The sequence below is a fragment of the Peribacillus sp. FW305-BF15 genome, from assembly GCF_058783805.1.
The window spans coordinates 1-220,072 of the sequence record NZ_JBYSYV010000009.1; the positions used below are offsets into that span (position 1 = coordinate 1).

The following is a 220,072-nucleotide window of genomic DNA, read 5'->3' on the forward strand; positions in this document are numbered from 1 at the left end:
GTTGATCTTCAAAAGACTCGTTATTCTGCACTTTCTTCACCCAACTGGCTATCTGTGCATCACTTTTAATACCAAAAATCTGGCGATATGACCAACCTTCCTCCACTTTCAGACGAACCACTTCTCTCTTTAATTCTTCTGTATACGCTTGAAATGTTTGCCCCTTCTTTGCCATACAAAAAATCCCCTCCAGATTGACAGTTAAGAACATTTTATCATGTTCTCTTTTTTCTCTGTCTACCTGAAGGGGATAATACCAGGGCGCCCCCTTTTATTACTATCTCCGATGCTCTACAAGATCAATGACCCCTAATACAACATGTGCCAAACCGAAACCAAAAACCGTATTAGCTACCATTTTGTTTGAACCCCGGGTCTGCTTCATTGCATAACCCGCAGCTGTCACGGCTGTGCCCAAGGCTGTTGGAATTAATCCTTCACGAATGTCCATCGTTTAATCCCTCCACATCGAAGTTAGCGGTACTGTCACTAAGCACCTTTTTTAGTGTATCCTCAGCAAAGGCTTACCATTCTTTATAGATAAGGGTAAAAATGGTAAAAACGAACTAGTTGTAAATAGTTCCAATTAATTTACCTTTTTTAGGGAAATCGTAGTATGATGTATGACATTCATTCCTGCTTTTTAGGTTTAAACACCTGTGGAAAAAGGAATATAAACATTGAAAGAGATGGGCGGACCGTAGGATACAGTAGGTAGGAAGAGAGAAGGAGCGGAGGACTTTATGTTCATCATCTGGTGGGCTGTAGCCATTTTTTTATTTTTCATTGCCTTAGAATCCGGTGTTTCATTTTGGCTTAATTCAGAAAAAGAGGAAGAAATGTCCAAGTCCAAGGAATTGGTTCATATTATCCGGAATAAATTGCTGAGGAAGAGTGTTTCATGAAAAAAAGGGATGCAGATTCAAATCTGCATCCCTTTTTCATTTCAATTATTATTTTCGTTTTTCTTGACTTGCCACCAAATATGTCCATCTTCCGCCAGGAGTTCATCGGATGCAAGTGGACCTGTTGATCCCGCTTCATAGTTAGGGAAAGACTCGTCTTTAGTATTTTCCCATGCATTGGAAATGGTATCGACGAACTTCCATGAGAGGGCAACCTCGTCCCAGTGCGTAAAGTTTGTAGCATCCCCGCGCATGCTGTCAAACAATAGCTTTTCATATGCCTCGGGAGAATTGATGTGTTCGATCCCTTTGTTCGAGACGGTCAGCTTCATTGGCTTTGTATTGGATGTCGTCCCGGATTTTTTGACATTTAAGTACAATGTGATACCCTCGTCAGGCTGGATATTGATGACGAGAAGATTCGGGTTCAGCGTTTCTTCCGTTTTATAATACAGATTCATTGGAATATCTTTGAATTGAACAACGATATTCGTTGATTTGACATCCATTCTCTTACCGGTACGGATATAAAAAGGAACACCGGCCCAACGGAAGTTATCAATCATCAATTTACCCGCAACATAGGTCTCTGTGTTGGATTCGGGATTTACATTATGTTCATTTCGGTAGGCCGGAAGCATTTGACCGTCTATCGTTCCTTCACCATACTGGCCACGAACGAAGTATTGGTTGACTTCGTCGACCTTCATTGGTCGAAGTGAACGCAATGCCCGTACTTTTTCGCTTCGAATCTCTTCAGTCGTCAAAGCGATCGGGGGTTCCATTGCAAGCAAGGCCACCATTTGCAGCAGGTGGTTTTGGACCATATCCCTTAGGGCACCGCTGGTTTCATAATAACGCCCGCGTTCTTCAACGCCGAGTGTTTCGCTTGAAGTAACCTGGATATTGGATATATATCTGTTATTCCATAGCGGCTCGAAAAGGGCATTGGAAAAACGGATGACCTCGATATTTTGTACCATTTCTTTACCTAAATAATGATCGATGCGGTAAATTTCATCTTCAGCGAATGCAGTCCGAATCTGCTCATTCAATTGTTGTGCTGTTTCAAAACTGTGTCCAAATGGCTTCTCGATGACCAGGCGTTTATATCCATCCGTGTCACTCAGGCCTTGAGCTTTAATCTGTTCGGCAATCGTTCCGAAAAACTCAGGTGCCATCGCCAAATAGAAGATCCTGTTTCCTTCTAATTGATATTGTCCGTCTAATTGTTCGGCAATGTCTTTTAATTGCAAGTATGATTCCGAACTTGAGACGTCATGGGAGTGATAATGGAAATGGGAAATGAATTCATCGACCTTTTCTTCCGCATGTCCGAACGTAAGAATCGAGTCCTTGACACTTGTTTGGAACTCCTCGTTCGTCAATGGCCTCCTTGCCACACCGACGACCGCGAACTTATTGATTTTTTCTTTTTGAAATAGTCGATATATGGAAGGAAATAATTTCCTTTTCGCTAAATCTCCGGTAGCACCAAAAATCATGATCAATGCTGTGGGTTTATTGTTTTCTGTCATGTTAAAACCTCAACTTTCCGTTAAATCTGTCTATAAAGTTGGAATTCCCGTATGTGTACCAATTTCTAATTTTACGTTTAGCTTTCCCTCAAAGCAATCAATTTGCGCATTTTTTCTCAGATTTCATTAAAAGTTTAATTTGGTTTCGGTTTTAATGGGTCATAAATGAAAGAGCACCTTGGTTATGCTATAGTTAAGGCATAAAGTATTTGCAACGGAGGTAGTATGAGTGGATTTCGTTTTATTGGGTACAGGCGCTGGCGTTCCGGCCAAAGCGCGGAATGTGACATCAATCGCCCTTCAATTATTGGAAGAACGAGGGACTATTTGGTTATTCGATTGTGGGGAAGCAACACAGCATCAAATATTAAAAACGGCGGTCAAACCGCGAAAGGTTGAAAAGATCTTCATCACCCATTTACATGGTGACCACATCTTCGGACTCCCTGGTTTTTTAAGCAGCAGATCTTTTCAGGGCGGAGTGGATAAATTGACCGTATATGGTCCACAAGGCATAGATTCATTCATTAAGACGAGCTTACAGGTGAGTGGGACTCATTTAAAATATCCCTTGGAAATCATCGAAATAGAAGAAGGCACAGTGTTTGAGGACGAACAATTCACAGTGACGGCCAAGTCGCTTGATCATGGCATTTACAGCATCGGTTATCGGATTGTGGAAAAAGATCGTCCGGGTAGCCTGCTGGTCGACCGGCTGCGTTCCGAAGGTGTGAAGCCGGGGCCTCTTTTTAAAGCATTGAAAAATGGACAAACGGTCTGTCTCGATGATGGCCGTGTCATAAATGGGAAGGACTATATCAGTACTCCGAAAAAAGGCCGGATCATCACGATTCTTGGTGATACAAGAATGTGCAGCAATGCGCTCATTCTTGCTGAATCGGCGGATTACCTTGTTCATGAAGCTACATTTTCAGCGGAAGAAGCTGAAATGGCATCAGCCTATTATCATTCGACCACCGTTCAGGCTGCAGAAACGGCCTTGAAAGCGGGAGCTAAGCATCTAATCCTTACGCATATCAGCTCACGGTATACTCCAGAGGATGCTGAGAGGCTAAAAGAGGAAAGCAAAGCAATCTTTGCAAATACGATCATGGGTGAAGATCTGATGGCGATTAAAGTTCCTTTGTATTCAGAGGAATCGGACAGCTGAAATCAAAGCCAATGTTTGATATAATTAATCAATTGTTCATTGGATATTTAAAGGAGTGTAAATATGACTGACAAAAGTGACCTACATACTAAAGCAATGGATTTTCTCCTAAAAACAAGCCGGACTTTTTTCATTCCAATCAGTTATCTCCCAAAGGGATTGCAAGAGGGTATTGGAGCTGCATACCTTTGCATGCGCGCCATCGATGAGATCGAGGACCACCCAAGTCTTCCTGCAGATAGTAAGGTTTCTTTGTTACAGGCCCTTAGTGAGCTGCCGGATGCGGATTTCAAGGAAGAGAATCTTCAAAAGTTATTTGAACCATATAAGGATGAACTGCCCGAGGTGACCCTGTTTCTTTCGGACTGGGTTGAATTTTGTCCACCCGGTGCAAAAGATAAAGTCTTGGAGTCAACAAAGGAAATGGCCGAAGGCATGGCAAAATGGGTTATTAAGGACTGGCAAATCCATAATGAAGAGGAACTCGATGATTACACTTATTATGTTGCAGGTTTAGTCGGGGTCATGCTGTCTGATATGTGGAACTGGTACGATGGAACCGAAACGGACCGTGAACTTGCCATCGCATTTGGCCGTGGACTCCAAACGGTCAATATCCTGCGTAACCGCGAGGAAGATGCAGAACGTGGTGTGAACTTTTATCCGGATGGCTGGGGTTTCGACGAGATGCTTGCCCATACGGAGCGTAATCTTGCATTAGCCGATGCGTACATTGAAGAGATTGAAACGAAGGACATCATCCAATTCTGTAAAATACCTTTGGAATTGGCAAAAGCTACATTGAAAGCCCTAAAAGAAGGTAAAGAAAAAATTGATCGGGCTACCGTTACCGAAATTGTCAGCCAGGTTGTCGAACATTGATTTTTCAAAAAGCTGCTGTGAAAGTTACCATACCTTTCACAGCAGCTTTTTTCATGTTTTACATACAGAACTCAAAAAATTCTAAAAAGTTAAAAAATATATTGGAATAATTGGGACTAAACGATTATAATTTAGGAAATAAAAGCGAAAAAAGCTGGCGTCGTTAGAAAAACATTATTTTAAATAAGGAAAAAGCGGGGGGAAAATATGAAAAAGAAATTATATTCAACTGCAGCCATGACATTGGTCGCAGGTTTATTATTGGCTGGGTGTGGAAATGAAAAGGAAAAAGATGCGGCAAAGGATGAAAGCGGAAAGGATACCTTTAACATTGGGGTAACACAAATCGTTCAGCATGATTCCTTGGATCAAGCATATGAAGGCTTCCAGGCGGCATTGAAGGATAGTGACATCAATGCTAAATATGATCTTCAAATTGCTCAGGGTGACCAAAACAACAGCCAAACGATTGCCAATAACTTCGTTGGGGATAAAGTGGATCTGATATTTGCGAATTCGACTCCTAGTGCTCTAAGTGCTTTAAATGCGACCAAGGATATTCCGATTGTCTTTACATCGGTTACAGATCCTGTAGCGGGGGAGCTTGTCACTTCTTTGGAAAAACCAGGCGGAAATGTGACGGGTACGACGGATTCCCATCCTGAAGCCATTGCCAAGTCAATGAAATTTCTAGCGGAAGAGCTTGGCGCCAAAACGATTGGAACGGTTTATAACACAGGAGAGCAAAATTCAGTCGTCCAAATAAAAAATGTGAAGGCGGAAGCGAAAAAAGCTGGATTGAAAGTCGTGGAAGCGTCCGTCTCGACTTCAGCGGATGTTAAACAGGCAACGGAATCATTAATCGGAAAAGCGGATGCTTTCTATATCATTACTGATAATACAGTTGTCTCTGCACTGGAATCGGTCATTTCCGTGGCAAATGATCAAGATATCCCCTTATTTGTCGGCGAGCTTGATTCCGTGAATGCTGGCGGTTTTGCAGCATATGGCTTCAGCTACTATGATATTGGTTATGAAGCGGGGCAAAAAGCGGTTGAAATCCTGAAGGATGGTAAAAAACCTGGAGATATCCCGGTTCAATATCCACAAAAACTGAAATTGGTCATCAATGAAAAAGCAGCAAAAGATATGGGTGTTGAAATAAAAGAAGAATGGAAAGCAGATGCTGAGTTTGTAAAATAAACTCTGCTTTTGTTCGGGGAAGGAAGAAAAAAATGTTCTCAGCCTTATTCAACTCTTTTGAGTCGGGAATGATTTATGCAATCATGGCACTTGGTGTCTATTTAACATTCAGGATTCTCGATTTCCCGGATATGACTGTGGAAGGCAGTTTTGTGACAGGGGCCTCTGTTGCCGCGATTATGATCGTTAACGGTTACTCGCCGATCGTAGCCACGTTGTGTGCCATGGTGGCAGGGTTCATCGCTGGGACGATAACGGGGTTCCTTCATACAAAAGGGAAAATCAATCCTCTCTTGGCAGGTATCTTAATGATGATTGCGCTCTATTCGATCAATTTGCGAATCATGGGTGCATCCAACATTCCGTTGCTTTCCCAAACAACCATTATCACGAATATCCAGGATGCCTGGGCTGGCACTGGGCTGGACAATTTGTTGAATGGTCTTTTATCATTCGTGGGTCTCGGTGACAGCCTGCCAAAAACGTGGGCCATATTAATCGTTATGCTGGTTGTGGCTGTAGTCATCCAAGCGGGAATGTCAGCGTTTTTAAAAACGGAAATTGGTCTTGCCTTACGGGCGACTGGTGATAATGAAGCAATGGTCAAGAGTTTTTCCGCCCATACCGGCAACATGAAGATCTTAGGACTTGCAATCGGAAATGCACTTGTGGCTTTTTCGGGATCCCTGGTTGCCCAATATAACGGTTTTAGCGATATAGGCATGGGGATTGGAATCATTGTCATCGGATTGGCATCCGTCATAATCGGTGAAGCTCTATTCGGGGCAAAAACGATTGCACGTGCTACGCTGGCTGTCATTGGAGGGGCGATCATTTACCGGATCGTCGTAACCTTGGCACTTCGCGTTGAATTCCTTGAAACGGGAGATGTTAAATTAATTACGGCACTTATTGTGGTCGGGGCACTTGTCATTCCAAAAATTTCCGATAAACAAAAGGAAAAAACCCGGAAGAAAAGGCGGCTTAAAGAAATACAGATACGTCATGATGGCACTTTACCGAAAGGGAGGGAAGAATATGCTTCGGTTAAATCAGATTTATAAAGTGTTCAATGAGGGAACACCAGATGAAAAGCTAGCCCTTGGAAATCTGGAACTGCAGATGACAAAAGGTGAATTTGTAACAGTCATCGGTAGTAATGGAGCAGGTAAATCGACTTTGATGAATATGATTTCCGGTAAGATTCTCCCTGATGCCGGTGAAGTCATCATCGATGGTGAAAACGTATCGGCCATTGAAGAACATGCCCGTGCAAAAATGATTGGACGCGTTTTTCAGGATCCCATGCTGGGTACGGCACCGCATATGACGATTGAAGAAAATATGGCAATTGCTTATGGCAGAACCAATAGAAGAGGTTTAGGCTTTGGGGTGACAAAAAAACGGAAAGAACTTTTTAAAGAATGTTTGGGCACCCTTCATTTAGGCTTGGAAAACCGGATGACTGCAAAAGTGGGATTATTGTCAGGAGGGGAGCGTCAGGCACTATCATTGCTGATGGCGACCTTCACCGATCCTAAAATCCTGCTTCTTGATGAACATACTGCAGCGCTTGATCCTTCGCGGGCAGAACTTGTTACAAACCTGACAAAGGAAATCGTCGAAAAGAACCAATTAACGACGTTGATGGTGACTCATAATATGCAGCAGGCAATCGATCTTGGAAATTCCCTGATCATGATGGATAAGGGACAGATCATTTTTGAAGCCAGAGGCGCTGCAAAGCAGAAGTTAACCGTCGAAAAACTGCTTAACGAATTCCAACGCATCAAAGGCGAAAAAATGATCAATGACCGTGCAGTGTTGATTTAAAATGATGAAAAGGCCCGACCCAGGTGAGTTTAATCTTGGGTCAGGGCCTTTTTATTTTGGGGTAATTAATAAGATCAGGTCCTATTTTTGAAGAGATGCTTTGCCTAACAAAAATGGTTATTCGTGGGGTGCTCATGAAAGATCTTGATAATAGATGTCAATCGCTGTCGGCTGTGCTCCATGATGAACTATCGTTCTTTCTGTTTCCGAAAATCATTTTTATGAATGGCCTTTTCTTCGTCTTTTTAGTGGCAGCAGCCTCTTCAGCCGCGAGGAAATAATCAAAGTGCTGGCCCGTTGGTGTTTCTAACGCTTCGATACGGGCTTCAAGCTTTTTAACGAGTTTGTGCATTTCTTCCATTTCACTTCTGTGCTGTAAAAGCTGATAGGATACAACATCGTCCGCTTTTGTTTTCAGGCCATTTTCCAGCCTGATGACCCGTTCAAGCAGTTGATCATTTTCTTTATTCGGTTCGGAGTGTTTTTGGAGGGTTGCTTTTCTAATCTTTTTCTCTGAGATGCTGACCTTTTGGAGAATGATGCCCTCGTTCAGCTGATCTTGGATTTTTCTCAATAATGCAATGTCTTCATCCGAAAACTGGTAGTGGCCAAGCTGATTCCGTTCTACTTCCATGTTCAATTGGGTGACCCAGCGTTGAATCGTACTATGGGAAACATTCAGTAACCGGGCAACTGCACTTGTATTCATCGAGATTCCCCCTTTTGCTTGTTGAATTCGATAAGTATGGGGGAATTCCTTTACAGATGACAAAACATGTATTCATTCGGCAAAGAAAGTGGAATTCCTACGTAATTTGCATGAGGGGCAATCCAAGGTGGAATTCCCCGTTGAGCTGCTTTTTGCAAAGTGGTCTTTAAGAAGCATTTTCTATGGTGTGGGTGCTGGTCAATCAAGCTAAAAAGGGAAAAGTGATCCAGATGTCGAATTTACCCTTAAAACATGGAAAAGGAGGACTAACATGAACAGGATCAACATTATAACTTTAGGTGTCAGGGATATTACTCAATCATTAAGGTTTTACCGGGACGGGTTGGGATTCCGTACATTGATTAAAGAGGACGATCCCGCAATCGTTTTTTTTAATAATGCCGGTACGAAACTTGCTTTGTATCCTTTAGAGGAGCTAGCAAAAGACATTAATGAGATGGAACCGCCTAAGAAAAATGGTTTCCCGGGTCTTACACTCGCTTATAATGCTAAATCAATTGAAGAAGTGGATGAAATGATCAACAGGGCTGAAAATGCTGGGGGAACAATCGAGAAATCACCTCAGCATGTTTTTTGGGGAGGATACAGCGGATATTTTTCAGATCCCGATGGTTACTATTGGGAGGTTGCGTATTCGAAGGACTGGAGTTTCGATGAAAATGATATGCTGATTATAAAGTAACGCTCACTTCAGAAGATTTACCCCTTTATAAGGCGTATGGATCATAAAAAGGGCTGTTGCCTGCCACTGCTGCAGGAGTGGCAGGCAACAGCCGATCATCATCATGAGGCTTACTGCGAAACTACATATTTGGCCAGTTCTTTACTTATTTGATTGCCCATTCGCTTCGATTGCTCTGTCGCTTCTTGTACACAGGCAATGAATGCATCTTCCACTTGGTGTGCTTGTAGTGCTTTCAGACCTGCTTCAGTCGTTCCGCCTGGTGAAGTTACTTCCTTTCTTAGTACGGCAGGCGTTTTAGGTGATTTCTGTAACATGTCGGCTGCGCCCATCAATGTCTGGAGAATCAATTGCTTGGCTGTTTCGGAATCGAGCCCTATTTTTTCCGCTGATTTTTCCAATGCCTCGACCAAGTAATAAATATAAGCAGGACCGCTGCCTGATAAGCCTGTTACCGCATCTAGCTGGGATTCTTCGACCACTGCTACCGTACCCACCGTTTCAAAAAGGGTAATCGCCGTTTGTAATTGCGAGTCTTCCGTATGACAGTTAGCCGCAAGGGCCGTTGCTGATTTTCCTACAGCTGCCGATGTATTAGGCATGGCACGGACGATCGAAAACCGCTTGTTGGCGATTCCTTCCAAGCTTGTTGTATGAACCCCGGCAACAACGGAAATGAACAGCATTTCTTCACGAATGTATTCTTTTATTGATTGCATCGTTTCTAAAATATCTTTCGGTTTCACCGCCAGTACGACAAGGTCCGCATCCTGTACTAATAACTGCAGTGATCGTGTTGCAGTTACACCATATTGGTCCTTTAAATAAACGAACCGATCATCATTTGATTTATTTGTTACAAAAATATTTTCTGGTTCAATTACCTGTTGGGTCACCAGCCCCGAAATGATTGCTTCTGCCATCGATCCAGCTCCGATAAACGCGATTTTTTTCATATTTCCCGCTCCTTTTTCTTTTGAATTTTCGGCCATTTTATGAAGGCTGTTTTCACATACTTTGTTGCTATTTACCAGGTAGTGAGTTGTGGTTGATTTCCCTTCAAGATGCTCGCTTTCCGCTCCAATCAACCTTAAATAGTTTCGTTTAAAAATAACAATCTTTACGAAAAGAGCCTTTATGAAAAACAAAAAGACCCCTCATCCAATAAAGGACGAAAGGTCTAGCTTCCGTGGTACCACCTTTGTTCAACTTTTCCATAATAAATACAGAAAAGCTGCACTTGATTCCTCTAACGCGGGAATTACGTCAGGTTTTCCTGAAGGCTCATAAGGTAGGTTCAATAATGAGGGGGCGATGAAGCCTTTCAGCACATTCCGAGCTTCACTCTCTTTACGCCATCATAAATTTACTTGGCCTTAATCAATGCCACGCCGTCTTTAATTACTTGTGATTATGAAGGATATATCAGTACTCTGTCAATGATAATATATGCATGGACGATAAAAAGTAGACATGAATTATGTGAAAATAATGACAGTGATTTAAAATACATGTAAAATGTTAATTATACATGATAGCTATACTTAGAATCCTGGTTAGCGTATAGAAAGATTTATATAAATATAATTTTCTAAGGTGGAAAAGATTATGGCGAATTGGAATGGAGATATTGCGAAAATTGCTTTGCCCACGCCGTTTGCAGTGGGTGATGTGAATGTTTATGTCGTTAAAGGGGATGCTTTAACATTAATCGATACTGGTGTGAAAACCAAACGTTCAAAGGAAGCCTTGACTAACGGTCTTGGGGATTTAGGTCTGAAACTGACTGATATCGAACAAATCATTTTAACCCATCATCATCCCGATCATGCTGGTGCACTCGATTTCTTTGAAAAGGATATCCCGGTTTATGGACACAAAAATAATCAGCGCTGGCTGACTATCAGTGATGAATTCCTTGAAACCCATAATCGTTTTTTCCTTGATTATGCCAAAAAGTTCGGAGTGGCAGAAGAGCTGAAAAATAAACTGACCCATAACCGCGACGAAATCCGTTTCCTTAGTGAACGGAAGCTGCATGGATATTTAGCTGAGGGGGATGAGCTTCCTGGTCTTCCAGGCTGGAAAGTGATCGAGACTCCAGGGCATGCGCAAAGCCATTTATCTTTTTACCGGGAAAGTGACGGGGTCATGATCGCTGGCGATCACTTGCTTGCCAAGATTTCACCTAACCCATTAATGGAACCACCTTTACTCCCTGGAGGCATGAGGCCTCGTCCGTTACTGCAATATAATGCATCACTTCAAAAATTATTGGATTTCCCCATATCCACTGTTTACTCAGGACATGGATCTGAAGTGGCAGGAGATGCAGTTGCAGACTTGATTCAATATAGATTCGATCGGCAGCATAACCGTGCCATGCAGGTGAAAAGCATGCTTCAAGATAAGCCTTTATCTGTCTTTGAAGTGTGTCAGCAGTTGTTTCCGAAAGTATACCTTCAGGAAGTGGGCCTCACACTTTCGGAAACGGTCGGTCAGCTGGACTATTTAGAAGACTTGGGTGAAGTCCAAACAGAAATCCAATCAGGGGTCATTCTGTATTCAATCGCTTAATGTTCGAAGGAGGCCGCTTTTTTTGAATAAGTTACAAGGTAAAGTTATTGTTATTACCGGTGCTTCCGGAGGGATTGGCAAGGAAGTTGCCATTCAAAGTGCAAAACAGGGAGGCCGTCTCGTCCTCTTGGCCAGAAGCATGGATAAATTACTGCTGCTAAAGAATGAACTGATCACCCAATATGGGATTGATGCATATGCCTATAAGCTTGATGTTGCAGACACTGATCAGGTGACAAATGTTTTTAATGATATCCATGAGCAAATAGGTGAAGTGGATGTGTTGGTCAACAATGCTGGTTTCGGCACGTTTAAAGAAGCGCAGGATACGGAATTAAATGAAACGAAAGCAATGTTTGCTGTCAACGTCATTGGCTTAATGGCCTGCACAAAGCTGGTTCTGCCGTATATGAAGCAGAGAAAATCGGGGCATATCATCAATATCGCTTCACAGGCCGGTAAAATAGCCACTCCTAAATCAACATTGTACTCTTCTACCAAGTTCGCAGTTCTTGGCTATTCAAACGCACTTCGGCTCGAAGTGATGGAAGATCATGTTTTTGTGACCACAGTCAATCCTGGCCCTATAGAAACGAATTTCTTTAACATTGCGGATGAATCAGGTACATACTTAAAGAACGTTGAAAAATTCATGCTTAAGCCTGGAGATGTCGCTGCTAAAATCGTAGCGGCGATGCTGACCAACAAGAGGGAAATCAATCTCCCTGGCTGGATGAATTTAGCTGGGAAATGGTATAACATGTTTCCGAAGATCACCGAAACTTTAGGAAAAAAAGCATTTTTTAAAAAGTAGGCTAGTCTTTCGATTCCAGATGAAAATTGGTCCAATAATAGGTAAAGGGGAATGTCGATGACATTCCCCTTTTGAATTAAGCGAAGTTATCATATGAATGGGTAACTATTTCATGGGGAATCCGTCTATTTCTATTAGGAGGGATTTTCATGAAGATGATTGTAAACCTTTATATATATTTATTCGTCGCCTTTATACTGGGCAGCTGTCAATCCCCCGATTGGAACATGGATGAATCCATTGATAAAGGGGAAGAAGGTTTCATTACGGATCTTGACGATAAGAGGATTTTGATTAAAGGGACGTACTATAAGGTGACTAATGATACATATATTCAAGATCAACATGGTAATGACCTTGATTATTCCGAACTGGAAATTGGGATGAAAGTGAAACCATGGCACCGGGGCGGGGTGAAGAAATCATTTCCTGGGAAAGCGGAAGCTGAATTGATTCTGGTTTTGACGGATGAAAACAGCTTAGCCGAACAAAGGGCGGTCATTGCTGCCCTCGATCATGTCAGCAAAGCGGAAAGTGAGCGATTCATGGTTCTCGAAGTCGTCCATTTACCCTCAGAGCATGTTTATAATATCGAAATGATGAATCGTTCCAACTTGGATTCTTCATTCATGGTGACAGTTGAGGATGTAACGGATGAAATATTATATATAAAATAAAACAACCGGACTGAATCACTTTGAATTTTGTCCGGTTGTTTGTCCTGGATTTTATAAAGTTTTCGCACCTAAATATTTTGGTTTCCAATAAGAATTATCCATATCCGTAATGGTTATTCCTTTAGAAGACGTAGCACTAATGAATTGGCCGTTTCCGATATAGATTCCAACATGGGATACTCCTGTTCTTCCAGAAGAAGTATCAAAGAATACAAGATCACCCTTAGCTGGTGAAGATACTTTTAAACCTGTATTGGAATAGAGCAAGGATGTTGTACGCGGTAAGGTAATTCCTTGAGATTTCTGGAATACGTAATAGACGAAGCCTGAGCAGTCAAATCCAGTTGGTGTTGTTCCGCCCCATTTGTAGGGTTTGCCTATTAAGGTTTTTGCATAGCTGATCAAGCTAGTATTATTGACTTTATAAACACCAAGCGCATTAAATGTGCCTCGGCCGGCAATTCCGTCGGCAGTCAACCCTTTGGCTTTTTGGAATTTTTTTACTGCTGATACAGAATAGGTGCCGTAATATGTAGTCAGTGAACCTGAATATGTGAAATAACCTTTGGTTTTTAATAGTTGTTGTAGTTGTTTGACATCACTATGTGTCATTCCGGGTCTGAGGGTTTGGTCTCCAATATTGGCAAAGGCTTGCAGTGGGGTTAGCATCATGGCAGATGCAACAGCAGCTGAAGCGATCCATTTCTTCATAATTTTCATTTCCTCTCTATCTATCTCTCTATTATTTCTTAACAATATTATCCTACAATACCATTATGACAAATAGACATAATTTTGGTTACAGTTTCATTACAAAAAATGAGCATTAAGACTGGCTTCCAAGTAGACGAAAGTCTGTTGAAAAGGGTGGAGGGATTTTAAAAAATCGAGCATATGGACCTACTTAAAATTATTCAAGCTACCAATTAATCTTTTTCAAAAAAACAATTTGGATATTCGGTTTAAATTTGGTATTTTATCCATTTTTAGTATCTATTATATTTTTCAAGGAAATTACAATAAAAAGTAGAAATTTGTATGAAAACTTCCATTGAATAAGAACGTATATTCGGTTAAAGTTATGAATATAATAAAGCGAACGTATATTCTTGTTAGGGTGAAGAAATGATGGATTATGGGACGATGCCGAAACAATCAATTATGTGTATCGATATGAAAAGTTTTTATGCAAGCTGTTCAGCGGTCATGCTTGGTCTGGACCCGCTTGATTGTTATTTGGCGGTGGTTGGTGATTTGGAGAGGACAGGGAGCATTGTGCTCGCGGCTTCTCCAAAGATGAAGAAGGAATTTGGCATCAAGACAGGTTCGCGGATGTTTGAGATCCCGAATGACCCGAGGATTGTCGTCGTTGAACCTAAAATGGCGACTTATTTAAGGGTTTCGACGGAAATCACCCGCTTGTTCAACCGTTATGTGCCAAAAGAAGCGATTCACGTATATAGTGTGGACGAAAGTTTTGTGAAAGTCGATGGTGCTGCTTCTTTATGGGGAGATGCCCGCATGATAGCTGAAAAGATAAAAGATGAAATTGAACGGGAATTACAGCTCCCCTGTGCCATTGGAATTGGACCGAATATGCTCATGGCAAAACTTTGCCTTGATTTGGAAGCCAAACATAAAGGGATTGCGGAATGGAAGTATGAGGATGTGCCAAGCAAACTTTGGCCGATTTCCCCGCTTCGTGAAATGTGGGGGATCGGCAGGCGCGTAGAAAAAACCCTTCATGGAATGGGTATATTTACGGTTGGGCAGCTTGCCAATTATGATCTTGAATTACTTGAAGCGAAGTTTGGAATTATGGGCAATCAGCTTTACCACCATGCCTGGGGAATAGATTTATCCGATATGGGGGCAGCGATCATCGAAGGGCAGGTCAGCTTCGGCAAAAGTCAAATCCTGTTGCGGGATTATAAGGATGAGCATGAGGTAAAGCAGGTCATGCTGGAAATTTGCGAAGAAGTTGGAAGAAGGGCACGCACCCATCGTAAGGCAGGAAGAACGGTGAGCCTAGGCATTGGTTACAGCAAGGATGAGTTTGGCGGAGGTTTCCATCGTTCGCGTTCGATTAACGAACCGACCAACATCACGATGGAGTTATATAAAGTTTGCCTGGAGCTTTTCCATGAGAACTATAAGCAAAAAACGGTTCGAAGCATAGAGGTCAGACTCTCGAATATTGTGGATGATAATGAAATGCAGCTGACTCTATTTGATGCTTCGCGCTGGAAGAAGCGGGAATTGAGTTACACGGTTGATCGAATCCGCCACAAATATGGAGCCAAGTCGTTATTGCGTGCCGTTTCGTATACAGAAGCAGGTACAGCCGTATACCGAAGCAAGCTGCTTGGTGGGCATAAGGCGTAAGGCGTAAGGCTGACTTTGAAAGGAGGGAAAAGAAATGATTCGTGATCGCGGCCGTATCAAATGGACATCGATGATGTTGCCGGAACATGTGAAGATGCTCCGTGATTGGGCGGTGGAGGATGGCTATGAAACGAAGCGCATCCTGGATGAGCAGCAACTGGAAGAAATGAATGCGGTAATGGGGGAAGCGATGGAGGAAAGAAAGGATGTCACGATTGCTCATTATGAAGGAAACCGGTATCAGCTGTTAATCGGTAGGATCCATTATTATAATGAGCTCACCCAAAAGCTTCATATCGTTGACCGGTTTGAGCAGGCTCACTATATCAGGCTTTCCGATATAGCGGATGTAAGGATAATGGAATGATGAGCGGAAGGGCTGTTCCCCAAGGGACAGCCTTTCAAAACGGCATCGTGTTGAAAGGTATCACGGAGGAGTATGAGAATCGGCATTTGTTAGCACCGTCAATGAAGAAAGTGATTTTCGTGTCGGCTGACGCTTGCAAAGGAGGCAGTTTCTTTAACAGAAACGTTTTTATCGTTTATAATGGGGGAATGCAAAGACATCGGGAGGCAGCAATCATGTATATTGAATGGACGGAAACAGCGGCTGGGAAAATAGCCGGTAAGGTACAGGGACAAGAAGGATATTTACAGTTGAAATATGATACTGATGGCTGCGGCTGCGTGGTAAGTGGTGTGACGGCGCTATGGTGGGTCAACGAACCTGAAGAAGGTACCGAAAAAGTGGAAACGAACGGAATTCCGCTATATGTTGAGAAATCAAAAATGATTTTTCTTGATGAAGTCATGAAAATAGACTTTGTTCCGGAAGCGAACAGCTTTCAATTAAAAAGTCCGAATCAAATCTTAAATCCGAGGATGAGCTTTTTTAATAAAATCTAACTAAAGCAAAAGAGGGGATCGTGGACACCCTCTCTTTTCTTCTCAGACAAGTTTTTTTAGAAACTGATCGATTTGGTCTTCGTATTCTTTTGGATTTTCATTATAAGATTGAGCGTGGGCCCCTTTTTTAGCGATGTACAGCTGTTTTGGGCCCTCTTTTGCTGCATATAATTCCGCTGTCATGGAAGCGGGAATGAAACTGTCATTTTCACTATGGATGAAGAGCACGGGTTTTAGGATATTTTTCATATAATCGATTGGGGACACTTCATTGGTCCAATATCCGTCACGGAGTTTGATGAACGTACGCCCGAGCGGAAATACGGTCCAAGAAGGAAATGGGACTTCATGCTTGAGCTTGTGTTTGATCTGATCCTCGAAGTTCGAAAATGGACAGTCGGCAATGTAAAAATCAGCACCATCTTCAAGCATTCCGGCATATAAAAGCAGGGTTACGGCCCCCATGGATTCTCCATGAATGCCAATATGAAGGTCGGGCCCTTTACGTCTTTTCAATTCATCGATTACGGCCTTCAGGTCGAATTTTTCATAATGTCCATAACTGCTCGTCTTGCCGCCGGAATCCCCATGCCGGCGGTGGTCATAAATGATCGCATTGAAGCCCCGCTTAAGAAAAATGTTCATGTACTTAATCGAATTGACTTTGTTCTCCGTCACACCATGAGAAATGACCACCCACTTTTTAGTGTCATGCGGTTCGATAAACAAGCATTTCAAGGAATATCCGGATGGTGACGATACCCAAATTTCCGATTTAGGCAGATTATTAAAATCCTCCGTGATCAGGCGTTTAGCCATGATTTCACGATTTTGGATAAAATCATCTTCCTTCTTTTTCATATACATGATCCGATTGGAAAAATAAAGGCCGACGCCGATGATATACGCTAGGATTCCAGCCAGTGTAAACCACCATTTCTTCATGAAAGGACCTCCTCGAATGATTTTCTTTATTTTACCATGAGGGAAATGGGAAAACACTGTTTGAAAACCATGATGAGGAAAACGGCAGTCGTGATATAATTATTTCATAAATGGCCAGGAGGTTTTAAGGATGAAAAAGAAACAGCCGCGAAAACAAAGTCAAAGCAAAAACCAAGATAAAGATTCATCTTCATTGAAACTCGGTGATATGATCAATCAAGATATCATGTCCCAGCTTCGTCAAAAGCAAAAAGAACTTAATGAGGCTGAACAAGAGAAAAGGGAAGCGGAAGAAGAAAAAAAACGTGAAGAAAGAAAGCAGCGGGAGAAGAATAAATCATTCGAAGAACTATTGGGTGAAAGCAATCTGAACTGGAAGAACTATAAATAGAACAGGGAGCAGTTAAAATTTTAAAAGGGCTGGCTCCCTTTTTCTGTTCAGGAATTCCTTTATTTTATAAAGTATAACGATTATATTAAAGATAAGTTCGATATGCTTTCATATCGGATGGACTACTATTAGCTGGTGATGGGATGCAAAATAAAATAGAAAAAGTGCTGGAAGACCAATTATGTTTCCTGCTTTATGCAAGTTCGCGGGAAATGACGAAGAAATATAAACCGTTGCTTGATAAACTTGAAGTGACATATCCTCAATATCTTGTTCTGCTTCTATTATGGGAACAGGATACACTTACAGTAAAAAAACTTGGGGAGCTCCTTGCCCTCGACTCAGGAACGCTTACCCCCATGTTGAAACGAATGGAGCAGAATGGCTTGATTGTCCGTGAACGTTCCACTGAAGATGAACGGTCTGTCATGATTAAGCTGACGGAAAAGGGACTTGGTTTACAGGCAGAGGCCTGTTTCATTCCCGATCGCATTTCGGCAATGTCGGGTGAGGATAAGAAGGTGGTCGAGGATTTAAAAGCTTCACTGCTCCAACTATTGAAAACTTTACAGCAATTTTAGCAAAGAAAAGACGCTTGGGGTTCCCCAAGCGTCTATTTGTCGGATTTAATCTACATCTATTTCAAAGGCGACGTCCACATTGCCGTTGATTGCTTTTGAATAAGGACACATTTGATGCGCTTTATGAACAAGGGTTTCGAATGTCTCCTTGTCGACCCCGGATCCCTTCACAGCCAAAGTTATAGCCAAGCTGTACTGATGCATCTCACCCATCAATAGACTGACGCTTGCGGTGACTTTTGAATCGAAAGAAACGCGTTCAATTTTACCAACTGATTGCAAAGCACTATCAAAACATGCAGCATATCCAGCTGCAAAAAGCTGTTCCGGATTAGATGCTTCAGGCATCTGTTTAGCCCTTGGTGTTCCAGGCATCGCAATATCAACCGTGAAGTTGCCGTCAGCAGAAATTGCCGTTCCTTCTCTTCCGCCATCGACTGTTACAGACGTTGTAAATAATGTTTTTGTCATCATTTTTTCTCCCTTATCTTTTTTATTTTTGATTGCGCACAACTGAATTGTACAACATTAATTTTAGGATGTCCAATGATAAGTTTAAAACCGTTAAATGGGTTTTGGAAGGAATTAGAATGATCGGAAACTTGAAATTGGTAAAGAAGGCGAAAAAAAGGTGGAACGGAAAAAGGCTGACTATCCCGTTGGTCAAACGGAGATAGAGCAGCCTAAGGTTTGTCCTGACATTTCTTTTTTAATTCCGGTGACTTTCATATTTGTTCACTTTGGTCAACCGCTTCAGGATATCCAACTCGGTTGTGGACAGTGAAGGGCTGTTGGCAGCTTGGCAGTTATCACGTAGCTGCTGTACTGAGCTTGCTCCTGGAACAACGGTAGCTACGCTTTGATGGGACAATACATATTGAAGTGCCGTTTCATTCAACTTCCTATCGGAAAGTTTGTCCTTTATTTGCGGAAGCAAATCTTTAAGTTCGTGATAGCTATAGTCAAGGTATCCATCCTCATTTGCCTTTTCAAGCATTTTTTCACTGAGCAGCCCTTTGGCAAGGGGGCCACGGGCGATCACGCTGATCTGTTTGTTGGCGAAAAGGGACAGCCACTCTTCTGGGCGGCGGTCGAGCAGATTAAACTGCATCATCACGGAATCAAGCTCAGACTTTTCAGTGAATTCCTTGATGACATTCGGACGAATCGAGGAAATTCCATAATATCGGATATAGCCTTCTTTTTTCAAATCTTCAAATGCTTCTACCGTTTCTTCGATATTGTCTGAAATGGTGCCGCCATGTAACTGATAAAGATCAATATAATCAGTCCCCAATCGCTTTAAGCTATCTTTTACTGCCGTTTTAATATGAGCGCCGGATGGATCCCAGCTCCAGGAATCTTTATTTTCATTCCAGCGGTTTCCGACCTTGGTGGCTATGTATACCTTATCGCGGACCGATTTTAAATTCTTTCCGACGATTTCTTCATTCATACCGAAATCATATAAATCGGCCGTATCAAAATAATTGATTCCTTCATCTAAAGCGGCCTGTATGATCTCGGATGCCTGATTTTCAACAGTCCCCAGTGACATGCATCCAAGCCCGATTTCAGAAACTAGCAAGTCAGAATTTCCTAGTCTGCGTTTTTTCATGTTATCCACTCCCTTTACATTCATTGTAAAGGAGAAATCCATTTCACTCAAAGAATTCACTTGATCCGTTTTAAAGGAGTGGGTGGCACCTGATCGTGAATGTCGGCAATCCAATCATTGACATAAACATATTGATTTTGTAATCGCTTTAGTTTTTGAAGGATTTCCCAGCTCTTTCCGGATAAAGTAACGCTTTTTTCCAATACGAAAACTTTCATTAAATCGCCCTCCATCTCTATTATGGTAAAATGTATGAGGAATCATGCTGCAATTAGAACAGAGGAGTGGTCACGATGAAAAAATTTGAAGAAAAAACGCTGTCTTCGGAAAAAATCTTCACAGGAAAAGTAATCAGCCTGCAAGTGGATGATGTAGAGCTTCCTGATGGGAAAACGGGTAAACGTGAAATAATCAAGCATCCGGGAGCGGTTGCCGTCATAGCTCTCACGTCAGAAAATAAAATCATCATGGTTGAACAGTACCGTAAAGCGCTGGAGAGAAGCTTGGTGGAAATTCCTGCAGGGAAGCTTGAAAAAGGCGAAGAACCGGTCCTGTCGGCTAAACGGGAGCTGGAAGAGGAGACAGGTTATGAATGTGAAAAAATGGAGCACATCATATCCTTCTATACATCCCCAGGTTTCGCCGATGAATTGGTCCACCTGTATGTGGCCCACAATTTGAAAAAGAAAGAAAATGCGGCACCGCTGGATGAAGATGAATTTGTCGAGATGCTTGAACTCACGCTGGAGGAAGCTCAAACTTATATGGATGAAGGGAAGATCCAGGATGCCAAAACGGCATATGCAGTTCAGTATTTGCAGTTGAAAAAGGCGATGACATCATAAATGAAAGAGTATTACGCTGACCTGCATATCCATATAGGCAGAACGAGAAGCGGAAGGGCCGTGAAAATAACAGGTGCTAAAACGTTAACCTTCAGCAATGTGCTGCAAGTGGCAAGTGAAAGGAAGGGCCTTGATCTAATCGGGATAATCGATTGTCATTCTCCTGAAATTATCGAAGAGATCGAAGCGGGGATTCTTGATGGCGAAATCACGGAAAAGACTGAAGGCGGACTTCAATACAAGAATACAACCATCATCCCGGGCTCGGAGATTGAAATTTATGATCAAAATTGTAATGGACCGATCCATGTCCTCGCCTATTTTCCCACTTTAAAAGCGATGAAGGAATTCTCCTCATGGATGAGCGGACATGTTAAAAATATCACCTTGAGCTCCCAAAGGATTTATTGTGATGGAAGAACGCTGCAAAAAACCGTGAAGTCACTGGGCGGCCTGTTTATCCCGGCACATGTTTTCACCCCATTTAAAAGCTTATATGGAAAAGGGGTGCGATCCAGTCTGACTGAAGTATTCGATCCGGAGCTAATTGATGCCATCGAGCTTGGTTTAAGTTCGGATACAGAAATGGTCAAGGATATCGAGGAGTTGGACTCCTATGTATTCGTAACAAATTCCGATGCGCATTCGCTTGGGAAAATCGCTCGTGAATATCAAAAAGTCCTGCTTGAAGAGCCAAGTTTCTATGAGCTGGCAAAAGCCCTTAAAGAAACAGGGAATCGCAAGGTGACCGTTAATTATGGATTGAATCCCTTATTGGGAAAGTATCATCAAACCGTATGTTCAGGGTGCTTACATCAGGTATTGAGGGATAGTGAACAATGTCCTGAGTGTGGTAATAAATCCATTATTAAAGGGGTATCGGCCAGGATTGAAGAACTCTCCGTTTCCGGGATGGACAGAAGAGACGGAAAGGAAAGGCCGCCGTATATCCATCAAGTGCCACTCGACTTCATCCCGGGACTCGGACCTAAATCCATGGAAAAACTGCTGGTGGCATTTGGAACAGAGATGAATATCCTTCATGAAGTTACGCTTGAACAGCTAATGGAAATCGTTCCTGAAAAATTGGCGGTCTACATCGATTCTGCCAGAAAAGGGACGCTTTCTTTTGAAGTGGGGGGCGGAGGAAAGTACGGAAAGGTCAAAAAGGAATTAACCTGAAAAAAGTCCTGACAGATGAGATCTGTCAGGACTTTTTTAATTTGTTGTTTTTGCATAAATGGAGGTGTCCCGCACTTCCATGCCGTCTGCACTAAGGCAGTCATTACGCAAAATTCCTTCAAGGGTGAACCCCAGCTTCTCGGGAATCCGTTTGCTGGCAATATTATTAGGGTCACAGCGGATTTCGACCCGTTTTGCACCGTAATGGTAAAAGGCGAATTTAGTTAACTTTTCCACTGTCTCCGTTATGTAGCCCAGTTTACTGAATCTCGTATCAATCCAATAGCCAATTTCGAATTTAGGAATATCCCAGTTGATTCGGTGCAGACCAGTGGAGCCGATGAATTGATCGTCTTCTTTCCTATAAATATGGAGTCTGATATCCTCTTTTAAAATAAAGTCCGCAAAGGCCTTAAGGACGTTCTGTTCAGAAGTTTCCAAAGAAACATCTTGATGGGCAAACGGCAGCCACTGTTTCAATTCAGGTTTAGAATGGACAATGGCTTCGTAAAGGTCCAGGCCATCGCCAGGCTGACAAGGTCTTAGATATAATCGAGGGGTTTCAATTCTTTCGGGAAAATCCATTAATATAGCTTTCATATCCTGCCTCCATCTCATTAATGCGGAAAATTATAACATAAATTAGGTTCACTGTGTGCGGCTGAAGGGGAAAGTTTTCTTAGCATAAATGAAAGAGTAAAAACATAGATTCTAGTAAGCGGAGTTGGGAGGATGAAAGATGAAAAAAAAATCTGTCGTACAAAATGCCGTAATGAAACATATTGACGAACATTCCTCATTATATGTCTTTATCACTGTGCTTTTTTTGATGGGTGTCATTTTTGGGGCAATATTGGTGAATAGTTTGAGCTTTACCCAAAAGGAAGACTTGTTCTATTATTTATCGCAATTTTTTGGACAAGTATCCAAAGGTGAATTTGCATCTTCGCATGATATGTTCAGCCAAAGTATTATGCATAATATAAAATATATCGGGGTCATCTGGATTCTCGGAATATCGGTCATCGGTTTGCCTGTCATCCTGGTTTTGTTATTTATAAAAGGGATGGTCGTTGGATTCACGGTCGGCTTTTTAGTCAATCAAATGGGATGGAGCGGGTTCTTATTATCGTTTGTCGCTATTCTGCCCCAAAATATATTCATCGTCCCGATATTCATCGTAATAACCGTCCTTGCCGTTTCACTATCCATGAAAATGATCAGCCGGATTTTCCTTAAGCAAATTCGTGAGCCGCTGAAGCCGATAATTTCACGGTATATTTTCTCATTGGTTTTGTCAGGGTTATTCTTGATTACGGCTGCTGCATTTGAAGCGTACCTATCCCCTTCTTTAATGAAAAATGTCGTAAGTTTATTGGGTCATTGATGGAAATATACCGTTCCCGCAAATTTTTTTATCATTAACAAGAAATCTATTTTGACAGTTTTCCCTCTTTTGATATAATGGATAAGATAGCGGCGCGGGAGGGAATATTAGGTATGGAAATAGAAAACAGAATTGATAGGATAAAAAAGCAGTTACACTCGTCCAGCTACAAATTAACGCCTCAGCGAGAAGCGACCGTCCGCGTTTTACTTGAGCATGAAGAGGATCATTTAAGCGCAGAAGACGTTTACCTCCTTGTCAAAGAAAAGTCGCCGGAAATTGGATTGGCAACAGTTTACCGTACGCTAGAGTTGCTGACTGAATTGAAAATAGTAGATAAAATTAACTTTGGAGACGGGGTTTCCCGTTATGATTTAAGACAAGAAGGAGCTGCGCATTTCCATCATCATCTTGTTTGTGTGGAATGTGGTGCGGTAGATGAAATCCAGGAAGACCTACTTGAAGACGTAGAAGACATTGTGGAACGCGACTGGAACTTCAAGATAAAAGACCATAGATTAACCTTTCATGGCATTTGTCATCGATGTCATGACAAAGAAGAAAATTAAGGTGAATGAAGACGGACCTTTTCCATTTAATGGAGAAGGTTTTCTGCATTTTAATAGCTGGTTTTCTCAAGTAAGAGCTGTTTTTGTTTTCTCCTTTCCGAAATATGTATAAAACTTGTCCTGTTGGGCATAGATTGATACAAAGGGTCGAATGGGAGGGGAAAGGATGAAAACATCATTATCGCTTATTTTGCACACGGCTAAAGTGATGATTCTCTTTGTTAGCTTCACTGTTCTTTTTTATATAGGAATGGTATGGTTAAATCAGGAATATCAAAGTTATCATCGTTATGATGAACCGAAAGGCATGGCTGTAAAAGTATCGAAGGCTGTTGATACGGGTGATGATGCATGGCTTGAACGCCTAATGTTGTTTTATTTAAACGGGGAGTAATGAATATGGAGAATCAAATTAGGGATTTCATTCATTTTTTAACCATTGAAAAAGGACTTGCCAAGAATACGCTCGTCTCGTATGAGCGTGACTTAAGATCATATTGGAGCTTTCTGAAAGATGTTGAAACCATTGAAGATTGGAATGATTCGCGGCGGGTGAACATCCTGCATTTTCTCGTGCAGTTAAAGGATCAAGGGAAGTCATCGAAGACGGTGGCGCGTCATATAGCTTCCATTCGGTCTTTTCATCAATTTCTTCTAAGGGAAAGAGTAACAAATCAGGATCCGTCCATACATATAGAAACGCCAAAACCGGAACGAAGCCTTCCAAAGGTATTAAGCATGGAAGAGGTTGAAGCACTATTGGAAGCCCCGAAGAAAATGGATGAATTCGGCTTACGCGATAAGGCAATGCTCGAACTGATGTATGCGACGGGTATGCGTGTCAGTGAGTTGATATCCATGGATGTGAGTGATGTCCATGCATCGATGGGTTTTGTCCGTTGTGTAGGGAAAGGAAATAAAGAGAGGATCATTCCGATTGGACAAACTGCATTGGGTGCGATTGAACATTATTTGGAAAGTTCCCGGGGGAAAATGGCCAGCCCCAAGCACAGGACAGATTCACTTTTTTTGAATCATCATGGAAACAGGCTGACAAGGCAGGGATTTTGGAAGATTCTAAAAAAACTTGTAAAATCGGCACAAATTGAAAAAGAAATTACACCACATACACTGAGACATTCTTTCGCGACACATCTATTGATGAATGGGGCTGATTTACGTGCCGTCCAAGAAATGCTTGGTCATGCGGATATTTCGACAACTCAAATTTATACACATATTACGAACGTACGGATCAAGGATGTCTATTCAAAATTCCATCCGCGAGCTTAAAGGATTAATAGAATGATAGAAAGGTTGTGAATTTAACTGCAAGGCAGTTGAAGGAGCAGCCTTTTCTGTGTCGGCGAGACGGCTATAAGGGATGCTGATGATTCTAACGCACATCTTATGGCACTTTGTTTCATTCCGAAATATATTATTTGTCTCCATCATGGTAATCGTTTACAATGTAGAGAGGTCAGACTTCTGACGTTCTTGCGATTTCATTTAAATGAAGAGTAACTGAGCAGAATAAGGGTATTATAGAGAGTATAAAAAGTGATTTACTATTTTAGGAGGAATGACTCATGAAAGGGAATTCAGCATTTAAACGAATATTTGTAATAGTTATGGATTCAGTTGGGATTGGCGAAGCACCTGATGCAGATTTATTCGGCGATAAAGGTGCGGATACACTCGGCCATATCGCAGAAAAAATGAACGGATTGAACATGCCGACTCTCGCAAAATTGGGTTTAGGCAATATCCGTGAAATCAAGGGAATTGAAAAAGCTCAGCAACCTCTCGCATACTATACGAAAATGAAGGAAGCCTCTACGGGAAAAGATACGATGACTGGACATTGGGAAATCATGGGATTGAATATATCGACTCCATTCCGTGTATTTCCAGATGGTTTCCCGGAATTATTAGTCAATGAACTCGAGGCGAAAATGGGTCGGGGAATTATTGGGAATGTCCCGGCAAGCGGCACGGAAATCATTGAGAGGCTTGGCGAGGAACATATGAAAACGGGTGCGCTGATTGTATATACATCAGCTGATTCCGTATTACAGATTGCTGCACATGAAGATATCGTCCCGATAGACGAATTATACAAGATTTGTGAAATTGCCCGTGAAGTGACAATGGCTGATGAGTTCAAGGTTGGACGCGTTATTGCCAGACCGTTCACTGGTGAACCAGGCAACTTCAAAAGAACGCCTAACCGTCATGATTATGCATTGAAACCGTTCGATCGGACAGTAATGGATGAATTGAAAGATTCTGGATATGATGTCCTTGCAATAGGGAAGATCTCGGATATCTTTGATGGGGAAGGTGTCACTGAATCATTAAGGACCGTATCCAATATGGATGGAATGGATAAATTAATCCAAACAGTAGAACAGGATTTCAAAGGGTTAAGTTTCCTTAATCTAGTCGACTTCGATGCTTTATACGGTCACCGCCGCGACCCAGAGGGATACGGAAAGGCATTGGAAGAATTCGATGCCCGGATGCCTGAAGTCCTTGATAAACTGAAAGAGGATGATTTATTGATCATCACTGCCGATCACGGGAATGATCCGGTCCATGAAGGAACTGATCACACACGTGAATATGTACCATTGTTAGTCTATTCCAAACGATTTACAGAAGGTGCCGAACTCCCGATAAGAGATACATTTGCAGATATTGGGGCGACGGTCGCTGCTAATTTTGATGTGAAAATGCCTGCCTTCGGAAAAAGTATATTGGGCGATCTAAATTTAGGGGAGAATAAATAGATGTTTAATAAAATAGAGACAGCTGCATCATTCATAAAAAGTAAAATTGAAGGCTCTCCGGAGATAGGACTGATTCTTGGTTCCGGACTTGGAGTATTGGCGGATGAAATTGAAAATCCGATAACGATTCCTTACCACGAAATCCCGGAATTCCCAGTATCGACTGTTGAAGGACACGCTGGACAACTTGTCATTGGACAATTAAGTGGCAAAAAGGTTGTCGCGATGCAAGGACGTTTCCACTTTTATGAGGGTTACTCCATGGAGAAGGTCACTTTCCCTGTCCGTGTAATGAAACTTCTTGGTGTTGAACAGTTAATCGTAACGAATGCTGCCGGAAGCGTTAATGAAAGCTATCAACCAGGTGACTTGATGCTCATTACGGATCATATTAATTTAATGGGGGCAAACCCATTGATTGGTCCTAATGAAGAGCGTTTCGGCCCTAGATTCCCTGATATGTCGGAAGCTTATACTAAAGACCTTCGGGCGCAAGCAAAAAAAATAGCAGCTTCACTAGGATTGGATATTAAAGAAGGTGTCTATATCGGTAATACAGGACCGACCTATGAGACACCGGCAGAAGTGAAAATGGCAAGGATCCTTGGCGGGGATGCAGTTGGTATGTCGACAGTCCCGGAAGTTATCGTAGCAAGGCATAGCGGAATGAAGGTGCTCGGAATCTCATGCCTTACCAATATGGCCGCGGGCATTCTGGATCAGCCTTTGTCACATGAAGAGGTAATTGAAACGACTGAAAAAGTGAAAAGCAGTTTTCTTGAATTTGTTAAGCAAATCGTTAAAGACATATAAAACGAACCAAAAAAATACAAGTACACCTAAAGAAAATCGGTGTCTTTAAAAAGTGGGGATTCTAATATGAGAATGGTAGATTTAATCGAGAAAAAGCGTGATGGAAAGGCTCTTACTACAGGAGAAATACAGTTCATCATCAATGGGTTTACCGATGGATCGATTCCGGATTACCAAATGAGCGCTTGGTCAATGGCTGTTTATTTTAAAGGCATGAATGAGCAGGAACGTGCTGATCTAACCATGGCAATGGTCGAATCGGGAGATCAAATAGATTTATCGATGATTGAAGGAATTAAGGTCGATAAACATTCAACAGGCGGTGTGGGTGATACCACAACTCTAGTGCTTGGACCATTGGTTGCTGCTGTTGGTGTTCCAGTGGCAAAGATGTCAGGACGCGGTCTTGGCCATACAGGCGGGACGATCGATAAGTTGGAGTCTGTAAAAGGATTTCATGTCGAAATAGAAAATGACGAGTTCATCAGACTTGTCAATAAAAATAAGATAGCTGTCATTGGGCAAAGCGGTAACCTGACTCCGGCCGACAAAAAGTTATATGCATTGCGCGATGTTACGGGTACCGTTAACAGTATCGGTTTGATTGCTGGCTCGATCATGAGTAAGAAAATCGCCGCTGGTGCTGATGCAATCGTACTTGATGTTAAAACGGGAGCGGGCGCTTTCATGAAAACTCTCGAAGATTCCGAAGAATTGGCGCATGCAATGGTTAGCATCGGAAACAATGTGGGACGAAACACGATGGCTGTCATTTCCGATATGAGCCAACCGTTAGGTTACGCAATCGGAAATGCTTTAGAAGTGAAGGAAGCCATCGATACGCTTAAAGGAGAGGGACCGGAAGATTTAACGGAACTTTCTTTAACACTGGGAAGCCATATGGTATACCTTGCCAAAAAGGCAAACTCGCTGGAAGAAGCAAGAACCTTGCTGGAAAATGCGATCAAGGATGGTTCTGCACTTAACTCATTCAAGATTTTCCTGGAAGCGCAGGGAGGCGATGGTTCGGTTGTAGATCAGCCGGAAAAACTACCGCAGGCTGCTCATACTTTCGAGCTGGAAGCGAAAGAGGACGGATATGTATCGGAAATCATCGCTGATGAAGTAGGAACGGCAGCCATGCTGTTAGGCGCCGGGCGGGCGACAAAAGAATCAGAGATTGATTTGGCCGTCGGACTGGTACTTCGTAAAAAAATCGGGGAAACCGTGGCAAAAGGTGAATCACTTGTGACGATTTACAGCAATTTCGAAGATGTTTCAAAGGTGAAAGAAAAATTGTATGAAAGCATTGCGATTTCAAAAGAGAAAATAGAAAAACCTACATTGATCTATAAAGAGATCATGGAATAAACATTTCCCAAAAAAGGCCGCGCTTTTGAGCGGCCTTTTTACGTTTATCCCATTGAATTATTAAAAGAGGATGCCCATGCGCATCCTCTTTTAATTTGGTTCACTTTGTTACCCTATATCCAGTATATGTTCAAAATTCATCTTTATTTGTATAAAAATGGGTTTAATGGAAAAAATAAAAAATATAAAGATTGGAGGGTATGGAGATGAAGCGGATTCTTTCTGTATTTTTAACCGTTTTGGTAGCATTGGGTTTTAACATCCCGCATACAAAAGCAGCTGAAGAAAAAGGAGTCGAACTGGCGGCAAATGCTAAATCCGCTATTTTGATTGAACGGGATACAGGTACTGTTCTCTATGATAAAAATGCAGACGATCGCCTTTCACCGGCAAGCATGACGAAAATCATGACGATGCTGATGATCATGGAAGCGATCGATAAAGGCGAACTCAGCATGAAGGAGAAAATCAGGACTAGTGAGTATGCAGCGTCGATGGGCGGTTCCCAGATCTTCCTCGAGCCAGGTGAAGAAATGACCACGGAACAAATGCTTAAAGGCATCTCGATTGGTTCGGCGAATGATGCATCGGTGGCGATGGCTGAACGTCTAGCTGGATCGGAAGAAGAGTTTGTCAGGGAAATGAACAAAAAGGCGAAAGACCTCGGTTTGAAAAATACAAAGTTCCAAAACGCAACAGGACTTCCTGTTAAAGATCATTACAGTTCAGCACATGATATGTCGATCATGGCGAAGGAATTATTGAAATACGATACGATTACAAGGTTCACGGGTACATATGAAGATTATCTCCGTGAAAATACCGAAAAGAAGTTTTGGCTTGTCAACACAAATAGGTTAGTGAAATTTTATCCTGGGGTCGATGGACTGAAAACAGGATTCACAAATGAAGCGAAATATTGTTTGACAGCGACTGCTAAAAAAGGGAATATGCGTGTCATTGCCGTCGTTTTCGGAGCCGTTTCTCCAAAGGAACGAAACGCTCAGGTTACCAAGATGTTAGATTATGCATTTTCACAATACATCACATACCCTATTTATAAACGCGGTGAGGTGTTAGGTGAAGCCAAGGTAAGTAAAGGGCAAAAGAAAACCGTGGTGGGCGTCACAAGTGAACCTATTTCAGTTTTGACAGCCAAAAACGGAACGGCAAAGGACTTTACAAAAAAAATCACGCTTGATAAAGATTTGGATGCCCCGATTAAAAAAGGTGATGAAATTGGTACGCTTGAATTGAAGAAAAACGGTAAGGTATATGTCGAATCTCCGATTGTTGCGAAGGAAACTGTTGATAATGCCAGCTGGTGGCAATTGTATAAACGGGCTTTCGGCATGTTTACCCATTCGAAATAGAATAAATTGTCGCATTGCCAGTTAATCGTACTAATTTAGGCGAAACTCCACTAGTTTTGCTAGTAAGGAGGAATCGGCAGGTGAAAAAGAGAATTTGACTCTTTATAAGACAGTGAAGGAGGCTGTATATAATGAGTCTTACGATTAATATGGAGGCGAAAAATCGCGTATTGTGCATTCGTCTCAAAGGTGATTTAGATCATCATACAGCAGAAAAATTGAAAAATCAGGCAGAGGCAGCCATTCAAAAGCATAATATCAAGCATATCATCCTTAATATGGAAGAATTGGATTTTATGGACAGTTCAGGGCTCGGAGTTATTTTGGGCCGTTATAAGCAGGTAAACAAAAAGCAAGGTGAAATGGTGGTCTGTGCAATTTCTCCAGCAGTAAAGCGGTTATTTGAGATGTCAGGGTTGTTTAAAATTGTTAAAATGGAACTATCCGAAAAAAACGCTTTGCAAAGACTGGGGGTTGCCTAATATGAAAAATAAAATGGAAACGAAATTTTCTGCACTTAGCCAAAATGAATCTTTTGCCAGGGTAACTGTTGCGGCATTCATTGCCCAATTGGACCCGTCGATGGATGAATTGACAGAGATCAAGACTGTCGTGTCAGAAGCCGTTACGAATTCGATCATCCATGGGTATGAGAGTGACCCGGAAGGTTGGGTCTACATTTCAGTGGTCATCGAAGGCGATACTGTGGAATTGACCATCCGGGATGAAGGACTGGGCATTGAAGACGTCGAGGAGGCTAAACAGCCTTTATTTACGACAAAACCCGAACTTGAACGTTCCGGTATGGGATTCACCATCATGGAAAACTTCATGGATGAAATCAATATAATTTCCCATAAGGGCGAAGGCACGATCATTCGATTAAAAAAGCACTTAACTACAAGCAGAGCTTTGTGCAATTAAGGGAGACTTGCATATGGATGTGGAGGTTAAAAACGAGAAGAGCAAGAAAGGCCAGCCCCATTTAAAAGATGAGGAATTGCGGAATTTAATCCAACGCAGCCAGAGCGGTGACCAAGATGCAAGGAATCTGATTGTCAATAGCAATCTGAGGCTTGTATGGTCAGTAGTGCAAAGATTCCTCAATCGAGGTTACGAACCGGATGACCTTTATCAAATAGGCTGTATAGGTCTGTTGAAGTCCGTGGATAAATTTGACTTATCGTTTGAAGTGAAATTCTCAACGTATGCTGTGCCTATGATCATTGGTGAAATCCAACGTTTTATCCGTGATGACGGAACGGTTAAAGTAAGCCGGTCATTAAAGGAAATGGCGAATAAAATTCGCAGGGCCAAAGAGGAACTTTCAAAGACGTATGGCCGCGTTCCGACTGTCAATGAATTGGCGGAACATCTAGAGCTTTCGCCAGAGGAAATCATCATGGCCCAAGAAGCTAGCAGGAGCCCTTCATCGATCCATGAAACGGTTTACGAAAATGATGGAGATCCGATTACTCTTCTTGACCAGATTGCCGACCATAATGAAACATCCTGGTTCGATCAAATCGCTTTGAAAGAAGCCATACATGAATTGAATGAACGTGAAAGGCTGATTGTTTTCCTGAGGTATTATAAAGATCAGACGCAATCGGAAGTGGCGGCAAGGCTTGGTATTTCCCAAGTTCAGGTATCAAGGCTGGAGAAGAAGATTCTTCAGCAAATGAAAAACCACATGAATCAGTGATTCATGTGGTTTTTTTATTGAGCTGAAAATAAATACTGATTTTAGGAAAAAGTAAAAGTGATTTAAGATGAAACTAGGGATGGGGCCGAATTTTTAGTTGAATTTAGGGATAAAAACGAATATTATAGTAAAGGTCGCGTTTCTCATTCGTTTTTTTATCTTTCTTTCAATGAATAATGAACAGGAAAAACGTCGATGCAGTACAATATTAGGACACCTTGTCTTTTCGTGCAAACGGTTGTCGGTGATTCCTTTAGATCTGGAGGTCTAAAATATGTTTATGGAAAAGTTTTTCTCCCTGAAAGAAAATGGAACGGATGTCCGTACAGAAGTCATGGCGGGTGTTACGACATTTTTGACTATGGTTTATATCCTCATTGTGAATCCGGCTTTATTGTCTTCAATCGGAATTCCATTTGAACAAGTTTTCATGGCAACGGTCATATCAGCGGTGATTGGTACCCTAATCATGGGGCTCGTTGCAAAATACCCGATAGCGATAGCACCAGGGATGGGCTTGAATGCTTATTTTGCCAGCGTGGTGGGGGCACAGGGCCTTTCATACCAGACCGTATTCGGTACGGTTTTCATTGCTGGTTTGCTATTTCTATTAATTAGCGTGACTAGCTTGCGTAAAATGATAATTGATGCGATTCCTAACTCATTAAAATATGGCATTACATCCGGAATTGGATTATTCATTGCGTTTATCGGATTGAAAAATGCTGGAATCATAGTGCCAAATGAATCAACGATGGTGACGCTTGGCGATTTACATCAGCCAGGAACCGTTTTAGCGTTAGCAGGCTTATTCATTACCTTGATTTTTATGGCCCGTAATATAAAAGGGGCCATTTTCATTGGTATGATCGTTACGGCAATCATTGCCTACTTTATCGGTTTGCTCGACTTCGATGGGGTCTTATCTGTACCTCCGACACCAGTATTTTTCGATATCGATATCGCTGGGGTCTTCACGAATTCTTTATATTCAATTGTCTTCGCCTTTTTACTTGTGACGATCTTCGATACGACAGGCACCTTGATTGGCGTGACAGAACAGGCAGGACTAACGAAGGATGGGAAAATCCCTCGTGCCAAGAAAGCCTTTTTAGGTGATGCGATTGCGACTACAGTCGGCTCGATGTTTGGTACAAGCCCATCGACTGCCTATGTGGAATCGAGTACGGGAGTGGCTGCAGGCGGACGTACGGGATTGACCGCTACTGTCGTGGCCATCTTGTTTGCTGTATCGATTTTCTTTTCTCCATTGATATCGGCAATTTCTTCCGTTCAGGCAATCACAGCACCCGTTTTGATCATCGTGGGATGTTTCATGATGGAAGGTCTGGCTAAAGTCAATTGGAAACTTTTTGATGAGGCATTTCCGGCATTTGCGATCATTTTAACGATGCCGCTTACTTCAAGTATATCTACAGGGATTGCAATTGGGTTCATTACATATCCCCTAATGAAGGTATTCAGCGGAAAAGGAAAATCGGTACATCCGCTCATATATATTTTTGGTTTGATATTTTTGGTTCAGCTGATTTTCTTCCCCACTCATTAATAGTTGAATGTAAACCAAAAAGACATTTCTGACATTGCAGGTGTCTCAGTTTGTAGGCAAAAGGGGTTCGGAATTAAAAAATTCCGAACCCCTTTTAAAATTCCCTTTGAAATTTTGACCAAAGGTTAAGAGATTTGGGCTCTTCGAGTCACTATGTTACGGGATTTTAGGACCTTGCCATGTCCACGTGGCCATCTTCTTTAAATTAATGGCAGCGAAAGTAAGCATCGCTTGCATCAACAATTTTTTAAGTCCCCTTAAAGTTATCCAACGCATACAATGCTTTCTTTTGCATCTGCGAATACATGCTCAATCGTTTCTTTACGTTTCGCATATAAAGGCTTGATGATGACTGGATCAATGGAAGCCTCCATTTTACGAACCAAATGGTTCGCCGGCACCAGTTGATCTAAAGTAATCATTTCAAGTTGATCTCTTTCAAGTTGATCTCGTTGAAGATGATGTTTCGAAAGCATCCTCATCACCTCAAATTTTAATAGATCTATTTTAAAACAAAAAAACTGTAGTCAAACTCGTTTTTAATTTGTTTACAGTTTGAGACATGCTGTTTTGCAGCGTGTCTTTTTTTGGTTTCAAATTAGTAATATTTGGACATGGTTCACTTCCTGCATTTTCAAACTGCTTCCAATCCATACTACTAGCATAAGGAAATAAAAGGTCGGGATGTGATGATAATGGCAGTTGTATATATCAGGATGAGGAACCGTGTACAAGCAAAGGGAAATCAAACGGTGAGGATAAAAGATATTGCAAGGATAATCGGACCTGAAGAAGTGATTACCAAAATTGAAGAAATCATATTATTAACGGTCAAGAAGGAAGATAAGAATATTATTGTCATTGATTTAGCTCAAGTTATCATGGCCATCCGCAAGGTGGATCCGACAATTGAAGTGGAAACATTCGGCCCTTCCCAAACGATCATCGAAGTCATCCTCTCGAAAAAGAAAATGTCATACCTGACATTCGCTTTAGTTTGGTTTTTGTTATTTGTCGGCGGCGGGATGACGATCATGAATTTTCATGTGGATGTCAGCATGGGGGAAGTGCATCAAAAAATCTTTACTATAATAACGGGAAAAGTGGAAGATAAGCCGTTATTGATCCAAATCCCATATAGCTTCGGCCTTGGTATGGGCATGATTCTATTTTTTAATCATTTCTTTAAAAAACGCTTCAATGAGGAACCTAGTCCGCTCGAGGTTGAAATGTTCAATTATCAGCAGGATTTGGACCGTTATGTAATCATGAATGAAAATAAGGAAAACGTGCGCCACCTTGATGACCGGTAAAATCATCTTCGGAATCTTTGTCGGTTTAGCCGGGGGGTTTGCAACAGGTGCCGGTTTTGTAGCGTTTTTAACTGTACTTGGGGTGATTCCAAGACTGACTCAGCTGACAAAAACAATGAAAATGATACATTACTATGAAGGAGCCATCATTGCCGGAGTTGTCGCAGGGACATGGTTAGGATTACAGGAAACGGAACTTTCACTTCCGCATTTTCTTTTAATTCCGATCGGTTTGGCTGACGGGATATTTAATGGGATGCTTGCGGCTGCCTTAACTGAAGTCTTGAATGTATTTCCAGTTCTTTCAAAACGAATCGGAATTCAAGAGAAGATCATTTATTTGTTAATGGCACTCGTATTGGGGAAAATAGCCGGATCATTATTCCAATGGATTTATTTTGTCGACTTATAAGTGTAAGAGGTAACTATTCCTGATGATGAAAGGTAGGCCCAAGATGGTGACCAAACGAAAAGTGATATTGATTACGGATGGAGATGAGTATGCAAAACGGGCTGTCGAGCATGTAGCCAAGGAAATAGGGGGAAGATGTATCTCCATGTCCCAAGGTAATCCATCACGATATACGGGCTTGGAGTTAGTTGAATTAATAAAAAAGGCGAAGTATGATCCTGTATTGGTCATGTTTGATGATAGCGGTTTTATAGGAGAAGGATCAGGCGAACAGGCAATGAAGGTAGTTGCCGGACACCCTGATATTGATGTCCTTGGCGTGATAGCGGTCGCTTCAAAGACCAGAAGGGAAGAGTGGACCAAGGTGGATATCTGTATTGACCGTGATGGTAATTTGACACCGAACGGGGTTGATAAATACGGCGCCGAGGAATTTGAGCTGGGCAAGATAACAGGAGATACGGTGTATTGCATCGATCAATTACATGTTCCCATAGTAGTTGGGATAGGGGATATCGGAAAAATGTCCCATCAGGACGATTTTAAAAGAGGAGCACCGATAACGAAGCTAGCGGTGGAGATCATATTGGAAAGGAGTGGTCATGATGACTTCAGAGAAACCTCAAAACATGATGCCGATTCCGAGTAGGGTAGCGGAAGTTGACGCATACATGGAAGAGAAAGTAGGTCTAGGCGTCAGCTTTGACTTAGGAGTAAGAAAGATAAAGGTCTTAAGAAAAGATGTACATCTTTACTATATAAACGGGCTGACGGATACGGAGTACATCATTGATATCCTCGATTCTCTCATTCATAACAAAAATGCCGATATCGTGTCTACTAAAGTTTTTGATGTAGTCAAAGACTTGCTCGTACACCAATCCGTTCAGGAAATAAAGACGATGGATGAGCTTGTTGATCAGGTTTTATCCGGTTTAATCGTCGTTGTTGTTGATGGTAAACCAATAGGGCTGGTCGTGGATGTCAGGAGTTATCCCGGGAGACAGCCAGTAGAACCCGATACCGAAAAAGTCGTCCGTGGATCAAGGGATGGTTTTGTCGAGAATATCATCATAAACACGGCGATAACCAGACGAAGAATCCGGGATGAAAGATTACGTTTCGAAATGCTGCATGTGGGGGAACGATCGAAATCGGATATATCCATCGGCTACATTAAAGATATTGCCGATCCGGATTTAATAGAAATCGTTCGTAAGGAATTGAATAATATTGAGGTTGATGGCATAACGATGTCTGATAAAACGATCGAAGAGTTCATCGTAAAGCAAAGGTATAACCCATACCCGCTTGTCAGATATACGGAACGGGCTGATGTGGCGGCAACGCATTTGCTTGAGGGCCATGTCCTTATTTATGTGGATACCTCACCGAGTGTCATCATTACCCCGTCCACCCTTTTCCATCACATGCAACACGCCGAAGAGTATCGGCAGGCGCCTGCCGTCGGGACCTTGGTGCGCTGGGTCCGTTTTCTCGGGATTTTCGTTTCGTTATTCTTGCTGCCGATATGGTTATTGTTCTGTTTAGAACCTTCCCTCCTGCCGGAGAAGCTCGAGTTTATCGGGCCGAATGAAAAAACACATATACCCATTGTGATCCAAATCTTCATTTCCGATATTGGGATAGAATTTTTAAGGATGGCAGCCGTTCATACCCCGACCCCGCTTTCCACGGCAATGGGCTTGGTTGCGGCAGTTTTGATAGGACAGATAGCGATAGATGTTGGCCTATTTGTTCCTGAAGTGGTTCTCTACGCTTCCGTTGCGACAATAGGTACATTTGTCACTCCGAGTTTAGAACTAGGAGTTGCAAATAAAATTACCCGTTTAGCACTGATAGTCTTGGTCGCATTATTTAAAGTGCCGGGCTTAGTCATAGGCATCACACTCTATTTGATCATGCTCACTAGTATAAAAACATTAAATACACCTTATTTATGGCCGCTTCTCCCGTTTCAGCCGAAGGCCTTGTCACATATAATATTAAGAAGACCTTATCCTGGTACTATAGAACGGCCGAGCATTGTACATCCCCAAGATCTATATAGACAGCCGAGAAAATCTAAAGGTTGATGTTGTCGAAAAGTTGTGGTAATTTATTTTTATTCGGATAAAGCGATAAAGTTAGGCTTCACAAAGAGATAAAGCTACTATGACTCTTTGGAGTTTAAACCAATCTGTCTTTCCCTTCGAACTACTAAGCAGTCATAGAGAACAATATTTACATGGGATAATTGATTCGGATGAGGCTGGATCATATAGAGGACCCTTTACAGCAGGTTTTCTTTATTTGAGGCTGCCTCATTTCTTATTAATAGTTTTAAGTCAGGAAGGTGAGGCTATCATGCATTTGTACGGAACCGGCGGTGTCAATGAACGTGGACATCTGGAGATTGGCGGTGTGGACACGATCGAATTGATCGAACAATTTGGTACACCATTATATGTTTATGATGTAGAGCTAATTCGCGAACGGGCGAGGGGGTTCAAGAGAACTTTTGAGGAATTGGGGGTTACAGCACAAGTTGCTTACGCAAGTAAGGCCTTTTCTTCGATTGCCATGATTCAGTTGGCTGAGCAAGAGGGACTGTCTCTCGATGTTGTCTCAGCGGGGGAATTATATACGGCAATTAAGGCAAATTTCCCAACAGAACGGATTCACTTCCATGGAAATAACAAAAGTGAAGAAGAGCTACATATGGCTTTGGATCATGACATTGGCTGTATAGTAGTCGATAATTTTTCAGAGTTGACGCTGTTGGAAGAAATTTGTACAAACCGTGAACAAAAGGTGAAAATCCTTCTTCGTGTAACACCGGGTATTGAAGCCCATACGCATGATTATATTTTGACAGGGCAAGAAGATTCGAAATTTGGTTTTGATCTTATTAACGGCCAGGCAGAAGCTGCCCTTCGACAAGCGCTTCATAGTGATTTTCTGGAAGTTCTTGGATTACACTGCCATATCGGTTCCCAAATCTTTCAAACGACCGGTTTCCTTCTGGCAGCCCAAAAAATTATCGGCAAGCTGAGTGATTGGCACGATTCGGTAGGGTTTCAACCACAGGTATTGAATCTCGGCGGGGGATTCGGGATTCGGTATACACAAGAGGACGACCCGCTACCGGCGTCTCAATATGTTGAGGAGATCGTTAGGGAAGTGCAGAACCTGATTGCTGATTCTGATTTAGTGATGCCTGAAATCTGGATCGAACCTGGCCGTTCATTGGTCGGAGACGCCGGTGTGACACTGTATAAGGTGGGTTCTGAAAAGGAAGTTCCTAATGTCCGTAAATATATTGCCGTAGATGGGGGCATGAGTGATAATATACGTCCCGCTCTTTACGAAGCTAAATATGATGCCATTCTTGCAAACCGGCCGCTCGACCCTGTGGAAGAGACAGTGTCCATTGCCGGAAAATGCTGTGAAAGCGGAGATATGTTGATTTGGGATTTACCATTGCCGAAAGCCGGCCGCGGTGATGTCTTGGCGGTATTTTGTACAGGGGCATATGGATATTCCATGTCGAATAATTACAATCGCATTCCGAGACCGGCTGTCGTCTTTGCCGAAAAGGGAGAAGCCCGGTTGGTCATCAAACGCGAAACTTACGAAGATCTTATCCATTTGGACTTGGCCCTTCATGAAGCGGCAGTCGTCAATAAAGAATAGAAAAAAGGATGGCATTGGCCATCCTTTCAGTTTGTAAATAAAGGGCTTTGAAAACGTAACTTTGCTCAAATGATGTTCCCGAACCAAATAACCAATAGCAATACCTTCAATTAGAACGGAAGGGGACGAGACTCCTGCGGGAAAAGCGCGTCAAAGGGAGACCCCGCAGGCGCAATAGCGCCGAGGAGGCTTCCCGGACCGCCCGCGGAAAGCGAGTGCCTTCAGTGGAACTCAACGCTCAAATTGTACAGGCATAAAAATAGACAAACTCGATTTTCATCGAGTTTGTCTACGTCTGAAAGGATGGCATTGGCCATCCTTTTTTATTTGAATCAGCTGAAAAGTGATTTGATTGCGTCTATTAAACTACTGAACACTTCTTTCAATTTATCCAGAAATGATTGACCCTCTTCGGATTCAAGAAAATTGGAAAGTTTATCTTTAGCTGCAGTCAGCTGATCACCGACAGCGTTCCAATCAATATTCAATTCTTTTAGCTTATTGAATAAATCAATTAAACTTTGTACTTGATCTTCATTTAAGGCGATTCCAAGGTCTTTTGCTGAAGACTCGACAACCTCGCGGACCTCTTCAGTATTGGCTGGTGGATTTGCAGCCATTTCCTCTTTGATTTTCGTAACAAGTGCAGAGGCTTCTTCCGTACCGATTTCGTCACCCAATTTTGCTGTTTTCACCATTTCCTCATTCGCTGCCTGTTTCACATCTTCAGGAATCTTCTTGTCGGCAGATATTTCATAGGCTTTAATGACTCCTGTCAAAGCCGCTGTACCGGAAACGGGTATGGGTGCGGTGACATAAACGGTAGCATCTTTTACTCCTGCAGTAGCCAGTGCATTGATATACATTTCATCGGAAACCCAGTTAATGTTTTTCGACTCAAGTTTAAGACCGGTACCTTTTTCCTCCAAAGTAATCGCAGAGGATGAAATCGCTTTTGTACCGATTAGACGGCTAGCGATATAGTCTCCTAAGTATTCATGTTCCTCCGCATTTGTAACGGTTAAAACCTCAACATCATTTGGTGCTTTCATTTCTGATAAAATCATACTTTTTTGTTCATTTGTCAAATTCTCACCAAGTGTGACGATCATTTCACCAACAGCTGCATCTGCAAAAGCCTTATATGGCAATAATAGACATAATAAAATGGTTACAATGACCCATTTATTCATTTTTTTCATGATAATCCTCCTTAACTTTCCTGCTGAATTGGGAATCTTTCAATAAAAGGGCGGCACTTTAAATCAGATTCATAGTATTTGACGAAACAAAGGCTAAAAAAGATACATATATTCCTGAAAAAAATTTATAGCCAAATAGCTACGTTCATTTAAACGAAGAAGTTGGGTGTATCTTTGTCTTTTATACCTAAGATGGCACTCTATGAACCTAGATCACTTTACCAATGTAGTAAAATTGAAGCAAGATTGCAAGGATATTTGTCAGATTGTGTTAAGTTATAGTAGAATGAATTCGTTATTTAAATATTTGGACCATTCATAAAGGGAGTATGGGATGAGGAAAAGTAATAAGACTCTTTTACTTATGATGCTTATTATCGCTTTGATATGGGGAATCGTATACTGGCTGTTTATCGCTTAGCACATAGCCCATTGATAAATCAAGTGCTGAAAGTGATGTTGAAACGAACGGGATTTTTATGTATGATGTAAATGTTATATGTGAGGATTATTATTCAAAGCAAATTAATTGGAAACAGGAAGATAATAAAAACGTTATTTAGTAACGAGGGATATTATGTTGATTAAGTATAAGAAAAGTTATGAGAAGTTTGCCATGGGATTATTATCTTTCATGCCAAATGAAAAAGAGATAAAAACGCTTCGGAATACGATGAAGAATTATGAAACGGATGAAAACCTACAGCTGTTCTTATGGAAAGATGAAGAGATTACGGGCCTGATCGGTATAGAAGTCTCTCCAACCCACATTGAGATACAACATATATCTGTAAATCCATCCTTCCGGAAGCAAGGTATCGGTAAAACGATGGTCAGGGCCATCAAGGAGCAATATCCTGACAAAGAATTAAAAGCAAATGAGTTTACGGAAAGCTTTCTTGACAGGTGTGAAGATTTCTGAATATGAAAGCTTGAATGGAGGATCGCCTTTAAGGGCGGTCCTCCATTCTTGTTTTTCGAAGGGATAGCTGTCGAGCCCTTTCTGAAATGACATCCGAACGGTCACGCATTAGGTGCTTATCAACTATCGATGTATTGGTCATGTCGCTATCCGCACCCCATATGGATCCTTCTTGCGAACACATGGATTGGCATTTTTCGATCAGTCTTTGATCCGATATTGGCAGATTGATGCTTTTATATGGCTTTTGTGATAACATTCGCTCATGTGTATCCTCGAGCAATTTGAACAGTCGTTCTGGATCGAGTCCCAACTTCAGGAGCTCGGCCTTTTTTAGGTGGAGATTTGCCAAGGCTTTAGACAGGGTCCTTGCAGCCCCTTTTTTGTTTCCCCTGCGATCATGATACAGGGCAACCGCAATCTGAATGAGCCCGACCCAATGAGAGTCACGCTCTTTTGGTGCGGTTTCCTTCCAATATTCTTCAAGGATTTCATGACATTCGAAGTAATCCCTCGTTCCATGGAAATGGACAAGGAAAGAAAGGTAGTCTTCCGCGTAAGTCAATAGGAGCACCCCTTTGGTTTGATGGAATCAACTAAGTATGGCAAAAAGCCATTTTCTTATAGCTTAACATCCGCTATGTATACTCACTAAGTTTAGCATAGAATTTTTTCCTGGAAAATAAAGAAAGCTGATTGCAAGGCAATCAGCTGATTCATCAGTCTCCCATTAACACCAAGAAGCACCGACGATAACTAATAAAATGAACAATACTACAATAAACGCGAATCCGCCGCCGTTTCCAAAACCACCTGCACCCATAATGAGTACCTCCTTTGTTCTGCTATTCTTACATTTCTAGGTTATGTTGGATTTCAGAATGTGATTGGGCACCGACCCATTTGACGGTAATCCCAAATAAAAACTTTTCTATGGACAGTAAATTATTATTTGGATAAAGGGCGGCAATCCACTATACTTGATTAGTAAAAGAAATAGGTCTATATCGGCCAATTAGATTTAAATGAGGTAATTTAATGGGTTATAACATAAAAATTGACGCTTTCGAAGGTCCGATGGATTTACTCCTGCATTTGATCAATCGCCTGGAAATAGACATCTACGATATTCCGATGGCTGATATTACAGATCAATACCTAGGTTACATCCATACGATGCAGCATCTGGAATTGGATGTGGCCAGCGAATATCTGGTGATGGCTGCAACACTGCTTGCCATCAAGAGTAAAATGCTGCTTCCAAAGCATGAAGATGAGCAAATGATTGATGAAGATGGGGAAATATTTGAGGAAGATCCACGGGATGAGCTTGTGGAAAAACTATTAGAATATAAAAAGTATAAAAATGCAGCCGAAGAATTTAAAGGGATGGAAGAAGAAAGAAGCTTGATGTTCACCAAACCCCCAAGTGATCTATCTGTTTATGTTAAAGAAGCGGAAAGTGATAAACAAGAGTTGAATATAAGTCTATATGATATGTTGGGGGCTCTGCAAAAATTGCTGAGAAGGCAAAAAATTCAAAAGCCGCTTTACACGAAAGTAACGAAACAAGAGATATCGATAGAGAAACGAATGGATGAAATCAAGATGGAGTTACAGTCCATTAAAGGGAAGAAAAGTTTTTTTGAACTGTTTTCGATCCCGGTCAAGGAGCATATCGTCATCACTTTCATGGCGGTGCTGGAACTGATGAAACTTAATGAAATCATCGTTGAACAAGAAGGTAATTTTTCTGAAATCATGATTGCTGCTAAGGAAGGTGTAGAACCAGTTGGAAGTTATTAATTGGAAAGGGATTCTTGAGGCATTATTGTTTGCTGCCGGAGATGAAGGGCTCTCTGTCAAACAAATTGCCTCGGTCCTGGAAATTACGGAATATCAAGCAACGGACATCGTTGAAAGTTTAAAGGAAGAATATGTATCGGATGTACGCGGGATTCAAGTGATCGAAATAGCGGGCGTTTATCAAATGACGACAAAAAAAGAGCACTCGGATTACTTGAAAAGACTAGTCGAAACATCAAGCACTCAAGGCTTATCCCAGGCGGCATTGGAAACACTCGCAATCATTGCTTATAAGCAGCCGATTACTAGAGCTGAAATTGATGAAATACGCGGAGTGAAAACGGAACGCCCCATTCATACACTTGTCACCAAAGTCTTAATTAAAGAGGTCGGACGTGCTGAAGGCTCGGGCCGGGCTTATTTATATGGGACAACAAAAGAGTTTTTGGATTACTTCGGCCTGAATTCCATAGATGAATTACCGCCTCTCGCCGATAATTCGGATGATAGCTTTGAAAGTGGTGAAGCCGATTTGTTTTTTGAAAAATTTCAGCAAACAATCGAATAACATTTTTCTTTGAATTGTGATAATATAGAAAAAAATGAATGCGGGGGGATTGCGGGTGCGAATTGTAGCATGCAATGGATTTGGGCTTGAAAAGGAAAAGTCAAATTCACCTGAGGACTTCTTTAATCGATCCGTTATACAATACATAAAGGATGGAGAAGAAAAGACGCTGAATGTACTGTATCTTCGCTATTTTGATGAGATGGTCACTCTTTGGACCCCATATCCCGCCAACCCCCTATTCAAAAGCCCTAACAGAGATATTTATATGGCTGACATCATCGCCATGGTCTGTCTACTCAAAGACCCCGGCCTGGTTAACCGAAAACGAATATATATAAATGCAGAAAAAGAGCTGGCTGGTTATTTCGAAAATATAGATTTTGAAAAATTGGAGAAAGTGTTTAGATCTATTGACCAAGCTAAACCATATGATATAGAATCACATGTTGACTATTATATTCAATCTTAATCAATTTGAGGAGGGTTCACGGTTGGGGAATACATTGGTAAAATCTCAGCTTGAGGATGTAAAGGGCTTTTTGGAAACGACAGTGGCTCAACTGGAAGAATTTATAAATGAGACGACCTATTCTAAGCTGCAAGAAGAAAAAAGCGGGGATGAAACCTATTATAAAGGAATCCTTTCAAGTTTAAGAAAAATGCTTGTAAGTTGTGAAGAGGGCTTGGAGGCTTGCCAAATCGTTCTGAAAAATGATGTTTTCAATAAAGCTGCAGCTGAAAAGACGCTTTATAGAGTTTATCATCAATGTATCGAAGAATACTTTTCCCCAAAATCAGATCGGTGGTTTGAGGACAGCAGATCTGCCTATACAGGAAAAAACTCGATTAAATTTCACCAAAGTGTACCTGACAGCATAATATCCATTCTGAAGGCCGTGGAAAGTGGATTCCAGACCATGCGTGAGGAATTGGAGTTTTATGAAACGGATTACCGGACGAAAATGTTGCAGTCAAGATAATGAAACAGCAAGGCTTAATAAGCCTTGCTGTTTTTTTTAGCTATAAATGGAATCTCCGCTTAATCGATACATAAAATACTTTGATGATTTATGTGTATGGGAATAGGGGGAGGTTGCAAGATGTCAGAGGTAAAAGATTATGCTAAAGAGGTAAGTGATTGGGTTGATGGAGTGATGGAATATCTTGAGAAGATCGATATCACCGATTCGCCGTTGCTGTCAAATATTGAACGGCTTTCCGGGTTGGCAAAGAATATGGATGAGGAAGAAATGGATTATGAGGATATGGTCCTGATTGAAGAAGAGATGGCTCGGGTCTACGAGGAAATTGAAGAACTCGCTAGAGAATTCAATATACAGGAAAGGCAATCAGTGCCGATTGGGAAGCATACGTTACCGCCGTTACCTTATTCCTATGAAGCGTTGGAACCGACGATCTCAAGGGAAATCATGTATCTGCACCATGATAAGCATCATCAAGCATATGTCGATGGTCTGAATAAAGCGGAATTGATGATGAAAAAAGCGAGAGAAACGAATGATTTTTCCTTGTTGAAACATTGGGAAAAGGAAGCAGCCTTTCATGGATCGGGCCATTATCTCCATACGCTGTTCTGGGAAGTGATGATTCCGGGAGGGGGCGGACAGCCAAGGGGGGATTTACTTAAACAGATTGAGAAGGATTTTGGAAGCTTTGCAGCTTTTAAAAGTCATTTTAGTGAGGCTGCCAAACAAGTAGAAGGTGTTGGCTGGGCGATATTAGTCTGGTCTCCGCGTGCTCGGCGGTTAGAAATACTTCAATCGGAATTGCACATGGTTTTGACCCAATGGGATACCATCCCAATCCTTGTTCTTGATGTATGGGAACATGCTTATTACCTGCAATATAAAAATAATCGGGCAGGCTATGTGGACAAATGGTGGGACGTTGTAAACTGGCCGAAAATAGCCGTAAGGTTCACCGAAGCGAAAAAGCTTATTTGGAAAAAGCAATAACTGATAAAATATAGAAATGTCTTTGGAGAACCAATTACAACTAAACGGGCCGTCAAGGTTCGTTTTTTTTGATTGAAATTTTGAAACAAGAATTTTTTAGGGGAAATATGGGAAAGATATGTAGGAGACCTGAAAATTTTATTAGAAAGCGACTTATGATTCTCATTTGGATATTATAATTAGATTGAAAAGGAGAGGAAATCATCTCACGATATAATGAGCATGTGTCTTATTTGAAACCTAGAAATAATATTGGAAATGTGTTGAAAAAGCTAATTTGAAGTACTATGGGATTTTAAAAATAATTAATTTATATTAATATAAAAACTGTGACCAATTTGTGAACTTAAAAATTATTAAGGTATATTTATTGACTAGTTTCTATTTAATAATTATTATAAACAGGAGCAGATAAAAAAATAGCTATTGGAGGAATTTATTATGTCATTGATCAATAAACAAGTTGAAGATTTTAAAGTACAAGCTTACCATGCAGGAGAATTCAAAGAAGTTACACTTGAAGATGTTAAAGGGAAATGGGCAGTATTCTTTTTCTACCCAGCTGACTTCTCTTTCGTATGTCCAACTGAATTAGCCGATCTTCAAGATAACTATGAAACATTCAAGGAAATTGGTTGTGAAGTTTACTCAGTTTCAACAGATACTCATTTCAGCCACAAAGGATGGGCTGATGCTACTGATACAATCGGTAAAATCCAATATCCAATGTTAGCTGACCCAGCAAACGTTTTATCCCGTCAATTCGGTGTATTGATTGAAGAAGATGGATTGGCTCTACGTGGAACTTTCATTGTAAATCCAGAAGGACAAATTAAAGCATACGAAGTCAATGATTTAGGAATTGGCCGTAATGCAGAAGAACTTGTAAGAAAAGTTCAAGCTGCACAATTCGTAGCGGAACATGGAGATAAAGTTTGCCCTGCAAAATGGACTCCAGGTGAAGCTACTCTTGAACCAAGCCTAGACCTTGTAGGTAAACTTTAATTTTTAATGGGAGGGCCCATTTCTACAGGTAATGGACATACCCAGCATTGATTACGATTACTGGACAAATCGTCCGACATGATACAATGACAAAAGGCACTTACCTAAAATAAGTGCCTTTTGTTTTTCTAAATAATCAGTTTAGCACGTTATAATCATTCAGCAAGGAGCACAAAAGATGAAAAAAATATATGATTTATTAATTATTGGCGGCGGTCCTGCAGGCCTCTCAGCCGGTGTTTATGCAGGAAGAGCGAAGCTAAAGACGATAATTCTTGAAAAAGGCACTGGCGGCGGTCAAGCTGCAACTACGTCGGAAATAGCCAATTATCCTGGTATCCGTCATATATCGGGTCCTAGGTTAGTTGAAGAAATGAAGCTTCAAAACGAAGATTTTGGCGTTGAGTTCGCCAAAGCTGATGTAACGGGTGTGGATTTCTCCGGTGAGGTGAAAGTCGTTAAAACCCTTGGCGGGGACTACCATGCACGCGCCGTCATCATTGCAACGGGTGCTTCTCCAAGAACACTAGGATTTCCAGGTGAAGAGGAATTCACTGGCCGCGGTGTAGCTTATTGTTCAACATGTGATGGTGAATTCTTTGAAGGGTTGGAAGTTTTCGTTATCGGGGCAGGATATGCAGCCGCTGAAGAAGCGATATTCCTGACACGTTTTGCTACAAAAGTCACAATCATCGCCCGTGAATCAAGCTTCTCGTGTGCCCCGTCCATTGTTGATAAAGTAATGGCAAATGATAAGATTGAAGTGAAATTCAATACGGAAATCCTTGGGGTTCATGGAGACGGGATGATTCAAAGTGCACGTTTCATCAATAACGTTACCAAAGAAGAATTTGAATATAAGGCGAAGGAAGAAGACAATACATTTGGCGTATTCGTTTTCATAGGTTACGAGCCGAAAACAGAGATATTCAAGGGCCATATCGAAATGGATGATGCTGGTTACATTTTAACCGATGATGATATGAAGACTAATGTGAATGGTGTCTATGCGGCGGGCGACCTAAGGCCAAAATCCTTGCGCCAGATTATCACAGCTGTATCCGATGGAGCGATTGCAGCAACGGATGCCGGCAAATATATTGAGGAAGAAAAAGATCGCCTGGGAATCAAGGATGAACCTGAAGTTGAAAAACCGGCGAAAAAAGAACAGGCAGCTGTCCCAGCAGGCAAGAGCGCTTTATTAAGTGATGCGTTACGTGGCCAATTAAAGGGAATCTTCGGTAAGATGGAGAGCGACGTTACTATGGTGTCCATTGTCGATGAAAGTTTGCCAAAATCAATAGAATTGCGAGACTTCCTTTTGGATGTTGCGGAATTAGGAGATAAGCTTCATCTTGAGTTATACAACAAAGGGGAAAATGCGGAAATCGAAGAAAAAATCAATGCGGATAAGTTCCCTGTCGTTGCCCTCTTAAATTCAAATGGTGTATACAGTGGCGTCAAATTCCACGGTGTACCAGGCGGCCATGAGTTGAATTCCTTCATTTTGGCCATCTATAACCTGGCTGGACCTGGTCAAGCATTGGATTCAGCCGTATTGAATTCAATCAAGGGAATCAGTAAAAAAGCGAACATTAAGGTCATGGTTTCATTGTCATGTCACTACTGTCCAGACGTTGTTGTGGGTGCGCAGCGCATAGCGATTGAAAACCCTAACGTTGAAGCTGAAATGGTCGATATAAGCAATTTCCAGGAAATCAAGAAGAAATATAAAGTCATGAGCGTGCCGGCCATGATCATCAATGATGAACAAGTGGTATTCGGAGCTAAGAAAATTGATGAAATCGCTGCACTATTAGTGTAATAGAACACTAAATCGATAGGAGTCCCTATCGATTTTTTTTTTGGAAAACTTCCCTTGAAAACAGTGGATAACATCAGGGTTTAGATTCTTTTATTCATAACCCTTGTCCCTTTGCATAAACTTGTACAAAAACAAGTAAAGAGACGAGGGGGCACTCATGCGTTTTCTATATAAAGGGTTATCGAGTTTGTGTATCGTCATTCTCCTGTTGTCTTTTATGGCACCTGTACAAAGCGCCTATGCAAATGTATCCGTAAGTGCCCATAGCGCGATTTTAATGGATGAGGATAGCGGAAGGGTCATTTATGAAGTGAATGCTCATGAAAAGAATCGCATAGCAAGCATTACGAAAATAATGACGGCCATCTTGGCTATTGAATCGGGACAGATGGATGAGACAGTGAGGGTGAGCAGCAATGCCTTCGGGACGGAGGGATCTTCCCTTTACTTAAAAGTAGGAGAAAAAATTAAGCTCGAAGATTTGGTATATGGCTTGATGCTTCGTTCAGGTAATGATGCAGCAGTGGCAATCAGCGAAAAGGTTGGCGGAAGCCTGGATGGATTCGTCTGGATGATGAATCAAAAGGCGGAAGAAATAGGGATGAAGGATACCCATTTTTCAAATCCACATGGTTTGGATAATTCGAAGAACCATTATTCAACCGCCTATGATATGGCCATTCTCACTCGTTATGCCATGCAAAATGAAACGTATGCGAAGATTGCCGGCACAAAGGAACACAGGGCACCTAATTCCACAGAACAATGGGATTATGTATGGAAGAACAAAAATCGCCTACTTACACAATTATATGAGTATTGCACAGGGGGGAAAACAGGGTATACGAAACTAGCAAAACGTACCTTGGTCACGACGGCAACAAAAAACGAGCATGACCTGATTGCTGTGACATTGAATGGTCCGGATGATTGGAATGATCATATTCATATGTACGAATCGGCCTTTAAGGATTATAAGCCAACAGAAATTTTACCCGCAGGCATGGTGGAAAACATGGAAAATAAAATATATAAAGGACATGTCTATATTAAAAATGATTTTTCATACCCACTGACAAACGAAGAGAGAGAATTGGTCAAAGTGAAAATGAAATTGTTGAAGCCCCAGAAGGCTTGGGATGATAAAAGGAAAATCCCGGAAGTTGTCGGCAGAGCATCCATCTATCTTGATGGGAAGAAAATAGGAACTCGGTCAATTTTTTATGGGGAAGCAAAAGAAAGCTTCAAGCAACAATCATTCCAATCTTCATGGGCTGAAGTATTTGAAGCGGTATTGGGAATCGGACGCAATGGTTAATTACATTTGGGTCGGGATGTTCGTGATCGGTATCGTCTTTGGCATGGTTAATGGAACGATGGATCAGGTGAATGAAGCTCTATTTGTCAGCGCAAAGGAAGCGGTCACCCTTTGCCTGGGACTGATGAGCATACTTGTCTTTTGGCTGGGTTTGATGAAAATTGCGGAGGAATCGGGGCTGTTAGATAAACTATCCAACTTGTTCAAGCCGTTCATGAGATGGCTATTCCCTGAAGTGCCTCCTAATCATCCCGCTATGGGGTATATACTTTCCAATATGATGGCAAACACATTCGGGTTGGGGAATGCAGCTACGCCTCTTGGTATAAAAGCCATGGAACAGCTTAAGAAACTAAATGGAGGAAAAGCAACGGTCAGCCGCTCGATGGTCACTTTTTTAGCAATCAATACCTCAAGCGTAACGTTGATTCCAACCACTGTCATTGCGATCCGCATGAACTACGATGCCCACTCCCCGACGGACATCGTATTTCCGACCATAATAGCAACGGCCATTTCCGCCGTTGGAGGAATCGCGATAGATCGATATTTTTATTACAGGAGAAAGAGGAACGGGAGGGAATAAGGATGTTGCACTGGATGACCACCATTTCAATTTGGATGATACCGGTTTTGATCCTCGGAATATTACTGTATGGCACATTGAAAAGAGTTCCCACCTATGAGACCTTCGTTGAGGGGGGGAAAGAAGGAATCAACATGTCCTTTTCCCTTATTCCTTTCCTGGTAGGGATGCTTGTGGCGATTTCGGTATTTAGGGCATCAGGGGCCTTGGATTTCATTGTACAATCACTAAACCCCTTGCTTTCCTTTCTTCATTTTCCGTCTGAGGTTTTACCCCTTGCGATTATTAGACCAATATCCGGAACAGCGGCTTTAGGAATCACCAGCGACCTGATATCGGTTTATGGACCGGATTCCTTTGTTGGCCGCTTGGCTGCCACGATTCAGGGAAGTACGGATACCACCTTCTATGTATTGACCGTTTATTTTGGAGCCGTCGGAATCAAAAAAATGGGTGATGCCCTTAAGGTCGGCCTTTTGGCAGACTTGATCGGAATCATAGCTGCCGTTATTGTCGTCACACTGGTTTTCGGCATGAATTAAAAGGTAGGGAAATGGACGATTCCATTTCTTTTTTTTTGTCTTTTTTCTTAAAAGCAGCCATCCATTATTAAGGTGTATTCAAACTTTCATCAAAAGAAACATTTTTTTGTATGGAAAAATAAGCTATGTTACACTCATTATGGAAACCAACCCATTTAACCGTCCCATTATTGGTGTAATAATAAAAGAAAAGCTCTTAATCGCGAAAAACCTTTTGTTTTTGCCTCTCAATATGTAATAATTGTATGATTGTGTATGTATAGACAATAACAAACGAATGATTATACTATGGGGTGAAGATAGATGGAACGATTACAAAAGGTGATAGCACATGCTGGACTGGCTTCCCGCCGTAAAGCAGAAGAGTTGATTTTAGAAGGTAAGGTAAAAGTGAACGGCAAAGTAGTGAAGGAATTAGGTGTGAAAGTGGGGCCTAATGATAAGGTTGAGGTTAATGAAGTCCCGCTTGAAAAAGAAGCTCCGGTTTATTTCCTATTCTATAAACCGCGCGGCGTCATTTCGGCCGTTTCTGATGATAAGAACAGAAAAGTCGTAACGGACTTTTTCCCTTACATCAATGAACGGATTTATCCAGTTGGCCGCTTGGATTACGATACTTCGGGCTTGTTGATTTTAACTAATGACGGGGAATTTGCAAACACGTTAATGCATCCGAAGCATGAAGTGGATAAAGTGTATGTGGCAAAAGTGAAAGGGATGCCTTTGCGTGAAAGTTTGAAAAAGCTGGATAAGGGAATCAAGTTGGAGGATGGCAAGACTGCTCCGGCCAAGACAAGGGTATTGTCTACCGACAAGAAAAAGGAAACGGCCATAGTTGAAATCACAATACATGAAGGCAGGAATAGGCAAGTCCGCCGGATGTTCGAAGCAATTGGCCATCCCGTCATTAAATTGAAGAGGGAGCAATATGGTTTCTTGACCTTAGATGGTTTAACTGCAGGGGATTCCCGGGAGCTGACTCCACATGAAGTTAAATTAATGCGGACTTTAGCAACGACCGAGCCTAAACAGCGGAGAATGTAAGCTAGTATTTTGCCTGTATTGATAGGTTGAAACCACTACCCCTACTCTTCCCCTGGAAGAAATGGGTGGTGGAAAACAACCTGTAAATACCTTTTCCTTCATGAATCGGGAAAGAGTGTCACAAAACCTTCAGAAATGCAAATATAAAGGACATGGCGTTAAATGGTATAATGGTATGGTTAAATTTAGTGTGGCCTTAGGAGGATCTCTATGGATAAAAAGAAGCGACGCCTCATTAGCAGAACCATCATTCTCCTGCTATTAGGTGCAGCTTTAGTGTTTGCCCTTTATACGAACTTCACTAAAGATAAGAATGAAAGCCTGAGAAAAGGATCCGATGCACCCAATTTCATCTTGACTGATATGGAAGGTAAAGAGCATAAACTTTCAGATTACAAGGGAAAAGGCGTTTTCCTGAACTTTTGGGGTACATATTGCAAGCCGTGTGAATATGAAATGCCTTATATGGAAAATCAGTATAAAAACTTTAAAGACCAGGGCGTTGAGATATTGGCCGTTAACGTCGGAGAATCTGACTATGCTGTCAATAATTTCATTACAAAGCATGACCTTACCTTTCCTGTCATGATCGATAAAGGTAGGGAAGTGGAAAATGCTTACCGCGTGGATATATTGCCTGTCTCCTTTTTGGTTGATAAAGAGGGGAAAGTGATAGATATCATCACCGGAGCTTTGACAGAAGAGAGCATCCAAAAGCATATGGAGAGAATTAAACCATAATATTGGGGAGTTTTTGACATGAAAGAAGTAAAATGCGATTGTGGTCATGTAAATCCGTTTGGCACAAAGATATGCGGGAAATGCGGAATGGTGCTTGGTAACGAAAAAGAGAATCAGCTTATTGATATGAGATATGAAGGAAGTGCCAGGCGTTCACAAACATATAAAAAAACGATCATCGATAAAATATGGAATTTCTTTTCTTCCGTTAAGGTCGGGGTGACGCTCATAGTCATTGCTTTGATCGCTTCAGCTATCGGGACGATTTTACCCCAGGAAATGTACATCCCTTCAACCGCGACGCCTGCAGAGCATTATGAACTGGAATATGGCTGGTTCGGAAGGGTGTATTATGAACTCGGGTTTCATAACTTGTATAGTTCATGGTGGTATTTGATTATCATAGGCATGCTGGGCATATCACTATTGATTGCCAGTATCGACCGGTTCTTTCCGTTATATCGATCGTTAAAAAAGCAAGGGGTCACACGTCATGACGGTTTCATGAAACGTCAGCGGATTTATGGGGTGACAAAGCTTGAAGACCACGATATTAACCTTGAAGAAGTAAAGGATAGACTAAAAAGGCAGCGTTATCATATACGAGAGGAAAACGGTCATATACTTGCCGAAAAAGGTCGTTTTTCACGTTGGGGACCCTATGTCAATCATATTGGACTTATCATTTTCTTAATTGGAGCATTATTGCGTTCCGTCCCTGGGATGTATATCGACAAAGTACTTTGGCTGCGTGAAGGCGAGAGGAAAGAAATCCCCGGTACAAATGGTGAATACTATCTTCAGAATAATGAATTTACCTTAGAGGTGTATGACAAAGAGAGTGAAGAAGATAAGCAGTACAGTGCTGCAATTGATAAAACCGGTACGATCGCTAAAACATATCAATCCGATGTTACGCTCTATGAGCGCAAGGGAGAAACCTTACCAGGGGAAAAAGTGGACCTTGATAAGCTTAAAGATTATAAAATCAAAGTCAATGAACCTCTGAAACATGATCATTATGCCCTTTACCAAGTAGACTATAAATTGGATGAGCTCAGTACGATGGCTTTTAATTTGATAAATAAAAAAACCGAAGAGAAATATGGAAGCTTAAAGGTTGATTTGAACAACCCGCAAAAGAAATACGAGTTGAAAGAAGGATATTCCGTTGACTTGATCAGTTACTTCCCTGATTTCGAGTTCGATGAAAAAGGCGAACCTAGAACGATATCGAAGATTCCGAATAATCCAGCATTTATCTTTAAGATGCATACTCCGGATAAGCCAGAGGGTGAAGTCAGTTTCGTAGCGATTAAGGAGACTGTGGAGCCTTTAGGGGAAAACACTTATAAAATGGCTTTTAATGGTGTGGAAACCCAAGATGTCACGGCTTTGACCGTCAGGAAGGATTTAACCCTTTGGATCTTATTCACGGGTGGAATCATCTTCATGATCGGCGTTGTCCAAGGGTCTTATTGGAATCATCGGCGTATATGGATCAAGAGGAAAGATGATGAGATACTTTTGGCCGGCCATACAAACAAAAACTGGCACGGCATTAAAAGAGATATAAAACAAGCGATAGAATCAACATCACTTTCCGAACCAATGGATCAACTTGAAGAGGAGAAATCTTCTAGTAAGGGGGAAGTTTTAAATGGCTGAATTAAGCAGTAACCTTTTATATGCAGCTTTCATTTTATATCTGATCGCTACCTTTTTTTTCGGGGGATCGATCAAGGATAAACGCGGTGCGGAGGAAAAGAAACAAAACAAATGGGCAAAACTGGGCATTTTCGTCACCATTATCGGGTTTGCGGCGCAAATTGGGTATTTCATCACTAGATGGATTGCTGCCGGGCATGCCCCGGTAAGTAACCTGTTTGAATTTACGACCTTTTTCGGAATGATGCTGGTCGGTGCTTTCATATTAATTTATTTTCTTTATAAAACACCTGCCCTTGGGCTATTCGCTTTACCGATAGCATTATTGATAATCGCTTATGCAAGTATGTTCCCTACAGAAATTTCGCCGCTCATCCCTGCTTTGCAGAGTGATTGGCTCCATATTCATGTAACGACTGCAGCGGCAGGACAGTCAATCCTTGCCATAAGTTTCGTTACTGCCATCATTTATTTAATCAAGTTCGTTGATCAGACACAATCAAGCAAAAGAACGTTCTGGCTTGAAGTCATCATGTTCACATTAGTCTGCACCATCGGTTTCGTCATCATCACTTCTTCTTTTGCTGCCATGGATTATAAGGCGAATTTTGATTGGGTCGATAAAAAAGGTGCCGAAGTCAAACAGGAATTCAACCTGCCGGCATTGGTAGGTCCCAATGAAGGGAAACTCATCGAGACGGATCGATTTGAACCGCTGGTGGACATGCCTGCACTGATCAATGCCAAGAAACTGAATACTGTTCTTTGGTCATTCGGCATGGGACTCGTCCTGTATGGTTTAATAAGGTTGATTGCTCGCAAAAGAGTGGCAGCTTTGATTAAACCGATCGTTAAAAATGTGAATTTGAATTTATTGGACGAGATTAGTTATCGTTCGGTCCTTATCGGTTTTCCGATCTTTACACTCGGTGCCCTCATTTTTGCAATGATCTGGGCCCAAGTGGCCTGGACACGATTCTGGGGCTGGGATCCGAAAGAGGTCTGGGCATTGGTTACTTGGTTGTTTTATGCGGCTTTCTTGCATCTGCGGATGTCAAAGGGGTGGCAAGGGGAAAAATCGGCTTGGCTTGCCGTCATCGGTTTTGCCATCATCATGTTTAACCTGATTTTCGTCAATCTTGTTATTGCTGGTTTGCATTCATATGCTTGATTCTGTATTGTAATGTTTAGATGAAGGGGGTCTTTTGATAGAAACGTCGAGAGTTGGCTTATCGATTTTTCTAGAAAATGATCCCTTTTTCTGTCAATCCCATTCAATGGGAATATTTCGGTGAAATAGCAATTATCCATTCTTGATGGGCGGTCGGAGTCTTTTTTGTGACAAAATGGTGAAAGGTTCATGGAAGCCTTGTGAAATCGGCTCTTTATCGTACGATGTAAGGAAAAAGTATTAGTCATGGAAGTATTCATTTTGTAGAATATATGATAGGAGGCTGATTACATAATGTATAACGCTATTAAAATTCTCGTGGTGGATGATGAGGAAAGAATCCGCCGGCTGCTAAAGATGTATTTGGAAAGGGAAGAATACATAATCGATGAAGCTGAAAATGGAGATATGGCTTTAACAAAAGCCCTTGAAAATGATTATGATTTAATTTTATTGGATATTATGATGCCTGGGAAAGATGGAATCGAAGTTTGCCGTGAATTAAGGGAAAAGAAAACGACTCCAATTATCATGCTGACGGCTAAAGGGGAAGAAGTGAACCGTGTTCAAGGATTCGAAGTGGGGACTGATGATTATATCGTAAAGCCGTTCAGTCCCCGTGAAGTCGTGTTAAGGGTTAAAGCTTTATTGCGTCGCTCTTCAAGCACAGGTTACATGCAGACGGAAACGACGGCAAAAGATGTGATCGTCTTCTCGCATCTAACAATAGATAATGATGCCCACCGTGTACTTGCTGATAACAAAGAGGTTTCATTAACACCGAAAGAATATGAATTGTTATATTTCTTGGCGAAATCCCCAGATAAGGTTTTTGACCGGGAGCAATTGTTAAAAGAAGTATGGCACTATGAATTCTTTGGAGATCTTCGAACTGTAGACACGCATGTTAAACGCTTGCGTGAAAAATTAAACCGCATATCCGAAAACGCAGCCAAGATGATTGTGACCGTTTGGGGTGTAGGTTACAAGTTCGAAGTCATTAATGACTGATGCTATGGGGCAGTGTTGTAGGGAAGCTATGGGCAACGATCCTATTGCTTGTGTCGTTTGTATTAATTGTTTTAACCGTTCTGCTGGTCGAATTCTTTGAGAATTTCCAAATTGAAAATATTGAAAATGATTTAACCAAAACGGCTGAACAAATCATTAAGGTGACCAATGAACATCAGGGATCTAGCAATGAGGTATTACAAATAGCTTCGGAATTAATAGGCAATGAAACGAAAATGATCATTCTTAATAATGACAAAATGGTATTCTCATCCATCGGTGGAGATAATGAGTTTGAAATCACGCCGGAACTCATTAAAAATGACCCCGAATTGCTCAAGGTTTTTACGGAAAGAAAGACTGTAAAAAAGGAAATGGCGCTATCGGATGATGCGGGAAACGAGGGCTTATCCGCAATCGTGGTAGGCATTCCGCTTGAATTGAATGGGGAACAGGATGAAGTGTTCCTATTTCAATCGTTGGAGTCCATGGAAGAAACCACAAAATCCACTACACAGTTCATTTTATTGGCAGCAGGCATCGCCATTATTTTGACAACGATTTTTGCTTTCTTTTTATCTACAAGAATCAATGCTCCATTGGTGAAGATGAGGGAAGCCGCCCTAGCGATTGCCCGGGGGAAATTTGATACAAAGGTTCCAATACTGACTCAAGATGAAATCGGTGAGCTGGCCATAGCGTTTAATCAGATGAGAAAGCAACTGAAATTCAACATGAATGCACTTAGTCAGGAAAAGGAACATCTCTCCAGCATTCTTAGCAGTATGGCAGATGGGGTCATCACCTTCAATAAAGACGGCACAATTCTTGAAACGAATCCGCCAGCGGAAAGGTTTCTGCAATCCTGGTATTTTGAAAAGGGCTATAACCGGGAAGATACTGTGAATGTCCCTTTGGTTTTGATGAATCTTTTTGATGAATCTGAGTCCTTCGATAAGGAACAAGTCGGTGAAATTACCTTGCAGGGCCGTAATTGGGGATTGATTGTCAGTCCGCTATATACAAATGGCGACAATATTCGGGGAGCGGTGGCCATCATAAGGGATATGAGTGATGAAAGACGTATGGACAAACTCAGGACTGATTTCATAGCGAATGTCTCCCATGAGTTAAGGACCCCGATTTCAATGTTGCAAGGATATAGTGAAGCGATTGTAGATGACATTGCGGGCAGTGAAGAGGAAAAGGTGGAAATGGCCCGCATCATCTATGATGAATCTTTAAGAATGGGACGTTTAGTCAATGATCTACTCGATCTAGCTAAATTGGAATCGGGTAAAATGAATCTAAGCTATGAATGTGTACCCGTTTCTCCATATTTAAAGAGGATTACAAGTAAGTTTTCTGGGCTGGCTAAAGAAAAAGGGATTACAATATCAGCCAGCCTGCAAGACAATCAGATTCAATGGCATTTCGATCCGGACCGTATTGAACAGGTTTTGACCAATTTAATTGATAATGCGATTCGTCATACTCCCCCAGGCGGTAACATTGATGTCATTCAGAGGACAAGTGATCGAAGGGGACTGATCATTGATGTGAGGGACTCTGGATCTGGAATTCCCGAAGAGGATCTGCCTTTTGTATTCGAGAGGTTTTATAAAGCGGATAAAGCAAGGACCCGCGGCCGTTCGGGTACCGGATTGGGTTTGGCAATCGTAAAAAATATAATCAATGCCCATGATGGCTACATTTCGGTAAACAGTTTACCTAATAAAGGGACGACATTCAGTATCATTTTGCCTCGAATTATGGAAAACGCTGAATGAATGACAGGTGGATCGCCAGATAATCTTGTTTCATAAAGAACTGCGAAGACAAAGGCAATTGGATTTCTTTCCAACTTGTCTTTGTTTTTTTAGGACACAAAATAAGAAGTACCTGATATGTGGAAATTAACGGAATTTTATAATAAGTTTAAAGCCGAAGTATGTAACTTTTGTTTAGGATTGACGACTATATTTATGAACGGATGTGGGGAAATGATGGATTCCGTTTTCCACGATCTTTATGAAAAATATCATCAGGAAATATATCAATTCATTTTTTATATGACTAAAAATCGAGAAACCGCCGAAGACCTTGTTCAGGAGGTCTATATCCGGGTGATGAAGGCCTATGAACGCTTCGAAGGAAAAAGCAGTGAAAAAACGTGGATGTATTCGATTGCCAGAAATGTGACGATTGATCACTTTCGGAAACAAAAAGGTTGGAAAGACAAAATCTTTCCTAATTTTGATTGGGATAGGCAATTGCTGAAAGATGAAGAACCCATTCCCGAGGAAGTGGCTATCAAGAACGATGAAATCCAAGATATTTACCAATGCTTAAACCGGTGTACCACGAATCAAAGATCCGTGATCATTTTACGATATATTCAGGGATTGTCCATTACGGAAACTTCTGAAGTATTGAATTGGAGTGAAAGTAAGGTAAAAACGACCCAACACCGAGCTTTGAAGGCCATTAAAAAGTTGATGGAAGATTTATCAGGAAAGGAGGGCCACCGCATTGAGGAGATCCCGTTGGAAAGAAAGCGAAATTGAAGACATGCTGCGCGAGCTTCCGACATTAAAAGATGACCGGACCAAGGCAGAGGTGTATGCGAGAATACATGATAAAAAGAAAAAGAAGAAGAAACACTGGATACCTCTGTTCGCGGGTGTTGCCTCCTTATTCTTAATGGTTGTTTTGGCATCATCGTTCATTATTGAAAAAAAAGGAACGACAAGTCGAGAAGACAGCGGCAGCAGTGGGAAATTATCTCTATCTGAAAGTAAGGAAATGGCAGATCTTGAACGGAAGGATTCAAGTAACCAAGAAAAGTCCTCAGAAGATAAACAGGAAGCTCAAGAGTTTTCGAGTAACCAAGCGAAAACCGAATCCAAAGACAAGTTTTCAGAAATGGAACCGCGAAAAGGGGAAAAGGAAAAAACATTTGAACAAGCGATCTACCAGGATGACCTTAAAAATGCCTCGATCATTACGATGGGTGTCCCGGATGATCAAATGAATTTCATCGTTCCCATTTCAATTAAACTTAAACATCATGATGAAAGTGATACACTGAATCAGTTAGTTAATCAAATGTCCGATATTGATGAAGCGCAATATGGGCTATCTGACTATTTTCCGCTTGACATTAAGATTAGCCAAGGAAACGATATAAACACTGCCCATATCGATTTTCCAGAAAAAAGCCGACTGTTGGCTGAAGATACACTTTTTCTCCATTTGATGGAAGAAACGCTTTCCTATAACAATATAGAGAAAATGACATTTTCCACAGAAGGTAAGCAAGGTGCCAGGTTTGCCCATGCGGGATATTTAAAGGAGGTGGATATACCTCATCAAAAAAAACGCACATACCTTCTTTATCAAAGGGATGAGTCCTCTCCAAGTTTCCTTGTTCCAAGCAATATGGGTTATCGGGACTTTGAGGAGGCGCTTCAAGCCGGAAAAGGGGAGGCGGACATCGAGGGAATTTCACCTGCAATCCCCCATGACCTGAAATGGGAAAGGATAAGCACTAATGGAAATCTTGTGACTATTCACCTATCAGATCAAGCCGTTATTGAAAATAGTGAGGAAACCCTTCAAGCTTTAGAAGCCATACTCTTCATAGCTAAGGATTTTGGTTTTGAAAAAGTGAAGTTTGAAAATGCTCCTATTGAAGAGGTGGGAAAGCTGAATTTAACTGAAGACATAATGGTGCCCGAAGCACCGAACCAAGTGAATTGAATGCATTAACAGAAAAAAGTGCCCGCGCTGCGGGCACTTTTTTCTTCTTATAATGAAATACGGGCCAAGAACGTAATTTCTTCTGTTTCCATTAAAAACTGTTTCATGTTGTCTTCTAATGGTAAATCGAAGCTCAAAACCATGATGGCTTCACCGCCAGCTTCTTTTCGGCCAACCTGCATGGTGGCGATATTCACTCCGTGATCACCCAGGACCTTACCTACGTTACCGATTACACCGGGTTTATCGGTATGCTGGATATAAAGTAAATTCGATTCTGGGTGAAAGTCGATTTTGAAACCATTCAAACTTACAATTCGAGAACCGTAATTTTCGATATAGGTCCCACTTATTGTTAATTCTCGGTTGTCACCTTTTACTTTAAGGCTGATCAAATTCGAGTAACCTAAAGAGTCCGTAGAGATTTTTTCACCAATGGTTATACCACGCTCTTTTGCGATCAACAAGGCATTCACTTCATTGACTGATGCATCGACTCTTGATCTTAAAAAGCCGGAGATTAAACTTTTTGTAAGAATCGCGGTATCGAAATCCAAAGATTCTCCTGCATATGTAACGGAGATTTCCTGAATTCCTTCATTCATGCACTGGGAAGCAATCGATCCCATTTGCTGAACAAGTTGATGGAATGGCTGTACCTTTTCAAACACTTCTTTAGATATGGCTGGAAGGTTGATTGAGCTTGAGACTGGATTTCCTTCGAAATAGGTCAAAACTTCTTGGGCAACCTGTACGGCGACATTCAATTGGGCTTCTTTCGTGGAAGCGCCTAGATGCGGTGTAGCAATGACGCTGTCCAGTTCCAGCAGTTTATGGCCAAGTGGAGGTTCTTCGACGAAAACGTCCAGTGCCGCCCCTGCAACATGCCCTTGAACTAACATTTCATATAAATCATCTTCGTCTAGAATTCCACCACGGGCGCAGTTCAGTACATAAACCCCTTTTTTACAGGTAAGCAGTTTTTCTTTATTAATTAATCCTCTAGTTTCATTCGTTAGTGGTGTATGAACAGTAATGATGTCTGCTTTAGGAAGCAATTCATCCAATGGCAGGGCCGTTACGGACATTTTCTTTGCACGATCTACAGTCAGGAACGGGTCATAGACAATGACATCCATGCCAAACACTTTAGCACGTTTGGCAATTTCCCCTCCGATGCGTCCAAAGCCAACTATGCCTAATGTTTTTCCACGAAGTTCAGTTCCCGTATAGGAGGAACGTTTCCACTCCCCATTTTTCAATGAAGCATAAGCTTGCGGAATGTGGCGCATTAATGAAGCCATCATCGCGAATGTATGTTCAGCTGTTGAAATGGTGTTGCCGTCAGGTGCATTAACCACGACAATCCCGCGTTTTGTCGCTGCGGGGATGTCTATGTTATCAACACCGACACCAGCGCGAGCTATAATTTTCAACTGCGGCATACGGTTCATTAAATCTTCCGAAACCTTTGTTGCACTTCTCACAAGAATTGCATCGATCTGATCAAGTTCGTTTGCAGCTTCCTCTACGGTCTTCTGAATGAGCTGAATATTGGATGCCTCTGAAAGCGGTCCAAGTCCTTCTGGTTTAATGGCGTCTGCTACTAAAATCCGATACACGTCTAAACACCTTCCTAAGGAAAAAGTTATCTTAAATTTCAGTTAATTTTACAATTGAAATGCTGATAATGTCAATTTGGCATATCTGAATGAAAGCGCTTAAACAAATGATTTTCAACTGATCATCCGTTTAAGGTGGCGATATAAATAGCTTCGCTCCTTTTGCGAAAAATTTTCGAATTGCCATATTGTAAATCCGCTGTTTGTTTTAAGCCGTTCACTGCGACAATCGATATTCATCCTACATGCATCAAATGAGAAAAAATGCTATCAAAAAAAAGGCATTTCAGATATAATGGGAAGTATAAAAAATTTTATAGGTCTATCTTCGGGGCGGGGCGCAATTCCCCACCGGCGGTGATGAAGGAATTTCTACTTCTAAGCCCGCGAGCCTTACAAGGCAGGATTTGGTGTAATTCCAAAGCCGACAGTATAGTCTGGATGGGAGAAGATGGAGGTTCCTTAGTGCGTTTCAACAGTTATTTGCTGAACGTTTGTTTGATGTAACCTTTAATTTATCCCTTTAATTCCATTGGAATTAAAGGGTTTTTATTGAACATCAACATATTTTGGAATCCTAACCTCTTTTTCAGGTAGATCGGAAAAGAAGGAGAGAGAACTATGAAAAAGAACAAAGTGAAAAAAATGGTCTCACTTGCCATGATGGGAAGCATTTCATATTTATTGATGCTTTTAAATTTCCCGTTTCCAGGATTCCCGCCTTTTCTCAATGTTGATTTTAGCGACATACCAGCACTGATGGCGGCATTGATTTTCGGTCCGATGGCTGGAATTCTAGTCGAGTTCATTAAAAACCTATTGGATTTAGTCATGACAGGGACCTTGACTGCTTTGCCTGTGGGGCATATCGCTAACTTTATAGCCGGAATACTGTTTGTCTTGCCGACTTATTATGTATTTCAGAAAATCAATTCAAAAAAAGGAATGACGTTCGCCTTACTTGCGGGAACAGTTTCCATGGCAGTATTCATGAGCGTATTAAACTATTTTGTCTTTTTACCGGCTTATACCTTCTTTATGGGATGGGATGCCATGTCGGCGCCCGAGTCAAGAAAGTTCGTTACGACGGCAATCTTGCCTTTCAACGTGATTAAAGGCGTGCTCATCACATCTGTATTCATGTTGCTGTTCATTAAATTACAGACATGGATCAATAAGCAAACATTATATAAAAATGCTTAACGGCATTGACGATAGAAATGAAAAAACAACCGGATATCCATATCCGGTTGTTTTTTTATGCCTGTTTTTTGGCCAAAAGAAAAAGCCATTCTCGATTGAAAATGGCTTGTAACTTTATTCGAATTTTAGTGCATCTCCGTCAAATGCCTCGTCAGCAACTTTGATGGAATCCGTTGGGCATCCTTCAAATGCATCCATCATGTCGTCTATAAGTACATCTGGAATTTCAACGATACCCTCGTTATCGTCAAGGGTAACAAATGCAATCCCTTCGTCATCATAATCATATATATCTGGTGCAGCTGCTCCGCAAGCTCCACAAGCTATGCATGTTTCTTTATCCACAATAGTAAATTTAGCCATGAATATAACCCCTCCTAAGTTGATTAACAACTGATAATCTTTTTATTTCAGATTATTATCTCTTTCCTATTGTAAGACCGAATGCCAAACTTTTCAATAGAAATTGTATTGATAATAACTATCATGTAGTTGAATGTCAACGAAAAACATCGAAAAAATTAACTTGGTCCTTTCCATGTTTCGTCATTTAGTCACATAATTTCCGTTGTATTCATCAATAATAACGGCGGTTTTTGCAGATTTTTGTTACAATGGGTTTATTGGTTAAATGAAACAAGGATGTGAGTCCCATGAATAATTATCTACAGGCCATCATTCTATATACGATAAAAAAATTTCAAGGTGAGCGCTCCATTTATGCTATATACCATATGCTGCAGGGGAAGAAATCGTCACAAACCATCCAAGATGCCCATTTATTCGGGTTAACGGATATTTTTGGGACAATGCCTCGATTTACCCGTCAGCAATTAAATCAAAACATTGAACATTCACTTAAGCATGACTTAATTAATTTAACGGATAAACCGGATGCATATGAAATTAGTTTGCAAGGTGAACGAATGTTGGACGATTACTTTAAAAATAATCCTTTTCCGGAGTATTTAAATGGTTGGAAGTATCACAATATCACCCCTGTTTTCTGGGGAAGGTTAAATTTACTCATTCAAACCATATCCCATATTGTCCACAATGAAAGACGTTTTTATCCGATACAACGAAATCCCAAAATTCAATTCTTCGTAAAGGAATTTTTACATGCCAATCGTCAGGATCGAGCGTTGATTGCCCAACATTTATATGATGAACTGGTATCCCTTTTAGAAAATCAAAGTGATATGAAACGAGACATTTTCATTTTGAAATTGACCGGGATAAACAGGATTGGTCTAACGTTTGAACAGATTGCCAAAAGGAAAAATATGGAAGAAGAGTATGTTCGCTATACATTCCTTGATTCATTGCATCAAATGCTTGCAGAAATGGAAACGGGTGGTGATTACCCTCTCTTATCCTCATTAACCAATGATTGGAAAAGAAGTGGTAATCCTCATTTGACACAATCTACAAAGATTACTTTACGATACATCCAGGAAGGGAAAAACCTCGGTGAAATAGCTGAAATCCGCAGATTGAAAGTCAACACCATCGAAGATCACCTCGTAGAAATTGTTTTATCGGAAAAGGATTTTCCGATTTCCGATTATGTGACAATCGAGGATGAGAGGGAAATCGCTGAAGCGATTAAGGAACTTGGTACAAAAAAGCTTAAAGCTATCAAGCAGATGGTCGATAATAAACAAATAAGCTTTTTCCAAATAAGACTTGTACTTGCGAAAATAGGTGAGAGATGATGAACATAGAACGAGTCCTCAAAGAAAAATTCGGTTTTGATGAATTCCGTCCTGGACAGAAGGAAGTGGTTGAATCATTGATGTCCGGCCGTCATACATTAGCGATGCTCCCAACCGGGTCAGGTAAATCATTATGTTATCAGCTGCCTGCTTATCTGGTGAATAAGACTGTCATAATTGTCTCCCCGTTATTATCTTTAATGCAGGATCAAGCGGATCAGCTGAAGATGAGCGGCGAAAAAAGTGTATTGACCCTCAACTCTTTTTTGACGCTTAATCAAAAAAGGAAAGCCTTCGATCGGTTACATAGTTATCGATTTATCTTTTTATCTCCTGAAATGCTGAGCATCGATGGTGTGATAAAATCCTTGAAATCCATAGAAATAGGTTTGTTTGTCATAGACGAAGCACACTGCATTTCACAATGGGGGTACGATTTCCGTCCGGATTATTTGAATTTAGGAGAAGTGAGGCGTGAGCTGAATAATCCGTTGACGCTTGCCCTGACGGCAACTGCAACCGATGAGGTCCGGAGGGACATCGTTGTTAAACTTAACATTGGGCAGGCCGAGGAAATGGTTTCATCGGTTGATCGTGAAAATATTGCCATTATTATCGAGCGAATGTTCAGCTACGATGAGAAGCTAGCCCGTGTGCTGGAGCTTGTCAGGAAATTTACCGGAAGCGGAATTATTTATTTTTCCTCTAAAAAAGTGGCGGAATCAGTCGCTGGTTTTTTACAGGATAACGGGATCGATAGTGTCAATTATTATCACGGTGGAATGGAGCAGGAACAAAGGATGCTCATTCAGCAGCAATTCATTTCCGGCCAGCTGAAAATCATATGCGCAACAAGTGCTTTTGGAATGGGTGTGAATAAATCGGATGTCAGATATGTTATCCATTATCATATCCCGTCCACGATGGAAGCATATCTTCAGGAGATTGGCAGGGCGGGGCGAGACCGGAAACAAAGTGTGGCTGTCTTATTATATAGCGAAGGGGATGAAGGGCTTCCCCTTCATTTGATGGAGCAACAGTTGCCTACGGATTCGCAAATCGATGGTGTATGTTCTTTCCTTAATGAATCACAAAAGAATTTGGCGAATTTGACCCCCTCAGAAAAAGAGCAGCTGTCGCAATCCTTTTCGTTAAACGAAATCCAGCTCCGTTTTTTTACCCAGTTTATTATGGGCAATAACCAGGATCAAGTGGCAGAGATGAAAGAGTATTGTAAGAAGAGGAAAATCAGGAATCAAGAAAAGCTGCATAAATTCCTTCACTGGATATATGCACAGGAATGTCGCCGTTCAGGGATACTGGACTATTTTGGAGAAAAGCATCGGGAAGCGAACCCCATCTGCTGTGATATCTGTGGGATGGATTCCGAAAAAATGGCTGATGTTTGGCCGGAAGTAAAGGTGGATCCGGCCAATTCCTTTTCCACTTGGAAAAAGGAATTGGCTTATATCTTACTAAAGAAGGAAAATGGCAATGAAAAATAAGCAAGCTGAATTAATTAAACAACTTACAGATAAACAGTTGCTATATAATTTGTTTCTTACACAAATTATTCTCTTAACGTTAGCCACTTTTTTAGGTATTATTTTATTTAAAGACCGTTCTGCTTTTTTCGACTTATTTATCTTTGATGACCTGAACATTTTGCTGATTGGTGTTCCTGCGGGAGTCATTGTCGTGTTAATTGACATATTGCTTATGAAAGTGACACCATCTTCCTATCAGGATGATGGCGGCATTAATGAACGCATTTTCAGTAATTTGTCATACCCGATGATATTTGTCGTAGCTTTGGTTGTAGCGGTAAGTGAAGAAGTATTATTCCGAGGAGTGTTGCAAACACATTTTGGGTTGCTGCTTACGAGCCTCATTTTTGCAGCTGTTCATTATCGTTACCTTTTTAATTGGTTTTTATTTTTAAATGTATTGGTTTTGAGCTTCTTTATCGGGTTTCTATTTGAAATGACTAATAATATCATCGTGACGATAACGGCCCACTTTTTGATTGACTTTATCCTTGGTATTTTAATCAGGAACAAAAAGCAAAGAGGGTTTAGCAAGAAAGGGGGTGACTTGAATGAGCCGGGTGCAAAAGAATGAAAAAGAAAATGATCAGGCTGTTGAACTTCGTTCGCGAATTGAACGCCAGAAGGCTAAGTCATCATTGCCCAAACGGAGCAAAGTCCACCAGAATAAAAAGAAAAAAAGTAAAGTGAAGATTAAACTTCCAATGATACAATTATTAGCGTTATTTTTCATTTTGCTTCCAATTGGATTTTACAGCCTTTATACATATTTTCAGGAGAGGCCTTTACCTGTTACTAAAAGTGACCAAGTCGTCTTAAAAGAGGAAGATAAAGAATCGATTCCAACTACAGCAACGGCAGAGGACTTAAAGGAAAAAGAGTCGGCAAAGGCTGAAGCGGAGAAAGAAAAAGAAGAAGCTGAGGCTGAGGCTAAAGCCAAAGCCAAAGCGCAGCAGGAAGCTAAGGAAAAAGCCAAGGCACAGGAAGAAGCTGAAGAAAAGGCTAAAGTGCAGCGAGAAGCTGAGGCTAAAGCCAAAGCGCAGCAAGAAGCAGAGGAAAAGGCCAAAGTGCAGCAAGAAGCAGAGGAAAAGGCAAAGAAAGCAGCAGCAGAAAAGAAAAATGTACAAGCCGCTAAATCGGATAAAGAGGAATACAAAGTTGTTTTACATACTGTTCAAGGTGAAGAAACATTATTTCGCATTTCAATGAATTACTACAAATCACAGGAAGGGATTGCTCTGATCAGGGAGTGGAATGGGCTGAATGGCAATGAAATTTCCAGGGGTCAGGTTTTGAAAATTCCGATCAAGAAATAATGATGGCACCTTAAGAAAAAATTAAGTTTTTAAATCCTTCTATTTCAAAACAAAAAATACTTGGCAAAAGGAGTTCTACCTTAATAATTAAAACAAAATTGATTGGAGCGGGTGTTCGAGACTCCTGCGGGGAAAGCGTGTCCAAGGGAGAACCCCGCAGGCGCAATGGCGCCGAGGGCGGGCCGCCTCGGAAAGCGAGTGCCTGAAGTGAAAATCAACATTCAAATTTTAAAAACCTAAAACGAGTTTGTCTCCAGTCTGACCCTGTCTTTATAGGCAGGGTATTTTTAATATTGTTCAACTTGGTTAAGTATGAAGGGCATCGTGACAGGTACATTATCATTTTTTCCTCTACTCTTTCATATCATGATTTGAAAGAGCAGAGGAGGAAATGCGATGGAATCGACAATCATTTTACTGGATGAGAAAACGGATCAAGCAACAAAACAAATGCTGCAAAATGTCGTGGATCGGAAGAAAAAATTCGAGGCACTTAAAAAGAAGCACCTTCAAAGCTTATGGGCAACCATGATTGTTGCTGTCCTTTTTATGATTTATCTTTATTTTTATATCGTTGTACCTTATTCTTATTCCTTTTTCAGTATGTTTAGTGTTTTCGTCGACCATTTTAGCCATTTCCTTTTTTTGGCGGCAGCGATTGGTCTATATGGATATATGGTTTTAATTAAAAAAAAGCTAGATAAAGCTGAAAAGGAGTTTCAACTGTTACGCTGTGAAATCATTAATAAAAGTAAGCAATTGTGGGAAAAAGAGGAAGAATGGAAAAATCGCCATAAGGTTTTTGAAATGATGAAGAAGAATTATGATATTAACCTATATCATGAAAATAAATGATGATCGCGTTAAATCATATTTAATTGCGGGTAATACCGTTTTATGGTTATATGAAAGTACGTTTGGATAAGGATGGAAAGAAGGTTTAACGATGATGTTATGGTTATCTGGATTATTTTTAATCATCATCCTGCTGTCATTTGCCATGATCTTTTACATGTGGCGTACGGCTATGCAAGATAGGGTGATTTCTCAAGACCTATATTTCAAAGACTTTCCTGAAGGCTTTGGCGATGTGCGGATTTTTTTTATATCCGATCTTCATCGGCGTATCGTTGCGGATAAATTGATTGAGGAAACACGTGACAAGGCAGATTTGGTGATAATCGGCGGTGACATTAGGGAAAGCGGGGTTCCCTTAGAACGTGTGGAAAAAAATATATTGAAGTTAAAAGAACTTGGTCCCCTTTATTTTGTTTGGGGTAATAATGATTATGAAGGAGACTTCCATGAATTGGATGCGACGCTTTTGAAACATGGGGTGAAGATCCTTGATAATACAGCTGTTTCTTTTGAGTCTCAGAATGGAAGCAAAATCGCTCTTCTGGGCATTGATGATATATCGGAAGAACGTGATAGGCTTGACCTTGCCCTGTCGGATTGCGGGAATGAAGATTTCCGGATTTTGGTGAGCCATAATCCATTGGTCAAGAAACAGTTGAATCCGGAACACCATATTAGTCTTGTCCTGTCAGGTCACACCCATGGCGGTCAGATTCGCATATTCGGATTCGGGCCCTATCAGATCGGAAGCGTTAAAAAAGAGGGGGACTGTATATATATGACGAGTAATGGCTATGGGACAAGCGCAGTGCCTTTAAGGCTTGAAGCTAAGCCTGAAACGCACCTCTTCACCCTGAAAAGGGGGACAGACACCGAAATAGGCGAAGCTGTGGAAAAAACCTATTAGGATGCTTTTAAGCGAGTATACCGGGATTTTACAGACCTTGAAAAATCCACTATAATTTCATCAAATGATCGTACAGTTATTGGAGGCCTTGTAAAACCATGCAAGAAGGTAAATATAATATAAAGGCAGTTTCAAAGCTGCTGGACATTCAGTCGGGAACCCTTAGGGCTTGGGAAAGGCGCTATAAATTTATCGAACCTGTAAGGAATGAATCGGGGCACCGGCTGTATACTGAAAAACATCTGCAAATCCTTAAGTGGCTCATTACTAAAACAAAGCAAGGTTTTACAATAAGCCAAGCCGTTTCACTTCTCGAAAGTACAGGCACCCTAGCGCCTGGAGTTCCTGAAACGAACCGTAAGGATGAACAAGCGATTAAGTTATCGGATGAATTAATCGAAGCTCTATTGAATTTCAATGAAAATAAAGCCCATATGCTGATAAGCCGGGCATTCAGTATGTATACAATCGAACAAACCATAGTGGATGTACTCGGTTCAATAATGGTTCAGATTGGGGATAAGTGGGAAAGGGGAGAAATTACTTCCGCTCATGAACACTTTGCGTCGAACATAATAAAATCCAGGATCAGTTCGGTTATGCATACAATTCCGACTAATGGTTTTCTTCCGAAAGCCCTTACCGTCTGCGCTCCCGGTGAAAAACATGAATTTGGACTATTAATCTTCACCATTTTTTTGAAGCGGAAAGGGTTTGAAACCATTTATTTAGGAGAATCCATTGCTGATAAGGACCTTTTCACCGTTCTAAACATCATTAAGCCCTCTTACCTATTCATGTCATGTTCACTGAAAGAGAATCTTGATGGAACATTTAAGCTGGTTGAAGCGTTAATAAAGGATTTTCCGGATTTGAAGGTGGGTCTTGGCGGTGCGGCTTTGAGCCTTATTTCTGAAGAAGACCGAACTGCCTTCAGCGGAGTCTTAATGGGGGACACGCAATCGAAATGGGAGGAGTGGCTGAAAGGTTAGCGACGGCCGTATTAGGAGAAATAATGGATATGCACTCTAAGACCAAGGCTTCATATGATGTATGAAGATGGTAACCAGGGGGCATTTTTTTATGAAGCTGGAGCGATTAACTAATAATAAAATCAAGATTTTTTTGACCCTTGATGATTTAATTGATAGAGGCATAACGAAAGAAGATATTTTAGGGAATTCCTTAAAGGTCCACAAGCTATTTCAGGATATGGTCGAAGAAGCGTGCGAAGAACTCAGCTTTAAAATGAGTGGCTCCATTGCAATCGAAATTTTCTCCTTGCCTGCACAAGGGTTGATAATCATTGTGACAAAGGAAGAAGAGGAACTATTGGCAGACGAAGAGGAATTTTTGGATTTACAGGTGAAAATTGATGATTTCCCCCATATTCTTTATGTTTTCGATGACTTTGAAGATATCGTCCAATTATCTCATAGATTATCTTTTCAAGGTTTGCTTAAAAGTACCCTTTATCATTTTGAGGGTAGATACTATTTACTTATCGAAAATGTTAAAGACACGACATATGACACGGTCATATCTCTAGCGGCTGAGTATGGCCATGCATCTACATTGACACTCAGCCGCATCAATGAATATGGAACATGTATCATCGAAAATGAAGCGATACATGTTTTGCTCAAACATTTTAGCTGATGTAAAACAAAGAAGACAAGGCAGCCGCATTACGGTAAAAAATGTGGTTTGCCTTTTTTTATGTCAACTTTCGGCCGAACAAGATATACGGTAAAAGAGTAAGAAAGCAGTTGATATGATAACGTTTTCATTTTTAGAATATTTCCAACTTTTAATTTCCCGTTTTTACTCTTGCATAAATGTAACGAAGGTGTATACTAGCACATGAAGAGGACTATTTGTACATTATAATATTATATATGGATGAGATATTCTAGGAGGTACTTTTAATGGAATCGGCAAAAGGCAATAGCCATGCAAATGAAGAAGAAAAACACGACGTACTGAGGTCAACCCAAACTGTAATACATAAAGCTTTGGATAAGCTGGGTTACCCGGAAGAAGTTTTTGAGCTGTTGAAGGAACCTTTGCGTTTATTGACGGTGAAGATACCGGTACGCATGGATGATGGATCGGTTAAAATTTTCACGGGTTACCGTGCGCAGCATAACGATGCTGTTGGGCCTACAAAAGGCGGTATCCGTTTTCACCCTAATGTAACGGAACGTGAAGTGAAGGCATTATCCATTTGGATGAGTTTGAAATGCGGCATCGTAGATTTGCCATACGGCGGGGGTAAAGGCGGTATCGTTTGTGATCCTCGTAATATGTCATTCCGTGAGCTTGAAAGACTGAGCCGGGGCTACGTTCGTGCAATTAGCCAAATCGTGGGGCCGACTAAGGATATCCCGGCACCTGATGTATTTACAAATTCCCAAATCATGGCTTGGATGATGGATGAATACAGCCGTATGGATGAATTCAACTCGCCAGGATTCATTACGGGTAAGCCGCTAGTGCTTGGTGGTTCTCATGGCCGTGAATCAGCCACAGCTAAAGGTGTAACGATCTGTATCAATGAAGCCGCCAAAAAACGCGGCATCGATATTAAAGGGGCACGGGTCGTCATTCAAGGTTTTGGTAACGCAGGTAGTTTCTTAGCTAAGTTCATGCATGACGCAGGTGCTAAAGTCATTGGTATTTCAGATGCATATGGTGCACTCCATGATCCGGAGGGATTGGATATCGATTATCTTCTCGATCGGAGAGATAGTTTCGGAACCGTAACGAAATTGTTTAAAAGCACAATTTCAAATAAAGAACTGCTTGAATTGGAATGTGATATTTTAGTTCCGGCTGCAATCGAAAACCAAATCACTGAAGAAAATGCTGCGGATATAAAAGCATCAATCGTTGTCGAGGCAGCTAACGGACCTACAACAATTGAAGCGACACAAATCCTGACGGATCGCGGAATCCTTCTTGTTCCTGATGTGCTTGCTTCTGCTGGCGGTGTAACGGTTTCTTACTTCGAATGGGTACAAAATAATCAAGGGTATTACTGGTCTGAAGAAGAAGTGGACGAAAAGCTGGAAAAAATCCTTATAAAATCTTTTAATAACATTTATGAACTTGCTCAATCAAGACGCGTTGATATGCGCCTAGCGGCTTATATGATCGGCGTAAGAAAAATGGCTGAAGCTTCTCGCTTCCGTGGTTGGATCTAAAAGGATTCAAATCGGTTTTAATATATAGTTAACATCATGTTCATTGCTTTATCATTGAAATGAATTGTAAAAACTCCTATCATGTATTGATAGGAGTTTTTTATTTTTTAGACGAACGTATCACATAGTGGATGGAAAGGCAGTGGAGAATAAAGATGAATGTTGAAGAAGTCATTATCATAGGTGGGGGCCCGTGTGGATTGGCTGCTGCGATCGCTCTTAAAGAAGTGGGAATACAGTCCCTGATCATTGAAAAAGGAAATGTGGTTGATTCCATTTACCGTTATCCGACACATCAAACATTTTTCAGTTCGAGTGAAAAACTGGAAATTGGTGATGTCGCTTTTATAATCGAAAACCGTAAACCGGTCCGCAATCAGGCGCTAGCCTATTATAGGGAGGTAGTCAAAAGGAAAGAATTGCGGGTCAATACATTCGAAAAAGTGGAAAAAGTGGAAAAAAGAGAAGATGGCAAGTTTTTAGTCAAGACATCGAAAGGGGACTATACAGCTCTGCATGTGATCATATCGACCGGATACTATGACCATCCTAACTATATGTGCATACCGGGCGAACAGCTCCCTAAAGTATTTCATTACTTCAAGGAGGGCCATCCCTACTTTAATTGTGATGTTGCAGTCATCGGTGGCAAAAACTCAAGTGTGGATGCAGCTTTGGAATTGGTCAAATCAGGAGCAAGGGTATCAGTCCTTTATAGAGGATCGGATTACTCTCCAAGTATCAAACCTTGGATTCTTCCGGAATTCGAATCATTAGTCCGCAATGGAACGATCAAGATGGAATTTAATGCGAATGTCGACAGGATAACGGAAGACAGCGTGATTTATCATGTAGGTGATGAGGAAAAAGTCATTAAAAATGATTTTGTATTTGCAATGACTGGTTACCATCCTGACCATTCCTTTTTAGCTGCAATGGGCATAACTATTGATAAGGAGACTGGAAGGCCTGCATATAACGAGGAAACGATGGAAACGAACGTTAAAGGTCTTTATATTGCAGGAGTTCTGGCAGCCGGAAATAATGCGAACGAAATCTTCATCGAGAACGGCAGGTTTCATGGTGGATTGATTGCCTATCATTTGGCCGTTAAAGAAAAGTGAATGATATAAATGAGGAGCAGTGACCGTATGGAAAAAATATCGCTAATAACGACTGGTGGGACTATTGCCAGTAAAGAAACCGTGAATGGTATGCTGGCTTCTGGTGCATTGACTGGCCATGAGTTGGCATCACTTTGCGAATTGCCCAACGATATCGAGGTTAAGGTGGTTAATCTTTTCCAGATTTCAAGCATGTCCATGTCCTTTGAGAAAATGCAACAGCTTAATTTAGCCATTCAAAAGGAATTGGAGGATCCCGAAGTTACGGGAATCGTCGTGACACACGGTACGGATACACTTGAAGAAACGGCATATTTCCTTGATGTCACGAGTAAGGACCAACGTCCAATCGTATTAACCGGCTCCCAACGTTCTCCTCAAGAAGTGGGCACCGATGTATATTCCAATCTAAGGAATTCGATATTATGCGCTGCAAGTGATCTTATTAGGGATGTTGGGGTAGTGGTCGTTTTTAATGAGCGGATCTATTCAGCAAAGTATGTCAAAAAAGTTCATGCTTCCAATTTACAGGGATTCGAATCTTTTGGCTATGGATATTTGGGGATAATTGATAATGATGTCGTAAGCATCTATCAAAAACCTTTACATAGGGAGTGTTTTGATATTCAGAATCTCATCCCAAGGGTCGATATCATCAAGTGCCATACAGGAGCTGACGGCCTCTTTATTGATGCTGCGGTTGCAAACGGTGCGAAAGGCATCGTGCTCGAGGGTGTAGGAAGGGGGCAAGTCACCCCTGTAATGGTAACCTCCATACAAGCTGCAATCGATAAAGGAATCACGATCATCATGACTACAAGTGCAGAAGAAGGAAAAGTGTACCCAGCTTATGATTATGAAGGCAGCGCATTTGATCTAAAACAACGCGGTGTGATTTTGGGCGCTGATTATGACAGCAAGAAGGCACGAATCAAGTTAGCTGTCATGCTGGCAAGCGAAAACCCTATAGATGAGACCTTCTTTAAGTACTGAAGGATTAAATAAAAAATGGAAGAGTTGATTCTTGGATTCAGTTTTTCTTCATTCCATGGTACGATTAAGGAAAAGAAGATGAAAAGAGGGTCAGCTAATGCTGGTCATGTTGTCAGCGGCTATTGCGCCAGGATTGGCGCTACTGAGCTATTTCTATTTGAAAGATCAATATGAGACCGAACCGATATCGGTTGTGGTCAAAACATTTATATTCGGTGTTTTTCTTGTATTGCCGATTATGTTCATACAGTATGTGCTCGAAACCGAACATATCTTGAATACGGATTTAGCAAATGCTTTTTTATGGGCTGCACTGCTTGAGGAATTCTTCAAGTGGTTCATACTCATTTACGTTATTTATCAGCATGTGGCATTCGATGAGCCATATGATGGGATTGTTTACGGAGCTGCAGTCTCCCTTGGATTCGCCACAATGGAGAATATTTTATACCTGCTGGCCAACGGGGTGGAACACGCTTTTCTCAGGGCCGTTCTCCCTGTATCCAGTCACGCTTTGTTCGGTGTGATCATGGGATATTATTTGGGCAAGGCGAAATTTTCGGCTTCGAATAATAGGGTCTATTTATTATTGGCATTGATCATACCAATTTCGTTACATGGGGTTTACGATTATATTTTGGTTTCCCAAAAATTTTGGGTGTACTTTATTATGCCATTCATGATTTATCTATGGTGGTTAGGCATGAAAAAAGTAAAGAAAGCACGTTTGTTGTCCGACTTTCACGCAGAAAAACTTTCACAGAATCACTACCTTAGCAAATGACGAATACTATCAAAAAACGGAGTGCTGGCATATTTTGCCCGCTCCGTTTTTTTTATGTTTGGAATAAAAAAGCCAGTAAAGAAGAAAATAGAATTACATTAATTCAAGAAAAAGAGGAGTGTTTTTGATGAAAGGAATTTCGTCAAAATGGAAATGGCTTTTGCTGTTTTCGTGTATAACTATATGTTTCGGAATTTACCCGGAAACAAGAACAAATGCCTTTTCGAGCCAAGTCATTCAAAAAGGTGCGGTTGGAGATGATGTAATTGAACTGCAGGCACGCCTGCAAAACATCGGTTACTATAACGGAAAGATTGATGGAGCCTATGGATGGGGCACTTATTGGGCACTTCGAAACTTTCAACAAGATTTCGGGCTGCCAATCGATGGTTTAGCAGGGACTACAACAAAACAGAAGTTAGCGAATGCGTCTAATTTCAATAAAGCATGGGTTCATGAGCAAATCAATAAAGGAAACGAGTTCACCTATTTTGGGGGGGTCCCCATTGAAAAACAGGTAAAAGCGAAAGGAAATGGAACTGGAGGGACGGCTACCGGAAAGGCCCCTTCCAAACCAACGACATCTGCCAATCTTCCAGGGGGTTATTCTCAAAACGATATACAGCTGATGGCCAATGCCGTTTATGGAGAGGCGCGAGGGGAGCCATATACAGGTCAGGTTGCCGTTGCAGCTGTAATCCTGAATAGGGTGGAAAGTGCCGCATTTCCTAATACCATTTCGGGAGTGATTTTTGAACCTGGGGCGTTTACGGCTGTTGCGGATGGACAGATTTGGCTTACACCGAACGAAAGGGCGAAAGAAGCCGTGGTGGATGCTATCAATGGGTGGGATCCAAGCGGTAATGCAGAATATTACTTTAATCCCGATACGGCAACAAGTAAATGGATCTGGTCAAGGGAACAAATTAAAAGAATCGGAAAACATATCTTTTGTAAGTAAGGAGGTGAAGGAAAATGATCAGGAATATAGTGATTGCCCTGCTTGTTGTAGTTGTTGCGGGAACTGCATTCTGGGGTTATCAAGAACATAAGGAAAAAAATGCTGTATTAATCAACGCGGAAAATACGTATCAGCGTGCCTTTCATGATTTAAGCTATCAAGTGGATTTATTGCACGATAAGGTCGGCAGTACTTTGGCCATGAATTCACGTTATTCATTAAGTCCGGCGTTAACAGATGTTTGGCGTATCACTTCCGAAGCCCAGAGTGATGTCGGGCAGTTGCCATTGACCTTGCTTCCTTTTAACAAGACAGAGGAATTTTTATCGAAAATTGCGGACTTCAGCTATAAAACAGCGGTACGGGACCTTGAAAAAGAACCATTGGATGATAAGGAATATGCGACACTGCAATCCTTGTACACACAGGCAGGAGACATCCAGGGCGAGTTAAGGAAAGTGCAGTATCTAGTCCTTAAAAACAATTTAAGATGGATGGATGTCGAGATGGCTCTTGCATCAGGGAAAGAAAATTCGGATAACACGATCATTGACGGATTAAAGACAGTAGAGAAAAAAGTATCTGGGTACGGGGAAACAAATGAGATGAACCCGACTTTTACTTCTGCACAACAGAGGGATGAAAACTTCAAAAATTTGCAAGGTGAAACCATTACGAAAGAAGAAGCAATCGCGACAGCAAAAAACTATGCACACTCAAAAAGCAAAAATTTGAAGGTGAATGTTGAAGAAAATGGAAAAGGTTCCGATTATGGATTTTATAGTGTGAGCATCCTCGATAAAGATTCAGATACTGAATTGAATATGGATTTGACAAAAAAAGGCGGTTACCCTATTTGGTATATCAATAATAGAGACGTGAACAAAACAAATATTGATTTGAATCAAGCCCATACAAAAGCCGAAGCTTTTTTAAAGGAACATGATTTCAGTTCACTTGAATTATTTGAAAGTGCTCAATACGATAATATCGCATTATTGAATTACGTAACATCGGAAAATGGAGTCAAGATTTACCCGGATTCAGTCAAGGTCAAAATCGCATTGGATGATGGATCCGTTATAGGTTTTTCAGCTGATGAGTATTTAAAATCACATAAAACCAGGGAAGTAGGGAATCCGAACATATCCGAGAAAGAAGCAAAGGACAAAATCAACAGCAACGTAAAAATAATGGAAGAAGGAAAGGCGTTAATCACCAATGATATTGGTGAAGAAGTTCTTTGTTATGAATTTCTCGGTACGATCAAAGACGATACCTACCGTATTTTCATTAATGCTGATACCGGTCAAGAAGAAAAGGTGGAAAAATTAAAGAATTCCGAACCGGTATATGAGAATTTAATTTAAAACAATCGCCAATCATAAGTTGTAGGGAAATGTGCTTAGTCACTTTCCCTTTTTCTTATGACATAATAACTTCATGATTATTGGATTATATGGGCCGTAGAGGTATTATGTGGTTTCCTCCTATCGAAAAGGACGTGGACGACGATGTTTAAAATTGGTGATATATCAATACTCGAACCGAAATACATACCACAGAAGGAAAAGTTCAAATGAATGGTTGTAGAAATGGGAACGGGTTGTTTCTATACGGACTTTCCCATCGATGTAGAGACTGGAAAAATTGCATTCCTTATGGATGGGACACAGTTCAATGTCACATTTTCCAATGAAGAGCAGGCTGTTTATGTATTCGAGTCTGAAGTGCCTGGAAAAGTGAAAGGTAGAATACCCATGATGCAACTTTTGCTACCCGAAGCAGAAACGTTTGTTAAAATCCAGTGGAGGAAAATTCGTACGCCTGGATGTAACCTTGGATACGGCCATTCATCCAGAACATTCCGAGTCTACCCCTTTTCGCACATTAACGGAGGATATCAGCGCTGGCGGAGCTTCCATAAGGCTTTTAAGAGGCACTGCAATTCAATCGGTTTCGCAATTATACCTGTGGATGCCGCTTACGTTGAAATCAGGTGAGTTTCATTATTTAAGGTTAAAAGCAAAGTCATTCGCGTAACGGAAAAGAGCATGGAAATATGCTGCTGCACGTCCAATTTCGTGAACCTTCAAAAAATGATGTACAGACATTAATGAGGTTTATATTTGAAAAGCAGGTGGATTTAAAGAAAAAAGGTTTGCATGTTTAACTTGATTGAATGAAAAACAGCGATTCCATCCATACTGCTAATATAAACGGATGGAGGGTGCGGCAGCTTATATGAAAACATTTGAAAGACTATTAATTAAAGTGATCATCATCCAATTGGCCTGCTTATTTTTTTTCCAATTCCTTTTGAGCAGGGAGGATCAAATCTTTGATTTGACCAAGCTCTCGAGGTATGAAGGTGTCACCAGCAATAATTATACGAAAATCATTGAAACATTCAATGGGCCCCATAAGTAAAAGCGGTGATACCCGCTTTTTTTTGTAAGAAGATTTTCAGTAAAACGATAACGTTTGATGGCTGTTGGGATCAAAAAAAGAACAAAGGTGATTTTGATCGTACACATCCCTTTTATTAATGATTTTCCCGCTAGTTGTGATAAAATGAAAAGGTACTAAATAATCAGCATGATTGTAGGATTCTTGGGAGGATTTATGAAAAAAAAATTATCAGTCGCAATCGATGGACCAGCTGCTGCTGGAAAAAGCACGGTTGCTAAAATTGTTGCAGAAAAGTTCAATTACATATATGTGGATACAGGGGCAATGTATAGGGCCATTACCTATAAGGCCCTTAATCAAAAGATTCTTCTTAATGATGAACAAGCATTATCAGAAGTTCTCATCAATACGGAAATCGAATTAAGACCAAGTGAAAATGGGCAGTTGGTTTTCTTGGATAACGAGGACGTGACAGCCCAAATCAGGAACAATGAAGTGACTGGTTCCGTTTCGGAAGTGGCCAAGCACCGGAGCATCCGGGAGGAATTGGTTCGCAGGCAGCAAATCTTAGGTGAAAATGGCGGTGTCGTCATGGATGGCAGGGACATCGGTACGCATGTGTTACCAAACGCCGAAGTAAAGGTATTTCTAATCGCTTCTGTGGATGAAAGGGCACAGCGGAGGCATCAGGAAAATATATTGAAAGGTTTTCCATCAGATATCGAAAAATTAAGGGAAGAAATCGCAACAAGGGACAAGCTGGACTCCGAACGCGAGGTATCGCCATTGAAAAAGGCAGCGGATGCTATCGAAATCGATACGACCTCATTATCGATTCAGGAAGTTGCAGAAAGTATCATGTCTTTAATAGAAGAGAGGAAAAGATGACATTGGATTTTTACACATTTGCCAAGAACATCGTAAAAGGCGTTTTAACGCCTTCGTTTAGGGTTAAAACACTCGGAAAGGAACATATCCCTAAAGAGGGCGGGGTATTGATCTGTGCCAATCACATTGATAATTTGGATCCGCCCGTAGTTGGCATGACATCTCCAAGAGATATTCATTTCATGGCGAAAGAAGAGTTGTTTCATGCACCTGTTTTAAAGGGTATATTACCAAGAGTAAATGCATTTCCCGTGAAACGTGGCAATAGCGATCGGGAATCCCTTAGGAAAGGCTTAAAGCTTTTGAAGGAGGGCAAGGCGATTGGTCTGTTTCCAGAGGGAACCAGAAGCAAGACTGGTCAATTGGGAGAAGGTTTGGCGGGGGCAGGATTTTTTGCGTTGCGGTCTGATGCCGTTATCATACCGTGTGCAATCATCGGCCCATATAAATTTTTACGTCCATTGAAGGTCGTTTACGGTCCTCCAATAAATTTTACCGAATATCGTGAACAGAAAATATCAGCCGATGAAGCCACCAAGATCATCATGGAGCATATTGGGAAATTGATTTCCGAGCATTAATAGTCCTTCATACTTGACAATTTTCTGATTTTGTTAGAATTTATAAAATAAGGGTATTGTTCCTTATTGCCGATGAAAAGGAATATAACTTTATTACTCTAAAAAAAAACTGTTTTTATCTTTATTAGGAAAGTGTTTTTATTGAACCACTTTAAATAAAATATGTGGCCGATGAAGAGGAAATTTGCTGATCAGTCATGGGTTAAGGAGGAGTTAGTAATGACAGAAGATATGAACCAAGTAGAAGTGAACAATTACAAAGTTGGGGATCAAGTTAAAGCAACCGTTTCAAAGGTAGAAGAAAAACAGGTCATTGTCGATGTGGAAAACAGCAAGACTGATGGAATCATACCTATCAGTGAGCTTTCAAGCCTGCATGTCGAAAAGGCGTCAGATGCCGTTTCGGAAGGTGATGCATTGGAGCTGGAAGTCATTAAAGTCGAAGAAGAAGCTCTCATTCTATCAAAACGTAAAATTGACGCTCTTAAGGCATGGGATGACCTGGAATTGAAATTTGAAAATGGAGACGTATTTGAGGCTGAAGTTAAAGATGTCGTCAAAGGCGGGCTTGTCGTAGATCTAGGCGTACGTGGTTTTGTTCCAGCTTCTCTAGTAGAAGACTATTTCGTTGAAGACTTTTCTGATTACAAAAACAAAACTTTAACATTCAAGATCGTTGAACTTGAGAAAGACAAAAATCGCTTAATCCTCTCACATCGGGCAGTGGTCCAGGACCAAAAGGAAAAGCAAAAAGCAAACGTCTTGGATAAGATTGAAAGCGGGCAAGTGCTTGAGGGTGTGGTCCAAAGGATTACCGATTTTGGTGCGTTCGTGGATATTGGTGGCGTAGACGGCCTTGTCCACATTTCCCAGCTTTCCCATCAGCATGTCGACAAGGCATCCGATGTCGTGTCCGAAGGGGATAAGGTGCAGGTTAAAGTGCTATCCATCGATCGTGATAATGAAAGGATTTCACTTTCCATCAAGGATACCCTTCCTGGACCTTGGGCAGGAATTGCAGAAAAAGCTGCCAAAGGCTCTAAACTGGAAGGTATCGTCAAACGCCTTGTTTCTTTTGGTGCATTCGTGGAAATTTTTCCAGGCGTAGAAGGGCTTGTCCATATATCACAAATTTCACACAAGCATATTGCCACACCGCAAGAAGTACTTAAAGAAGGCCAGTCTGTCGAAGTGAAAGTGCTGGAAGTCAATGAAACGGATCAGCGTTTATCATTGAGCATCAAGGAACTTGAAGAACCTCAATCCAATTACAACACATCAGATTATGAGATGCCTGAAGAATCGAAGGGTTTTCAGTTAGGTGAAATGATCGGTGATCAATTGAAAAAACTAAAATAAGATAATAATGGTGATGGCCTTGGAGAGAAAACAACGAAAATTAGATCATATAGAATTTGCGCTTAAGACAGGACAGCAGCATCAAACCGGACTAGAAGATATTTCGTTTATTCACCAAAGCTTACCAGGTATTTCCTTGAATAATGTGAACCTCACAGCAGAAGTTGGCGAACTTGAATTAAGTTCGCCAATTTTTATAAATGCCATGACCGGAGGCGGAGGCCCTGAAACGGAAAAATTGAATGGTGACCTAGCCATTGCTGCAAGGGAAACGGGAATCGCCATGGCGGTAGGATCGCAAATGGCAGCCATCAAGGATCCTAGCCAGCAAGCTTCTTTCAAAGTTGTAAGGAAGGAAAATCCTGATGGTGTGTTGATTGGTAATCTCGGTGGTGAAGCAACAGTCGAACAGGCTAAGCGGGCAAGCGAAATGATCGGGGCCGATGCCCTTCAAATACATATTAACGTCATCCAAGAATTGACGATGCCTGAAGGGGACAGGGATTTTGCGGGTACCCTTTCGAGAATAGAAAAAATCAATGAAACGATCGGAATTCCTGTCATCGTAAAAGAAGTTGGATTTGGGATGAGTATGGAAACGGTACGGCAATTACATTCCGTAGGTGTTTCAATCATTGATGTAGGCGGGTTTGGCGGAACGAATTTTGCTAAAATCGAGAATGAAAGACGAGCAAAAATACTCGGATATTTTAATGAATGGGGCATACCGACAGCCGCTTCGATTGTCGAAGCAGTGAATGTTTCACCACAGCTTTCAGTCATTGGGTCGGGTGGCATTCAAAGCCCTTTGGAAATTACAAAAAGCCTGGCGCTAGGAGCGAAAGGTGTCGGATTGGCTGGACATTTCCTCAAGCTATATAAAGAGTTGGGCTTGGAGCATTTGATTAAAGAAATACATTACATACATGAAGATTTAAAGGTCATCATGACTGCACTCGGATGCGGTAATATCTCAGAGCTAAGAAAATCGAAATTAGTCATCAAAGGAAATACCTATCATTGGTTATCTCAAAGAGGCATTGATTGTTCCGCGTATGCTAAATGAATGACCACAAAAAGGAAGCATCTCATTGGATCGAATGGAGATGCTTCCTTTTTGTTCATGGATAGACTTAACTATTCCTTTTTCGTGCCTCTTCAGGGCTTTCCATTCTTGTTGCCCCTTTATGACCCAGTGATTGGTCCCTGTCGGACTCCACCCGTTTACTTTCTCTTAATTTCTTCTCTTGTCGATCTTTTCCCATGATTCACACCTCCTTTTTAAATGAATGGGGTAAGGTTTCCTCATTAAATGCCGTGCTTAATGTTTATACTTTGAATAAACAACCCATAATGTTCCTAAAAGGGGGGACGCTGCATGGATGGAATTATATTTTATTGGATTTCATGGATAGTTTGGGTCATTGTCATGTATTTTATTCCGAAAACGGTTCCCTTTCGTTTTGATTTTCTTTTTCATCTATTAGCCGTAATGGTATTAGCGGGCTATAAACTGGAGTCTCCGTTGGTTTCCGTGCATTTGAGCGGACCGTATCTTTTCTTTATTCTGTGTGTATATATTAGGAAGAAATCCATCATCAAGTTGATGGAACTGATCAGCGGAAGTCTTATTATCACTCTCGCCTATGCGAGTTTTCAACTTTTTTCTTTACTTGATCCGATATGGCTCATAATGAAACCTTCTTATCTATTGTGTATTTTCCTGAATTATCTTATATTATTACTTTTTAAAAATTGGAAACATCGATTGTTCGTCCTTTTAATTGGGATGCTGCTGGGAGATATCATATATTCCGGATTACTTGCTTACCACTCTTTACCTTATGTGGCCCTTGCTTACGCATGGCATGATAATGCCGTGCTGGTATTGGGAGCAAATATACTGTGGAGAATGTTGGAACTGGTTGGCCAATACATTTATACAATTTCCCATTCGAGATTTTTATCAAAACAAGGAAAAGAGAATTTTAATCAATGAGTATGGAGAAAATTAGTATGGGGTATTAGCTGTTTTATCAAAAGACAGAAATATAAATGGAACCAATTGGAATTGGAAGGCTTTTATTCATACAATCATTGTTGATTGGCGAGAAATTTGTTACTATAGGATAGTTAGAGGTCTGTAGATAAATCGTAAAATGCTCTAAACAATTAAAAAGGAAGCCGTATGCCGAAGCTTTCTTCATTTTTTTGGGCTGTTTAGAATCAAGTTTTAGCATGCAGAGGGTTCAGCTTCATGTCACCTAAGGAACCGGGGCGTCAAGTGGACAAACCGCCCGTGAATACCTGATGAGTTTAACTGAACATCAGTTGGGATTATCCTTACTGATGAAAGATTCCTTTAAATGATGATGAATACAACCTTTTCCTTTAAAAGGAAATTATGAAAATCAATAATGCAAAGCAACCGTAATAAATGCATTCATGAATTTCGTGACTTTGACAGAGATATAGTAGCAGAAAGGGTGAATAGCAATGCCAAAACCGGTAATTGCGATAGTCGGTCGTCCGAACGTGGGAAAATCGACAATCTTTAATAGAATAGTTGGAGAACGGGTTTCGATTGTTGAAGACGTTCCAGGAGTGACCCGGGACAGGATTTATAGTTCGGGTGAATGGTTGACACATGATTTCAACATTATTGATACAGGTGGAATTGATATCGGTGACGAGCCGTTCCTAGAACAAATTCGCCAGCAGGCTGAAATTGCCATTGACGAAGCTGATGTGATAATTTTTATGACGAATGGTCGTGAAGGTGTAACGGCTGCTGATGAAGAGGTCGCAAAGATACTATATAAATCAAGAAAGCCGGTTGTCCTTGCAGTAAATAAAGTCGATAACCCAGAAATGAAAGATCAAATTTATGATTTCTATGCGTTAGGTTTTGGCGATCCATTCCCGATCTCCGGGTCTCATGGACTTGGCCTTGGTGACCTTCTGGATGAAGCGGCTAAACATTTCCCTAAATTTGACGGCCCGGATTATGCTGATGATGTCATTAAATTCAGTTTGATTGGAAGACCGAACGTAGGTAAATCTTCTCTGGTCAATGCATTGTTAGGTGAAGAACGCGTCATTGTCAGTGATATTGAAGGTACGACTCGTGACGCGATTGACTCTCCGTATAAGTATAATGGCAAAGAGTATGTCATTATTGATACAGCAGGGATGCGGAAAAAAGGCAAGGTGTATGAAAGTACGGAAAAATATAGCGTACTTCGTGCATTAAGGGCAATTGAACGTTCAGACGTTGTTCTTGTAGTCCTGAACGCTGAAGAAGGAATTCGTGAGCAGGATAAGAAAATTGCGGGATATGCCCATGAAGCGGGTAGGGCGGTCATCATCGTCGTCAATAAGTGGGATGCCATCGAGAAAGATGAAAAAACGATGAAGGATTTTGAAGAAAAGATCCGTGCTCATTTCCTGTTCTTGGATTATGCGCCAATCATTTATCTTTCTGCCTTAACGAAAAAACGGACACATACCTTAATACCGGTCATTGATCAGGCTAGTGAGAATCATGCTATCCGGGTTCAGACAAATGTATTGAATGAAGTGGTAATGGATGCCGTGGCAATGAATCCGACACCGACTCATAATGGAAACCGTTTGAAAATTTACTATACGACACAGGTAGCCATCAAGCCGCCAACTTTCGTCGTATTCGTTAACGATCCGGAGTTATTGCATTTCTCATATGAGAGATTTTTAGAAAATCGAATTAGGGATGCCTTTGGTTTTGAAGGAACACCAATACGAATTTTTGGACGCCAGAGAAAATAGTAAAGGTGGTTATACCGTGGTAAAAGAAAAAGAAAGTATCGCAGTGATTGGAGCGGGGAGCTGGGGGACTGCTTTAGCGCTTGTAATCGCTGATAACCAGCATGAAGTGAGATTATGGGGACATAATCAGAAACAAATCGATGAAATCAATCAAAATCATACGAATGAAAAATACTTGCCTGGGATTGAATTGCCTTTGGGGATTAAAGGTTATTCTTCCCTTAAGGAAGCGTTGGCCGGGATTGAAATAATTATTTTGGCGGTGCCGACAAAAGCCTACAGGGAAGTGCTTGGCCAGATTAAAGAGGCTCATGATAAACCATTGACGATCGTTCATGTGAGTAAAGGAATTGAACCTGATACACTGCTTCGTATATCAGAAATGATTGAAGAAGTCTCTTCGGCGGATTGGCTTAAAGATATAGTGGTTCTTTCTGGACCGAGCCATGCAGAAGAAGTCAGTTTACGTCACCCGACAACAGTTGCCGTTTCTTCAAAGAATATGAAAGCTGCCGAAAGGGTTCAGGACATCTTTATCAATAATAATTTCCGTGTCTATACAAATCCGGACTTGATTGGTGTTGAAATCGGTGGGGCATTAAAGAACATCATTGCTTTGGGTGCCGGCCTTACGGATGGTTTAGGCTACGGGGATAATGCCAAGGCTGCATTAATGACACGGGGATTGGCTGAAATATCCCGTCTAGGGGTGGCCATGGGGGCTAACCCACTAACGTTTTCAGGTTTAGCTGGGATTGGCGACTTGATCGTCACTTGTACAAGCGTTCATTCCCGTAATTGGAGAGCTGGGAATATGCTTGGTAAAGGGCAAAAGCTTGAAGAAGTTTTGGAAAACATGGGGATGGTCGTTGAAGGTGTCAGAACCACTAAAGCCGCCTATCAACTAGCCCAAAAGTACGAAGTGAATATGCCGATCACCGAAGCCCTGTACGATGTTTTATTCAATGGGGAAGAAGTGAAAAAGGCAGTTGACCTTTTGATGAATCGTTCAAAAACGAATGAGATGGAAGAACTTTTTAACATATTGGATAGCAGGCAGCAGGATTAATCTCCAATCTGTTGATTTTCATAAAAGAATTTCATTAAATTAGGCATTTGATGATGCGCCTTGCCGTGTATCAGCATACAATGCAACGAAAGTAAACTAGTAATTTGACCTCGGCACGGGGGATTTAGTCAAATGAGCAGAAGATATTTAGATATCTTCTGCTTTTTTTATTGGCAAAAAATCTTCTGTTTATGAATAATTGAATAGATTATTCGAATTTGCATAAATCATTCTACATATTTCCTTGTTTTTTGTTAAAAATCGACCCTTTTTTTTGGTATGAAAATTGCGAAGTGTAATATGACCAACAATTTATAAGGGAGGCTAGAAAAGTTTGTCTTAACTTTTCTCGCATAAAAGGAAGGGGAATGATACATGCAAACAGGTAATCTGAAAAGGTCATTAAACTTGTGGCATATCGTATTGCTCGGTGTTGGATATATGACGCCGATGGTTGTTTTTGATACATTCGGGATAGTTTCCGAAAAAACCGGGGGGCATGTGCCGACCGCTTATATCATTGCTCTTTTGGCAATGTTGTTTACAGCAGCCAGTTATGGAAAAATGGTTAAAATATATCCGCAGGCAGGTTCATCCTATACGTACACACAAAAAACGATCAGTCCGCATTTAGGCTTCCTCGTCGGGTGGTCTTCGTTACTTGACTATTTATTTTTACCGATGGTGAACGGCATTTTGACAAAAATATACTTAACTGCTCTTTTTCCGGAAGTATACCCGTGGATATGGGTGGTGGCATTTGTCCTTTTAATGACAGTCATTAACTTATTCAATGTTAATTTTGCGGCCAACTTTAATAGCTTCCTTGTTTTTTTTCAAATGTTGGTCATCATCATTTTTGGGGCACTTGTCGTTAAAGGAGTCATGGGTGGAGAAGGGACTGGAGAGGTCTTGTCGGTTCATCCATTCATCGGGCCCCATATGGAAATCTCGTCGCTCATAACTGGTGCTACAATCCTTTGTTTTTCTTTTTTGGGATTTGACGCAGTCACTACTTTATCGGAAGAAACACCGAATCCATCCAAAACGGTCCCCCGGGCCATCTTTTTGACTGCCCTGATCGGAGGGGTTTTATTCGTGACGGCATCATTCTTTACACAGTTATTTTTCCCGGATGTTTCCCGTTTTAGCGATCCTGAAGCAGCTTCTCCGGAAATTGCCCTTTTCGTGGGCGGGAAGTTATTTCAGGCATTCTTTCTTGCAGGAACCTTATGCGGTACGCTTGCCTCCGGTCTTGCATCTCACGCTAGTGTTTCTAGGTTGCTATATGTCATGGGGCGTGACCAAATGATTCCGAAAAAACTATTTGGGTTTGTCCACCCCAAGTACAACACGCCATTTTTTAATGTCATTTTTGTCGGGTCGATATCACTGGTTGCCTTATTCCTTGATTTGGTTACGGCCACTTCCCTCATAAACTTTGGGGCATTAATCGCTTTTACCTTCGTGAATATTTGTGTAATCGTCCATTCGATAAGAAACAAAAGCTTCAGAACGATTAAAGGTTTTCTTTCAACTATTCTGTCCCCGGTTTTAGGCGCGGCTTCGGTCTTCATCCTTTGGCTTAATCTCGAGATGAGTTCCTTGATTTTAGGAATAGTCTGGGCGGTAATTGGGATTGGTTATCTTCTATATCGGACAAAATGGTTTACGGAATCCCCTCCGTTATTCCAATTTGAAAAAGCACAGTGAATTTATTCTACTGTTTCATTACACGAGGGAGGGTGTTATATGCCTGATAAGAAATGAAGAGGTCATTAATGCTATTGCTTGTTGTCTATTTCCGTTCATGGCGTTAGCAACATGTATTCAGCGCTTAGGGCAAGAATATGTCGCTTAGTATGGTGCCCGGGAGCTTTCATGGTAATGCTTTTCCCGGCGTACGGTTATGTAATGTTGGCAAAGTCATTCCTTCGGCAGGTTCGGTATAGGTTTATATGTCCATTCATACATACGCCTGTTTTTGCAGGTTAGTCGACACTGATGGATTAATTATTCATTTCAATTATATTGCTTTTAATAAATTTCCTTCTGTACTGACCTTTCCATAAGCATTAAATTTACTGATTATTGTGACGGATCTCTTGTCATGGTTGGGAAAGTGGGTGTTATTTATCTGGGAAATTATGTAGGGGGATGAATAAGGAATAGCGACGGGGGCAGAAGCATGGAAGCATATATGTTACCCTTGGTTCCTTATAGTGTTGCAAACAGGTATTAAGCTGTAATGACGGTATGGAGGGAGCTGTCCTATCTGTATAAAAAGCCCTAGCAGAGGGCGGCCATCCACGAATCATAACAAACAGGAATAAGCAAAATTCAAACATGATTGGAATGTATAAGATAAGGTGGACGGTCCTTTATAAAATAAGTCTAAGCTGCATATCAGGTTTTTAGGTCAAAAGGGTCCGTTTAAGGACCCTTTTGTCGTGGGATGAGTAAAGGTAAATGCTGGATATGAGTAATGGTGCCTCTTATTTTTTATCTTGCAATTCGGAATTGTGATAAAATATAGGTTAGGTTACAAAAGGAGAGTGAAACTGTGTTATCTATTCCGGATGATAAAATTAGACCATTCATAACTATAACAATTGATCAGCCTACATTTTCAGACCAAAATATTCATGAGATACAGGAACCTTTCTTCTTTCTTATGAAGGAAAATCAAGTGTTTGCGTATATCCGCATGGATGACCTCCCGTTAAATGAAAAAATAACGACAGTCGATCAGCTTTTACAGTATGCTTTTTCGATTGATAATGTCTGTAAATTGCACCCTAACATTTCCTTGCCGCATTTGTTTCAAATTATCGGTGAGCCTATCGTACTGATAAAAACGGATGATGGCCTGCTAACCGGTTATGTAAAAAGGGAAGATGTATTAGCTGAATTATTCAAGCAGGACAGCAAACAAAATTTAGACCTGTTAAATGTTATATTAACCTCCATTCCTATGGGGATATTTGTGGCTGATAAAGAAAAGAATATCGTGAACTTCAATGAATCAGGCTTGAAGATGATAAAAAAACCTTCTGAACAAGTCCTTAATGAACCTGCTGCGAGCATCTTCAATAAGCAGCATATACATAGCGTGTTTGCCAGCGGGAGCAGTATTCTGAATCAGTTGGAGATTACTGATGTCATGAGTGTGCTTGTCGACTATAGCCCGATTCTGAACCATGAAAAAGAAGTCGAAGGCCTGATCATCATTGTTCAGGATTTACCGATGGTTGAGGAAATGGCCATGGAAATAGAATTGATAAAAAGCTCGAATAAAGATTTGAATGCCATTTTAGCGAATATCTATGATGAAATACTTGTAGTCAATCAAAAAGGAGAGCTGCTGCGCTATAGTGACAGCATCATCTCGGGATTCTGGGGGAAGGACTTAAAAGATTATATCGGGAAGAATCTCTTGCAATTAGAGGATGAAGGGATTTTTAATCCTTCGGTAACCCGGTTAGTCCTTGAACAAAAAAAGAAAGTTTCGATTGTCCAAGATACGAAAATGAATAAGAAAGTCCTTTCCGTCGGCACCCCTGTGTTCAATGAAAAAGGGGAAATAGATCGAATAGTCATTGCATCAAGGGATATAACGGAAACGACACAATTGAAATCGGAATTAAATGAAATGAGGAAAGAACTGGACTCTTTCAAAAAACAGGATCAATTTTATAAAGAGTTGGTTTTTGCAAGTCCTAAAATGGAGCAGATAATCAGCCAAGTCAAGAAAATCGCCCATTTTTCATCTACTGTATTAATTAATGGGGAGTCGGGAGTAGGTAAAGAAGTGATAGCTGAAGCCATTCATAAAATGGGCAGGCGATCTAAAATGCCTTTCCTGAAGATAAATTGCGGGGCGATTCCGGAAAACCTTCTCGAAAGTGAATTGTTTGGTTATACGAAGGGTTCCTTTACAGGAGCGGATAAAAATGGGAAGGTAGGATACTTTCAGCAGGCCAATAAAGGTGTTTTATTCCTGGATGAAGTTGGTGACATGCCCATACATCTGCAAGTCAAGCTGCTGCGGGTACTCCAGGAACAGGAAGTGATTCCGATTGGCAGCACTACACCCATTTCCATTGATGTTCAAATTGTTGCGGCCACGAATAAGAGTCTGGAAAAAATGGTCGAGATGGGCACGTTCCGGGAAGATTTATTCTATCGGTTGAACGTCATACCCATACATGTGCCCCCATTAAGGGAAAGGCCGGAGGATATCCCGCCGCTAGCCTTTCATTTCCTGCAAAAACTGAATGAAAGGTATCAGCGGAATTATCACTTTTCCCCTGATGCATTAAATATACTGGAAGTCTATACTTGGCCGGGAAACATTCGTGAGTTGCAGAACATGATTGAAAGGTTGGTTGTTTCTGCAGATGAAGAGATGATCGATGCTGACTTCATTCAAAGGTTCATACCTGTGGGCAGTGACTTTAAACAAACGAAACCCATCATTACGAGAATCCTTCCGCTGCAGGAAGCGCAGGATCATGTGGAAGAACAATTGATCATGCTTGCCATGAAACAGTATAAAACCACGACCAAAGCGGCCAAAGCGCTCGGGATAAGTCAATCGTCAGTGAGCAGGAAGTATCAAAAAGTGTTAGTTGAACAACAAAGTAAGAAAATCGAAAATGATGCATTTTGATCAAAAGCCGTTGCCGAGTGATGAAAATCACTTGTCAACGGCTTTTATTTTTATGAAGGCATTTTCGAAGCTTTTCAATGATTTCCCAAACTTGATTATGCAAAGTGAAATAACGATATGCATATTTGCATAGTTTTAGAGTGGTTTTTTTAAAAAAAATGCGATTTTATTGGTTAATTAACTTGGCATGCTTCTTGCTTGATTAGTAAGTATAAGAAAAAAGGGAGGTAAGCATCAAAGTTTCATAAAACAAGCAAACTTAATTAACCCATCAACTAAAGCTATAAAAAAAGGAGATTATAAAATGTCAATTAACGTAGAAAGTAAAAACACTCAAGCTAACCAATCAGCAACTCAAGATTATATTAAAAAGGTTCTTCAATTAATCGAGCAGAAAGAAATTTCAAAAGAAGATGCACAGTGGGTAACAAGAGAAACGGTCGAGAATTTCCGTAACCATGTAAACCCTGGGTTTTTGGAATACCGGAAGACGGTCACTAAAGACACACAGTTCGCTTCGGTGGAGTGGTCTGATCAAGATTCCTGTTTTACGGATGTAAATGGAAAAAAATATATTGATTGTTTAGGTGGCTTTGGTATTTATAATGTTGGCCATCGTAACCCTAAAGTAGTAAAGGCAGTAACCGATCAATTGCAAAGACAAGCCCTTCATAGCCAGGACTTACTTGATCCATTACGTGCAATGCTTGCCAAGATCCTTGCCGAAATCACACCGGGAGATCTAAAATACTCATTCTTTACGAACAGCGGTACCGAGAGCGTGGAAGCTGCACTTAAGTTGGCTAAAATGTACAGTGACAAATACACGATCATTTCCACGACAAAATCATTTCATGGGAAAAGCCTTGGTTCCCTATCGGCAACGGCAAAGGGCATGTTCAGAAAACCGTTCATCCCGTTGGTTCCAGGTGTGCGCCATGTACCGTTCGGTGATGTGGATATGATGAGAAAAACGTTTGAAAGTTGTGCATTGGTCGGTGAAGATGTTGCTGCTGTGCTGTTAGAGCCTATTCAAGGTGAAGGAGGGGTCATTCTGCCTCCGCAGGATTATTTAAAGCAGGTTCGGGCATTATGTGACGAATATGATGCGTTATTGATCTTGGATGAAGTGCAAACAGGAATGGGACGGACAGGTAAAATGTTTGCATCCCAGCTATATGATGTTGTTCCGGACATTATTTGTTTAGCGAAAGCATTTGGTGGCGGTGTAATGCCTGCAGGCGCTGTTGTAGCCAATGAGAAAGTATTTAAAAGCTGGTTCGACAATCCATTCATGCATACTACGACATTTGGTGGAAATCCATTAGCTTGTGCTGCGGCCATCGCTACGATCGACGTACTTTTGGAAGAAAACTTACCGCAGCGTGCTGCGGAAGTTGGAGAATACTTCTTAAATGGGTTAAGGGAAGTGGCTGCTGAGCACAAAGATAAGGTGCTTGAAATCCGTGGCCAAGGATTAATGATCGGTATTGAGTTCCATAAAGATGAAGTGGGTTATGAATTCTCAAAAGCCCTTTTTGATAAAGGCATTTTGGTGGCAGGTACGCTTATTAATTCCAAAACAATCAGGATCGAGCCATCATTGACTATTAAGCTGGATGAAGTCGATACAGTAATTAAAGCGTTTAAAGAAGTCTTGCCAACTCTTCAATCTTAATTAAAAAAAGCAGAAAAACAGCCTTTGGCTGATTCAGACTGTAGATAAAAAGGTTTCGGAATGGTATCATTCCGAAACCTTTTTGAATTTGTAGCAGTTTTAGATAATGATGAACTCTCCAAGTTCATTATTTCCACCATTTCTCCCCTTCGTCAAGTCCAGGTGGCCATCTTCTTTACATGAATGGGAACCTCCATTCTACTAATCTGCAAGAGGTGTTCTAAGTAAACATTTCAAGCTGATCAAAGGTATCCTCACCACCTCGAGTATTCATCCTTAAATAAGGAGCTTATCTTCCTGTTAACACAAGGTTGACTGGAACGGAACGTACGAGACTCCTGCGGGAAAGCGGGGCCAAGGGAGACCCCACAGGCGCTAATAGAGCCGAGGGCGGACCTTCCGGTAAAGCGAGTGCCCTACGTTCCAATCAACGGTCAAATTTTAAACACCTTAAAAAACTGTCGACAAACTCAATTATTATCGAGTTTGTTTATAAACTGAAACAGTCATTGCGCTGTTTTTTTGTTGCTTGGAGGAGGGAATAATTACATATTTCTCGTTTTATAACTGGATCTCAGAATTTTTTTTCACGAGAACGAGTAATGAAAACGGGAATTACACAGATTGGACAAGGATTTAATTCCTTTAACGTAATTTGGTATGTTATAATAATTTCTGGAAAAAGGAGTGATGAAGATATGACACCTGCCCTGCAAAAAATGTGGATATCCTTTATAGCTATGGGCTTTATGGTTATCTCTATATTTCTAATCTACTTAAGCCGCTATAAATTAAAAGGTTTTTGGAGAGTCTTGACAGCAATTATCGCATACATACTTATGATTCTGGCCGGCTTGATCATCCTAATCGTTGTTCTTAGCGGGCCAACCACTTGATAGGTGAGGAGAAATGATGAGAAATTTTTTCAAAATATTATGTTTATTATGCATCTCTGTATCATTATCCGGCTGCTTATATCCGGAGAAGCAAAAAATGCAAAACCAACTGCCTTATAAAGAACAAATACAATCCGTCCAAAGTGCAGTGGATCAATTTCAGAAGGATGAAGGCGGCATACTGCCGATAGTTACTAAAGATGCAGGGACACCGATTTATCAAAAATATGTCATAAAATTTTCTAAGATTTCGCCGAGGTATATGGCTGAACCGCCTGACAATGCCTTTGAATCAGGGGGTGTCTTTCAATACATCCTCGTTAATGTTGAAAAAGATCCGACTGTAAAGCTGTTGGATGTCAGGATGGCGCAGAAGATTCAGGATGTTTCCTTGAGATTGACTGCCTATCAGCAAAGCAACGGATACCCGCCGTTTAAGGAAAGGTTATCCGATAATGTCTTCACGCTTGATTATGAAAAGATGGGCCTGAAGGAAGCTCCGACGGTCACGAGTCCATTTTCACAAAAAGATTTATACCTTATAGTCGATGGTCAAGGCAGCATTTTTGTTGATTATACCCCGGATTTACTTGAGGCATTGAAGAAGAATGAGGGGAAAATCAAGCAAGGTGAAGATATCCGGGAACTGCTGGTGCAGAGTTCGGAGTTCGTCCCTGCCTATTCGTTACCATATACAATTGATGAAAAAACAAATACTCCAATATTTCTTACAAAATAGGCATAACCCTTCTTCTGCAAAATATATTGTAGGGGAAGGGTTATTTCTTTTATCTTTATTTCATCTTACTTTTAAAATAACAACCCTTATATAAAAATTTCTGGTGGAGGAAGGGATTGAACCAGGGAAATAAATGGAATAAATTTTTAGGACAACATCATAGATATATATTGTCCTAAATAAATGCAAATGGATAAACGAAATCCCAAAACTCTAATTCGGGAGGGGATACCTTGGAAAAGGTAGATATTTTTAAAGATATAGCTGAACGGACCGGTGGCGATATATACTTGGGGGTGGTCGGTGCCGTCAGGACTGGAAAATCCACATTTATTAAAAAATTCATGGAGCTAGTCGTCATTCCGAATATACCGTCTGAGGCGGACCGCGCCAGGGCACAGGATGAATTGCCACAAAGTGCTGCCGGAAAGACGATCATGACGACGGAACCCAAATTCGTACCGAACCAGGCAGCATCGATTCAAGTAGCTGAAGGTCTCGACGTGAACATCCGTTTAGTCGATTGTGTCGGTTATACAATACCCGGGGCAAAAGGGTATGAGGATGAAAATGGTCCCCGCATGATTCACACGCCTTGGTATGAAGAGCCGATTCCGTTCAATGAAGCTGCCGAGATCGGTACTCGTAAAGTAATTCAGGATCATTCCACATTAGGTGTGGTCGTTACGACGGATGGTTCGATAGGAGAAATCCCGCGAAGTGATTATTTAGAGGCCGAGGAAAGGGTCGTCGAAGAATTGAAGGAGGTTGGCAAGCCATTTATCATGATTGTCAATTCCGTTCAGCCTCACCACCCGAATACGGTAGCACTGAGGGAATCCTTGCAGGAAAAGTATGATATCCCCGTATTGGCCATGAGTGTCGAAGGAATGCGGGAATCGGATGTTTACAGCGTACTGCGCGAGGCTTTGTACGAATTTCCTGTTCTCGAGGTCAATGTTAATCTCCCGAGCTGGGTAATGGTTCTGCGCGAGGATCATTGGTTAAGGGAAAGTTACCAGGAAGCGGTTAAAGAGACAGTCAAGGACATTAAGCGCCTGAGGGATGTTGATCGTGTAGTCGGTCATTTCAATGAATTCGAGTTCATTGACCGTGCAGCGCTTGCAGGCATTGAGATGGGGCAGGGGGTTGCAGAAATAGATCTATACGCCCCGGATGAACTATATGATGATATTCTGAAGGAAATTGTCGGTGTGGAGATTCGGGGTAAGGATCATCTGTTATCATTGATGCAGGACTTTGCGTATGCGAAAGCAGAATATGATCAGGTGGCCGATGCGTTGAGAATGGTTAAACAAACAGGATATGGTGTCGCAGCCCCATCCCTTAACGATATGAGTCTTGATGAACCGGAAATCATCCGCCAGGGAGCCAGGTTCGGTGTCAGGCTAAAAGCTGTAGCTCCTTCCATCCATATGATCAAGGTCGATGTCGAATCCGAATTCTCGCCAATCATCGGTACGGAAAAGCAAAGTGAGGAATTAGTACGGTATCTGATGCAGGATTTCGAAGACAATCCACTTTCCATTTGGAACTCCGATATTTTTGGAAGAAGCCTAAGTTCCTACGTAAGGGAAGGCATACAGGTGAAATTAGCGATGATGCCAGACAATGCACGCTATAAATTAAAAGAAACACTTGAGAGGATTATTAATGAGGGCAGTGGCGGTTTGATTGCCATCATCTTATAGAAAACGTTTAAGGCCGGACCAACTCCATTTATGGATTGGTCTTTTTACATGGAAGAAACGGCAGGATCGAAAGAAAAATATCATTTATGAACGCTAATATTTGAATTAATCTGCTGTTCTTTAGTATAATCTTGAAAAAACCTTGTGGTTAAGCGATTTTCAGCAATATAATAAGTTTAATTTCTATAAAAAAGGGAAATGATGAATAGCGAAAGACAAAATTTATAATATATACAATTATTGATGAAAAGATTCCCATTATTTTTTGAATTCCCTTGCTAAGCTTATAGGATTTGTGATAATCTACATACAGAAAACGCGTTATAACAGCGATTTCAACCTATTTATAAATTTCTGAATGAATTATTTGGAAATTAAATCGGCTTGGTAATCCCTGATTGTCAGTGAATGAAAAATTTTTGACCGAAGCTAATATCAAATCACTATTATAGTGTTGTAATAATGATTTTTTATAAAGATTCCTTTTGGGAGGAGGTGAATGGCATGAACAAAACAGAATTAATTAATGAAGTTGTTACAGCAACTGAAATTTCTAAGAAAGACGCTACAAAAGCTGTTGATGCTGTTTTTGATACAATCTTAGAAGCTCTAAAAAACGGTGATAAAGTCCAATTGATCGGTTTTGGTAACTTTGAAGTTCGTGAACGTGCGGCTCGTAAAGGGCGTAACCCACAAACTGGTGACGAAATCGAAATTGCAGCTAGCAAAGTGCCAGCTTTCAAACCCGGTAAAGCGCTGAAAGATGCAGTGAAGTAATTCTACCATTACATACGGGTGCTTAACCGAAAAGGGCCGCGTGAAAACGCGGTCCTTTTTTTGCTTCTTAATTTCCATCTGTGATAATATAAAAGACAGTGAATATTTTAGATACGCTTCAGATGGTAAATCTGTCACAAGAAAATACCCATCCGAAACCGCTTTTGGCGAAACCGCCTTTAAAGGGCTTCAATCTTTGGGTAATCGGTCGCTTTATAATTGCAATTATGGATTTCCGGGTGCAACGCGCTTTGGTTTTTTTATCTGAATACATAATATTATTGATTTTTTAGGAGGTACAAAAAATGGCTAATGTTGATCATGCCAAATTAGAAGAAGCGGTTAAAATGCTTCTCGAGGCTGTAGGGGAAGACCCAACGAGGGAAGGACTGCTGGATACTCCTGCTCGTGTAGCCAGAATGTATGAAGAAATTTTTTCTGGACTTAATCAGGATCCAAAGGAATATTTCGATACTGTTTTTGGGGAGGACCATGAAGAACTCGTACTTGTAAAGGATATTCCGTTTTACTCGGTATGTGAACATCATTTAGTCCCTTTTTACGGGAAAGCCCATGTAGCATATATTCCGAAAAACGGAAAAGTGACTGGTTTAAGCAAATTGGCACGGGCGGTTGAGGCTGTATCGAAGCGTCCGCAGCTTCAAGAGCGCATCACTTCTACAGTTGCAGACTCGATAATGGAAAAGCTCGAGCCTCATGGTGTAATGGTTGTAGTCGAGGCTGAACATATGTGCATGACCATGCGAGGCGTGAAAAAACCCGGATCTAAAACAGTGACTTCAGCTGTAAGGGGAACGTTTGCGAAGGATCACCGTACTAGAGCTGAAGTACTGGCATTCATTAAAGACTAAGGATATGGGGGCAGGAAAAAATGAATGATAAAAAGATTCTGAATGATTTTGTCGTAATCAAAGCCATTGAGGATAGTGTGAATGTCATCGGGTTGACAAGGGGAACGGACACCAAGTTTCACCACTCCGAAAAACTGGACTCAGGAGAGGTGATGATCGCACAATTCACGGAGCATACCTCGGCAATTAAAATCAGGGGCCATGCAAAGGTCTATACTCCATTCGGAGAGATAGAAAGTGATTCCAAAAAGAATTCACCTGACAAATGATCGTTTCTCAATGCTTGGTTAATTATAAATCAATCACCTGATATCGCGTTTAACAAGCTGTAAATTTCCCGCATCCATTTTTTTGAAGAGCAAAAGTCGATGATTTCCTTGTTTTTGGAAGTTTCATTTTATAAACGTTGACCATTTCATCTGATTGTTTTTATGGTATAATAATGTGTATTTTACACAGACAGAAACCAATATGTATGTATGAAAAAAATTATCTTTCGGGGATGCAAGGGTGATCTCAATTGTTAAACATAACGGACGACATAAGGCAATTAAAACGATTAATAGAAACGAAAGCTCAACATCCATATTTGTTGAAGTATATACAAAAGCCAAGCTTGGACGAAGATAAACTGATGTTGCTTTGGGGATTGTTTAACGATTTGGACGTTACAAGCGAAAAACGGAATCAATACATCATTTCAACCATGTTAGTGCAAATAGCTCTGGATACCCATGAAATCGTCTCGAATTCGGGTGAAGGAATCGAGTCGCCGGAGGTATTGAAAAATCGCCAATTACAAGTGCTTGCCGGTGATTACTATAGTGGCTTATATTATCAAGGGCTTGCCAGTATAGGTAATGTTGATATGATCCGTATCCTTTCAAGCGCGATAAAAAAAATAAATGATAATAAAATCATTCTATACCAACAAGGGTCGATTCAAGATGTACCAACGCTTTTAATGACGATAAAAGCGATCGAGGCTTCGCTGATTCAGAAACTTGCGGATTACTATAATGAGCCTGCCTGGATAGAGATATCGGAAGATCTGCTGCTTGTAAAACGGTTGCATGCCGAGAAGAGAAGTTATATGAAGTCGGGGGAATCAATAGTTTTTGATGCCCTAAGGGAAATGCCTTTTGATGACTCGATCGGTGGGGATGTTCCCATTTCGGAAAAGGAAGAACAGGTACGCACCCAATTCGACAAGTGCCTGAGGGATGCCAGGCAATCCGTAGAGCGCTCGATGCGGAAGCTGGCAAAGTTGGATGATGAACTACTGGAAAGAGTGAAGGCCATCTTGGAACAAACAGAGAGTATGGCAAATTCATATGTGAAAGAAGGGTGAATCATGGAGCAGTCTAAAGAGCAAAAAGTTCATCATGTCTTTGAAAAGATTTACGGAAATTATGACAAGATGAATTCCCTCATAAGCTTTAAACAGCATCTTAAATGGCGGAAGGCTACAATGGCCATCATGAATGTCCCAAAAGGCGCCCATGCACTGGATGTATGCTGTGGAACAGCGGACTGGACCATTGCCCTTGCTAATGAAGTAGGACCAGAAGGAAAGGTTGTTGGTCTGGATTTTAGTAAAAACATGCTGAAAATCGGCGAACAAAAGGTGAAGGAACTCAATCTGGATCAAGTTTCCCTAATGCATGGGAATGCAATGGAACTTCCTTTTGAGGATAATAGCTTTGACTATGTCACGATCGGTTTCGGGCTGCGGAATGTTCCTGATTACATGAAAGTGCTTAAAGAGTTAAACCGTGTAGCGAAGCCAGGTGGTATGGTCGTTTGCCTGGATACGTCACAGCCAACGATGCTAGGCTTTAAACAGGGTTATTATTTTTATTTCCGTTTCATCATGCCCATGTTCGGCAAATTATTCGCAAAAAGCTATAGTGAATACTCATGGCTGCAGGAATCGGCTCGAGATTTCCCAGGCATGAAAAAGCTTGAAAACATGTTTAAGCAGGCAGGAATGGAAAATGTCAGTTATAAAGCCCATTTCGGTGGGGTAGCAGCAACACATTTCGGGTACAAGCCTTCAAAATAAGCAGAATAGCAATGGACAAAGCTGGGTGGAATGTATGAAATTTAAAATGATGTATTCATTTTTGAATGCAGATTTGCAATTAATAGAAAAAGAGCTGGAAGCCGCAATTGAAGCGGATTCCACGGTTTTAAGGGAAGCTTCCCTGCATTTACTGCAATCCGGTGGAAAACGGATCCGTCCGGTATTCGTCCTATTGGGTGCGAAGTTTGGCAACTATGATATTCATGTCGTAAAGCATGTCGCAGCGACTCTGGAACTGATTCATACGGCCTCCCTTGTACATGATGATGTTGTGGATGATGCGGATTTACGCAGGGGGTCGGCTACCATCAAGTCGAAATGGGATAATCGTGTCGCCATGTACACAGGCGACTTCATTTTTGCTCGTGCACTGGAAATGATGGCGGTCATCGAGTCTCCGCTTGCGCATCAAATTCTCGCTGATACCATGGTTGAACTATGTCTTGGGGAAATTGAACAAATTAAAGATAAGTATAATTTCGAACAGAATTGGCGGATATATTTTAGACGGATCAAACGGAAAACGGCATTGCTCATTGCATCCAGCTGCCAGTTGGGAGCCATTTCAGCAGGTGTTGAAGAGGGAATTCACGAAAAGCTATTTAAATTCGGATATTATGTCGGTATGTCCTATCAAATCACCGATGATATATTGGATTTTACGGCGTCGGAAGAAGAGCTTGGTAAACCGGCCGGGAGTGATTTGATTCAAGGTAATATCACTTTACCCGTTTTGATCGCTATGGAGGATCCAAAGTTAAAAAAGCTTATCGAAACTGTTCGGGAAGATACGCCAAAAGATGAAATGTCCCATATAATCAATGCGATAAAAACTTCCGGTGCCATTGAACAGGCAGCGAGGATCAGTGATATGTATTTAGAAAAAGCTTTTACTGAGTTGAAGGGTCTTCCTGCCATTAAAGCTAGAAAAACTTTATCGGATATCGCGAAAAATATCGGAAAAAGAAAGTTTTGATAATGGGAGTTGCGAAACTCATCAAACAATGGTAATATTCTAAAAGTATTGCCTTATATAGGCAAATAACAATGATACATATTAGGAGTGACATTCATGGAAAGAACTTTTTTAATGGTAAAGCCTGACGGCGTTCAACGCAATTTAATCGGTGAAATCGTTTCCCGTTTCGAAAAGAAAGGCTTCCTTCTTGCAGGAGCAAAATTAATGGTCATTTCTCAAGAATTGGCTGAGCAACATTATGGCGAGCACAAAGAACGTCCTTTCTTTGGCGAATTAGTGGACTTCATTACTTCAGGTCCTGTCTTCGCAATGGTTTGGGAAGGTGAAAATGTAATCGCTACAGCACGTCAAATGATGGGTGCTACTAACCCTAAAGATGCAGCAGCAGCAACAATTCGTGGCGATTTTGCGGTAACTGTCGGCAAAAACATCATTCACGGATCTGATTCAGCTGAAAGCGCTGTACGTGAAATCGGTTTATTCTTCAAAGAAGAAGAACTTGTTGAGTATTCTAAACTTGTAAACGAGTGGGTTTATTAATTAGTACTCATCACTATATAGGAAGCGGGTTCCATCGTCATTATGCGATGGAACCCGTTTTTTTTTGCATTGCTTTTTTAGTTTCCCGGGATGGTAAGGAATTATTGTAGTTTAAAGAAAATATGGCACTCTCCGATATATAAAGGGAAGGACCACTTAAATAATTTTGTGCAGGGGAGTCGTAGGAATGCCTCAAGAATATGAAGAGTTTATTCGTAATATCAAAACGCTGACAGGCATTGATTTGGCATTATATAAGGAAGGGCAAATGAAAAGGCGATTGACATCTCTATATGAAAAAAGAGGATATCATTCATTTCGTGAATACCATATAGACATTCAAACCATTCCCGAAGTTTTAAATGAGTTTCTGGATAGAATGACAATCAATGTTTCCGAATTTTATCGAAATGCGAAAAGATGGAAGGTGTTGGAGCAGAAAATCCTTCCAGGTTTATTAGCAAACAAAAAAAAGTTGAAGATTTGGAGTGCGGCCTGTTCAACTGGAGAGGAACCATACACACTTGCCATGATTTTATCCAATCTGGTTCCACCTAGCCAGATAGAGATATTGGCGACGGATCTGGATGAAAATGTGTTGGCGCGAGCGGAATTGGGGATGTATCCTGAACGTTCCTTAAATGAAGTGCCTGAAGAAATCAAAAGGAAATACTTTGAAAAAAAAGCAGAATTTTATCGCGTTGATGAAGAAATCAAGAGAAGGGTGACATTTAAAAAGCAAAACCTTCTCTCTGATCGTTTTGAACAGGGGTTCGATTTAATCATTTGCCGCAATGTGCTAATTTATTTCACGGAAGAAGCCAAAAATTTGTTATATGAAAAATTCAGTGCATCACTAAGAAGCGGCGGGGTTTTTTTTGTAGGAAGTACAGAGCAAATATTCACCCCTGGAAAATATCAATTTGAAACGATCGATACATTTTTTTATAAGAAAAAGTAAATACTTTTTAAAAAAGGGACTGATTCTGCTCATGGGCGTTCAGTCCTTTTCGTTTGTCGAGTAATAGCAAATCCCAGTAGAACTCTGATTTGAAAGAAAAACTATATCGAAAATGTTTAAGTACTTGTAAAATAGAGTGAAAAGTGATTAAATTCAAACAATATGGTTTTTACGTTTTACATATACCCACATTTCATAAAATTGTGGTATATTGATACATATACACTTTAAAGTGCTAAAAGGGGGCTGGAAGATGAGATATTTAACAGCGGGAGAATCACATGGTCCGCAACTGACTACTATCATTGAAGGATTACCGGCAGGAATGCCGATTTCGAATGAGGATATCAATCAAGAATTGGGACGCCGGCAAAAAGGGCATGGACGTGGAAGAAGGATGCAGATCGAGAAAGATCAGGCTTTTATTTCTTCAGGAATCAGACATGGCTACACACTCGGTTCACCGGTTGCTTTGGTGGTCGAGAACGATGATTGGAAACATTGGACAAAGATTATGGGAAGTGAAGGGCTTTCAGAAGAGGAAGCTGAAGAAATTAAACGTAAAATCACCCGGCCTCGCCCTGGTCATGCCGACTTGAACGGCGGGATTAAATATGGGCACCGCGATTTGAGAAATGTTCTGGAACGCTCTTCAGCCCGTGAAACGACAGTAAGGGTGGCGGCAGGTTCTGTCGCAAAAAAACTATTGTCTTTATTGGGGATAGAAGTGGCATCGCATGTTTTGGAAATTGGCGGAGTGAAGGCAGAACCGCCAAAATACGAAACGATCCAGCAATTGCAACAGGTAACAGAAGAATCTTCCGTTAGATGTTTCGACAAAAACGTAGAGCAGCAGATGAAGGATGCAATAGATGAAGCGAAACAAAAAGGAGATTCCATCGGCGGAATCGTCGAAGTCATTGTAGAAGGAATGCCGGTGGGAGTGGGAAGTTATGTGCATTATGACCGTAAGCTTGATGCAAAACTAGCCGCAGCGATAATGAGCATCAATGCATTTAAAGGGGTGGAAATAGGTCTAGGATTTGAAGCGGCCCATCTATTCGGCAGTGATGTCCATGATGAAATCGCATGGGATGAAGAACAGGGTTATTACCGGAAAACCAATCGCCTTGGAGGTTTTGAAGGCGGTATGACAACTGGAATGCCGATAGTTGTACGCGGTGTGATGAAGCCGATCCCCACTTTATATAAACCTTTGAAAAGTGTTGATATTGATACGAAGGAAGTGTTTGAAGCAAGTGTCGAGCGTTCCGATAGTTGTGCCGTTCCTGCAGCAGCAGTAGTTGCTGAGGCGGTAGTGGCATGGGAACTGGCAGCTGCCATCGTTGATCAATTCCCTTCAGATCGTTATGAGCAATTAGCAGAGTACATAAGATCATATCGGGAAGAAGTAAAGGGGTTTTAAATCATGGAATCCATCCAAATAAAAACGGCTTCCAAGCAATATCCGGTTTTAATTGGCAAGAAGGCAATCAATGAATTGCCCGAATTAATAACACATGAGCTGAATCATCTAAACAAGATTCTTATCATAACTGATGAGAAAGTGGCGGCACTTCATTTGCAGACTGTGAAGGACGCCCTGATCAAGACGGGAAAACCGGTCTTGCATCATGTAGTGCCAGAAGGGGAGCATGCTAAAACATTCGATGTGTTTTATGAATGCCAAAGCTTCTGCTTAACACAACAGATTAATCGCAAGTCATTGATTATTGCCCTTGGCGGCGGTGCAGTCGGTGACTTGGCTGGATTCGTTGCAGCTACATTTATGAGAGGGATTCCATTTATACAGGTTCCGACGACTTTGCTTGCCCACGACAGTGCAGTGGGCGGCAAGGTTGCCATCAATCACCCGCTAGGGAAAAATATGATTGGGGCCTTTCATCAGCCTGAAGCGGTCATTTATGATCTGGAATTTTTAAAGACTCTGCCACTTAAAGAATTAAGGTCAGGTTTTGCAGAAGTCATTAAACATTCCTTGATAGCAGATAATGAGCTTTATCTATGGTTAAAGTCGAATATTGTTGATTTGAATGATATAACGGATGAGCAGTTCCTTACCATGATTACAAAAGGGATTGGCATTAAAGCTAAAATTGTCGAAGAGGATGAGAAGGAAAACGGCATTCGTGCCTTTTTGAATTTTGGTCATACGCTTGGACATGCAGTGGAAGGTTCAATGGGATACGGAAACTTTACGCATGGGGAATCGATTTTAATCGGGATGGTATATGCTCTTAAACTAAGCAGAAAGAAAGTGGGTCTTGATTTTAAACTAGATGAGTTTATTGCCTGGGTTTCTTCTTTAGGTTATGAAATAACCATTCCAACACGACTTCAACATGAAATGCTGCTAGAATTAATGAAAACAGACAAAAAATCGGTCAATGATGCAGCTACCTTTGTCCTGCTAAACGAAGTGGGGTCACCGCTATTAATGGATATAGCCGACTCTGAGCTGATAGAGGAAATGGCGGAGATGATTTAGAGTTCAGTAGAAGGGGGACTATGTGTGATAAGAGGAATAAGGGGTGCCACTACAGTAGAAAGTGACACAGAAATGGAAGTGATTTCTGCTGTCGAAAAGTTGATGGCCGAGATCATTCAGGTCAACGAAGTTGATCCCGATATGGTAGCTTCTGTATTTTTTTCTGCTACGGAAGAGATTCGTTCTGTCTTCCCTGCCAAAGCCTTGAGGAAATTCGAAGGCTGGACTTATGTACCGGTTACATGCATGAAAGAAATACCGGTGAGCAATTCCTTGCCATTTTGCATCCGGGTCATGATCCACGTAAATACGACAAAATCTCAAAAAGAGATACAGCATGTATACCAGGCAGGGGCTACGGTATTACGGCCAGATTTGACAAAGCAGATATAAGATGATTATAAATCTATTAATATGATATACTATTCTCACACTTTCTTACTTTAAAGTGATAAATATATAGAGGTGATTGACATGAAATGGAATGAAGCGGTCCTTTCCTTGAAGTCTTATCAACCGGGAAAATCCACTGATGAAGTGAAAAAATTATACGGGCTGGAAAAAATCACGAAATTAGCTTCAAATGAAAATCCTTTTGGCTGTTCGGAAAAGGTCAAGGAATCCGTTAGGAATTCAACCCATTCGTTTGCCATCTATCCAGATGGATATGCAACGATGCTAAGGGAAGCTGTTGCGAAACATACAGGTGTGAAAGAAACTCAGCTTATTTTTGGAAATGGATCTGATGAGAACATTCAAATCATCTCCAGGAGTCTATTGGGAGCTGGAAAGAATACGGTCATGGCAACAGGCACTTTTTCGCAGTATCGCCATAATGCCACACTAGAAGGGGCGGAAATAAGGGAAGTTCCTCATATTGACGGTGCTCATGATCTAGAAGGAATGCTTAAAGTAATAGATGATGAAACATCGGTTGTATGGCTTTGTACACCAAATAATCCAACAGGTAAATACATTTCGGAACAGGACTTAATATCGTTCATCGAAAAAGTGCCGGAAGATGTTCTTATCGTTTTGGATGAAGCTTATTGTGAATATGCAACGGCTGAGGATTACCCTAGAACGAATCAATGGATCAATAAATATAAAAATTTGATCATACTCCGGACTTTCTCAAAAATTTATGGACTTGCCAGTTTTAGGGTAGGGTACGGTTTGGCGGATGAGGATATCATCCAGAAACTAGATCCATCCCGGGAACCATTCAATGTGAACACATTTGCACAGAATATTGCTATCGTCGCTTTGGAAGATCAGGCCTTCATTGAAAAATGCAAGGAAGAAAATCAAAAAGGGCTAAAGCAGTACTATGAATTTTGCAATAAGGAAAATTTGGCGTATTACGCGTCACAAGGTAATTTCATCTTTATCCATTTTAAACAGGATGCCGATGTGGTATTTCAATATTTGCTTGAGCGCGGCTTCATCGCAAGGTCGGGGAAATCTTTCGGTTTTCCTAACAGCCTGAGGGTAACGATTGGTTCCACGGAAGAAAATGAAGGAATGATCCATGCCATTAAAGCTTTTTTGAATGAAGTTGAGGCACCTTCTGATTCGCTGCTTTAACGTTTCATCAAACCTAGAGGAGCATAAAAGATGCGGGGGAGAGAAGAGTGAAGGGTAAGGTTTTTGTAATAGGTTTAGGTCTAATAGGCGGATCACTGGCCATGGCTGTACGCCATGCACATCCTGAAGCCGTGATTGTTGGTATGGACCTAAGTGAAAAGAATATTCAACTATCGATGCTATTGGGGATCATTGATGATTCTGTGTCATCTTTGGAAGCGGGAGCATGTGAAGCTGATTTGATTCTACTTGCTGTGCCTGTCAATGAAACCGTGAAGATTTTAGCTCAATTGGCTGATATGGATTTGAAAAGTGATGTCCTCATATCTGATGCTGGAAGTACGAAGGATACAGTCGTTAAGGCAGCGAAACCATTGATAGATAAAGGGGTGGCCTTCATCGGGGGGCACCCTATGGCTGGTTCCCATAAGAGCGGCGCTGCGGCAGCCAAATTACATTTATTCGAACATGCATTTTATTTGCTTACTCCCGGGGACACCATCAAAGAAGAAAAAGTTGAGCAGCTGAAAGGGTGGCTGCAGGGGACAAGAGCTAACTTTCTTATTGTTAGTCCTGCCACACACGATAAGCTGACTGGGGTCATTAGTCATTTTCCGCATATTGTCGCATCAGGGCTCGTTAAGCAGGCAGAAAATTACAGTAAGGAAAACAAGTTGATTTCAAGGCTCGCAGCAGGTGGATTCCGGGATATTACCAGAATCGCCTCAAGCAGTCCGGAAATGTGGCGTGACATTTTGTTACATAACCGGGATGTGCTGCTTGAATTAATGAATGATTGGCTGAATGAAATGGAGCATATAAAAGGTCTGGTTGCGAATGAAGAAAGTGAAGAAATCCTTCGATTCTTTACCGATGCCAAGATTTTCAGGGATGATTTGCCGACACATGCGAAAGGCGCCATACCAGCGTTTTATGATTTATATATCGATATACCGGATTATGCCGGAATAATTTCTGAGATTACCGGATATTTGGCACAGGAAGGTATCAGCATTACAAACATAAGGATCATTGAAACCAGGGAAGAGATATACGGTGTGCTGGTCATCAGTTTCCAAACGGATGTTGATCGCATAAAAGCTGCGGAGTGTATTTCAAGACATACAGATTATGAAACGATCCTGGCATAATAATATAGGGAAGGATGGTTTTATGAATACTAAAAAATTACAAACAAAAATCCAAACATTGCGTGGTTCGATTGCCATACCTGGAGATAAGTCGATCTCCCATCGTTCGATAATGTTTGGAGCCCTTGCCGAAGGGGAAACGACAGTAACTAATTTTCTTCCAGGAGCTGATTGTTTAAGTACGATCTCCTGTTTTAAGCAGCTTGGAGTCCATATTGAACAAGATGGCCAGCACGTCAAAATTGAAGGCAAAGGTTTTAATGGATTAAAGGAACCTGAATCAGTACTGGATGTCGGAAATTCTGGTACCACGATCAGGTTAATGATGGGCATATTGGCAGGACAGGATTTTTCAGCCGTTTTGGCAGGTGACGAATCGATAGCCAAACGTCCAATGACCCGGGTAGTCAACCCTCTACGTCAGATGGGAGCAACCATTGATGGCCGAAAAGGAGCCGAATATACCCCTCTCGCCATAAGAGGAGGCAAATTACAAGGGTTTCGCTACGAATTGCCTGTAGCGAGTGCACAGGTGAAATCTGCGATAATCTTGGCTGGTTTACAGGCAGAAGGTGAAACGATCATTATCGAACCGGAAGAGACCCGTGATCATACAGAACGAATGATCCAGGAGTTTGGCGGTAAAATCGAAAAGGACGGCCATACGATTAAAGTAAGCGGAAATCAAGTCTTCAAAGGGACGGCCATCCATGTGCCGGGTGATATTTCTTCGGCAGCTTTCTTCATGGTGGCTGCAGCGATTACGGAAAATAGTGAAGTGGTATTAAAGAATGTGGGCCTTAATTCGACAAGGACTGGAATCATCGAAGTCATGAAATCGATGGGGGCTGATATCACGATAGAGAAGAAGACGAGCGAGGGAGAACCTGCAGGTGACATCACGGTCAGAAGCTCCCGATTAAAAGGAACGACCATCAGCGGTGATTTAATTCCCCGTCTCATCGATGAAATACCGGTAATTGCACTTCTGGCGACACAGGCAGAAGGGATAACGACGATCAAGGATGCAGCAGAATTAAAAGTGAAAGAGACGAATCGAATTGATACTGTTGCAAATGAGCTTTCCATCCTGGGGGCAGATATAACCCCGACAGCAGACGGATTGATCATCAAAGGCCGTAAAGCCCTGAATGGAGGTATGGTTACAAGCCATGGGGATCATCGTATCGGGATGATGCTTGCTGTAGCGGCTTTGATAACGGATGGGGAAGTGGAACTTGCCGACCCTGATGCCATCGATGTATCATATCCACAATTTTTTGGGCATTTGACGCAATTGATAAAGTAAATATAAAAAAAAGTTTACATACCTTATTTGGTCTGTAAACTTTTTTTAAATGCTTAAAAGTGTTGAAAGCGCTAACATCAGGGGTGTTTTGTACCTGAATTGATCATGAAAATAATGAAAAAGGGGTTCAAGATCAAAAAGGAGATTTACCGTAGCATGGAGAATTAACTAGTAACCTTTTTTTAATGAGAATGGGAGGGGACTTCATCGATGGAATACAAGGCTGCAGTATGGTAAACTAATGAATACTGTTTACTATGCATCTCGCGATTACAAGGTATTTTGTTCTTAATGGCAGAGTATATTACATTATGGCGTGAGTGTGTATGACTAGGGACCAAGTCTATCATGCAAAAGGAAGGATTCAACAATGAACACAGTGGAACAAGTTATACAGCATTTAAAAAAAGGGGAATTAACAGAAGCTCTTAAACATATAAATCGAATTAAATCATCAGAGTCAGCAGAGGACATTTTATTGCTGGCCGAAGAAATGCTCCAGCTTGGCTTTGCGGAAGAGGCAAAGGATCTTTTTGAACATCTGCTGCAACTCTATCCCGATGAAGGAGAATTGATTGTTTCGTTGGCGGAAATCCTAATTGATATGGACCAGGAAGATGAAGCGATGCTGATGCTTGAAAAAGTAAGTGCAGATGATGAAGTATATCCAAGTGCTTTGCTTTTGGAAGCGGACCTTTATCAATTGCAGGGGATGGATGAGGTCAGCGAACGGAAATTACTGCAGGCTAAGGAATTGCTTCCAGATGAGATCATCATTGATTTTGCACTAGCTGAACTGTTCTTTCATCAAGGCAGGGATCAGGAAGCCATTGCAAATTACATAAAGGTTTTGGAACAGGAACAAGAAATCGCTGGTGTTAATGTCAATCAGAGGCTTGCTGAAGCATTAAGCAGCTCGGGCAAGTTCGAGGATGCCCTTCCGCACTTTGAGAAGGCCTTGAAGGACGGACTTGAAATCAATACTCTATTTGAATATGCATTTACTGCTTTTCAGGCAGGTCTTTATGAGACTGCCGTACGAAAGTTTATTGAACTGAAAGAATTAGATCATGAATATCATTCACTATATTTGTACCTGGCAAAGAGTTATGAACATCTTGAAGATCTCGAAAATGCCTTGAAAACGGTCAAAGAAGGAATCAAGGCTGATGAATTCAATAAGGAACTTTACTTCTTCGGTGGTAAAATTGCCTTGAAAAGCGGGCTTGACGAAGAGGCTGAAAATCTATTTAAAGAAGCACTTGCCATTGATCCGGGATATCTGGAAGCTGCACTCACCCTTTTGAAATTGTATATGCACCAAGAAAGGTATGAAGATGTATTGGAGTGTATAGGTGAAGTAAGGCGATATGGAGAGGATGATCCTCAGTTTGATTGGATTGCTGCTGTATCTTATCAACATACCGAACAATTTAAAGAGTCATTAACCAGCTATCATAAAGCATATAATTCATTCAAGAGCAATCAAGATTTCCTTGAAGATTATGGTTTCTTTTTAATTGAAGAAGGAGACAGAGCCACATCTAGAGAAGTATTTAATAAGCTGCTTGAGATGAATCCGGCGAATGATGAGTATGCAATGATCTTGGAGCGGCTAGGTGAAAGCACAGAGGAAATGTAGATAAGTGAAATAAAACTAAATCAAGACAGAGGAGGGAATTCATGGTGGCTGCCCCTGTTTCTGTGAATGAGAAGAAGGATTTTATTCGGTGGTTCTTAAATCATTATCAACTGAAACGAAGAGAATGCGTGTGGATATTGAATTACTTAATGAGTCATGATCAACTGATGAAAAAGGTTCATTTTGTAGAAAATGCACAATATTGCCCACGTGGACTGATCATGTCGACACATTGTGTGGATGAGGTCCCTTTCAGGTTCTATAAGTCCAATATCATGACGACCGATGCAGAGAAATCTTTTCATGATATCCGTTTAAATCGGGACGAAGACATTTATATTCAGCTTAATTTTAAATCGTCTTACTCTTCCTATCAATATGCAGCGGTACTCGAGCATAATCCCTTCATGCCGAAATCGACGGCATCGAATGAAAAAGATCAGCTGCTAGCTGAACAATTTTTAGAAAGAAGCATGTTGTATTTTCAAAGGGACCGTCTTCTTAAGGAAATCGATGAAGCACTTGATAAGCATGATGAACAAGCATTTAAGGATTTAACCGAACAATTGAATCAATTGAAAGTACTTGGATGAAATAAATTGACCTTTCCTTAAACAGGAAAGGTTTTTATTTTTTATAAAATATTGATAAAATCCACATTTTTGTAAAGACTATGGGTATATGGTAAAGATGTTATAAAAATAATGGTAAAATGATAAGGAGTTGATTCAAAAATCGGGAGTGAAGAAAAAACATGAAGTGGACAGCAAAAGATCTTGACATGTATATGCAATCAAAAGAGTATGTGGATACCGTTTTGATTCCTTTGGTTCCTCTATCTTTTAAAGGGCAAATGAAGCAAACGGGCTCAATGAATGAATTTCTTACCATTTTAAGCTTGGAAATTGAAAAGCAGATGAAAGGTAGAATTCTTTTATTGCCGACATTTCATTATTTAAGTGATGAAATGGATAAGGTTGAACGGTTAAAGCGTTGGGCCAATGAAGTGAAAGAAAATAATTTCGAGCATGTTTTCTTTCTTACATCGGATTTCGAGTGGAAAAAAGAAGAGCGGGAATTAGAAAATAATTTAGTATGGATTCCTGCCATTCCCTTGGAGGGGCTTGAAATTGAACAAGCAAGGGAAATGATTAACCAGCAAGTTCTCCAAATCCTTGATATTTTCTCTTATAATTGGAAAAATGAAAAAAAGTAGGATTTTTCGCATTATTTGACACATAGTTGCCACCTTTTGGGTTTTACAAATATTGACCTTGGTAAATTATTGAGATATCATGGAAATGTCCTAGTTTTATAGTGTCGCTATTTATTGGTCCTTTGGGCTCTCAGTATAGTAATAGAGGGGGGGAAAACGCATGAGCAAGCATAATGTTTCACGACGTCAATTCCTTAATTACACACTTACTGGCGTTGGTGGATTTATGGCGGCCGGTATGTTGATGCCTATGGTTAGGTTTGCAATTGATCCTGTATTATCAGCTGATAAAGGCGGGGATTACGTTGCAACTAAGCAAAAGGTAGGTGAACTCACTACCGAACCAACCCGTGTCGACTTTAGTTTTAAACAGGTCGATGGGTGGTATGAGTCTGAAGAAACAAATACAGCTTGGGTTTACAAAACGGATGATGGTAAGATCGTTGCTTTATCTCCAATCTGTAAACATTTAGGCTGTACGGTAGGGTGGAATACGGATAAGACTAATCCGAATCAATTTTTCTGTCCTTGCCATTACGGCAGGTATACGAAAGATGGGGTGAATGTGAAAGGGACACCGCCAGTTTCACCATTGGATGTCTTTGACACGAAAGAAAAAGATGGAATACTTTATTTGGGTCAACTAAAACCGCACGGGGAGGCGTAAACATTGCTAACAAAGTTATATGACTGGGTGGACGAGCGTTTAGATATTACGCCGTTATGGCGGGATATTGCTGACCATGAGGTTCCTGAACATGTTAACCCCGCACATCATTTTTCTGCATTCGTATATTGTTTTGGTGGGTTAACTTTCTTTATTACGGTCATCCAAATCTTGTCAGGCATGTTCTTGACGATGTACTATGTCCCGGACATTAAAAACGCTTGGGAATCTGTTTATTATTTGCAAAATGAAGTTGCCTTCGGTCAAATTGTCCGTGGTATGCATCACTGGGGAGCAAGTCTAGTTATCGTTATGATGTTTTTACATACTCTTCGTGTCTTCTTCCAGGGAGCTTACAAAAAACCGCGTGAATTGAACTGGATGGTCGGCGTATTGATTTTCTTCATCATGCTGGCATTAGGCTTGACTGGTTATTTATTGCCATGGGATATGAAAGCGCTATTCGCAACGAAAGTTACGTTGACAATTGTCGAATCGGTACCGTTGATGGGACCGGCACTCAAGACATTGATAGCAGGAGATCCAACCATCGTTGGAGCACAGACATTGACACGATTCTTTGCAATTCATGTATTCTTCCTGCCAGCAGCATTATTTGCTTTACTAGCAGCTCATTTCCTGATGATCCGAAAACAAGGTATTTCAGGTCCGCTATAAAAGAATGGTGAACCAAAAACCAAAAAAACCTTTTCATAAAGGAGGGGAATTGTTCAATGCATCGTGGGAAAGGTATGAAATTCGTAGGTGACTCGCGTATCTCCGCGGACCGTAAACCGAATATTCCGAAAGATTATTCAGAATATCCTGGGAAAACTGAAGCATTTTGGCCTAATTTCCTTTTAAAAGAATGGATGGTAGGAGCTGTATTTCTTGTAGGCTACCTTTGCCTGACAATCGCACATCCGTCACCATTGGAAAGGATAGCAGATCCAACAGATACAGGGTATATTCCGCTGCCGGACTGGTATTTCCTATTCCTTTACCAATTACTTAAGTATACCTATGCTTCAGGTCCTTATAATGCTATCGGGTCCATGGTAATACCCGGCTTGGCTTTCGGAGCGTTGCTCTTGGCACCTTTTCTAGATCGTGGTCCAGAGCGGAGCCCGGCGAAACGTCCTTTTGCTGTAGGCTTCATGCTATTGGCAATGGCCGGCGTTTTCTATCTAACATGGGAGTCCGCAGCCCATCACGATTGGGAAGCTTCCAAGAAGCAAGGAGCCATCGTGGAAGGTGCAGACATTGATAAAGAGAGCGATGGGTATAAACTGATGGATTCCAATGGCTGTATTAGCTGTCACGGAGCAGAATTAACTGGTGGAGCAGGAGCGCCAAGCTTAATTGACACTGGATTGAAGCCAGAAGAAATTTCTAAAATCGCAGTCAAAGGCCAGGGTGCCATGCCAGCTGGCATGTTCAAAGGTACAGATGAAGAACTGAAAACATTAGCTGAATTTGTATCTGGTTTATCGACAAAGTAATATAGCCATAAACTTCAATTTCTTTCATAGGCTGCAAATAAAGCTGACGACTACGGTTGTCGGCTTTTTTATTGGTAAATTGAAGCGTATATGAGAGGAATTTGAAATGAATACTTGGTTTTCTGGTTGATGGCCTGTAAAATGAATATACTTGAGAATGTAAGTGAGGGTAAAAGAATGAATGTTATTTACAGTTTGCTTGCAAACCGGCAAATGCTCGCTTTGTTATTATTAATAAATATATTCGGTACTGCCTATGGATATTATTGGTATGGTAGTCAATTGGAAAACACTCCGGCGATTTTTTTGGCATTTGTACCGGACAGCCCGACAGCTAGCCTGTTTTTTGTATTTGTTTTATTGGGGTTCCTGTTAAGAAGGAATTTCGGACTTATGGAAGCATTGGCGATCATAACACTATTCAAATATGGAATATGGGCGGTTGCAATGAATTTGATGACCTTCGTGACAACCGGTTCATTGCCATGGGAAGGTTATATGTTAATGGCTTCTCATTTGGGGATGGCGATACAAGGGGTATTATATGCACCATTTTATCGAATAAAACCTTGGCATTTGATAGTGGCAGGGATTTGGACCATACATAATGACATAATCGATTATGTTTTCGAAATGATGCCAATTTATCGTGATTTATTGGTATATATGAATTCGATAGGTTATTTCACTTTTTGGCTCAGTATACTATCCATTTTTGTCGGCTGGTACTTTGGATATAGAAAAAAGCGGACCACCCTATCCTTCATCCATTAAAAAGTTAACTCTAAATACAGCTTTGTAAAAGCAGGGTTAACTTTTTTATGATGAACGAGGTCTACTCATGTTTTTTCTTTCATATCGTTTTAGTAGAGATATGAGGAGGGACGAGTAGCATGTTGAAAAAATTCATATTAACCATTGCTGTTTTATTTGTCGTCTTACATTTCCCTGTCTATGCAGAATCCTCTTCAAGTTTGGAGCAATTAGATAACATTTCCGATAGAGCCTTGGAAATGACCAAGTTGAAGCGATATGGAGATTCGGAAAAGATGCTGACGTTTTTTTCTGACCGGTTTTTAAAAGAGACAGCGAAAGAGCAGATCCTTGACATGGACGAACTTCGAATTATCACTGTAGCTCATAATGAGGCGTTGATGACAATAAAGGATATGAACAAGGGAGATTCCGAAAAGGTTAATTCTGTTACAAAGTTCCGGCTTGTTGTTGATGCGGTCAAGTCCACCCATCAGCCTCTTTGGACAGAGATGGAGGATCAAATGATGAATTCTTTCCAGCAGACAAAGAATGCCGCGATCAATCAAGACACAATTACCTTCAATAGCCAATTGAACTTATTCCTATCACAATATGAAATGATATATCCAAGCTTGAAAGTCGACCTTTCTAAAGAAACGATGCAGCAACTGGACACGAGGATTCAATACATCAACCAATACCGTCCGGAGGTAATCAGTGATGGAGAAAGTCAGAAGGAACTGGATGCGTTGCAAAACGAACTAACTTCCATTTTTGATGATATGGGTGAAGATGATGCAGATCCTTCCCTTTGGTGGGTCATCATATCGACAGGCTCAATCATTATCATGACGCTTTCTTATGTAGGCTGGAGAAAATATAAAGGTGATAGGGAAAAACCAAGGAAAGAACATAATGATTAAATAGACAGGGGAAGAGAACACTATATTTGACACGGTTGCCTTCAATCCATAGAATTAAGAGTAATAATAGTTATAGGAGGATACCATGTATTTCATTTATTTGGCGATTATCATTTTAATCCCGATTTATGCACAAATGAAAGTGAAAAGCACATATAAAAAATATTCAAAGGTATCGGCCTCTTCCGGTATGAGCGGTGCTGAGACGGCGCGGGCCATTTTAGATCAAAATGGACTGTTCAATGTCAGGGTCGAAGAGACACCTGGAATGCTTTCGGACCATTATGACCCAAGGGATAAAACGGTGCGTTTATCATCGGATAACTATCACGGCCATTCAGTTGCCGGTGTAGCGGTAGCGGCCCATGAAGTTGGACATGCGATTCAAGATAAAGAAGCCTATGCATTCTTGCGTTTCCGTCATGCATTAGTACCGGTAGCTAATTTTGGCTCTAACATATCTTGGATTTTGATTTTAATCGGGATGTTAGCTTCAATTCCTCAGTTGCTATTGGCGGGTATCGTATTTATGGCAGCCGCTGTATTGTTCCAAGTGATTACCCTGCCGGTTGAATTCAATGCCTCTTCTAGGGCGATGGATCAACTCGTTTCCGCCGGGGTCATCCGGAACGATGAAGAACGGGAAACGAAAAAAGTATTAAGTGCCGCTGCGATGACTTATGTTGCTGCCGCTCTTGTAGCCGTACTGGAATTAGTTCGTCTTCTGCTTATGTATACAGGAATGAGGGAAGAAGATTAATGAGAAAAGGACACCATCTTGGGATGGGGTCCTTTTTTCATTTTTAAGAGTATTTGCTGCACATTGCTAATAAAATTCATTTGGACAGGGCAACATTCATAAGGGTTGCATTCAATCGGTATGTACAGTCAATGGATCACCTTTCAATGGGATTCTTGTTCTCATCAAGGGTAAAGCCCTCACCCAATACGTCATGAACTTCACTGACTGATACAAATGCATGAGGGTCCACAGAAGTTATGGCATTTTTTAAGCGGACTAACTCATTTTTCCCAACAACACAATAGAGGACTTCCCGGTCATTGCGTGTAAAGGACCCATAGCCCCTTAATACAGTTACGCCCCGCTCCATATCATTCATGATTTTTTCGGCAATTTCCTTGTTTTTGTCACTAATGATCATTGCACCTCTAGCAGCATAGGCTCCTTCTTGCATAAAGTCGATTACTCGGGCACCTATGAAAACGGCAACGAGGGTATACATCGCTTGCCGGTAATCCAGGTAGGTAAGGATCGATAGGCCAATGACGACGGCATCAAAGATGAACATGGTCCGACCCATGCCAATACCTAAGTAACGATGGGCAAAACGGGCAATGATATCCACTCCGCCCGTTGTACCGCCGTAACGAAAAATGATGCCCAGTCCGACACCGACCGAGACCCCGGCAAACAATGCCACAAGCATCAAATCATTACCGAGATTGATTTCAAATTCGTATCTCTCGAAAACCCATAGCCAAACGGAGAGGCCAACCGTTCCGATAATCGTATAAAAGAAAGATGTGCGACCTAAATATTTCCACCCGATTAAAAATAAGGGAATATTCAAAATCAAATTAGAATAAGAAGGATTTATCCCGATAAGTTGATATATAATCAAGGTGAGGCCGGTGAATCCGCCCTCGGCCAAGTTGTTCTGCATGTTAAAATGCACAAGGCCAAAAGCGAATATTCCAGCCCCAAAAAGGATAAATATGATGTTTTTCAATTTTAAGCCCAAAAGCATGTCCCATACCTCCAAAGGTTTGCATAGCATCAATTTACTTATTATAACTAATTAACCAACTATGGGCAATTTTGATTCCAAACGTATCTGTTGTCATCTGTTTCACTTTTAGCTAACATGGAGAAGGTATGATGTTTGAAAACGAAAATCAAGAATGGGTGACTCATATGGAAAATCAAAAGACGATCCAACAAATGCAAGCGGAAGTCGACCGATACATAGGACAATTTAAAGAAGGATATTTCAGCCCTCTGGCCATGCTCGCCCGCATGTCTGAAGAACTTGGGGAATTGGCTAGGGAAGTCAATCATTACCATGGTGAAAAACCAAAGAAGGCGACAGAGGAAGAGAATACCATTGAAGCGGAATTGGGGGACATGCTTTTTGTGTTGATTTGTTTTGCCAATTCTTTAGGGATTGATCTTCAAAACTCGCATGATTTGGTCATGGAAAAATTCACAACCCGCGATAAAGATAGATGGACAAGAAAAGAAGAGGAAATGGAGGAGGAAGGTAAAGATGAGTAAAGTGAAAGTGATTGTAGCAGGTCCACGAGGCAGAATGGGAAATGAAGCGGTGAAGCTTGTACATAGGACAGAAGGGTTTGAATTGGCAGCTGTCATAGATCGCAAGCATAACGGGGAAAGCCTTTCCGCAATAGAAGGTTTTCACGGGATTGAAGCACCGGTTTTTTCTGATATAAATGAATGCTTTTCTTCTGTAGAGGCAGACGTATTGATCGATTTGACCACACCGGAAGTGGGCATGTTCCATACAGAAACGGCACTTAATCATGGCATCCGCCCTGTAGTGGGAACGACTGGTTTTACAAAAGAAGATTTAGCAAAGCTGGATTCATTGACAAAAGAAAAAGGCATTGGTTGCATCATCGCGCCAAACTTTGCAATTGGCGCCATTTTGATGATGAAGTTTTCCCAAATGGCCGCAAAGTATTTCCCGGATGTGGAAATCATAGAAATGCACCATGATCAAAAACTGGATGCACCTTCTGGAACTGCTTCCAAAACGGCAGACATGATTGCAGCGGTACGTGAAACAAAACAACAGGGGCACCCTTATGAAAAAGAAACCATCCAGGGGGCAAGAGGTGCAAATGTAGATGGCATGCATATCCACAGTGTCCGTCTACCGGGACTCGTTGCCCATCAACAGGTGCTTTTTGGAAGTGATGGAGAGCTATTGACGGTTAGGCATGATTCCTTTAATCGAGCTTCCTTCATGTCAGGAGTCAAACTTGCTGTCGATACGGTCATGAAATTGGATGTTCTTGTATACGGCTTGGAAAATATTATTGAATAGGGATCAGGAGGATTTATTATGAAAATTGCCTTAATTGCCCATGATATGAAAAAAGAAGATATCATTCAATTTGTGACAGCCTATAAAGATGTATTTGAGCAGCATGAATTATTTGCAACAGGTACGACTGGGAAACGAATCATGGAAGAAGTATCACTGCCTGTCCATCGTTTTCATTCAGGACCTCTTGGCGGAGATCAGGAAATAGGTGCAATGATTGCACGCGGAGAAATGGACATGGTCCTATTTTTCCGCGATCCTTTGACATCACAGCCGCATGAACCTGATGTATCTGCGCTTATCCGCCTATCAGATGTATATGAAATTCCCTTGGCAACAAATATGGGCACTGCAGAAGTGCTCATACAAGGTTTAAAACATGGGTATATGGACTGGCTAAAACTACGGCAAAAACAAGGTGAGATAAATGATAAACAAAAGTAATATAGATATCCTGGCTTTCGGGGCACATGCTGATGATGTTGAAATCGGTATGGGTGGCACAATCGCTAAATATGTGCAACAAGGCAGGAAAATTGTCATTTGTGATTTGACAAAAGCTGAAATGTCGTCCAATGGAACCGTTCCACTGCGGCAAGAGGAAGCCGATAAGGCTGCTGAAATCCTTGGGGTGAAGAGGATTTCCCTTAATCTGCCCGACAGGGGACTATACATGAAGGCGGAATACATAAACCAAATCATCACGGTCATTCGCCAATATAAACCTGCACTTGTATTTGCACCATTTTTGGAAGATCGCCATCCCGATCATGGTAACTGTGCCAAATTAGTCGAGGAAGCAGTTTTTTCGGCAGGAGTAAGAAAGTATATGGAAGAAGAAGGTCTGGGTTCCCATCGTATCCAAAATATGCACTATTATATGATCAATGGGTTTCACAAACCGGACTTCGTCGTGGATATCACGTCTACAATATCGAAAAAGCTGGATAGCCTTAGGGCATATGGGAGCCAATTCGAAAAAAGTCAGGTATCTGTAGAAACACCGTTAGTTAATGGCTATATCGAGACTGTAGAGGCACGGGAGCGGATGTTTGGCAAAGAAGTGGGTGTCGCCTTTGCGGAGGGATTCATGACAAAAAAACCGTTACTGATCGATGCCGACTTGTTAGGAGAATAATAATCTTATGAAATTAAAAATTGGAATTACCTGTTACCCGACAGTTGGGGGTTCTGGTGTCGTAGCAACTGAATTAGGTAAGATGCTTGCAGAAAAGGGACATGAAATACATTTCATTTCTTCAAGCATCCCTTTTCGCTTAAATAAGATGTACTGTAATATTTTTTATCACCAGGTTGAAGTGAACTCATATTCAGTCTTTCAATATCCGCCATATGACTTGGCGCTTGCGAGCAAGATGGCGGATGTCGTAAAACGGGAAAAATTAGATATCCTTCACGTTCACTATGCAATTCCACATGCTGTTTGTGCGATCCTTGCAAAGCAGATGTCAGGTAATGAAGTAAAGATCGTAACGACACTGCATGGTACGGATATCACCGTTTTGGGCCAGGATCCCTCATTGACCAATTTGATTAAATTCGGCATAGAGCAATCAGATGTCGTTACAGGAGTATCTAATTCCCTTGTTCAGCAAACGCACGAATTAATCGCGCCGGATAAGGAAATCAAAACCGTTTATAATTTCATTGATGAAAGAGAGTACCATAAATCCGATTCAGATTACCTTAAGGATGAATACGGAATCAGGGAAGATGAAAAAGTGATCATACATGTTTCGAATTTCCGTTCGGTCAAGCGAGTGAAAGATGTCATCCAGGCGTTTTATTTAACTCAAAAGAAAATGCCTGCAAAGCTACTGCTCGTAGGAGATGGGCCGGAAGTGACAACCGTATTGAAATTGGCTAAAGATCTTGGAATCGATGATGCGGTCTTGTTCCTTGGTAAGCAGGATAACCTTGCGGAATTATATTCAATCAGTGATTTGATATTTCTGTTATCGGAAAAAGAGAGTTTCGGACTTGTGCTGCTCGAGGCGATGGCATGTGGAGTTCCTTGTATCGGGACGAATATCGGGGGAATACCTGAAGTCATCGTTGATGGGGAGACTGGTTATATTTGTGAATTGGGAGATGTCAAAATGGTTGCTGAAAAAGCGGTTGGACTTTTAAGCGACCCGAGTTTACATAAACGCTTTTCTGAAGCTGCGCTGGAAAGGGCCAATACTGATTTCCATAGTGATACGGTTATGTCAGAGTATGAAGCCATCTACATTCAAGCACTTGAAGGTAAATCCATGGAATAGGGAGGAGACGCTGATGGATCGGTTATTCTTGAAATCAGTACCCATTCTGGAATTGATTGAAGAAGCAGGATATGAGGCTTATTTCGTTGGCGGCTCTGTAAGGGATTATATCCTTGGCAGGACAATAAACGATGTGGACATCGCTACTTCCGCAACACCCCAGGAAATCAAAAGGATTTTTCCTAATACGGCTGATATCGGAATCGACCACGGTACAGTGCTTGTCATTACGGATATGGGTACATACGAAATTACGACGTTTAGAACGGAAAGCGGGTATTCGGACTTTCGCAGGCCCGATGCCGTAAAGTTTGTCCGTTCTTTGACCGAAGATTTGCAAAGAAGAGATTTTACCATGAATGCAATAGCAATGGATAAGACCGGAAAGATCATCGATCCATTTAATGGTAAGCGTGATTTGGCACAAAAAAGGATTATCACAGTTGGTAACCCGCATGAAAGGTTTCATGAAGATGCATTGAGAATGATGCGTGCTTTAAGGTTCGTCAGTCAACTTGATTTTGAACTGGATCAAGAAACCTTTGATTCCCTTAAAGAGAACGCCCAGAACATCAGTGAAATCGCTGTCGAAAGAATCCTGGTTGAATTTGAGAAACTAGCGGCCGGCTCCAATAAGATAAAGGCTTTCTCACTCTTGCTGGAAAGCGGATTATATCAATACCTGCCTCTATTCTCAAGTAAAAAAGATCATCTGATGGACTTACTGAACCTGCCGCTTCATCAACTGAATGCGGCAGAAATATGGTCTATCATCATGATTCACACAAAGGATCAAGAAATCGAAGAGGCTTTGAGGGCATGGAAGCTGCCATTGAAAACGATAAGAAACGTTCAACGTACGATAAAGCTGGTGAAGAGTAAGGAACCATCAGCCATCGATGTATTTCAGGCAGGTCATGGCATAACGGTACAAGCTGCTAAAGTCAGAGCTGCACTGAATGCCGGGAATGTATCGGATGCTGAAGAGAATGCACACCAACGCTACAATGAACTTATTATAAAACAAATGTCGGATCTTGCCGTCACGGGGACGGATTTATTGATTTGGCATCAAGAGAAGCCAGGTCCATGGGTCAAGGAATACTTGGAAAAGATATTGAAAGCTGTCTTGAATGAAGAATTAAGAAATGATAAAGAAGAAATTAAGAGGTGGCTGGTGAAATGCAATCTGAGTTAAGAACAAAGCTGATGGAAGCCCTCTCAAAAGCGGATGGTGCGTTTATATCCGGTCAGGAAATTGCTGAATACATTGGCTGTTCGCGCACAGCGGTCTGGAAGCATATAGAAGACCTGCGCAGTGAAGGATATAATGTCGAAGCTATTAGGAAAAAAGGCTACCGGATCATATCGGCGCCGGAAAAAGTGTCCGAGAGCGAAATACAACTTGGCTTGGAAACAAAAACAATCGGCAAGATGATCCATTATCAGGAAACTGTTGAATCCACTCAAAAAATTGCGCATCAACTAGCAAATGAAGGCGTTCAGGAGGGAACCCTCGTCGTTGCCGAGGAGCAGTTATCCGGCAAAGGAAGGCTAATGAGATCTTGGCATTCCCCAAAATTCAGCGGGATATGGATGAGTCTGATCCTAAGACCGAAAATTCCGATTCATGAGGCGCCACAACTTACATTATTGGCCGCGGTCGCTGTAGCTCAGGCTATAGAGGATACCACTGATTTGAAGCCGCAGATAAAGTGGCCGAATGATATTTTGGTGAATCGCAAGAAAGTGGTGGGCATCCTGACGGAGATGCAGGCGGAGTCAGATAGAATCCATTCTGTCATTATCGGAATTGGAATGAATATCAATCAGCAATTGGAGGATTTTCCTGAAGAACTGCAGGAAAAAGCGTCCTCCCTACTCATAGAAAGTGGAGGGACGATTTCAAGGTCCAAGGTCATTCAACGAGCATTATTTCGTCTTGAAAATCTGTACGAACTCTATTTAGATCAAGGGTTCATGCCTATAAAGGATTTATGGGAGAGTTATGCGATCAGTCTTGGACAGGTAATCAAAGCCAGTACCGTTAATGACATGATTGTCGGTAAAGCATTGGGCATAACGGATTCAGGCGTTTTACTTCTCGAAGACGAAAAAGGTACCGTACATTCCATATATTCTGCTGATATTGAAATTCAGTAGATTTTTGTCAAATTCGTGAAAATTAAATAGAAAATTTCAAATTTGCTTGATATAATGCAAGTGGGCAGTATCTCATGTGAACTGCACCCCCATAAATACCAAATTATTTGAAAATCTGCCTTGATCCAGAGAACTGGACTGGGACGGAGGGATGAAACTTCTGATGAAACAAAGGGATTGACTAAAAAGCTAAGTGCTGTTTATTGATCGAATTGTGGCTTTTCATGCCATTTTTCGTAGCGAAACAGATACTTTTTTAGTCAGTCCTTTTTTTGCGCATGAATGTATAGACACCAGTTTTCGCTGATGTTTTCATCTCCTCCATTAAAAGGAGGAAACGTAATGAAATTGTCCGGAGATTTTTTGAAGATGAAACAAAATCAAGAGAAGATTGTCATGCTCACGGCTTATGATTACCCGTCAGCAAAGTTAGCCGAACAATCAGGTGTAGACATGATTTTAGTCGGTGATTCTTTAGGAATGGTCGTATTGGGGTATGGCTCAACGATTCCAGTTACGGTGAATGACATGATCCATCATACAAAGGCAGTAAAACGCGGGGCACCAAATACATTTGTCGTGACGGATATGCCCTTTATGAGCTATCACCTATCTATGGATGAAACACTGAAGAATGCAGCCCGGATCATGCAGGAAGGTCATGCGGACGCCGTGAAGCTCGAGGGAGCGGATGATGTAGTTGAAAAAATATCAGCATTGACAAAGGCAGGGATCCCGGTTGTAGCCCATCTTGGCTTGACTCCTCAATCCGTCGGTGTTCTGGGCGGATATAAAGTGCAAGGAAAAGATGCAGAAAGTGCAGCACAACTCTTGGAAGATGCGAGAAAGTGTGAAGCGGCAGGAGCGATGCTAGTAGTTTTTGAATGTGTTCCATATCAAGTGGGGGAACTCGTCACACGGAACCTCGAAATTCCAACCATTGGAATTGGAGCAGGTGCAGAAACGGATGGTCAAGTCCTCGTTTACCATGATGTCATCAAGTATGGGGTAGACCGGCTAGCGAAATTCGTAAAAGTTTATGGAGATGCAAATGAACTGATTGGCCAATCGATTACAAGCTTTGTGAATGAAGTGAAATCTAAAGATTTTCCGTCGGAAGAACATACATTCACGATGAAGGAAGAGCAGCTTTCTGAACTTTACGGAGGAAAAAGATGAAAACTTTTACATCAGCAGCTGATTTGCAATTGGCACTTAGAGAGGAAAAAAACAATCACAAAAGCATTGGCTATGTAGCGACAATGGGGTTTTTGCATGAGGGGCATGCAACCCTTTTGGAAATGGCCCGCAAAGAGAATGATATTGTGGTATTGAGTATTTTTGTAAATCCGATGCAGTTTGGACCGAATGAGGATTTTGAAACATATCCGCGGGATTTGGAACGGGATGAAAATGTCGCAGCCAATGGCGGAGTGGATTATCTCTTCTATCCAACAGTCCATGAAATGTACGGTGAAGAACCATCTGTGAAAGTTGTTGTCCAAAGCAGGACGGATGTTTTATGCGGGAGACAAAGGCCTGGACACTTTGATGGTGTAGCGACAGTCTTAACGAAATTCTTCAATATCATCCTTCCCGATAGAGCTTACTTTGGTAAGAAGGATGCCCAGCAAGTCGCCGTGATAGATGGACTGATCAAAGACTTCAATTTCCCTATCCAGCTTGTAGCTGTAGATACCGTACGCGAGGAAGATGGGTTAGCGAAGAGTTCGCGAAATGTGAACCTATCAGATCAAGAACGCATGGAGGCTAAAGAGCTGTACCAAAGTTTATTGAAGGCCAAAGAGGCGGTTGAATCAGGTGAAAGAAATGCAGCTACCGTCACGGCTCTAATTAGTGAACATATTACTGCCCAAACAAGTGGCGTGATTGACTATATTGAAGTCTATCAATACCCGGAACTTAAACCACTTGAATCACTGGCAGGAAACATCATCATTGCAATGGCTGTAAAGTTCAAGCGTGCAAGACTAATTGATAATATCACCTTATATATAGAATAAATCATAAGATCAGGGGGAATTGAGATGTTTCGAACGATGATGAATGGAAAAATCCACCGTGCACGGGTAACTGAAGCTAATTTGAATTATGTAGGCAGCATTACGATTGATGAAGATATAATAGATGCGGTGGGGATTTTGCCTAATGAGAAAGTCGCCATCGTGAATAATAATAATGGTGCAAGGCTTGAAACGTATGTGATTGCGGGTGAACGGGGTAGCGGTGTCGTGTGTTTGAATGGAGCGGCAGCTAGACTGGTGCAGCCGGATGATATCGTGATAATCATTTCTTATGTGATGGTTTCTGAGGATAAACTGGGAGATCACAAACCAAAAGTTGCGATCATGGATGAATACAATAAAATCATTGATTTAATTTCAAACGAACCTGCAGCTACAATCATGTAAGCGGAGGGCCGGCACATGTGCATGAAACATGCATATAGGTGCCGGCCCTTTTCGTCTTTTGATGAACGGCTTGTTTCCTTTATTACGATTATTATGGTATAAAAAAGATAAGAGAATTCCATCAGGAAGTGGAGAAAGCGAAGTTTGAGGTGTACAATTCATGATGCAACGATATGTAGTGGTCGATTTGGAAACAACAGGGAATTCTCCGAAAAAAGGAGATAGGATTATTCAATTTGCTGGAGTGGTCATCGAAAATGACCAAATCGTGGATGAATACTCGACATTCATCCACCCTGGACAGGAAATTTCCTTGTTTATTGAAGAATTGACCGGAATAAGCAACGAGACGGTAAAAAATGCACCTGACTTTGAAGATGTTGCAGAAAATATTGCCCGGCTTATAGAAGGGGCTTGTTTTGTTGCCCATAATGTTTTATTTGATTTATCTTTTTTACAGGAAGAACTAGTGCGATGCGGGTTTGAGCCGTTTTATGGTTCCACCCTTGATACAGTGGAGTTAGCGAAAATATTAAAACCAACATCCGATGGATATAAGCTACACCAGCTGGCTAAAGAAGAAAACCTAGATCATTCCAGGCCCCATCAAGCGGATAGTGATGCATATGCCACCGCTTTATTATTGTTGGAATTGAAAAAAAAGCTGATGAATCTTCCAGTCATGACACTTAAACAGTTGTATCGATTATCTTATTCCTTACAAAGTGAGGTTTCCGAATTAATAGATGCTTGCATTGCAAGCAAACTTGCTAAAGCAGAAGTCCATTCACCTGATCTAATCACTTATAGGGGCCTTGCCTTTAAAAAGGCTGAACATGAAGGTGATCATAAAGACACGGGGTCTAAATTCCCGCTCGACAATGAGGAAAAAGTAGCCATGCTCCAAAGTGCATTCCCTGCATTCGAAGCAAGAAGCGGACAACTTGATATGATGAACCTGATTCACAATTCTTTCGAAACCAGCCAGGATACAATCATTGAAGCTGGAACCGGTATTGGTAAATCGATAGGTTATCTGCTTCCGGCCGTTTATTTTGCAAAAAAACATCAAAAACCTGTCGTCGTTTCGACGTATACGCTTCAGTTGCAGGACCAACTACTTCAAAACGAGGTTCCTAAGCTTAAGAAAATCCTTCCTTTTACCTTTCAAGCTGTTTTACTGAAGGGGAGAAGCAATTATTTGAGCTTGGCAAAGTTCGAAAGGGCTTTGCGTGAAAAGGAAGATAATTATGAAACGGCCTTAACGAAAATGCAGATATTGGTTTGGCTTACTGAGACCGTAACAGGTGATAAAGATGAATTGAACCTTACAAGCGGCGGTCAGCTATTTTGGAATAGGCTTCAAAGTGATGGTCTTACATACGCCGGTTTAAAACAGCCCTGGCTTGAATTGGATTTTTTTGAACGGGCAAAAAAAACAGCTGCAAAGGCGGATATCATCATTACTAACCATTCATTTTTAATGACGGATCTTCTTACGGAAGACGCCTTGATTCCCAAAAAAGGGTATTTGGTTCTCGATGAAGCACACCATTTGGAACAGGCTGCATCCAAACAGCTTGGGAGCAGGCTTAATTACATTTCGGTGAAGACGATTTTGAACAGACTAGGGACATCGGATCAAAAGCAATTATTATATAAATTGGACAGGATGCTTTTGAATAACGGACTGACGGACGGGAGATCTTCACATGAATTGGATCAAAAGCTTAGTGATTTTTCGTATGAATTTGAACAGCTTTTTTATTACCTTTCCAATCAGGCGGAAAAACTTTCACGTTCTGTAAGTCCAAAACGGCTTTCATTCAAAATAGATGACGGAAGATGGGGAAAAGCGATTCTTGTCGCTGAGCGGTTGGTGGATTTATTAGGATACATCATCACGGAGTTAGAGAAAAGATTGGCCCTTTTATTGAATAATGAGTCCCCATTAGGGAAAAATTCATTATTTCACTTAAATGATATCGAGGTGCTGCTTGGACATTTACAGGATACCAGGGACTCCTTGCATGAGTTTTTCATCAAGCCTCATGAAGAAAATATTTATTGGCTTGATTATACGAATGCAGCACCTCAGCATGGGGTGACTTTGACGGTTCAGCCGATTGCAGGCAGTAAACGGCTATGGGATTCCTATTTCGGGCGCCAAAAAAGTGTGGTCATGACATCGGCAACCCTTGTGGTGAAGGATTCTTTTAAGTATTTTAAGGAACAACTCGGATTAGAGAATGAGCCTATGCAGACAGCAAGTTTTCCATCACCCTTTCCTTATAAGAAACTCGTAAAGGTACTGGTTCCAAATGATCTACCAGATATCAATTGTTTATCGGTGGAGGAATTCTCCGAAACCGCGGCAAACCATATTATTGCTGCCGCTCAGGCAGCGAAAGGGAGAATGATGGTATTATTCACCTCGCATGAAATGCTGCGCGCAACCTATCATTCGGTCAAAGATTGTGGTGTTCTGGATGAGTTCACCCTGTTTGCACAAGGGATTTCTGGCGGAAGCCGGATGAGGCTGCTCAGGAATTTCCAAAACTTCGAGAAAGCGGTCCTGTTTGGGACAACAAGCCTATGGGAGGGCGTCGATATCCCTGGCGAGGATTTATCTTGTTTAATCATTGTCAGGCTGCCTTTTTCGCCACCGGATGAACCAGTGACAGCTGCAAAATGCCAACTTCTCGAGAAGCAGGGGCGCAATCCATTCTCTGAGTATTCATTACCCGAAGCCCTATTAAGGTTCCGACAAGGTTTCGGCAGGCTTATACGCACTCCAGAAGATAAAGGGATTTTGGTTATACTTGATCGCCGCATCATCACTGCTAAATATGGAACTGAATTTCAAAAGGCGATTCCGAAAGTGGACTGGCACCAAGGCACTATTACAGAAATGGCTGAAATGATAGAAGAGTGGATTTAAAGGATCTTGATAATTCATTAATCCAGGAATTTTTATAATTTTTAAAGAAAAATAACCACTGAACTGGTATAATGTGATAGGTGGTAAAGCCTTCAAATCCTATTCATACCAGTGGTTGTTGACAATTTATTAAAATGGAGGGGCATTTTCATGGAAAGTAAAATCGAAGTAATTTCAACAGTCAGGTTGCAACATTCTCCTGATCTGTATAAAATTGTGGATTCCTTGAACCGAACATTGAAAAAAGATGATTTGATGTTCGGTCTGGCATTGGATTCCCAAGATCAAGAAAAAGCGATATTTACAATTTATCGTACATAGAAAGAAGGAAAAGCAGCTTTGAAAAAATGGTTGATTATTGCTTCTATCCTAGTCCTTTGTTTTATCGGATTTGTCAGCGGGGCATATATTAAAGCGTTGCAGCCTAAAAAAGAGGCTGGTAATGAGGCTTTTAAAAAGGCAAAGGAAGAGGGCGGCCTTGTTACCATGGAAGAATTCTACCTTTATAATGGGCAGGATTCATACTCTGTCATCATTGGTAAGGGGGAAAAAGGGACTAAAAAAATAGTCTGGCTTCCTGAGGACAAGAAGAAAGAAATAGTAGTGGAAAACTATAAAGATGGTAAATCAAAAAAAGAAATCATGAACATTGTCAAAGAAAAGCTTAATCCCCAAAAAATCATTTCGGTTAAGCTAGGCATGGAAAAGAACGTCCCGCTTTGGGAAGTAACGTATCTTGATGAATCCGAGCGCTTTAATTATGACTATTATGATTTTAAAACTGGGGAATGGCTAAAGTATTATCGAAGCATTTAGAATGGAGGATTAATTTAAAATGAAATTAGCGAACCGTGTTCAGTCATTAACGCCATCAACAACATTGGCCATTACGGCAAAAGCAAAGGAACTTAAGGCCCAAGGTTTAGATATAATTGGTTTGGGTGCAGGTGAACCAGACTATAATACGCCCAAACATATCATAGATGCAGCACTTCTTTCCATGAATGAAGGTCAAACTAAATACACGCCATCCGCTGGTCTGCCGAAGTTAAAAGAAGCAATTGCGGCTAAATTGAAGCGTGATCAGGGCTTGGATTACAAACCGTCTGAAATTGCAGTTGGCTCAGGTGCAAAGCACTCGCTGTACACATTGTTTCAAGCTATCCTGGATGAAGAAGATGAAGTCATTGTTCCGATACCATATTGGGTGAGCTATCCTGAGCAAATCAAGCTTGCTGACGGTAAGCCGGTTTATATAGTCGGTACGGAAGAAAATCAATATAAAATCACGAAAGAACAATTAGAACAAGCAATTACCGATAAAACGAAAGCGGTTATCATCAACTCTCCAAGCAATCCAACGGGCATGCTTTATTCCAGGGAAGAATTGGCGGCTATCGGGGAAGTTTGCCTGGCTCATGATATCTTGATCGTTTCCGACGAAATTTACGAAAAATTGGTTTATGGAAATGCTAAACATACATCCATTGCAGAGATTTCACCTGAATTGAAAAAGCAAACGATCATCATCAATGGTGTTTCTAAATCGCACTCGATGACTGGCTGGAGAATAGGTTATGCAGCCGGTGATGAATCCATCATTAAAGCAATGGCGAACCTTGCTAGTCATAGCACATCCAACCCAACGACAACCGCTCAATATGGTGCGATTGCGGCTTATGAAGGTACACAGGAGCCTGTTGAGGAAATGCGTCAAGCATTTGAAAGCCGTTTGAATAAAATCTATGATAAATTGGTTGAAATTCCAGGCGTAAGCTGCATAAAACCACAAGGGGCATTTTATTTATTCCCGAACGTTAAACGTGCAGTTGAATTAACAGGGTATAGCAATGTCGAAGATTTTACGACTGCGTTGCTTGAAGAAGCTCAAGTGGCTGTTATTCCAGGTTCAGGGTTCGGTGCACCTGATAACATCAGACTCTCTTATGCAACTTCACTGGAGCTGCTGGAAGCAGCCGTTGAAAGAATACATTCATTCGTTAATTCAAAAATGGCCTAATTTATTAAAAACCTGCAGACTGAGTCTGCAGGTTTTTTAGTTGGATTATATTTCGATACGTGAAGAAGGGGGGACATTGCGTGGGCTGCCGGATTTTCTAGATACATTCTGTCTATTCATAGGCACAGGTCATTCATATATGCAAAACAAGCATGTGAAAAATCATATATGATTTTTAATGAAAATCGATTGCAATCATATATGATTTCATATATGATGAAAATATGGAAGAGAAAAGCAAAAACCCCAGCAAAAAGCAACTAGCTTATGAGCACCTTCGTAAATTAATTTTGGATGGAACATATGGTTCTGGACAGCGGATCATTATCGATCAAACGGCAAAAGAACTTAGTTTAAGTCCGATTCCTGTCAGGGAAGCGATCAGGCAACTGGAATCTGACGGCCTTATTCAATATAAGCCTTATAGTGGAGCGGTGGTTACAAGCATAAATGAGAGCGAATACATTGAAACTCTTTCTGTTTTATCTCTGCTTGAAGGATATGCAGCTGCACTCAGTTCTTTAACCATGAATGATCATGATTTTGAAAATCTAATTAATTTAAACAATGAAATGGAAAAAGCCCTCCATAACTTTGAATTAGAGCTGTTTGGTAAATTAAACGAATGTTTCCATGCGGAAATTTATGAAAAGTGCGGAAATTCCTTTTTAATAGAGGAAATTAAACAGGCACAACAAAGAATGAATAGAGTCAGAAAGTCCATGTTCACCATGGTGCCGCAACGCGCAGTCCAATCGATTCGCGAACATGAAAGCATCATAAAGCTCCTAAAGGAAAAAGCATCTTTTGAAGAAATTGAATCATTGGTGAGAAAGCATAAACTGAATGCGATAAGCACTTTCAAGCAGAGGGCGGAAACTAATCAAGATCAGGCACTTTGATGACCCAGGCTTTGTTTTATTATAGTCGATTGATTATTGATAAAAGCAAAGCCGATTTTTTCACTTGAATTATTCGGAATATTCAAATAATAAAAAGGTGGTAGAAAAAATGTACGAGGAAATCAAAAGTCGTTTAAGAGGATCCATCGCACCCGTTATCACTCCCTTTGATGACAAGATGGAAGTTGATGTAAAGGCAATTGAAAATCTAGTAAACTGGCATATTGAAAGCGGTTCCCATGGGATTTCGGTATGCGGGACTACAGGCGAGCCGAGTTCACTTACGATTGAGGAACGGGAATTAGTGATGGAAACGGCAATTAAAGCAGCAAAAGCCCGTGTTCCAGTTGCACCAGGTACCGGATCTGCCAATCAGAAAGAAACGTTGCATTTGACAAAAAGGGCACAGGAAATGGGCGCGGATGCTGCTTTAGTCATCGTACCTTATTACAATAAACCGAATCAACAGGCACTTTATAATCATTTTAAAACCGTAGCTAATGCTGTTGATATCCCGCTGATCGTTTATAACATTCCTGGAAGAACGGCGACGAATTTAGAAGTGAAGACATTGGCACGTCTTGCTGAAGATTGTGAAAATATTATTGGTGTAAAAGAATCTAATAAAGATTTCGAACATGTGAACCGTGTCTTATTGAATTGCGGAAGGGATTTTCTCTTATATTCTGGCATTGAATTATTATGCTATCCAATGTTGGCTATTGGAGGGGCAGGACATATAAGTGCTACTGCCAATATCACTCCTAAAGAAGTGGCGGACATTTATAATTTTTGGGTGGAGGGTGATGTAGATAAGGCGCTTGACCTCCATTACAAATTAATGCCATTGAATGATGTTTTGTTTAAAGAAACCAATCCAGGACCATTAAAAGCTGCGATGGGGATGATGGGGAAAATCAATCCGGCATTAAGGCCGCCTATGGGACCGCCTTCGGAACCATTGGAAAAAGAACTGCGTGAAACCCTTCAATCATACGGGTTGATTGACCAAAAAATCCAGTCATAAGCTAGATTGGGAAGATTGCACAAATCCAAACGATTTTTGTCATCTTCCCGAATTATTTTTTAAAGGAGGATTTATCATGCAAACTTTTCCCGTGCAGGATGTGAAGCATTACGTCAATGGTCAATTTGTGGATGGTATTTCAGGAAAAACATTTGAAAATCTAAGCCCTTTTAATAATCAAGCAATCAATAATGTGGCAGAAGGGTTTAAAGAGGATATTGATCAAGCGGTCGCCGCCGCAAGAGCTGCATTCGATAATGGCCCATGGAGAACGATGAAAGTGGAAGAAAGATTGAAGTACATGAATAGGATTGCTGATCTAATTGAAGAAAATGCCGAAGAAATCTCCTTTTTGGAATCACTGGATACAGGGTTGCCGATTAGCCAGACAAAAAAACAAGCGGCAAGGGGAGCGGAGAATTTCCGTTTTTATTCTGAAATGGTGAAAAGCAGGCTGATAGGAGAGTCATATCAAGTGGATGACACTTTCATCAATTATACGATTCATAAACCGATAGGAGTGGCAGGATTAATCACTCCTTGGAATGCACCTTTCATGTTAGAAACCTGGAAGATCGCCCCGGCCCTGGCTACAGGTAATACATGTGTCCTTAAACCAGCGGAGTGGTCTCCATTGACTGCCAATAAATTAGCTCAAATCATTGATCAATCCGGTCTGCCAAAAGGCGTATTCAATATTGTTCACGGTTTTGGGGAGACAGCGGGGGCGTCCTTGGTTGCCCATCCTGAAGTCCAATTGATATCCTTTACCGGAGAAACGACAACCGGCGCTGAAATCATTAAAAATGGTGCAGATACAATGAAACGTTTTTCCATGGAACTCGGCGGTAAATCACCAGCAGTCATTTTTGAAGATGCCGATTTAGAAAAGGCCCTGGATTCAGTGGTATGGGGAATCTATTCGTTCAATGGGGAGCGCTGCACAGCCAATTCCAGATTATTTGTCCATGAATCGATAATAGACCAGTTCGTGGCAGAATTGAAGGAACGTGTTCATAATATCAAGATTGGAAACCCAATGGATCCAGACACGGAAATCGGACCGCTGATCCATCGTAACCATTTTAATAATGTCTCCCGATATCTGGATATAGCAAAAGATGAAGGGGCGGAAATTGTAAGCGGTGCCATACCAAGTGCATTCAAGGAAGGGAATTATATTGCCCCGACGCTTCTTTTGAACTGTACAAATGATATGACGGTGGCACAAGAAGAGATTTTTGGCCCTGTCATGGCAGTCATTCCTTTCAAGACTGAAGAGGAAGTACTGAGAATGGCTAATGATGTAAAGTATGGGCTAGCTGCTTATGTATGGACCAATGATATGAAACGTGGACATAGGTTTGCTCAAGCTGTCGATAGTGGGATGGTCTGGGTGAATTCCCAAAACGTTAGGGATTTGCGGATTCCTTTTGGAGGGTCGAAATATAGTGGGGTAGGACGTGAAGGCGGCCATTATAGCTTTGAATTCTATACGGAAACACAAGTTATCCACGTGGCAATTGGAGAACATCACATTCCGAAATTTGGCGACGTAAAACAAAATGCCGTTTCTTCTGCTGAAAAATAATCCGGGTTTCATTAAAGAAGGGGAGAATACTATGAATTTTTCTATTATTCGTGTTGCGAGAACGATACTTAATGTAACAGATTTAGATAAATCAAGAGCCTTTTATGTGGATGCTTTAGGTTTTATTGAAACGGAAAGAACGAATGACCACATATATTTACGTGGTTTAGAGGAAGCGCATCATCATTCGCTTATCTTGCAAAAGGCAGAAAAGCCAAGCGTTGAGGCAATAGGATACAAGGTTGAAAAAGAGGAAGACCTTGAAGGGTTGGAATCTTTCTTCCTATCCAAGGGAATGAAAATGAAGTGGATGCAGGAAGGAACACAGCATGCACTAGGCAAGTCACTGCGAGTTCAGGATATTTCAGGATTGCCAGTAGAGTTTTTTTACAAAATGGATAAAGCCGAGAGATTGCTGCAACGATATGATATGCATAGGGGTTCGAGGGTCCAAAGAATCGATCATGTGAATTGTTGTGTGCCAAATGTGCAAAAAGCCTCTGACTTTTATATGAAAGAATTAGGTTTTGCCTGCTCGGAAGATACTGTGGATGAGTCGGGCAAATTATGGGCAACGTGGCTACATAGAAAGCAAACGGTCCATGACCAGGCATTCATGAACGGTATCGGTCCAAGACTTCATCATGTAGGCTTCTTTCTGCCTGACCCGCTTGCACTTATCCATGCCTGTGATGTACTGGCATCTCTCGGATATGCACAGTCAATCGAACGCGGCCCGGGAAGGCATGGCCTATCCAATGCATTCTTCCTATATTTAAGAGATCCGGATGGTCACAGGATTGAATTATACAATGGGGATTACTTAACATCTGACCCGGATACCGAACCGATTCATTGGGATTTGAATGATCCAAGACGCCAGACATTCTGGGGAGCCCAAGCTCCGGATTCATGGTTTGATGAGGCATCTTCTGTGCTTGATATAATATCAGGAGAAGAAGTTCCTCTTAAAGAACCGATCCTGGCAAAAAGTAAGCCTGAATTCATCATATAAAAAGAAGCGGGATTTAGGATGGAACATGGAATATTCAGGAAAAACATACTTGGACTCTCATAGTCTTTTCAATAGGGCGCCTGTGCAATTGGTGAAAAGTTGATGGAAGACTGCTTGATAAGGAATAGCCCATCAAATAATGGACGGATCCTTTCAAGGGAGTTGGCACTTACATTTCCGTGATTCTCTTCCCTTGAAAGGAAAGAAGATTCATATCAAATGGAAAAGTAATGTATCAAGAAGTCGAAACAGATGAAGGATAGGCGAGCCAAGACTATTGTGAAAGTGCAAACCTTTTAAAAGATATGGTCTGGGACAGGGCAGCAGTGGGAGCTTACTGCTGCCCTATTTGTAAGTTTCATCGGTTTCACAAAAGGAGTATGGAAAGCTTAGGGAATGGGCTTCAGACCCTCTTTGGGCAGATGAGGTTGTAGGTATTCTGGGATGGAGGGGGATCTGTGCCATTGAAGAATGAGGCTGACATTGGAGGAACACTACCAGGACCGTCCTTGTAAAAATAAATATCAGAAGAGGTGTGTAGAGATGGTTCGGCTGGAAAAAAACCTTGATGAATCGGAACAAACCAATCTAGTGGATTATGAAAAGATTGTTGCCTCGAAAGAGTTTCAGAATATGCTCTCCGACAAAAAGAAGTTCGTCATCCCTTTTACGATTTTCTTTATGGGATATTCCTTGCTTTTACCCTTCTTAGTTTTTTACACAGATATCCTGGATCACCCTTTCATCGGGGACATAACCTGGGCGTGGGCGTACGGTGTCTCCATTACGGTTATGTCTGTATGGGTTTGCAGCATATATGTAAGGAAATCTGAAAGAATCGATGAACAAATAAAAGAAATCATCGAGAAAGAAGGGCTTTGAAACATGAATTGGACAGTTATCATTCTCTTTGCGCTAATGTCGTTAGGTACTCTTTTCATCACGTATTTCGCTTCCAAAAAAACTAAAACGGCAGGCTCCTTTTATACGGCTGGGGGCGGGTTGACCGCTAGGCAAAATGGACTTGCATTGGCCGGGGATTTTATGTCGGCTTCCACGTTTTTAGGGTTGATAGGGGCATTTTCCTTAACGGGATATGATGGATTTTTCCTGATGTATGGAGCACTTGTTTCATTTCTTGTGGTGTTATTCCTAGTGGCTGAGCCATTAAGGAACTTAGGGAAATACACATTGGCTGATATGGTGACTACAAGGTTTAAATATAAACAGGTCCGGGGAGTGACCGCATTTAATACCCTGGTGATATCAGTCATGTACATGCTGGGGCAACTTGTTGCTGCAGGCGCTTTATTTAAATTGCTTTTGGACATCCCGTATAATACCTCTGTCATCATCGTAGGTATTGTAATGCTGGTATTTGTTCTATTCGGGGGGATGACGGCGACGAGCTGGGTGCAGATCATTAAAGCCATCCTGCTGATAGGCGGAGTGTTTATATTATTCATGATCGTCATGTGGAAGTTGAATTTTAGTTTCATCGGAATTTTCACGGATATGAAAACAGCGACACCGATGGGAGCTGATTACCTGAGAGCAGGTATTAAATATGCCAGTGGGTGGGATGCAGCATCCTTGTCACTGGGCCTGATTCTGGGAACGGCAGGTCTGCCTCACATTTTAATACGTTTTTTGACTGTCCCGAATGCACGAGTGGCAAGAAAGTCGGTTGTTTGGGTGATGTGGATTATGGGTGCATTTCATATCATGGTCATTTTTCTCGGATTCGGTGCTGCTAAGTTGGTCGGAACATCGAATATCATGGCCGCTAATCCAGCAGGTAACATGGCTGCACCTTTATTGGCCCAACTTGTGGGCGGGGACATCTTATTCGCATTTATTGCGGCCGTTTCCTTCGCAACGATACTCGCAGTAGTTGCAGGAATCGTTTTAACAGGTGCTACGGCATTTTCACATGATTTTTATAATGAAATATTAAAAGATGGAAAAGCGACGGAAAAACAGCAAATGACGATGGCTAGATGGGCTTCTATTGGTGTGACTGCACTTGCGATTGTTTTATCATTAGGTCTGCAGGAATTCAATGTAGCGTTTCTGGCATCTATCGCCTTTACATTGGCCGCCAGTTCGAATTTGCCAGTAATCCTTCTTACGATCTATTGGAAAAAATTCAATAAAACTGGAGCGATAGTCGGTATGATGACAGGTCTTTTTGGAACACTTTTGCTCGTGGCCCTCAGTCCAAATGTCTGGAACCCGGTCCCCGGAGCATCCATAATGACAGGTGAACCGATTTTCCCTTTGAATTCACCAGGAATCGTTTCCATTCCGCTTGGATTCATCGCCTGCTATTTAGGTGCCTTGATCGGTAATCGCAGGACCGGTCCGAAAACGGTTGCAAAAGACAATTATAATGAAATCCTGGTAAAGTCCAATACCGGTCATGATGTTAAGGGGGTTTTGCGACATTAAATGATGTAAAGGCATGCCTATTAATAAAGCGCAGTCCAACGCAATTGTGAATGGATTTGAAAAAGCGGCCATCAAATGATAGGTTGCTTTTTTCTTTTCAATGGATAAAGAAATTCGAACAAATACAAAAGATTACTACAAAGAGGTACAGGTGCACTAATATTCAAGGATAACTAGGCATTCCTTCAGAAAATGTTTCTAGGAATTTGACGGCTCCTTTGGAAAGATAGCGATCTTCGAGCCAAATAAGGGCGGCTTCCGATTGTACTACACAATCTATCAATTCGACTATTTTTATCCCCTGGGTTGAAAACGATTTGGACGTGGTACGTGGCATGATGGTAGCGCCTACTCCTTCCTTCACTAAGGATAAGATCATGGCAGCATCAGGACATTCACATACAATCGTAGGGTCAAATCCATGTCTTAGGCATTCATCCACTATCAGTTCGTAAGTTCCTTGACCGCTAACCCTATGCAGCAATAAGAGGGGATATTCCTTAATTTGTTTGAATTCGATCGAGTCTGGGATATCCCAATCTTTTGGGGTGACAAGCACAAAATCTTCCGGGGGAAGGTTAATCGATGAGAATTGCTTACCGTTAATAGGAAGCCTTACAATGGCCAACTCGATTTCCCTGTTTATTAAGCCTTCTGTCAAACGGAACGTATCACCTTCCATTAACTTGAAACGAATGTCAGGGTATTTAACCCTAAAGGTTCTCATCCTTTGCGGAATGTAAGAAAAGCAAGTTTTTACTGAACCTATGGAAAGAGTACCCTTTACCCCTTTACTGACTTCCTTCACTTCCAGTAGAGATTCTTCGAACTGGATTAATAGAGCTTCAGCTTTTTTATAAAGGACCTTGCCAGTTTCAGTGAGTTCAAGTTTCTTTCCATTCCGATCGAAAAGTTTTTCACCGATTTCCATTTCCATTAATTTAAGTTGCTGGCTAAGGGGCGGTTGAGCCATATGTAATTTTTTTGCGGCTTTGGTTACTTGTTCTTCCTGAACGATCGTCACAAAATACTTTAACTGCCGGATGTCCATTATATACACCTCATACATATGATTTACATATACATATTGAATTTTTTAAGTATTATATATATATCATAACACATGGTATATTTTGTTATAGGAATTAATTCAATTTTTGGAATTTATTTAATTGTAAGCGCTTTATTAAATTAATACTAAAGGGGGATGTAAGCATGCCGGCTAAAACAGGTAAAGAATATATCGATAGGGTAGACAAAGCAAAGGCGAATGTATGGATCAATGGAGAGCAAGTAAAAAATAAGATCAGTCAACACCCAGCTTTTAAAGGGGTCATGAAATCACAGGCCGAATTATATGATTTGCAGCATGATTCCGCGAAAACTGACATCATGACTTATATTTCACCAACTTCAAACGAAAGAGTAGGGACCTCATTCATGCAGCCGCGGACTAAGGAAGACCTTGAAAAAAGGAGGAAAATGATTCAAGAATGGGCAAGGCATAATAATGGAATGATGGGACGTTCCCCTGACTATATCAACAGTGGGATGATGGCGTACGGTACAGCAGCTGATATGTTCGGCACTCAGGATTCGGCATTTGCTAAAAATATGAAAGATTATTATGAGCTCTGCAGGGAAAAGGATTTGTCGTTGACACATACCCTGATTCAACCCCAGGTTAATAGGGGAGTTAGTGCCGCAAAGCTTCCGGATCCTTACATCGCTGCACGGATTGCTGGCAAGAATTCAGAAGGGCTTATTATAAAGGGAGCTAGATTATTAGCTACACAAGGAGGAATAACGGATGAAATCATGGTATTCCCTTCAACATTGCTTAAACAATCGGAAGAAGAAAACCCTTATGCATTTGCATTCTCCATACCAAATAATACACCAGGGTTGAAATTCATCTGTCGTGAATCATTCGACTATGGCAAATCACATTTTGACCATCCTCTTGGTTCAAGATTTGAGGAAATGGATACGATTATCGTTTTTGATGATGTAGTCGTTCCTTGGAATCGGGTATTTGCATATGGGGATGTCGGCATTTGCAACCAGGCTTATAATGAAAGCAATGCGGTTGTTCATATGACCCATCAGGTGGTAGCGAAGAATATCGCCAAAACCGAGTTCATTCTGGGGATTCTGCAACTAATGGTGGAAACCATCAATATCGGGCAATACCAGCATGTTCAGGAAAAAATCTCGGAAGTCATCATAGCGCTTGAAACGGTAAAGGCTTTCATAACAGCTTCGGAGGCAAACGCGAAAGTGGATAAGTGGGGAATGATGACACCCGATTTCACACCGTTAAACATTGCCCGTAATTATTATCCGAAGATTTACCCTAGATTCAGTGAAATAATGCAGCTTCTTGGGGCTAGTGGCTTAATGGCGATACCAAATGAAGCCGATTTCAATTCGGAGCTTCGACCGGATTTGGATAAATATCTTCAAGCTGCGAATGGTGGAGCCTATGACAGGGTTAAATTGTATCGTCTCGCATGGGATGTATGCATGAGTTCATTTGGATCCAGGCAAACCCTGTACGAAAGATTCTTTTTTGGGGATCCGGTCCGTATGGCTAGCGCTTTATATAACGGCTATGATAAACAGGAATATGTGGACCGTGTCAAGGAGTTCTTGAACCGTACTGAAAACCTTGCAGAAATCAACTGAGCCCGGTAGCATTGGCAAAACATATTAATTTAAAGGCCTTCCCGATGATGTGGAAGGCCTTTAAATATGAAATATTGTTCATTTATTATATCGATTATGGATATTATTCTTTTTATATGTGCCAAAATCACTGAATTCCGTAAGTTCCATGGAGAGGGCAAGATATCTTTTTGAAAAGAGGGATGCCAAATGGGACTCCATCGTTTCGAAAAGGTGGTCACATACTTTCGTTTTATCACTGTCCTGGCGTCCAGCGCCAATTTTTAGTATGGCATGAACAAAAGCATCATCCTCTGTACCATCGGCAACACGATAATGCTTCAATTCAATGGCCCGGGATCGAATCCCGCCAATTGGAAAGATGGAGGGATAGGATATCAGTACATCATTCACCTTTCTTAATAAGCCGTCAATCTGGATTTCATCTTTGATATTATCCGTATATTCAATAATTATATGAGGCATATGATCAGTCCCTTCCATTATTTGTGGATATTCAGATGAGGCCGATCCCCGTTTTCAGTAAATACATCGTCCCCGACTATTGTGCTAACGAGTTTTCCGATACCTTCAATTTCAGTGATGATTTCATCGCCTACAGCAGTATCCGCCAAGCCTTCAGGTGTGCCTGTCAATATGATATCGTTTGGACTCAATGTCATGAAGCTGCTGAAATATTCAATTAAATCAGCAATGCCGAAAATCATGTCTTTCGTGTTGCCTTGCTGAGTCAATTTTCCGTTGACGTAAGTTTTGATGGCAAGATTCGAAGGATCTGGAATATCTTCGGCATCGACGAGCCAGGGACCAATGGGGGTGCAGGTATCGCGATTTTTGACCTTTAAATTTGGCCGGTAGTAGTTCTCCAGATAATCCCGTATTGCATAATCATTTGCAATCGTATATCCACTTACATAATTAAAGGCTTCTTCCTTTTTTATGTTCTTCGCCTTTTTACCGATGACCACTGCCAGTTCACATTCATAATGCATATAAGCTGCATCAGCAGGCCGCCTTGTCTGTCCCCGGTGGCCGATGAATGTATTGGGACCTTTTAAGAATGCAAGGGGTTCTTCCGGGGCTTTAAAAGCTAGCTCCTTCGCATGGTCTGCATAATTCAAGCCAAGCGCGAAGACAGTCCGTGGTTCCACAGGGGGAAGCCAGACAACGTCCTGCTCATTGACAAGCCGGCCATCCGCCAATTGGAGCTGGCCATGATATTCACTTGCTGGATGTATGGCACCTGCAAAGGCTACACGTGCTCTCTTCATAAAATCCCCTCCAGTGATAATTTTTCCTCGGAAATGATCGTATTTTCCAAATAACCGATTTCGTCTATTTCTATCCTGACTTGATCATTGGCTTTGGCCAGCGGTGCATTCTCAGGCACTCCAACTAGAAGGACGTCACCCGTACTCAAGGTCATGAAGTCCGTTACATCCTCAATAAGCCGGGGGATGGAGCGAATTAGATTTGAAGTTGAATTTTCTTGCCTTAGCTCTCCATTAATATATACACGAAATCCTAAAGAATCGGGGTTGGAGATGGATTCCTTGGATACGACCCATGGACCGATCGGGCAAAATCCATCACGGGCTTTATGGCGGATAGCAGGACGGAAAACGCTTTCATGAGGAATGCTAATATCATTGGCGATCGTAAAACCTTCTATATAATCAGAGGCATGTTCTTTCTTGACTCTTGTCGCCGTTTTACTGATCACTATTCCAAGTGCGGCTCCGATTTCCAATTCAGGTATGCCGGTCGGAAGGGGAACTGGATTTGAATAAGAAGAAAACGTGTTTCTAGGTTTAATATAAAGGACCGGCCCTTTAGGAGGTTCATTATAAGGCGGATGGTCGATCTTTCCCTTCATTGCTTCCAATGATCCTTTATAGTTTAATAATGTTCCATATACCGTTCCGGAAATAGGGTTATCCAACTTGATTCGTGATACCTCATACTTAACACCGTTCATTAATATATAGCGGTTCGACAGTATTTCCACTTCTTCTGAGTAATCTGACTTTTGGAGTTTAACTCTTGCTTTTGCCATGGTACTCACCCCTTGATTTTTTAATTAATCATATATGATATCGTATATGATTTTTTGTTTAAGTTCAACATATTTAGATTATTCAGTATAATTAGACAAAAAATGTTAGAAAAAAGCTGGGTTTCAACAGAAAAATGCCTGGAACATTTAGTTAGTATGAAGCTAGGAGTTCAAATTGAAAGATTATGAATGGGGGATATTCCGATGATGAATGGTAAAGAGTATTTGATTACCATTGGTTGATTGGATTCAATCCTTTGTTCAATATTAGAAATGTCGGCCTAAACATATACCGAGATGATTTTACTGTAATAAGAGCATGGGCATTAGTGAAAAGTAATTTACCATGCAACAATCTGGCGAATACGCGACAAAAACATAATAAGAATGATATAAAAGGCATGGAACCTCCGCTTCAATTGATTTATTTGCTTGTAAGCAGGGCTATGGGTATAATAAGTAGAGTAAATTCATTAGTAAGTTAAGTTATTTTTGGAGGTAAATTCCGTGAAAATTACAATAAAAAATGCTAGCAAATTCGTCGATCAAGAAGTAACCATTGGAGGCTGGCTTGCCAGCAAACGTTCCAGTGGGAAAATTGCTTTCCTTCAAATACGTGATGGCTCTGGTTTTATTCAAGGGGTGGTCGTGAAAGCTGAAGTTGGAGAAGAGATTTTCGCTCGTGCGAAATCGGTTTCGCAAGAGTCATCCTTGTATATAACTGGTGTCATTCAAAAGGATGAACGCTCGCCGTTCGGTTTTGAATTACAGGTGAAAGATATTGAAATCATTCATGAATCATTGGATTATCCCATTACACCTAAAGCGCATGGTCCTGAATTTTTAATGGATAACCGCCATTTGTGGCTGCGTTCAAAACGGCAGCATGCAGTCATGAAAATCCGGAACGAAATAATCCGTGCTACATATGAATTCTTTAATGAAGAAGGCTTCGTTAAAGTGGATCCCCCAATTTTAACGGGAAGCGCACCAGAGGGAACGAGTGAATTGTTCGCGACCAAATACTTTGATGAGGATGCATACCTTTCACAAAGTGGTCAACTCTATATGGAAGCGGCTGCCATGGCACTTGGGAAGGTATTTTCCTTTGGCCCAACCTTCAGGGCAGAAAAATCCAAAACAAGACGACACTTAATCGAGTTCTGGATGATTGAACCTGAAATGGCTTTCATCGAATTTAAAGAAAACCTGGAGGTACAGGAGAAATTCGTTTCTTCCATCATCCAATCCGTATTGAAAAACTGTGAGCTTGAGTTGAATACACTGGGCCGTGATACATCGAAGCTTGAACAAATCCAAGCTCCTTTCCCGCGCATTACATATGATGAAGCCATTAAGTTCCTTCATGAACAAGGATTTGATGATATTCAATGGGGGGATGATTTTGGAGCTCCGCATGAAACTGCGATAGCGGAAAGTTATGATAAGCCCGTTTTCATAACTCATTACCCAACCAAAATCAAACCTTTCTATATGCAACCAGATCCTGACAGGGAAGAAGTCGTTCTTTGTGCCGATTTGATCGCTCCGGAAGGATATGGAGAAATAATTGGCGGTTCAGAACGGATTCATGATCAGGGATTGCTTGAACAGAGAATCAATGAGCATGGCTTGAGCGAAGATGCTTACAAATGGTATATGGAATTAAGAAAATATGGCTCTGTGCCGCATTCAGGCTTCGGTTTGGGATTGGAACGCACCGTAGCATGGATCAGTGGAGTCGAGCATGTCCGTGAAACCATCCCGTTCCCACGTCTATTAAATCGATTATATCCTTGATTACGTTATGAAGCGGTTATCTTGCCAATTGGCAGATAACCGTTTTTTGTTAAAATTATAAACTTATTCGATGAGCCGTATTCATGTTATACTAAACCAGAGGTGTCCAAAAACATGAATAAAGAACATTTATATGCGTGGTTTAAGGAAGGAACGATAACGATTCCATCCTTTTTGTTGACTAACTATAGTGCAATGGGACTGAATGAACAAGAAATGGTCCTATTATTACAATTGCAAAGCTTCATCGATAAAGGTAATCATTTCCCTGCACCCTCCCAACTTTCTGACCGAATGACATTGCAGGAAACGGAATGTCTATTCATGATCCAGCGTTTGGTCCAAAGGGGATTTGTTGAAATGGTGGTTGAGGGGAGCCAAGAAATCGGACAGGAAAAATATTCGTTGTCTCCACTGTATGAAAAAATGATGGACTGTTTCTTGAAAACTTTGAAACAGGCAGAGTCTGCAGAAATCCAAAAAGCGGGGGAGAGCCTTTATACGATTTTTGAACAGGAGTTCGGCCGCCCTTTATCTCCCTTTGAATGTGAGACATTGGCAATGTGGATGGAGGATGACCATCAACCTGAAATCATTAAGTCAGCTCTGAGGGAGTCTGTCATTTCCGGAAAATTGAATTTCCGATACATTGATCGAATTTTATTCGAGTGGAAAAAGAATGGAATTAAAACCTTGGAACAGGCAAGGGAGCAAGGACAAAAATTTAGAGTTCATCAAAAAAGGGACCGAAAGACGGAAACTGCACAACCATTGAAAGATGTGCCTTTCTATAACTGGCTCGAGCAGTAATGTAAATTGAAGGAGAACCGATATGTTGAATAAAGCTCAAATTCGATATTGCCTGGATACGATGGGTGAAATGTTTCCAGATGCCCATTGTGAGCTGAATCACTCCAATCCATTTGAATTGGTGGTTGCTGTTGCCCTGTCAGCTCAGTGTACGGATGTATTAGTCAATAAAGTGACGAAGGATTTATTTCAGAAATATAAAACGCCTGAGGATTACATAAGCGTACCGATTGAAGAGTTGGAAAATGACATTCGCTCAATCGGTTTGTTTCGTAACAAGGCTAAGAATATACAAAAGCTGTCGCGCATGCTGATCGAAGAATACGGTAAGGAAGTTCCGAGAGATCGTGATGAGCTTGTTAAATTGCCTGGCGTTGGCAGAAAGACGGCGAATGTAGTCGTTTCCGTTGCATTTGATGTGCCGGCGATCGCTGTGGATACCCATGTAGAGCGTGTTTCCAAGCGCCTGGGATTATGCCGTTGGAAGGATAGTGTCCTCGACGTTGAAAAAACGCTGATGGCTAAGATACCAAAGGATGAGTGGTCCGTTACGCATCACCGCCTGATATTCTTTGGACGCTATCATTGCAAGGCCCAGTCACCAAGATGTGAAACCTGCCCGCTTCTCGATTTATGCCGTGAAGGAAAAAAAAGAATGAAAAGGAAAGAAGCCAATTGATGCAGTCCATATCATTAAAAGTCCCTGAAGAATTGGCCCATCATTTGTTTTTTTCTGAAAAGGAAACCATCTTGGAAAAAGAGCGATATTCAGGTTGGAGTGAAACGATTCCATTCGAGGCTTTCCCGTATGAGTTACTTTATTATAATAATGTAGAAGCCTATGCTCCCTGGACGAAGGGGGCAATGCATGTAAAGGAACTGCTGGAGAGTTGGAAGGGAATTGATTCGGAATGCAGATTGCTATATTCTGAGCGAAAAGCGGGACAGACCTTGGGACTCATGAAGCAGGGGATCGGTTTATTTTTAACCGCAGTCTTCTGGATGCATGGGCAGCCAGTGGCATTGAATGATATCCGGTGCCAAATACAATCCTTTAACAATATTCCGGTGAACATGGATGAAAGGCTTTCTTTCATCCTTGCCAGACCCGCTTTTTTTCATTCTTATAGACAGCTCAGTGAGTTGTTCCGAGAATTTGAAAAACAATATGTAAAGTTCATGATCAAAAATAAGAACAGCCAAAAAAACGTCTAAGCCAAAAGCTTAGACGTTTTTTTAGAATCTTCATATATATTTATTCTGTATCTTGGTTTGGATCTGGGTCCGGATTAGGATCGGGATCAGGGGTCTCGACTGGTTTTTCCTCTTCTACCGTTCCAGGGTCAGTGGTATCATCCCCGCCCTCGACATCCTCTCCATTATTGCCATTTCCGTCATCCGTGTTGTTGCCATTTCCATCACCATTACCATTATTACCATTGTTGCCATTGCCATTATTGTCGTTATTGCCATTATTACCGTTATTGCCATTATTGTCGTTATTATCTTTATTGCCGTTTTCGCCATTGTTATTTTTGTCTTCGTCTTGTTTATCCTCTTCGCCTTCAGCAGGAGTTTCTTGTTCCGGATTATCACCTTCGGCAGGATCTTCAATCTTCTCGTCTTCAGTATCCTCAGGGACTACCGCTTCAGCAGGTATTTTGACAGATGTACTCGCAGGATCACTTTGTTGGTTATCCACTAGAGCTACCACTGAGAAAGTATATTTACTTCCAGGGGTTGGATTAGGAATCGTTAAACTAGTATCCTTAGATTTTTTTAATACGCTCTGTGCGCCGCCGTCAACGGACATCTTAACCTCGAATTGGGTATTCCCATTACCTTTAGGATATGACCATGATAGATTGATTTCATTGCTTTCCTGGTTGTAAGAAGCGTTAATGCCAGGTGAGTCGATTTTTTCATATTCTGTCGTCACTTGTGTAGGCTCGTGACCTTTAACATAATATTCATAAGTGATTTTACTGCTTGGTGTATATTCATTGGCTTTAACAGCTGGATTCGAACCTTTGATGACTCCAACCTTCACAACACTGTCAGGTTGATCAAAGTCTTTCGTTTCTTTTGATTGGGCCATATGTTCCATTAAATTCTTAAAGATGAATTTAGGGATCCTTTGAGATGATTCACCCAGATATTCCATTTTCTCACCAGATGCATTATCATAACCAGCCCAAACCGCGACTGTATAATTGGTAGTGTAACCTGCCATCCAGCTATCTTTTACACCCGAAGATGGGATGTTGTTCGCTGCACGCTGTTCAGGCGTGAAGTTGGTTGACCCGGTTTTACCGGCTACCGGGAGACTAGGTATATTGGCTAACCTTCCTGTTCCATAAGGTTCTTTCATGACGCTTTTCAACATGTCCGTCACGATGAAAGCTGTTGAATCTTTCATGACCGGCTTTGATTCCGTCTTGTTTTTGATGGTTGTTTTATCACGTAAAACAATCTTTTTCACACTATGCGGTTCATTATAGATACCATTGTTTCCGAATGAACTGTATGCACCGGCAAGTTCAAGTGTAGAAACATCCTTACCGCCGCCCAATGCTGCCGATTCGGTAATCTCCTTGTCGAAAGGAATCCCAAGATCAGTGGCAAAATCACGTGCCCGGTCCAATCCGACTGCTTGTAGCGTTTTTAAGGCAGGGATATTTAATGACCGTGCCAGTGCTTCCCGAGTCGTTACAGTGCCATAATGTCGTCCTGAAGCATTTTTAAGCGGTGTTCCATTACTGTAAGTATATTCCTCATCCTTGATTTGGTGGTAGGTGGACCAATTTAAATATTCCACGGCAGGACCGTAATCCAGAATCGGCTTAATGGTCGAACCAGGTGATCGCTTGGCATCCGTTGCATAATTCCAGCCGCGTTTAACCGTCGTATTCCTGCCGCCGCCCACTGCTTTAATTTCACCAGTTTCTGTATCGAGTAATGTGACTCCGGCTTGGAGATCTTTACTTGGATAATTGATGATTTCATCACTGTTCAACATGTTATAAACATATTCTTGGGCATCTTTATCAATGGTCGTCTGGATTTCCAGACCATCGGTAAATACGTTATAGTCACCCATATCTCCGACTTCCTCAATTACCAAATCGATGAATGCATCGTATGCGGTCGTATCGATTTGGCTCTTATCGATTTCTTGAAGTCCTTCTGTTATATCGATGCTTTGTGCATTTTTCATTTCCGTTTCCGTGATATATCCATGTTTGTTCATTAAGTGCAAGACAATATCACGGCGTTCTTTCGCACGTTCAGGGTATTTATACGGGTCATACCTGCTTGGGCTTTGCGGTAATCCTACAAGCATGGCCGCTTCGTTCAATTTCAATTCGTTAAGGTCTTTTCCATAATAAGTTTGCGATGCAGTTAAGATACCGTTGGCACGGTTTGCAAAGAAAATCTTATTCACATACATTTCGAAAATTTCTTCTTTTGTATATTTTCTTTCAAGCTGTATGGATAGCCACATTTCCTGGACTTTCCTTTTAATGGTCTTATCAGGCGTTAAATAAGAACGCTTGATGACCTGCTGGGTCAATGTACTTGCACCCTCTGAGCCGAATCCGTTTTTGACGTTGGCTATGACGGCACTGCCCAGACGTAAGAAATCGACCCCGTGATGCTCATAAAAGCGGGAATCTTCCGTTGCCAGGAAAGCTTCTTCGACAAGATCGGGTATGTCTTCATAATTTACATAATCCCGGTTTTCCTTTCCGATTTCAGCAAGTAATTTACCATTTTCATCGAGAATCTTGGATGTGACCGGATCTTTTAAAAGCTTGTCGTCAAGTTCTGGAGCGTCGCTTATAAAATAAGCCATTGCAGCTCCTCCGGCAACCAGGCCTATTATTCCGAATGTAACAAGTATAAGGAAAATCCGCTTAAGCATATTGGTTGGTTTTTTAGGACTTTTATTCTGTCCCTTTTTTTGAGTCTGCCCCTGCTTTCGGCGTTCTTCTCTAGTATTATATTTTTCAGCCATTACAGCTAACCTGCCTTTCTAAAAAACTAAAAATTTTCTGAGATGAGCGAATCTACTACTTTAATATAGTCAATTCTCGGTTGAAAGCCAAGAGTAATCTTTCGTGAACTGCTTTCAACCTCTTGAAGAGTTATAGATTTGCGTCCGCCTTCTTTCATTCTCTTCCAATAAAAACTCAGTTGTTCGGAACTCATTAAATATATATCATCCATTGCGGAAAAGCGGATGATGACAAACGCAATTCCGTCATGCTGAACGATATGCTTCATATGTTCAATTTGATGGTCATGAAAATTCTTCAGCGGGAACGAACTGCTGTTTTTCGTTTCCTTTGCCTCAAAATCAATGTACTTTCCTTTATAAACACCATTATAATCGGTGGTCGATGCTTGTTTGAAATAAGCTTCTTTAATGACTGCAGCACTTCTTTTCGGATAGTGGACATCGACAATTTGTATGGGTGTCGGTTTTTTATGGATGACGGCAATGCCGTGTGCTAAATAATACTGATTGGTTTCGTTCAAATCGTCTTCCAATGTTTTTCCCCGGTTGCTGTAACTGATTTTTTTTAGTGGACTTTTCTTTTCTTCCATAGCCTGCGGTACAAATCTTCGTCCGTTGGGATAATGAAATGCCACTTTTACCCCTCCTTTTTTTCACTTATCTATATTAGCAAAAAAAGAATCCAAAATGTGAATAAAAAGAATTGTTTCTTAGAACGATAGGATTTATGTACAACTATATGTCACAATTCATCGCTATAGAAAGGCTAGATGCGAATGTTAAAGACGGAAAAGCAGTTGCTCCGATCCATTAAAGCCCAAACTGCAAAAGGGAATAGGGATAATATATCAAGAACGAAAGCATATGAACAATTTTTTAGAATCCATCCAGAAATACAATGGTCTTTTTTAGCCGGTATGGTTTCCAGGAATGCAGGCTGGAATATGTGTGATCTTGAAGGGATTTGGTTTTCCAATTTACTTGGCCTTAAATACAGGCATCAATTATTCCTAACGTATGAAGAAGCCAACTGGAGAATATTCCAAGATGCATATCCGCAATTACTTCTCTATCATTATTCGACGAAATATGGACGTCCATTGTTTCACTTATGTCATTATTTTTTTATTACCAAATTCATGAAGAACGAATGGCATTCCTTTTGGAAATATGGAAATCGTGAAAAATTAGTCACTGCGCTTATCATAAATGAACAAAACATCATTGAAGAACCGGTTATTAAAAAGCAATCCTTCGTTTTTCATTCTCTGTTATTTTTCCTGCAGGATTGGATGCATTTTAGCACCGTTTTATTTCCTACTTGCAATGGTGAACTGTATGGATCGTCCGTTGCGCATTTTAGAAATATCGATAAAAGGATTGAATTGGGGAAAAGGTTGGCTGGACTTTTATTTTCTGAAGATTTATTTCCACTATTTTATGAATTTTCCTGCAGGACTGAACCAACGGGTGCCAGATATGATTATGAACAATATCGAAAAAAGCCTAGATACCATGAAACCCCGATGCTGAGAGGAGTATATCCATTGATTCATCATCAAGCAGGGGAGACAGAGCAATGGGATATGAAAAAAAAGGTTAAAAAAAAATGGTTCAAAGAACCCAAATGGGAAGAAGACCCGCATTTGACGGAATGGTATGATCATAAACAAAAGCAGCTGCACACGGCAGCAATAATCAAAAATTGGATTTTATAATAGGAAACAGGGAAGGCATCGATGAAGCCTTCCCTGTTTATCGTTCAGTATTTATTACTTACGTAGAGGGGCGGTTTTCTCCACTAAGTTTCGGGTTTCCCGTTCCTGCCTCTTTAGTGGGCGGCTTTTGTCGTTTTTCGTTTTTCTGCTGTCTGCTTTCATTCGACTGCATAAAATCACCTCCTGTCTGTATTCTTGTTTAAAACTCCATTCTTCATTCTGCCATTGTTGTCGAAGGGCATAATAAATTAAGTGAATTGCACTTTCTTTGCCGATTAGCTTCTAGTTTTGTCAGTCATGAAGGGCTTTCAGATAAAAAAAAGAATAGTACAGGTAAAGAATGGGAGGGATCAGCATGGTCAATAAAAGTGTCGCAACAGAAGAGATATTAAGGATGATAGCTGAGATCAGTACCAGCCTGGATCGTTTGGAAATTTCATATGGGGAAACTGTAAATACAGTGCGGTGTAAACTATGGGCGGAACAATATACATTAGTTAATGAAGCCCAGGAAGCCATTGAGAAAGCCGAGGATTATTGGGTGAATGCTGAAGGTGTGAACCACTCCTTTTCCATTGTTCCGGAAAAAACAATTATAAAACACAAGGTTTTCACTGAATTGCACGTATAATCCGCAGGAATTTCATTTTATGGAGAACTGGATTATACTAAGGGAAACAAATGTACGGAGGAATATATTGTGCAAAAAGAAAAACTGCAGCTGTTAACAGAACAATTGATTAAATATACGGACCAGGCAGATGATATTTATGAGGGTGTACGCCTGGAAGGAAAGGAAAAGGATTTCTTTTCGGAAGTAAAGCCGTTTGCAGATCAGGTCAGGACCGTATGCATCGAATGGGAAACCGGAATGAAGGAGTGGATGAAAGAAACCGAATTTAGGCATCTTTTCCCCGAGCAAATCGAACAAACCGCCCATAACCTTTCTGATGTGGCCGTTCAGGCATTTTTTCCTAAAACAAGTTATAAGCGATTTAAAAGCCATGTCCAGTCGATCGAATTCATCCTTAATAATGTAAAAACGGAAATCGATCGGATTTTATCATAAAAACACCTACACTTTATTCCTTCTTTTTTCATATATTATCAGAACCATGTAATGAAAAAGAGGAGGGCTTATTGTCATGATGAGATCCGGTTATAACCAAATCTCCCCAAATCAAGGACAGTTTCCTCAATCAATGCCGGAAAATTGGGGAGGATACCAACAGCCAATGCCGTATCCTCCGCCAAATAATCATAATCTTGAACAACCATTTATGTATCCATATCATCACCAGGATACAGGGGGCTATATGACGCCATATCATGATCCTTATCAGCAGGCAGCGTATCACCCATTTCAACCAGTCCCGCAGCAGGCGATGCCCGTGGGAGCTTATCCGGGCAACAGTGTTATGCAGCCAATGGCACAAATGCAGCCAATCCAGTCCAATCTTCAGCCGCAAGCTTTTAGTCCGTTCGCAAATCCGTTACAGCCAGCTAAAAGACCTCCGCAAAGTCAGCAGCAGGCTCATAATCCATATCCAAAGCAGCAGTTCATGCAAAAACCCCAGCCATCGGGTTTCAAATCGGTCATGAATCAATTCAAAACACAAGATGGCTCCATGGATATAACGAAGATGATGAACACAGCTGGACAAATGATGAATACAGTTTCCCAAGTATCTTCAATGGTCAAAGGAGTAGGGGGCTTCTTCAAAGCATAGATGGTGAATAAAGAAAAAAGCAGACTTACAAGTGACCAGCCACTTTTTTAAGTCTGCTTTTATTCATGCCTAATGGACTTCAATCCGATTCCCCCTGATTTTGGGTAGGTGAAGCGTGAGGATGCCATCGCGATGTCGAGCGGTCACATTTGCTTCATCAATCGGTTTTGGAAAGGAAATGGTTCTTGAAAAAGTACCGGCCGAAACTTCCTTTTGGAACAATCCTTGATTTTTATCCTTTCTATCTCCATGCTTTGCAGATATGGTTACGGAATGGGCCAGTACATCAATTGATATTTGGCTGCGTGGAATTCCGGGCAAGGTGGCAGTTAGGGTATATTCTGAATGCGTTTCATGAATATCAACTGGAAAGCTGCGTTCTTTCGCCGAGCCGAAGAAATCGTCAAGGGATTTCAGCATGCCTTTAGGTGGCCTTTCGGAAAACAGCCGATCCATTTTGTTAATGAAATGGGAAAAGGGTTCCATTCGATTCCGGTTATTATTTTTTTCAGAAGAGGTCATCACGGTGCTCCTTTCTAAAAAATTCCTTTGCCTATAAGCTATGTGAGGAATGAAGAAATGTGAATGGACTGTTGGGTTTCAGATTCAGGTCCATAGGGAATAACGGTACTGAATGATTAATAAAGGAAATGAGGGATTAATATGACAGATAGCAAGCTTTCCTACATAGATACCGGGAAAGGAAAGGAGACATTGTTGTTTATCCATGGATTTTGCGGAAGCCATGAATATTGGAGCGACATCATTGCTGGATTAAAGGAAGAATACCGGGTTATTGCCGTTGATTTACGGGGACATGGTGCAAGTGAGGAAATAGGGGAGTCTTTCTCGATTGAAGATATGGCAGCTGATATTGCGTCATTTTTGGAAGAACTGGAAATCGGACAGGTATATATGTTTGGTCATTCGCTTGGGGGATATATCACCTTGGCATTCGCAGAAAGGTTTCCTGGGAAATTGTCTGGTTTTTCATTGGTACATTCCACCGCTTTCCCGGATGATGAGACTGGAAAGGCGGGGCGCTTAAAATCAGTCGAGAAAATCGAAAGTGAGGGAATCCCTGCTTTCATTGATGGACTTATACCGAAGCTTTTCGCTCATTCCGATGATCCCAATATTGAACATACAAAGGAAATCGGATATAAAACAAGTGAAATTGGTGCGATAGGGTCTTTACATGCCATGAGGAACAGAATGGACAGAAATCATGTTCTCGAAGATACGAAGTTGCCTGTCCTTTTGGTTGCAGGTGAAAAGGATAAGGTGATTCCCGTTGAAAAAACCTTTTCTATAAAAGGGAGCCATATCAATGAAGTAATACTTAAGGGCAGCGGCCATATGGGAATGTTGGAAGCTCCAGGCAGACTAATTGAAGAAATCATTCGCTTTGTCGAGAAGAATTAAGTGAAAATAATGACCGGGCTGGAAACGAGATGTTGACGTTTCCAGCTTTTTTTTTGAATAGGAAATAGTTTCCCTTTTGCATAGAACGTTCATTCGGTAGAATAGGAGGATGAGGTGGTTAAATGAAACTGCGAAAAAATTTACTGGAAGTCATAAAGGATCTAAAAACAAATGAAGATTTTAAAGAAAATATAGTACATTGGCAAGTCATTGAAGCAAAGGAGGCAAAACATGTTCCCTTTCCCGAAGCAATGAATGATAAGATCAAGCATGCTCTTGAAATACGGGGGATTAATGGGTTGTATACCCATCAGGCAACTGCATTTGATACTGCTGTCAGCGGCAATAGCCTTGTAGCGGTAACACCTACAGCTTCTGGTAAAACATTATGCTATAACTTGCCGGTCCTTCAAAAAATACTGGAAGATGAAAAAACCAGGGCGCTTTATATTTTTCCGACAAAAGCACTGAGCTATGATCAAAAAAGCGAATTGAATGAAATGATTCATGAAATGGATGCTGAAATAAATAGTTATACATACGATGGGGACACACCTTCAAATATCAGGCAAAAAATCCGCCAGGCCGGACATATCGTGATCACCAATCCTGATATGCTCCATTCAGGAATCCTGCCCCATCATACGAAATGGGTCTCTTTATTTGAAAATTTGAAGTATGTGGTCATCGATGAACTTCATATTTACCGCGGCGTTTTCGGAAGTCATACAGCCAACGTCATTAGAAGGTTAAAAAGGATTTGCAACTTTTATGGAAGCGACCCTGTATTCATCTGTACTTCCGCTACGATCAATAACCCAAAAGAGTTGGCAGAAGAGCTTACGGAAAAACAAATGGTCCTTATCGATAATAACGGAGCCCCGAGTGGGAAAAAGCATTTTGTGTTTTACAATCCCCCAATAGTCAATAAACCGCTGAACATACGCCGGAGTGCGGTTTTGGAAGTCAGGAAGCTGGCAAATGAATTTTTGAAAAATAAAATTCAAACCATCGTTTTTGCGCGAAGCAGGGTTCGTGTGGAAATTCTATTGACATATTTACAGGAGCTTGTATCAAAGCAATTGGGGCCAAAATCAATCAGGGGCTATCGCGGCGGATATCTGCCAACACAGCGTAGGGAAATTGAACAAGGCCTTAGGGATGGTTCCATTTATGGAGTGGTGTCCACAAATGCACTTGAGTTGGGTGTCGATATCGGCCAGCTTCAGGTTTGCATAATGACTGGTTACCCTGGATCCATATCGAGTGCCTGGCAACAGGCGGGACGGGCAGGAAGGAGACATGGTGAAGCATTGATCATCATGGTTGGCAGTTCCAGTGCCCTTGATCAATATATCGTACAGCATCCCGATTATTTCTTTACCAGAAATCCAGAAACGGCAAGAATCAATCCGGATAATCTTTTGATCCTGGTTGATCATGTAAAATGTGCAGCATATGAGCTGCCATTTAAAAAAGGCGATACATTTGGGAAAACAGAGATTATGGACGTTCTTGAATTCCTTACAGAAGAAAGGGTCTTACACTTGAATGGGGACAAATGGCATTGGATGAATGATGCTTTTCCCGCAAGCAATATCAGCCTGCGTTCAGCGGCACAGGAAAATGTCGTGATCATCGACCAAACGAATGCACCGGTTAATCGGGTCATCGGGGAAATGGATACGTTCAGTGCAATGACCCTTCTCCACGATGAAGCCATTTATTTGCACCAGGGAATTCAATTTCAGGTGGAAGAACTTGATTGGGATGAAAAGAAAGCTTATGTACGAGAAGTCAATGTGGACTATTATACGGATGCTAACCTTGCTGTCCAGTTGTCTGTATTGGAAGTCGATAAACAGCGATCTTTCGCTTCCACATCAGCTGCTTTTGGTGATGTCGCAATCCGGGCAATGCCTACGATCTTCAAGAAAATCAAATTCGAAACTCATGAAAATATTGGTTCAGGACCAATCAGTCTTCCGGAGATGGAGCTGCATACGAGTTCGGCCATGCTTTCCATGGATTCTGATATATTCAATTGGGACGAAAATCGAATAGAACAAGGAATGATAGGAGCCTCCCATGCACTGAATTACATGATTCCGCTATATGTTATGTGCGATCCGCATGATATCCATGTGTATCCGCAGGTTAAGGCAGCGCATAATGAAAAACCGACCATTTTCATCTATGATAGTTATCCGGGTGGCATAGGGTTAAGTGATAAAGTATATGAAAACTCTGAAGTCATCCTGATGGAAACAATATCAATGATCGAGAATTGCACTTGTGAAAGCGGCTGTCCTTCCTGTATTGGAACGGAATCCGCAACGAAAACAGCCAAGAGTGATGCCAAACAATTATTAGGTCAATTTTGTAAGCAAAAACATTAATAGATTACAGGGATCCGTGAAAAGAGGTGTAATTTCATGTCTTTAAAAAATAAACTAAACCGTATGAAAACCCATATGAACCTAGAGAAACATACTTCTCCTATAGAAGTAATTGACCAGAAAGAGAATGAAGAAATTCCTTACTTGGAAAAGTGGCTGGAGAACGATACCGTTTCCTTTCATTTCGATGGTGACTATTGTTTCATTAGGGAAGTCCGCTACCCTATAAATCACAAACACGGCTTATATGCATTTTCCGAGCTGAAAAAGGTCGTAAAGGAGTGGAATCAAGCTTCATTGGAGCATCCACTCTCCGCCAAGGGCGTTAAAAGTGAAGATCTGTTTTTCTTCGATACGGAAACGACAGGGCTTGGAGGCGGAGCGGGCAATACCATTTTTTTACTTGGCTATGCGTATTTAGAAGGTGAAGAAGTTGTCGTGAAGCAACATATCCTTCCGCAGCCAGGAAGTGAAATCCCGCTTTATCAAAGCTTTCTGGAAAACATCAATTACGAAACCCTTGTCACATATAATGGTAAATCCTTTGATTGGCCTCAGCTAAAAACAAGACATACCTTGATAAAAGAACATGTACCAAAACTACCGGAGTTCGGACATTTTGATTTGTATCATGCTTCAAGGCGCCTTTGGAGAAACAAATTGGAGCGAGTGAAATTATCTGCGGTCGAAACAGATATTCTAGGTGTACATAGAGAGGATGATATTCCTGGATATTTGGCGCCCATGATTTATTTTGATTTTGTTGAGAGGAAGAATCCGGAAATTCTGTTTGGGATCATGAAGCATAATGAATGGGATATCTTATCACTGATCACATTGTATATTCATTTGTCCCGAAAAATCCTCCAAATCGATGGATATACGGAAGAGTCCATGGAGATTGCACGATGGCTCGATTATTTGGGAAAAAAAGAGGAGTCAGTTGAGACATATCAAAAAATATTGGAAGCGGGAAGTGAGGAAGATCGGATAATGGCTGGTCATGCCTTAGCTTTCCAGAAAAAGAAGCTAAAACAATTCAATGAAGCTTTGGAGATTTGGAAGGAAGTTGCCTTAAAAGGGAATGTGCAAATAAGGATACAGGCGCAGATTGAATGTGCAAAATTATACGAACATCAATTTAAGGAAGTCGGTCATGCTCTAAAATGTTCAATAATCGCCCATCAAGAGATGGTAAGAGAAGGGATCACTCAGGAAAAAAAACAATTGGAATTGGAAAAGAGGATTCGGCGGCTCGAAAAGAAAGAAGGTTCAAAGGATATTTCTGTATAAAATAAAGGAATGAGAATTGTCTTTTAGTGCAAAAGGATGAAAATAAAAAATATGTATTCAATTATTGTAGCCTTCAACTATTGTGTGTAAAATGGAAAGAGTTGAGGGTGAAATTCCAAGCGTTCATTTCATACCTTTACATCAAATAAAATTAAGGTGAAAGCGGAGCGGAGAAATGTATAAAACGACTTTATTTCTATTTTTTGTTGTCCTTTGTTTAACGATTGTTTTATTTACTTCATTAAAAGACAGTCTCTATTCCTTTTTGTAGAAAATCACCCTCCATATTTGAAGAGATAGCATTCATATAATAGTGTACTTATCGACAGCCATACATCGTTTTATACTTATTCTGTATAATTAGGTCATTTCATCAGTACACGTATCCCCTTTTTTTCATAGTCTGTAATGGTAAGACTAAACTTATCATGATGAAAGGGGACGTATTATAAATGTATTTTCGTAATTGTGGAGGAAATAAACCCAATGTAATGGGAGTATCCAACAATGTAATGGGAGCATACGGGAACGCACCTGGAGTAATGGGCGCATCAACCGGTAAATACCCCAACAACGTAATGGGCGCATCAACCGGTAAAAACCCCAATAACGTAATGGGGGCGTCAACCGGTAAAAACTCTAACGTAATGGGAGCCTATAGTCCATCGGCTGTGTCTCCAGCGCAATATGGTCCAACACAAACATCTCCATCTCAAGTTGCCCCAGCGCAAGTTTCTCCAACACAGCAATATGTCAATACGAATGTATCGAACACAGTGATTCCTGTCGTTCATCCATCACATACTACAAATGTCAATAAACATGTGAACACGTTTAAGCATTATTTCCCGCATACTCAATCCGTGGTGAACGAGTGCTATAATCAACACTTGATTTGTGGAATGCCGCCGCAAAACCCATGCTGTCCGCCTAAGCATTTCGGATACTAAAAAATAAGGGCTTATCAAGCCCTTGTTTTCTTATATAATCATGTTAAAAGGGAGATTGACTATGCAATGAAGGTTTTGTATATGACCGGCTACAAAGCTTTTGAATTCGGGATATTTAAAAATGATCATGAAGCCGTAAAATATATAAAGAAAGCGATGAAACAGCGTCTCCTGCCATTGGTGGAAGATGGGCTGGAATGGGTGATCATCTCAGGTCAGTTGGGTACGGAATTATGGGCTGCCGAAGTGGTTTTCGAATTACAGGAAGAATTTCAACAGCTTAAATTAGGTGTGCTTACTCCTTTCCTGAAACAGGAAGAGTCATGGAATGAAACGAATCAAGAGTTTTACCGATCCATATTGGCCCGTGCCGATTTTGTTGAATCGATTTTCAACAAACCATATGAAGGGCCCGAACAGCTTAAAATCAAAAATAGGTATATGGTCCATAAAAGCGATGCCATGCTCATCATTTTCGAAGCCGAAAAAGAGGGATCAGCCCGATATCCTTATTTCGAAGCGTTGAAAAAAGCTGAAACACAGCCATACCCCATCTTTCAGATAAACTTTGATGATTTGCAATCGGCTGCGGAAGAAGCGAGCTGGTCCGAAGAATGAGAGAAAATAATTATGGATTAAAAGTTGTTTCTAAAGCATAATCATATTATTATGAAATTTAGATACAGTTTTAATGGGAATACATACCGTTCACTGAAACAGTAAGATACAAAAAGGTGTTTCGTTGACAAACCCAAGCAGATTTGAAAAAATAATAAAAAGTCGATTGTATTGGCGAAAGTATTGAGGTGAAGTCTTATGCTATCCGATAAGATAAAATTAACGGCTAAAGATATTCTTGAAAAAGATTTTAAAACAGCCATGCGCGGGTATAAACCTGAAGATGTGGATCAATTCCTGGATCTGATCATTAAAGATTATGAAGTGTTCCATCAGGAAATTGAAGATCTTAAACAAGAAAATCTTAAATTGAAAAAACAAGCCGACGAGAGTACAAAACGTCCAAATCAACCTGCTCCAAGTGCTACTCCGGGAACCACTAACTTTGACATCCTTAAACGGTTATCCAACTTGGAAAAGCACGTTTTTGGTAACAAGCTTTTTGATTGAGGTTTTGCATTGTAAAAGTAAAAATTATTGTGGTATTGTGTTTTCGTGAATAATGGAGTATAATCAATTATGTTATGTTAACGTTTGGGTAATTGCTGCTGCATTTATGCAGTAGAGGAAAGTCCATGCTCGCACGGACTGCGATGTCCGTAGTGTTCGTGCCTGGCGAAAAAATAAGCTTGGGCAGCAATCTTGGATTGCTGACGGCTGGGAAAATGCCTAAGTCCTTTTGGATATGGCATGAATACCTATAAAAGTGCCACAGTGACGTAGCCTTTACAGAAATGTAAAGGGTGGAACGAGGTAAACCCCACGAGCGAGAAACCCAAATTAATGGTAGGGGCGCTTTCTTCCTTGGAAATGAACGAGGAGAAGGACAGAAGCACATGCTTCTGTAGATAGATGATTACCGCCGAAGTACGAGACGCGAGTCGCTTGCAGTACTGAGGAACAAAACATGGCTTACAAAACGTTATCATATTACACCAAAAGCACAACTCTCCTTTTAAAAGGAGAGTTTTTGTTTATGAAGATTGCCCTAATATAAAAAGATTGGGCATTTCCTTTTATTTTTCGTTTTTTGAAACTCCGCTATGTTAAACTTAGAACTTGGCAAGTTTTTCATACCATTCGAAAAGTGTCCAGCGTAAGAAAATGGCTTGAATGAAGTCTTCGGAAACGTTGTTAAAAATAGTGTTGGAATGTTAAGCATTCCTTGATTCTGGGTATCCTATTTATAAAGGTTCCTTAACTCTTCTGTTAGCTGAAGGCGGATAATGGATGGGAACCATACATAATTGGTTTGGATGATTTCAATCATATAATTGCAGCGATTGTCTTAAGGTGCAGTGATAATAGAGTAAAGCTTTAATTTCACGGTAATCCATAGACGTTCCCGCTATATGATCATGATAGAAGCTAGGCCAACAATGAAGAATTCTAACGACAAGATAAATGGTAGTGGACCTTTTAAATAAGGTTTACATGTAAAAAATCAATGCCTGCTTCTAAAATACATAAATGAAGAAATTCGTGAAAAGGTGCCATTGATTGGATTAATGGAAAGAAGGTGCAGAAATAATGAAACAATTCGATATTATCGCAACATCAGCAATGGGATTGGAATCAATTGTTGCCAAGGAGGTTCGGGATCTTGGTTACGATTGTCAAGTCGAAAATGGTAAAATCACGTATAAAGGGGATCAATCCGCCATTGCCCGCTCTAATTTATGGCTGCGTACTGCCGATAGGGTGAAAATTAAAGTCGCGGAATTTAAAGCATATTCATTTGATGAGTTGTTTGAAAAAACAAAGGCATTGAATTGGGAAGATTACTTATCGGCCGATGTTGAGTTCCCCGTGAGTGGAAAATCCGTTAAGTCAAAGCTATACAGTGTCCCTGATTGTCAGGCAATTGTCAAAAAGGCAATTGTTGATAGATTGAAAAGTAAATACAAGCAAGTGTCTTGGTTTGCTGAAACTGGTCCTTTGTTTAAAATTGAAGTATCTATTTTAAAAGATGTTGTGACACTTACCATGGACACTTCAGGTGCAGGTCTGCATAAACGGGGATATCGAACCGGGCAGGGGGAGGCACCTCTTAAAGAAACATTGGCGGCTGCGTTAATCATGCTGACCAATTGGAAAGCGGATAAACCTTTCATAGATCCATTTTGTGGATCTGGAACGATTCCCATCGAGGCGGCCTTAATTGGTCAGAACATAGCACCTGGTTTTAATAGGGAATTCGTATCTGAAACTTGGTCATGGATGGACAGTAAGGTTTGGGATGAAGCACGGATCGAGGCTGAAGATTTAGCCGATTATGATCAGTACTTGGACATAACCGGTTGTGATATTGACCATCGAATGGTCGATATAGCTAAAGCTAATAGTTTTGAAGCCGGTCTTGGTGATCTGGTTGAATTCAAACAAATGCAGGTGAGGGATATCTCAACCAGGAAAGAGTATGGTGTCATTGTCGGGAACCCGCCTTATGGAGAACGTCTTGGCGAGAAAAAAGCGGTTGAGCAGATGTATAGGGAAATGGGCCAAGCCTTCAAGAAGCTTGATACTTGGTCAGTATACATGATTACCTCCAACCCTGACTTCGAACAGCATTATGGTAAGCCTGCAACGAAAAAAAGGAAATTGTTCAATGGTTTCATTCGTGCTGACCTTTATCAATATTGGGGGAAAAGGCCGCCAAGACAGCCTCAAGGTGAATAAGTAGGTAGAATATAACGGAGGATTTTGCTAGTCAGGACGATTTATTCATAATAGGTTCCAGTCTTGCTTATCATTTCCTTTTCTGTTATTCTAATAATGAATTATTTTTGTTCAGATTTAAGGAATACCTTAATATTCTTTTGAACAAGGATAGTAATATAATGTGTGGAGAACACACTAGGAGGCAACAAAAATGGAACAAGGTAAAGTAAAATGGTTTAACGCAGAAAAAGGTTTTGGATTCATCGAACGTGAAGGTGGAGACGATGTATTCGTACATTTCTCAGCTATCCAAGGCGAAGGTTTCAAAACTCTTGAAGAAGGCCAAGACGTTACATTTGATGTAGAACAAGGTCAACGTGGACCACAAGCATCAAACGTAAACAAAGCTTAATTCAACCCTATATTATTTACAGACAGGCTCTCTTTTGGAGCCTGTCTTTTATTTTACGAATGGGACAACCAGGCAGCATACATAGAAAAAACATACATAACACGTTTCATTTTCTAATGGTTGGTAAATATCTTGACTATTAATGTGAAATAAAGGATAATATACTTTTGCCTAAGATTATAATGATTCGGATTCTATATACTGATGATAGATAAAAGGGGAGACCAGGATGCTTAAAACACTGCCTTTTTCGGTAACAAAGGAAGATTCTTTTTACGATAAGCTTTCAGAATGGATCGGTGATGTCTTTTACGATATTCTTCCCGAAAAAGGATTTGAGCTGCGTGACGAACAAATCTTCATGGCATTTCAATTAGAAAAAGCCTTTAAGGAAAAGAATGTAAGTTTTGCTGAAGCAGGGGTAGGGACCGGTAAGACATTGGTCTATTTACTATATGCGATTTGTTATGCGAGATATACGAATAAACCGGCCATTATTTCGTGTGCAGATGAAACGTTGATTGAACAGCTTGTCAAAGAGGAAGGCGACATCCAAAAAATCAAGAATGCTTTAGGTATTGAAGTGGATGTTCGGCTTGCTAAATATCACGATCAATATGTATGTCTAAAGAAGTTGGATTACGCAGTGAATCATGAAGATTCAGAGGGAATAGATCAGCTATATGATGAACTTCCCAAGTTTGTCCATGATAACTCATCCATGAACGCCTATACAGCATATGGGGACCGTAAACAGTACCCATATTTAAATGATGAAGACTGGTCTAAAGTTGGCTGGGATCAACTCCAAAACTGTTTCACTTGTGATAAACGCCATCGATGCGGGCAAACCCTATCACGGGACCACTATCGAAAATCAAGTGATTTGATCATTTGTTCACATGACTTCTTCATGGAGCATGTATGGACCAAGGAAAAGCGTAAGCGTGAAGGACAGTTACCATTGCTGCCAGATCATAGCTGCGTTGTCTTTGATGAAGGCCACTTATTGGAATTTGCTGCTCAAAAGGCTTTAACTTATAAAGTTGGGGAACAAACCCTTGCCTCGGTTTTGGAATTGCTAACAGCCAATCAGGTTCGTGAAGAGACCTTATACATCATTGAGGATTTAATTGATATCAATGAGGAATTTTTTGATTTGTTGGATGAAAAAGCGATACATGTCAGCGGATCTAATCGTTATGAAATCCCAATGTCCAAAGAAATTACAAGCTTTGCCCATAAGCTTCACAAAAAGGTTGAGGAGTTAGAGGAGAACCTAGTTTTTGAAGCGGAAATGTACACGATCAATGATTATGATTTAAAAGTGACGGAAGAATATTTAGAGCAGCTGGGCTACTCCCTTTCTCTATTTATAAAGGATGAACAGGCCGTTTCCTGGTTTGAAGAAAATGAAATGACCAAAACATTGGTCATCATGCCAAGGCTTGTACAGGATATTTTGTCTGAACAGGTATTCTCTAAAAAAATCCCTTACATTTTTTCATCGGCAACATTATCGGATAATAAATCCTTTCAGTACATTGCAGATAGTTTAGGGATAGAAAAGTATGACAGCTTTTCCGTTGAATCACCGTTTGATTACGATGAAGTCATGAAAATGAACATGCCTACCTTCGAAAATGGAGATCAATTGGCTAAACTTGAATTTACGATGAAGACAATTGAGGAAAATCAAGGTCGAACACTCGTGTTGTTCCAATCAAAAGAAGAATTGCATTGGTTCAAGGAAAACTGCCCAATGTCTTCTTATCCATTTTATTTTGAAGGGGAAGCGGAAATCAGCGAGCTGGTTAAGAAGTTCCAAGAGGATGAGCAATCTGTTCTTTTCTCCTATCATTTATGGGAAGGACTTGATGTTCCAGGGCCTTCATTACAAAATGTTGTGATACACTCCCTGCCATTCCCGCCGCGCGATCCAGTTTTCGAGGCTAAACGCAACTCAGTTTCCGATGCATTTGAAGAAGTGGACCTTCCATACATGCTCCTTCGCTTGCGCCAGGGAATAGGGCGTTTGATCAGGACGAGCAATGATTCGGGGACAGTCCAGATTTTGATTGATAAGGATCTTTCGGAGCAGGTGAAAGAGAAGATTGTATCCATTCTTCCTGTCACGCTCTAACTAAAGTCAATCCAAAAAAAGAACCAAGGTGCCCCTTGGTTCTTTTTTTATTTTAATTTATGGCTCTTTTCATAAAGATTGATGTTTTTAAAACGAAACTATTTAAGGTTGATTGGAGCTGAAGTGCGAGACTCCTGCGGGAGCAGCGGGACAGGTGAGACCCCACAGGCGTTTACGCCGAGGAGGCTCACCGCCCGCCCCGTGGAAAGCGAGCATCTGAAGGGGAAATCAACCACACCGCACTACTTGGTAAATAGCAACAAAGTATGCGAAAACAGCCTAATTTATTAATCGGAGTGGTTCTGATAGGAATGATTTTTGTATAATATGGTAAAGTGTAGTTGGAAGGAGCAGTGACTATGACTAAAAAGGGTATCGATCTGATAGAAAAAGAGTTCAAAGAATATGTTAAGAAAATCTCGGCGTATAATGAAGCACTCGCGTTAATTTTTTGGGATTTGCGTACAGGTGCACCGAAAAAGGGAGTTGAGCAGCGTTCCGAAGTTATCGGAGTGCTTTCCTCCGAAGTGTTTAATATGAGCACAAGTAAAGAAATGGAATCCTTCATTGCAGAACTTTCGAAGGAGCCTCTTAGTGAAACGACTAATAAAATGGTGCAAGAGTGTAAGAAAGATTTTGAAAGGAATAAGAAAATTCCTGCAAACGAATATAAGGAATTCGTCATTTTACAATCGCGTTCTGAAAGTGCATGGGAAGAGGCAAGGGAAAAAGCTGATTTTTCTTTATTTCAACCTTATCTGGAGCAAATTGTAGCGTATACCCGCAGGTTTGTAGAATACTGGGGATATGAAGGGACGAAATATAATACCCTTTTGGATATGTATGAACCAGGCATGACTGTAGATGTACTTGACAGCGTATTCAGTGAGCTTCGGTCGAGGATCGTTCCTTTGGTAAAACAGATTGCAACAAGCGAACATAGACCTGAAACAGGGTTCCTTTATAAAGAATTTCCAAAAGAAAAACAGCATCAACTCAATTTGGAAATTCTAAAACAGCTAGGATACGATTTCAAGGCTGGCAGGCTGGATGAAACGGTTCACCCTTTCGAAATTAGAATAAATAGGGGAGATGTCCGGGTGACGACCCGATACGATGAAAATGATTTTAGGGGGGCAATCTTTGGTACCATTCATGAATGTGGACATGCCATTTATGAACAGAATATCGCCAATGAGTTAACCGGAACACTTCTTGATTCCGGGACATCCATGGGGATCCATGAATCACAATCTTTATTTTTCGAAAACTTCATTGGACGGAACCAAAGCTTCTGGAAAAATAAATTCTCCTTATTAAAAGAATATGCCCCCGAACAATTCAATGACGTGACACTGGAGGAATTTTACCGGGGCATTAACGAATCGAAACCATCGTTCATCCGTATTGAAGCAGATGAACTGACGTATCCTCTACATATAATGATTCGGTATGAACTGGAAAAGGCTCTTTTTAATGGAGAACTTGAAGTGAAGGATTTACCGGAAGTCTGGAATGAAAAATATAAGGATTATTTGGGAATTGTTCCTGAAAATGATGCCATGGGCGTGTTGCAAGATGTACACTGGGCAGATGGCAGCTTTGGCTATTTCCCTTCTTATGCATTGGGCTATATGTATGCAGCCCAAATCAAGCAAGCGATGCTTAAAGATTTGCCTGATTTTGATGGACTGTTGGAAGCGGGGGATATTGCGCCAATCAGGGAATGGCTTAATGAAAATATACATAAATATGGAAAAACAAAAAAACCTTTGGAGATTTTGAAAGAAACGACAGGGGAAGGCCTGAATGTTCAGTATTTAATAAAGTATCTTGAAGATAAATATAAAGAAGTTTATAAAATCAAATGAATCAAAGGAAGAAAGACTTGCATTAAGTGTAAAGGCCTTCTAAGTTTGTAGACAAAAGGGGTTCGGAATTAAAAATTCCGAACCCCTTTTGGAAATTCCCTTTAAATTTCCGTCTGGAATTAAGCGATTGGGGCTCTACAAGCCACTAGGTTAGGCCATTTTTGGACCTTACTATGTCCAATTGGCCATCTTTTTTAAAGTAATCCAGCGAAAAAAGTAAGCATCGCCTGCATCTACAATTTTTAAGTCCCCTTAAAGTAGTCCACTGCATACCATTCCTTTGCATCTCCCGAATACACGCTCAATCGTTTCTTTACGTTTCGCATATATAGTTTTTACATCTAAATGATGACGCTGATGATCTGCCTCTTCCACATATGTTTGCCAGATAGGCCGTGTCACCACTTTTTGAAATTCTTTTTGTCCACTGTGATAAAGATGAGGATGTTGCACAGATGTGTTTTGGCGATTTGTACTCACGATAACCCTCTTTATAAGTAATCATTTCCAGTTCATTTCGCTGAATAGAATCATGCTTTATAGGCAAAAGGGTTCTAAAAGTTAAAACAAAGTTGAACGGAAGATGCGAGACTCCTGCTTAGAAAAGCGAGTCCAGGGGAGACCCCGCAGGCGCAAAGGCGACGTGGGCGGACCGCCTGCGGAAAGCGAGTACCTGTTGAGGAAATCAACGGTCAAATTGTACAAACCATAAAAGGGCATGAGCAAAATACCAGTAAATGTTATTTGAAGGACAGCGATGTTTTTTCTTTATAGGTAAATCCATGCTATTTAGGTTTAGTGATTTCACAATTTTCTATTAATACGAATGATGACTTATTTTTTTTATTGAAAGTTCGGTTTTTAACAAAAATAACTTTTCAAATAGAGTCAGCGTTGTTATAATTCATATATTAATAAAATATTAAGTTTCACTCGTATAATAGCAGGGATATGGCCTGCAAGTTTCTACCGGATTACCGTAAATAATTCGACTATGGGTGAGTAATAGATCTTGTTGCATAATGAAGGCTTTTGCTGATTCATTTTTCGTTCATGCCCAAGAAGTATTGCTTCACTCAAAAAAAGTGCAGCAATGTTTCTTGGGCTTTTTTATATGCCTGGAAACAATTGCATAGATTATGGGTCAATAAACATCCAAGATTGGGAGGAACCTTCATGCAACTTTTAAAGGATAAAATTTTGTCCGAGGGTCAAGCTTTATCAGAAGATATTTTAAAAGTAGATTCATTTTTAAATCATCAAATGGATCCTATGTTAATGAAAGAAATTGGTAAAGAATTCGTAAAACGTTTCGAACAAAAGGAAATAACGAAAGTGCTGACAATTGAATCTTCTGGCATTGGACCTGGTTTGATGGCTGCGCTGGAATTGGAAGTTCCGCTCATTTTTGCCCGTAAACGTAAATCACTTACTTTAACAGATGATTTAATAACGGCGTCCGTTCATTCCTTTACAAAAAAAGAAACCAATACCATTACGGTTTCCAATAAATATATTGAAGCCGGAGATAAGGTTTTGATCATCGATGACTTCCTTGCTGTCGGACAGGCAGCACGTGGGTTGGTGGAAATCTGCAAGCAGGTTGGAGCAGAAGTGGCCGGAATCGGCATCGTGATTGAAAAAGCATTCCAAAGCGGTGGTAAGGATCTTAGGGAACAAGGTTTTCAAGTGGAATCACTTGCACGGATTGCTGAGTTGAAATTCGGTGAGATAACGTTTGCTGAGGAAAAGGAAGGAGAAGCCGTTAATGTCTAATCAATCACCATTAAAAGTTGCTTCATTAGGATTACAACATGTTCTTGCTATGTATGCCGGTGCAGTCGTCATTCCATTGATAGTCGGTGGGGCGCTGGGATTGACTGCAGCGCAGTTAACTTATTTAGTTTCGATAGACATTTTGATGTGCGGGATAGCAACTTTATTGCAAGTATGGAAAAATAAATTCTTTGGAATTGGGCTTCCGGTCGTCCTGGGCTGCACATTTACAGCAGTTAGCCCGATGATTGCAATTGGTACGCAATATGGAATCAACTCCATTTATGGATCTATTTTGGCGTCGGGATTAATTGTCATTATCATTAGTAAGTTTTTCGGAAAACTGGCAAGGTTCTTCCCGCCCATTGTCACTGGATCGGTCGTTTTGATTATTGGCATTACGCTCATTCCTGTTGCCATCAACAACCTTGGTGGTGGCCAAGGAGCTGCTGATTTCGGAGACTTGAATAATGTAGCTCTTGGGTTCGGAACTTTGTTATTCATTATATTCATGTATAAATTCTCATCAGGATTCGTACGCTCCATCTCTATTTTATTGGGGCTGTTAGTAGGAACATTTGCAGCTTTCTTCCTTGGGAAAGTGGACTTTAGCTCGGTTGTCAGTGCCACTTGGCTGCATATGCCTCATTTTTTCTACTTTGGAACCCCGACATTCAACGTCACGGCAATCATTACAATGACATTGGTGGCGATCGTCAGCTTGGTGGAATCGACTGGTGTTTATTATGCTCTTGGTGAAATCACGGACAAAGAAATTTCGGAAGACGATCTGGCTCGCGGATATCGTTCTGAAGGACTTGCCATCATGATTGGCGGTTTGTTTAATGCGTTTCCGTATACAGCTTTTTCACAAAATGTCGGCTTGATTCAATTGTCAGGCATTAAAACAAGAAATGTCATATTCACAACGGCTGGCATTCTTATTTTCATAGGTTTTGTTCCAAAAATCGGTGCATTCACGACAATTATCCCTTCATCCGTGCTTGGCGGTGCAATGGTGGCGATGTTCGGGATGGTAATTGCCGCTGGAATTAAGATGTTGAGCAAAGTTGATTTTGCTTCTCAAGAAAATTTATTGATCATCGCTTGTTCAGTAGGGATGGGACTAGGGGTGACCGTCGTTCCTGAGCTATTTGCGCAAATTCCGGAAAGCTTTCAAATCTTAACGGAAAACGGTATTGTTGCCGGAAGTTTGACAGCCATATTCTTGAATATCGTCTTTAACATCATCCCTACAAAAGGGAAAGTGAAGGAAGCGCGTATTGAAGGGCAAAATGTAGCCTGATTAAAAATAGATTCGGTAATCTTGATAGATTCACCCGTTTACATGCCCAAAATCCTCAAGTGAAGAGGATTTTGGGTATTTTTTTCATTTAGGATAATGAATTTAGAGTTTTGTCAGATAAAAGGAAACTCTCTTCACTTTTTGAATATATTGATAGTATATGTTCAGGAAAGTAGTGATAGGGATGGAGAAAAAATATTGTATTCATTGCAGGACCATACTAAGCCAGGAGTATAGGTGCAGTGTGTGTGGAAAAGAGGAGTTTCAAAACATTATTATACAAGTGCAAAATCAATCTTCAGTAAAGAAAGATGACTGAAAGCGCCCCCTTACCAAATTATAGGTAAGGGGGTTTTATTATATCGTGTATACATATCGATTATTAAGGTGATATGAAGAGTACCTTGCCATTTTATCGCCATTGCCCAAAATGACGTGGGGGGTGTAATACCAACCAATGCTTTGTCTCCTGCTAAAGAGGCGGTAACATTACCGGCAAGCATGCTGCCGAATTCTGCTGCAAAGGATTCAAACATGATTTCACCGTTTTACTCATCCCATACATATCACCATTAGCTAAAAAGCATAATTGGTGTCATGGTGGGTATATTAACCATATCATGAATATTTAGGGGTGGAATCATGCCGTATTTATTATCTGCATCTCATGTAAAGCTGCCACATTTGCTTTCACAAGAAAAAATCATGGAATTTTCGAGAGAAATATTTGGAGCATCATTTAAGAATATAGAACGGTTACTAAAGGCCTTTAAGAATGGACAAGTGGAAAATCGATATTTTTCAAATGATCTCGATTGGTTTAAAGAGGATCATTCTTTTGCCGATCGGAATGATTTATATATAAAGCAGGCAATCAAATTTGGGAAAGAAGCTATAGAAAAATGCTTAGCCAACACAGAATTTTTAAAAGAAGGACTGCAGGCAAACGAGCTAGATGCTTTCTTCTTTATCTCAAGCACGGGGATTGCCACCCCGACCATTGATGCCAGAATAATGAATGAACTTACATTTAACCCGCATGCTAAAAGGATTCCGATTTGGGGGCTTGGCTGTGCAGGGGGAGCGAGTGGCCTATCACGTGCTTTTGAATATTGCCAAGCATACCCGACTGCGAAGGTCATTGTTTTAAGCGTGGAGTTATGCAGTCTGACATTTCAAAGGAATGACATCTCCAAAAGCAATTTAATTGGGACTTCACTATTTTCCGACGGAGTAAGCTGTGTTTTGGTTTGCGGTGATGAAGTGCCGAGTGAACAGTTCTCAAAAAAAGTAAGACATTTGCAATTTTTGGATTCGCAATCGACACTAATGCCGGATTCATTGGATGTAATGGGGTGGGATGTTAAAGATCAAGGGTTATACGTGATTTTTTCGAAAGATATCCCTACAATCATCAAGGATTGGCTTAAACCGAATGTTCAAGAGTTCTTAATGGAGAATGGATTCGATCTAAACGATGTAAAAGATTTCATCGCTCATCCTGGAGGCAAGAAAGTAATTGATGCTTATCACGAAGCCCTCGGGTTCGATGAAAGCATGACGGGAGAGTCAATGAGCGTATTGCGTGAATTCGGCAATATGTCCTCAGCGACTATTTTGTACGTTCTGGAGAGGTTCATGCAGCGGGGCGGGAATAAAGGTGAGGTGGGCCTGGCTGCTGCATTGGGGCCTGGGTTTTCATCTGAACTTGTGTTAATGAGGTGGAAGTGATGATCTTCGCCATTTTCATTATCTTGATCGCTATACAGCGCCTTGTTGAATTATATATCGCCAAACAAAATGAAAAACAGTTGAAAGCAGGAGGAGCAATAGAATACGGTGAGTCCCATTACAAATGGATGGTTCTGATGCATCTTAGTTTTTTTATTGTTCTCATTATTGAAGTGGTCGCCCTTGAAAGGGATATATCTGGACTTTGGCCGATTTGGCTGACCCTTTTTCTAATTGCGCAGTCAGGAAGGATTTGGGTAATCCGTTCATTGGGAAAACATTGGAATACAAAAATCATAGTGGTTCCTGATGCCGATGTAGTCATTAAAGGTCCTTATAAATTTTTCAAACATCCGAACTATATCATAGTGGCAACTGAGATTTTAGTTATTTCCTTATTATTCAATGCATATTATACTGCTATCATCTTTAGTTTATTGAATGTTTGGATGATGATGGTAAGAATCCCACTGGAAGAGAAGGCATTAAAGGAACATACGGAATATTCTACGGTTTTTAAGGGAGAATAATAAAAAAATGAAATTACTTATTGAAAATGATTATCGTTCGTGATAAGATTCTAAATGAAGATGAAAATTATTCTCATTCGGATTTCAATCATTTATTTTAATTAAAAACTAAAAGCTAATCAATATAAAAGAGGATGGTGTTGGTAATGGTTTGGGTATTCATTTTATTGACAATCGCTACATATGGTTTTGTGATGAAACATGTATTGAATAATATTCAAAAACCGGCAAAGGCAGTAAAACCTTATACCGGGTCACCAATGGAAAACCGAGCTGCTTTTAACCCCACCCCAACAACCAGGTAAACATCCTGGTTTTTTTTTTGCATTCCAACAATAGGATCAAATTGCGCGAATCCACCAATTGGTGGTTTTTTTTTGAACATGGCCTGTAATGAATCATATAGTAAAAATAAAGCTGACGGTATGAATAACAAACGAAATCGTTTACAATAAGAATATCAAAATGACGATAGATTAAGGGGTATGGATTCATGATTCAAGAAACATTAAAGCAACAGTCCAAATTGGGAATTTTGACTGCCATGTATGAGAAATTTCAATCGGCAGGTGATACAGGCAATGCAGATAAAATGAAACAGTTAATCATGAAAGTGAATAATGAGGAGTTCATCATTGCTTTTTGCGGGCATTTTTCAGCGGGGAAATCTAGTATGATCAACTTTCTCCTTGGTGATCAAGTATTGCCTTCAAGTCCGATTCCAACGAGTGCAAATACGGTAAAGGTACAAAAAGGGGAAGACTATGCCAAAGTCTTTTACCATCATCAGCCACCAGTCTTATTTCCTGCACCTTATGATTTTAAAGAGGTCAAGAAATTTGCCAAGGATGGAGATTCAGTATCGGCAATAACGATAAGTTCCAATGATTTTTCACTGCCGGATTCATGTGCGATCATGGATACGCCAGGAATCGATTCGACAGACGATGCACATAGAGTTTCTACGGAATCTGCCCTGCATCTAGCTGATGTCGTTTTTTATGTCATGGACTACAATCACGTCCAATCAGAAGTGAACTTCCTATTCACGAAAGAATTGTTGGAGGCTGAAAAACCGACATACTTAATTATCAATATGATCGATAAGCATGATGAAAAGGAGCTTGGGTTTCAAGACTTCAAGCTTTCCGTTTCTGAAGCTTTTGCGAACTGGAATGTATATCCTGATGGTATTTTTTATACATCCGTAAGAGACTTGAACAATACCGAAAATGAAATAGAAGTGGTCAAGCAATTCATATATGAAATGGCGGGCAAAGGTTTAAATGATGGGAAGGATGCCATCATGCAATCGGCAAATGCCCTTGTCGAAAGACATCTTAATTGGCTGAAGGAGCAGTATGAAGAGGAACATGCCGATGATATTGAAGTATTATCAGAACTGCCTCATGAAGAGCGGATACACCTGACGAATCAGGTGGACAGCCTATTGAAAGAAAAAAAATCATTGACTGGACGCATAGAGGAAATCAAGGGCCAGTATGCCGATGCATTGGAAACCATTTTAAAAGGCGCATACATCATGCCGGCTGCAACACGGGACCTAGGTAAATCATTCTTGGAATCGGCTCAGCCGGACTTTAAAATGGGTCTATTATTTGCCAAGAAAAAAACGGATGCCGAACGTGAGGCACGTATTAAGGCGTTCTTGAGCGATCTGCAAGAAAAGGTGAAAACCCAGCTTGAATGGCATCTTAAAGAACTGGCGGTTAAAACGCTTAATCAAGCGGAAATCCATGATTCAACACTTGAAAGTAAGGCTCAGGCACTTCAGATCGAGGTAACGGAATCTTACATAAAAAACTCTTTGAAGCCTCAAGTCGATATTACGGGTGAATACGTTTTAAACTATACGAATGATTTGGCATCAGCCATCAAAAAGAAAGCACGTGATGTATCAGAAGGATTTTTGAATGATATGGTTACCGTTATGGAAGGAATAGTGGAACAGCAGTCCATGTCCATCGATAAGGAACTTGAAGGTTTTTCTGAATTTGCGGAAGCCCTTAAAGTTACTGCTGCGATGAACGCGGAAATCGAGTACCAAACGGAACGTTTAGAGGCCATTGCCCATCAAACTGAATCATTGGTCGATGAGCGTGAAATCGATATGCTGTTAACTGAATGGAATGAAGAGGAAAATAATATTACAGTCAAAATCATGACAACCGATAAAGTAAGTAATTCAAGGTCCGTCAACGAACAATCTATAAGTGATCATGTTAAAGAAATCACGGATGCTGTACCTTCCGTGACTGTTTCTTCATCTGATGCTACTGATTTACGCGGAAAAGAAAAGCTGGTGGAAACTGCAGCGAGTTTAAAACAGGCGGCCGAGCTGATCCAACCTCTGAGAGGGTTTCAATCGCTTTATAAAGAACTGAAAGAGAAGGCAAATCGCTTGGAACAACAGACGTTCACGGTTGCCCTCTTCGGTGCATTCAGTGCGGGTAAATCTTCTTTTGCCAATGCTTTGATGGGAGAAAGCGTCCTTCCTGTCTCACCAAATCCGACAACGGCCGCAATCAACAAAATCATGTCTTCGGACGCTGAGCATCCACATGGAACGGCAACCGTCAAATTAAAGACCGAAGCGATGCTGTTGGAAGATGTAAGCCTGGCATTGGCAGCTTTTGATAAATCGGCAAAGACTCTGGATGAAGCACTGCAACTAGCAGGGCAAATCATTGCGAAGGCAGGGGAAGTTGATAAAGGTAAAACGCACTTATCGTTTCTTAGGGCGTTTCATCAAGGGCTTCCCGAGTACCAAAATGATTTAGGAAATGTGGTTACGGTAGACCTTGAAGGATTTAAACGGTTTGCTGCGGAAGAGTCCAAGTCATGTCTTGTTGATCTGATCGAATTGCGTTATGACTGTGAAATGACAAAGCAGGGGATGGTCCTTGTTGACACACCTGGGGCCGATTCGATTAATGCACGCCATACTGGAGCAGCTTTCGAATATATTAAGAATTCGGACGCCATCCTATTTGTGACTTATTATAATCATCCATTTTCCCGGGCAGACAGGGAGTTCCTGATACAGCTTGGACGTGTGAAAGATTCTTTCGCTATGGATAAGATGTTTTTCATCGTCAATGCCGTCGACCTGGCACAAACGACTGACGAATTGGACGAAGTGATGGATTATGTCACAGATCAATTGAATGGATTCGGTATCCGTTTTCCAAAACTGTTCCCGCTTACGAGTAAGGGGGCGTTGATGGAAAAACAAACGCCTGGTTCGTTTAAGCATTCATTCCTTCCTAATAGCGGAATCATGGAATTCCAAGGCCAATTCGATTCTTTCATAGAAAACGATTTAACTGGACTTGCGATTGAATCGGCTCAAGCGGCTGTAAAAAGAACCGAAGAATTGCTACGAGATGTAATTACAGCTTCCAGACAGGATGAGAAAGCGAAACGAAAAGCCCTGGAGACACTTTCTCATGAGTCACAGGCCATTTCGGAACTCCTTTCAGTCATTAAAGGGGATGCCGAAAAGCAACGGTTAAAAAAAGAGATAGACGAATTGACTTTCTATAGTAAACAACGGGTCTTCTTCCGGTTTAATGATTTCTTCAAAGAATCGTTCAATCCAGCTGTTTTAAAAGATGATGGAGGCGATCTGAAAATTGTCCTCAAGCAATCGATGAAGAACTTATTGGATGCGTTAGGCTTTGACCTTGCCCAGGAAATGCGGGCAACGGCTTTAAGGACGGAAATGTTCGTAAATAAATTACTGAATGAGAAACAGGGCAGTTTGCTTCAGCAAATGCAAAAAATAAGAAGAACCCTTTCATTACAGCCATATGAACCCAATGAGAGGGAATCCCTTGAATTCACTGGAGCTTTTGCCCAATTGGATACAGGGGAATTCAAAAAGGAATTGGCATTATTCAAGAATCCAAAATCTTTCTTTGAAAAGAATGAAAAAGCGAAAATGAGCGAAGGTCTTCAGAAGCGTTTGGATGAACCTGCCCTTATATATGCAAAAGAACAGGGTGAGCGGATTTACGAAATGTATAATGAAGTCCTCGATCAAGAGCTACTCGCGATTCAAAAAGAGTTTAAGACGGAAGTATCGGATATCTTTGCAGGTTTACGTGCAGCATTGGAGGAAACGGTTGATTTACCGTATTATGAAAATGCTGTAGCGGAATTGGCTAAAATGCATTCGAAATAGAAACGAGGTTCATTCATGAAAGAAAACCTTATTTCACGCTTGAGATACCTGGAAAAAAATGAGGATATAACGATATTGATGGCTGCTGTTACTGGCAGCCATTCTTTTGGTTTATCATCGGTCCAATCGGATTTCGATGTTCGGTTTATATATGTTCATAATGATAAGCGATCATACTTGAGCTTGAGTCAGCCAGTTGAAGTCATTCAAGTGAAAGAAGGCCTATTTGACATGGAAGGCTGGGATCTCTTTAAATCATCCCGACTTACCTTAAAGAGTAACCCTGCTCTATTTGAATTGTTTCAGTCACCTATCAGGTTGATAACCCATCCGGATTATTATAGGAAGATGACTGGTTTGATAGCGGATTGCTATTCCAAAAAGGCACTGGGGCACCATTACTATCGGATGATGAGCGACAATCTTCAACAATTGACAAAAACAAGGGGTTCCGAAAGAAAAGAGCTAAAAATATGGGTACAAGTATACCGTTCGTATTTAACCCTTGAATATATCATCCAACGGGGTTCGCTGCCACCATTATTGGTATGGGAATTACTTGATTCGGTTTCAATGGATCAAGGAATGAAAAACAGGATGATCCGGATATTTAAAGCAAAACAAATGGAAGAATGTATAAGCAACAATGAAAGTGAAAAAAATCTTTCGCTAATAGAAGGGAAATCACTTTCCATAAAGAATGAGATAACTAGGCTGCATCAAGGGAAGAACATGGAAATGGAACTTAATGAATTGATTTGGGCCATTTTGGAATAGGGGGATATTGATGAGTTTTATAATCGAAAAAGAAGAGCTGTTGCCGTTGTTGAATTCTAAAGATATCAGAATTTGTGACTGCCGCTTTCAACTAGGCTCTCCTGATGCAGGGTATAATGATTACAAAAAAGACCATATTTTAGGCGCTGTTTATTTCGATCTTGAAAAGGACTTATCTGGTCAGGTTCAAGATCATGGCGGAAGACATCCTCTTCCTGACCTGGAAACCATTAAAGATAAACTGGAATCAAATGGAATCACCAACGATACTGTACTTATCGCTTATGATGGCGGGGAAGGTTCTTTTGCTTCCAGGTTTGTCTGGTTGCTAAGCTACCTTGGGCATCAGAAAGTCTTTGTCCTGAACGGGGGATATCGCGCCTGGAGGGATGCGGGCTATCCGATTGACTCGATTCAAATGAATTATATGCCAACCGAATATCGTATCGATTTAAATGAACACGTTTTTGCATCTTTTCGAAAAGTGAAGGATTACACTTTGAATAGACCTGACGATATCGTATTAATGGATTCACGGGAATCTAAGCGCTACGAGGGAATCGAGGAGCCAATTGATAAAAAAGCCGGCCATATACCTGGTGCAGTAAATAAGGTGTGGACGAACGTTATGGAAAATGGCTATTTTAAAAAGAAGGAAGATCTTCAGTCGAATTTCACAAGCATCGGTAAAGATAAGGAAATCATTGTGTACTGCGGTTCAGGTGTAACGGCCTCACCCAATTATATCGCCCTGAAAGAAGCGGGCTTTAAAGATGTAAAGATTTATATTGGCAGTTTCAGTGACTGGATCTCGTATGATGATAATCCAATTGAATAATATTTTTTCCAATTAAACGATCCTTAAAAAAAGGGACAGTTATGTTAAAATGGAAGTACATCATGATAGAGGTGATAATGTGTTAATGAAAGAAAATGAGCAGCATCCATCCTTTATGCTTGTCGATGGAATGGCGCTTTTATTTAGAGCTTTTTATGCAACGGCCGTTACTGGTCAATTCATGATTAACTCCAAAGGCATCCCGACCAATGCCGTTCAAGGTTTTTTGAAGCATATGCTGACGGCGGTGAATCACTTTTCACCCAGTCATGTAGCGGTATGCTGGGATATGGGCAGCAAGACTTTCAGAAATGAATTATTTGATGGATACAAGGCGAATCGATCAGAAGCTCCAGTCGAAATGATCCCTCAATTCGACTTAGCGAAAAAAGCGGTTGAAGCATTCGATATCCCTAACATAGGACTATCTGGTTATGAGGCGGATGACTGTATCGGAACAATTGCCAAAGCATCTGCACAGCATAGCCGAGTGGGTATATTGACTGGCGATCAAGATATGCTTCAGTTAATAGAGGAAAACATTTCCGTACTATTATTAAAAAAAGGGTATGGTAACTATGAGGTGCATAATCCCGATAGCTTTTTTGAGTGGAAAGGGATTACACCAAGGCAAATGATCGATTTAAAAGCTTTAATGGGTGATACAGCTGATAACTATCCCGGAGTTAAAGGAATTGGGGAGAAGACAGCGTTGAAATTATTGATACAGTATCAAAGTATCGAAGGCATTCTTGAAAATGTTGCTTCATTGACGAATGGGCAACGGGCTAAAATTGAATCCGCTGTCGATATGCTTCATTTATCCAGAAAGCTAGCAGAAATAAAATGCGATGTACCAATTTCATGTCCTTTGGACGATGCGGTTTATCAGTATGATCGCGAAAAGGTCAAAAATCTGGCTAGGGATCATGAATTCAGGACATTACTGCGCATGATCTAATCAAACAAGGGGGAGCTTCCTAATGGGAGCTCCCCCTTTTGAAATTCCCTTTAAATTTTCGCCTGAATTTAAGAGATTGGGGATCTACTAGCCCGCGAGTCGAAGGGAGACCCCGCAGGCGGACCGCCCGCGGAAAGCGAGTGCCCTAGTTCCAATCAACGTTCAAATTGTACAGTCCGGGACATCGGTCCTTTATTTTGTACGATGATTTTTTTGTCGAAAAATGGATAGTCAAATTCTTTGATATACGGTAAGATGAAAATAAGGCATGAAGTATGGAGTGGATGAGGAAGTGGCGAAATCAACTGAAGAGTATGTTAGTTTTTTAGAGGGTAAGGGATTCACTTTTGGTAATGACGCGATTGGTTTTATTTATTTTGGTAAGCGCTACACGGATGCAAGTGATATTTTAGTCAATGCAGCAATAGAGTTGACATTAAAGGTACAAAAGAATTTTGATGGCAGCTTTTATATCTCCTTTTTGGAAAACTTAAAACAAAATGGCATTGAAACGCGTAGTGCAGCGGTATCGTTTGCAAAAGAACAGGGGCTACTTAAATAAATCGGACTTCGTAACTGGAAGTCCGTTTATTTTGGGCTTTTCAAGAAAACCCCTGTGTCACCGGTTTCTTTTTCTTAACAGGCAGTTCTGCAAAAATCATTCCCAAGAATATGAATGCGCAGCCGATGATGGAAGCGGAAGTTAATTTTTCCACTATCAATATGTATGAGGATAACGCTGCAAAAACCGGTTCCATTGAAAAGATCAGCGCCACTCTTGTAGGTGTCGTATAGGCTTGGAAAAAGGTTTGTGCGAAAAAGGCGAAGGCCGTGGCAAGGGCTGCCGTAACCAACAAAGCAGTCCATACATCCCTCTGTAACATGACCTCTGAGCTGAAGATGACGGAATGATTCTCTTTGAAAATGAAAGCTGAAACAAATGATAATAAAGATACGGTGGAAACCTGAACCAACGTCAGCGGTAAAGCGGGAAGGGTCTTGGCATATTTAGCGGTGGTGATGATTTGCATGGCAAAACTGATTGCACATAAAAATACCAGTAAATCACCGATATTCAAATTGGAGCGGTCAGCGAAAGTCATTAAATAAAGTCCGATGGTTGCGGCTGCGACACCTATTATTGTATTGCGGGAAAGCCTATGCTTTAATAGCAGCAGGGAAAAAACAGGTACCATGACAACACTTAATCCTGTTATAAAGCCAGTCTTGGCAGGCGTTGTATAATTCAATCCGATCGTTTGAAGTCCATAGCCGAGAAAAAGCCATACACCAATGTGAAACCCAGCTTTAAAAAGGCCTTTGCTCCCGTTTTTCCCCTTTTTGTTTAGAGTAAATAAATAAGGGATGAGCAAGAATACGAACGCCATGAAAAAACGGACGGCATTAAACGTGAAGGGGTCAAGAAAAGATAGCGCATTTTGGACCATGACAAAAGTGACGCCCCAGATGAATACAACGAATAATAATGAAAAATCAGCTGTCTTGTTCATGATTTTCCTCAGCCTTATTCAAGCGAATGGCCCGTCTCGCCAACTCATCCGCGGACTTATTTTCGATATTTGGAATCCATTTCATGAAAAATAAATCAAGCTCGTCGGAAAGCTTTAACGCCCGTTCCAGCAAAAGGGCATACTTATTTTTTGCAAATCTTTTTTCAATGGCTTGGTTGATGGCTTGGGAGTCTGTACGAAAAGAAACGACTTGATACTCATTGGCCACACAAATCTCCAATGCTTTGATTAAGGCATGGTACTCCGCTTCATGGTTTTCCATATTCCCAAGCGGAAAGGAATGCCTCTCGACCACACCGTTATTATTTATGAAAACACCTGCACCGCTAGGCCCTGGATTGCCCGCACTGGCACCATCAATATACACTTCGATCAAGATGTGCTCCTCCTCGAGTTTAACTGTTTAAATGTTCGATATAATAACGTTTTATTTAAAATTAAGATTGAAACATGAGAATTTCAGGCTGATATGGGAACTATAATTAAAAAGAGTAATTAAAATGCTTACAATATATTATAAAGGGTATGACGAAAAAAAGGTATGAAAATTGTAAGCTGTTCTGCATGAATCGTGAATGGATAAGGAGCTGGAAATCTTTGAAGGTAATTATGCAATGGACATATCAAGCTTCAAAAAAACCATCTGCCGATTTCGTTTCGGATTGGCTTGATGCCGGGACTGCACTGGTCATTACAGAAGATCTTGAAAAGGCAGGAAGGCTGAAAGAAGTGGAATTCAAGGATGAATTCGATACAACATGGAACAAGAAAGAGTTAAAGAAACTCCTGACGGAAATTGAGGAAGAACCGCAGGATGTGACGGTCTTCTTTGATGGAGGTTTTCAAAAAGATGAAAAGGTGGCAGGAATTGGTGTTGCCATTTATTATCGTCAAGGAAAGAAGTTCTTGCGGTTACGCACCAATGTGAAATTGGAGCAATTCGAATCCAATAATGAAGCTGAATATGCGGCTTTTCATGAAGCGGTCAGGCAGATGGACGAACTTGGAATCCACCATCAAAGCTGTGTCTTTAAAGGTGATTCTCTAGTCGTCTTAAATCAACTTTCCGGTGAATGGCCCTGTATGGAAGAAAACTTAAATAAATGGCTGGACCGCATTGAAGCGAAATTGGATAAATTAAAGATCATTCCTGTCTGCAAGCCGATTTCTCGAAAGGAAAACCAGGAAGCCGATCGCCTGGCCACACTTGCACTGCAGGGAAAGGCCATTTTCAGTAAAATAGAAATTGCTGGGTCAAAGGAGCCATAACAACAATGAACAGGAAAAAAATATATGAAGAAGTGGAAGATGTTCTCGCTTCATTTTGCCAAGATTGTTTTTTAAGAAAGCATTTTCGAAAAGAGAAGGGGCGTACGTATGCCCATCAGTTCTGTATTTCAGAATGCACGGTTGGTGAAAAACTAAAACAGCTCGGCAATGAACTTAGTGACCGAACTTAATTGCTTTCATTAAGACACAAGAGAAAGAAGGATATGGTATTACAGATAAAAAATAGAGAAAAGTGTGAGAGCAATGAAAAATAGAAGAGGGAAGCATGTGAAACAGCCTCTTACCATACCCCCAAAATGATTTCATAAGGGAAGAATTGATAAAAGATGCATTTGCTTTAAGGGTAGAACATGTACAACCTAACGTAAATATTCAGGATAGAATCAACGAAGCTTCTCTTCATTTGAAAAACATCTTTCAAGATATACGTAAAGAAGGAAAAATACAGCTTGAAAAGATTGTATTGATTAAAGCAAAAGTTGCACCTGTCATTGCAGAAGCTGCAATGAACCCTGATATTTATTCCCTTTTCGATGAGCCGCATGCAGATCACGAGTACACGTATCGGCATAATATAGGTGTCGGGATAATCGCCACTTATCTAGGGATGAAGCTTGGATTATCCAAAGAAAACCTTTCAGCCCTGACTTTGGCAGCCATGCTGCATGATGTGGGGAAAACAAGGATTTCGGATAATATAGTGGAAAAACCGGGTAAACTGAATGAGGCAGAATATGAAGATATGAAACGCCATGCCATTTATGGATATGAATTACTTAAAAATATCCCTGGAATCCCACCATCGATTGCATTAACAGCCCTCCAGCACCATGAACGGGAAGATGGGCAAGGCTATCCTCAAGGGAAGAGTGGAAAGGATATCCATCTTCATGCGAAAATCGTCGCTATAGCCGACGTATTCCATGCGATGTCATCATCATCAGGCCATGCCGTTTTATAAGGTGATTGAGCAAATGAACAGGGATATGGTCAGTAAATTCAATCCTGAGATCCTAATGGAGCTTGTAAGCCGATTAATGTCCACGTTGGTAGGAAAAGAAGTCATGCTAACCAATGGACGATTCGGGACGATCATCATGATCGATCCATACAATCCCCATAAAGCTTTATTGAAAACCGGTACAGAAATCATAGATTTACGAATGGAAAATCGAATGAATCAATCGGTTAATGGAAAAAAGCCCGATTATAAAAAATCGGGCTCTTCGTCATTCTGCTTTACCGAATCAAAATAGGTTTTGAGCATCACTTTATTTTCGCTGAAGTCTGCAATCGTATATTGATCAAGGACTTGAAGAAAAGCATCCAAGGCATTGTTAAGGACAAATTTCAATGAACAAACGGGAGAAATCACACAGTTATCGTGATCTTTAAAACATTCCACTAGATAAAAATCTTCTTCGGTTCTCCGCACAAGTTCCCCTACATTTATTTCAGCGGGTGATTTTGCAAGCCGGAAACCGCCATTTCTTCCACGTATCGTCTCAATATAGCCTAATTTACCTAGATTATGAACAATTTTCATCAAATGATTTTTAGACAGTTGATATACTTCAGAAATCTCTTTGATATTTGATAATTTGCTTTGGTCGTGGGTAGCCAGGTAAATCAACACTCTAAGTGAGTAATCGGAATAACTCGTCAACCTCATGTTTATCGCCTCACATTCTATCCCCATTTGACTATATCATAAATGTGAACATTTTATAAACATGAAAACTTATTATCTGAAAAGATGTATAAAAAATATTGCTTTTAATGCATTTAAGTTCTAATATAAACATGTATTCAAAATACTTGTTTATGAAAAGAGGTTTACCTATGCTATCCCAGAAAACTATCGATATTATAAAATCAACCGTACCTGTATTAGAAGTGCATGGTACAACTATCACAACTGTATTCTATAAAAATCTTTTCGAAGCACATCCTGAATTATTAAATGTTTTCAATCATGCCAATCAAAAAAAGGGGCGCCAGCAAACTGCACTTGCCAACACGGTATTGGCAGCAGCTAAATATATAGATCAACTTGAAACGATTTTACCTGCCGTGAAGCAAATAGCACAAAAACATAGAAGCCTTGCAGTCAAAGCCGAACATTATCCGATTGTTGGAGAACACCTATTAGGCGCAATCAAAGAAGTGTTACAAGATGCGGCTACAGAAGAAATCCTTCAAGCTTGGGGAGAGGCGTACGGAGTCATTGCGGATGTTTTCATTAGCATCGAAAAGGAAATGTACGACGAAGCTTCCAATCAGGTCGGCGGATGGTCTGATTTCAAACGATTCACAGTGGTGGAAAAAGTACGGGAAAGTGACGTAATCACATCCTTTTATCTAAAGCCATCAGATGGAAATCAGGTTCCGGCATTTCTTCCAGGACAATATATTACCGTTCGGATCGAGATACCTGGTGAATCTCATTTATTCAACCGTCAGTATAGTTTATCTGATGTTCCGGGAAAAGATTATTTCCGTATTTCCGTTAAAAAAGAAAAGCCGGGAACCTCTCCTGATGGAAGGGTCTCTAACTACTTGCATGAATCCATTCAGATGGGTGACAGTATTGACGTAACGGCTCCTGCAGGTGATTTCACCATCGACTTGGATAAACGAACACCGGCAGTATTCTTGAGCGGAGGCGTTGGCATAACGCCTTTCATGAGCATGGTACATGCGTTGGCTGAAAAGACACCTGAGCGTGATGTACAATTCATTCATGCAACCGATAATGGCCATTTACAGCCGTTCAGAATGGAACTGACAGAACTAGGGCACAAACTTACCAACTATCAATTATCCTTTGTCTTTAAAAACCCGAGTGAGGATGATAAGAACCTGCCGAATTTTGCAAAGCAAGGGTATGTAGATAAGGAATTATTGAGCAGTATTGTTAAACCTGAAGCTGATTATTATGTGTGCGGCCCTGTGCCTTTCATGAAGGCCATCATCACTTACCTGAAAGAGCTTGGGGTAGATACGGATAAAATCCACTATGAATTCTTCGGCCCGGCCATGGCGCTATAAGGTTCATTCATCGAAGGAATGTTATTGACATCAAGCAGATAATTTTGCATACTATATTAAAACAATGAACGTTGAGAGAAGATTAGTATGCGAGAATCACTGTGACAGAGAGCGGAGTCATTTGCTGGAAGGCCCGCGACAGGAATGCGCTGAACCTGCTTCTTGAGTCCTATGCAAAACATAGGCGCAAATCCTGGCGTTATCAGGCAAAGTGGAATGCATGAATTTGCATTCAATGAAGGTGGTACCACGGAGAGCAGCCCTTTTCGTCCTTATTTCGAGGATGAAAAGGGCTCTTTTTCATGTCTTAGATATTTATTGGAGGAAGTAATCGATGGAAAAGAAACGCATCGTTGTAAAGATAGGAAGTAGTTCTTTGACCAACACACAAGGTGAAATCGACCAGAATAAATTTTCCGATCATATCCAGGCAGTGGCAGCTTTAAGGAAAGCCGGACATGAAGTTGTCCTTGTTTCATCAGGTGCTGTAGCGACAGGTTTTCGCAAGCTTGGCTACCCTACGCGACCTATCACTCTCAAAGGAAAACAAGCTGCTGCAGCTGTAGGTCAAAGCCTATTGATTCAATCGTATATGGAACAATTGGGGCATTTTGGAATCGTTCCGGCGCAGATTTTATTAACAAGGAAAGATTTCTCGAAAAAAGATCGATATAAAAATGCATATGCCACATTGATGGAATTGCTTGAACGCGGCATCCTTCCGATCATAAATGAAAATGATACAGTATCGGTCGAGGAGTTGACTTTTGGTGATAATGATATGCTATCCGCCTTGGTAAGCGGGTTAGTCCACGCCACGAACTTGATCATATTAACGGACATTAATGGGCTCTATGATTCCAATCCACAGACAAACCCAGGGGCGAAACGATTTGATGAATTATCCGAAGTTACGGATGATTTATTGCAAATGGCAGAAGGTGCAGGATCTAATGTAGGAACCGGTGGGATGAAATCGAAGCTGATTGCAGCGCAAACGGCATTGTCACTAGGGGTGAAAGTATTCATCGGATCTGGTTTGGGGAGTGATAAACTTCTAACTATCCTTGAAGGCAATGGTGATGGCACATATATAGGGAATGAAGACATGGAGATGGTAACGAAAAACAAACAATGGATATCCCTTCATTCAAAAGTATCCGGGAAAATTTTCGTTGATGAAGGTGCCGAAAGGGCCTTAGTTTCAAATGGAAGCAGTCTGCTGCCAGCTGGAATTTATGAAATTAAAGGAGTCTTCAATAAGGGTGATGTTGTCGAAGTCTTTGGTGCAAATGGGTTATTAGGGCGGGGTGAGGTCCTTTATTCCGACGAAGAATTAAAACAGGCGATGGGAAAGAGGACATCCGAGCTTATAATCACTTCCATAGAAGTTATTCATCGCGATAAATGGGTGAAAGCATAAAAAATCAATTTCAAGAAAAAAGGGGGAATTTAGAAATGAGTGAAGTGACGGCGAAAGGAAAGGCAGCCAAAAAAGCCAGTTATCAGCTAATCGGATTGAGTACGGAAAAAAAGAATGAGGCTCTTGGGAAAATTGCGAAACAACTTATTATCGATAAAGATTTTTTGATAAAGGAAAACGAAAAGGATCTGGAAGATGGCAGGAAAAAAGGTCTCAGCGAGTCTATCTTAGATCGAATTATGTTGAATGGTAACCGTATTGATGACATGGCAGCGGCCATTATGCTTTTAATCGATTTAAATGATCCGATTGGGGAACGATTGGAAACGATTGAAAAAGAGAATGGTTTATTGATTAAAAAACAAAGGGTGCCTATCGGGGTAATCGGAATGATTTATGAAGCAAGGCCGAATGTGACCATCGATGCAGCTACATTATCCTTGAAAACGGGGAATGCTGTCATCTTAAGAGGCAGCTCGTCAGCCAAATACTCCAATATCGCACTAGTCTCTTCCATTCATAAAGCATTGGAGAATACGGAAATCCCTGTAGAAGCTGTTCAGTTGATCGAGGATACGAGTCGTGAAACCGCTAAGGAACTTTTTCATCTAAATGACTATTTAGATGTCTTGATTCCACGCGGCGGAAAGAACTTAATTGAAACGGTGATTAAGGAGTCCACTGTCCCCGTCCTTGAAACAGGAGCAGGCAATTGCCATATCTTCATCGATCAGACCGCAGATATCACGATGGTCGAGAAAATTGTCTTAAACGGTAAAACTCAGCGACCATCCGTATGCAATGCCATTGAAGGGCTTCTGATCCATGAAAAATGGTTTGAAGAAAATGGAGTGCGTATTCTGGAACTCCTGGACGAAAAGGGTATTGAATTATATGGAGATGAAGCGGTTTGCAGCTCCTTTCCGAGAGCGAAAACGGCTACGGAGGAAGATTGGTCAACTGAGTACCTGGCTTTAAAACTCAGCGTGAAAACTGTAAAAGGTGTATCCGATGCCATTGATCACATAAACCGATACGGTTCCAAGCATTCTGAAGCAATCCTAACGAGGGATGAACAAAATGCTTACGCATTTTTGAATAAAGTGGATGCCGCAGCCGTTTATCACAATGCTTCCACCCGTTTTACCGACGGCTTTGAATTCGGTTATGGCGCAGAAATCGGCATTTCCACTCAAAAGCTGCATGCACGCGGACCAATGGGTTTACCTGCCTTAACATCAAGCAAGTACTTCATATACGGCCAGGGGCAAATCCGGGAATAGAATTCATTTCTTTCATGGAAGGTTATTAAACCTCAATTAAGGGTATTGTACAATACATTACTTTTAAAGGAGCAGATACCATGGACAAGAGGTTTATAGCAATATATGATAATGAAAATGAAGCGACTTCAGCAGTCAAAAATTTAAAGGAACAAGGATATACATCCGATCAAATATCAGTAGTGGCAAAAAACATCGATAAATTACCAACTGAAGCAGAGGAAGTCAGCCCGGCAAAAACTGATGGATTAGTAGCCGGGGCAGCAGCCGGCGGAGCTGTCGGATTGACAGGCTTGCTTATTGGAATGAGTGCATTGGCCGTACCAGGAATAGGTCCGATATTGGCAGCGGGTCCGATTTTCACCACATTTGGCGGAGCCGCAGCCGGGGCAGCATCGGGAGCAGGCGGATTGAGAAAGCCATTATTGGACATTGGACTGGAGGAAGCCGAAGTCGATCAATATCTAGAGGATATTAAGGCAGGGAAAATCCTTGTCATCGCCGATCCTTTTTAAGTTCGTATGTAAAACCACCTTGAATGAACAGACTTATGATGTTTGAGAACTAAACTCCATAAAAAATCAAATTAAACAGCTCTTATTTATTGATAAACCCCGTTCAGGATTCTTGAACGGGGTTTATCTGTTTGTAGGCTAATTTTATTGTCACTAACGATAAAATCAAAAGGAATTCCACATTTGTATGAAGAATAAAAGGAATATAGTCCTGTTAGCGTGAAAGGAAGGGGAATTATGGAAAATAACGTAGGTGGAAGCCGCCCTTTAAGAAATTAAAGAGGCATGATGAATTTCACCATAAGGATCATTATGATGATGTTGATGTTAAAAATCGTTCTCTAGTTTTAAATGAGATGACTGAATGTCCATTCTTTTTGTAATAATTAATATCAATCGGAATCCTTAAAAACCCAGGATAACAGGGTTTTTTATTTTTCAAAATGAAAAATCTTAATAAAATGCAGAAATAACCTCAATCGTACTTATGGCCATTACTTTTCTTATCGCGGCTTTAAATGAAAACTTTTGCGGCGTATTAGCTACCTTTATTATATCTCGTCCTTATTTGATCTGGCTAGAATAACAGGTTGCCAGAGCTTACATCCAATAAGCCAAATTGATTTTACGCTGGAGGTGGGTATTTTGATAAAAATAAAACTCGTTGTTCCCCGAAAAGGGTATATTACGGATGCTTTTGAAAGATTTGAGGAGTTCAACAAGTTGGAAGAATCGGAAAATGGTGGTAACGTTTCAGTGAAGTTTGTTTTAGAGGAGGTAGTTGAGGATGCCGATAAGATTGGGAAGTTGAAACTTGATGCCGATGTAATCATCTCAAGGGGATTAATCACGAAACTATTAAAAGAATGCAATGAATCCATTCCTATCGTTGATATTCCTGTGCAGGGCATTGACCTCATTCGTTCCCTGCATGATTGCAAGGCACGTTTCGGCAGTAAAAAAGTGGCCGTCATAGGAGCTTTGAATATGATTTATGGCGTGGAAAACCTTTCGGATATCGTTGATTTGCCAATTCAGTCCTATATATTAAATGATATCGAGTCCTCAGTCAGTTTAGTGGATTTAGCCGCCAGAGATGGCTGTGAGGTTGTGTTAAGTGGGTTAAGTACCTGTAAATATGCTGAAGAGATAGGGTTGGGGGCCATTCTGGTTGATACTGGAAAGGAATCATTTCGGCAGGCGTTGATTGAGGCGAAAAGGGTAGCTCTTGTCAGCAGAAGGGAACAGGAGAAGACCAAGCGTTACCAAACGATTCTTAATTATGCCTATGAAGGGGTTATTGCAATAGATTTAAAAGGACAAATATCCGTATTCAATACGGCCGCTCAGGAGATATTAGCCATTTCCAAGGGGAGCTTAATTGGAAGTTCTGTATACGATATAATAAAGCCCGGTACATTTCGTAATATGCTTTTAAGCGACGATGAATACGAAAAAGATACCGTTGCTTACCAATCCATTCAATTATCGGTAAAAAAGGTCGGGATATTTTTAAAAGGTAAAAAAGTGGGGGATATGGTCGCCTTTCAAGATGTTACCCGCATTCAGGAGATGGAAGGGAAGTTCTTTAGAAAGCTTCATTCACGCGGACATGTGGCAAAGTACACATTTGATGATATATTGTATCGGAGTTCGGAAATCAAGAGGACGATTGAAACAGCTCAACGTTATAGTGAAGTGGATTCAAACATTCTTATAATTGGAGAAACTGGAACGGGCAAGGAAATATTCGCCCAAAGCATACATAATCATAGCAATCGGAAAAATAACCCATTTGTTGCCATTAATTGCGCAGCGCTTCCCGAAAATTTATTGGAAAGTGAGCTTTTCGGATATGCAGAAGGAGCTTTCACGGGAGCCATGAAAGGCGGAAAGCAAGGATTTTTTGAACTGGCTCATAGAGGTACGATTTTTTTGGATGAAATAGGAGAAATCTCCCCAAAAATGCAAAGCCGGCTGCTGCGTGTCCTGCAGGAGCGTGAAATCATGCGCATCGGTGATGATAAAGTAATCCCTGTTGATGTGAGAATAGTGTCGGCAACGAACAAAGACCTCATGCAAATGGTAAAGAGTAATGACTTTCGGGAGGATCTGTATTATCGCTTGAGTGTGCTGGACCTTGTATTGCCTCCGCTTCGGGAACGCAGAGAAGATATTCCGTTAATGGTGAATGCTTTTATTCGGAAAGGTCATTCGGATCAGAAACAAATCAAAATTTCGGAAACTGCCATGAAAAGGCTGAGTGAAGGGAATTGGGAAGGGAATATTCGCCAATTGCAAAATTTTTGTGAGCGATTATGCGCTCTTTATAAGAACAAGATAATTGATGTGTACGATATCGAAATGTATTTTCCGAATAAAAGTAATCAGAAAATACTTCTTTCGGAACAAAACGAAGAGATGGATATATCACCTGGGATACATTTATCCGAGCGTGAAAGAATTGTTCAAACGTTAATGAAGGTGAATTTTAACAAAGGAAAAGCTGCTTTTGAGTTAGGGATGAGTCGGACGACTTTATGGAGAAAGATGAAAAATTTGAATATCGAAACAAATTGAAACGGATTGAAACAAATTCATTCATTATGAAACAATTTGTTTACTTTATTTATCTCTTAATTTGAGAACGAATTGGCTTCTTTCTTGAATAAACGGATGTTTTTTATGTTGGCACAATAATTGTATATAAACAATGTAGTAGGAAAGGTTTTTCCTTCAAGGTTAACATGAAAGGTTGGTGGGAATGTGTGAGTCATTTAGTGTATATTCCTCAAGATATTGAGAAAGAGGGGAAAAGTTATTTAGTAGAAAAAGGATTTAAGATTAAAGTAGGATCTGATTTGTCGCAAGAAATTCTTATGGAAGGAATCAAGGGTTGTGATGCAGTACTAACGAGATCAACGGCTGTAATAAATAGAGAAGTTATTACAGCAGCTGAAAACCTCAAAGTAATAGCCAAGTATGGAGTGGGCTTGGACAATATTGATATTGAAGCTGCTACAGAGCGTGGCATTTATGTAACAAATACCCCAGAGGCAAATGCGAATTCTGTAGCGGAACATGTAATGGCATTAATTTTATCTTTGTCCAAAAACTTAAGCTTGGCTGACAAAGAGCTGCGCAGCGGGAATTTTGCTATCCGTAATCAACTTTTTGGTATGGACTTGGAAGGCAAGACTTTGGGGATTATCGGACTGGGGAGAATCGGCAGAATACTGGCAAAAAAAGCTTCCGAAGGCTTCGATATGAAAGTGATTGGCTACGACCCTTATGTTACCGCCAGCCCGAATTCTGGGCTGGAGATAGCAACAGATTTAGAATGGGTATTCAGAAACGCTGATGTTATTAGTCTGCATCTGCCGTTAACGAAAACAACAAAAGGAATAATAGGAAGCCGTGAGTTTTCCTGGATGAAAACTTCCTCCTTTTTTGTAAACGCTTCCAGGGGCGGTGTGGTGAAGGAAAGTGATCTAGTAAACGCTTTGCAAGCAGGCGAGATTGCCGGTGCCGGAATAGACGTATTTGAAGTTGAACCTCCTGATAAATGGAATCCACTTTTTAAATTGGATAATGTGATTGTCAGCCCTCATAATGCCGCTTTGACGAAGGAAGGTTCCGTACGCATGGCTGTACATGCCGCAATGCAGGTGGAACAAGTTCTTTCTGGGGTGAAACCGAACTGGGCTGTAAATGAGCCTTTAACTAAAGGGGTGTCAATGTAATCATACAGAGAAAATTATCTGTATTTTCTGATAAATGAGGTTTGAAAGATTCGAGTTTGGCATTTGTTGATAAGGGTGGTGAACAAATGAAGAAAATAATCTATGTGATAAGTGCAATACCGGCACTTGGCTCGCTAGTGGTTATCAATCGAATTGAACCTTATGTGTTAGGGATGCCATTTGTTCTTTTTTGGGCGATATTATGGGTTTGTCTTACATCAGTTTTTTTGATAATCGCCAATAGACTTGATCCTGCAACCGAGGAGGAAGAAGACTGATGAATGAAGCCCTGCTCGTTATCCTTTTCTTTCTGGTTCTGTGTATTTGGTTAGGGCTTCAAGCTCGAAAAGGTAAAAAAATGAGTTTGGAACAATGGGCCATTGGCGGAAGAGGCTTCGGCAGCTTTTTGCTCTTCTTTTTGATAGCAGGTGAAATGTTTACGACATATACGTTTTTGGGGGCGAGCGGCGGAGCTTATCGATCTGGTATGCCTCCTGCCTTATACGCTTTTAATTGCTTCTATTTTGTAATCGCCTATTGGCTGTTGCCGCCTATTTGGAGATATGCAAAAAAAAATAATGTCATTTCTCAATCTGATTTTTATGACAAAAAGTACAACAGTCCGGCTTTAGGTGTTCTTGTGGCGGTAATTAGCGTCATTTCAATTATTCCATATCTGATCATGCAGTTGAAAGGGTTAGGTATTATCGTATCGGAAACCTCCTATGGTTCCATATCTCCAAATGTGGCTATTGTTGTTGGGGTAATTGCAATCACAATTTATGTAACGGCTTCAGGGATGCATGGAGTGGCGTGGACCGCGGTCATTAAAGATATCATGATTCTGACAGTTGTCGTCTTTATGGGGATTTATTTTCCGCTTCATTATTACGGTGGTATACAGCCAATGTTTGAAGCAATCGATACAGCAAAACAAGGATTTTTGATTTTCCCGGAACAAGGTTTGAGTATCTCTTGGTTTATTTCAGCTACGATCATGACAGCATTGGCATTCTACATGTTTCCTCATATGTTAGCGGGAGTGTTCTCTGCAAAAAGTCCGAAATCACTTCGTTGGAATGCTGGGGTTATGCCAATTTATCAAATAATCATCATTTTTTCGTTATTTATTGGTTTTTCTGCGATTCTCCAAGTTCCGAATTTACAGGGAGCAGAAGCAGATTTAGCTTTATTTAAAATGGCGAAGATGTCATTTGATCCCTGGTTTGTAGGAGTTATTGGAGCATCAGGGGCAATGGCCGCCCTTATTCCCAGTTCACTCGTTTTGACGGCTACGGCCACGATACTTTCAAAAAATGTATATAAGGTATGGAAGCCGAATACATCGGATGACCAGCTACAAAGATTGAGCAGGATGTTAGTACCTGTCATTTCTATAGTGACTCTATATTTTACGTTCAATGGCGGGGAGTCGATTTTTACCTTGTATCTTATGGCATATAGCTTCATGGCACAGTTGTTTCCAGCACTATTTTTCAGTTTGTGGAAAAAGAATCCTGTCACGGTTCAAGGAGCATTTGCCGGCATGATCGTTGGAATTCTAATTGTTGTATACTCGACTACATCAGGTACGACACTTGCTACATTATTTCCATCTCTGCCGCAAGCCATACAAGATCTTGATGTAGGGTTAGCTGTATTATTCATCAACATCGCAGTGACTTTAGGAGTGAGTGCAGTTACTAGAAAAACTTCACTTGGGATGAAAGAAGATATTAAACAGGCTTCAGGAATGGAAAAGCTTGTTAAATGACAGTGGGAATCAGTCCAATATTCATATAATCATAGATTAATAGAATAAAAACACGTTTTCGAAAGCGGGAGGCTTGATTATGAAAGTCAGTGGAGGAAGAGCAGTCGTAGAAGTAATGGCTAAAGAAGGGGTAAAAAAAGCTTTTTGTGTACCAGGTGAAAGTTATCTTAGTGTAATGGATGCACTATACCAACATCCTGAAATAGAACTTATTTCCGCAAGGCATGAAGGAGGTGCCTCTTTTATGGCGGAAGGGTATGCCAAGGCTTCAGGTGAGGTGGGGGTCTGTATGGCAACGCGTGGAGTGGGTGCTACAAACTTAGCTATCGGCATTCATACTGCTGCTCAGGATTCAACCCCTTTGATTGCGCTTATTGGCCAAGTCGAACGCCCTTATAAAGAAAAGGAAGCATTCCAGGAAGTGAATTTGACGGGTTTTTTCAGTCATTTATGTAAATGGACGGTAGAGATCGATCGTGTGGAAAGAATCCCGGAATTATTGCAACGGGCTTTCCATATTGCGAGATCGGGGCGTCCTGGCCCTGTATTAGTGGCTTTGCCGCATGACATGTTGGAAGACGAGGCAGAGTTGAACATGAACCCTTCATATCGCTCGCTTCCTCCTCAACCACATATGGAAGATGTGAAGCAGGCGATGGATACGATACGAAACGCGGAGCGCCCCGTATTGATTGCTGGCGGAGGTGTGATTCATGCTAAGGCCAACAGGTTGCTTGTACAGTTTGCGGAGGCAATGAAACTTCCTGTCGTTACAGCTTTCCGTCGGTTTGACGCGTTTCCGAACTCACATCCTTGCTATGCAGGGTGGCTTGGATTTGGGACACCTCAATATTTACTTGATGCAATCCGGGATGCAGATGTAGTTTTGGCATTAGGGACACGATTCTCTCAAGTAGGAACACAAGATTACACCTTGCTTTCTAAAAATTCAAAGCTGATCCATGTGGATATTTGTCCCGATATTTTTGGTAAAGTGTATGCTCCTTCTCTTGCCATTGAAGCGGATGCCAAGAGCTTTTTGGAACAAGCACTGCAAGCGCCAGAATCAGGATCTTTTATTTCAGGCGAAGATCATCTGAAAGAATTGCACGATAAATATATGGAATTTTCTGAACCGAAGGCCGATTACACAGAGGATTTCGTGGATATGGACGGATTGATGCATGATCTGGCTGTCTGTCTGCCGAAGGATACCATCATTACAAATGATGCAGGCAACTTTTTTGGATGGTTATCAAGATATTATCGTTTTGAACAAGAAAACACATACGTGGGGCCAACGTCGGGTGCAATGGGATATGGATTGCCTGCTGCTATTGGGGCAAAACTGGCGCAGCCTCACAAACATGTTGTTTCTATTTCGGGGGATGGTGGCTTCATGATGACTCTCCAAGAGATTGAAACCGCTGTAAGGTATAAAATTCCGACCATATCAATTGTTGTGAACAATAATATTTACGGAACAATTCGAGCACATCAAGAAAGGCATTTTCCAAACCGGGCTGTTGGAACTGACATATCTAATCCTGATTTTGCTGGATTGGCCCGCTTATTTGGGGCACATGGTGAAAAGGTTGAAAAAAATATTGATTTTGCGCCAGCGCTGCAACGGGCGATTACTTCAGGGCTGCCGTCTGTAATAGAAGTTGCAGTCAATCCAAAGATTCTATCTGTAGGCCAGGACAAGAAGGAAGTATACGAAAAGTTAATGTCTAATAATTAACTTTGGAAGTTAGCAGGACCCAATAAAAGGCATGTAAGGGAGGTATCATAGATGTTAAAACCATATATAGTTGTTGAATGGAATGATACGGAAACAGATGCTAAAGGCTGGCTGGTTGTCCATAACTTTGTAAAAGGATACACAGGCGGCGGTACAAGAATGCACCCAACGGTTACAAGAGAAGAGGTAGAAAGGCTGGCCGAGGCGATGGCTTATAAGTATGTAGCCTGTGAGTCTGAGACGACTGGCGGTTGTAAAGCGGGCATTGCCTATGATTATAAAGCGCCAGACGCATATGCAGTGTTAAGAAGATTTCTGATTGCGATGATGCCTTATATAGATATAGGGGTATCGTTAGGCAGTGATTTAGGTACCAAATATGAAGATGTACTCAAAATATTTAATGAATTTGGCATTGATATCCCCCTAACGAAATCAATGAAGCAGAATCCGAATGTTCTGCAAGGGATAAAAGATTTCGATGAACTGTTGACGACAAAAATCGACGGGTTGTTTTTAAACGATGTCGTAACAGGCTATGGTGTGGCTTTCTCCGCAGATGAGGCATGGAAATTTAAAAACGGAAAAGGTGGAGCAAGAGTTGTCATTCAAGGATTCGGCTGTGTAGGGGCAAGCTGCGCATTGAAAATGTTCCAGTTAGGTTATAAAGTTGTGGGAATTTCCGATGCAGCCCTTTTGGTTACATGTGACGAAGGATTGGATGTCCAAAAGCTTATTGATCATAAAAATATGTACGGGGAAATGGATAAAGCCTTTTTTGAACCGCATTATGATGTAAGGCCAAACACGGAATGGCTCGACATAGATTGCGACATTTTAATTCCGTCCGCATTGGAGGATGTCATCCACATATCCAATGCCAAAAGCGTAAAAGCAAGCTTGATTGTGGAGGCGGCAAACATTCCCCTTTCTCCCGAGGGAGACGAAATCATAAGACAGAGAGGAATAGATGTTGTCAATGATTTCGTTGCCAACCTGGGGGCGATAAGATTTTATGATGCGGTTATTTTCGGACTGATTAAACCAAATCCACAAGCTGTCGTCGATGATATAGAAAAACTATGCAGGAAAAATACGTATCATTTGTTTACTCAAGCAAAAAAACAAAAAAAATATCAAAGAGAAGTAGCTTATGAAATATTTAAACCGACAATCAGCGACTTGCCGGAATATGCAGTGCCTTCCGAAGCGTTATCGGGGAACTCTCGTTAACTTGTGTTAATCATGAAAGTGTTCAGGCAGTTTATCAATCAGGAACGGGGGGGATTTCATGCAAACAGAAGATGAAAATCAGCCAAAAGAATTACAGCGTTCAATGAAGAGCAGACATTTATTCATGCTCTCCTTAGGTGGGGTAATTGGAACAGGTCTTTTCCTGGGATCAGGATATGCAATCGGTGAAGCTGGACCCTTAGGATCGATTGTTGCCTATTTGGTCGGTGGTTTATTAATGTACTTGGCGATGATTTGTCTCGGTGAATTATCGGTAGTGATGCCGGTGTCCGGTTCCTTTCAGGTCCATGCAACGAAATTTATTGGTCCCGCCACTGGATTTGTCATTGGCTGGATTTACTGGCTAAGCTGGGCTCTTTACGTAGGCCTGGAATTTGTAGCGGCCGGTTTGCTCATGACCAGATGGTTTCCCGATATACCAGTATGGATATGGTGTGTGATATTTACGGTCCTTTTATTCACTATAAATGCATTGACTACGCGAAGTTTTGCAGAGACCGAGTATTGGTTCTCCGGGATTAAAGTGCTTGCCGTCATTCTCTTCATAATTATCGGTGCAGCAGCGATGTTTGGATTGATTCATATGGAGGATGCACAACCTGCCCCGTTCCTTTCCAATTTTATAGGAGATGGACTATTTCCTACAGGGTTCACTGGTGTTTTCATATCGATGATGACAGTCGTATATGCTTTCCAGGGATCGGAAATCATGGGTGTTGCAGCAGGAGAGACGGAAAACCCGCAACAAAGCATTCCGAGAGCGATTCGAAACATCGTAATACGTGTGCTGCTTTTCTATGTACTGGCAATCTTTGTTCTATCGGCCATCGTTCCTTGGAAAGAAGTCGGTGTACTGGAAAGTCCATTTGTAACCGTGTTTGAAATGGTAGGCATTCCTTATGCAGCAGACATTATGAATTTCGTAATTTTGACAGCGGTCCTCTCTGTAGGAAATACGGGTCTGTTTGCTTGTACAAGAATCCTTTTCTCCCTTTCTCAAAACGGTATGGCACATTCTTCATTTGGAAAGCTCAATCGGCGCGGTGTACCTATGAACGCCTTACTAGTCACCATGGTCTTTGCCTTGCTGTCGCTGCTTACTAGTGTAGTAGCGGAAGAAACGTTATTCGTTGTGCTGCTTTCCATAAGCGGGGTTGGAGGGGTGCTTACTTGGATGGCGATTGCGTTCGCACAGTACAGATTCCGCAAGCAGTATATCAGAGCAGGCGGAAAGGTTGAAAATCTGAAGTTTAGAGTACCTTTTTTCCCGTTTGCCCCGATTCTCTGCATCATTATGTGTCTAGGTATTTTCGTGTTCACCGCTTATGATCCGACACAGCGAACCTCGTTGTATTGGGGATTGGGCTTCGTCGTTGCTTGCTATATATTTTACTATTTCAGATATGCGCGAAGGAACGTCGAGGTGCCAGCCTTAAAAACTGAACAGACCAATGATTTTATTCAATAGTGATTATTATATCAAGATATAAGAAAACGGTCGTTTAAGATTCATTTAGAAGTGCAGTTAAAAGCAAAACCTATAACTTAGAGAAGTAGAATAATAGAATACGGAGGAAATAGTATGCGTTACTTAAATTATATTAATGGAAAATGGAAAGAACCCACTACAGGGGAGTATAGAGAAAATCTTAGTCCCCATGATGGTGAAAATTTAGGAGAATTTCCATCTAGTGCGGCGGCTGATTTACATGATGCAGTGGCAGCCGCAAAAAGTTCATTCCCTTTATGGAAAAAACTTTCGTTTCAGCAACGGGCTTCATATTTGCAAAAAGCAGCTGATATTTTGAAAAAGAATATGCAGGAAGTAGGTCAAGATTTGATAAAGGAAGAAGGAAAAACATTCTTGGAAGGGAAGGGGGAAGCCAATCGGGCTGCCAGCATACTTGAATATTATGCTGCTGAAGCTCGGCAGCCACTCGGGGAAGTAATTCCTTCAGCCAATGCCAATACATTTTTATATACTACCCGCACGCCGCTCGGTCCGGTGGGTTTGATTACACCATGGAACTTTCCTATCGCCATCCCTGTATGGAAATTGGCGCCGGCCCTGATTTATGGGAATACAGTCGTGATTAAACCGGCTGATCTTACACCTAAGTCTGTCCATCATGTGATAAAAGCCTTTGATGAAGCGGGTCTTCCGCCCGGTGTCATCAATTGTGTATTCGGAAGGGGTTCCGTCATTGGTGCTGCATTAGTGGAACATCCTGATGTGAAGGCTATATCTTTTACGGGCTCGAATCAAATAGGTCAGCAAATTCAAAAACAAGCCATTGAGCATGGAAAGAAAGTGCAAGCGGAAATGGGAGGGAAAAACCCGCTTGTCGTCCTCGCCGATGCTGATCTTGAAAAAGCAGTGGAAATAGCTATAGGCGGAGCTTTTAAATCCACAGGGCAAAAATGCACAGCCACTAGCCGGGTGATTGTGGAGGAAGGAATTTATGAAGTATTCCGGGAACGGCTTGTCGCACGTACGAAAGAATTAAAAGTGGGCGACCCGCTCAAAGAAGAAACATTTATCGGTCCCGCTGTTTCTAGATCACAACGCGATGGCGTGCTTGAAATGATCGATGTTGGGAAATCAGAAGCTACACTTTTATGCGGAGGAGAGATCCCGGCAGAAGCGGAATTGGCGAATGGTTTTTATGTCAAGCCGGCAATCTTTGAAAATGTTCCTCAACATGCCCGCATTGCGCGTGAAGAAATCTTTGGACCAGTCATTGCCCTTTTTAAGGCTGGAAATTATGAGGAAGCAGTTAAGATGGCAAATGATACAGAGTATGGATTGAGCGCAGCCATTTGTACGAACAATTTAACATTGGCTCAACGGTTTATTGAAGATGTTGAAGTGGGTCTTGTTCATGTCAATTCGGAAACGGCAGGAACCGAACCGCAAATGCCATTTGGCGGATGTAAAAGTTCAAGTGCGGGCAGCCGTGAACAAGGGAAGAGTGCCGTTGAATTCTATACAGAAGTCAAGACAGTCTATATGGATCGGATATAACTAAAATTGAATTAAGCGTTTTTAAACTTTTAAATTAGATCAAAAACAGGAGGGGATTTCAAAATGTCCACGAAAGAAAATGTACAGTTCAGCCCAACACTGCCTTATTCACGGTATGTCGATCCAGAGGTATTCAATGAAGAAAGCAAAAAGATCTTCAGAAAGAGTTGGATTTTGGCAGGGCATGCAAGCCAAGTGGAAAAGGTAGGCGATTTCATGACATTGGATATCGCCGGAGAGCCTATTATCGTTTCTCATGGGACCGATGGTGAACTGCGTGCTTTTTACAATATTTGCCCTCATCGCGGAATGAAAGTAGAAAATGCCGATAAAGGAAATAAGAAAATTTTACAATGCGGATACCATGGATGGACGTTCAAATTAGATGGAAGTGTAAATAGAGCCCCTAATTTTAAAACGAATGAGCTGGGGATACACAGCTGTATGAAATCCATTCGCATAGAAGTTCAGAATGCCATGATTTTTGTCAATCTTGACAAAAATGCACCCCCTATGGCAGAAGCATATCGGGAATTTTTAGAGGAAATGAAAGAGTATCCATTCTTTGATTCACTGAAACTAGTTAGGGAAACCCGCCGTGTGGTAAAAGCTAATTGGAAGGCCGTTGTTGACAATTACCTGGAATGTGATCATTGTTCCATTGCTCATCCTGGCTTTGCTAAATCCTTTGATTTAGCAAACTTTTGCACAACGACACATGACAAATTCACCTATCAATATATGACAGCAAGCAAGAATGGCGAAGGGGACCAAGCGCGTTTTTATTGGGTTTGGCCAAATATGATGATTAACGTTTATCCAGGAGACGGAAACGTGAATACCATTCAAGTAATTCCCGTTGATGCTGTGACGTCGTTAGGTATTTATCGGGATTATTCCTTAGATGAAAAAACAACCATAGAAAAAGAAGAATATTTTAAATTTGTTGATCAAGTACGGCAGGAAGATTTTGATCTAGTGGAAAAACTTCAAAAAGGATTAAGTTCCGAGGCATTTACAAATGGAATCTTTTCTCCAACAGAACATGCTGCAGTCTATTTTCATGAACTCATTGAAAATAAGCTCCAGAACTAACCACTGAGCTCTCAATTGGAATGCACTAAAAAAGGAATGTTCATGGAGAATTTGTAAATAAAAAAACCTAAGCAACCAACCAGTGTGATTCGGCAGTTTACCGGAGCATACTGGTTGAGTTGTTTTTTTTGTGCCGCCTTTTTTGCCTTATTTGTTATGAAATTTGCGAACTTCCTTTTATTTATTCGGAGTGGGAGGATTTGTTCTTCCATTGTTGTTCTTCAGCAAGAAACTCAAAAAAAACATTCATGGCAGTAAGCGGTTGCTCATTTACTCGTTTAAAGTAGTTGTTTTTTCTGGCATCTGTTAAATAGTTGCTTTTTTTGATTCTCTCCAACATATATTTTTGACTCATTTTCACTATTTCTCTTTGGTTGTGTTTGTTTTCTTTTAATAAGGCAAATCCTACAGCTCCCACCAATGCATAGATTCCAAGTGCGATTTTCGAGATGGGTAAAGAGTCGTTCTTAAATAAAAGAAAAAAAAGATTAATGATGGAAAAGCCTATCATCACCGTTGAAAAAAAACCGTATTTCATATTTTTCTTCAACAAGGGGGACAACTTTAATTGAAGTTGTTCGATTTCGTTTTGCATGAAACCGGGTATATTATTTATTTTGATATTCATTGTTTCCTCCTTATTATCTTGCACCAATAAATAAATGGCACTGTAAAATCGTATTTATTAATGAAATAGGAAAAGGAACCTATATATATCTTATCGTTTGGAAACATGTTTGTCATTTAATATACTCTTGGACCTTTTTGAGGGAAAAGTAAACGCAGTGACACATGTGGATGATCAATGGAATGCCCTGTTATATGTGTTGAAAAATTCTTGCAGTATGAGGAGTCGAAATACAGATCATTTACCTTAATAAACCAATAGTGGTATGAATGATGAATGAATTATGGTAAAATGGTCCTCAAATGGAAGCTTTATTTTTCGTTTTTTCATTATTAATAGTTATGGATGACCTTCCCGCGCCTTTTTTTGTCATAATTACGTGACTAATGTGGTATTTAGTACTTTTAAATCGAGTTTTGGAACAAATCAATATATAATTAGAAAGCGAGATAGTAGATTCAAAGATTAAGGAGGGACATAGAATGATGGAATGGGCTCTGATCATTTTGTTCGCTGCAGCAGTATTACTGTTCATTTTATCGTTTATTAAAAAGGACTCTGTAAAAGTGGACAGTCAATTGGAACAGATTGCCAGCACTTTTGGGGATGAAATGAATGTATTACAGGAAAAAATCAGGAACATCGAGATAGATGCTGAAATTACGGTGCAAGAGGCAGGCATTTTGGCAATGTCTTCCGAAAAGCGAAACATGTTGCGTGAAGTACTCGACCTACATAAGCGAGGCTATTCATTTGAAAGCATCGCACTTAAGACAAAACAGCCGGAAGAAGAAATAGAACGGATGCTTACTCCTTACATGAAAACGACGAATGAAAGGAGAAATGTGGCCAATGACATCTAAATCAATGCGCAGCTTTGCCGGAGGCCTTGTTGTTGCCGCAGGCTTATGCGGTGCAGTGTACTTCTTTGGTCCAGGTGAAGCGACCGGCACGTCTGAGAAACTATCAGAAGATGAAATGAAAGAGTCTCTGGCTTCAGAAGGGTATGTCATACATTCCGAAAAAGAATGGGAAGATCAGATTGCTGAAGCACAGTCGGTTAAAGATAAGGCGGAGGCGGAAAAAGAAACGGTAAAAGAACCAACGGAAAAAATCATATACCGTACAGTTCTTACTGTGTCTAAAGGCTCGACAAGCATCGATGTGGGTAAAAACCTGCAAAAAGCAAAAGTCATCAAAAATGCCAATGAGTTTTCCGACGCGGTTGAAAAGAAAGGCAAGGCCAACGGATTACGACCTGGAACATATGTGGTGGATAGTGCGATGACGACGGATAAAATAATTTCCATCATATTTAAATGAACATAAAAATGACCATCGGTAAGATGGTCGTTTCAGACTGTAGACAAACTCGATTTTCATCGAGTTTGTCTACAGTTTTTTTGCTTGTACAAATTTGGACGTTGATTGGAGACGTTTGCGTCGAGGAGGCTTGACAGACAGTCGGCGGAAAGGGAGCAGGTACCTGAAATCAACTGGAACGTTTTTTAAAATGGCTGTTTTCCCATACTTTGTTGCAATATACCAGGTAGTGAGTTGTGGTTGATTTCCCCTCCAGATGCTCGCTTTCCGCGGGGCGGGCGGTGAGCCTCCTCGGCGTAAACGCCTGTGGGGTCTCACCTGTCCCGCTGCTCCCGCAGGAGTCTCGCACTTCCGCTCCAATCAACCTTAAATAGTTTCGCATGCTTTTTTATATTTTTTTTAACTTAATCTTTGTCCGCACTCCAGCCCACACTGCAATGATAAGTCCTCCAATCGTATCCGCGATTAAATCGATCATTGTATCTTTATTTCCCCCGCCTTGCAGTGTCATTCCGAATAATTGATCAGAACTAAATTCGTAGATCTCCCATATGACACCTCCAAGTGCCGAGAAAGAAAGGGTGAACAAAAAGACGAACCAAGGGGATATCTCTTTGCCCGCATTTCTGTATACCAATCGTTCATATAAAGCAATTCCCGTAAAAGCAAGAAGGGAACCGCTTAACAAATGCAAAAATGTGTCCCACCAACCCAGTCCATACCAACCTAAAATAGATCCTAAAAATTGTGAAGCGAATAAGAAGATCAAATAGGAAATGATAATTTGCAAATTGAATTGAAGCTTGGTAAATAAGGCCAGTGAAAGGGGGATTGCCCCACATACCACACCGCCTATCGAAACCAGTGATTTGAAAGTTTCATCGGCTGTATAGTAATAAATAGATAAAGCTCCCATGAAAAGTACATACACTAAACTTAATGAAATAACTAGCTTACGATTCATATGATTACCTCAACAAATCATCATAATTTTAATTTTTGTACACTAGAATAAATGGAAATGAGCAGGCCGCCGGTTATTCCGAAAATTATATCGTACATGGTATCTTTGTTACCGCCTCGCTGCATGGTATGAGTAAAAGTGAGATCTCCCACAAATTCATATATTTCCCAAAAAACAGTGACACAAGCTGAAAGTGAAAGAACAAAAAGGAAAATGACCCACCTTGAAGTGTCTTTTCTCGCTTTTTGAGGGATGTAAAGTTTATAAAGGGCAATCCCCACAAAACCCACGAAGATGCCTTTGTAGAAGTGAAGTCCAGAGTCCCACCATTTAAAATCAATATAAAAATTTGCGATGGATCCTAAAAATGCCGTACAGAAAATAAAAACATAATAGCCGATTATGATAGGAATGTTAAAGGGATTATTTTTTACAAATAGTAATGAAATGGGCAAGGCACTTACCACTATTCCGCCAAGAGCTACCATCCATCGGGAAGAATCATCTTTTTTGAGGTAAAAGATGAGTAACCCAATCATGAATGCTATAAATACCAAACTAAAAATAATGATTATTTTATGTTTCAATATACTCACCTCATTCGTAAATATTCATTACGATCATCCAATCGAGCCAGATTGAACCCGGAAAAAATGACTATTTGGAGTATTTTTATGACGTTCATTTAAACTCTCCAACTCACTCAGTATATGATCACAATATTATTGGCTACCATGGTGCTTTTTAAAGATGTTTCTAAATTTAGCCGTTATAAACAATAATAAAGGCATGACCAGACCAAAAGCCGCTGCATGGAATAACCATATATTTTTATTGTATTCCCCGGATGAAGAGACCGTCGGAAAAACAATCAATGAATAAAAAACCATTATCACCCCTAAAGCTGTAGTAAATGGCCGATAATCCTTTATATTGAAAATGTTTGAAAATACGACAACTGAAACATAAAAATACATAACCGTCCTCGTATAAGTTGTAAAAATCCAAATAGTGGCAATTACTGCTTCGATCCGCATGAGGAAATTCCCTACATTTATTTTTTTTGCCATCGTGTAACTTGGAGCAATATTTCTTGCGGTGTTATCGGGTCCAAGAACCAAGATATCCAGCATGATAACCAGAATTAATATGATTCCTCCGATCAAAGTGCCAATATAAAAAGCTTTTCCCCCTTTTTTTCTTTCATTTACTTTTGAAGGGAAAATCATTAAAAACATAACAGGGGAAAGCGTGAACACGCTGACATAAAAAAGTATCGCCCGTATTAAGGGTTTAGCGCCTCCTTCAAATACTGGCTGAATGTTTTGAATGTTTGCTTGAGGAATGATGGAAACCAAAAAAATAATCAGTAATAGTAATACGGGAATGAAGAATATTTCCAACGTGCGTGTAAAAGTTTCAAAACCAAGGCGGACTGTAAAGATCACTACTGCAGCTAACAATATATTTAAAGCAACAAGAGGAGTATCCGGCATCCAAAAAGTTTTAATGAAATTCCCCACATAATAAGTGGTCTCGGCAGCAGTTGAAAAAGACCAGAAGAAAAATGTGAGATTGATCATCTTTCCGACTAACTTACCGAAAACCTTTTCATTTATTTGATCTAAAGCGAGATCAGGATATAAATTTCCAACCCTGATGTAAAACCATACAAAAATTAATGCGATTCCTGTTCCAAATAATGCAGCAAGCCACGCATCCTGCTTTGCAAAACCAGCTAAAGGAGAAGGAGTATGTAAAATAACCGTTCCTACCGAATACAAGAGGATTAAAATCATCAATTGATGTGATGAAATTTTGAAACTACCAGGCATTATTTTTCACCTATTTGTTTGTTCCTTCCTTCTTAATACTCCCTATTTTTGGCTATTCTTGTTCAAGTTATTCACACGGACATCAATTGCCTATCTTCAACAATCCACCCCCGTTACATCAATCGGTCGCGAATTTTCTGCCTTTTTACTGATTAGCTCTACTATATAATCATAGAATTACTGTCCAAGAGAAAGTAATTTAATTCCTTAGTCCCGAACCTTGATGGTTTAGGAACCGTATATTGTTTTAACTATGGCCTAACTTTTCAGTAATTCCTCCTAGTACTTGATAGGGACCTTCTTGACTTTCCTTGAAGATATTAATTGCACTGAACGTGTACATTTCCTTTGATATGGCACAATTCTTGCAAATGATTTATTGGTATATCTAATATTTGGAGAAAGGAAGAGGAACTGTTGGACATATTGAAAAATATTTAAGCTCTAGGTTATCAAGCATGTTTGATAGGCTTAAATGTCAGAAACTTAATCCGGATTCGTAAAGGGCAAGGCGAAGCGGTTAAACTTAAAATGTTAGGAGAAATTAGTATGAAAATACCAGTGGAAAATATAGTGGAGTTAACTGTAGAACATCAATTTTTACAGGCTTTCCCTATATTGAGTCAGTTACGTACAGATTTGACTTTAAAGGAATATCTAGATTTATTAAATGATATGCGTAAGGAGGGTAAACAGTTATTTGCTTTATATCATGATACAAGCATCGTAGCATTAGCAGGTATTAGCTGGCGTGAAGATTCATATAATGAACGCTATGTTTATGTACAAGATTTGGTTACTGATGTAAATCATCGTCCTAGTGGCCTTGGATTTAATCTGCTCAGTTATATACATAATTGGGCAAAAGAACAAGGAGCTGAATATATTACATTGGAAGCTTGAAATCGGCGCCTTGTCACCCATATTAGGATGGGGAAGAGGACTTATTGGGCGTAGTCTTTTTATCGTACATATATACCGGAAATGAAATGTTGCGACTTCAAGAGTGTTGGGAAAATGGGGACAAAACAATTATGAAGTTGAGTTTGGAAATATACTTGGAATGAAAACAAGTTGAAGGAAAAAGCTCTTTACTCCCTAATTCTTGCCATCCAAAAATAAGTTGAAAGCTTTTAAAAACTCTGTGGATACCTGCAGGGTTTTTTTTTGCTCTAAACCATCCCTTTTTCTGTCAATTTAGTCCAAGAATGGATTATGCGAATATTGGCAATCTATGCATTTACTCATAGAATGCTTTTATACATAATTTCCAATGGATTTGATTTAGATTGTGCACCTTGCAGAATTGATTCTAAAAGGCAAATTTTTTCGGAGTTTGAAAAGATGGCGGGAAGTGGTTGATAACATTCGTGGATTTAAGGTAAAAAGTGAAATTTTGATAAAGGATTATCATGTATATAATGTTTTTTGAACAGCAATTTATTTTACATACATGGATATAATTGCAGCGAAGGTGAAAACCTAATTTTAACAAGCTTTTGGTTATGAGGGGGTTAGCATTGAAATCTCGAGTTCCTATCCCATTGAGGAAGTTAATTGAAGATAAACAATCGTTAAAAAATAAAAAACAACAAAAAGACCTGAATCAAAGCGAAAATCCAAACTCCAGCAAAACCAAAAATCAAAACCAAAATCCAGTTACATCCCAAAACAGAAGTAAGGACTCAAAGAATCATCAAACAAAACTTATATCCCCTGATCTTCAATATAATATAGACCATATTAAGAAAACGTTAGGAAATAGTTCAGACATCGTTATAAGGGATTTCCAAGCAGGTAAAAATGGGGAAATTAAGTTAGGCATCGTATACACAGATGGATTAACGGATTCTGCTTCCATCCAGGATTTAATCCTCGACACTTTGATGGTTCAAATTCGGAACTCTGACTCGGACGTAGCGGTCCCTGATTGTTTTGAATTGATAAAATCACATACTCTTCCTGTAGGGGGAATAGTGGAAATAACAGATTTTCAAAAGCTTTTCAACCATGTTTTATCGGGAGACACGATGTTATTGATGGACGGCTCCCCAAAAGGATTGGCACTCGGCTCGAGAGGGTGGGTCGATCGCGGAGTTCAAGAACCTTCCTCCCAAACAGTAGTAAGAGGGCCAAAGGATGGATTTACTGAAACGCTGCGAACAAATACTGCCTTAATAAGACGGAGAATAAAAGATCCTAACCTTTGGCTTGAAACAAAGCAGATTGGAGAAAAAACGCAAACGGACGTTGCGATTATGTATTTAAAAGGTGTTGCCAATGATAAAACGGTTTCAGAATTGCAAAGCCGGTTAAATCGAATCAATATAGATGCGATTCTTGAGAGTGGATACATTGAAGAGCTTATTCAGGATGAAGTATATACTCCATTTCCAACGGTTTATAATACGGAGCGTCCTGATGCTGTAGCCGCTGCCATTTTAGAAGGAAGGATTGCGATAATGGTTGACGGAACGCCGTTTGTCCTTATCGTTCCAGCACTGATGGTGCATTTTTTCCAGTCCAGTGAAGACTATTATCAACGGGCAGATATTGCCACATTAATTCGAGTATTACGGTATTTATCCTTTTTCCTAGCTTTGCTAACACCGTCACTTTATGTAGCTGTTTCGACTTTTCATCAAGAAATGCTTCCTACTCCATTACTCATAAGTCTAGCTTCACAACGAGAGGGAGTTCCTTTTCCTGCTTTTGTGGAAGCGATGCTGATGGAGGTCGTGTTTGAAATTTTGCGTGAGGCAGGTGTGAGGATGCCTAGGGCAATCGGTTCATCCATTTCCATCGTTGGTGCATTAGTTATCGGACAGGCTGCTGTGGAAGCAGGGTTCGTTTCAGCAACAATGGTTATCATCGTGTCCTTAACAGCCATCTGCAGCTTTGTGTTCCCAGCCAATAGTATGGCCAGCGCTTTTCGGATGCTTCGATTCTTGTTTATGATCCTTGCCGCTACATTTGGATTATACGGGATCATTTTGGGGCTGATCGTGATGGTCCTGCATTTAAATAGCTTACGATCTTTTGGTTTACCATATTTAGCTCCAAATGCACCATTCATTTTACAAGATCAAAAAGACAACATCATTCGTATGCCACATTGGTCATTATTAAAGCGGCCCCGATTGATCAGTAAAAATGATACAGACAGAGGAGATGTCAGTTCTCCGAAACCACCTAGTTAAAATGATGAGATTATGAGGGTTTTTCGATGAAAAAAATGCTAATGGTATTTTTAATGTTACCTATAATTTGTTTATCCGGCTGCTGGAGCAGCACTGAGTTGAACGAACTTTCCATCGTTACTGCCATGGGAATTGATAAAACGGAAGATGGGTATCTTGTAAGCGTCCAAGTTCTAAATTCGAGTGAGCTGGCAGGTGATGCCCGGTCTGGCCGCACGGAGGTTGTAACCTTCAGGAAAAGCGGTGTAACCATTGCTGAAGCAATAAGAAGCCTATCAACTGATGTACCAAGGAGGTTATATGTCGCACATCTTCGTGAAATTGTCTTTGGTGAGGAAATGGCCAGAGCAGGAATTGCAAAACCTCTGGATGTCCTTTCCCGGCAAAAGGAGTTGCGTTCGGATTTCTATATGACTGTTGCGAAGGGGGCAACTGCTTATGAAACGCTTAATGTGCAAACAGCCCTTGAAAAAATACCGGCAAATAAAATTTTTAACTCTTTGGAAAATTCAGAGAAAAGATGGGCGCCGACAAGGACGGTCACTTTGGATGAGCTGGTCAGCAGTATCGTCAGCGAAGGCAGACAGGCGATGCTGACGGGGATTCTCGTTTATGGTGATCCCGAATCAGGTAGCAAGGTTACGAATGCACAAAATATCTCCCCGAAATCCGGCTTGCGTTTGGATTATCTTGGAGTATTCAAGAAGGATAAACTTGTCGGCTGGTTAAACAGGAGCGATAGTAAAGGTGTTAGTTACATTACAGATCATGTTAAGTCCACCGCGGTAAATATCCCATGTGAAGGTGAGCAAATTACGGTCAACACGACTAGTACAAAAACGAAAATCAAGGGGAAAATGGAAAAAGGAAATCCAAAAATTGATATAAATGTCACGTCAGAAGGGAGTATAGGTGAAGTAGAATGCACAATCGATTTAACTAAACCGGAAAAAATCGAAGAATTGAATAAAAGATACGCAAAAGACATTAAGGATAAAATAGAAGGATCGATAAAAACGCTTCAAGAGAAGTATCAAAGTGACATCTTCGGTTTTGGTGAAGAAATTCATAGAACCGATCCCAAAGCATGGAAGCGTTTAAAAGGAAATTGGAATCAGGAATTCGCAAATTTGGACGTGAATGTAACCGTTACTGCAAAGATTCGCAATTTAGGGACGATATCAGATTCTTTTCAAAAAGAAATTGAGGAGTAATGACCAATGTGGGCAATTATTGGAACAGTTTGTACTGGAGCTATTATTTCATTTTTCGAAATACCCCCTCTTATTAAAAAGAAATGCTGGAAGGAAATTGTCATTTTTATTTTATTGCTTTTAGTTGGCATGACGTTGAGTATTTTAATTATCAAGGATATTACCATTCCCACTCCTATAGACTGGATAACGAAAATATATAGTCCACTCGCTCATTTCATGGATCGTATTTTATCCTAGGGAGGTATCGAATATGCTCGAAAAAGGAAAAATCAGCTCTGGTGAATTTCTTATAATGGTCATCATATTCACCATAGGAGGAGCGATACTTACTTTACCTTCCGTACTTGTCTCTTTAGCAAAACAGGATGGCTGGATTGCCTATATCTTAGCTACTGTCATCGGTTTATGTTTCGTTTTCTTATTTACCCGGCTCGTATCACTTTACCCATCCATGACTTATATAGAAGTTAATGAAAAAATATTTGGGATATGGATCGGGAAAATCTCGGCACTGCTTTTCCTATTATATTTATATTACCTCTCTTCAGCGTTACTTAGTGAAATTGGGAATTTTTTTTCAACACAGGTTCTGGTTGAGACACCTATGGAAATGATTATGATCTTGTTTATATTAACAAGCTTATTTGGTGCACGGCTAGGATTGGAAGTTATCTGCCGGGCTGCATTAATCTTTTTTCCTTGGCTTGTTCTGCTGCTTTTCATATTATTCGTATTTCTTATCCCAGATATCAAATTCGAAAATTTGCAACCTATATTTGAAGAAGGCATGAAACCGATAATGAGGGGATCATATTACTCTTTAGCTCTGCCTTATGTTCAGCTTGTTTTCTTTTTAATGATCACTCCATATGTAAACGAAAAGGCTAAAGTGAAGAAAAACTTTTATTTAGGGACTTTGGTAGGTGGCGGCGTTCTTTTCTTAGTGATCTTTTTCAGTATCCTTGTATTGGGTGCTGATAATACAGCGAGATTGACGTATCCTTCTTATAAATTGGGGATGAGGATAAGCATTGGTAATTTTTTTGAAAGGGTCGAGGTCATAGTGGCCTTCATTTGGGTTTTTACAGAGTATTTTAAGTTGACCATATGCTTTTATGGACTCGCTTTAGGAATAGCTCAATTGCTAGGATTAAAAAATTACAAAATTCTTCTATTCCCATTAGCTTTTCTAATTCTCACGTTTACCATCTTTTCGCATCCCGATCTTGTGCATTATCAACACTTTATGGCTACAGCTTGGACACCATTATCCTTAACGATTTGTTTTATTATGCCATTGTTATTATTAACAGTTGGGAAAATTAGGGGAAGGTAAGGGGGCGTCACTTGTTCAGGTGGACATTACTTACATCTGGAAAAAAATCACCATGAAAATTTTGATGGGACATGGAAATGGAATAAATAAAATATTCTGACAAATTTATTGACTAAAGAAAGTTGATGATTTAATATAACAATATATAACATTACATAATGTTGTATATCAAATATTAAAGGAGTGGGAAAATGAGTAAATCGGTTATGAATGTAAAAAGTAATGTAAAAACAGTATTGGATCAATTAAAGGGTAGAAAAATTAACAATATTTATTTGGTAGCATGCGGGGGATCTTCTGCCATTATGTATTCAGCTAAGTATATACTGGATCGTGAAGCTAAAAATATAACCTCCGATCTGTATAGTTCAAATGAGTTTATACATCGCAATCCACAACAACTAGGGAAGGAATCTTTAGTCATTTTATGCTCGATGTCCGGAACAACTCCTGAAACAGCTGAAGCGGCTAAGTTTGCAAAAAGTAAAGGTGCGTTTACAGTGGCATTAACGAACGAACCAGCATCACCATTGGCCCAAAATGCAGACCTTTATATTAAATATGAATGGGGGAACGGTGTAAACGCCTTCGATACAAACCTCAGTGTTTTATATCAATTAGTTTTTGGTGTACTCCATATGGCGGAAAACAATGAAAAGTTTGGAAAACTGGTATCAAGTTTGGAGAACTTACAGCCAGTGTATGAAAAAGCCCTGGAGCAAGAAGCTTCCAATGCAAGGGTATTCGCACAATCTCATGCAAAAGAACCTGTTATCTATACAATGGCAAGTGGTTCAAACTATGGGACAGCCTATTCTTTCAGTATTTGTATCTTAATGGAAATGCAATGGATACACTCACATGCCATTCATGCTGGTGAGTACTTCCATGGACCATTCGAAATTATTGACGAAAATGTACCGTTTATCATTCTATTGGGATTGGATGAAACAAGACCATTGGAAGAAAGAGCATTATCTTTTTCTCAGCGTTATGGCAAAAAGCTAACGGTGTTAGATGCAAAACAGTATGATCTTAATGGTATTGATGAAGAAGTAAAAGGATATATTGCACCGCTTATCTTAAATCGTGTATTACGTCAATATGCAGAAGAATTAGCGGAAGCGCGTAATCATCCATTAAGCAAAAGGCGTTATATGTGGAAAGTAGAATACTGATAGCTGGAGAAAACTTAATATTCTGTATATTTTATTTGCGAATTATACTATAATGTTTTATAACATTATAGTATAATTTCCTGATGATAAAAGCATTTATAAAAAGGAGGGTATTCATGAGAAAAACAAAACTTATATTCGCATCATTTTTAAGTTTATCTTTAATGCTTGGGGGATGTTCTGGTGAAAGAACATCTTCAGAATCAGATGTTGGAAAAACCACCTTAACATTTTTCCATAGGTGGCCAAAGGAACCGGAAAAAACTTACTTTAATGAAGTTGTAAAAGAATTTGAAAAACAAAACCCCGATATCCATATTAAAACCGAAGCAGTCCTAAACGATTCGTATAAAGACAAAATTAAAGTAATGACAGGTACAAATAATCCACCTGATATTTATTTCTCTTGGAGTGATGAATTTGCCAGTCAGTTTGTGCGTGGCAATAAAGCTTTGGATTTAACTTCTTATTATAAAAACGATCCGACATGGTCTTCTCAACTCGTTCCATCCCAAGTCAAACCATATACATTTAATGATAAGGTGTATGGTGTCCCCGTAACAATGGATGGGAAAATGTTTTTCTATAACAAGGATGTCTTCGAAAAATTGAACATACACCCACCTAAAACCTGGAATGATTTTATCGATGTATTAAAAGTGTTAAAAAAGAATAACTACACAGCTCTTCAATTCGGCAGTCAAGATACTTGGACAATTTCCCATTATGTGGGCACATTGAATCAACGTCTGGTTAGTCCGGAAGTGCTGGCAATGGATTATAATCGAAAAACCGGAAAATTCAAGGATGACGACTACATAAAAGCGCTTGAGAAATTCCAAGAGTTGTTACCTTACTTTAATGAGAATACTAATTCAATAGATCATGAATATGCAAGACAGCAATTTTCAAATGGTAAAGCACCTATGTTTTATGCAGAAACGGCAGAGATCAAGTTATTTGGACCCACTAAGTTTGAACTTGGAATGTTTAACTTTCCTGAGGTAGAAGGAGGAAAGGGTAATCAAACAAATCTTACGGGATCGCCTGAAGGCTTTATGGTTTCTTCCAAGACAAAGCATCCCAAAGAAGCGATGGAGTTTTTAAAGTTTCTAACCACTAAACATATGGGAGAAAAACTAGTCACTGATGTGGGCAAGTATAGTGCAGTTAAAGGTACGGTGAATGAAAATAATTCTTCCCCGGAACAGCTGGAAGCGGTTCAAAGCATATTAAACACAGAAGAAATGGCCCCATGGTTTGACATGAGCATCGATGCGCGTATTGCAGATGCCTATTTAACGGGAACACAAATGATGTTAAATGGAGATAAAACACCTAAACAAATTATGCGTGATGTTCAAAAAGCTGCTGATACCGTTAGATTTGAAGCGGGGAAATAAGGGAATTCATTTTTCCGTTTTATTAAGGGAGTGATATTTTAATGATAAAACCCGATAAATTTGTACCTTATCTATATCTTCTTCCAGCCTTAGTTTTTTTATTGCTTGTTTATATTCCCATTTTCCAGAATATTGGCGATAGTATGTATAATTGGAGTACATTTTCACCAGATAAAGCATTTGTAGGGATGGATAACTACTTTACATTATTTAAAGATCCCGTATTTTATGAAGCTTTAAAAAATAATATTCTTTATGCTGTCATTTCGATTGTTTTCCAGGTTTTTGGAGGGTTAATTGTTGCAGCCGTTTTAGAAGATAAATTAATCCGTAAATTTTCACCTATATTTCGCACAGTCTATTTTTTGCCGGTCGTCGTTTCAATGACAGTCATCGCATTGCTGTTTTCATTTTTTTACAACCCGGAAGTAGGGTTGTTAAATCAGTTTCTTAAAATGATTGGATTGAATAATTTAGCACTGCCATGGTTGGGTGATAGTGAAACGGCAATCTATGCAGTCATTGCTGTCTCACAGTGGCAATCAATTGGTTATATAGCCATGCTATATATCGTATCCATTCAAAAAATTTCACCTGAACTATATGAAGCAGCTGAAATGGATGGAGCGAATAAAATAAAAACGTTTTTTCACATTACGGTTCCAGCAACAAAGGAAATGACATTCGTCGCCGTAATATTAACATTGACAGGTGCCTTTACAGTGTTTAATGAGCCATATATCTTAACCGGAGGGGGACCGGGAACTTCTTCGGAAGTCCTGAGTACCTATTTATATAAAACGGCTTTTTCAAAAGATATGATGGGATATGCTTCTGCCATAGCAACGGTTATCTTAATTATTACGTTACTTATTTCTCTTGTTCAAATGAAAATATTTAAAACGGGAAAGGAGGACTAATAATGGAGATGCCTAAATCAACGATCGGAGTACCGGAATTAGTTGTGGAAGATCTAGAGTATGCAAGGAAAAGAAAAACCTATAATATGAGAATAGCCCTTGTTTATGCAGGTTTGATCGCCTACTTTCTTGTTGTTGCATATCCCTTATTATGGATGGTCATCAGTTCTTTCAAAAGCACAGAGGAAATTTTTAACCATAGTTGGTCACTTCCTCATACATGGTTGTTTGAAAATTATGTTACAGCTTGGAATAGTGGGATTTCTTCCTACTTTTTAAATAGTGTCATGGTTACTGGCATGACTTGTATGCTAACGGTTTTAGTAAGTGCGTTAGGTGCATACGGATTATCTCGCTTCGAATTTCGTGGAAAGGCTTTCATTTTGGTCATATGCTTAGGCGGTTTGATGCTATCTCCCCAAGTAAGCCTGATCCCTTTGTATAATATCATTCAGAAGCTTGGGATATATAACACCCATTGGGCGCTAATCTTACCTTATGTAGCATACAGAATTCCGCTAACCATCTTGTTGATTCGTGCCTACTTCCTGTCCATTCCGAAAGAACTGGAAGAGGCTGCCCAGCTGGATGGGTGCACAAACCTTGGAATCCTTTTTAGGATTTTCATACCCATGAGTAAACCTATTTTATTAACGACGGTAATTTTAACAGCTTACTATACATGGAATGAATTCATGTTCGCCATCATCTTTATAGACGATGATAGTTTACGTACGATACCTGCCGGTTTAATGCAATTCCGAGATGCATTGCAAACCGATTGGGGAGTGTTGCTTTCTGGATTAACGATTTCAGCGGCACCTATCGTCATTTTATTTTTATTCATGCAGAAGTATTTTATCCGTGGAATTGCTAGTGGAAGTGTAAAATGATTACAGGGGGAACAGGCATGAAGCTAATTGGAATTGGAGATAACGTAGTAGATTTTTATAAAGACCAAGGAAAGATATATCCCGGCGGCAATTCATTAAACGTGGCAGTCATGTACAATCGTTTAAATGATGAGCAATCTTCATATATTGGCATTGTAGGAAATGATGGGGCGGCAGACCATGTGTTGGAGGTATTGCAAAAGGAAAAGATGGAGATTAGTAGAGTAAGACAAGCGGTAGGAGAGAACGGTATGGCCGTCGTCGCGTTGGATAAGGACGGGGACCGAATTTTCATTGGTTCCAATAGAGGGGGAATTCAATCCAGATTGGGGATTGTACTGAATGACAAGGATTTGGATTATATTCGGCAACACGACCTTCTTCATACAAGTGTTTATAGCCATATAGAGCATAACCTCCCATCATTAAGCCAACTCATTGACATTTCTTTTGATTTTTCGACAAATCAAGAGGAACACTATTTACAAATAGTTTGTCCGTATGTGACATATGCATTTTTTTCAGGAAGTAATTTAAACACTGCAGAGTGCCATGCACTGATTCAAAAGGTGCATTCGTTCGGCTCAAAAGTGGTATGTGTTACTCGTGGGGAAAAGGGAGCACTCTTATCAATTGAAAATCAATTATATGAACAAGCTATTATCCAAACCAAAGTTGTAGATACATTGGGGGCGGGAGATTCATTTATTGCTGGTTTTCTCTCATCGTATGTCCAAGGGCAAGATGTAAATAAAGCTTTACAAAAAGGAGCTTTAGCTGCCTCCCAAACCTGTCAGGATTATGGAGCTTTTGGGTATGGTAAAGAATATATTCCTGACCATATGCTGGTTTAACATGATTTATAGATGGAAAAAGGTAACGAGATCCCGGATTAGAAGGGGGATTCGTTACCTTTTTCTTTCGACATGGAACTATCAATCGTAAAGGTCACGCGATTGGCAGGATAATATAAGAAGGAGGAATGGATGGGCTGCTTCTTTGCGTCATATGCCACTTTCTCCACTTTGAAAAGGGGATCTCCCACTTCGCACTCTAAAAATTTTGCTTCATCTGCATTTGCCAATACCATATTTAAAAGTTTCGTGTTATGAACAGGAGTAATATTATATTTATGCTTTATGATGTCATACATGGAAACGGAGTTATGGACATGGTCATTTAAATTAGGCAGAACCTTTAAGGAATAATGAGAAATTTCCAAGGTGAGAGGTTGATTATCATAGTATAAGATCCGTTGTAATTCAAGAACATCACTTTCAGGAGTAATCTCCAAGGATTTAGAAATATTAGCCGGTGCGGGTATGATTCCAAATGAAAGGATTTTAGTTTGAGGTATCTTCCCTAATTCTGACATATATTCAGCATGACCGTTAACAGCAAATAGTTCCCTTTTTACTTTAGGATATTGGACAAATGTTCCCTTTCCTTGTTGGCGTATTAGAAGACCCTCTTCCACCAAGTCCAAAACCGCTTTTCTAACAGTAATGCGACTTACTCCATATATGTCACATAATTCTGTTTCCGTTGGTAATCTTTCGCCAGGAGAGTAAATCCCTTTGTTTATATCTTCAATAATAGATTGTTTCAATTGCATATATAATGGCGTAGAACTATGAGTGTTGAGTTTCATATTTTCCCCTTTCTCTTATTTTTTTCTTTTATTATAACGTAATGTGATGTTATAGTACAAATCATCAATTCGACTAAATGCATAGCCAATATATATATGGTGAAAGGCATCCGGCAACAAGGATCGTTGTTGTGGGAAAATATGCATTTTTGCACTAACATAAAAAGAGTATATATTAGTGCAGCTCCCAACTTTTAGCTCAAGCTAGTGGCAGCATCATAAAATAGCCATAATACGACACCAAATTCCAACATATTTCTACTTTTCCATTTTGTATAATGAGATAGAAAAATATTTTAAGGGAGTGATTGTTGTCATATGAAAAACAGGAAGGTTATTTCAACTCTGGGAGTTGCCGTTTTATCGGCGAGTATTGCGGCACCAGCATTTGCAGCTAATGAAACATCCCCGGGAACACCCATTCAACAAACTTATTCGGTTTCAGGTTTTACAGATCATGCTGAACTAGGGAAAAAGCTAGAACAAATTGCGAGTGATAGCCAAGGTAAAGTAAAAGTGGAGGTAGCTGGATATTCCAATAGACATAGAGAAATCTATAAAGCAACCGTAGGAACTGGCGACAAAGTCGTTTTCATTCAAAGTGAGATCCATGGGAATGAGAAAACTGGTACGGATGCCATCTTGAATATCTTGAAGTTTTTGGGGACCAACTCACCTGAAGCGGAAAAAATTCGTAAAGAAATTACCTTGGTAGCTTTGCCTAAAATGAATCCCGATGCCGCTGAATTGAACCGTCGCGGAAATGATATGACCTGGGCAGAGGTCGTCGACCAGTTTCCGCAGTTAGCAGGAGCCAATCCATCTTGGAACTACTATACATACAAAAATGAATCATTCGATTATGAGTCCAAACCAGGTTTCGATGTTAATCGTGACTTTAATCCTGATTTAAATTATATTCCTCAAGCTAAAGACTTCCCTGGAAAATCATCCACCCCTGGTTGGTTCATAACACCTGAATCACAAACAACACGTGATGTTTACAAGGCTCTACTGAAGCAATACGGTAAGGTGGAGATTTTTGTGGACCTGCATCACCAAGCTCCCTATTATGAAGTTGATGGAACGGATGATTTAGTCACCTACTCGATTTCCGCTCAATTTGTTCCTGATCCAAGCTCGCCTTCAGGACAGGATTATGCAAAATATGCAAAAAACTATAATTATGATTTTTCCAGACAATTGAATGTGGCGGTATATAATGCCATGAAAGCACAAGGGAATTCTCCATATGGGAATATATCCTTGTATCCGCAAAATCAAAACCTTCCTGGAACGGCTTTAGGAGCCTTTGCTTTAAACGGAAGCGGGACAGTACTCTTTGAAGTTAGAGGTCAAACTCAGTCTTTTGGCCAAAAGAAAAAAGGCATGCTCATTAAAGCAGTTGAAAGAGGCCTATATGGAATAATCGATGGGGTTACTGATGGCTCTGTATATAAAATCAATCCGGAACAATACGAGTCAATTCCACTGACGGAGGGCAGGCAATAATTAAAAGTGAGGAAAAGATAGTATTATAACTTCCAGCATATATTGAAGTAACCAGACGGAACTCTAGGCAAATGTATTCTATCTAAAAGGTAAGACAAAGTTGATTGGAGCGGGTGTTCGAGACTCCTGCTTAGAAAAGCGCGTCTAGGGGAGACCCCGCAGGCGAAAGCCGAGGAGGCTCCACCGGCCGCCCGCGGAAAGCGAGTGCCCTACGTTCCAATCAACGTCAGACGGGTGTCCGTCTGGTTTTTCTTCATCGGGAACAAAAGTGTTTTTTGGTAGAAGAAAACTATTTGGAAACATAGTCATTTTTCACTATTAACATAAAGTGGCAAAAGTGTCAGAATATTATTAATAGTAATTTTTTCTGATTATTATATTTGATAAGGAGGGTTTTTATTGAATTTTAAAAAGAAGGTTCTATCAGTTTCATTATCTAGTTTAATGACGTTAAGCGCAGTAACAGCTGTTGCGTTACCTGTCGGAGCGGTTGGAAATGGTCCCAGTGCTGGAAATGGACAAGTGACAACTTCAAATCTTCATACATATGAAAGCCTGGTGAGCTATCTTAAAACGCAGGATGCTAAACAAGAAAGGCTGGCACTGGAAGTAATCGGGGAAACGGTAAAAGGAAGGGACATTTACCTAGCGAAGTACATCTCAAATCCTAAGAATCCAACCATACTATTTTTGACGCAACAGCATGGAAATGAACAACTGACTACCGAGGGTGCACTCGAATTCATTAAACATCTAGGCACGAACAAGACTAAAGGTATTTTGGATAATGTCAATATATTGATCATTCCCATGTTAAATGCAGATGGAGCAATGGGAGATGTTAATTTCCCTCTTGATGATTATTTAGCAAAAGGTGATCGGCATTTAACACGGGCAAATGCAAATGGGATTGACTTGAACCGTGAGCATGATAAAAAAACTGATAACATGCAAGTAGAGGTAAAGGCTTTACACGAAAATGTATTTGCGAAATACGATATAGATTACATGATAGATTTACATCATCAAGGGACGCTAAGCGAAACGGACGGTGAACTTGTTTCAGGTTCAATTCTTTATCCTACAAACGCGAACGTAAAGCCTGAAGTGTTAGAAGCCTCAAAAAAATTGGGTGCTGTCGTATATAACTCCATTGAACCAACTGGTTGGGGGCATATTGGTAGGTATGATGGCGGTTCTGGAGAAAATATAGGCCGTAATGGTGCAGCCGTTCGCTATGATATTGCCACACTGCTCTTTGAGATGCGAGGTATGTCGGACCACAATGTCGAGTCAGTAGCGCTTGGACAAAAAAGTAATGGCTATCTAATAAAGCAAACGGTAACCACTTTGGATGCAGCTGTCAGAGCTATTGCCGATGATTCAATTGAAACTGTCGATGCAAGCTTTTGGGACACCCTGCCAACACAATCCAATCGTCGCGGGATAGAATCGGACGAATAAAATGAAGACACATTCCATTCTTTCAGATGGGATGTGTTTTTTTATTTTCCTACACCGATAGACGAAGTTGTTATATGGAATGATTTATAGTCGAAGTAGCAGGACAAGGATAAAGATGACATAGAAAAAAAGCATCTGCTTTCACCTAAGATGCTCAGTTTGTCGACAAAAAGGGGTTCGGAATGATTTGGACATAGAACCATGATTTTAAAGGAAGATTAGATGATCCTTAATGTTTTTTTGTTTTATGAAACCTCAATTGATGGAAGAAATTTGCGACACTCCTGCAGAATAGCTTGCTAGCCAAGACCCCACAGACGCTTGCGTCGAGGAGGCTTGGCAGACAGTCGGCGGAAGGGGAGCGGATTTCTGAAATCAGCTGGAACATTTTTAAAGAAAAAAGACTGTAGACAAATTCACTTTCTTCGAATTGAACTGCCCCGTAAATGTTAGACACCAAACTAACATTTACGGGGTGTTTTTTATGGCTAATTTTTCTACCGAACAGAAAATATTCATTACACGACTTTACCTTGAAGGTGAGCACAGCTATATGGATCTTCAAAAAATATTTGAA

219 protein-coding genes, 1 other RNA gene, 2 pseudogenes and 2 riboswitches are annotated in these 220,072 nt (G+C 40.7%); of the genes and pseudogenes, 187 read left to right on the forward strand and 35 right to left on the reverse strand.

Annotation, left to right across the window (positions count from 1 at the left end; all coding sequences use genetic code 11):
* Together AC3WLU_RS11025 and AC3WLU_RS11030 are read right to left on the reverse strand one after the other, a co-directional pair.
* On the reverse strand, window positions 1-175 hold a 175-nt coding region (locus AC3WLU_RS11025), incomplete at its 3' end, for a transposase (protein ID WP_492597306.1).
* Window positions 176-277: 102 nt separating this feature from the next.
* A complete protein-coding gene (locus tag AC3WLU_RS11030) occupies window positions 278-451 on the reverse strand; it encodes a hypothetical protein (RefSeq protein WP_034308217.1) in 174 nt (57 codons plus the stop codon).
* Window positions 452-743: 292 nt separating this feature from the next.
* Between AC3WLU_RS11030 and AC3WLU_RS11035 the strand changes: the two genes are divergently transcribed.
* A complete protein-coding gene (locus tag AC3WLU_RS11035) occupies window positions 744-905 on the forward strand; it encodes a hypothetical protein (protein ID WP_413004198.1) in 162 nt (53 codons plus the stop codon).
* Between the two features lie 41 nt (window positions 906-946).
* On the opposite strand, the gene zwf is transcribed toward AC3WLU_RS11035, so the two are convergent.
* Window positions 947-2,443, reverse strand: coding sequence for a glucose-6-phosphate dehydrogenase (gene zwf, locus AC3WLU_RS11040; protein ID WP_063575706.1), 1,497 nt, complete (start codon window positions 2,441-2,443; stop codon window positions 947-949).
* A gap of 229 nt (window positions 2,444-2,672) precedes the next feature.
* Between zwf and rnz the strand changes: the two genes are divergently transcribed.
* The 5 genes from rnz to AC3WLU_RS11065 all read left to right on the forward strand — a co-directional run bounded on the left by rnz (window position 2,673) and on the right by AC3WLU_RS11065 (window position 7,532).
* Window positions 2,673-3,614 carry a ribonuclease Z gene (gene rnz, locus AC3WLU_RS11045; RefSeq protein ID WP_063575707.1) on the forward strand — a complete coding sequence of 314 codons (942 nt, stop codon included), beginning with the start codon at window positions 2,673-2,675 and terminating at the stop codon, window positions 3,612-3,614.
* Window positions 3,615-3,677: 63 nt separating this feature from the next.
* The gene (locus AC3WLU_RS11050) at window positions 3,678-4,496 is read left to right on the forward strand and encodes a squalene/phytoene synthase family protein (RefSeq protein ID WP_057278773.1); all 819 of its coding nucleotides are present in this window, start codon (window positions 3,678-3,680) and stop codon (window positions 4,494-4,496) included.
* Window positions 4,497-4,703: 207 nt separating this feature from the next.
* Window positions 4,704-5,699, forward strand: a complete 996-nt coding sequence (locus tag AC3WLU_RS11055) for an ABC transporter substrate-binding protein (protein ID WP_053535655.1) — start codon at window positions 4,704-4,706, stop codon at window positions 5,697-5,699.
* A 32-nt stretch (window positions 5,700-5,731) separates the two neighbouring features.
* The gene (locus AC3WLU_RS11060; protein WP_413004195.1) at window positions 5,732-6,763 is read left to right on the forward strand and encodes an ABC transporter permease; all 1,032 of its coding nucleotides are present in this window, start codon (window positions 5,732-5,734) and stop codon (window positions 6,761-6,763) included.
* Window positions 6,738-7,532: an ABC transporter ATP-binding protein gene (locus AC3WLU_RS11065; RefSeq protein ID WP_048678506.1), complete on the forward strand. Its 795-nt coding sequence runs from the start codon at window positions 6,738-6,740 to the stop codon at window positions 7,530-7,532. The genes AC3WLU_RS11060 and AC3WLU_RS11065 overlap by 26 nt, the downstream gene beginning before the upstream one ends.
* A 157-nt stretch (window positions 7,533-7,689) precedes the next feature.
* On the opposite strand, the gene AC3WLU_RS11070 is transcribed toward AC3WLU_RS11065, so the two are convergent.
* Window positions 7,690-8,241 (reverse strand): MerR family transcriptional regulator, encoded by a 552-nt coding sequence (locus AC3WLU_RS11070; protein WP_413004193.1) that lies wholly within the window; start codon window positions 8,239-8,241, stop codon window positions 7,690-7,692.
* Between the two features lie 271 nt (window positions 8,242-8,512).
* Between AC3WLU_RS11070 and AC3WLU_RS11075 the strand changes: the two genes are divergently transcribed.
* Window positions 8,513-8,944: a VOC family protein gene (locus AC3WLU_RS11075; protein ID WP_096337660.1), complete on the forward strand. Its 432-nt coding sequence runs from the start codon at window positions 8,513-8,515 to the stop codon at window positions 8,942-8,944.
* Between the two features lie 110 nt (window positions 8,945-9,054).
* Here the strand turns inward: AC3WLU_RS11075 and proC are convergent, their stop codons facing one another.
* Complete coding sequence (gene proC / locus AC3WLU_RS11080) at window positions 9,055-9,900, reverse strand: pyrroline-5-carboxylate reductase (RefSeq protein ID WP_095678598.1); 846 nt, start codon at window positions 9,898-9,900, stop codon at window positions 9,055-9,057.
* Window positions 9,901-10,552: 652 nt separating this feature from the next.
* On the opposite strand from proC, the gene AC3WLU_RS11085 reads away from it, so the two are divergent.
* The 3 genes from AC3WLU_RS11085 to AC3WLU_RS11095 all read left to right on the forward strand — a co-directional run bounded on the left by AC3WLU_RS11085 (window position 10,553) and on the right by AC3WLU_RS11095 (window position 13,012).
* The gene (locus AC3WLU_RS11085; RefSeq protein WP_096337659.1) at window positions 10,553-11,521 is read left to right on the forward strand and encodes an MBL fold metallo-hydrolase; all 969 of its coding nucleotides are present in this window, start codon (window positions 10,553-10,555) and stop codon (window positions 11,519-11,521) included.
* 22 nt (window positions 11,522-11,543) lie between these two features.
* The gene (locus AC3WLU_RS11090) at window positions 11,544-12,335 is read left to right on the forward strand and encodes an SDR family NAD(P)-dependent oxidoreductase (RefSeq protein WP_098186601.1); all 792 of its coding nucleotides are present in this window, start codon (window positions 11,544-11,546) and stop codon (window positions 12,333-12,335) included.
* A 149-nt stretch (window positions 12,336-12,484) separates the two neighbouring features.
* Window positions 12,485-13,012, forward strand: a complete 528-nt coding sequence (locus tag AC3WLU_RS11095) for a hypothetical protein (RefSeq protein WP_492597259.1) — start codon at window positions 12,485-12,487, stop codon at window positions 13,010-13,012.
* Window positions 13,013-13,063: 51 nt separating this feature from the next.
* On the opposite strand, the gene AC3WLU_RS11100 is transcribed toward AC3WLU_RS11095, so the two are convergent.
* A complete protein-coding gene (locus AC3WLU_RS11100; protein WP_057278768.1) occupies window positions 13,064-13,723 on the reverse strand; it encodes a C40 family peptidase in 660 nt (219 codons plus the stop codon).
* 414 nt (window positions 13,724-14,137) lie between these two features.
* On the opposite strand from AC3WLU_RS11100, the gene AC3WLU_RS11105 reads away from it, so the two are divergent.
* From AC3WLU_RS11105 to AC3WLU_RS11115, 3 genes are read left to right on the forward strand one after another with little or no spacing between them, the layout of a single operon-like run.
* On the forward strand, window positions 14,138-15,397 hold the full coding sequence (locus tag AC3WLU_RS11105; RefSeq protein ID WP_057278767.1) for a Y-family DNA polymerase: 1,260 nt from the start codon (window positions 14,138-14,140) through the stop codon (window positions 15,395-15,397).
* A gap of 34 nt (window positions 15,398-15,431) precedes the next feature.
* Window positions 15,432-15,764 carry a YolD-like family protein gene (locus AC3WLU_RS11110; protein ID WP_034308183.1) on the forward strand — a complete coding sequence of 111 codons (333 nt, stop codon included), beginning with the start codon at window positions 15,432-15,434 and terminating at the stop codon, window positions 15,762-15,764.
* On the forward strand, window positions 15,761-16,303 hold the full coding sequence (locus AC3WLU_RS11115; protein WP_413004185.1) for an iron-sulfur cluster biosynthesis family protein: 543 nt from the start codon (window positions 15,761-15,763) through the stop codon (window positions 16,301-16,303). The genes AC3WLU_RS11110 and AC3WLU_RS11115 overlap by 4 nt, the downstream gene beginning before the upstream one ends.
* Before the next feature lie 42 nt (window positions 16,304-16,345).
* Here the strand turns inward: AC3WLU_RS11115 and AC3WLU_RS11120 are convergent, their stop codons facing one another.
* Window positions 16,346-17,248, reverse strand: coding sequence for an alpha/beta hydrolase (locus tag AC3WLU_RS11120; RefSeq protein WP_413004183.1), 903 nt, complete (start codon window positions 17,246-17,248; stop codon window positions 16,346-16,348).
* A gap of 130 nt (window positions 17,249-17,378) precedes the next feature.
* On the opposite strand from AC3WLU_RS11120, the gene AC3WLU_RS11125 reads away from it, so the two are divergent.
* Both AC3WLU_RS11125 and AC3WLU_RS11130 read left to right on the forward strand, forming a co-directional pair.
* Window positions 17,379-17,639, forward strand: a complete 261-nt coding sequence (locus AC3WLU_RS11125; RefSeq protein WP_063575712.1) for a YqkE family protein — start codon at window positions 17,379-17,381, stop codon at window positions 17,637-17,639.
* 143 nt (window positions 17,640-17,782) lie between these two features.
* Window positions 17,783-18,220, forward strand: coding sequence for a MarR family winged helix-turn-helix transcriptional regulator (locus AC3WLU_RS11130; RefSeq protein WP_057278765.1), 438 nt, complete (start codon window positions 17,783-17,785; stop codon window positions 18,218-18,220).
* 45 nt (window positions 18,221-18,265) lie between these two features.
* Here AC3WLU_RS11130 and AC3WLU_RS11135 read toward each other — a convergent pair whose 3' ends face one another.
* The 3 genes from AC3WLU_RS11135 to mciZ all read right to left on the reverse strand — a co-directional run bounded on the left by AC3WLU_RS11135 (window position 18,266) and on the right by mciZ (window position 20,056).
* Entirely contained in the window at window positions 18,266-18,691 is a 426-nt protein-coding gene (locus tag AC3WLU_RS11135) for an Ohr family peroxiredoxin (protein ID WP_034308168.1), read from the reverse strand.
* 238 nt (window positions 18,692-18,929) lie between these two features.
* The gene (locus tag AC3WLU_RS11140) at window positions 18,930-19,838 is read right to left on the reverse strand and encodes an aldo/keto reductase (protein ID WP_413004181.1); all 909 of its coding nucleotides are present in this window, start codon (window positions 19,836-19,838) and stop codon (window positions 18,930-18,932) included.
* Window positions 19,839-19,894: 56 nt separating this feature from the next.
* Window positions 19,895-20,056 (reverse strand): Z-ring formation inhibitor MciZ, encoded by a 162-nt coding sequence (gene mciZ / locus AC3WLU_RS11145; protein WP_492597260.1) that lies wholly within the window; start codon window positions 20,054-20,056, stop codon window positions 19,895-19,897.
* 75 nt (window positions 20,057-20,131) lie between these two features.
* On the opposite strand from mciZ, the gene AC3WLU_RS11150 reads away from it, so the two are divergent.
* Window positions 20,132-20,683, forward strand: a complete 552-nt coding sequence (locus tag AC3WLU_RS11150) for an NUDIX hydrolase (protein ID WP_034308163.1) — start codon at window positions 20,132-20,134, stop codon at window positions 20,681-20,683.
* Window positions 20,684-21,865, forward strand: a complete 1,182-nt coding sequence (locus AC3WLU_RS11155) for an endonuclease Q family protein (protein ID WP_492597261.1) — start codon at window positions 20,684-20,686, stop codon at window positions 21,863-21,865.
* A 36-nt stretch (window positions 21,866-21,901) separates the two neighbouring features.
* Here AC3WLU_RS11155 and AC3WLU_RS11160 read toward each other — a convergent pair whose 3' ends face one another.
* Window positions 21,902-22,465: a GNAT family N-acetyltransferase gene (locus tag AC3WLU_RS11160; RefSeq protein ID WP_057278762.1), complete on the reverse strand. Its 564-nt coding sequence runs from the start codon at window positions 22,463-22,465 to the stop codon at window positions 21,902-21,904.
* 139 nt (window positions 22,466-22,604) lie between these two features.
* Between AC3WLU_RS11160 and spoIIM the strand changes: the two genes are divergently transcribed.
* The 12 genes from spoIIM to AC3WLU_RS11220 all read left to right on the forward strand — a co-directional run bounded on the left by spoIIM (window position 22,605) and on the right by AC3WLU_RS11220 (window position 33,445).
* Window positions 22,605-23,252: a stage II sporulation protein M gene (gene spoIIM, locus AC3WLU_RS11165; RefSeq protein WP_492597262.1), complete on the forward strand. Its 648-nt coding sequence runs from the start codon at window positions 22,605-22,607 to the stop codon at window positions 23,250-23,252.
* A 119-nt stretch (window positions 23,253-23,371) separates the two neighbouring features.
* Entirely contained in the window at window positions 23,372-23,821 is a 450-nt protein-coding gene (gene fur / locus AC3WLU_RS11170; protein ID WP_034311309.1) for a ferric iron uptake transcriptional regulator, read from the forward strand.
* Between the two features lie 166 nt (window positions 23,822-23,987).
* Window positions 23,988-24,215 carry a YqzK family protein gene (locus tag AC3WLU_RS11175; RefSeq protein WP_034308153.1) on the forward strand — a complete coding sequence of 76 codons (228 nt, stop codon included), beginning with the start codon at window positions 23,988-23,990 and terminating at the stop codon, window positions 24,213-24,215.
* A gap of 5 nt (window positions 24,216-24,220) precedes the next feature.
* On the forward strand, window positions 24,221-25,114 hold the full coding sequence (xerD, locus tag AC3WLU_RS11180) for a site-specific tyrosine recombinase XerD (protein ID WP_034308151.1): 894 nt from the start codon (window positions 24,221-24,223) through the stop codon (window positions 25,112-25,114).
* Window positions 25,115-25,410: 296 nt separating this feature from the next.
* Window positions 25,411-26,613, forward strand: coding sequence for a phosphopentomutase (gene deoB / locus AC3WLU_RS11185; protein WP_063575716.1), 1,203 nt, complete (start codon window positions 25,411-25,413; stop codon window positions 26,611-26,613).
* A complete protein-coding gene (locus AC3WLU_RS11190; RefSeq protein ID WP_492597263.1) occupies window positions 26,614-27,426 on the forward strand; it encodes a purine-nucleoside phosphorylase in 813 nt (270 codons plus the stop codon).
* A gap of 66 nt (window positions 27,427-27,492) precedes the next feature.
* Complete coding sequence (locus tag AC3WLU_RS11195; protein WP_492597264.1) at window positions 27,493-28,797, forward strand: pyrimidine-nucleoside phosphorylase; 1,305 nt, start codon at window positions 27,493-27,495, stop codon at window positions 28,795-28,797.
* Between the two features lie 206 nt (window positions 28,798-29,003).
* Complete coding sequence (locus tag AC3WLU_RS11200) at window positions 29,004-30,170, forward strand: D-alanyl-D-alanine carboxypeptidase family protein (protein WP_492597265.1); 1,167 nt, start codon at window positions 29,004-29,006, stop codon at window positions 30,168-30,170.
* A gap of 131 nt (window positions 30,171-30,301) precedes the next feature.
* Window positions 30,302-30,652 (forward strand): anti-sigma F factor antagonist, encoded by a 351-nt coding sequence (spoIIAA, locus tag AC3WLU_RS11205; RefSeq protein ID WP_034308142.1) that lies wholly within the window; start codon window positions 30,302-30,304, stop codon window positions 30,650-30,652.
* Window position 30,653: 1 nt separating this feature from the next.
* Window positions 30,654-31,094 carry an anti-sigma F factor gene (spoIIAB, locus tag AC3WLU_RS11210; protein WP_492597266.1) on the forward strand — a complete coding sequence of 147 codons (441 nt, stop codon included), beginning with the start codon at window positions 30,654-30,656 and terminating at the stop codon, window positions 31,092-31,094.
* Window positions 31,095-31,107: 13 nt separating this feature from the next.
* Window positions 31,108-31,875 carry an RNA polymerase sporulation sigma factor SigF gene (gene sigF, locus AC3WLU_RS11215; RefSeq protein ID WP_034308137.1) on the forward strand — a complete coding sequence of 256 codons (768 nt, stop codon included), beginning with the start codon at window positions 31,108-31,110 and terminating at the stop codon, window positions 31,873-31,875.
* A 280-nt stretch (window positions 31,876-32,155) separates the two neighbouring features.
* The gene (locus tag AC3WLU_RS11220; RefSeq protein ID WP_057278875.1) at window positions 32,156-33,445 is read left to right on the forward strand and encodes an NCS2 family permease; all 1,290 of its coding nucleotides are present in this window, start codon (window positions 32,156-32,158) and stop codon (window positions 33,443-33,445) included.
* 156 nt (window positions 33,446-33,601) lie between these two features.
* Here AC3WLU_RS11220 and AC3WLU_RS11225 read toward each other — a convergent pair.
* Window positions 33,602-33,792, reverse strand: a pseudogene (locus AC3WLU_RS11225) (transposase); the annotation flags it as partial.
* Between the two features lie 348 nt (window positions 33,793-34,140).
* Here AC3WLU_RS11225 and AC3WLU_RS11230 point away from each other — a divergent pair.
* The 5 genes from AC3WLU_RS11230 (at window position 34,141) to lysA (ending at window position 38,866) form a co-directional block, all read left to right on the forward strand.
* Window positions 34,141-34,758, forward strand: coding sequence for a stage V sporulation protein AA (locus tag AC3WLU_RS11230; RefSeq protein WP_063590672.1), 618 nt, complete (start codon window positions 34,141-34,143; stop codon window positions 34,756-34,758).
* A complete protein-coding gene (locus AC3WLU_RS11235) occupies window positions 34,748-35,170 on the forward strand; it encodes a stage V sporulation protein AB (protein WP_034308131.1) in 423 nt (140 codons plus the stop codon). Before AC3WLU_RS11230 ends, AC3WLU_RS11235 begins: the two co-directional genes overlap by 11 nt.
* A 43-nt stretch (window positions 35,171-35,213) precedes the next feature.
* Window positions 35,214-35,819, forward strand: coding sequence for a stage V sporulation protein SpoVABEA (gene spoVAEA / locus AC3WLU_RS11240; protein WP_241634484.1), 606 nt, complete (start codon window positions 35,214-35,216; stop codon window positions 35,817-35,819).
* Window positions 35,800-37,266, forward strand: coding sequence for a spore germination protein (locus AC3WLU_RS11245; protein WP_268936439.1), 1,467 nt, complete (start codon window positions 35,800-35,802; stop codon window positions 37,264-37,266). The genes spoVAEA and AC3WLU_RS11245 overlap by 20 nt, the downstream gene beginning before the upstream one ends.
* Window positions 37,267-37,537: 271 nt before the next feature.
* Window positions 37,538-38,866, forward strand: a complete 1,329-nt coding sequence (gene lysA / locus AC3WLU_RS11250; protein WP_492597267.1) for a diaminopimelate decarboxylase — start codon at window positions 37,538-37,540, stop codon at window positions 38,864-38,866.
* Window positions 38,867-39,198: 332 nt separating this feature from the next.
* Here the strand turns inward: lysA and AC3WLU_RS11255 are convergent, their stop codons facing one another.
* The gene (locus AC3WLU_RS11255) at window positions 39,199-40,059 is read right to left on the reverse strand and encodes a DUF1002 domain-containing protein (protein WP_057278872.1); all 861 of its coding nucleotides are present in this window, start codon (window positions 40,057-40,059) and stop codon (window positions 39,199-39,201) included.
* Window positions 40,060-40,645: 586 nt separating this feature from the next.
* Between AC3WLU_RS11255 and AC3WLU_RS11260 the strand changes: the two genes are divergently transcribed.
* Entirely contained in the window at window positions 40,646-40,990 is a 345-nt protein-coding gene (locus tag AC3WLU_RS11260) for a GNAT family N-acetyltransferase (protein WP_034308124.1), read from the forward strand.
* A 28-nt stretch (window positions 40,991-41,018) separates the two neighbouring features.
* On the opposite strand, the gene AC3WLU_RS11265 is transcribed toward AC3WLU_RS11260, so the two are convergent.
* Both AC3WLU_RS11265 and AC3WLU_RS11270 read right to left on the reverse strand, forming a co-directional pair.
* A complete protein-coding gene (locus tag AC3WLU_RS11265) occupies window positions 41,019-41,555 on the reverse strand; it encodes a DUF309 domain-containing protein (protein ID WP_048680145.1) in 537 nt (178 codons plus the stop codon).
* Window positions 41,556-41,720: 165 nt separating this feature from the next.
* Window positions 41,721-41,813: a YjcZ family sporulation protein gene (locus AC3WLU_RS11270; RefSeq protein ID WP_072273196.1), complete on the reverse strand. Its 93-nt coding sequence runs from the start codon at window positions 41,811-41,813 to the stop codon at window positions 41,721-41,723.
* A 215-nt stretch (window positions 41,814-42,028) separates the two neighbouring features.
* On the opposite strand from AC3WLU_RS11270, the gene AC3WLU_RS11275 reads away from it, so the two are divergent.
* The 18 genes from AC3WLU_RS11275 (at window position 42,029) to AC3WLU_RS11360 (ending at window position 60,016) form a co-directional block, all read left to right on the forward strand.
* The gene (locus AC3WLU_RS11275) at window positions 42,029-42,796 is read left to right on the forward strand and encodes a segregation/condensation protein A (RefSeq protein ID WP_057278754.1); all 768 of its coding nucleotides are present in this window, start codon (window positions 42,029-42,031) and stop codon (window positions 42,794-42,796) included.
* Complete coding sequence (scpB, locus tag AC3WLU_RS11280) at window positions 42,783-43,364, forward strand: SMC-Scp complex subunit ScpB (protein ID WP_034308120.1); 582 nt, start codon at window positions 42,783-42,785, stop codon at window positions 43,362-43,364. The genes AC3WLU_RS11275 and scpB overlap by 14 nt, the downstream gene beginning before the upstream one ends.
* Before the next feature lie 55 nt (window positions 43,365-43,419).
* A complete protein-coding gene (locus tag AC3WLU_RS11285; RefSeq protein ID WP_492597268.1) occupies window positions 43,420-43,836 on the forward strand; it encodes a hypothetical protein in 417 nt (138 codons plus the stop codon).
* Window positions 43,837-43,858: 22 nt separating this feature from the next.
* Window positions 43,859-44,347, forward strand: a complete 489-nt coding sequence (locus AC3WLU_RS11290) for a YpuI family protein (RefSeq protein WP_492597269.1) — start codon at window positions 43,859-43,861, stop codon at window positions 44,345-44,347.
* Between the two features lie 120 nt (window positions 44,348-44,467).
* Window positions 44,468-45,343: a superoxide dismutase gene (locus AC3WLU_RS11295; protein WP_492597270.1), complete on the forward strand. Its 876-nt coding sequence runs from the start codon at window positions 44,468-44,470 to the stop codon at window positions 45,341-45,343.
* 441 nt (window positions 45,344-45,784) lie between these two features.
* Entirely contained in the window at window positions 45,785-46,348 is a 564-nt protein-coding gene (gene ahpC / locus AC3WLU_RS11300; RefSeq protein ID WP_057217417.1) for an alkyl hydroperoxide reductase subunit C, read from the forward strand.
* Window positions 46,349-46,526: 178 nt separating this feature from the next.
* The gene (locus tag AC3WLU_RS11305) at window positions 46,527-48,173 is read left to right on the forward strand and encodes an FAD-dependent oxidoreductase (protein WP_106026853.1); all 1,647 of its coding nucleotides are present in this window, start codon (window positions 46,527-46,529) and stop codon (window positions 48,171-48,173) included.
* Between the two features lie 157 nt (window positions 48,174-48,330).
* Complete coding sequence (locus AC3WLU_RS11310) at window positions 48,331-49,491, forward strand: D-alanyl-D-alanine carboxypeptidase family protein (RefSeq protein WP_413000863.1); 1,161 nt, start codon at window positions 48,331-48,333, stop codon at window positions 49,489-49,491.
* Window positions 49,484-50,077 carry a nucleoside recognition domain-containing protein gene (locus AC3WLU_RS11315; RefSeq protein ID WP_063575727.1) on the forward strand — a complete coding sequence of 198 codons (594 nt, stop codon included), beginning with the start codon at window positions 49,484-49,486 and terminating at the stop codon, window positions 50,075-50,077. Before AC3WLU_RS11310 ends, AC3WLU_RS11315 begins: the two co-directional genes overlap by 8 nt.
* Before the next feature lie 14 nt (window positions 50,078-50,091).
* Window positions 50,092-50,619, forward strand: a complete 528-nt coding sequence (locus AC3WLU_RS11320) for a spore maturation protein (RefSeq protein ID WP_307730013.1) — start codon at window positions 50,092-50,094, stop codon at window positions 50,617-50,619.
* A 303-nt stretch (window positions 50,620-50,922) separates the two neighbouring features.
* Window positions 50,923-51,663, forward strand: a complete 741-nt coding sequence (gene rluB / locus AC3WLU_RS11325) for a 23S rRNA pseudouridine(2605) synthase RluB (RefSeq protein ID WP_034308106.1) — start codon at window positions 50,923-50,925, stop codon at window positions 51,661-51,663.
* 210 nt (window positions 51,664-51,873) lie between these two features.
* A complete protein-coding gene (resA, locus tag AC3WLU_RS11330; RefSeq protein ID WP_492597271.1) occupies window positions 51,874-52,404 on the forward strand; it encodes a thiol-disulfide oxidoreductase ResA in 531 nt (176 codons plus the stop codon).
* 18 nt (window positions 52,405-52,422) lie between these two features.
* Window positions 52,423-54,072 (forward strand): cytochrome c biogenesis protein ResB, encoded by a 1,650-nt coding sequence (gene resB, locus AC3WLU_RS11335; RefSeq protein ID WP_098865317.1) that lies wholly within the window; start codon window positions 52,423-52,425, stop codon window positions 54,070-54,072.
* The gene (gene ccsB / locus AC3WLU_RS11340; RefSeq protein WP_492597272.1) at window positions 54,065-55,243 is read left to right on the forward strand and encodes a c-type cytochrome biogenesis protein CcsB; all 1,179 of its coding nucleotides are present in this window, start codon (window positions 54,065-54,067) and stop codon (window positions 55,241-55,243) included. The genes resB and ccsB overlap by 8 nt, the downstream gene beginning before the upstream one ends.
* Window positions 55,244-55,537: 294 nt before the next feature.
* Window positions 55,538-56,254 (forward strand): response regulator, encoded by a 717-nt coding sequence (locus AC3WLU_RS11345; RefSeq protein ID WP_034308096.1) that lies wholly within the window; start codon window positions 55,538-55,540, stop codon window positions 56,252-56,254.
* A complete protein-coding gene (locus AC3WLU_RS11350; RefSeq protein WP_492597307.1) occupies window positions 56,251-58,044 on the forward strand; it encodes an ATP-binding protein in 1,794 nt (597 codons plus the stop codon). Before AC3WLU_RS11345 ends, AC3WLU_RS11350 begins: the two co-directional genes overlap by 4 nt.
* Before the next feature lie 216 nt (window positions 58,045-58,260).
* A complete protein-coding gene (gene sigX / locus AC3WLU_RS11355) occupies window positions 58,261-58,821 on the forward strand; it encodes an RNA polymerase sigma factor SigX (protein ID WP_053537311.1) in 561 nt (186 codons plus the stop codon).
* Window positions 58,787-60,016, forward strand: a complete 1,230-nt coding sequence (locus AC3WLU_RS11360) for an RsiX family anti-sigma factor (RefSeq protein WP_492597273.1) — start codon at window positions 58,787-58,789, stop codon at window positions 60,014-60,016. The genes sigX and AC3WLU_RS11360 overlap by 35 nt, the downstream gene beginning before the upstream one ends.
* A 47-nt stretch (window positions 60,017-60,063) precedes the next feature.
* Here the strand turns inward: AC3WLU_RS11360 and serA are convergent, their stop codons facing one another.
* Window positions 60,064-61,638 (reverse strand): phosphoglycerate dehydrogenase, encoded by a 1,575-nt coding sequence (serA, locus tag AC3WLU_RS11365; RefSeq protein WP_063575733.1) that lies wholly within the window; start codon window positions 61,636-61,638, stop codon window positions 60,064-60,066.
* A gap of 320 nt (window positions 61,639-61,958) precedes the next feature.
* Window positions 61,959-62,095: riboswitch (FMN riboswitch) on the forward strand.
* 164 nt (window positions 62,096-62,259) lie between these two features.
* On the opposite strand from serA, the gene AC3WLU_RS11370 reads away from it, so the two are divergent.
* Complete coding sequence (locus AC3WLU_RS11370; protein ID WP_491717879.1) at window positions 62,260-62,841, forward strand: ECF transporter S component; 582 nt, start codon at window positions 62,260-62,262, stop codon at window positions 62,839-62,841.
* Between the two features lie 114 nt (window positions 62,842-62,955).
* Here the strand turns inward: AC3WLU_RS11370 and AC3WLU_RS11375 are convergent, their stop codons facing one another.
* A complete protein-coding gene (locus AC3WLU_RS11375; protein ID WP_034308087.1) occupies window positions 62,956-63,204 on the reverse strand; it encodes a ferredoxin in 249 nt (82 codons plus the stop codon).
* 290 nt (window positions 63,205-63,494) lie between these two features.
* Between AC3WLU_RS11375 and AC3WLU_RS11380 the strand changes: the two genes are divergently transcribed.
* The 20 genes from AC3WLU_RS11380 (at window position 63,495) to fni (ending at window position 82,561) form a co-directional block, all read left to right on the forward strand.
* Window positions 63,495-64,559 carry a YpbB family protein gene (locus tag AC3WLU_RS11380; RefSeq protein WP_492597274.1) on the forward strand — a complete coding sequence of 355 codons (1,065 nt, stop codon included), beginning with the start codon at window positions 63,495-63,497 and terminating at the stop codon, window positions 64,557-64,559.
* Window positions 64,559-66,064 carry a RecQ family ATP-dependent DNA helicase gene (locus AC3WLU_RS11385; RefSeq protein WP_413023399.1) on the forward strand — a complete coding sequence of 502 codons (1,506 nt, stop codon included), beginning with the start codon at window positions 64,559-64,561 and terminating at the stop codon, window positions 66,062-66,064. The genes AC3WLU_RS11380 and AC3WLU_RS11385 overlap by 1 nt, the downstream gene beginning before the upstream one ends.
* Window positions 66,054-66,680 (forward strand): CPBP family intramembrane glutamic endopeptidase, encoded by a 627-nt coding sequence (locus tag AC3WLU_RS11390; RefSeq protein ID WP_057276274.1) that lies wholly within the window; start codon window positions 66,054-66,056, stop codon window positions 66,678-66,680. The genes AC3WLU_RS11385 and AC3WLU_RS11390 overlap by 11 nt, the downstream gene beginning before the upstream one ends.
* Complete coding sequence (locus tag AC3WLU_RS11395) at window positions 66,658-67,422, forward strand: LysM peptidoglycan-binding domain-containing protein (protein ID WP_492597275.1); 765 nt, start codon at window positions 66,658-66,660, stop codon at window positions 67,420-67,422. Before AC3WLU_RS11390 ends, AC3WLU_RS11395 begins: the two co-directional genes overlap by 23 nt.
* Window positions 67,423-67,818: 396 nt before the next feature.
* Window positions 67,819-68,277, forward strand: a complete 459-nt coding sequence (locus tag AC3WLU_RS11400; protein WP_034308074.1) for a YpbF family protein — start codon at window positions 67,819-67,821, stop codon at window positions 68,275-68,277.
* A 94-nt stretch (window positions 68,278-68,371) separates the two neighbouring features.
* Window positions 68,372-69,187, forward strand: a complete 816-nt coding sequence (locus AC3WLU_RS11405; RefSeq protein ID WP_057276314.1) for a metallophosphoesterase — start codon at window positions 68,372-68,374, stop codon at window positions 69,185-69,187.
* A 98-nt stretch (window positions 69,188-69,285) separates the two neighbouring features.
* On the forward strand, window positions 69,286-70,179 hold the full coding sequence (locus tag AC3WLU_RS11410) for a MerR family transcriptional regulator (RefSeq protein ID WP_098865324.1): 894 nt from the start codon (window positions 69,286-69,288) through the stop codon (window positions 70,177-70,179).
* Window positions 70,180-70,270: 91 nt separating this feature from the next.
* Window positions 70,271-70,846, forward strand: coding sequence for a genetic competence negative regulator (locus tag AC3WLU_RS11415; RefSeq protein ID WP_034308068.1), 576 nt, complete (start codon window positions 70,271-70,273; stop codon window positions 70,844-70,846).
* Window positions 70,847-71,115: 269 nt separating this feature from the next.
* On the forward strand, window positions 71,116-72,393 hold the full coding sequence (locus tag AC3WLU_RS11420; protein WP_413010982.1) for a Glu/Leu/Phe/Val family dehydrogenase: 1,278 nt from the start codon (window positions 71,116-71,118) through the stop codon (window positions 72,391-72,393).
* Between the two features lie 155 nt (window positions 72,394-72,548).
* Window positions 72,549-73,517 (forward strand): YpdA family putative bacillithiol disulfide reductase, encoded by a 969-nt coding sequence (locus AC3WLU_RS11425; RefSeq protein ID WP_057276277.1) that lies wholly within the window; start codon window positions 72,549-72,551, stop codon window positions 73,515-73,517.
* A 27-nt stretch (window positions 73,518-73,544) separates the two neighbouring features.
* Window positions 73,545-74,510 carry an asparaginase gene (locus tag AC3WLU_RS11430; RefSeq protein WP_098186626.1) on the forward strand — a complete coding sequence of 322 codons (966 nt, stop codon included), beginning with the start codon at window positions 73,545-73,547 and terminating at the stop codon, window positions 74,508-74,510.
* A gap of 97 nt (window positions 74,511-74,607) precedes the next feature.
* Window positions 74,608-75,294: a glutamic-type intramembrane protease PrsW gene (prsW, locus tag AC3WLU_RS11435; protein WP_034308057.1), complete on the forward strand. Its 687-nt coding sequence runs from the start codon at window positions 74,608-74,610 to the stop codon at window positions 75,292-75,294.
* A gap of 136 nt (window positions 75,295-75,430) precedes the next feature.
* A complete protein-coding gene (gene sleB, locus AC3WLU_RS11440; RefSeq protein ID WP_371748539.1) occupies window positions 75,431-76,255 on the forward strand; it encodes a spore cortex-lytic enzyme in 825 nt (274 codons plus the stop codon).
* A gap of 14 nt (window positions 76,256-76,269) precedes the next feature.
* Window positions 76,270-77,625, forward strand: a complete 1,356-nt coding sequence (gene ypeB / locus AC3WLU_RS11445; protein ID WP_492597276.1) for a germination protein YpeB — start codon at window positions 76,270-76,272, stop codon at window positions 77,623-77,625.
* A 213-nt stretch (window positions 77,626-77,838) separates the two neighbouring features.
* Entirely contained in the window at window positions 77,839-78,258 is a 420-nt protein-coding gene (locus AC3WLU_RS11450) for a flagellar brake protein (RefSeq protein ID WP_492597277.1), read from the forward strand.
* A gap of 241 nt (window positions 78,259-78,499) precedes the next feature.
* Window positions 78,500-78,685, forward strand: a complete 186-nt coding sequence (locus tag AC3WLU_RS11455) for a YpfB family protein (protein WP_034308049.1) — start codon at window positions 78,500-78,502, stop codon at window positions 78,683-78,685.
* Window positions 78,686-78,880: 195 nt separating this feature from the next.
* Window positions 78,881-79,555, forward strand: coding sequence for a (d)CMP kinase (gene cmk / locus AC3WLU_RS11460; protein ID WP_057276282.1), 675 nt, complete (start codon window positions 78,881-78,883; stop codon window positions 79,553-79,555).
* Window positions 79,552-80,136 (forward strand): lysophospholipid acyltransferase family protein, encoded by a 585-nt coding sequence (locus AC3WLU_RS11465; RefSeq protein ID WP_492597278.1) that lies wholly within the window; start codon window positions 79,552-79,554, stop codon window positions 80,134-80,136. The genes cmk and AC3WLU_RS11465 overlap by 4 nt, the downstream gene beginning before the upstream one ends.
* Before the next feature lie 219 nt (window positions 80,137-80,355).
* A complete protein-coding gene (gene rpsA, locus AC3WLU_RS11470; protein ID WP_034308045.1) occupies window positions 80,356-81,495 on the forward strand; it encodes a 30S ribosomal protein S1 in 1,140 nt (379 codons plus the stop codon).
* Between the two features lie 19 nt (window positions 81,496-81,514).
* The gene (fni, locus tag AC3WLU_RS11475; protein WP_057276316.1) at window positions 81,515-82,561 is read left to right on the forward strand and encodes a type 2 isopentenyl-diphosphate Delta-isomerase; all 1,047 of its coding nucleotides are present in this window, start codon (window positions 81,515-81,517) and stop codon (window positions 82,559-82,561) included.
* Window positions 82,562-82,628: 67 nt separating this feature from the next.
* Here the strand turns inward: fni and AC3WLU_RS11480 are convergent, their stop codons facing one another.
* On the reverse strand, window positions 82,629-82,760 hold the full coding sequence (locus AC3WLU_RS11480) for a YpzI family protein (RefSeq protein WP_065311210.1): 132 nt from the start codon (window positions 82,758-82,760) through the stop codon (window positions 82,629-82,631).
* Between the two features lie 113 nt (window positions 82,761-82,873).
* Between AC3WLU_RS11480 and AC3WLU_RS11485 the strand changes: the two genes are divergently transcribed.
* The 32 genes from AC3WLU_RS11485 (at window position 82,874) to AC3WLU_RS11640 (ending at window position 116,305) form a co-directional block, all read left to right on the forward strand.
* Window positions 82,874-83,494: a YphA family membrane protein gene (locus AC3WLU_RS11485; RefSeq protein WP_413000886.1), complete on the forward strand. Its 621-nt coding sequence runs from the start codon at window positions 82,874-82,876 to the stop codon at window positions 83,492-83,494.
* Window positions 83,495-83,991: 497 nt separating this feature from the next.
* The gene (der, locus tag AC3WLU_RS11490; protein WP_034308039.1) at window positions 83,992-85,302 is read left to right on the forward strand and encodes a ribosome biogenesis GTPase Der; all 1,311 of its coding nucleotides are present in this window, start codon (window positions 83,992-83,994) and stop codon (window positions 85,300-85,302) included.
* A gap of 16 nt (window positions 85,303-85,318) precedes the next feature.
* Window positions 85,319-86,371 (forward strand): NAD(P)H-dependent glycerol-3-phosphate dehydrogenase, encoded by a 1,053-nt coding sequence (locus AC3WLU_RS11495; protein WP_413000890.1) that lies wholly within the window; start codon window positions 85,319-85,321, stop codon window positions 86,369-86,371.
* Between the two features lie 375 nt (window positions 86,372-86,746).
* The gene (locus tag AC3WLU_RS11500) at window positions 86,747-88,084 is read left to right on the forward strand and encodes an APC family permease (protein ID WP_063575742.1); all 1,338 of its coding nucleotides are present in this window, start codon (window positions 86,747-86,749) and stop codon (window positions 88,082-88,084) included.
* 850 nt (window positions 88,085-88,934) lie between these two features.
* Entirely contained in the window at window positions 88,935-91,043 is a 2,109-nt protein-coding gene (locus tag AC3WLU_RS11505) for a sigma-54 interaction domain-containing protein (RefSeq protein ID WP_492597279.1), read from the forward strand.
* A gap of 304 nt (window positions 91,044-91,347) precedes the next feature.
* A complete protein-coding gene (locus AC3WLU_RS11510) occupies window positions 91,348-92,721 on the forward strand; it encodes a putrescine aminotransferase (RefSeq protein WP_413000893.1) in 1,374 nt (457 codons plus the stop codon).
* Window positions 92,722-93,419: 698 nt separating this feature from the next.
* On the forward strand, window positions 93,420-93,617 hold the full coding sequence (locus tag AC3WLU_RS11515; protein WP_048681698.1) for a DUF2768 domain-containing protein: 198 nt from the start codon (window positions 93,420-93,422) through the stop codon (window positions 93,615-93,617).
* Window positions 93,618-93,633: 16 nt separating this feature from the next.
* On the forward strand, window positions 93,634-94,356 hold the full coding sequence (locus AC3WLU_RS11520; RefSeq protein WP_492597308.1) for a YphF family lipoprotein: 723 nt from the start codon (window positions 93,634-93,636) through the stop codon (window positions 94,354-94,356).
* A gap of 233 nt (window positions 94,357-94,589) precedes the next feature.
* Window positions 94,590-96,068, forward strand: a complete 1,479-nt coding sequence (spoIVA, locus tag AC3WLU_RS11525) for a stage IV sporulation protein A (RefSeq protein WP_034308024.1) — start codon at window positions 94,590-94,592, stop codon at window positions 96,066-96,068.
* A 504-nt stretch (window positions 96,069-96,572) separates the two neighbouring features.
* The gene (locus AC3WLU_RS11530) at window positions 96,573-96,845 is read left to right on the forward strand and encodes an HU family DNA-binding protein (protein ID WP_034308023.1); all 273 of its coding nucleotides are present in this window, start codon (window positions 96,573-96,575) and stop codon (window positions 96,843-96,845) included.
* A gap of 305 nt (window positions 96,846-97,150) precedes the next feature.
* Entirely contained in the window at window positions 97,151-97,717 is a 567-nt protein-coding gene (gene folE, locus AC3WLU_RS11535) for a GTP cyclohydrolase I FolE (RefSeq protein ID WP_034308020.1), read from the forward strand.
* A 20-nt stretch (window positions 97,718-97,737) separates the two neighbouring features.
* Complete coding sequence (mtrB, locus tag AC3WLU_RS11540) at window positions 97,738-97,986, forward strand: trp RNA-binding attenuation protein MtrB (protein WP_034308017.1); 249 nt, start codon at window positions 97,738-97,740, stop codon at window positions 97,984-97,986.
* A gap of 251 nt (window positions 97,987-98,237) precedes the next feature.
* Window positions 98,238-99,068: a heptaprenyl diphosphate synthase component 1 gene (locus tag AC3WLU_RS11545; protein WP_283928828.1), complete on the forward strand. Its 831-nt coding sequence runs from the start codon at window positions 98,238-98,240 to the stop codon at window positions 99,066-99,068.
* A gap of 3 nt (window positions 99,069-99,071) precedes the next feature.
* A complete protein-coding gene (locus AC3WLU_RS11550; protein WP_034308012.1) occupies window positions 99,072-99,782 on the forward strand; it encodes a demethylmenaquinone methyltransferase in 711 nt (236 codons plus the stop codon).
* A 34-nt stretch (window positions 99,783-99,816) separates the two neighbouring features.
* On the forward strand, window positions 99,817-100,779 hold the full coding sequence (hepT, locus tag AC3WLU_RS11555; protein ID WP_053535594.1) for a heptaprenyl diphosphate synthase component II: 963 nt from the start codon (window positions 99,817-99,819) through the stop codon (window positions 100,777-100,779).
* 96 nt (window positions 100,780-100,875) lie between these two features.
* Window positions 100,876-101,322, forward strand: coding sequence for a nucleoside-diphosphate kinase (gene ndk / locus AC3WLU_RS11560; RefSeq protein WP_034308008.1), 447 nt, complete (start codon window positions 100,876-100,878; stop codon window positions 101,320-101,322).
* Between the two features lie 187 nt (window positions 101,323-101,509).
* Window positions 101,510-102,283, forward strand: coding sequence for a CheR family methyltransferase (locus AC3WLU_RS11565; protein WP_492597280.1), 774 nt, complete (start codon window positions 101,510-101,512; stop codon window positions 102,281-102,283).
* A gap of 253 nt (window positions 102,284-102,536) precedes the next feature.
* Entirely contained in the window at window positions 102,537-103,709 is a 1,173-nt protein-coding gene (aroC, locus tag AC3WLU_RS11570; RefSeq protein WP_034308003.1) for a chorismate synthase, read from the forward strand.
* Between the two features lie 3 nt (window positions 103,710-103,712).
* Window positions 103,713-104,792, forward strand: coding sequence for a 3-dehydroquinate synthase (gene aroB, locus AC3WLU_RS11575; RefSeq protein ID WP_492597281.1), 1,080 nt, complete (start codon window positions 103,713-103,715; stop codon window positions 104,790-104,792).
* A 24-nt stretch (window positions 104,793-104,816) separates the two neighbouring features.
* Window positions 104,817-105,185, forward strand: coding sequence for a chorismate mutase (aroH, locus tag AC3WLU_RS11580; protein WP_082609239.1), 369 nt, complete (start codon window positions 104,817-104,819; stop codon window positions 105,183-105,185).
* Window positions 105,186-105,266: 81 nt separating this feature from the next.
* Window positions 105,267-106,379 (forward strand): histidinol-phosphate transaminase, encoded by a 1,113-nt coding sequence (hisC, locus tag AC3WLU_RS11585; RefSeq protein ID WP_492597282.1) that lies wholly within the window; start codon window positions 105,267-105,269, stop codon window positions 106,377-106,379.
* A gap of 47 nt (window positions 106,380-106,426) precedes the next feature.
* A complete protein-coding gene (locus AC3WLU_RS11590) occupies window positions 106,427-107,530 on the forward strand; it encodes a prephenate dehydrogenase (protein WP_057276291.1) in 1,104 nt (367 codons plus the stop codon).
* Between the two features lie 22 nt (window positions 107,531-107,552).
* Window positions 107,553-108,839 carry a 3-phosphoshikimate 1-carboxyvinyltransferase gene (gene aroA, locus AC3WLU_RS11595; protein ID WP_057276292.1) on the forward strand — a complete coding sequence of 429 codons (1,287 nt, stop codon included), beginning with the start codon at window positions 107,553-107,555 and terminating at the stop codon, window positions 108,837-108,839.
* A gap of 370 nt (window positions 108,840-109,209) precedes the next feature.
* The gene (locus AC3WLU_RS11600) at window positions 109,210-110,481 is read left to right on the forward strand and encodes a tetratricopeptide repeat protein (protein WP_403188335.1); all 1,272 of its coding nucleotides are present in this window, start codon (window positions 109,210-109,212) and stop codon (window positions 110,479-110,481) included.
* 41 nt (window positions 110,482-110,522) lie between these two features.
* Window positions 110,523-111,074, forward strand: a complete 552-nt coding sequence (locus AC3WLU_RS11605; protein ID WP_034307987.1) for a ReoY family proteolytic degradation factor — start codon at window positions 110,523-110,525, stop codon at window positions 111,072-111,074.
* 161 nt (window positions 111,075-111,235) lie between these two features.
* On the forward strand, window positions 111,236-111,697 hold the full coding sequence (locus tag AC3WLU_RS11610) for a YpiF family protein (RefSeq protein WP_053535588.1): 462 nt from the start codon (window positions 111,236-111,238) through the stop codon (window positions 111,695-111,697).
* A gap of 160 nt (window positions 111,698-111,857) precedes the next feature.
* Window positions 111,858-112,364, forward strand: a complete 507-nt coding sequence (locus AC3WLU_RS11615) for a Rieske (2Fe-2S) protein (protein WP_057276295.1) — start codon at window positions 111,858-111,860, stop codon at window positions 112,362-112,364.
* A 3-nt stretch (window positions 112,365-112,367) separates the two neighbouring features.
* Window positions 112,368-113,042, forward strand: a complete 675-nt coding sequence (gene qcrB, locus AC3WLU_RS11620; RefSeq protein WP_034307974.1) for a menaquinol-cytochrome c reductase cytochrome b subunit — start codon at window positions 112,368-112,370, stop codon at window positions 113,040-113,042.
* Between the two features lie 56 nt (window positions 113,043-113,098).
* Complete coding sequence (locus AC3WLU_RS11625) at window positions 113,099-113,866, forward strand: menaquinol-cytochrome c reductase cytochrome b/c subunit (RefSeq protein ID WP_034307972.1); 768 nt, start codon at window positions 113,099-113,101, stop codon at window positions 113,864-113,866.
* A 177-nt stretch (window positions 113,867-114,043) separates the two neighbouring features.
* Complete coding sequence (gene lhaT / locus AC3WLU_RS11630) at window positions 114,044-114,640, forward strand: lipoprotein heptaprenylglyceryl N-acetyltransferase LhaT (protein WP_098865335.1); 597 nt, start codon at window positions 114,044-114,046, stop codon at window positions 114,638-114,640.
* A 119-nt stretch (window positions 114,641-114,759) separates the two neighbouring features.
* Entirely contained in the window at window positions 114,760-115,545 is a 786-nt protein-coding gene (gene ypjB / locus AC3WLU_RS11635) for a sporulation protein YpjB (protein WP_034307968.1), read from the forward strand.
* Window positions 115,546-115,630: 85 nt separating this feature from the next.
* Window positions 115,631-116,305, forward strand: a complete 675-nt coding sequence (locus AC3WLU_RS11640; protein ID WP_053535585.1) for a zinc metallopeptidase — start codon at window positions 115,631-115,633, stop codon at window positions 116,303-116,305.
* A gap of 136 nt (window positions 116,306-116,441) precedes the next feature.
* On the opposite strand, the gene AC3WLU_RS11645 is transcribed toward AC3WLU_RS11640, so the two are convergent.
* Entirely contained in the window at window positions 116,442-117,314 is an 873-nt protein-coding gene (locus AC3WLU_RS11645) for a YitT family protein (protein ID WP_098937403.1), read from the reverse strand.
* A 167-nt stretch (window positions 117,315-117,481) separates the two neighbouring features.
* Here AC3WLU_RS11645 and AC3WLU_RS11650 point away from each other — a divergent pair, with 167 nt between their 5' ends.
* The 20 genes from AC3WLU_RS11650 (at window position 117,482) to AC3WLU_RS11745 (ending at window position 137,461) form a co-directional block, all read left to right on the forward strand.
* Window positions 117,482-117,841 carry a nucleotide pyrophosphohydrolase gene (locus AC3WLU_RS11650; RefSeq protein WP_369315034.1) on the forward strand — a complete coding sequence of 120 codons (360 nt, stop codon included), beginning with the start codon at window positions 117,482-117,484 and terminating at the stop codon, window positions 117,839-117,841.
* On the forward strand, window positions 117,834-118,634 hold the full coding sequence (gene dapB, locus AC3WLU_RS11655) for a 4-hydroxy-tetrahydrodipicolinate reductase (protein WP_492597283.1): 801 nt from the start codon (window positions 117,834-117,836) through the stop codon (window positions 118,632-118,634). The genes AC3WLU_RS11650 and dapB overlap by 8 nt, the downstream gene beginning before the upstream one ends.
* Window positions 118,635-118,652: 18 nt before the next feature.
* Entirely contained in the window at window positions 118,653-119,078 is a 426-nt protein-coding gene (locus AC3WLU_RS11660) for a methylglyoxal synthase (RefSeq protein WP_048681639.1), read from the forward strand.
* A complete protein-coding gene (gene bshB1, locus AC3WLU_RS11665; protein WP_369314989.1) occupies window positions 119,062-119,772 on the forward strand; it encodes a bacillithiol biosynthesis deacetylase BshB1 in 711 nt (236 codons plus the stop codon). Before AC3WLU_RS11660 ends, bshB1 begins: the two co-directional genes overlap by 17 nt.
* 7 nt (window positions 119,773-119,779) lie before the next feature.
* Window positions 119,780-120,919 (forward strand): N-acetyl-alpha-D-glucosaminyl L-malate synthase BshA, encoded by a 1,140-nt coding sequence (gene bshA, locus AC3WLU_RS11670; RefSeq protein ID WP_063575754.1) that lies wholly within the window; start codon window positions 119,780-119,782, stop codon window positions 120,917-120,919.
* 13 nt (window positions 120,920-120,932) lie between these two features.
* Window positions 120,933-122,117 carry a CCA tRNA nucleotidyltransferase gene (locus AC3WLU_RS11675; RefSeq protein WP_268564144.1) on the forward strand — a complete coding sequence of 395 codons (1,185 nt, stop codon included), beginning with the start codon at window positions 120,933-120,935 and terminating at the stop codon, window positions 122,115-122,117.
* Window positions 122,102-123,082 (forward strand): biotin--[acetyl-CoA-carboxylase] ligase, encoded by a 981-nt coding sequence (locus AC3WLU_RS11680; RefSeq protein WP_413000909.1) that lies wholly within the window; start codon window positions 122,102-122,104, stop codon window positions 123,080-123,082. Before AC3WLU_RS11675 ends, AC3WLU_RS11680 begins: the two co-directional genes overlap by 16 nt.
* A gap of 342 nt (window positions 123,083-123,424) precedes the next feature.
* Entirely contained in the window at window positions 123,425-124,261 is an 837-nt protein-coding gene (panB, locus tag AC3WLU_RS11685; RefSeq protein WP_492597284.1) for a 3-methyl-2-oxobutanoate hydroxymethyltransferase, read from the forward strand.
* Window positions 124,258-125,106: a pantoate--beta-alanine ligase gene (panC, locus tag AC3WLU_RS11690; protein WP_413000911.1), complete on the forward strand. Its 849-nt coding sequence runs from the start codon at window positions 124,258-124,260 to the stop codon at window positions 125,104-125,106. Before panB ends, panC begins: the two co-directional genes overlap by 4 nt.
* Window positions 125,107-125,130: 24 nt before the next feature.
* Window positions 125,131-125,514 carry an aspartate 1-decarboxylase gene (gene panD / locus AC3WLU_RS11695; RefSeq protein WP_057276303.1) on the forward strand — a complete coding sequence of 128 codons (384 nt, stop codon included), beginning with the start codon at window positions 125,131-125,133 and terminating at the stop codon, window positions 125,512-125,514.
* 160 nt (window positions 125,515-125,674) lie between these two features.
* Complete coding sequence (gene dinG, locus AC3WLU_RS11700) at window positions 125,675-128,455, forward strand: ATP-dependent DNA helicase DinG (protein WP_492597285.1); 2,781 nt, start codon at window positions 125,675-125,677, stop codon at window positions 128,453-128,455.
* 150 nt (window positions 128,456-128,605) lie between these two features.
* Window positions 128,606-128,776: a YpmA family protein gene (locus tag AC3WLU_RS11705; protein WP_065310840.1), complete on the forward strand. Its 171-nt coding sequence runs from the start codon at window positions 128,606-128,608 to the stop codon at window positions 128,774-128,776.
* An 18-nt stretch (window positions 128,777-128,794) separates the two neighbouring features.
* Window positions 128,795-129,271 carry a cell wall elongation regulator TseB-like domain-containing protein gene (locus AC3WLU_RS11710; RefSeq protein WP_034307930.1) on the forward strand — a complete coding sequence of 159 codons (477 nt, stop codon included), beginning with the start codon at window positions 128,795-128,797 and terminating at the stop codon, window positions 129,269-129,271.
* A gap of 19 nt (window positions 129,272-129,290) precedes the next feature.
* Window positions 129,291-130,475, forward strand: coding sequence for a pyridoxal phosphate-dependent aminotransferase (locus AC3WLU_RS11715; RefSeq protein ID WP_063575758.1), 1,185 nt, complete (start codon window positions 129,291-129,293; stop codon window positions 130,473-130,475).
* 224 nt (window positions 130,476-130,699) lie between these two features.
* The gene (locus AC3WLU_RS11720; protein WP_057276306.1) at window positions 130,700-131,377 is read left to right on the forward strand and encodes a GntR family transcriptional regulator; all 678 of its coding nucleotides are present in this window, start codon (window positions 130,700-130,702) and stop codon (window positions 131,375-131,377) included.
* A gap of 109 nt (window positions 131,378-131,486) precedes the next feature.
* A complete protein-coding gene (gene hpaI / locus AC3WLU_RS11725) occupies window positions 131,487-132,404 on the forward strand; it encodes a 2,4-dihydroxyhept-2-ene-1,7-dioic acid aldolase (RefSeq protein WP_353749981.1) in 918 nt (305 codons plus the stop codon).
* Between the two features lie 76 nt (window positions 132,405-132,480).
* A complete protein-coding gene (gene hpaE, locus AC3WLU_RS11730; protein WP_057276308.1) occupies window positions 132,481-133,995 on the forward strand; it encodes a 5-carboxymethyl-2-hydroxymuconate semialdehyde dehydrogenase in 1,515 nt (504 codons plus the stop codon).
* A 31-nt stretch (window positions 133,996-134,026) separates the two neighbouring features.
* The gene (hpaD, locus tag AC3WLU_RS11735; RefSeq protein WP_134782127.1) at window positions 134,027-135,010 is read left to right on the forward strand and encodes a 3,4-dihydroxyphenylacetate 2,3-dioxygenase; all 984 of its coding nucleotides are present in this window, start codon (window positions 134,027-134,029) and stop codon (window positions 135,008-135,010) included.
* Window positions 135,011-135,553: 543 nt separating this feature from the next.
* A complete protein-coding gene (locus AC3WLU_RS11740) occupies window positions 135,554-135,892 on the forward strand; it encodes a DUF485 domain-containing protein (RefSeq protein ID WP_063575763.1) in 339 nt (112 codons plus the stop codon).
* A 3-nt stretch (window positions 135,893-135,895) separates the two neighbouring features.
* Window positions 135,896-137,461, forward strand: a complete 1,566-nt coding sequence (locus AC3WLU_RS11745; RefSeq protein WP_063575764.1) for a solute symporter family protein — start codon at window positions 135,896-135,898, stop codon at window positions 137,459-137,461.
* Window positions 137,462-137,624: 163 nt separating this feature from the next.
* Here AC3WLU_RS11745 and AC3WLU_RS11750 read toward each other — a convergent pair whose 3' ends face one another.
* Window positions 137,625-138,512 (reverse strand): LysR family transcriptional regulator, encoded by an 888-nt coding sequence (locus AC3WLU_RS11750; protein ID WP_176548635.1) that lies wholly within the window; start codon window positions 138,510-138,512, stop codon window positions 137,625-137,627.
* Between the two features lie 164 nt (window positions 138,513-138,676).
* On the opposite strand from AC3WLU_RS11750, the gene hpaB reads away from it, so the two are divergent.
* On the forward strand, window positions 138,677-140,149 hold the full coding sequence (hpaB, locus tag AC3WLU_RS11755) for a 4-hydroxyphenylacetate 3-monooxygenase, oxygenase component (protein WP_034307911.1): 1,473 nt from the start codon (window positions 138,677-138,679) through the stop codon (window positions 140,147-140,149).
* A 78-nt stretch (window positions 140,150-140,227) separates the two neighbouring features.
* Here the strand turns inward: hpaB and AC3WLU_RS11760 are convergent, their stop codons facing one another.
* Genes AC3WLU_RS11760 through AC3WLU_RS11770 form a run of 3 tightly spaced genes read right to left on the reverse strand, consistent with a single transcriptional unit; the run spans window position 140,228 to window position 142,205 of the window.
* A complete protein-coding gene (locus AC3WLU_RS11760) occupies window positions 140,228-140,614 on the reverse strand; it encodes a 5-carboxymethyl-2-hydroxymuconate Delta-isomerase (protein WP_034307909.1) in 387 nt (128 codons plus the stop codon).
* 17 nt (window positions 140,615-140,631) lie between these two features.
* Window positions 140,632-141,420, reverse strand: a complete 789-nt coding sequence (locus AC3WLU_RS11765; RefSeq protein ID WP_440438966.1) for a fumarylacetoacetate hydrolase family protein — start codon at window positions 141,418-141,420, stop codon at window positions 140,632-140,634.
* Window positions 141,417-142,205 carry a fumarylacetoacetate hydrolase family protein gene (locus AC3WLU_RS11770; protein WP_492597286.1) on the reverse strand — a complete coding sequence of 263 codons (789 nt, stop codon included), beginning with the start codon at window positions 142,203-142,205 and terminating at the stop codon, window positions 141,417-141,419. Before AC3WLU_RS11770 ends, AC3WLU_RS11765 begins: the two co-directional genes overlap by 4 nt.
* 507 nt (window positions 142,206-142,712) lie before the next feature.
* Between AC3WLU_RS11770 and asnS the strand changes: the two genes are divergently transcribed.
* The 4 genes from asnS (at window position 142,713) to AC3WLU_RS11790 (ending at window position 146,030) form a co-directional block, all read left to right on the forward strand.
* The gene (gene asnS, locus AC3WLU_RS11775) at window positions 142,713-144,005 is read left to right on the forward strand and encodes an asparagine--tRNA ligase (RefSeq protein WP_492597287.1); all 1,293 of its coding nucleotides are present in this window, start codon (window positions 142,713-142,715) and stop codon (window positions 144,003-144,005) included.
* A 114-nt stretch (window positions 144,006-144,119) separates the two neighbouring features.
* The gene (locus AC3WLU_RS11780; RefSeq protein ID WP_053535560.1) at window positions 144,120-144,815 is read left to right on the forward strand and encodes a DnaD domain-containing protein; all 696 of its coding nucleotides are present in this window, start codon (window positions 144,120-144,122) and stop codon (window positions 144,813-144,815) included.
* Between the two features lie 22 nt (window positions 144,816-144,837).
* Complete coding sequence (nth, locus tag AC3WLU_RS11785; protein WP_057277814.1) at window positions 144,838-145,494, forward strand: endonuclease III; 657 nt, start codon at window positions 144,838-144,840, stop codon at window positions 145,492-145,494.
* Window positions 145,494-146,030 (forward strand): YpoC family protein, encoded by a 537-nt coding sequence (locus AC3WLU_RS11790; RefSeq protein ID WP_063575768.1) that lies wholly within the window; start codon window positions 145,494-145,496, stop codon window positions 146,028-146,030. Before nth ends, AC3WLU_RS11790 begins: the two co-directional genes overlap by 1 nt.
* 40 nt (window positions 146,031-146,070) lie before the next feature.
* Here the strand turns inward: AC3WLU_RS11790 and AC3WLU_RS11795 are convergent, their stop codons facing one another.
* Window positions 146,071-148,833, reverse strand: coding sequence for a PBP1A family penicillin-binding protein (locus AC3WLU_RS11795; RefSeq protein ID WP_492597288.1), 2,763 nt, complete (start codon window positions 148,831-148,833; stop codon window positions 146,071-146,073).
* A 26-nt stretch (window positions 148,834-148,859) separates the two neighbouring features.
* Complete coding sequence (recU, locus tag AC3WLU_RS11800) at window positions 148,860-149,471, reverse strand: Holliday junction resolvase RecU (RefSeq protein WP_034307899.1); 612 nt, start codon at window positions 149,469-149,471, stop codon at window positions 148,860-148,862.
* 141 nt (window positions 149,472-149,612) lie between these two features.
* Here recU and AC3WLU_RS11805 point away from each other — a divergent pair, with 141 nt between their 5' ends.
* The 4 genes from AC3WLU_RS11805 to AC3WLU_RS11820 all read left to right on the forward strand — a co-directional run bounded on the left by AC3WLU_RS11805 (window position 149,613) and on the right by AC3WLU_RS11820 (window position 152,284).
* Window positions 149,613-150,554 (forward strand): DUF2515 family protein, encoded by a 942-nt coding sequence (locus tag AC3WLU_RS11805; protein ID WP_222619898.1) that lies wholly within the window; start codon window positions 149,613-149,615, stop codon window positions 150,552-150,554.
* A gap of 355 nt (window positions 150,555-150,909) precedes the next feature.
* Window positions 150,910-151,185, forward strand: coding sequence for a hypothetical protein (locus tag AC3WLU_RS11810; protein WP_048688368.1), 276 nt, complete (start codon window positions 150,910-150,912; stop codon window positions 151,183-151,185).
* Window positions 151,186-151,254: 69 nt separating this feature from the next.
* Window positions 151,255-151,623, forward strand: coding sequence for a YppE family protein (locus AC3WLU_RS11815; protein ID WP_054400300.1), 369 nt, complete (start codon window positions 151,255-151,257; stop codon window positions 151,621-151,623).
* Window positions 151,624-151,699: 76 nt separating this feature from the next.
* Complete coding sequence (locus AC3WLU_RS11820; RefSeq protein WP_223255925.1) at window positions 151,700-152,284, forward strand: YppG family protein; 585 nt, start codon at window positions 151,700-151,702, stop codon at window positions 152,282-152,284.
* Window positions 152,285-152,353: 69 nt separating this feature from the next.
* Here the strand turns inward: AC3WLU_RS11820 and AC3WLU_RS11825 are convergent, their stop codons facing one another.
* Window positions 152,354-152,806, reverse strand: a complete 453-nt coding sequence (locus AC3WLU_RS11825) for an Hsp20/alpha crystallin family protein (RefSeq protein ID WP_413000928.1) — start codon at window positions 152,804-152,806, stop codon at window positions 152,354-152,356.
* A 141-nt stretch (window positions 152,807-152,947) separates the two neighbouring features.
* Between AC3WLU_RS11825 and AC3WLU_RS11830 the strand changes: the two genes are divergently transcribed.
* The 11 genes from AC3WLU_RS11830 (at window position 152,948) to AC3WLU_RS11880 (ending at window position 166,116) form a co-directional block, all read left to right on the forward strand.
* Entirely contained in the window at window positions 152,948-153,709 is a 762-nt protein-coding gene (locus AC3WLU_RS11830) for an alpha/beta fold hydrolase (protein WP_492597289.1), read from the forward strand.
* Window positions 153,710-153,831: 122 nt separating this feature from the next.
* A complete protein-coding gene (locus AC3WLU_RS11835; RefSeq protein ID WP_063575772.1) occupies window positions 153,832-156,108 on the forward strand; it encodes a DEAD/DEAH box helicase in 2,277 nt (758 codons plus the stop codon).
* 36 nt (window positions 156,109-156,144) lie between these two features.
* Window positions 156,145-157,401: a ribonuclease H-like domain-containing protein gene (locus AC3WLU_RS11840; RefSeq protein ID WP_098864332.1), complete on the forward strand. Its 1,257-nt coding sequence runs from the start codon at window positions 156,145-156,147 to the stop codon at window positions 157,399-157,401.
* Window positions 157,402-157,853: 452 nt separating this feature from the next.
* A complete protein-coding gene (locus tag AC3WLU_RS11845; RefSeq protein ID WP_250160993.1) occupies window positions 157,854-158,351 on the forward strand; it encodes a CotD family spore coat protein in 498 nt (165 codons plus the stop codon).
* A gap of 66 nt (window positions 158,352-158,417) precedes the next feature.
* Window positions 158,418-158,969 carry an SLOG family protein gene (locus AC3WLU_RS11850; protein WP_098864331.1) on the forward strand — a complete coding sequence of 184 codons (552 nt, stop codon included), beginning with the start codon at window positions 158,418-158,420 and terminating at the stop codon, window positions 158,967-158,969.
* Between the two features lie 198 nt (window positions 158,970-159,167).
* Window positions 159,168-159,479 (forward strand): cell division regulator GpsB, encoded by a 312-nt coding sequence (gpsB, locus tag AC3WLU_RS11855; protein ID WP_034307876.1) that lies wholly within the window; start codon window positions 159,168-159,170, stop codon window positions 159,477-159,479.
* Between the two features lie 80 nt (window positions 159,480-159,559).
* An RNA gene (gene rnpB, locus AC3WLU_RS11860) (RNase P RNA component class B) lies at window positions 159,560-159,949 on the forward strand.
* Window positions 159,950-160,559: 610 nt separating this feature from the next.
* Complete coding sequence (locus AC3WLU_RS11865; protein ID WP_063575774.1) at window positions 160,560-161,708, forward strand: THUMP domain-containing class I SAM-dependent RNA methyltransferase; 1,149 nt, start codon at window positions 160,560-160,562, stop codon at window positions 161,706-161,708.
* A gap of 193 nt (window positions 161,709-161,901) precedes the next feature.
* A complete protein-coding gene (locus tag AC3WLU_RS11870) occupies window positions 161,902-162,102 on the forward strand; it encodes a cold-shock protein (protein WP_034307871.1) in 201 nt (66 codons plus the stop codon).
* A gap of 229 nt (window positions 162,103-162,331) precedes the next feature.
* Window positions 162,332-164,245 (forward strand): ATP-dependent DNA helicase, encoded by a 1,914-nt coding sequence (locus AC3WLU_RS11875; protein WP_492597290.1) that lies wholly within the window; start codon window positions 162,332-162,334, stop codon window positions 164,243-164,245.
* A gap of 359 nt (window positions 164,246-164,604) precedes the next feature.
* On the forward strand, window positions 164,605-166,116 hold the full coding sequence (locus AC3WLU_RS11880) for a carboxypeptidase M32 (protein WP_278088425.1): 1,512 nt from the start codon (window positions 164,605-164,607) through the stop codon (window positions 166,114-166,116).
* 171 nt (window positions 166,117-166,287) lie between these two features.
* Here AC3WLU_RS11880 and AC3WLU_RS11885 read toward each other — a convergent pair.
* A pseudogene (locus AC3WLU_RS11885) lies at window positions 166,288-166,615 on the reverse strand (transposase); the annotation flags it as partial.
* A gap of 414 nt (window positions 166,616-167,029) precedes the next feature.
* Window positions 167,030-167,131: riboswitch (purine riboswitch) on the forward strand.
* 161 nt (window positions 167,132-167,292) lie between these two features.
* Between AC3WLU_RS11885 and AC3WLU_RS11890 the strand changes: the two are divergent.
* The 10 genes from AC3WLU_RS11890 to AC3WLU_RS11935 all read left to right on the forward strand — a co-directional run bounded on the left by AC3WLU_RS11890 (window position 167,293) and on the right by AC3WLU_RS11935 (window position 178,804).
* Window positions 167,293-167,892 (forward strand): xanthine phosphoribosyltransferase, encoded by a 600-nt coding sequence (locus AC3WLU_RS11890; protein ID WP_063575777.1) that lies wholly within the window; start codon window positions 167,293-167,295, stop codon window positions 167,890-167,892.
* Window positions 167,885-169,198, forward strand: coding sequence for a nucleobase:cation symporter-2 family protein (locus AC3WLU_RS11895; RefSeq protein WP_057277827.1), 1,314 nt, complete (start codon window positions 167,885-167,887; stop codon window positions 169,196-169,198). Before AC3WLU_RS11890 ends, AC3WLU_RS11895 begins: the two co-directional genes overlap by 8 nt.
* Before the next feature lie 642 nt (window positions 169,199-169,840).
* Window positions 169,841-170,929 carry a type III polyketide synthase gene (locus tag AC3WLU_RS11900; RefSeq protein WP_145504731.1) on the forward strand — a complete coding sequence of 363 codons (1,089 nt, stop codon included), beginning with the start codon at window positions 169,841-169,843 and terminating at the stop codon, window positions 170,927-170,929.
* A complete protein-coding gene (locus tag AC3WLU_RS11905; RefSeq protein WP_063575780.1) occupies window positions 170,929-171,459 on the forward strand; it encodes an isoprenylcysteine carboxyl methyltransferase family protein in 531 nt (176 codons plus the stop codon). The genes AC3WLU_RS11900 and AC3WLU_RS11905 overlap by 1 nt, the downstream gene beginning before the upstream one ends.
* A gap of 146 nt (window positions 171,460-171,605) precedes the next feature.
* Window positions 171,606-171,764: a hypothetical protein gene (locus tag AC3WLU_RS11910; RefSeq protein WP_186442078.1), complete on the forward strand. Its 159-nt coding sequence runs from the start codon at window positions 171,606-171,608 to the stop codon at window positions 171,762-171,764.
* A 188-nt stretch (window positions 171,765-171,952) separates the two neighbouring features.
* Window positions 171,953-175,666: a dynamin family protein gene (locus AC3WLU_RS11915; RefSeq protein ID WP_492597291.1), complete on the forward strand. Its 3,714-nt coding sequence runs from the start codon at window positions 171,953-171,955 to the stop codon at window positions 175,664-175,666.
* A gap of 15 nt (window positions 175,667-175,681) precedes the next feature.
* Entirely contained in the window at window positions 175,682-176,443 is a 762-nt protein-coding gene (locus tag AC3WLU_RS11920) for a nucleotidyltransferase domain-containing protein (RefSeq protein WP_492597292.1), read from the forward strand.
* Window positions 176,444-176,453: 10 nt separating this feature from the next.
* On the forward strand, window positions 176,454-177,281 hold the full coding sequence (locus AC3WLU_RS11925; protein WP_440438954.1) for a sulfurtransferase: 828 nt from the start codon (window positions 176,454-176,456) through the stop codon (window positions 177,279-177,281).
* 85 nt (window positions 177,282-177,366) lie between these two features.
* Entirely contained in the window at window positions 177,367-178,242 is an 876-nt protein-coding gene (locus AC3WLU_RS11930; RefSeq protein ID WP_057277833.1) for a 5'-3' exonuclease, read from the forward strand.
* A gap of 268 nt (window positions 178,243-178,510) precedes the next feature.
* Complete coding sequence (locus AC3WLU_RS11935; protein ID WP_034307851.1) at window positions 178,511-178,804, forward strand: DUF6123 family protein; 294 nt, start codon at window positions 178,511-178,513, stop codon at window positions 178,802-178,804.
* Between the two features lie 40 nt (window positions 178,805-178,844).
* Here AC3WLU_RS11935 and AC3WLU_RS11940 read toward each other — a convergent pair whose 3' ends face one another.
* Both AC3WLU_RS11940 and AC3WLU_RS11945 read right to left on the reverse strand, forming a co-directional pair.
* A complete protein-coding gene (locus tag AC3WLU_RS11940) occupies window positions 178,845-179,753 on the reverse strand; it encodes a DMT family transporter (protein WP_492597293.1) in 909 nt (302 codons plus the stop codon).
* The gene (locus AC3WLU_RS11945; protein WP_063575784.1) at window positions 179,737-180,150 is read right to left on the reverse strand and encodes a reverse transcriptase-like protein; all 414 of its coding nucleotides are present in this window, start codon (window positions 180,148-180,150) and stop codon (window positions 179,737-179,739) included. Before AC3WLU_RS11945 ends, AC3WLU_RS11940 begins: the two co-directional genes overlap by 17 nt.
* Window positions 180,151-180,371: 221 nt before the next feature.
* On the opposite strand from AC3WLU_RS11945, the gene AC3WLU_RS11950 reads away from it, so the two are divergent.
* The 4 genes from AC3WLU_RS11950 to AC3WLU_RS11965 all read left to right on the forward strand — a co-directional run bounded on the left by AC3WLU_RS11950 (window position 180,372) and on the right by AC3WLU_RS11965 (window position 182,320).
* Entirely contained in the window at window positions 180,372-181,043 is a 672-nt protein-coding gene (locus AC3WLU_RS11950) for a reverse transcriptase-like protein (RefSeq protein WP_222619895.1), read from the forward strand.
* Window positions 181,044-181,048: 5 nt separating this feature from the next.
* Window positions 181,049-181,234 carry a zinc-finger domain-containing protein gene (locus tag AC3WLU_RS11955; RefSeq protein WP_034307842.1) on the forward strand — a complete coding sequence of 62 codons (186 nt, stop codon included), beginning with the start codon at window positions 181,049-181,051 and terminating at the stop codon, window positions 181,232-181,234.
* Between the two features lie 146 nt (window positions 181,235-181,380).
* Window positions 181,381-182,025: an HD-GYP domain-containing protein gene (locus tag AC3WLU_RS11960; RefSeq protein ID WP_413000948.1), complete on the forward strand. Its 645-nt coding sequence runs from the start codon at window positions 181,381-181,383 to the stop codon at window positions 182,023-182,025.
* A 13-nt stretch (window positions 182,026-182,038) separates the two neighbouring features.
* Complete coding sequence (locus AC3WLU_RS11965; RefSeq protein ID WP_492597294.1) at window positions 182,039-182,320, forward strand: hypothetical protein; 282 nt, start codon at window positions 182,039-182,041, stop codon at window positions 182,318-182,320.
* On the opposite strand, the gene AC3WLU_RS11970 is transcribed toward AC3WLU_RS11965, so the two are convergent.
* On the reverse strand, window positions 182,272-182,736 hold the full coding sequence (locus AC3WLU_RS11970; RefSeq protein WP_057277839.1) for an RrF2 family transcriptional regulator: 465 nt from the start codon (window positions 182,734-182,736) through the stop codon (window positions 182,272-182,274). The genes AC3WLU_RS11965 and AC3WLU_RS11970 overlap by 49 nt on opposite strands.
* Before the next feature lie 170 nt (window positions 182,737-182,906).
* Here AC3WLU_RS11970 and hmpA point away from each other — a divergent pair, with 170 nt between their 5' ends.
* The 13 genes from hmpA (at window position 182,907) to AC3WLU_RS12035 (ending at window position 199,971) form a co-directional block, all read left to right on the forward strand.
* Window positions 182,907-184,115: an NO-inducible flavohemoprotein gene (gene hmpA / locus AC3WLU_RS11975; protein WP_400448223.1), complete on the forward strand. Its 1,209-nt coding sequence runs from the start codon at window positions 182,907-182,909 to the stop codon at window positions 184,113-184,115.
* A gap of 334 nt (window positions 184,116-184,449) precedes the next feature.
* The gene (gene proB, locus AC3WLU_RS11980) at window positions 184,450-185,538 is read left to right on the forward strand and encodes a glutamate 5-kinase (RefSeq protein WP_492597295.1); all 1,089 of its coding nucleotides are present in this window, start codon (window positions 184,450-184,452) and stop codon (window positions 185,536-185,538) included.
* A 35-nt stretch (window positions 185,539-185,573) separates the two neighbouring features.
* A complete protein-coding gene (locus AC3WLU_RS11985; protein WP_440438949.1) occupies window positions 185,574-186,821 on the forward strand; it encodes a glutamate-5-semialdehyde dehydrogenase in 1,248 nt (415 codons plus the stop codon).
* A gap of 80 nt (window positions 186,822-186,901) precedes the next feature.
* Window positions 186,902-187,336: a general stress protein gene (locus AC3WLU_RS11990; RefSeq protein ID WP_095679369.1), complete on the forward strand. Its 435-nt coding sequence runs from the start codon at window positions 186,902-186,904 to the stop codon at window positions 187,334-187,336.
* Between the two features lie 645 nt (window positions 187,337-187,981).
* A complete protein-coding gene (locus AC3WLU_RS11995) occupies window positions 187,982-189,916 on the forward strand; it encodes a sigma 54-interacting transcriptional regulator (protein ID WP_413000955.1) in 1,935 nt (644 codons plus the stop codon).
* A 188-nt stretch (window positions 189,917-190,104) separates the two neighbouring features.
* Window positions 190,105-191,079, forward strand: coding sequence for a hydroxyacid dehydrogenase (locus tag AC3WLU_RS12000; RefSeq protein ID WP_413000957.1), 975 nt, complete (start codon window positions 190,105-190,107; stop codon window positions 191,077-191,079).
* Between the two features lie 86 nt (window positions 191,080-191,165).
* Window positions 191,166-191,357 carry a DUF3311 domain-containing protein gene (locus tag AC3WLU_RS12005; RefSeq protein ID WP_057277949.1) on the forward strand — a complete coding sequence of 64 codons (192 nt, stop codon included), beginning with the start codon at window positions 191,166-191,168 and terminating at the stop codon, window positions 191,355-191,357.
* Window positions 191,357-192,853 carry a sodium:solute symporter family protein gene (locus AC3WLU_RS12010; RefSeq protein WP_098864316.1) on the forward strand — a complete coding sequence of 499 codons (1,497 nt, stop codon included), beginning with the start codon at window positions 191,357-191,359 and terminating at the stop codon, window positions 192,851-192,853. Before AC3WLU_RS12005 ends, AC3WLU_RS12010 begins: the two co-directional genes overlap by 1 nt.
* A 79-nt stretch (window positions 192,854-192,932) precedes the next feature.
* Window positions 192,933-194,597, forward strand: coding sequence for a thiamine pyrophosphate-dependent enzyme (locus tag AC3WLU_RS12015; protein ID WP_492597296.1), 1,665 nt, complete (start codon window positions 192,933-192,935; stop codon window positions 194,595-194,597).
* 51 nt (window positions 194,598-194,648) lie between these two features.
* Window positions 194,649-195,830, forward strand: coding sequence for a Glu/Leu/Phe/Val family dehydrogenase (locus tag AC3WLU_RS12020; RefSeq protein ID WP_063575794.1), 1,182 nt, complete (start codon window positions 194,649-194,651; stop codon window positions 195,828-195,830).
* A 58-nt stretch (window positions 195,831-195,888) separates the two neighbouring features.
* Window positions 195,889-197,319 carry an amino acid permease gene (locus AC3WLU_RS12025; RefSeq protein WP_412992973.1) on the forward strand — a complete coding sequence of 477 codons (1,431 nt, stop codon included), beginning with the start codon at window positions 195,889-195,891 and terminating at the stop codon, window positions 197,317-197,319.
* 114 nt (window positions 197,320-197,433) lie between these two features.
* A complete protein-coding gene (locus AC3WLU_RS12030) occupies window positions 197,434-198,876 on the forward strand; it encodes an aldehyde dehydrogenase family protein (RefSeq protein ID WP_492597297.1) in 1,443 nt (480 codons plus the stop codon).
* 63 nt (window positions 198,877-198,939) lie between these two features.
* Entirely contained in the window at window positions 198,940-199,971 is a 1,032-nt protein-coding gene (locus tag AC3WLU_RS12035) for an aromatic ring-hydroxylating oxygenase subunit alpha (RefSeq protein WP_063575797.1), read from the forward strand.
* A gap of 181 nt (window positions 199,972-200,152) precedes the next feature.
* On the opposite strand, the gene AC3WLU_RS12040 is transcribed toward AC3WLU_RS12035, so the two are convergent.
* Window positions 200,153-200,599, reverse strand: coding sequence for a DUF5392 family protein (locus AC3WLU_RS12040; protein ID WP_063575798.1), 447 nt, complete (start codon window positions 200,597-200,599; stop codon window positions 200,153-200,155).
* A 482-nt stretch (window positions 200,600-201,081) separates the two neighbouring features.
* On the opposite strand from AC3WLU_RS12040, the gene AC3WLU_RS12045 reads away from it, so the two are divergent.
* Together AC3WLU_RS12045 and AC3WLU_RS12050 are read left to right on the forward strand one after the other, a co-directional pair.
* Window positions 201,082-201,462 (forward strand): hypothetical protein, encoded by a 381-nt coding sequence (locus AC3WLU_RS12045; RefSeq protein WP_222619893.1) that lies wholly within the window; start codon window positions 201,082-201,084, stop codon window positions 201,460-201,462.
* A complete protein-coding gene (locus tag AC3WLU_RS12050; RefSeq protein ID WP_427678552.1) occupies window positions 201,452-201,922 on the forward strand; it encodes a hypothetical protein in 471 nt (156 codons plus the stop codon). Before AC3WLU_RS12045 ends, AC3WLU_RS12050 begins: the two co-directional genes overlap by 11 nt.
* Window positions 201,923-202,310: 388 nt before the next feature.
* On the opposite strand, the gene AC3WLU_RS12055 is transcribed toward AC3WLU_RS12050, so the two are convergent.
* From AC3WLU_RS12055 to AC3WLU_RS12065, 3 genes are all read right to left on the reverse strand, one after another.
* The gene (locus AC3WLU_RS12055; RefSeq protein ID WP_492597298.1) at window positions 202,311-202,886 is read right to left on the reverse strand and encodes a DUF2238 domain-containing protein; all 576 of its coding nucleotides are present in this window, start codon (window positions 202,884-202,886) and stop codon (window positions 202,311-202,313) included.
* Between the two features lie 20 nt (window positions 202,887-202,906).
* On the reverse strand, window positions 202,907-203,473 hold the full coding sequence (locus tag AC3WLU_RS12060; RefSeq protein ID WP_492597299.1) for a DUF2238 domain-containing protein: 567 nt from the start codon (window positions 203,471-203,473) through the stop codon (window positions 202,907-202,909).
* 135 nt (window positions 203,474-203,608) lie between these two features.
* A complete protein-coding gene (locus AC3WLU_RS12065; RefSeq protein WP_403190568.1) occupies window positions 203,609-204,721 on the reverse strand; it encodes a GerAB/ArcD/ProY family transporter in 1,113 nt (370 codons plus the stop codon).
* Between the two features lie 549 nt (window positions 204,722-205,270).
* Here AC3WLU_RS12065 and AC3WLU_RS12070 point away from each other — a divergent pair.
* The 10 genes from AC3WLU_RS12070 (at window position 205,271) to AC3WLU_RS12115 (ending at window position 215,722) form a co-directional block, all read left to right on the forward strand.
* Window positions 205,271-205,624: a GNAT family N-acetyltransferase gene (locus AC3WLU_RS12070; RefSeq protein ID WP_268591154.1), complete on the forward strand. Its 354-nt coding sequence runs from the start codon at window positions 205,271-205,273 to the stop codon at window positions 205,622-205,624.
* A gap of 698 nt (window positions 205,625-206,322) precedes the next feature.
* Window positions 206,323-207,921, forward strand: coding sequence for a spore germination protein (locus AC3WLU_RS12075; protein ID WP_492597309.1), 1,599 nt, complete (start codon window positions 206,323-206,325; stop codon window positions 207,919-207,921).
* A 26-nt stretch (window positions 207,922-207,947) separates the two neighbouring features.
* On the forward strand, window positions 207,948-209,135 hold the full coding sequence (locus AC3WLU_RS12080; RefSeq protein WP_492597300.1) for a Ger(x)C family spore germination protein: 1,188 nt from the start codon (window positions 207,948-207,950) through the stop codon (window positions 209,133-209,135).
* 6 nt (window positions 209,136-209,141) lie between these two features.
* A complete protein-coding gene (locus AC3WLU_RS12085; protein ID WP_053535516.1) occupies window positions 209,142-209,375 on the forward strand; it encodes a hypothetical protein in 234 nt (77 codons plus the stop codon).
* A 13-nt stretch (window positions 209,376-209,388) separates the two neighbouring features.
* Window positions 209,389-210,474 carry a GerAB/ArcD/ProY family transporter gene (locus tag AC3WLU_RS12090; RefSeq protein WP_492597301.1) on the forward strand — a complete coding sequence of 362 codons (1,086 nt, stop codon included), beginning with the start codon at window positions 209,389-209,391 and terminating at the stop codon, window positions 210,472-210,474.
* A gap of 191 nt (window positions 210,475-210,665) precedes the next feature.
* Window positions 210,666-211,652 (forward strand): SIS domain-containing protein, encoded by a 987-nt coding sequence (locus tag AC3WLU_RS12095; RefSeq protein WP_492597302.1) that lies wholly within the window; start codon window positions 210,666-210,668, stop codon window positions 211,650-211,652.
* A 116-nt stretch (window positions 211,653-211,768) separates the two neighbouring features.
* Window positions 211,769-213,055: an ABC transporter substrate-binding protein gene (locus AC3WLU_RS12100; RefSeq protein ID WP_364279026.1), complete on the forward strand. Its 1,287-nt coding sequence runs from the start codon at window positions 211,769-211,771 to the stop codon at window positions 213,053-213,055.
* A gap of 41 nt (window positions 213,056-213,096) precedes the next feature.
* Window positions 213,097-213,975: a carbohydrate ABC transporter permease gene (locus AC3WLU_RS12105; protein ID WP_034307788.1), complete on the forward strand. Its 879-nt coding sequence runs from the start codon at window positions 213,097-213,099 to the stop codon at window positions 213,973-213,975.
* Window positions 213,976-214,061: 86 nt separating this feature from the next.
* Complete coding sequence (locus AC3WLU_RS12110; RefSeq protein WP_492597310.1) at window positions 214,062-214,868, forward strand: carbohydrate ABC transporter permease; 807 nt, start codon at window positions 214,062-214,064, stop codon at window positions 214,866-214,868.
* Window positions 214,869-214,885: 17 nt separating this feature from the next.
* Window positions 214,886-215,722: a PfkB family carbohydrate kinase gene (locus AC3WLU_RS12115; protein WP_492597303.1), complete on the forward strand. Its 837-nt coding sequence runs from the start codon at window positions 214,886-214,888 to the stop codon at window positions 215,720-215,722.
* Window positions 215,723-215,760: 38 nt separating this feature from the next.
* On the opposite strand, the gene AC3WLU_RS12120 is transcribed toward AC3WLU_RS12115, so the two are convergent.
* Window positions 215,761-216,519 (reverse strand): GntR family transcriptional regulator, encoded by a 759-nt coding sequence (locus AC3WLU_RS12120; RefSeq protein WP_492597304.1) that lies wholly within the window; start codon window positions 216,517-216,519, stop codon window positions 215,761-215,763.
* Between the two features lie 318 nt (window positions 216,520-216,837).
* Between AC3WLU_RS12120 and AC3WLU_RS12125 the strand changes: the two genes are divergently transcribed.
* Window positions 216,838-218,031 carry a M14 family zinc carboxypeptidase gene (locus AC3WLU_RS12125; protein WP_145504742.1) on the forward strand — a complete coding sequence of 398 codons (1,194 nt, stop codon included), beginning with the start codon at window positions 216,838-216,840 and terminating at the stop codon, window positions 218,029-218,031.
* 399 nt (window positions 218,032-218,430) lie between these two features.
* Window positions 218,431-219,495 carry a M14 family zinc carboxypeptidase gene (locus AC3WLU_RS12130; RefSeq protein WP_492597305.1) on the forward strand — a complete coding sequence of 355 codons (1,065 nt, stop codon included), beginning with the start codon at window positions 218,431-218,433 and terminating at the stop codon, window positions 219,493-219,495.
* The last annotated feature ends 577 nt before the right edge of the window (window positions 219,496-220,072 follow it).

Bases quoted from the DNA above. Each gene is read 5' to 3' on its own strand.
- AC3WLU_RS11030 (WP_034308217.1), bottom strand. From the start codon at position 451: ATGGACATTCGTGAAGGATTAATTCCAACAGCCTTGGGCACAGCCGTG.
- AC3WLU_RS11035 (WP_413004198.1), top strand. From the start codon at position 744: ATGTTCATCATCTGGTGGGCTGTAGCCATTTTTTTATTTTTCATTGCC.
- zwf (WP_063575706.1), bottom strand. From the start codon at position 2,443: ATGACAGAAAACAATAAACCCACAGCATTGATCATGATTTTTGGTGCT.
- AC3WLU_RS11050 (WP_057278773.1), top strand. From the start codon at position 3,678: ATGACTGACAAAAGTGACCTACATACTAAAGCAATGGATTTTCTCCTA.
- AC3WLU_RS11055 (WP_053535655.1), top strand. From the start codon at position 4,704: ATGAAAAAGAAATTATATTCAACTGCAGCCATGACATTGGTCGCAGGT.
- AC3WLU_RS11060 (WP_413004195.1), top strand. From the start codon at position 5,732: ATGTTCTCAGCCTTATTCAACTCTTTTGAGTCGGGAATGATTTATGCA.
- AC3WLU_RS11065 (WP_048678506.1), top strand. From the start codon at position 6,738: ATGCTTCGGTTAAATCAGATTTATAAAGTGTTCAATGAGGGAACACCA.
- AC3WLU_RS11070 (WP_413004193.1), bottom strand. From the start codon at position 8,241: ATGAATACAAGTGCAGTTGCCCGGTTACTGAATGTTTCCCATAGTACG.
- AC3WLU_RS11075 (WP_096337660.1), top strand. From the start codon at position 8,513: ATGAACAGGATCAACATTATAACTTTAGGTGTCAGGGATATTACTCAA.
- proC (WP_095678598.1), bottom strand. From the start codon at position 9,900: ATGAAAAAAATCGCGTTTATCGGAGCTGGATCGATGGCAGAAGCAATC.
- AC3WLU_RS11085 (WP_096337659.1), top strand. From the start codon at position 10,553: ATGGCGAATTGGAATGGAGATATTGCGAAAATTGCTTTGCCCACGCCG.
- AC3WLU_RS11095 (WP_492597259.1), top strand. From the start codon at position 12,485: ATGAAGATGATTGTAAACCTTTATATATATTTATTCGTCGCCTTTATA.
- AC3WLU_RS11100 (WP_057278768.1), bottom strand. From the start codon at position 13,723: ATGAAGAAATGGATCGCTTCAGCTGCTGTTGCATCTGCCATGATGCTA.
- AC3WLU_RS11105 (WP_057278767.1), top strand. From the start codon at position 14,138: ATGATGGATTATGGGACGATGCCGAAACAATCAATTATGTGTATCGAT.
- AC3WLU_RS11110 (WP_034308183.1), top strand. From the start codon at position 15,432: ATGATTCGTGATCGCGGCCGTATCAAATGGACATCGATGATGTTGCCG.
- AC3WLU_RS11115 (WP_413004185.1), top strand. From the start codon at position 15,761: ATGATGAGCGGAAGGGCTGTTCCCCAAGGGACAGCCTTTCAAAACGGC.
- AC3WLU_RS11120 (WP_413004183.1), bottom strand. From the start codon at position 17,248: ATGAAGAAATGGTGGTTTACACTGGCTGGAATCCTAGCGTATATCATC.
- AC3WLU_RS11125 (WP_063575712.1), top strand. From the start codon at position 17,379: ATGAAAAAGAAACAGCCGCGAAAACAAAGTCAAAGCAAAAACCAAGAT.
- AC3WLU_RS11130 (WP_057278765.1), top strand. From the start codon at position 17,783: ATGCAAAATAAAATAGAAAAAGTGCTGGAAGACCAATTATGTTTCCTG.
- AC3WLU_RS11135 (WP_034308168.1), bottom strand. From the start codon at position 18,691: ATGACAAAAACATTATTTACAACGTCTGTAACAGTCGATGGCGGAAGA.
- AC3WLU_RS11140 (WP_413004181.1), bottom strand. From the start codon at position 19,838: ATGAAAAAACGCAGACTAGGAAATTCTGACTTGCTAGTTTCTGAAATC.
- mciZ (WP_492597260.1), bottom strand. From the start codon at position 20,056: ATGAAAGTTTTCGTATTGGAAAAAAGCGTTACTTTATCCGGAAAGAGC.
- AC3WLU_RS11150 (WP_034308163.1), top strand. From the start codon at position 20,132: ATGAAAAAATTTGAAGAAAAAACGCTGTCTTCGGAAAAAATCTTCACA.
- AC3WLU_RS11155 (WP_492597261.1), top strand. From the start codon at position 20,684: ATGAAAGAGTATTACGCTGACCTGCATATCCATATAGGCAGAACGAGA.
- AC3WLU_RS11160 (WP_057278762.1), bottom strand. From the start codon at position 22,465: ATGAAAGCTATATTAATGGATTTTCCCGAAAGAATTGAAACCCCTCGA.
- spoIIM (WP_492597262.1), top strand. From the start codon at position 22,605: ATGAAAAAAAAATCTGTCGTACAAAATGCCGTAATGAAACATATTGAC.
- AC3WLU_RS11175 (WP_034308153.1), top strand. From the start codon at position 23,988: ATGAAAACATCATTATCGCTTATTTTGCACACGGCTAAAGTGATGATT.
- xerD (WP_034308151.1), top strand. From the start codon at position 24,221: ATGGAGAATCAAATTAGGGATTTCATTCATTTTTTAACCATTGAAAAA.
- deoB (WP_063575716.1), top strand. From the start codon at position 25,411: ATGAAAGGGAATTCAGCATTTAAACGAATATTTGTAATAGTTATGGAT.
- AC3WLU_RS11190 (WP_492597263.1), top strand. From the start codon at position 26,614: ATGTTTAATAAAATAGAGACAGCTGCATCATTCATAAAAAGTAAAATT.
- AC3WLU_RS11195 (WP_492597264.1), top strand. From the start codon at position 27,493: ATGAGAATGGTAGATTTAATCGAGAAAAAGCGTGATGGAAAGGCTCTT.
- AC3WLU_RS11200 (WP_492597265.1), top strand. From the start codon at position 29,004: ATGAAGCGGATTCTTTCTGTATTTTTAACCGTTTTGGTAGCATTGGGT.
- spoIIAA (WP_034308142.1), top strand. From the start codon at position 30,302: ATGAGTCTTACGATTAATATGGAGGCGAAAAATCGCGTATTGTGCATT.
- spoIIAB (WP_492597266.1), top strand. From the start codon at position 30,654: ATGAAAAATAAAATGGAAACGAAATTTTCTGCACTTAGCCAAAATGAA.
- sigF (WP_034308137.1), top strand. From the start codon at position 31,108: ATGGATGTGGAGGTTAAAAACGAGAAGAGCAAGAAAGGCCAGCCCCAT.
- AC3WLU_RS11220 (WP_057278875.1), top strand. From the start codon at position 32,156: ATGGAAAAGTTTTTCTCCCTGAAAGAAAATGGAACGGATGTCCGTACA.
- AC3WLU_RS11230 (WP_063590672.1), top strand. From the start codon at position 34,141: ATGGCAGTTGTATATATCAGGATGAGGAACCGTGTACAAGCAAAGGGA.
- AC3WLU_RS11235 (WP_034308131.1), top strand. From the start codon at position 34,748: ATGACCGGTAAAATCATCTTCGGAATCTTTGTCGGTTTAGCCGGGGGG.
- spoVAEA (WP_241634484.1), top strand. From the start codon at position 35,214: ATGGTGACCAAACGAAAAGTGATATTGATTACGGATGGAGATGAGTAT.
- AC3WLU_RS11245 (WP_268936439.1), top strand. From the start codon at position 35,800: ATGATGCCGATTCCGAGTAGGGTAGCGGAAGTTGACGCATACATGGAA.
- lysA (WP_492597267.1), top strand. From the start codon at position 37,538: ATGCATTTGTACGGAACCGGCGGTGTCAATGAACGTGGACATCTGGAG.
- AC3WLU_RS11255 (WP_057278872.1), bottom strand. From the start codon at position 40,059: ATGAATAAATGGGTCATTGTAACCATTTTATTATGTCTATTATTGCCA.
- AC3WLU_RS11260 (WP_034308124.1), top strand. From the start codon at position 40,646: ATGTTGATTAAGTATAAGAAAAGTTATGAGAAGTTTGCCATGGGATTA.
- AC3WLU_RS11270 (WP_072273196.1), bottom strand. From the start codon at position 41,813: ATGGGTGCAGGTGGTTTTGGAAACGGCGGCGGATTCGCGTTTATTGTA.
- AC3WLU_RS11275 (WP_057278754.1), top strand. From the start codon at position 42,029: ATGGGTTATAACATAAAAATTGACGCTTTCGAAGGTCCGATGGATTTA.
- AC3WLU_RS11295 (WP_492597270.1), top strand. From the start codon at position 44,468: ATGTCAGAGGTAAAAGATTATGCTAAAGAGGTAAGTGATTGGGTTGAT.
- ahpC (WP_057217417.1), top strand. From the start codon at position 45,785: ATGTCATTGATCAATAAACAAGTTGAAGATTTTAAAGTACAAGCTTAC.
- AC3WLU_RS11305 (WP_106026853.1), top strand. From the start codon at position 46,527: ATGAAAAAAATATATGATTTATTAATTATTGGCGGCGGTCCTGCAGGC.
- AC3WLU_RS11310 (WP_413000863.1), top strand. From the start codon at position 48,331: ATGCGTTTTCTATATAAAGGGTTATCGAGTTTGTGTATCGTCATTCTC.
- AC3WLU_RS11315 (WP_063575727.1), top strand. From the start codon at position 49,484: ATGGTTAATTACATTTGGGTCGGGATGTTCGTGATCGGTATCGTCTTT.
- AC3WLU_RS11320 (WP_307730013.1), top strand. From the start codon at position 50,092: ATGACCACCATTTCAATTTGGATGATACCGGTTTTGATCCTCGGAATA.
- rluB (WP_034308106.1), top strand. From the start codon at position 50,923: ATGGAACGATTACAAAAGGTGATAGCACATGCTGGACTGGCTTCCCGC.
- resA (WP_492597271.1), top strand. From the start codon at position 51,874: ATGGATAAAAAGAAGCGACGCCTCATTAGCAGAACCATCATTCTCCTG.
- resB (WP_098865317.1), top strand. From the start codon at position 52,423: ATGAAAGAAGTAAAATGCGATTGTGGTCATGTAAATCCGTTTGGCACA.
- ccsB (WP_492597272.1), top strand. From the start codon at position 54,065: ATGGCTGAATTAAGCAGTAACCTTTTATATGCAGCTTTCATTTTATAT.
- AC3WLU_RS11345 (WP_034308096.1), top strand. From the start codon at position 55,538: ATGTATAACGCTATTAAAATTCTCGTGGTGGATGATGAGGAAAGAATC.
- sigX (WP_053537311.1), top strand. From the start codon at position 58,261: ATGGATTCCGTTTTCCACGATCTTTATGAAAAATATCATCAGGAAATA.
- AC3WLU_RS11370 (WP_491717879.1), top strand. From the start codon at position 62,260: ATGAAAAAGAACAAAGTGAAAAAAATGGTCTCACTTGCCATGATGGGA.
- AC3WLU_RS11375 (WP_034308087.1), bottom strand. From the start codon at position 63,204: ATGGCTAAATTTACTATTGTGGATAAAGAAACATGCATAGCTTGTGGA.
- AC3WLU_RS11380 (WP_492597274.1), top strand. From the start codon at position 63,495: ATGAATAATTATCTACAGGCCATCATTCTATATACGATAAAAAAATTT.
- AC3WLU_RS11385 (WP_413023399.1), top strand. From the start codon at position 64,559: ATGAACATAGAACGAGTCCTCAAAGAAAAATTCGGTTTTGATGAATTC.
- AC3WLU_RS11390 (WP_057276274.1), top strand. From the start codon at position 66,054: ATGAAAAATAAGCAAGCTGAATTAATTAAACAACTTACAGATAAACAG.
- AC3WLU_RS11395 (WP_492597275.1), top strand. From the start codon at position 66,658: ATGAGCCGGGTGCAAAAGAATGAAAAAGAAAATGATCAGGCTGTTGAA.
- AC3WLU_RS11400 (WP_034308074.1), top strand. From the start codon at position 67,819: ATGGAATCGACAATCATTTTACTGGATGAGAAAACGGATCAAGCAACA.
- AC3WLU_RS11405 (WP_057276314.1), top strand. From the start codon at position 68,372: ATGTTATGGTTATCTGGATTATTTTTAATCATCATCCTGCTGTCATTT.
- AC3WLU_RS11410 (WP_098865324.1), top strand. From the start codon at position 69,286: ATGCAAGAAGGTAAATATAATATAAAGGCAGTTTCAAAGCTGCTGGAC.
- AC3WLU_RS11415 (WP_034308068.1), top strand. From the start codon at position 70,271: ATGAAGCTGGAGCGATTAACTAATAATAAAATCAAGATTTTTTTGACC.
- AC3WLU_RS11420 (WP_413010982.1), top strand. From the start codon at position 71,116: ATGGAATCGGCAAAAGGCAATAGCCATGCAAATGAAGAAGAAAAACAC.
- AC3WLU_RS11425 (WP_057276277.1), top strand. From the start codon at position 72,549: ATGAATGTTGAAGAAGTCATTATCATAGGTGGGGGCCCGTGTGGATTG.
- AC3WLU_RS11430 (WP_098186626.1), top strand. From the start codon at position 73,545: ATGGAAAAAATATCGCTAATAACGACTGGTGGGACTATTGCCAGTAAA.
- prsW (WP_034308057.1), top strand. From the start codon at position 74,608: ATGCTGGTCATGTTGTCAGCGGCTATTGCGCCAGGATTGGCGCTACTG.
- ypeB (WP_492597276.1), top strand. From the start codon at position 76,270: ATGATCAGGAATATAGTGATTGCCCTGCTTGTTGTAGTTGTTGCGGGA.
- AC3WLU_RS11450 (WP_492597277.1), top strand. From the start codon at position 77,839: ATGGTTGTAGAAATGGGAACGGGTTGTTTCTATACGGACTTTCCCATC.
- AC3WLU_RS11455 (WP_034308049.1), top strand. From the start codon at position 78,500: ATGAAAACATTTGAAAGACTATTAATTAAAGTGATCATCATCCAATTG.
- cmk (WP_057276282.1), top strand. From the start codon at position 78,881: ATGAAAAAAAAATTATCAGTCGCAATCGATGGACCAGCTGCTGCTGGA.
- AC3WLU_RS11465 (WP_492597278.1), top strand. From the start codon at position 79,552: ATGACATTGGATTTTTACACATTTGCCAAGAACATCGTAAAAGGCGTT.
- rpsA (WP_034308045.1), top strand. From the start codon at position 80,356: ATGACAGAAGATATGAACCAAGTAGAAGTGAACAATTACAAAGTTGGG.
- AC3WLU_RS11480 (WP_065311210.1), bottom strand. From the start codon at position 82,760: ATGGGAAAAGATCGACAAGAGAAGAAATTAAGAGAAAGTAAACGGGTG.
- AC3WLU_RS11485 (WP_413000886.1), top strand. From the start codon at position 82,874: ATGGATGGAATTATATTTTATTGGATTTCATGGATAGTTTGGGTCATT.
- der (WP_034308039.1), top strand. From the start codon at position 83,992: ATGCCAAAACCGGTAATTGCGATAGTCGGTCGTCCGAACGTGGGAAAA.
- AC3WLU_RS11500 (WP_063575742.1), top strand. From the start codon at position 86,747: ATGCAAACAGGTAATCTGAAAAGGTCATTAAACTTGTGGCATATCGTA.
- AC3WLU_RS11510 (WP_413000893.1), top strand. From the start codon at position 91,348: ATGTCAATTAACGTAGAAAGTAAAAACACTCAAGCTAACCAATCAGCA.
- AC3WLU_RS11515 (WP_048681698.1), top strand. From the start codon at position 93,420: ATGACACCTGCCCTGCAAAAAATGTGGATATCCTTTATAGCTATGGGC.
- AC3WLU_RS11520 (WP_492597308.1), top strand. From the start codon at position 93,634: ATGAGAAATTTTTTCAAAATATTATGTTTATTATGCATCTCTGTATCA.
- AC3WLU_RS11530 (WP_034308023.1), top strand. From the start codon at position 96,573: ATGAACAAAACAGAATTAATTAATGAAGTTGTTACAGCAACTGAAATT.
- folE (WP_034308020.1), top strand. From the start codon at position 97,151: ATGGCTAATGTTGATCATGCCAAATTAGAAGAAGCGGTTAAAATGCTT.
- mtrB (WP_034308017.1), top strand. From the start codon at position 97,738: ATGAATGATAAAAAGATTCTGAATGATTTTGTCGTAATCAAAGCCATT.
- AC3WLU_RS11550 (WP_034308012.1), top strand. From the start codon at position 99,072: ATGGAGCAGTCTAAAGAGCAAAAAGTTCATCATGTCTTTGAAAAGATT.
- hepT (WP_053535594.1), top strand. From the start codon at position 99,817: ATGAAATTTAAAATGATGTATTCATTTTTGAATGCAGATTTGCAATTA.
- ndk (WP_034308008.1), top strand. From the start codon at position 100,876: ATGGAAAGAACTTTTTTAATGGTAAAGCCTGACGGCGTTCAACGCAAT.
- AC3WLU_RS11565 (WP_492597280.1), top strand. From the start codon at position 101,510: ATGCCTCAAGAATATGAAGAGTTTATTCGTAATATCAAAACGCTGACA.
- aroC (WP_034308003.1), top strand. From the start codon at position 102,537: ATGAGATATTTAACAGCGGGAGAATCACATGGTCCGCAACTGACTACT.
- aroB (WP_492597281.1), top strand. From the start codon at position 103,713: ATGGAATCCATCCAAATAAAAACGGCTTCCAAGCAATATCCGGTTTTA.
- hisC (WP_492597282.1), top strand. From the start codon at position 105,267: ATGAAATGGAATGAAGCGGTCCTTTCCTTGAAGTCTTATCAACCGGGA.
- aroA (WP_057276292.1), top strand. From the start codon at position 107,553: ATGAATACTAAAAAATTACAAACAAAAATCCAAACATTGCGTGGTTCG.
- AC3WLU_RS11600 (WP_403188335.1), top strand. From the start codon at position 109,210: ATGAACACAGTGGAACAAGTTATACAGCATTTAAAAAAAGGGGAATTA.
- AC3WLU_RS11605 (WP_034307987.1), top strand. From the start codon at position 110,523: ATGGTGGCTGCCCCTGTTTCTGTGAATGAGAAGAAGGATTTTATTCGG.
- AC3WLU_RS11610 (WP_053535588.1), top strand. From the start codon at position 111,236: ATGAAGTGGACAGCAAAAGATCTTGACATGTATATGCAATCAAAAGAG.
- AC3WLU_RS11615 (WP_057276295.1), top strand. From the start codon at position 111,858: ATGAGCAAGCATAATGTTTCACGACGTCAATTCCTTAATTACACACTT.
- AC3WLU_RS11625 (WP_034307972.1), top strand. From the start codon at position 113,099: ATGCATCGTGGGAAAGGTATGAAATTCGTAGGTGACTCGCGTATCTCC.
- lhaT (WP_098865335.1), top strand. From the start codon at position 114,044: ATGAATGTTATTTACAGTTTGCTTGCAAACCGGCAAATGCTCGCTTTG.
- ypjB (WP_034307968.1), top strand. From the start codon at position 114,760: ATGTTGAAAAAATTCATATTAACCATTGCTGTTTTATTTGTCGTCTTA.
- AC3WLU_RS11640 (WP_053535585.1), top strand. From the start codon at position 115,631: ATGTATTTCATTTATTTGGCGATTATCATTTTAATCCCGATTTATGCA.
- AC3WLU_RS11645 (WP_098937403.1), bottom strand. From the start codon at position 117,314: ATGCTTTTGGGCTTAAAATTGAAAAACATCATATTTATCCTTTTTGGG.
- AC3WLU_RS11650 (WP_369315034.1), top strand. From the start codon at position 117,482: ATGGAAAATCAAAAGACGATCCAACAAATGCAAGCGGAAGTCGACCGA.
- dapB (WP_492597283.1), top strand. From the start codon at position 117,834: ATGAGTAAAGTGAAAGTGATTGTAGCAGGTCCACGAGGCAGAATGGGA.
- AC3WLU_RS11660 (WP_048681639.1), top strand. From the start codon at position 118,653: ATGAAAATTGCCTTAATTGCCCATGATATGAAAAAAGAAGATATCATT.
- bshB1 (WP_369314989.1), top strand. From the start codon at position 119,062: ATGATAAACAAAAGTAATATAGATATCCTGGCTTTCGGGGCACATGCT.
- bshA (WP_063575754.1), top strand. From the start codon at position 119,780: ATGAAATTAAAAATTGGAATTACCTGTTACCCGACAGTTGGGGGTTCT.
- AC3WLU_RS11675 (WP_268564144.1), top strand. From the start codon at position 120,933: ATGGATCGGTTATTCTTGAAATCAGTACCCATTCTGGAATTGATTGAA.
- AC3WLU_RS11680 (WP_413000909.1), top strand. From the start codon at position 122,102: ATGCAATCTGAGTTAAGAACAAAGCTGATGGAAGCCCTCTCAAAAGCG.
- panB (WP_492597284.1), top strand. From the start codon at position 123,425: ATGAAATTGTCCGGAGATTTTTTGAAGATGAAACAAAATCAAGAGAAG.
- panC (WP_413000911.1), top strand. From the start codon at position 124,258: ATGAAAACTTTTACATCAGCAGCTGATTTGCAATTGGCACTTAGAGAG.
- panD (WP_057276303.1), top strand. From the start codon at position 125,131: ATGTTTCGAACGATGATGAATGGAAAAATCCACCGTGCACGGGTAACT.
- dinG (WP_492597285.1), top strand. From the start codon at position 125,675: ATGATGCAACGATATGTAGTGGTCGATTTGGAAACAACAGGGAATTCT.
- AC3WLU_RS11705 (WP_065310840.1), top strand. From the start codon at position 128,606: ATGGAAAGTAAAATCGAAGTAATTTCAACAGTCAGGTTGCAACATTCT.
- AC3WLU_RS11715 (WP_063575758.1), top strand. From the start codon at position 129,291: ATGAAATTAGCGAACCGTGTTCAGTCATTAACGCCATCAACAACATTG.
- AC3WLU_RS11720 (WP_057276306.1), top strand. From the start codon at position 130,700: ATGGAAGAGAAAAGCAAAAACCCCAGCAAAAAGCAACTAGCTTATGAG.
- hpaI (WP_353749981.1), top strand. From the start codon at position 131,487: ATGTACGAGGAAATCAAAAGTCGTTTAAGAGGATCCATCGCACCCGTT.
- hpaE (WP_057276308.1), top strand. From the start codon at position 132,481: ATGCAAACTTTTCCCGTGCAGGATGTGAAGCATTACGTCAATGGTCAA.
- hpaD (WP_134782127.1), top strand. From the start codon at position 134,027: ATGAATTTTTCTATTATTCGTGTTGCGAGAACGATACTTAATGTAACA.
- AC3WLU_RS11740 (WP_063575763.1), top strand. From the start codon at position 135,554: ATGGTTCGGCTGGAAAAAAACCTTGATGAATCGGAACAAACCAATCTA.
- AC3WLU_RS11745 (WP_063575764.1), top strand. From the start codon at position 135,896: ATGAATTGGACAGTTATCATTCTCTTTGCGCTAATGTCGTTAGGTACT.
- AC3WLU_RS11750 (WP_176548635.1), bottom strand. From the start codon at position 138,512: ATGGACATCCGGCAGTTAAAGTATTTTGTGACGATCGTTCAGGAAGAA.
- hpaB (WP_034307911.1), top strand. From the start codon at position 138,677: ATGCCGGCTAAAACAGGTAAAGAATATATCGATAGGGTAGACAAAGCA.
- AC3WLU_RS11760 (WP_034307909.1), bottom strand. From the start codon at position 140,614: ATGCCTCATATAATTATTGAATATACGGATAATATCAAAGATGAAATC.
- AC3WLU_RS11765 (WP_440438966.1), bottom strand. From the start codon at position 141,420: ATGAAGAGAGCACGTGTAGCCTTTGCAGGTGCCATACATCCAGCAAGT.
- AC3WLU_RS11770 (WP_492597286.1), bottom strand. From the start codon at position 142,205: ATGGCAAAAGCAAGAGTTAAACTCCAAAAGTCAGATTACTCAGAAGAA.
- AC3WLU_RS11780 (WP_053535560.1), top strand. From the start codon at position 144,120: ATGAATAAAGAACATTTATATGCGTGGTTTAAGGAAGGAACGATAACG.
- nth (WP_057277814.1), top strand. From the start codon at position 144,838: ATGTTGAATAAAGCTCAAATTCGATATTGCCTGGATACGATGGGTGAA.
- AC3WLU_RS11790 (WP_063575768.1), top strand. From the start codon at position 145,494: ATGCAGTCCATATCATTAAAAGTCCCTGAAGAATTGGCCCATCATTTG.
- AC3WLU_RS11795 (WP_492597288.1), bottom strand. From the start codon at position 148,833: ATGGCTGAAAAATATAATACTAGAGAAGAACGCCGAAAGCAGGGGCAG.
- AC3WLU_RS11805 (WP_222619898.1), top strand. From the start codon at position 149,613: ATGTTAAAGACGGAAAAGCAGTTGCTCCGATCCATTAAAGCCCAAACT.
- AC3WLU_RS11810 (WP_048688368.1), top strand. From the start codon at position 150,910: ATGGTCAATAAAAGTGTCGCAACAGAAGAGATATTAAGGATGATAGCT.
- AC3WLU_RS11820 (WP_223255925.1), top strand. From the start codon at position 151,700: ATGATGAGATCCGGTTATAACCAAATCTCCCCAAATCAAGGACAGTTT.
- AC3WLU_RS11825 (WP_413000928.1), bottom strand. From the start codon at position 152,806: ATGACCTCTTCTGAAAAAAATAATAACCGGAATCGAATGGAACCCTTT.
- AC3WLU_RS11830 (WP_492597289.1), top strand. From the start codon at position 152,948: ATGACAGATAGCAAGCTTTCCTACATAGATACCGGGAAAGGAAAGGAG.
- AC3WLU_RS11835 (WP_063575772.1), top strand. From the start codon at position 153,832: ATGAAACTGCGAAAAAATTTACTGGAAGTCATAAAGGATCTAAAAACA.
- AC3WLU_RS11840 (WP_098864332.1), top strand. From the start codon at position 156,145: ATGTCTTTAAAAAATAAACTAAACCGTATGAAAACCCATATGAACCTA.
- AC3WLU_RS11845 (WP_250160993.1), top strand. From the start codon at position 157,854: ATGTATTTTCGTAATTGTGGAGGAAATAAACCCAATGTAATGGGAGTA.
- AC3WLU_RS11850 (WP_098864331.1), top strand. From the start codon at position 158,418: ATGAAGGTTTTGTATATGACCGGCTACAAAGCTTTTGAATTCGGGATA.
- gpsB (WP_034307876.1), top strand. From the start codon at position 159,168: ATGCTATCCGATAAGATAAAATTAACGGCTAAAGATATTCTTGAAAAA.
- AC3WLU_RS11865 (WP_063575774.1), top strand. From the start codon at position 160,560: ATGAAACAATTCGATATTATCGCAACATCAGCAATGGGATTGGAATCA.
- AC3WLU_RS11870 (WP_034307871.1), top strand. From the start codon at position 161,902: ATGGAACAAGGTAAAGTAAAATGGTTTAACGCAGAAAAAGGTTTTGGA.
- AC3WLU_RS11875 (WP_492597290.1), top strand. From the start codon at position 162,332: ATGCTTAAAACACTGCCTTTTTCGGTAACAAAGGAAGATTCTTTTTAC.
- AC3WLU_RS11880 (WP_278088425.1), top strand. From the start codon at position 164,605: ATGACTAAAAAGGGTATCGATCTGATAGAAAAAGAGTTCAAAGAATAT.
- AC3WLU_RS11890 (WP_063575777.1), top strand. From the start codon at position 167,293: ATGCAACTTTTAAAGGATAAAATTTTGTCCGAGGGTCAAGCTTTATCA.
- AC3WLU_RS11895 (WP_057277827.1), top strand. From the start codon at position 167,885: ATGTCTAATCAATCACCATTAAAAGTTGCTTCATTAGGATTACAACAT.
- AC3WLU_RS11900 (WP_145504731.1), top strand. From the start codon at position 169,841: ATGCCGTATTTATTATCTGCATCTCATGTAAAGCTGCCACATTTGCTT.
- AC3WLU_RS11905 (WP_063575780.1), top strand. From the start codon at position 170,929: ATGATCTTCGCCATTTTCATTATCTTGATCGCTATACAGCGCCTTGTT.
- AC3WLU_RS11910 (WP_186442078.1), top strand. From the start codon at position 171,606: ATGGTTTGGGTATTCATTTTATTGACAATCGCTACATATGGTTTTGTG.
- AC3WLU_RS11915 (WP_492597291.1), top strand. From the start codon at position 171,953: ATGATTCAAGAAACATTAAAGCAACAGTCCAAATTGGGAATTTTGACT.
- AC3WLU_RS11920 (WP_492597292.1), top strand. From the start codon at position 175,682: ATGAAAGAAAACCTTATTTCACGCTTGAGATACCTGGAAAAAAATGAG.
- AC3WLU_RS11925 (WP_440438954.1), top strand. From the start codon at position 176,454: ATGAGTTTTATAATCGAAAAAGAAGAGCTGTTGCCGTTGTTGAATTCT.
- AC3WLU_RS11930 (WP_057277833.1), top strand. From the start codon at position 177,367: ATGAAAGAAAATGAGCAGCATCCATCCTTTATGCTTGTCGATGGAATG.
- AC3WLU_RS11935 (WP_034307851.1), top strand. From the start codon at position 178,511: ATGAAGTATGGAGTGGATGAGGAAGTGGCGAAATCAACTGAAGAGTAT.
- AC3WLU_RS11940 (WP_492597293.1), bottom strand. From the start codon at position 179,753: ATGAACAAGACAGCTGATTTTTCATTATTATTCGTTGTATTCATCTGG.
- AC3WLU_RS11955 (WP_034307842.1), top strand. From the start codon at position 181,049: ATGAACAGGAAAAAAATATATGAAGAAGTGGAAGATGTTCTCGCTTCA.
- AC3WLU_RS11965 (WP_492597294.1), top strand. From the start codon at position 182,039: ATGAACAGGGATATGGTCAGTAAATTCAATCCTGAGATCCTAATGGAG.
- AC3WLU_RS11970 (WP_057277839.1), bottom strand. From the start codon at position 182,736: ATGAGGTTGACGAGTTATTCCGATTACTCACTTAGAGTGTTGATTTAC.
- hmpA (WP_400448223.1), top strand. From the start codon at position 182,907: ATGCTATCCCAGAAAACTATCGATATTATAAAATCAACCGTACCTGTA.
- proB (WP_492597295.1), top strand. From the start codon at position 184,450: ATGGAAAAGAAACGCATCGTTGTAAAGATAGGAAGTAGTTCTTTGACC.
- AC3WLU_RS11985 (WP_440438949.1), top strand. From the start codon at position 185,574: ATGAGTGAAGTGACGGCGAAAGGAAAGGCAGCCAAAAAAGCCAGTTAT.
- AC3WLU_RS11990 (WP_095679369.1), top strand. From the start codon at position 186,902: ATGGACAAGAGGTTTATAGCAATATATGATAATGAAAATGAAGCGACT.
- AC3WLU_RS12005 (WP_057277949.1), top strand. From the start codon at position 191,166: ATGAAGAAAATAATCTATGTGATAAGTGCAATACCGGCACTTGGCTCG.
- AC3WLU_RS12010 (WP_098864316.1), top strand. From the start codon at position 191,357: ATGAATGAAGCCCTGCTCGTTATCCTTTTCTTTCTGGTTCTGTGTATT.
- AC3WLU_RS12015 (WP_492597296.1), top strand. From the start codon at position 192,933: ATGAAAGTCAGTGGAGGAAGAGCAGTCGTAGAAGTAATGGCTAAAGAA.
- AC3WLU_RS12020 (WP_063575794.1), top strand. From the start codon at position 194,649: ATGTTAAAACCATATATAGTTGTTGAATGGAATGATACGGAAACAGAT.
- AC3WLU_RS12025 (WP_412992973.1), top strand. From the start codon at position 195,889: ATGCAAACAGAAGATGAAAATCAGCCAAAAGAATTACAGCGTTCAATG.
- AC3WLU_RS12030 (WP_492597297.1), top strand. From the start codon at position 197,434: ATGCGTTACTTAAATTATATTAATGGAAAATGGAAAGAACCCACTACA.
- AC3WLU_RS12035 (WP_063575797.1), top strand. From the start codon at position 198,940: ATGTCCACGAAAGAAAATGTACAGTTCAGCCCAACACTGCCTTATTCA.
- AC3WLU_RS12040 (WP_063575798.1), bottom strand. From the start codon at position 200,599: ATGAATATCAAAATAAATAATATACCCGGTTTCATGCAAAACGAAATC.
- AC3WLU_RS12045 (WP_222619893.1), top strand. From the start codon at position 201,082: ATGATGGAATGGGCTCTGATCATTTTGTTCGCTGCAGCAGTATTACTG.
- AC3WLU_RS12050 (WP_427678552.1), top strand. From the start codon at position 201,452: ATGACATCTAAATCAATGCGCAGCTTTGCCGGAGGCCTTGTTGTTGCC.
- AC3WLU_RS12055 (WP_492597298.1), bottom strand. From the start codon at position 202,886: ATGAATCGTAAGCTAGTTATTTCATTAAGTTTAGTGTATGTACTTTTC.
- AC3WLU_RS12065 (WP_403190568.1), bottom strand. From the start codon at position 204,721: ATGCCTGGTAGTTTCAAAATTTCATCACATCAATTGATGATTTTAATC.
- AC3WLU_RS12070 (WP_268591154.1), top strand. From the start codon at position 205,271: ATGAAAATACCAGTGGAAAATATAGTGGAGTTAACTGTAGAACATCAA.
- AC3WLU_RS12080 (WP_492597300.1), top strand. From the start codon at position 207,948: ATGAAAAAAATGCTAATGGTATTTTTAATGTTACCTATAATTTGTTTA.
- AC3WLU_RS12085 (WP_053535516.1), top strand. From the start codon at position 209,142: ATGTGGGCAATTATTGGAACAGTTTGTACTGGAGCTATTATTTCATTT.
- AC3WLU_RS12090 (WP_492597301.1), top strand. From the start codon at position 209,389: ATGCTCGAAAAAGGAAAAATCAGCTCTGGTGAATTTCTTATAATGGTC.
- AC3WLU_RS12095 (WP_492597302.1), top strand. From the start codon at position 210,666: ATGAGTAAATCGGTTATGAATGTAAAAAGTAATGTAAAAACAGTATTG.
- AC3WLU_RS12100 (WP_364279026.1), top strand. From the start codon at position 211,769: ATGAGAAAAACAAAACTTATATTCGCATCATTTTTAAGTTTATCTTTA.
- AC3WLU_RS12105 (WP_034307788.1), top strand. From the start codon at position 213,097: ATGATAAAACCCGATAAATTTGTACCTTATCTATATCTTCTTCCAGCC.
- AC3WLU_RS12110 (WP_492597310.1), top strand. From the start codon at position 214,062: ATGAGAATAGCCCTTGTTTATGCAGGTTTGATCGCCTACTTTCTTGTT.
- AC3WLU_RS12115 (WP_492597303.1), top strand. From the start codon at position 214,886: ATGAAGCTAATTGGAATTGGAGATAACGTAGTAGATTTTTATAAAGAC.
- AC3WLU_RS12120 (WP_492597304.1), bottom strand. From the start codon at position 216,519: ATGAAACTCAACACTCATAGTTCTACGCCATTATATATGCAATTGAAA.
- AC3WLU_RS12125 (WP_145504742.1), top strand. From the start codon at position 216,838: ATGAAAAACAGGAAGGTTATTTCAACTCTGGGAGTTGCCGTTTTATCG.